Here is a 225,964-nt window from a genome sequence, read left to right as displayed (position 1 = left end):
CGATCACATCCGCCGCGCTGCGGATCAGCGTGGCACCGTCGCGGATCAGCATGTTGGTGCCCGATGCGCGGGCGTCGAACGGATGGCCCGGCACGGCCAGCACCTCGCGCCCCTGATCGAGCGCGTCGCGCGCCGTGATCAGGCTGCCCGACCGCGCGGCGGCCTCGACCACCACGGTAGCACGGCTGAGGCCCGAAATGATGCGGTTGCGTTTGGGAAAATGGCGCGCCATCGGTTGCAGACCCATGGCCTGCTCGCTCAGCCGCAGACCCTGATCCGCGATTCTGCCGGCCAGTTCGGTATTCTCGGCGGGGTACATGACATCCACGCCGCCGGCCTGCACGGCGATGGTGCCGTGGGGCAGGGCGGCCAGATGGGCCGCCGCATCGATCCCCCGCGCAAGGCCCGAGACCACGACAAATCCCGCCTCCCCCAGCTCATGCGCGAGGCTGCGCGCCATGCGGGTGCCCAGCGAGGAGGCATTGCGCGCCCCAACGAGCGAGATCATCGGTCGGGCGAGCAGACCCGGATCGCCGATCAGCCACAGAAAGGGCGGCGCATCGTCCAACTCGCGCAGCGCTGCGGGGTAGGTGGGGTGATTGATGTCCAGCAGCTGCGCGCCTGCGGCCTTGGCCGCGCGCAGTTCTGCGTGAATGACGCCTTCGGGGCAGGCCTGGTATGAATTCACGCCCGCGGCGCGCGCCACCTCAGGCAGCGCGGCCAGCGCGTTCTGCGCAGTGCCGTGTTCGGTCAGCAGTCGTTTATACGTGGATACGCCGACCCGGCGCGAGCGCAACAGACGGAGACGGGCAAACTGTTCGTCTTCCGGGGTGGGTGGGAGTGGGGGGTGAGTGGAAGAAGGATTGTGGTCCCTGTCAGTCATCCCGATCTCCGTCCGTTGCTGGAATCAGGTATAGGTTTTAGTGGTTAACAGGGTGTGAATGAATTGAGTTCAAAGATCCGCATAGGGGCGGGCGTACCGGATATGCGCACACCAGAAAGTTGAGTCCTGCGCAATTTCAGGCAGATGCGCGCCCCTTGTTTTCTCAAAAAAAACTATTCGTCGGAAGCACCGCCAACGGTCAATCCGCCGATCATCAGTGTCGGTTGCCCGACGCCGACGGGCACCCATTGTCCCTGTTTGCCGCAATTGCCCATGCCGGGATCGAGCGCCGGGTCGTTTCCGATGGCGCGGATCTGCTTGAGCGCGGTCGCCCCGTCGCCGATCAGCGTCGCCCCCTTGACCGGCGCGCCGACGACGCCGTCCTTGACCCGGTAGGCCTCGGTGCAGGAGAACACGAACTTGCCGTTGGTGATATCGACCTGCCCACCACCGAATCCCACGGCATAGATCCCGTCGCGCAGGTCGGCCACGATATCGCCCGGCGCGGTATCGCCGCCCAGCATGTAGGTGTTGGTCATGCGCGGCATGGGAATATGGGCAAAGCTTTGACGCCGTCCGTTGCCGGTGCTTTTCACGCCCATCAGGCGCGCGTTCTGGCGGTCCTGCATGTAGCCGACCAGCTTGCCGTCCTCGATCAGCACGTTCTTGGCGCTGGGCGTGCCTTCATCATCGACCGAGATGCTGCCGCGCCGGTCGGGGATCGTGCCGTCGTCGAGCACGGTCACACCGGGGGCCGCGATCTGCTGACCCATCAGCCCGGCAAAGGCCGAGGCGCCCTTGCGGTTGAAATCGCCCTCCAGCCCGTGGCCGATGGCCTCGTGCAGCAGGATGCCCGGCCAGCCGGGGCCAAGGACCACATCCATCACGCCCGCAGGGGCTGGCACGGCGTCGAGGTTCACGACCGCCACGCGAAGCGCCTCGCGCGCCTTGGCCTGCCAGTCGTCGCGCGCGAGCAGCCCATCGAGCCCCACACGCCCGCCGCCGCCCGCCGTGCCGCTTTCGCGCCGCCCGTCCTGTTCAACGATGACCGAGATATTCACACGGGTCATCGGGCGGATATCGCGCACCGACGTGCCCTCGGGGCGCAGAATCTCGATCTCCTGGATGGAGGCGGCGATGGAGGCGCTGACCTGCACCACACGTTTGTCCAGCGCGCGGCAGAAATCATCGATCTCGCGCAGCGTGTCGACCTTTACGGCAAAGGCCGCGCCCGCGATGGGATCGCTGTCGGTATAGAGCTTTTGGTTTGTCGCAACCGGTGCATCCGCCCAGGTGCCGCCGCCGTCGCCCACCGCCAGCCGCGCGGTCTGTGCCGCCCGGCGCAGCGCCGCCTCGCTCAGCTCGGTCGAATGAGCGTAGCCCGCGACCTCGCCGCGCACGGCGCGCAGCCCGAAGCCTTCGGCGGCGTCATAGCTGGCGGTCTTGAGCCGCCCGTCGTCAAACATCAGCCCTTCCGAGCGGCGTCGCTCGAAAAACAGCTCCCCGTCGTCGGCACCGGCCACGGCGTCGCGCAGGATTTTCAGCGCCGCGTCGCGGTCAAGGGTCGTGTCAAGGGGGGCAAAGGGGGTGTCGGTCATGGTGGCGCGGCTCCTGTGGGTCTGCGGCCTTTCGCGTCCATCTGACGCAAGCATTAGGCTTTCTTTCACGGGAAAGATATGATTGTAAGGCGCCAGAAAACAACGCCCGGTCGCCAGCCGGCGCGCTACAGCCACCTAGGGTCAAGATTATCAGGACGGAAATGATGAAAAAGCACCTCTCACTTGCGGGCCTTTTGGCGTGCATCAGCAGCCTGCCAGCAATGGCGCAAAGCGTGGATCCACAAGGGCTTGAGGTTATCGGCAAGCCCGAAGATCGCGGCGTGGGCTTCCAGCCCGCCGTGACCGAGCTTGCTCGCGACCTGCAATGGCTCGACGGGATGATTCTCGTGATCATCACGATCATCAGCCTGTTCGTGACCGGCCTGCTGGCGTGGGTCGTCATCCGCTACAACCGCAAGCGTAACCCCGAGCCTGCGACCTTTACCCACCACACGCCGGTGGAAATCGCGTGGACAATCGTCCCCATCCTGATCCTCGTGGGGATTGGTGCATGGTCGCTGCCGATCCTTTTCCGCCAGCAGGAAATTCCTGTCGCGGATGTTACCGTGAAGGCGATCGGCAACCAGTGGTACTGGTCGTATGAATACGTCGATGAGGATTTCGGATTTGACAGCTACATGATTGGCGCGCCGGCACTGGGCGGCGACAACATGAAGACGCCCGAAGTCATCGAACAGCTTGAGGCTGCCGGCTACTCCGAGGAAGATTTCCTGCTGGCGACCGATACGGCCGTCGTGGTGCCCGTCGACAAGACGATCGTCGTGCAGGTGACCGGCTCTGACGTGATCCACTCCTGGACGATCCCCGCATTCGGCGTGAAACAGGATGCCGTGCCGGGTCGCCTGGCCGAGCTGTGGTTCAAGGCGGAGCAGGAAGGCGTGTACTTTGGCCAGTGCTCCGAGCTGTGCGGTATCGCCCACGCCTACATGCCCATCACGGTCAAGGTCGTGAGCCAAGAGGAATACGACGCCTGGCTTGAGCGTGCAAAAGCGGAATACGCCGGGATCGCGGCGCCATCGGCGCCGGTGCAACTGGCCGCCGCTGACTGAGCTGACCGCGCGGGGCGCGATTGCGCCCTGCGTCCGCCGGTGGTCCGGCACCCCCTTGAGCCTTCGAGAGCGTTATGACTCATCTGACCGATACACAAAGCTATGAGGACGAGCCGCAGCTGGGCGATTACTACGCCTTGCTCAAGCCGCGTGTGATGCAGCTGGTGGTGTTCACGGCGCTGGTGGGGATGCTGGCCGCGCCCGTGGCGGTCAACCCGGTGATCGGCTTTGCCTCGATCCTGTTTCTGGCCATCGGGGCAGGGGCGTCGGGCGCGCTGAACATGTGGTGGGATGCCGACATCGATGCGGTGATGAAACGCACCCGCAACCGGCCAATCCCTGCCGGTAAGGTATCGCCGCAGACGGCGCTTTACTTCGGTGCGGCCCTATCCGGTCTGTCGGTGATGATGCTGTCGCTCAGCGCCAATCTGCTGGCGGGGGCGATGCTGGCCTTCACCATCTTCTTCTACGTCGTGCCCTATTCCATGTGGCTCAAACGCTCGACGCCGCAGAACATCGTGATCGGTGGTGCGGCGGGGGCCTTCCCGCCGGTGATCGGCTGGATCATTGCCACGGGCGATATCGTGGTGCTGGAGCCGTGGTTGATGTTTGCGCTGATTTTCATGTGGACGCCGCCGCATTTCTGGGCGCTGGCGCTGTTCATGCGCAACGACTACGACGATGCCGCCGTGCCCATGCTGACCGTGACCCACGGGCGCAAATCCACGCGCAACCACATCCTCGGCTATACAGTGCTGCTGGTCATCCTTGCGGTCGGCACGGCGTTTACGGCCATCGGTGGCTGGATCTATCTGGCCACGGCGCTGGTGTTGAACGCGCTTTTCCTGAAAGGCGCCTACGACATCCAGCAACGCAATGAGACGATGTCGGAAGCCGACAACTTCGCCGTGGAGCGCAAATTCTTCCGCCTCTCGCTGTGGTATCTGTTTGCCCACTTTGGCGCGATCCTGCTTGAGGCGACCCTGAAACCCATCGGATTGGGAGGCTGGTAAGCCATGGCGATCAAAGCTGAACACGAAATCCACACACGCCGCCGCGGGCTGAACCTTGGCGTCGGTCTGATGCTCGGCGGGTTCGTCGTGCTGATCATGGCCCTGACGTTTGTGAAAATCACCTCGCCCGAGTTCTCTGTCCCCGCAAGCCAGGCGCAAGGCTATGGCACGCAGGTGGAGGGCAACTGATGGCGCTCACCGGCCCGCAGAAAACCGTGGCCCAGACGACCGGTGTCGTCCTGCTGATGGGGGGCCTCGCCTGGGCGTCGGTCCCGTTCTACGACTGGTTCTGCCGCGTGACCGGCTTTGGCGGCGTCACCGGCGTGTCTGACGTCGCCCCCGACGAGGTGCTGGACCAGACGGTGACCGTGCGCTTTGACGGATCGCTCAACAACCAGATGCCGTGGGAATTCACGCCTGCGCAGCGCGAGATGGAAGTGCGCATCGGAGAGACCGGTCTGGCCTTTTACGAGGCGCATAACCCCACCGACCAACCCGTCGCGGGGCAGGCCAGCTATAACGTCACGCCCTATCAGGCCGGCGCGTTCTTTCAGAAGATCGAATGCTTCTGCTTTGAAGAGCAGGTGCTGATGCCCGGCGAGACGATCCAGATGCCCGTCAGCTTCTACGTCGATCCCGAAATGGTGGACGACCGCGACGGCAAGTATATACACACCATCACGCTATCCTATACATTCTACGAAATCGATCTGCCCGAGGGGTATGCCGCCCTCGAGACGGAACCCACAACAGACCTGAACTAAGAAAAGAGATAGGGACACCGCCATGGCCCATGCAAAGAACCACGACTATCACATCCTGCCCCCGTCGATCTGGCCGCTGCTGAGCGCGCTTTTCGCCTTTGTCATGCTGGTTGGCGGCGTGATGTGGATGCACGACATCACCCCCTTCGTCTTTCTGATCGGCCTTGTCGGCACGCTGTACGTGATGTTCGCGTGGTGGGCGGCGGTCGTCGAGGAAAGCAAGATCGGCGATCACACCCCGGTGGTGCGCATCGGCCTGCGCTATGGCTTTATCCTGTTCATCATGTCCGAAGTGATGTTCTTTGCCGCGTGGTTCTGGAGCTTTTTCAAGCACGCGATCTACCCGATGGAAAACTACGTCGGCACCACCTACGAGGCGCCCACGTTCTATGCCGTTGACGCCTTTCACCTGCCGCTGATCAACACGCTGATCCTGCTGCTGTCTGGCTGCGCCGTGACATGGGCGCACCACGCGCTGGTGCACGAGGAAAACCGCACCGACCTGAAAAACGGCCTGATCATCGCGGTCGTGCTGGGGGTGCTTTTCACCGCACTTCAGGCCTATGAATATAACTACCTGCTCTACAAAGGCTGGGAGTTTGGCGGCGACGAGTTCTTCTCCAACTTCTTTATGGCCACGGGTTTCCACGGCTTCCACGTCGTCATCGGGACGCTGTTCCTTCTGGTGTGCTGGTTCCGCGCGCGGGCGGGGCATTTCACCCGCGAACGCCACGTCGGGTTCGAGGCCGCGGCCTGGTATTGGCACTTTGTTGATGTGGTCTGGCTGTTCCTGTTCTTTGCCGTCTACATCTGGGGCGTGCCGGGCTAAATCACACCGGCTTGCACCCATCGGTGCAACGGGTACAAAACGCGCGGGCGGGGCAACCTTCCCGCGCGTTTTCATTTAAGGAGAGGGACGCATGCGGCGCAGTCTGTTTTTGATCGTGATCGGCTGCGGTGGGGCGGCGATCCTGATTGGTCTGGGAATCTGGCAGATCCAGCGCCTCGCGTGGAAAGAGGGCGTGATCGCCGATATCGACGCGCGCATTGCCGCCGCCCCCGTGGACCTGCCCGCGCAGCCTGACCCGGAGGCCGACAGCTATCTGCCGGTTGCGGTGACGGGCACGATGGGCGAGGCGTATCTGCGGGTGCTGGTGAGCCAGAAGGACATAGGTGCCGGCTACCGCATCATCTCGCCCCTGCAAACGGACACCGGCACGCTGATGGTGGACCGTGGGTTCGTCGTCACCAATGCCCCGGTGCCCCCGGCGCCCGAGGGCGCGGTGACCGTCACCGGCAATCTGCAATGGCCGCAGGAGGTCGACGGGTTTACGCCCGATCCCGACCGCGACGGCAACATCTGGTTTGCTCGCGAGGTGGGCGTCATGGCCGAGGCGCTGGGCACCGATCCGGTGCTTGTCGTTGCGCGCACAACTTCGTTTAACGACGCGCCGGTGTCGCCGCTGCCGGTTGACACCAGCGCCATTCCGAACGACCACCTGCAATACGCGATCACCTGGTTCTCGCTTGCTGCGATCTGGCTGGGGATGAGCGTTGCCTTTCTGTTGCGCGCCCGGCGCGCACGCCCCTAATAGACGCGCGCGAAACGCGCACGCCCGTAATGAACGCGCGCCCGGCGCGCACGCCACTGACAACTGCGCATGACGCGCCAAGACCCGAGACCCGATCCATGCGCTATATCTCCACCCGCGGCTCCGCCCCCGATCTGAGTTTCGAAGAGGCGATGCTGACCGGGCTTGCCCGTGACGGCGGCCTTTACGTGCCCGCGCAGATCCCGACCCTCGATGCCGATACGATCCGCGCCATGGGCGGGCAAAGCTACGAAGAGATCGCGTTCACCGTCATGCGCCCCTTTATCGGCGACACCTTCACCGACGCTGAATTCCGCGATCTGATCGCCAAGGCCTACGCCGGGTTCGGCCACCCGTCGCGCGCGCCGCTGGTGGAGCTTGCTCCCAACCACTTCCTGCTTGAGCTGTTTCACGGCCCCACGCTGGCGTTCAAGGATTTCGCCATGCAGCTGATCGGCCAGATGTTCCAGCTGGCGCTTGGTCGCAAGGGGGAGCGTGTGACGATTGTCGGTGCCACCTCGGGCGATACCGGATCGGCGGCGATCGAGGCGTTCAAGGGGCTTGAGAATGTCGACGTCGTGATCCTCTACCCGCACGGGCGGGTCAGCGATGTGCAGCGCCGTCAGATGACCACGCCAAGCGAGGCCAACGTGCACGCGCTCGCCCTCGACGGGGATTTTGACGACTGTCAGGCGCGGCTCAAGGACATGTTCAACGATTTTGAATTCCGTGACGGCGTGCGCCTTGCGGGCGTGAACTCGATCAACTGGGGCCGGGTGCTGGCGCAGGTGGTCTATTACTTCTCCTCCGCCGTGTCGCTTGGCGCGCCGGACCGTGCCGTCAGCTTTACCGTGCCAACGGGCAACTTTGGCGACATCTTTGCCGGCTACATCGCCAAACGCATGGGGCTGCCCATCGACCGGCTGGTGGTCGCGACCAACCAGAACGACATTCTGCACCGCTGCCTGTCGGGGCAGGGCTATCACAAATCCGGCGTGCATCCGTCGATCAGCCCGTCGATGGATATTCAGGTCAGCTCGAATTTCGAACGCGCGCTGTTTGACGCCTACGACCGCGACGGCGGCGCGGTGAAACAGCTGATGGACGAGCTGGCGCAGGGCGGCTTTGACGTGAGCCAGGGCGCCGCAGAAGTGCTGGCAGAGCATTATGGCTCCGGTCGTGCCTCCGAAGAGGAAACATCGCAGACGATCACCGACACGCTGGCGCAGACCGGCCATCTGGTTTGTCCGCACGCCGCCGTGGGCGTGAAAGTCGCAGGCGAGCAGCGTGATCCGGCCACGCCGATGATTACGCTCGCCACCGCGCACCCGGCGAAATTCCCCGACGCGGTCGAGGCTGCGACCGGCATCCGCCCCCCGCTGCCCGCCCGTATGGCGGATCTCTTTGAGCGGGACGAACGTTTGACCCGGGTGCCCAACGATCTTGAGGCCCTCAAGACCCATATCAAAGGACTGATCGCCCAGTGAGCCTGCAAACCCATCGCCTCTCCAACGGATTCCGCGTTGTGACCGAACACATGCCGGGGCTCGCCTCTGCCTCCATCGGGGTGTGGGTGGGCGCCGGTGGGCGCCATGAGACGGCTGCGCAGAACGGCATTGCGCATTTTCTGGAACATATGGCGTTCAAGGGCACCGCGACGCGATCGGCGCTGCAAATCGCCGAGGCGATCGAGGACGTGGGCGGCTATATCAACGCCTATACCTCGCGCGAAGTCACGGCGTATTACGTGCGCGTGCTGGAAAACGACGTGCCGCTGGGGTTGGAGGTGATCGCCGATATCCTGCGCAACCCGGTGATGGACAAGGCCGAGATCGAGGTGGAGCGCGGCGTGATCCTGCAAGAGATCGGTCAGGCGCTCGACACGCCCGACGACGTGATATTCGACTGGTTGCAGGAGCAGGCCTATCCCGATCAGCCCATGGGCCGCACGATCCTTGGCCGGCGGAGCGTGTATCGGCCTTTAGCCGCAAGGATCTGACGGGGTTCATCGATCAGCACTACGGACCCGATCAGATGATCCTTGCCGCCGCCGGTGCCGTCGATCACGACGCGCTGTGCGAGATGGCCGAACGGCTGTTCGGAGATATGACGCCGCACCAGCAGGCCGAGGCGTTGCCGGCCGTCTTTGCGGGCGGGGAGCACCGGGTCATCAAACCGCTGGAGCAGGCGCATTTTGCGCTGGGGTTCGAGAGCCCCGGCTACCGTGCCGACGACATCTATGTGGCGCAGATCTATGCCTCAGCACTTGGGGGCGGCATGTCGAGCCGCCTGTTCCAGGAAGTGCGTGAAAACCGCGGGCTGTGCTACACGATCTTTGCGCAGGCGGGGGCCTACGCCGATACCGGGATGATGACCGTCTACGCGGGCACCTCCGGCGATCAGTTGCCCGAACTCGCGGGCATCACCATCGATGAGATGAAGCGCGCCGCCACCGATATGTCTCCGGCGGAAGTCGCGCGGGCGCGGGCGCAGATGAAGGCCGGGCTGCTCATGGGGCTGGAAAGCCCCAGCAACCGCGCCGAACGGCTGGCGCGCCTCATTCAGATCTGGGACCGTATTCCGCCGCTGGAAGAAACCATCGCCCAGATCGACGCGGTCACCACCGGGGACGTGCGTGATTTTGCGGGCCGCATGGCGTCTGAGGCCCCGGCGGCGATGGCGCTCTATGGTCCGGTTGAGAGCGCGCCAAGCCTTGAGGATCTGCAAAAGCGGCGCGCTGCGTAATGTTGCTTGGCCTGCGTAAACTCAGGCTGGAAACCGAGCGCATGACCCTGCGCCCGCCGGTGCACAACGATCATCGCGCCTGGGTGGCCCTGCGCAGTGAAAGCCGCGAATTCCTCACCCCGTGGGAGCCGACATGGGCGCGCGATCACCTGTCGCGGAAGGCGTTCTCCAATCGCGTCTATTGGGCCAACCGCTCGGTCAACGCGGGCACGGCGCTGCCGCTGTTCATGATCCGGCGCACAGACCAGGTTCTGCTGGGGGCGATCACGCTCGACAATATCCGGCGGGGGCCTGCGCTGGCGGGAACTTTGGGGTATTGGACGGGGGCGGCATTCGCGCGGCAAGGCTACATGCGCGAGGCGATTGAGACGGTCGTGCATTACGCTTTCAATCATCTGGATCTCAGCCGGATCGAGGCGGCGTGTTTGCCCGAAAATACCCCCTCGCGGGGGCTGCTGGAGCGGACGGGCTTCAAATACGAAGGGGTCGCGCAAAGCTATCTTCAGATTGACGGGCGCTGGCGCACCCATGTTCTGTACGCGCATCTGCGTGGCGACCGCCGGGGGAAAACGGCCGCCACGTGACGGCGCGCATCAGTTGCGGTGCGCGCGCTTGGAGCCATGGTTGTTGGCGTTGATCTGGTCATAAAGCTCCTTGGTATAGGTGCCCTGTGCGCCGTAGTTGCCGTGGAAGGGGCTGCCAAAGTGGTTCTCGTACTGCGCGCCCCAGGCCCGGTCGCGTGTGTTGGAGCCAAAGAGCGGCACGGCGGCGTTATCGGTCCAGGTCACACCGTTCTGGGTGTAGGTGGTGGCGGTGGTGCCTGCCTGCGCGGCAGAGGCGGTCAGCGCCACGCCGGTTGCGAGAATAAGGCCGGTGAAAGTTGCGAGGATCGGTTTCATTTTATGTTCCTTTCGGGGGTTGCTGTCGTTGTGAAACCGAGTTGGGCAGCCCCCCGATCCGTTCAAATGAATTGCCTGTGACGGTCCGTGATCCGCCCGAACACACCCGCGTGAGGCCGTTCGCAAACTGCCGTAAATATGGGCGCGCGCCGTGTTACAGGGGATCACGCGGGGCGCGGATATTGGCTGCCAGAAACTTTGATGCCGATCTTGTTTGGTGAATTTTCTGGGCGGTGCTAGCCTGATTGCATGATCAGATCCGTGATTTTTGCCGCCGCCCTTGCGTGTCTGCCCGGCCTTGTCGCCGCCCAGCAGACCACGCGCACGCCCTCCCATTGCCACGCGCTCGCCGATGCGACGCCGGGAATGTCCTATGTGCATCGCGCCTCGCTCACCCCCGTGGCCGAGGAAGCGGTCGATCTGCACTACGTCGCGCACGCGAGTTTCCTGATCCGAAGCCACGGCGGGCTGAATATGGTCACCGATTTCACCGGCTTCATCGGATCGACGCGCATGATCCCGGACGTGGTCACCATGAATCACGCCCACGACACCCATTGGACCTCCAACCCTGATCCGGCGATCCCGCACGTACTGCCCGGCTGGGGGCCGTTCGGGGAAGGCATCACCCATCGCCTCGATCTGGGCGAGGTGCTGGTGCGCAACGTGTCCACCGACATCCGTTCGCAATGGTCGGGGGTGGAGGAGGACGGCAATTCGATCTTCATCTTCGAGATGGCGGGCCTGTGCATCGGCCACCTTGGCCACCTGCACCATGAGCCCAACGATGAGCAATACGCAGCCATTGGGCGGCTCGATGTGGTGATGGCGCCGGTGGATGGCGGGTTCACACTCGATCAGGCGACGATGATCCGCGTGCTCAAACGTCTGCGCGCGTCCATCGTGATCCCGATGCACTGGTTCTCGCTGTTCGCGTTGGAGGATTTTCTGGAGGGGATGGCGGATGATTTCACCGTGGTACGGCTGGAGGACAGCCGCCTGACCGTGCGCCGCGACACGCTTCCCTCGCAGCCGACGATCATGGTGCTGCGCGCGGGCTATATCCGCGACGATTGACCGCTTGCAACCCCGCGCGGGGCGGTGGATCAAGGGGGATGGACCTCAACCCCGCCACCCCCGCCTTTGCTCAGACCCTCGCCGCCGCGTTGCCGGAGGGCACGATTGACACCCCCGAGGCGCGATACCTCGAAGAGCCGCGCGGGCGCTACGCGGGGCAGGCGGGTGTGCTGGCACGCCCCCGCAGCGCGCAAGAGGTCGCGACCCTGATCCGCATGGCCGGTGAGGCGCGCGTCGGCGTTGTCCCCTACGGCGGCGGTACGGGGCTGGTGGGCGGGCAGGTGGCGCCCGAGGGTGCAGCACCCCTGATCCTGTCGCTGGAGCGGATGACCGCGATCCGCGACGTGCTGCCCGAGGAAAACGTGCTGGTCGCCGAGGCCGGCGTGATCCTCGCCGATATCCAGAAGGCCGCCGAGGACGCAGGCCGTCTGTTCCCGCTGAGCCTTGCCGCCGAAGGATCCGCCCGCATCGGCGGCAATCTGGCGACGAACGCGGGCGGCACGGGCGTGCTGCGCTACGGTAACGCGCGCGATCTGTGCCTGGGTCTTGAGGCCGTGCTGCCCGATGGGCAAATCTGGCACGGGCTGACGCGGCTGCGCAAGAACAACACCGGCTACGATCTGCGCCACCTGCTGATCGGCGCCGAGGGCACGCTGGGCGTGATCACCGCCGCCGCGCTGAAACTCTCCCCGCGGCCCGCGCGCACGGGCACGGCGCTTTTGGTGATCCGCGACGCCGCCGCAGCACTTAGCCTGCTGGCGCTGGCGCGTGACCAGATGGGAGAGACCGTCAGCGCGTTTGAGCTGATCCACCGACAAGGCTTTGATTTTCTGGCGGAAACCATGCCAGAGGTGCGTATCCCCTTTGACACGATCCCCGAATGGTCCGTCCTGATCGAGGTCGGGACCTCCGCCGCGCTCGACCCGGCGCAGGCGCTTGAGGCGCTGTTTGCCGCAGCCCTCGAGGACGGGCTGGTCAGCGATGGGCTGATCGCGCAGAGCGCCCAGCAGGGGCGGGATTTCTGGACCATCCGCGAAAGCATCCCGGAGGCGAACCGGCGCATCGGCTCGGTCTCGTCACACGACATTTCCGTGCCGCTGGGCGCGATACCGGGCTTCATCGGCGAAGCGGGGGAGCGATTGGCGAAACTGGGCGATTTCCGCATCAATTGTTTCGGCCATGTGGGCGACGGCAACCTGCACTACAACGTGTTTCCGCAGCCGGGACGCAGCCGCGCCGACCACAAAAACCAGCGCGACGCGATCAAGACCTGCGTGCATGATCTGGTGCACGAACTGGGCGGCAGCGTCTCTGCCGAGCATGGCGTAGGGCGGCTGAAGGTCGGGGATCTGGAACGCTATACCGATCCGGCAAAGCTATCGGCGATGCGCGCGATCAAGGCGGCGCTGGACCCGCGTGGCATCATGAACCCCGGCGCGGTGCTGCGCGCGGTCTAGAGCCCGTCAAAGGCGCAGAGCGCCTGCACGTCCATGCCCATGGCCTCCAGCCGCTTGCGCCCACCCAGTTCGGGCAGGTCAATGATGAAGGAGGTCGATACGATTTCGGCGCCGAGCTTCTCCAGCAGCTTGATCCCCGCCTCCGCCGTGCCGCCGGTGGCGAGCAGATCGTCGACGACCAACACCCGCTCGCCGGGTTTGATCGCGTCGTCGTGGATCTCCATCGTGGCCTCGCCGTATTCCAGTTTGTAGTCCTGGCTCAGGGTCTTGCCGGGCAACTTCCCCTTCTTGCGGATGGGGACGAAACCGATGGAGAGCTGATGCGCAATCGCCCCGCCCATGATGAAGCCGCGCGCCTCAAGGCCCACGACCTTGTCGATGGCGACGCCCGCGTAGGGGTGCAGCATCTGGTCGATCGCCATGCGGAACCCGCGCGGATCGGCAAAAAGCGTCGTGACATCGCGAAACATGATCCCCTCGTGCGGGAAGTCGGGGATGGTGCGAATGTAGTCTTGGACCGATTTCATGGTGTGCTCCGGCGCAGGGTGGCTGTCAACACGCCCATCGTGACAAGCGCGGCGCCGCCCGCGCGGGTGATCCAGGCCAGGATCGAGGGCCTTGCGATCACCGTCCGCAGACGGTCGGCAGCCAGCGCGTAGGCCAAAGCGTTCAGCGCCGCAAGCCCCACGAAGCTCGCGATCAGGATTGTGAACTGCGGGGCGAGGGCGGCGTCGGGGCGGATGAACTGCGGCACGAAGGCGATGAAGAACGCGATGGATTTGGGATTGAGCGCGGTGACGGCGGCGGTATGCGTGAACACGCGGCGCGCGGTGATCGTGTCGGTCTGTGGCACGCTCAGCCCGGTCGTGGGGGCGGAGCGGATGAGCTTGATCCCGAGCCAGATGAGATAGGCGGCACCGATCCATTTGAGAATCGTGAACGCCGTGGCGGAGGCCAGCACCAGCGCGCCCAGCCCCGCAAGCGAGGCGTTCATGGCGATCAGATCGCCCACCGCAACCCCCGCGGCAGAGGCGAGCGCGACCGAGCGCCCCTTGCTCAGCGCATAGCTCAGGACCAGCAGAACCGTCGGTCCGGGGATGAGCAGCAGCGCCGTGGAGGCGGCAAGAAACGTGAGCCAGAGGTCAAAGGGCATGGGCGGGATCCTTAAGCTGGGGGGTAGTGGCGCCGGAGCGCCATGATATCCTGTTCGCCCAGTCTTTTCAGTCTGTTATCGGCATTCTGCGACAGGATGGAACGGCTGCGGTAATAGGGGTTTTCGATGTCGGTGATGAGGCCGAGCGCCTGCATGATTTCTTCGAGCATGACGGATTCGTATTGGCGCCGGGTCATGGTGTTCGAGAACGCGATATGGGCGCGCTCGATGGTACCCGCGCGGACCGTGAGGCGGGTGAGCGCGTTGGCAAGCGTCAGCCCGTCGAGCGGGGTGCCGGTGCCCTGCATCTGCGCTCCGCGCGGGGTGTCGAGCAGGTGAATGGCGATGTCGGGGGTATCGTCGGAGGCGTTCAGCTGCACGGCCATGCCGGTGGCGTTGAGGCGCTGGATGGCGCGTTCGACCGAGGCTTCCGCGCGCTTGAGCTTGCCGCCCAGATAGGCGGGATCGCGGGTCACAAGCCCCACGGTGACGACGGATTTTCCCCATCTTATGAAAGGCTTGGCGCAGGGTTGATCCGGCGGAGCCGCACAGGCGACAAGCCGGTAGAACGCGGTATCGTCGAGGGGGCCCTCGCTGCGCACGGCGTCCTGCGCCTGCGCCGCCCCCGCCGCCAGAATGAGCGCCGCGCGGATCAGAGCATCCGGCCCGCGACGGCGTCAAGCTTGGCCATCAGCGCGGGGTCGCGCGCGCCTTCCTGGGTCAGGATCGCGTATTCCAGCGCGCGGTCGCATCCGTGCGGGCAGGGCGCGCGGTCGGCACCCAGAAGGGCGGGCAGGCGGCGCACCAGATCGCGGCCCTTCTCGGCGTTGCCCATCAAAGTTTTAATGATTTCAGTAACATCCACCTCGCCATGATCGGGGTGCCAGCTGTCGTAATCGGTGATCATCGCGACGGAGGCATAGCACAGCTCGGCCTCGCGGGCGAGTTTCGCCTCGGGCATGTTGGTCATGCCGATGACATCCGCGCCCCAGCTTTCGCGGTACATCCTGGATTCGGCGAGGGTGGAGAATTGCGGGCCTTCCATCGCCAGATAGGTGCCGCCGTCGTGCACGGTGATGCCCGCGTCGCGCGCGGCCTCAAGGCAAGCTGCGCCAAGGCGCGGGCAGGTGGGGTGGGCGACGCTGACATGGGCCACGCAGCCGGTGCCGAAAAACGATTTTTCGCGGGCAAAGGTGCGGTCAATGAATTGATCTACAATGACAAAATCGCCCGGCGCCATCTCATCACGGAAGCTGCCGCAGGCGGAGACAGAGATCACATCGGTGCAGCCGATCCGCTTGAGCGCGTCGATATTCGCGCGGTAGGGCACGGTACTGGGGGAGTGCACATGGCCGCGCCCGTGCCGCGGCAGGAACGCCATCTCGACCCCGTCGAGCGTGCCCGTGAGGATCGCGTCGGAGGGCGCGCCCCAAGGGGTTTTCACGGTGACCCATTCGGCCCCCTGCAACCCGTCGATGTCGTAAATGCCGGAGCCGCCGATCACGGCGATTTTTGTGGCGGTCATGGGAGCCCTCATCTGCAAATCAGCCGCGATGGTGGCCCCGGCGCGCGGCGATTGCAACCGGTCAGACGCTATACACGGGGCGTACACCACGCGTGCACAGCGCGTATGCGCCGCAGTGCGGCGTGGCGCGCGGGGTTTCCATTGCTGTGATGCCTTGATAGGGGAGCGCAAACTCCCCGCAGATCCCCGCAAGGAACCTCTTCCCATGGCGCGCAGTGTCTTTCGTTCGTTCACCGAAAATCTGACCCCCCGAAACCTCGATGTGACCGATCTGCGGTGGATGGGGGAGGATGGGTTTTCCGTCGGGCGGATGCGGATCGAGTTGCTGTCGGGTCTGACGGTGGCGCTGGCACTGGTGCCCGAGGCGGTGGCGTTCGCCTTTGTCGCGGGGGTGCACCCGCTGGTGGGGCTCTATGCGGCATTCATCGTGGGGCTGATCACGGCGCTGATCGGCGGCCGGCCCGGCATGATCTCGGGCGCGACGGGGGCGCTGGCGGTGGTCATGGTGGCGCTGGTGAGCCAGCACGGGGTGGAATACCTGTTTGCGACCGTGGTGCTGATGGGTCTGTTGCAGATCTTTGCCGGCGTGATGCAATGGGGAAAATTCATTCGGCTGGTGCCGCATCCGGTGATGCTGGGATTTGTGAACGGTCTGGCGATCGTGATTTTTCTGGCGCAGCTGGGGCAGTTCAAGGTGCCGGGCACCATGGTCGATACCGGGCACGGCATGGGCGGGGGCGAATGGCTGTCCGGTCTGCCGCTGGCGCTGATGCTGACGCTGGTTGCGGCAACCATGGCGATCATCTGGGTGATGCCGCGCATCACCAAGCTGGTGCCGGCACCGCTGGCAGGCATCGGGATTGTTGCGGCGGTCGTGATCTTTACCGGGATGGACGTGCCGCGCGTGGGCGATCTGGCCTCGATCCAGGGCGGGTTGCCGTCGTTCCACAATCCGTTCGGCACCGGCGTGGGGCTCTACGGGACGATGCTGGCGCCGCTGACCCTTGAGACCTTCTATATCATCCTGCCCTACGCTGTGATTTTGGCCGCGATTGGTCTGATCGAAAGCCTGCTGACGCTGAACCTCGTGGGCGACATGACCAACCAGCGCGGCGGTGCTAGTCAGGAATGCGTGGCGCAGGGTGTGGCCAATACCGTCACCGGTTTCTTTGGCGGCATGGGGGGCTGTGCGATGATCGGCCAGTCGATGATCAACGTGAAATCGGGCGGGCGCACCCGCGTGGCCGGGATCGCGGCGGCGGTGTTCCTGTTGCTGTTCATCGTGGTGGCCGCCCCGCTGATCGAGCTTATTCCGTTGGCGGCGCTTGTGGGCGTGATGTTCATGGTGGTGATCGGCACCTTTGCCTGGAACAGCCTGACCATCCTGCGCAAGGTGCCGCTGATGGATGCGTTCGTGATCCTGCTGGTGACGGTCGTGACCGTTTACAAGGATCTGGCGGTGGCGGTGGTCGTCGGCGTGATCGTCAGCGCGCTGGCCTATGCATGGAACAACGCGCGCCGGATCTACGCCAAGACCCATATCACCCCCGAGGGCGCCAAGATCTACGAGGTGCAGGGGCCGCTGTTCTTTGGCTCTGCCGACGGGTTTGCGGAGCTGTTCGACGTGCGGGGCGATCCGATGGAAGTAATCGTGGATTTCGAGGGCAGCCGGGTCGTGGATCAATCCGCGCTTCAGGCGATCGAGGCGATTGCGGGCAAATACGAGGACGCGGGCAAGCGGTTGCAGCTGCGCCATCTGAGCCGCGATTGCCATGCGTTGCTGACCAAGGCCGGGCACCTGATGGTCGACAGCGACGATGACCCCGAATACCAACTGGCGGTGAATTATCAGGTCCGCACCGGGGTTCTGGGCGGGCACTGACGCAAACGCGCCACGCTTTTCGCGGGCGCGCGGGGCCGTGCCCTTGCCACGACAGGGGCGTGCGCGCTACCCTCGTGCGGAGGTTGTAGCACGCGCAGACGTGTGACCGGCGGCAAGGGCAAGACATGCGAACACATCCCATCCCCTTTAACGAGGAATCCCGCGTGCGTGCCGTGCGCGAGGTGCCCGGGCTTACCCGTGAGAACCACGCGGTATTCGATGCCATCTGCGAGGCGGCGGCGGCGTTGCTGGAGTGCCCCATCGCGCATATCAGCGTCGTGGAGGAAGCGACGCAGTGGTATAAATCCGTCATCGGGATCGAACTGGGCGAGATGCCCAAGAACAATTCCTTCTGCACCCACACGATCATGTCGGACGCGCCCATGGTGGTGCCGGATCTGAGCGCCGAGGCGCGGTTTGCCGAGCATCCGATGGTCGCCGCTGGCGGGCCGCAGGCGCGGTTTTACGCGGGCGTGCCGCTGGTGCTGTCGTCGGGGTTCCGCTTTGGCAGCCTGTGCGCGCTGGATCTGGCGCCCCATGGCGCGCCGGACGACCGGCAGATGACGGTGCTGCGGCATCTGGGCGATGCGGTCGTTGCGGCGCTGGAGAAACCCGTGCCCGGCCCCGCCGCTCCGCCACCGTCTGAGGCGCACCGCAATTTCCTGACGCTGGTGGGCCACGAGCTGCGCACGCCGCTGACGGTGATGCGGGGCGCCTTGCAGCTGATCGAGGCGCGGCTGGACGATCCGATCAACACCACGCTCGCCAGCTCTGCGCGCAAATCCACCGAGCATCTGACCGATCTGGTTGAAACGATCCTGCGCTACAGCGATGTCAGCACGGGCGATCTGTCGCTGCACGAGGGACCGGTGGATATGAAGGCGCTTTTGGAGCGGTTGTATCTGGCCCATGTGACCAGCGTCGATGAGGTCAACAAGCTGCTCGACCGGCCCGAATGCCGGTTGCCGGAACCGCTTGTCGTGGACGAGGGGCATCTGCGCATCTCGATCACGTCGCTGTTGCTGAACGCGGTGCTGCACGGGGGCGATCACATCCGCATTGCCGCGGGCCTCAACACCGATGGCAACGTAGAGATCACCGTGCACGACAATGGCGCGATGGCCGAAGGTGTCGAGATCGACGCGCTCTATGCGCCGTTCTCTGTCGCGGGGGGGATGTCATACGGCGCGGCAGCCACGGCGGGCTGGGCCTTGGCCTGCCGCTGACGCGCAAGCTGGTAGAGCTGCACGGCGGCGAGCTGGAGATCGAAGCGGCGCCCACGGGCACCACCGCGCGCGTCCGCCTGCCCAAATGGCGCCGCCAGATGCCGCAGTAGTCAGTCGTCGGGACGGGCCATCGAAAACACCTCGCGCACGGCGGTGTAATCGCGATATCCCAGACGGCTGAGAGGTTCGTATTTGGTCACGTCGAACATCCCGTCCACAAGGCAGTCGTCGCGCAGATGCACGCCGATGACCTCGCCAAAGCAGACATAGTTCGTCTCGCCCTCGATCTTGACGATCTGCGTCATGCGGCATTCGAGGGCGGCGGGCGCGCCTTTGACCCGCGCGCAAGCGATCTCGCTGCACTCTTCGCGCTCAAGACCGGCGTGGGCGAATTCATCGGTGCCGTGCGGCAGCATCTTGGCCGAGGCATTCATCGCCTCGCGGGCCGCGTATTCGACGATATTCACGCAGAAAACCCCGGTGTTGCGGATGTTGAGCATGCTGTCCTTGGTGCCGTCGGCGTCGTCCTTCACGCCGGTTGAGGCGAACATGACCTGCGGCGGCGTATAGGCCACACCGTTGAAAAACGAATAGGGCGCAAGATTGTCGCGCCCCTGTGCGTCGCGGGTCGAGATCCAGCCGATGGGCCGGGGAGTCACGACGGCGTTGAACGGGTTATGCGGCAGGCCGTGGCCGTCGGCGGGGCGGTAGAACATGGGTCTCTCCTTGCAAGCGTTGAGCCTTAGCTAGCGCCATGCTACGCGGCTTTCCAGCAGTTAACCGCCCGTCAAAGGACCGCGCGCGCCCATGTATGAGCTTCGCCCCGAGGTGCCGGACGATCATTGGGAGGTCGAGGCGCTGTATGATACCTGCTTTGCGCCGGGCCGCACGGCGCTGTCGTCGTACCGTCTGCGCGAGGGGCGCGACCCTGTGACGGGGCTGTCGCTGGTGGCGCGCGATGAAAGCGGGATACTGGGCGGGGCGATCCGCTATTGGTCGGTCAGCGTGGGCGGGGCGGCGGCGCTGCTGCTGGGGCCGGTGGCCGTACACCCCACGCGGCAGGGCGAAGGACTGGGTGCGCTGCTCATTGCCAGCTCGCTGGAGCGCGCAGCACCCCTGGGATGGACCCGCGTGATGCTGGTAGGGGATGCGCCCTATTACGGGCGCTACGGGTTTACCCGGCTCGACGGGGTCGAGATGCCGCCGCCCACAAACCCCGACCGCGTTCTGGGCCGCGCGCTGCTGCCCGGTGCGTGGGACAGGGTACGCGGCGCGGTGCATCCGGGCTAGGGGCCGGTGCCGCCCTGTCACCGACACGCGTGCTGATCCATCTTCCGCGCGGGTGCCATGTGTCCCTTTGCCATGAACCAATGGACCACGGCGTTTGATCTGTGGGCCTCTGGCTGCGCCCCGTCGTTGCAGTGATCTACGGGAGGCCGAACCGCTCCTGTCCTGCGCCGGGACAACACATGACGCCCGAAGGCTGCCGGCGTGCTCAATCACAGGGATCCGGAGACTGGCAAGATGTCCATGGGCGCCCCCAACAAAAACCGTGCTTCGGAGTGTTAGGCCTACAGCCGCAAGGCTTTGGCGTGGCGGCTGTAGGCCTTCGAGACGGGTTCAGAAATGCGGGCTGGGATTAGTAAGTGGCTGACCCATTACAACGCAGAACGCCCCCACTCTACACACGGCATATTGGCCCCCGATGAAGCCTATGAGCGCAAAACACAACCGATGAGAATGGCAGCCTAAATCAAACCCTGATCCATCTTAACGAGGCTGCAAACTGGTATGAATTTTAGCACCACCTCTCTGCATGACGATCGCAAAAGGCTAAACCGTCAGGACAGAGACAATTTCGTCCCGGTCGAAGTTGGGGCCATCAGCCTCATACACGGTGCGTCCGGAGTCGAGACCGAGAAGGGCGTCGGATGCGGTCATCAACATGTTTACGTTCTGCTCCACAAGGATGAAGGAACAGCCGAGTTTCTGTTTTTCGAGCATGCACTGCTGCATGTTTTCGATGTTCTCGGGTTGTACGCCCTCGGATGGCTCGTCCAGAATTGCGACCACGCTTTCTTCGAGCATCACGCGAACAAAAGACAGGATTTTGCGTTCGCCTCCGGACATCGAACCCGCCAGCTGGTCCAACCGCTCCGCCAGGCGCGGGAACCTCTCGAAGTAGGGGGCGACCTGCAAGTCTGACCTTGCCAAGGACAGATTCTCTCGCACCGAAAGGTTGTCGAAAACCATTCCAGTCTGCGGCATGTAACTGATCCCTTTGCGACGCCGCGCAAATGCGGGTTGCCTATCGAGAGGCTGACCTCCCAGCTTGATCTCACCCGACAGTAACGGAAGTGCCCCTGTGAGAGCGCGACACAGCGTTGTTTTGCCGACACCATTTCTCCCAAACAAACCCAATGTCTGGCCTTGCTTCAGGCTGCCACTGACGCCATGCAGGATTTCAGTATCTGCATATCCGCAGCGCAGGCCTTCAAATTCCAGAACCAACTCAGTCATTTTGTGCCGCCCGCATAAACCGCTCGAACATCCTGGTTCGACTGGATTTCGTCGAAGGTGCCTTCGGCAAGGACTGCGCCCTGGTGCATCACGACGACATGGCTTGAGAGAGAGCGCACAATGCTCATGTCATGTTCGATCAACAGAACAAGCCCCTGACCGCTATCCTGGAATGCCCGAACAAGTTCCGTCATCAGCTTGGTCTCTGTTGGCGAAAGCCCGGCACAGGGTTCGTCTAACAAGAGCACGCTGGGCTCGGAAACAGCGGTCATGGTGAATTCAAGGAACTGCCGGTGCCCCTGTGGCAGGTCCGATGCAGGGCGCGCCATGCCCTCCAATAGCGGCAGGCCAGGTGTTGCGAGTATTCGGTCAAGTTGCGCGCTTCGCCAATCAAGTGCGCTGGGTCGAAAGAAGTCCACCAGCCCGGCACGACCCGCCAGCATCGCGATACATAGATTGTCCGCCACACTCAGCGACGGGAACACGGAAGGCACTTGAAGCTTGCGTGCGATCCCGCTTTTCAGTGCCTCATGAGGAGCGCGGTTGTGAATTTTTCGCCCGGCGTAGCGCAGCTCTCCGTTTTGGACAGGTAGATTTCCGGTTGTTACGTTCAGAAGGGAGGTCTTTCCGGCGCCATTTGGTCCGATGATGCAGACGATCCCCTTCTTGGGTGTGTGCAGATTGACGCCATTCAGGATGCGAACGGGACCGATCTGAACGTGCGTATCTGTGAACGAGAGAGGCTCGGAAGACTGCTCCACCCTGGGTGCCGGCACCGAATAGACAGGCGGTCGCGCTTTTGAACTTGGCGATATGAAACGTTGAATGGCGTTTTGCACCAAACCCGCAATCCCGGCAGGTGCCTTCAGGACAACGAGAATGAAGATCAGTGCGAGCAGGACTTCCCAATACGCAAAGCTGTCCCTCAATTCAGCTGATAGATACCCAATTCCCACGGCACCAAGAAGGGGACCCAATACGTGAAACCGACCTCCAACGGCGGCCCAAATTACGAAATTGGCAGAAAGGAGGAAGCCAGATGAAGTTGGCGTAACGATACCTTGGTGGTTCGCGAACAGGATGCCAGCCAGCGCTGCGAGTGCTGCCGAAAGCCCGAATACCGCGCCCTTAGCAAGATGTGTCGGAAAACCGAAGAGTTGCAGGCGTCTTTCGTTGTCCGCAATCGCGCGGGCAACCAAACCTGCGGGCAGCCTGTCCAAAGACAGCAGAAGCACTGTCGACACCAGAACGGCCGCGACAATGACGAAATAGAAACTTCCAAACTGATTGAGGTCAGCGATCGTCTGGAAACCGCTGAGACCGTTGAAGCCACCGGTTAAGCCTGTCGCGGTGCCCGCAACTTGTTCTGTGATCAGTGCGAGCGCAAGCGTGATCAGGGAGAAGTACGGTCCGCTGTCCGTCTTTCCTTTGAAGACGACACTGCCAAGCAGGAACGCGATTAGTCCAGCGGCGGCGATGACACCCAACAAGCAGATGATCGCGAGCGGCAAGCTCGGCACATGAAGCAGAACATGTGCACACGCGTAGGCTGCCACGCCGAAGAAAGCGGCTTGCCCGAAGGGCAATATGCCGGAACGGCCCCAAAGAAAACCGATACCCTGACCGGCTATACCGTAGATCAGGAATAATCCGATCTGATAGGCAACGAAGTCGCCAAACAGAAAGGGCACCGACAAAAGCGCGATCAGAAGAAGGGTACTAACGGTTACGATATAGGCCATTAGGCTTTAACCACAGGAAGAGGATCGAAAGGATCAGGATAAAGAGGTAGCCGTAGGTCTGATTGAAAACCGAACTCACGATGGATTGCGAACCCGCAATTACGCTCACACCGATGAACAGTCCCTCGATGCTGCCGAGACCGCCCACGACCAATGAAAAGAACGATCGGATCAGGTAATCGAGGCCGATCATTGGCTCGACACGGATGGTTGGCGCCAAAACCATTCCGGCAATACCAGCCGTAAGCGCCCCGAATACAAAACACCCACTTGATAGTCGTCCTGTATTGATGCCGCAGGCTTCTGCGAGCTGCGGATTCTCGACCATTGCCTTGATTTCGGTTCCGATACGGGACTTGCGGTACCAAAGGAACAGGACGGTAAAGAAGCAGCCAATACCGGCCATGACAATCAAGCGATAGACGGGATAATCCGCACCGATTACGGTGACTGTACCTTGAACTGGCAGAGACACTGACTGGTATCCCCGCCCAAACACCAGCTCAACAACCTCTCGCAACAGGATCGATAGTCCCCACGTCGCCAGCAGGCTGTCAAAGGGGCGTCCGTAAAAGTGCCGGATAACCAGGCGTTCCATCGCAAATGCTGTGATGCCAACGACCACCAGGCACACAAAAATCTGGAATGGTCCCGGTAGCCCCAAGCTTGATGTGATCACCGGGGCGTAGGCCCCGATCATCACGAGTTCACCATGCGCCATGTTCATGATTTTCAGTTGCCCAAAGACGATGGCGAGACCGATTGTTACCAGCGCAAGCACACTGATTTGCCAAAGAATATTGAGCAGCAAAACCGTCGACATGGCGCTTTACCTATTCGCAGTTTTCCGAAGACGGCACGTTCTCGAACGCGGCCTCGATTGCAAAGCTGCCGCCGGTGCCGTTTGCCACATAGATGGTCTGGGCAACGTGGCGGCCTGTCAAAGTGCCGGTGCCGCGCGGTGACGTGAAGGTTGTGCCTTCGGCTATTGCTTCGATTGCCGGCACTTCCAGGGATCCTGCCTTGTTGGCGAGTGTCGCAAGGAGTTGAAGGCCGTCATACGCAGACTGCCCCAGGGAATTGAGCGGTGCCGCATCTGCTCCGAACGTCTCGGTGTAGTTTGAAGCGAATTCTTGAGCTGCGTCCGACGCGATGCTCGCGAAATAGCCCGAGGAAGAGTAGAGGCGATTGGCGTTTTCGGCGCCGATCCCGGCCAGAGTGTTTTCTTCAATGAGCGTGCCCAAACGGATCGCTTGCGCATCAAGACCAAATCCGGCGAAGGCAATATTGAAGCCGACGGATGCACCGCCCACCAAGGTTACAAGAACACCGTCGGCACCGCTTTCCCTGATCTTTTGCAAGGAAGAGTCGAACTCAGCGACGGTGAAGGGCAGGTATTCTTCTCCAACGACCTCACCACCGGCTGCGGCGATGTAGTCCTTGGCCAATGCATTGGTATCGCGGGGCCAGTTGTAGTCGTTTCCGATGAGATACCATTTGCTGACGTTCTCCGCCTCCATCAGAAAAGGAATTACGGGCTCAAGCTGTTGGCTTGGAGTCTCGCCGGTCACGTAAAGTCCCGTCGAACAGGCCTTCCCCTCGTAGACAGGCGTGTAGACATAGGGCACTTCACCTTTGAACCGCCCCACGAGCGCTTCGCGCACTGCTGAGTCGTGCATGCCGACAAAGGCCTCGACACCTTCGCCTTTCCAGAGTCTCAGCGCAGATTGCGCGGCTTCTGCGGGCGGTACACCGACATCGGCAAAGACCAGTTCGATCGGTTCACCGTTGATGCCGCCAGCCGCATTGATTTCAGCGGCAGCCATTGTAGCCGCATTGCGTGTGCTCGGACCAAAGATCCCGGCCGGACCAGAGTCGGGTACAAGCACACCGATCTTGATGTCAGCCATTGCCCCACCCGTCATCGCGGTTGAGGCCAGTGCGGCCGAAAGGATTGTTTTCATCCATTCTTTAGTCATTGTTTTTCTCCTGTTGGTTGATTGCTTTGCTATCTCGTCAAAGCGTCTTCGACGGCGAGTGCCAGCGCGATGAGGTCCCGGTCAGCACCCGTGCGACCTTCGAATTCGATCCCAACAGGCAAGCCCGGAACGTCGGGGCAGGGGAGAGAAATTCCTGGAACAGCGAGGTTCGAGCCAAGATCCGTGTTGCGAATGAAACTGGGGAAAGTCGGAACCTGCTGCCCGTTCAACTCGACAGTCTCATCGTCCCCAATAGGACGTGCCCGCAGCGGTGAAGTCGGGAAAGCCAGAGCCGTTAGGCCATTGTCTTTAAAGCATGACTGGTAGATGGACTGCATGGCGGGCCGATGGGTATCCATCGCGGCACGATACGCTTCTTCGGGTATCGCATCGTCCCCAAGTTGGCTGGCAATCACACCGGCCACATCGGGTGAGCCGATCTTTGAAACCAGTTCGTCAAAGGAGATACCGGGCGCATGTTCAGCCAGGTACGCAGGCAGATCACGCATCACTTCGTAAAGCGCTACGGGGAAGCCGACCGCCTCGTTAAGAGGCCAGATTTCTGAAAGGCTGACCTCAATCAGTTTCGCGCCGGCTTTCTCAAGGGTTTTGAGCGTCGCCTGCACAGCCGTCTCGACCGCAGGTTCGAGGTTTTCGAAAAATACCTCACGTGGCAGGCCCAAAACCACCTCATCGAGAGTGATGCTTTGTGAAACCGGTTCTTGTCCGGCCAAAACACCGTCCATTAGGGCGATATCTTCAACGTACCTGGCGATGGGCCCGGCAGTGTCTCGTGTGTGGCTGATGGGAACGATCCCTGTGCCGGAATAGCGACCGACGGTTGGTCGAAAACCAACCACGCCGCACAATGCGGCGGGCAGGCGGACCGAGGCGCCGGTGTCAGTGCCAAGGCCGACCGGGAGGATGCCCGCCGCCACCGCTGCCGCGGTGCCCCCGGACGAGCCGCCCGGGATCATGTCTGGATCATGAGGATTTCGGATTTTGCCCGTGGTGCCGTTGTTGCTGGTGATGCCGAATGCGAGTTCATGCATTCCGGTCTTTGCGCCAATGAAGCCATCTGCCTGCTCGATGGCTGTCACAATTCCTGCGTTTGTTCGCGGCGTGTGATGAAGAAGGGCGCCCGTGCCGGCAGTTGTCGGAAAGGAGACCGTGTTGATGTTGTCTTTGGCAGCGACGGGTAAACCGCACAAAACGCCGTTTATTCCTGCAGCGCGCTTTTCGTCTGCGCGTTGCGCGTTTGCTACCAGAAAGTCGGGATCAAAATGCGAGATGGCGTTGAGAGAAGACCGTGCCTTTTCTCGTTGGACAGTGTCCTTCGCAAATTCTGTCGCCGAGATTTCCTGCGCGTCCATCTTGCGAAGCAACTCTGCCGCGCCAAACCGGTTTTCGATCGCCATTTGGCCCTCCTGAAGTTTTCAGAAGGCTACCAATCAGGCCAACGAGCGGGATATCGTCATAAATGACGATATTTCGGTTTCAGACTAAGATATTGAAATTTATAAAGTTTCATGCATTCATGGCCAGCGTCTTATGGTCATGAACGAGAATCTGCAGGCAAGGGGCAAGCCACTCAACCGCTGCTAAAGTTCGCAGTGTCCGCGAGAAACTGAGCCAATTGGGTACGGCGACTCAGCCCAGTCTTCTTGAAGATGGCGGTGATGTGCGAGCGCAATGTAGATTTCGAGATCAGAAGCTTGGCACAAATCTCGTCATCTGAGGCACCAACCACCAATAGATCCGCAATCTCACTTTCTCGCGCCGTCAGCGACGTCCTATCGCACAAGGATGCAAAGCGTAGCACCGGGAAATTGGACGCATGATTTTGCGCACGTATGAGCGCATTCACAAAACTCGGGCCAATCGCGTCCACGATCTCCGTGTCCCGGTCCGAAAAGTCATCTTTTCGGTCACCGCGCCAAACCCGAACATCCCCTATGTTGGAGCCACGATCATAAGCAAAGTAGTTGATGCCATAACAGAGGCCGTCTTGCTTTAGGAAATCGTTATAAAACTCTGTTTTTGTCAGGCGATCATGATTCATCACCTGACTGACCGGCGTCGCCTTTCGCCGCCGCTGAAGTGTTGGCGTTATCGGATCGCGAAACTGAAAATAGTCATCGTAGCGTGCGAGATTGTCGTCAGACATGTTGATCTGCACACCCGCGACAAAGCGATTGGCGTCGCTGTCCCAAACATATGAGGCGAAGTAGTCCGCGTTCAGTAACTCCAGCAGACTTTGCCCAACACGCTGGCGGACTTCAAAATGATCGAAGTCACCGCTGAGGTCTCGCATCATCGAAAAGATGAGACTCGATTCTCTGTCTGTAAGGTTCATTGACTTGCTCCGCTTTGGATGCGCTGGATTTACTTGGCTCGGTTCACATTTATCGCCCTTCTCGGACCGATTGCGCTTTTGATGGTTGGAACACTAACCAGGTAGGAGCAGGGCCAGCGGTGATTGTGGTCATTGTCTCATGCCGTAATGATGCGGCAAGTACTTCTTGGGAGATGCAATGGTGGCTGTCTAGTCCTCAGTGCCTGGGCTAGCGATCATCGGTTTCACTTAGGTGTTTGGGGCGTAGTCTTCGTGCTGCTTTCGGCTTTTCCAAGATCCCCGATACCCGCCAAATCATGCGCGCCGGTAGGGCAGCAAAGAAAAGAAAGCCGTGGGAGCAGCTTTTGATTGAAACGAGCACGAAACAAGAAAGTGATACCTTGGGGGTACCACGTAAAATGCAAAACCAGTAACTCATTGATTTTATTGGAGGCGAGTACCGGAATCGAACCGGTGTACACGGATTTGCAATCCGCTGCGTAACCACTCCGCCAACTCGCCGGACGTGTTTGCTATAGACGGGCTGTGCGGGGGCTGCAACCCCGTGATGGGGGCGAGCGACGCGTTTCGGTGGGGTTTCGCGGAGCCTGCAGTTTTTGGCGATGTTGCGTTGCCGCAGCCGGCGGGATGTGCGACTGTTTGCGCAGATTCCGAAACTTGCAGGCGCTCACTCCATGACCGACTTTTCCGCACGCCGTACCATGATGGTCGACACGCAGGTCCGCCCTTCCGATGTGACCAAATTTCCCATTATCGACGCGATGTTGAGCGTTGCGCGCGAGGATTTCGTGCCCGCCGCCCGGCGCGAGGCCGCCTATGTCGGCGAGAACCTCGATCTGGGGCAGGGGCGCGTTGTGCTTGAGCCGCGCACACTGGCCAAGATGCTGGACACATTGGCAATCGGGCCGGAGGAGCTCGTGCTCGATATCGGGTGCGGGCTGGGCTATTCGACGGCGGTGATTGCGCGGCTGGCGCAGGCCGTGGTCGCCGTTGAGGCGGACGAGGCCTATGTGCGCGAGGCACAGGATGCCCTGGCTGCCAGCGGCGTCGACAACGCGGTGGTGCAGGCGGGCGATATGGCCGCGGGCGCGGCGGAGCACGGGCCTTACGATGTGATCGTGCTGCAGGGGGGCGTGATGGAGCTGCCCGACGCGCTGCTAGACCAGCTCAAGGAAGGCGGGCGCATTGCGGCGCTGTTCATGCACGATGCGTTGGGCGAGGTCCGGGTGGGCCACAAACGCGCCGGGCAGATCAGCTGGCGGCTGGCCTTCAACGCAAGCGCGCCGGTGTTGCCGGGCTTTGCCCGTGCACGGGCGTTTTCGCTGTAGCCGGGGACACCGGCCGCACGCGCCGGGGGAGAAAAGGACGAGGGACGATGCAGACAGGGCAGATGGGAACGATCCGGCGGATGCGGCGCGGCCTGCGGGCGGCGACACTGGGCGCCGCGATGGCGGTGATCGCGCCGGTGGCGAGCGCCGAGACGCTCGCCGATGCGCTGGTCAACGCCTACAATCATTCGGGCCTGTTGCAGCAGAACCGCGCCCTGCTGCGCGCCGCGGATGAGGATGTGGCCGTGGCGGGCACCGCGCTGGAGCCGGTGTTGCGCTGGACCGCCTCTGCGCAGCAACAGTTTGGCCGGGCGCGGGGATCGACCCTTGCGGGGGTGCAGGATACCGACAGCCTGACCCTGAGTGGGTCGTTGATCGGGGAATTGTTGCTGTATGATTTTGGCGCCACCGCCCTGCGGGTCGAGGCCGCCAAGGAGACCGTGCTGGCGACGCGCGAAACCCTTCTGGGGATCGAGCAGCAGGTCCTGCTGCGCGCCGTGCAGGCCTATATGGGTGTGATCGAGGCCAATGAATTCGTGGCGCTGCGCCAGAACAACCTGCGGGTTCTGACACAGGAACTGCGCGCCGCGCGCAACCGTTTCGAGGTGGGTGAGGTGACGCGCACGGATGTGGCGCTCGCCGAGGCGCAGCTGGCGCAGGCCCGCAGCGGTTTGGCCACGGCAGAGGGCAATCGCCAGATCGCCATCGAGGAATATCGCAACATCGTCGGGCGTATGCCCGGTGCACTGCGCCCGCCGCCGCGTCTGCCGACGATCGCGTCGGATGTGGACGCGGCCAAGGGGCTTGCCGTGCGCCGCCATCCCGATCTACGCGCCGTGCAGCATCAGGTTTCCGCCGCCGAGCTGTTGATCCGGCAGGCCGAGGCGGCCAAGAAGCCGACGGTCTCGCTTCAGGGCACGCTGTCGCTGTCCGAAAACCTTGATTCGAGCAATTTCAGCAGCGGCGGCTCCATCGGGCTGAATGCGGGCGGGACGATTTATCAGGGCGGCGCGCGGTCGTCTGCGGTGCGCCGCGCGATTGCACAGCGCGACGCGCAGCGCGGCAATCTGCATGTGGTGCGCCACAATATTCAGCAGAACGTGGGCAATGCCTACGCCAGCCTGCGCTCGGCCCGTGCCTCGCTGGAGGCGTCGGATCGTCAGATCCGTGCGGCGCGTGTGGCCTTCCGCGGCGTGCGCGAGGAAGCGACGCTGGGCGCGCGCACGACGCTCGATGTGCTCGACGCCGAACAATCCTTGCTGGATGCGGAGGCGAGCCGGATTTCGGCGCAGGCGCAGTTGTATAATGCGGCCTATGCGGTTCTGGCCTCGACCGGGCAGCTGACGGCGCGCGATCTGCGGTTGCCGGTGCAGCTTTATGATCCGGCGGAGTACTACAATCTTGTCAAGGACAGCCCGACCAAGCAGTCCAAGCAAGGCGCGCAGCTGGACCGGGTGCTCAAGCGGTTGCAGCGCGACTGAGCGCGCGCCGCTAGCGCTATTGCGCAACAGGGCGGGGGTTTATCCTTTCGCAGGTTTTTCGCGCCATTGTGCGAAATGAGGGCCCGGTCTATCCTTCGGGCCGAGCAGAGAGTGGTGAGTTATGTCAAAGCCTGTCCCCCATGATGAGGTCGAGGATGTCCTGTCGTCGATCCGCCGACTGGTATCCGAGACCAAACGCCCCATGGCCGGTCTGCGCAATGACGCCCCCGCGCCGCAGACGCCGCAGCCTGAGGCCGCGGAAGAAGAGAGCCGGTTTGTGCTGACGCCCGCGCTGCGGGTGGCGGAAGATCCCGCGCCGATGGCGCCCACCGACGATGCGCCCGCCCCGCTGCGATTGGGGGATGTGGCGCTGCATACCGAATTGCCCGGTGAAAGCACGGAGCATGAGCCGCAGGCGCCGCTCGCGCAACCGGATGAGGATGTGGTTGAGGATGTTGTTGAGGATGACGCGGGGGCCGACCGAACGTCGGCACACACCGACGTCACCCACACTGACCCCGCCGATTTTGCCGCCGCGTTCTTTGACGAGGAGGGCGGTGCGCCCGCACGCGAAACGTCGGACACCGTGGCGTCCGACGAGGATGGCTTCACCGATGATGAAGCACAGGATGAGCCCGCCGAGGAGGCGTTTGAGGACGACACCTTTGACGATGAAACGCTGAGCGACGCGGCGTTTGACGATGGGCCGGTCGAAGAGGATGCGCCTTTTGCGGATGCATCGGCGGAGGCGGTTGCCGTGCAGATGCAACATGGCGACAGCGATGCCGCGCCGACATCCGAGCCAGCGGCGGCGGACGGGCCGCGCCTGACCTCGAAAATCGCCGCGCTGGGCACCGCGATCAAGGCGATCCAGCAGGATTTCGAACCCGACGGCAGCGATCAGGCCGCGGATCTGAGCCCCGTTGATGTGGCCGCCATGGCGTGGGAGGACGACGTCGAACTCGACGGGCGCGGCGCCCCGATCGAGGAGCCGCAGGCCGAGGCAACGCACGACCCCGATGCGGATGTGGACGCGGACGCAGGCGAGGATCAACTGCTCGACGAGGCGGCGCTGCGCGCGCTGGTCAGTGAGATTGTGCGCAGCGAATTGCAGGGTGTTCTGGGGGAGCGCATCACGCGCAACGTGCGCAAGCTCGTGCGCCGCGAGATCCACCGCGCGCTGACCGCGCAGGAAATGGAATAGCTTACCCGCCAACCTCACCGGCGGCGGCAATCAGCGCATCGAGGTCGAAATAGGCCTCGATATGCGCGCCGAGCGCGTCGAGCGTGGCATCGACCTGCGCCTCGAACGCCGCCTGCGCCGTACCCCCCAGCCCCGCGAGATAGGCCGCGCGAAAGCTGTCGGACGCGAACACCCCGTGCAGATAGCAGCCCAACACGCGCCCGTCCGCGCTGGCCGCGCCATCGGGCGTCCCGTCAAAGCGGAGCCAAGGGCGCGCACAATCGGGGCCGGTGGTGGCGCCGAGGTGAATCTCATACCCGGACACATCGGCGCCTGACGCGGGGTGCGTGCCGTGGCGCAGCGACAGGTTCTTTTTTGGCTCCAGCACCGTGTGCACGTCCAGGTGGCCCAGGCCGTCGACGGTGCCAGCAGGCCCCTCGATCCCGTCCGGGTCGGCGATGGTTTGGCCCAGCATCTGATAGCCCCCGCACAGGCCGACCACATGACCGCCGCGCCGGATGTGGGCGGCGATGTCGATATCCCACCCCTGCGCCCGTAGCGCCGCGAGATCGGAGATGGTGGATTTGCTGCCCGTCAGCAGCACCACATCCGCGTCGGCGGGCAGGGGGGTGCCGGGGGGCACGATGCGCAGATCCACGCCCGGCTCTGCCGCGAGCGGGTCGAGATCGTCGAAATTGGCGATACGCGGCAGTTGCGGCACGGCGATGACAACGCCCGCCCCGCCCGAGCGCGCCCGCGCGGGCAGGTCCATCACATCCTCTGCGGGCAGGCGCGCGGCGTCGGCAAACCACGGCAGCACCCCAAAGGAAGGCCAGCCGGTACGCGCCACGATATCGTCGCGACCTGCGTCAAACAGGCTGCGATCACCGCGGAATTTATTGACGGCAAAGCCGCGGATCAGCGCGTTGTCGGCCTCGGACAGCACGGCCTGCGTGCCCACGATCTGCGCGATGACGCCGCCCCGGTCGATGCAGCCCATCAGCACCACGGGCACGCCCGCCGCACGGGCAAAGCCCATGTTGGCGATGTCGCCCGCGCGCAGGTTCGTCTCTGCCGGGGAGCCGGCGCCTTCGACGACGATCATGTCGCAGTCCTGCGCCAGCCGGTGAAAGCTTTGCAGCACGGCGGGCATGAGCGCTTCTTTTGAGCGGCCAAAGGCGCGGGCTTCCTGGTGGCCCGCGATCTGGCCCTGCACGATGACCTGCGCGCCCGTATTGCTTTGCGGTTTCAAAAGGATGGGGTTCATATCGGTGTGCGGCGCCACCCCGCAGGCGCGGGCCTGAAGCGCTTGCGCACGTCCGATTTCGCCCCCGTCGGAGGTGACGGCGGCGTTGTTGGACATGTTCTGCGGCTTGAACGGGCGCACGCGCATCCCGCGCGCGCGCAGGGCCCGCAGGATGCCCGCCACGATCATGGATTTGCCGACATTGCTGCCGGTGCCTTGTATCATGATCGCTTTTGTCATCTGCTGTGCCTCCGGGACCGGGGGCGAATTTGACCCATCGTGGCCCAAAGGAAAAGAGGTGCGCGCATGAATACACCCGCTCATTTGCTGCTCGGGGCTGCGGCCTTCGGCAAGCGTGGACAGCGGCGGACGTTCTGGGCCGCGATGGCCGGGGGGCTGGCGCCGGATCTGTCGCTGTATCTGCTGGCGGGGGGCGCGTTATTCTTGTTCGGCATCCCGCCGCGCGTGGTGTTTGACGAGCTCTATTTCTCTGACACGTGGCAGGCGATTTTTGCCGTCGACAACTCGGTATTCGTCTGGGGCGCGCTGCTGGCGCTGGCGCTGTGGCGGCGCAGCGATTGGGGGCTGGCCTTTGCCGCCGCCGGGTTGCTGCATCTGGCACTGGATTTCCCGCTGCACCACGACGACGGGCGTCCGCATTTCTGGCCCGTCAGCGATTGGGTGTTTGAAAGCCCGCTAAGCTATTGGGATCGCGCCCACGGGGCCGGGTGGATCGCCCCCATCGAGGCGGCGCTTGCCGCGCTCGCGGCGGTGTGGATCTGGCTCACGCGACCCGGCTGGGCGATTGCGATTGCGGTCGGCGCATTGCTGGCCGCGCAGCTATACGTGGCGTGGGTCTGGCTGTTTGTCTTTGGGATGTAGGCATGAAAAAACGCCCCACGCACGGGGCGAGGGGCGTTTTTATCAAAGGCTGAGGCGCTGTTAGGCGGCTTCGGCCTGCTGTGCGGCATTGCGACGCTCGGATTCTTCGCGGCTGAGGGCGACGGACGTCCGCACCCCTTTGCCCACGAATTCCATCAGGCCACCCACAACACGCTCGTTGGGGTCGATGCCGGCGCAGGAAAGCACCTCGCGACCATCGCGGGAGCGTGCCCAGCGGGCGATCTGCTCCGGCCCGTTGCCGTATTTCTTGTCGTCTGCAATCGCGTCGTCGAGTGCGGCGAGCACGACGGCGGCAAAGAGTTTGCGCGCGCGGTTGCCTTGTTCATTGTTAAAGGCTGTGCCATCAACGAAATCAGTCACTTCGTCGTCCTTTCTTTATTCTTGCTCTTGTCATTTGGCGTCTGGGTCTTCTGACAGATAAAGAGCGATTCGGATACCCTGTTTTTGCATGGCCCCTATGCGTTTTATGCATGGCTTCGGGAGGATGGAGCACAAGACAGGCCGTCTTGTGTGCCTCCCGAACACCGGATATAGGCGTCATCAAAGTTTCATCAACCTTTTGTCAGAGTTTTGTCACATGCCAAAAATCAACGGAAACGAGATCCGTCCCGGAAACGTATTGGAACATAATGGCGGCCTTTGGGCAGCTGTGAAGGTGGATCACGTGAAACCGGGCAAAGGTGGGGCATTTGCGCAGGTTGAGATGAAAAATCTACGCAACGGCTCGAAGTTGAACGAACGCTTCCGCAGCGCCGACAAGGTCGAGCGGGTGCGTCTGGAGCAGAAGGACCAGCAATTCCTCTATGAGGACGACGGGATGCTGGTGGTGATGGATACCGAAACCTACGAGCAGGTGCAGGTCAGCGCCGATTTGCTGGGCGAGCGGCGTCCGTTTTTGCAGGACGGCATGATGATCGTGGTTGAATATCACGAAAGCGAGGCGCTGAATGCGGCGCTGCCGCAGAAGGTGACCTGTGTCGTGGCGGAGACGGAGCCGGTGGTGAAGGGCCAGACGGCGGCCAAAAGCTTCAAGCCCGCCGTGCTGGACAACGGGATCAAGATCACTGTACCGCCGTTCGTGGATCAGGATGAGGCGATCGTCGTCAACACCGAGACGATGGAATATGTAGAACGCGCCTGAGGCGCGACGGAATACGTAGAACGCGCCCGAGGGGCAGACGGATTGCACTGTAAGGGCGGGCCAAAAGGTCCGCCCTTTTGCGTCAGGCGGTGCGGGTGAGCGTCGCGTCGCCCGCGGTCATCTCAGCCGTGGCGCGATCAAAGCGCAGGTAGGCCAGCGCGCGGTCGCCCGCGACGGTGTGCAGGGTGCCTGCGGGTTTGCCCTCCGCCATGATCTCGCTGCCGGGCGCGGCGGTGCCCGTCAGCGCCACCTGGGCCAGACCCTTGCGCAGCTCTGTCTTGTGCTTCATGCGCGCGGTGACTTCCTGACCGACGTAGCAACCCTTGCGGAAATCCACACCCTTCAGCCGCTCGAACCCCATTTCGAGGATGTAGCTGTCGGGCGTCAGCTCAACCCCCGCTTGCGGAATCATGTGGTTGACGTAGAGCGCATCCCAATCGGTGTTGTCGTCCGTTTGCGCGCTGTCGCGCAGCGCGCGCCAGCCCAGATCGGGGTGGCGCGGGTCGCGATGGGCATTCTGGGGCGGGGTGTCGGTGCCGCGGTGCAGGTGCAGATCGGTCTGGGTGATGGCCACATCCGCGCGCAGTTTGTACATGTTCAACCGTTGCATCAGCCCCTGCGCGAGGGCGCTGTCGACATCCAGCAACACGTCCGCACCGTCCGCCTGCAAAAAGAAATCGGCGATATACTTGCCCTGCGGGGTCAGCATGGCGGCGTAGACGAGACCGTCCCCAAGCCGGGCAACATCATTGGTGACAAGCCCTTGCAGGAAATCCGTGGTATCGGTGCCCGAAAGGCGGAGGATCGTGCGAGGGCCATGGCTCTGTCCTTTTTGCTGTGTGATCTATATAGGTTAGGCACGGTGGCACAACAGGGGCAGGGGGTCTCGATGCGCGCAAAACTCTCGGTTGTAGTGCCGACACTGAATGCAGAACCCGCGTTGGCGGGGTGTTTTGCCGCGTTGATGGAGGGGCTTGATGCCGGCCTGATCCGCGAACTGATCGTGAGCGACGGTGGGTCGCATGATGCCACGGGCGCCGTGGCCCAGGCCTGGGGCGCTGACGTGATCCACGGACCGGCAGGGCGCGGCGGGCAGCTGCGGCGCGGCGTTGCCGAGGCGCGCGGCGACTGGATCCTGATCCTGCACGCCGATACGGTGCTGAGCGCCGGTTGGGCCGAAACCGTGCGCCACCACATCGAAAACGACACCCGTGCGGGCTGGTTCCGGCTCGCGTTTGACCAGCGCGGGATTGCGGCGGGGCTGGTGGCCGGCTGGGCCAACCTGCGCAGCGGGTTAGGTCTGCCCTACGGCGATCAGGGGCTGTTGATCAGCCGCGCGCTATACGACGAGATTGGCGGCTATCCCGATCAGCCGCTGATGGAGGACGTGGCGCTGGCCCGCAAGCTGGGCGCGCAAAAGGTGGGGCTGGACGCGGTCGCCGTCACCTCGGCGGCCAAATACCGCCGGCAGGGCTGGTTCCGGCGCGGCGGGCGCAACCTGTGGACGCTGGCGCGCTATTTTGCCGGCGCCTCGCCCGACTGGCTGGCCGATGCCTACCGCCGCTAGCGGGACCTGACGGCCGCGCCTTGCGGCGCGATTTTCCCTTTCGGCGCCCGTGGCGGGCGTGCTCGCAAAACTTTAGCCGAAGAAGCCGCGCGTGAGACGGTGCAGGAGGCCCGGCGTGTCGGGCAGGGCGGGATCGCGGCGGGCGGTGTCGGGCAGTTTCGGGTCCGACACGTTTTTGCCGTCACGGAATTGCAGCCGGTAGAGATCGGCGTAGATGCCGCCGCGTTCGAGCAGGTCGTCGTGGGTGCCTTCATCGACGACACGGCCACGGTCGAGGACCACGATCTTGTCCGCTCCGCGGATGGTCGAGAGGCGATGCGCGATGACCAGCGTGGTGCGCCCTTTGGACAGGCGGTCAAGCGCGGTTTGCACGGTCTTTTCGGATTGCGCGTCGAGGGCCGAGGTTGCCTCGTCCAGCAGCAGGATGGGCGTGTCGCGCAGAAGCGCGCGGGCGATGACGACGCGCTGGCGCTGACCGCCCGACAGGGCGGAGCCGCGCGGGCCCACGCGGGTTTCAAGCCCGTCGAACAGGTTTGGCAGGAAGTCGGAGACATGCGCCGCGTCGAGAACCGCCTGCAGCGCCGCATCGCTCACATCCGTGCGGCCCAGCACGATATTCTCGCGCAGGGTTTCGTCGAACAGCAGCGCTTCCTGGCTCACGACGGAAAACAGGCCGCGCAGATCGGGGATCGCCATGTCGGTGGTGGCCACGTCGCCGATGCGCACGCTGCCGGTATCGGGATCCAGGAGCCGTGTGAGCAGGTTGAAGAGCGTGGATTTGCCCGCCCCCGACGCGCCGACGAGCGCGGTGGTCTGCCCGGCGGCGGCGTGCAGCGACAGACCGTGCAGCACCTGCGTTTTGCCGAACGACAGGGTCACGTTGTCGAGGGTCACGTCGGGCACGCCCGCGGGCGGCGCCTTTGGCGCGTCGGGGGAGCGTAGGGTGATCGGCGCGTCGAGCAGCTCCTTGATCCGCTCAAGGGCGGCGGCGGCGGTCTGCCACTGGCCCGAAATCGCGCCCAGACGGCGCAGCGGATTGAAGGTGAACCCCATGGCCGTAAAGAACGTCATGAATTCGCCGATGGTCTTGTTGCCGCTGATGATTTCATTGCCGCCGTAGAGGATCACGGCCATGAAACCGATTCCGGAAATGATGTCGATCATCGCGGGGATGGCGGAGCTGCCGAAGGCGGTGCGGACCTCGGTACGCACGAACTGCGTGGTGATGTCGCGGTATTGGCGGGTCTGGTAGGCCTCCAGCGCGTTGAGCTTGATCTGCACGATGCCGTGGAACACCTCGTCGAGGCGGGTCGACAGGGTGGCACCCAGATCGCGCGCCTCGCGCGCGCGGCGGCGCACGAAACGTTGCGCAAAGGCGGCAGGCAGGACCATCACCGGGATGCCGACGCAGGCCAGCAGCGCCCAGATCGGATCAATGCTGATCGCCACGCCCAGCAGCACGATCAGCCCGATGAAATCGCGCCCTGCGCCGGTGATGATCGCGCGCCAGACGTCGTTGACCGCGTTCACATCGCCCTGTACGCGCTGCACCAGAAAGCCGGGCGGGTGATCCTGATGGAACGCGCCGTCCTGCAGCATCATGCGGTCGAGCATGTTGATCCGCATGGCCGCTGCGGTTTTCTGCGAGATCCGCGTCAGCAGCACCTTTTGCGCCACTGAAGAGATCGCACGCAGCACGAAGATGCCCAACAGCACAAAGCCCACGAAGAGCAGCCACGATTGCTCTCCGGCGACAAAGACGCGGTCGAACATCGGCTCCATCAGCTTGGCCATCGCGCCCAGCGAGGCGCCCTCGAGCACCATGAAAAACACGGCAATCGACAGCGTGCCCGAATGGCGGCGCAGGTAGTCGCGCCAGAGCCAGCGTCCGAGCTCGCCGGAGGTATAGGTTTGCGCGCTCATAAATCGGGCCTTTGCCGGGTGAGAATGCTCAGGCGCGCAGCTTATCCCGCGCCCCCTTCAGGGGCAAGCGAGCGGCGATTGACGCAGGCGGCGCGCAGGCTATGGTTGCACCAAACACACGCTTGCAAGCGATTGCGCACGAAAGGAAATCCCATGTCCGCCAATCTGTCGAACGGTCGCGGCTATCTCGCGATTCCCGGCCCGTCGGTGATGCCCGACGCCGTGTTGCAGGCGATGCACCGCCCCGCGCCCAACATCTATGAGGGGAGCTGGTGGATATGATGCCCGGGCTGATGGCGGATCTCAAACGCGTGGCGCGCACGCAGCACCATGCGGCGATCTACATCGGCAACGGCCACGCCGCGTGGGAGGCGGCGCTGGCCAATACCGTCGCCCCCGGTGAGCGCGTGCTGGTGCCCGCCACGGGGCGTTTCGGCCACGGCTGGGGCGAGATGGCCGATGGTATCGGGGCGGAGGTGGAGCTGATTGATTTCGGCAAATCCGACCCCTTCGATCTGGACCGGATCGCGGCCGCGCTGCGCGCCGATACCGAGCACCGGATCAAGGCGGTGCTGGCGGTGCATGTGGATACGTCCTCGTCGGTGCGCAACGACATTCCGGGGCTGCGCCGCGTGCTGGATGATCTGGGCCATCCGGCGCTGCTGATGGCCGATTGCATCGCCTCGCTCGCCTGTGACCGGTTCGAGATGGACGATTGGGGCGTCGATGTGATGGTGACGGGTTGCCAGAAGGGGCTGATGGTGCCGCCGGGCTGTGCGTTCGTCTTCTTCAATGACCGTGCGGCGCAGGTGCGCGCGGCGATGCCACGGGTCAGCCGCTATTGGGACTGGACCCCGCGCGCCGAAGGCGATGAGCTGTGGCAGTTTTTCAACGGAACGGCGCCGACGCATCACCTCTACGGGCTGCGCACGGCCCTTGGCATGATCCACGATGAGGGGATCGAGGCGGTCTGGGCGCGCCATGCCACGCTTGCCCGCGCGGTCTGGGCCGCCTGTGACGCCTGGGCGACGGGGGGCGATCTGGCGATGAATATCGCCGATCCTGTGCACCGCTCGACGGCGGTGACGTCGCTGCGGCTAAAGGGGTCTGACGGCACGCGCCTGCGCCAATGGGTCGAGCGTGAGGTCGGTCTGACGCTGGGCATCGGGCTGGGCATGGCGGAGCCGGGCGATCCGGCGCGCGATGCGTTCTTCCGTCTTGGGCACATGGGCCATGTGAACGGCCATATGGTGATGGGGATGCTGGGCGGGATGGATGCGGGCCTCAAGGCGCTGGGCATTGCCCATGGCCCCGGCGCGCTGGAGGCGGCGGCGGGCGTGATCGCCGGGCGCTAGTCTAGTCGCGCCGCGCCTCGATCCAGCCGATCGCGCGGTTGATGCACCAGCCGGTCGCGGCCACGGCAATCAGGCCCCAGATGGCCCAGATCGCCACGAATATCCACGCGATGTTGACGCCGAACATGACAATGCAGGCTTGGGTAAAGTCTGGGGCGGTGCCGCGGTCGTTCATCGCTTTTGTCTCATCGTTTTGTCTGTCGCGGGAGGCTATCCCGCGCCGGTTACGATCAGATTAGCGCAGAATTGCGCGCCGTCAGCCCCTTTTTGCCTCTGCCAAAGCTTGGGGCAGGGCCGTGGCCAGCGCGTCGAGATCCGCAGGCAGGCCGCATCCCACCCGGATGCAGCGATTTTGCGGGGCGACAAAGGGCATGCGCACAAAGATGCCGCGCGCAATCAGCGCGTCCAGCACGGCCTTGGCAAAGGTGCCATCGGCACCGCAATCGATGGTGACAAAATTGGTGGCCGAGGGCAGCGGCGTGAGCCCGTTGTCGCGCGCGATTTGCGCGATGCGGCTCCGGGCCTGCGCGATCTGGTCAAGCACATGGGCGAGGTGGTCGCGGTCGGCCAGGGCCGCCATCGCGCCGGCCTGTGCGGCGCGGTTCATGCCAAAGTGATTGCGGACCTTGTGAAACGCCGTGATCAGATCGGGATGCCCAAGGGCGTAGCCCACGCGCGCGCCCGCAAGCCCGTAAGCCTTTGAAAAGGTGCGCATCCGGATCACGCGGGGATCGTCTACGGGCAGGGGCAGGGCCGTGCCCTCGGGTGCACAATCGACATAAGCCTCATCGAGCACCAGCAGCGTGTCCTTGGGCAGCGCGTCCATCGCGCGGGCCAGATCGGCGCCGCTGTGGTGGCTGCCCATCGGATTGTCGGGATTGGCGAGATACACAAGCTTGGCGTCGACCTCTGCCGCCTTGGCGAATAGCGCTGCGGGATCTTCAAAATCGCCCGCATAGGGCACCGCGTGCAGATCACCGCCAAAGCCCGCCACATGGTAGTTAAACGTCGGATAGGCGCCCGCCGAAGTGACCACCGCATCGCCCGGCCCGACCGTGAGGCGCACCAGATAGCCCAAGAGCCCGTCGATGCCTTCACCGACCATGATATTCTCGGGCGCGCAGCCGTGATGGGCGGCGAGGGCTGCGCGCAGATCGTGGCTTTCTGGATCGCCGTACATCCAGTGATGGCTCGCTGCCATCGCCTTGAGCGCTTCGGGCGAGGGGCCAAAGACGCTCTCATTCGCGCCCAGACGCGCGGCAAAACCGGCGCCGCGCGCGCGTTCCTGCGTCTCGGGGCCGACGAATGGCACGGTGGCGGGCAGCGATTGGGCGAGCGGGGTCAGGCGGGCGTGTGTCATGGCCGCGATAAAGCGCGGCTGGCCCGCCCTTGTAAAGAGGGCGCAGGACCCCTATTTGAGAATGAGTTGCAAAGACAGGAGGACATGGGATGGCCAAGCTCACACGAAGGGGATTTATCGGTACGGCCGCCGCTGCGGGGGCGTTGCGCGGGGCGGGGTCAGCCTTGCCAAACCGCAGGTGCGGCGCATCCTCACGCTGGTGTATGACAAGAGCCTCGGCATGATGCGCGCGGTCGAGCGGGTCGTGCCCCGCTAACGCAGCGTTTCGGTGGATTTTGCCGCGATTTCGCGGGACGCTGCGTGCGAGCCAGTAACGGAGAACCCGCCCCATGTCCCGCGTCGAAGTCACCTATGACAATCACATTGCCCACGTCCGCCTGACCCGCGCGGATAAGATGAACGCCGTCGATCAGCAGATGATCGATGCGATCATCGCTGCCGGTCAGGAGGTCGCCGCGTCCGACGCCCGCGTGGCGGTGATTTCGGGCGAGGGGAAGGCGTTTTGCGCAGGCATCGACATCTCTGGCCTGCAGGGTATGATCGGCAAGGATCCCGCGGATCTGCTGATGCCGCGCAGCCACGGCGCGGGCACCACGAACCAATGGCAAGAGGTCGCGATGGTCTGGGACCGCATGGCGATCCCGGTGATTGCCGCCGTGCATGGCGTGTGCTTTGGCGCGGGCATCCAGCTGGCGCTGGGCGCGGATATGCGCATCGCCGCGCCGGACGCCAAATTCGCGGTGATGGAGATGAAATGGGGCATCGTACCCGATATGGGCGGGATGGTGCTGCTGCCGCGTCTGGTGCGCGGCGACGTGCTGCGCCGTCTGACCTACACGGCTGAGCCCGTGGGCGCCGATCAGGCGGAGCGTTGGGGGCTGGTGACGGAAATCGCCGACGATCCGCTGGCCGCCGCGATGGATTTGGCCGCCACGATCGCGGGCAAGAGCCCGTCGGCCATTCGTGCCGCCAAACGGTTGATCGCGCTGGCGGAGACGGGTGGGGCCGAAGAGGTGCTGCTGGCGGAGAGCCGCGAGCAGGCCGATCTGATGGGCAAACCCGATCAGATGGAGGTGGTCGCGGCCGCCTTTGGCAAACGCGCGCCGGTGTTCAAATAGGCTCACCGCCCGGCGTGGCACCGGGCGGGCCATTCACCCCAGTTCGGCCAGCCGGTCGAGCGCGGCTTGCAGTTGGTCGGCCTCTTCCTGACGCGCGGCGAGGTTGGCTTCGGCCTCGGCGACCACCTCTTCCGGCGCGGAGGCGCGGAACTTGGGGTTCTTGAGCCGCCCGTTCAGCCCGCCGATCTCCTTGCCCAGCTTGTCGAGCGATTTTTGCAGGCGGGCTTTTTCCTCACCGATGTCGATGATGCCCTCCAGCGGCAGGCCCAGCGTGGCGCCTTGCGCGGGGATCGACACCGTGCCCTTGGGAAAGCTGTCCGCACGGGTCAGGGTTTCGACCCGCGCGAGACGCTTGATCATCGCCTCGTTGTTGTCCCAGGCGATCTGCGCCTCGGCGCCCATGTCGGTGACGACCAGCGGCACGGTCAGCCCTGCGGGCACGTGCATCTGCGCGCGGGCAGAGCGGATGCCCTCGATCAGGCCGATAACCCAGTTCAGCTCGCGGTCGGCTTCGGCATCCAGCAGATCGGCGGTGGTGTAGGCGGGCCAATCGGCGTGCACGAGCATCTTGGCGCGGGTGGCGGTGGTGCCCCACAGCTCTTCGGTGATGAAGGGCATGATGGGATGCAGCAGGATCAGGCATTGATCCAGCACCCAGGCAAGGGTCTGGCGCGTCTCGTCCGCCTCGGGGGCGTCCTCCTGCAACAAGGGCTTGGACAGCTCCACATACCAATCGCAGACCTTCCCCCAGACAAAGGCATAGAGCCCGTTCGCCGCGTCGTTGAACCGGTAATTTTCCAACGCCGCGTCGGTCTGTTCGCGGATGCGCGCGGTCTCGCCCACGATCCATTTGTTGAGCGTGGCGGTGGGCGTCGGCATCTGCGCGGGAGTGTCGCCAAACACGCCGTTCATCTCGGCAAAGCGGTGGGCATTCCACAGCTTGGTGCCAAAGTTGCGGTAGCCCTGAATGCGCTGGGTGCTGAGTTTCAGATCGCGGCCCATCGCGGCCATGGAGGTGAGCGTAAAGCGAACGGCGTCCGCGCCGTATTCGTCAATCAGCTCCAGCGGGTCGAGCACATTGCCGAGCGATTTCGACATCTTCTTGCCCTTCTCGTCGCGCACCAGCGCGTGCACGTAGACGGTCGAGAACGGCTTTTGCCCGGTGATCGCGAATTGCATCATCATCATGCGCGCGACCCAGAAAAAGATGATGTCAAACCCGGTGATGAGCACGGAGGTGGGAAAGTATTTCTCCAGCGCCTCGGTGTTCTCGGGCCAGCCGAGGGTGCCGATAGGCCAGAGGCCGGAGGAGAACCAGGTGTCGAGCACGTCGGGGTCGCGGGTGAGGGTCTTGCCGGGTGCCATCGCCTGCGCTTCGGCTTCGGTTGCGGCGCAATACTCGCGGCCCTCATCGTCGAACCACACCGGGATCTGATGCCCCCACCACAGCTGGCGCGAGATGCACCAGGGCTCGATATTCTCAAGCCAGTGGAAATACACCTTCTTGTCCTGCTCCGGCAGGATTTCCGTCTCGCCCGAACGCACGGCGTCGATGGCGGGCTGCACGATCTGCGCGGTGTCGACGAACCACTGATCGGTGAGCATCGGCTCGATCACCACCTTGGAGCGGTCGCCGAAGGGCTGCATGATCTTCTTGGCCTCGACCAGCGGCACCAGCGTATCCTCGCGCGCCTCGCCGCCTTCTTCGGGGGCGAGCGGCTTTTGCGCCGCGCGGCCCAGACGCGGATCGTGAGCCTGCGTCATCACGGCGAGACCCTCGGCGGTGATGTCGGCGATCACGGCCTTGCGGGCCTCAAACCGGTCGAGGCCGCGGTAGGCGTCGGGGACAAGGTTCATCGCGGCGATCCTGGCCTCGTCAAAGCCTTCCTCGCCGTTGGCAATCGCCTGCGCGGCGGCGGCTTCTTCGGCGTAAGGGCGGCCATCGGCGCGCATCCGGCCTTGCGTATCCATGAGGCTGTACATCGGGATGTTGCCGCGCTTGGCGACCTCATAATCGTTGAAGTCATGCGCGCCGGTGATCTTCACCGCGCCGGAACCGAAATCCTTGTCCGGGTAGTCGTCGGTGATGATCGGGATCAGGCGGCGGCTTTCCTTTGGGCCGACGGGAATTTCGCAGAGTTTCCCGATGATTGGGGCATACCGTTCATCCGATGGATGAACTGCGACGGCGCCGTCGCCCAACATGGTTTCGGGGCGCGTGGTGGCGATGGAGATATAGTCGCGCTCTTCCTCGAAGAGCGTGTTCCCGTCCTCGTCGCGCTCGACATAGGTATATGTGGCACCGCCCGCGAGCGGGTATTTGAAGTGCCACATATGGCCGTCGACCTCGATGTTCTCGACTTCAAGATCGGAAATCGCGGTTTCGAAATGCGGATCCCAGTTCACCAGCCGCTTGCCACGGTAGATCTGGCTTTTGTTATACATCTCCACAAAGACGCGGATCACGGCATCGTGGAAATTGCCCTCCTCGCCTTCAGGCGCGCCGGGCGCGCCCGACATGGTGAAGGCGTTGCGCGACCAGTCGCAGGAGGCGCCGAGGCGCTTGAGCTGCTCGATGATCGTGCCGCCCGACTGGGCCTTCCACTTCCAGATCTCAGCGGTGAAAGCGTCACGCTCCCAGTCGCGGCGCGGCGGCTTGCCTTCGGCGGCGAGTTTTCGCTCGACCACCATCTGGGTGGCGATGCCTGCGTGATCCTGACCTGGCTGCCAGAGCGTGTCGAAACCGCGCATGCGGTGCCAGCGGGTGAGGATGTCCTGAAGCGTATTATTGAACGCGTGGCCCATGTGCAGCACACCCGTGACGTTCGGGGGCGGGATCATGATGCTGAACGTCTCGGGGCGCGAGGCGTTGGCACCTGCGGTGAAGCAACCGGCCTTTTCCCAGGCGTCGTAGAGGCGGCTTTCCGCTGCGCCTGCGTCGAATGTCTTTTCCAATGGCATGTCATCTATCCCGTCTGCGTTTGCAGGGGATGTAGCGGAGGAAGGGCGAGAGGGAAAGGCCCGGTAGGTGGCGCTGCTGCGGGCAGGCCCGCACCGGCGCCCCACCCACCGTCCCATGGGCGCGGGAACTTACAGGGCGGCGAGGGCGGAGAGGTTGGAATGCGTATTTGCGGCACAATGAAGCGATGAAGCACCCTTGCGCGGTCGGCCCGCACGTCGCGGGTGCTTTCACTGCGCAAGAGCGGCTTCATCGTGCGCGGTCATCGGCGCGCCCGCCTGTACCGCCCCTCAAGTTTGCGCATACGTCGTAAATTTTGGGTTAACGCCCGCTTTTTTGTGCCAAAAATACGCGGCGCGCCATCTCTGCCAGTGCAGCGCGCGCGTTCGATCGGTGGCGCTGGACACCGGCGGCGGCATCGCTAGTTTCTCCTGAAACATATGCTGGGAGCGGACGCATGGAAAAATTCGGAAAATCGCAGGCGACCTCGCGTGTGGAGGATGCACGGTTCTTGACCGGTGAGGGGCGGTACGTGGATGATATTGCGCCTGATGGCGCGCTTCATGCCTTTGTCTTTCGTTCGCCGATTGCGCATGGGGTGATCTCCGAGCTGGACGTGAGCGATGCGGTGGTGTCGCCGGGCGTGCATCTGGTGGTGACCTGCGCAGATCTTGAGGCAGCGGACGTCGACATTGCCATGGACGGGGCCACCCTGAAGAACCGCGATGGCAGCAAGGCGGCCGCCCCGATGCGACCCCTGCTGGCCAAGGGCAAGGTGCGTCATGTCGGCGAGCCTGTGGCCGTTGTCATCGCCGACACGCTGGAGCAGGCCAAGGACGCCGCCGAGTTGATAGTCTTCGATGCGGAGGAGTTGCCCGCGTGCATTGCGCTGGAGCCCGGCGGCGAAACGTTGCACACGGAGGCGCCGGACAACCGGGCGTTCGATTGGGGTCTGGGCGATGAGCTGGCGACAGAGCGGGCCTTTTCCGAGGCTGCGCGGACGGTATCGCTGGAGGTGGGTGACAACCGGATCATCGTCAACTCAATGGAGCCGCGCGGCTGTTTCGCCGAGTGGGACGGCACGCGGTTGCATCTGGCCAACAACGGGCAGGGGGTGTGGGTGCACAAGGATAATCTGGTGCGCGCCTTTGGTCTGGCGCCGGAGAACGTGCGGGTGAGCAATCCCGACACCGGCGGCGCGTTCGGGATGAAGGCGATGGCGTATCCGGAGTACTTCGTGGTGTGCCACGCCGCGCGCGTGCTGGGTCGTCCGGTGCGCTGGATGTCGGAGCGTACCGAAGCCATGCTGAGCGACAATGGCGGGCGCGATCTGACCTCGCTGGCGGAGCTGGCGTTTGACGCCAATAACCGCATCACCGCCTACCGGGTGCGCACCAAATGCAATCTGGGCGCCTACAACAGCCAATTCGGGCAACCCATTCAGACGACGCTGTTTTCGCGTGTGCTGATGGGGGTCTATGACGTGCAGACCACGTGGTTGCAGGTCGAGGGATACTACACCAACACCGTGCAGGTGGATGCGTACCGTGGCGCGGGACGGCCCGAGGCGATCTACGTGCTGGAGCGGGTGATGGACCGGGCCGCGCGGGAGCTGGATGTCGATCCCTGGGAGCTGCGCCGGATCAATTTCATCAAGCCCGAGCAGTTTCCCTACACCACCGCCACGGACGAGACCTATGACGTGGGCGACTTCGACAGGGTCCTGGCGCGGGCGGCGGTCGAGGCGGATGCGCAGGGCTTTGCCGCGCGCCGCGCTGCGGATGCGGCGCGTGGGCTGCTGCGCGGGCAGGGGATTTGTTATTACATCGAGAGTATCCTGGGCGATCCCAGCGAGGGTGCCACGGTCAATTTCCTCGAAGACGGGCGGGTCGAGATCCTTGTCGGCACGCAATCGGGCGGGCAGGGGCATGAGACGGTCTATGCCAAGTTTCTGAGCGATCAGACCGGTATCCCGTTGGAGGCGATCACCGTGGTGCAGGGGGACAGCGACCGGATTGCTACGGGCGGGGGACGGGTGGTTCGCGCTCGGTCACAGTGCAGAACAACGCCACGCTTGCCACCACGGCCAAGATCATCGAGGCGTTCAGCGCGTTCCTGTCGGACGAGATGGGCGTGCCCGCCGCCGAGATCACCTTTGACGACGAACGCTTCCGGGCGGAGGGGTCGAACCTCACGCCGACGATGCTCGAAGTTGCCGAAATGGCCCGTGCTCAGGGGCGCGATGACCTTTTGAGCCATCACGAACGCGCGACCCTGCCCGCGCGCAGTTTCCCCAATGGCTGCCACATCAGCGAGGTCGTCATCGATCCCGAGACCGGGATCGTCGAGGTGGACCGCTATACCGTTGTTGACGATTTTGGTAATCTTATTAATCCGATGCTGGCCGAAGGGCAGGTGCACGGCGGTGTCGTGCAGGGTATCGGGCAGGCTGTGCAGGAGCGGGTCGTCTACGACGAGGATGGTCAGCTGCTGACCGCGACCTTCATGGATTACGCCCTGCCGCGCGCAACGGATGTGCCCTATATCTCTTTCACCAGTGAGCCTGTGCCTTCAACCGCGAATGTCATGGGCATGAAGGGCTGTGGCGAGGCCGGGACTGTCGGCGCGCTGGCGGCGGTGTCCAATGCGGTGCAGGATGCGCTGTGGGACCATGGCGTGCGGCAGGCGGACATGCCGTTCACGCCGCACAAGGTGTGGGAGCTTTTGAACGGTGACAGGATCGCCGCGGAATGATCTGAACGACAGCCTGCTGGCGCGGCTCTTTGGCGGGCTGTGGCAGCGGCCTGCGTCGGATTTTGGGCCACGGCGCGGGGTGCAGACGCATTTGGTGATCCTTGACGGGACGATGTCGTCGCTGGCGCCGGGGGCGGAGACGAACGCGGGTCTCACTTACCGGCTGGCGCAGGAAATGGGGCCGCGCATCTCGATCTACTATGAGCCGGGGCTGCAGTGGCAGGACTGGACCGCGCTGGGCGGCGTGATTGCGGGCAAGGGGATCAACCGGCAGATCCGGCGGGCTTACGGCTATCTTGCCTCGCGTTTCCGCCCGGGAGATCGCATCTTTCTGATGGGGTTTTCGCGCGGGGCCTATGCGGTGCGCTCGCTGGCGGGGATCATCGACCGCGTGGGTCTCTTGCGGGCCGAACACGCCACCGAACGCAACGTGCGGCAGGCCTACCGGCACTACGAATGCGGGGGCACCGCGCGGGCGGCTTTCACGCGCGCCCATTGCGCGACGGACGTGCCGATCGAGATGATCGGGGTCTGGGATACGGTGAAATCGCTGGGGATCAACGCGCCGGTGCTGTGGCGGCTGAGCGTGGCACGGCACGCGTTTCACAACCATCATCTGGGCGGTTGCGTGAAACGGGGCTATCACGCGCTGGCGCTGGACGAGACGCGCGTGGTCTACCGCCCCGTTATGTGGGAAAGCGACCCGGCGCGGCCCGATCAGATCGAGCAGGTCTGGTTTCGGGGCAGTCACGGGGATGTGGGCGGACAGCTAGGCGGGCGTCACGCGGCGCGGCCCCTGTCGAATATCCCACTTGTGTGGATGCTAGCGCGGGCCGAGGCAAGCGGTCTGCCGTTGCCCGAAGGATGGGCCGCGCGGTTCGCGCAGGACATCACCGCGCCCTCCATCGGGACGTTCGCGGGCTGGGGGAAGGTTTTTGTCACCCGGCGCAAGCGGGTCGTCGGGGGTGATCCGTCGGAGCGCCTGCACGAGAGCGTCACCGGGCGTGGCGCAAAAACCCCTCCACAGGGATCGGAATTTTTGAAAAATTCCGGCCGGAAAATTTGAAATTTTCCGATGCCCGGTCGCTAACGCATCTTCATCACGATGCAAGTGGTGGAGCCTGTGGCGTAGAGCTTGTCGTCCTCGACGCCGCGAATCTCTCCGTGCGCGACGCCAGTGGAGCGGCCGACGTGGTCGATCTCTCCGATGCAGTCGATCTGGGTGCCCAGCGGGATGGGGCGCAGGATATTCACCTTGTATTCCAGTGTCGTATAGACCGACCCCTTGGGCACGCGGGTCATCACCGCGCAGGCCATCGCGGAATCCAGCAGCGTGCCGTACCAGCCGCCGTGCACCGTGCCCATGGGGTTGGTCACGTTGAATTCCGGCGCACCGCGAAACACGCATCGCCCCTCGGCCACGTCGTGCAGCGTGTAGCCCATCGTGGCGCCGATGGGGGGCCCGGGGTTCTTGCCGCTCAGGATCGCCTGCATGAACTCCAGCCCCGAGAGTGCAAGCGCCTCATCGGGGCTGAGCAGATCGTCGGGCGATGTGGCGATACGTGGCATGGGATCCTCCTGCGTGTGGTGCAGCAAGGATGCGGCGCGCGGCCCCTCGGGGCAAGCCGTTACGCCACGTTCGACAGCGCGCTCTGCGGCGTGATCCCCAGTGCGCGGCACACGTCGCGGGTCAGATCGGGACGGTTGAGCGTGTAGAAATGCAGCGAGTCCACGCCTTCGTCGACCAATGTGCTGCACAGTTCCGTGCACAGGGTCGTCGACAGCAGATCTTCGCGCCCGTCGCGGGCCGCCGCGCGGTAGGCTTCATCGAGCCATGCGGGTATCTTGGTGCCGCAGCGTTCGGCAAAACGGCGGGCGGAGGCCCAATTCGTGATCGGCAGGATGCCCGGCACGATGGGCGCGTCGATGCCCGCCGCCGCACAAAGATCGCGGAACCGCAGGAAGCTTTCGGGTTCGAAAAAGAACTGCGTGATCGCCTCGCAGGCGCCCGCGTCGAACTTGCGTTTGAGGTATTGCACGTTGGCGTGTTGGCTCGCCGCGTCGGGATGGCTGTCGGGGTAGGCGCCCACGCGGATGTTGAACCCGCCCGCAAGGCTCAGCGCCTCGATCAGCGCGACCGAGCTGTCAAATCCTTCGGGATGGGGGGTGAAGCGGGTGTCGCCCGCCGGTGGGTCGCCGCGCAGGGCCACGATGTCGCGCACGCCCGCCGCGCGGAAGGCTTCGGCCTGCGCCATGGTTTCGGCCACGGAGGCATCCACGCAAGTCAGATGCGCGGACACCGGCAGGCCGGAGGTGCGGTGCAGTACCGCCGCTGCGTCCTGGCTCAGATCGCGGGTCGTGCCGCCAGCGCCGTAGGTGACGGAGAAAAAGCGCGGTGCCAGCGGGGCCAGCGCCTGCGCCGTGTCCCACAGACGGAACGCGGCATCGACGGTCTTGGGCGGGAAGACTTCGAAGGAAACGGCGGGAGTGGGCATTTTGGAAACCTCTGGATTGATTTCCCCTCTTGTCTCACGTCGCGCGAGATGAGACAAATTCATAACTTTCATCTTTAACATGAGGCGCGCGCCATAATGCATATCGAGTTTCGCCATCTGCGCACCATTCAGGCCATTCATCAGGCGGGCGGGCTGGCGCGCGCGGCGGAGATGATGAACATCACCCAATCCGCGCTAAGCCATCAGGTGAAGGGTTTGGAGGATCAGGCGGGGGTCGAGCTGTTCGTGCGCCGCTCAAAGCCGTTGAAGCTGTCGCCCGCGGGCCAGCGCCTGCTGAAGCTTGCGCAGCAGGTGTTGCCGCAGGTCGCCGCCTTGCAGGATGAATTCGCGGGCCTGCGCGACGGCAGCACCGGGCGGATGCATATCGCCATCGAATGCCACGCCTGTTTTGAGTGGCTCTTTCCCGTGCTCGAACAATTCCGCCGCAGCTTTGGCGAGGTGGATGTGGACATCCGCCCCGGCCTTGCGTTCGACGCGCTCCCGGCGCTCCTGCGCGAGGAGGTGGATCTGGTGATCTCTTCGGATCCTGAGGAGATCGCGGGCGTCGAGTTTATCGAACTTTTTGACTACAAGGCCGTTTTTGTCGCGGCCAGCACGCATCCGCTGGCGGACAAGCCGCATGTCGAGGCGGAGGATTTTCGCGGCGAGACGTTGATCACCTACCCGGTGGAACGCGCGCGTCTGGACGTGTTCAGCCAGCTGCTGATCCCGGCCAAGGTAGAGCCTGCGGCGATCCGGCAGGTAGAGTTGACGGCGGTGATCCTGCTGTTGGTGGCGTCAAACAGGGGCGTGTCGGTGCTGCCCGATTGGGTGGTGCGGGAGGTGAAGTATTCCTCAGACTACGTCACGCGACCGCTGACGGCGCAGGGTATCACGCGCGGGCTGTACGCAGCGATCCGGGTGCAGGACCGTGAAAAACCCTTTATGCAAGAATTGCTTGCACTGGCCGGGCAGGAGGCGCGCAAACTGCAATCGGTGTGAGCGCGGCGCGCCCTGAAAGGAGCGCCGCGCGTGCGGTCAGATCAGTTTGACCATCGCCTTGCCGGTGTTGCCGCCGTTCAGCAGGTCGATAAAGGCCTGCGGCGCGTTTTCGAGGCCCTCGGTGATGTCTTCCTGCACCTTGATGTCGCCGCTTTGGATCATCGGGGCGACGGCCTTGTGGAAATCGGGCATCCGGTCCCAGTGGTTCGAGATGATAAAGCCGTTCACGCTGAGGAAGTTCACGAGGATCGTGCGCCACAGCTTTGGCCCGGTCAGCCCCCCTTCGGACGCGTCGGCGCCCAGGCCCCCGGCGTTGTACCACGCGATCATGCCGCACACGGGGATGCGGCCAAACTGGTTCATCATCGGGAGGACGGCCTCCAGCACCTTGCCGCCGACGTTCTCGAAATAGATGTCGATACCCTTGGGGCAGACTTCCTTGAGCGCGGCGCGCAGGGCCGAGGCATCGTCGTAGGCGCGGTGATCAAGGCAGGCGTCAAAGCCGAAGTGATCGGTCGCGAGCTTGCATTTCTCGGCGCCGCCCGCGATGCCCACGACGCGCAGGCCCATTGATTTGGCGACCTGTCCGACCATCGACCCCACCGGACCGGTGGCGGCGGCGACCACAAGCGTCTCGCCTTCCTTGGGGCGGCCGTATTCCGTGAGGCCGAACCAGCCGGTGAGGCCGGGCATGCCCAGCACACCCAGCGCATAGGTGATGGGCGCGGTCTTGGGATCAATCTTGGCCAGTCCCTTGGCGGGCACGACCGCGTGGGTGGCCCAGCCGAGCCCGCCCATGACGAATTCGCCCACGGCATAGCCGTCGGCGTTCGATGCGATGATCTCGCCCACGCCACCGCCTTCCATGGTGCCGCCCACGGGCACGGGGGCCGCGTAGGATTTGGCATCGTCCATGCGCCCGCGCATGTAGGGGTCGAGCGACATGTAGTGCACGCGCACCAGCACTTCGCCCGCGCCGGGGGTCGGCACGGCGGCTTCTTCAAGCCGGAAGTTATCGGGGGTCGGCGCGCCGTCGGGGCGGCTGGCAAGGACGATCTTTTGCATCTGGTCGGTCATGGGGATCTCCGTTGTTTAAGCTGCGGAACAGCGTACCGCAATGCGCGACCGTCGCAAGGCGCACGCTGCGTCACGGGTCCGCCCCTTGGCAATCGCGCGGGGCGGGCGTATGAGGGCAAAAGTCCCTAGCAGAAAGGCCACAGCGATGAACGGCAGTGCAAACCTCAACGTCATGCAGAAAGCCGCGCGCAAGGCCGGCCGGTCGTTGGTCAAGGATTTCCGCGAGGTTGAAAGCCTGCAGGCGTCGGTGCGCGGTGCCGAGGAATTTGTGCGCAAGGCCGATGCGGCGTCCGAGAAGATCCTGCGCGAAGAGCTGCGCGCCGCCCGCGGCACCTACGGCTGGCTGACCAAAGGGGCCACCACCGAAGAGGGCGAAGACCCCACGCGCCGCTGGATCGTCGATCCGCTGGATGGTTCGACCAATTTCCAGCACGGGCTGGCGCATTGGGGCATCTCCATCGCGCTGGAGCACAAGGGCCAGATCGTGGCCGGTGTCGTCTATGACGCCGCCAAGGACGAGATGTTCTTTGCCGAAAAAGGCGCGGGCGCGTGGATGAACGACACACGTTTGCGCGTCTCGGGCCGCGCGCGCATGATTGAGAGCATGTTTGCCACCGGCATCCCCTACGCGGGCCGCGCCGATCTGCCGATGGTGTTGCAGGATATCGCGCGACTGGCGCCGACCTGTGCGGGCATCCGGCGCTTTGGCTGCGCGGCGCTTGACCTCGCCTACGTGGCCGCCGGCCGCTACGAGGGGTTCTGGGAGCGGCGTCTGAACGCCTGGGACATGGCGGCAGGCATGATCCTCGTGCGCGAGGCGGGAGGGTTTGTCGAGCCGATCAAGACGGATGGTAACATCCTTGAGGACGGTGAGATATTGGCCTGCAACGAGGCGATCTCGCGCAGTTTTGCCAAGGCGGTGCGCGGGAAATCCGCCTGAGGGGCTGAGCGTCTAGTCGTCGGACGGGTGGTTGATGCCGTCCGTCCAGGGGAAGGGCTCGCGCGTCCAGGGGTCTGACCCTTCGATGCAGGCGAGGTTGACGCCACATTCTGCGGGGTCCGACCGGCGCTGGTGATAGAGGTAGATCCCGCAGATTTTGCAGAAATGATGTTTGGCCGTGTGGCTGCCCCAGCTGTAGCGCGTGAGCGTATCGGCGCCTTTGGTCACGCGCAGGCTGGCGGTGGAGGCGGTAACGGCCGCAGCCTGTCGGCGGCGGCAGAACGAACAGGTGCAGCGCGCGGCATCGGCAAACCCGTTTGGCAGCGTTGCCTCAATCGCGCAGGCGCCGCAGTGGCAGGTGGCGGTGATCTTCATTTGCGTTTGACCTTGGGCAGAGAGCTGGGCAGGGCATAGGTCGCCTCCGGGTGCGGGGGATGGCCGTCGTTGACGCGCCAAAAGCGTGGCCCCCCGCGCGCCAGCCAAAGCGGCACGCAGAGCATCAGCCCCGCGATGAAGCCGCCCGCATGCGCCCAATAGGCGACACCTCCCGTGCCCTGAACGGACGACAGACCGCCCACGAATTGCATCCCGAACCACAGCGCCAGCATGATCCACGCAGGGATCGGGAAGATGCGGAAAAACACGATGAAAATGATGAGGATATCGACCTTGGCCTTGGGAAAGAGCAGCAGATACGCCCCCATCACCCCCGCGATGGCACCTGAGGCCCCGACGGTCGGCACGTAAGAGGCCGGATCGGAGACCACATGCACCAGACCTGCGGCGATGCCTGCAACGGTGTAGAAGCCCGCAAAGCGCAGATGCCCCATCTCATCCTCGACATTGTCGCCAAAGATCCACAAAAACAGCATGTTGCCCGCCAGATGCAGCCAGCCCCCGTGCAGGAACATCGAGGTGAAGAGACCGCCAAGCCCGTCCCCCTCCATCACCCGGCGGGGCAGCAGTGCCCAGTCATAATAGAACTGCGCCAGCGCCCGCTCGTTGTCGGAAATCGGCAGTGAGATCAGGAAGATCCCGATATTGAGCGCCAGCAGCGCGTAGGTGACATAGGGCACCCGGCCCGAGGGGTTGTGATCGCGGATGGGAAACATCCGGTGAAGGTGTGGCAAGCCATGCACGCGGTCAAGGGCCGTGACCGCGCGGACACCCGCCCCAAGGGCGGGTGACATGATTTTTGGCGCCTGGGGCGGGCGTGCTCGCAGGGCTTTGGTGCCGGTTTTGGGGGAGAGGGGTGGGAAATTGCTGAGACGGTGTTCAGGGCGCGATGCGTCCTGAACGACCTTGTGCGAGGGTTGTGCCACCGGGGCACGTGTCAAGGACAGGCCGGGCGGGGCCCGGTCGGCTACGCCGATCCTTGACACGCGCCCCGGCGGCGGGGCGTACGCCTTTAGGCGTTGGCGCCCAGCAGGGCCGCGTTCCCGCCCGACGCGGTGGTATCGACGCAGACATGACGCTCTGCGCGCACGCGGGCGATGTCGGGCAGGCCCCGGATCAGCGGGAGGATCGGACCTTTGCGCGCGCTCAGCGCTGTGTCGATCTCGCGCGCGGTGTCCGCGTCGCCCCACCACAGCACGCCGCCGTAGTCCGGACCGTGGGTGAGCGCCGAAGGGTCGAACGCCGCCGTGAGACGGACCGCGACGCCGCCCAAGGCTTCGACCGCGCGCGCCTGCCGGTCGGCGGTGTCCTGACCCGGTCCTGCGCAGAGCAGGGCAGGCCGGGGCAGGGTTGACAGGCGGTTGCTCTCCCCCGTGGGGCCGGGCAGGGACAGGGTTTCCAGCGTGCTGTGGTCGGTTTTTGGCAGGGCAGGCAGCGGTTCCGGTGCGCCGGTCCAGCCTTCAGCGGCGTCCTGCATATCGGGGGCGGCAAAGCGGGTGAGGTAGTTTGGCCCGCCGGCCTTTGGCCCGGTGCCCGACAGCCCTTCGCCGCCGAAGGGCTGGCTGCCCACGATGGCGCCGATCTGGTTGCGGTTGATATAGACGTTGCCCGCCGCGATCCGTTCCGACACATGCTGCACCCGGTCGTCGATGCGGGTGTGCAGCCCGAATGTCAGCCCGTAGCCCGTCGCGTTGATGTCGTCGATCACCCGATCGAGCTGGTGCGATTTGAACGTGGCCATATGCAGGACGGGGCCAAAGACCTCCCGCTCCAGATCGCCGATGCCTTTGACCCGGATGATGGTGGGCGCGATGAAGGTGCCGGTGTCGGGCGTGGGCAGTTCGGCCACGAGGCGGCCCTCCTGCCGTGCGGCGTCGATATGCGCGGCGATGCCCCTGCGCGCGGTCTCGTCGATGACGGGGCCGATGTCGGTACTCAGATGCCACGGATCGCCGAGCGTGAGGCACTTCATGGCGCCGATCAGCATGCGTTCGAACGCAGGCGCGATGTCCTCCTGCACGTAGAGGCAGCGCAGGGCTGAGCACCGCTGGCCCGCCGATTGGAAGGCGGATTCGACGATGGCCTGCACCGCCTGTTCGGGCAGCGCGGTGCTGTCGACGATCATGGCGTTGAGGCCACCGGTTTCGGCAATCAGCGGCGTGCCGGGGGTGCAGTGTTCGGCCATGGTGGCGCGGATGCGCTGGGCCGTGGCGGTGGAGCCGGTGAAGGCCACGCCGCCGATGCGCGCGTCGGAGGTGAGTGCGGCACCGATGTCGCCGCCGCCGGGCAGCAGTTGCAGCGCGGTTGCGGGCACGCCGGCATCAAGCAGGATCTGGATCGCGAAATGCGCGATCAGCGGTGTCTGCTCTGCCGGTTTGGCAAGTACGGCGTTGCCGGTGGCCAGTGCGGCGCTGATCTGCCCGAGGAAGATCGCAAAGGGGAAGTTCCACGGCGAAATGCAGGTATAGATCCCCGCCGCCGGGGCGCCCGTTGCCTGATGGGCGTAGTAGCGCAGGAAATCCACGCCTTCGCGCAGCTCGGCCACGCAGTCGGGCAGGCCCTTGCCCGCCTCGCGGGTGAGCAGGGCAAAGATCTCGCCAAAGCGTTCTTCGTAGAGGTCAGCGGCGCGGTTGAGCACCTGCGCGCGGGTGGCAAGCGGCGCGTCCCACGGGGTGGCGGCGGCGAGCGCCGTGGCCGCATCGGCGGCGGTGGCGTTCTGCACCGTGCCGGGGGAGGTGAGGCCCGCGGGGGAGCCGACGGCCACGGCGTCGCTTTTGGCAACCTCACCTGCGATCAACGGCACCGCGTGCCATGTGGCATCGGCAAAGGGCGCGCGGGCGGCGTCGATCTGCGCAAGTGTGGGGGCGTGGTGCAGGTCGAAGCCGCGCGAATTGGGGCGCGCGGGGCGGAAGAGGTCGGGGCCGCGCGGGATCGTCGGCACGGCGTCTTCCAGCCGCGCGAAAGGATCGGCGGCGACTTCTTCGGGGGCCACGTCTTCATCCACGATCTGATTGACAAAGCTTGAGTTCGCGCCGTTCTCCAGCAGGCGCCGCACGAGGTAGGCGAGCAGATCCCGGTGCGCGCCCACGGGGGCGTAGATGCGGCAGCGGATGCCCGGCTGCTTCATCACGATGTTGTACAGCGTCTCGCCCATGCCGTGCAGGCGCTGGAATTCGAACGCCTCACGGTCCGCGCCCATGTGCAGCACCGCAGCGACGGTATGGGCGTTGTGGGTGGCGAACTGCGGATAGATCCGGTTGGTATAGCCCAGAAGCTTGCGCGCGCAGGCGATGTAGCTCACGTCAGTGGCGGATTTGCGGGTAAAGACCGGGAAGCCGTCGACGCCCTCGACCTGCGCGCGCTTGATCTCGGTGTCCCAATAGGCGCCTTTCACCAGCCGCACCATGATCCGGCGGTCGTGGCGTTCGGCCATGTCGTAAAGCGTGTCGATGGCGGCGGGCGCGCGGGGCCCGTAGGCCTGCACCACCACGCCAAAACCGTCCCAACCCGCCAGCGCGGGCTCGCCCATCACCGCGTCGATGACGTCGAGCGAGAGGCCAAGGCGGTCGGCTTCTTCGGCGTCGACGTTCAGGCCCATGCCGGCGGATTTGGCCAGCAGGCACAATGCGCGCAGGCGCGGTACCAGATCGCGCATCACGGCGGCCTCTTGGGCCACCTCATAGCGCGGGTGCAGCGCCGAGAGCTTGACCGAGATGCCGGGATTGCGGCGGATATCGTCGTGGGTGCAGCCCTTGGCGATGGAGCTGATCGCGTCGGAATAGCTGATGTGATAGCGCCGCGCGTCGGCTTCGGTGCGCGCGGCCTCGCCCAGCATGTCGTAGCTGTAGGTATAGCCCTTGGCCTCCATCCCCGCCGCGCGTTTCATCGCGGCGTCGATATCCTCGCCCAGGACAAACTGGCGGCCCATCTCGCGCATGGCGCGGCTGACGGCGGTCCGGATCACCGGCTCGCCCAGACGTTTGACGGCGGCGCGCAGGTGGCGCACCGGGCCGGGCTGGTCATCGTCCAACACGCGGCCCGTCAGCATCAACGCCCAAGTGGACGCGTTCACAAGGCTTGACGTCGAGTGTCCCAGATGGCGGCCCCAATCCGACGGCGCGATCTTGTCCTCGATCAGCGCGTCCATCGTGTCGGCATCGGGCACGCGCAGCAGCGCCTCGGCCAGACACATCAGGGCGACGCCCTCGTCGGTGGAGAGCCCGTATTCGGCCAGAAACACCTCCATCAGACCGGGAGCGGAAGCCCCGCGGATGTCGCGCACCAGACCGGCACCGGCCGCGGAAATGGCCGCGCGGTCCTGCGCGCTGAGGTCGGCCAAGTCGATCAACGCGGCGAGCGCCGTGTCGGGATCGGTGTAGGTGCCTGCATCAATGCGGGCACGCAGGGAAATCTGGGTGTCACGGGCCATGGGAACCTCCTGAGATCAATTTTTCCTATTCTACCGCGAAATCGTCGGGCATATTCACTTTACTTGGCCTCGATGGCAGCCAAGTTGATTTATTTTCAGGGGGTAGACCGATGCAAATGACTTCCGGGCTGGATCAGTTCGACCGGGCGATTCTGCAAAATCTGGCCGAGGATGGGCGCATCAGCATCACCGAACTGGCAAAGCGCATCGGCCTGTCGAAATCACCCACGCAGGCGCGGCTGCGCAAGCTTGAGGAGCAGGGGGTGATCCTGGGCTACCGCGCGATGCTCAATCCGATCCGGTTGGGTCTGGATCACGTCGCCTTTGTCGAGGTGCGGCTGACCGACACGCGCGAGGCGGCGCTGAGCGCGTTCAACGCCGCCGTGCTGCGCGTCCCGCAGATCGAGCAGGCGCATATGATCGCGGGCAACTTTGACTACCTGCTCAAGGTGCGCTGCCGCGACATGGCCGACTATCGCGGCTTTCTGGGGGATACGATCTCGAACCTGCCGCATGTGGCCTCCACCTCGACCTATGTGGCGATGGAAGCGGTCAAGGAGGCGATGCTGGCGGAGGGCGTCTGACTTGACGTAAGGCGCGGGCGTGCCATTTTTGTAAGCATGCGCCTGATCCTGACCCTTGCCCTGATAAGCGGCCCCGCCTTCGGCCAATGCCCCGCCAGCCCCGATATCGAGGCCGAGTTGGGCGCGCTGATCGACCAGGCCACCGCCGCCACCAACCAGACGCAGGGCCGCGAGGCGGGGGAGGCGATGTGGAAAGTCTGGCTGCGCGCCCCCGACGAGACCGCGCAGGAAGTGCTGGACCGCGGGATGCGCAAGCGCGACAGCTTCAATCTGGTAGGCGCCCGCGATGATTTCACGCGGCTGACCGAATACTGCCCCGACTACGCCGAGGGCTGGAACCAGCGCGCTTTTGCCAGCTATCTGATGCAGGACTACCCGGCGGCGCTGGTGGATCTGGACCGCGCGCTGGTGCTGCAACCGCGCCACGTGGCCGCGCAATCGGGCCGCGCGCTGACATTGATGCAGATGGGGCGGCTGGCCGAGGCCCGCGCGCAGATGCTCGAAGCGGTCGCCAACAACCCGTGGCTGAGCGAAGCGGCCCTGCTGGCGCCGGGCCAACCGCTGGGGCCCAAGGGCGAAGACATCTGATATTTACACCCGGCCCGCGCGGGGTATGGTGCGCCCATGCCTGCGTGGTGGAATGGTAGACACAGGAGACTTAAAATCTCTAGGCCGAACAGGCCGTGCCGGTTCGAGTCCGGCCGCAGGTACCATGGGGGTAAATGCCCGCCTTTGGGGCGACGCGTTCGTCGGTCTTAATCTTGCGAAAGGGCAGGCATCGAACCAACCCAGAGCTTATTCGAAACGTCAGACGGTGTTGTGCAGATGCTCTCGGTGGAACATCTCTGCGTGCAAGACACATGCGAACGCGTGATCTCATACCGACGAGAAGTGTCTCTGCCGCGATTCAGCAAGGGGCGCGTGTGCCTCTCACCCCATCAGGATCTCAACCTGTCGTAATTTCGTGAGAGTCCTTTCTGGCTGCGGTCGCTTGCGTGCCGAAAGCTTCCGCCTTTTCCTGCACGAAGCGGCGGATCACTGCACAGGGGCAGGATCAGGATATCCAGAGCGCCTTTGCGTCGAGAAATGATGCGCGGCCAAATCCAAACGACAGGAACATGCAAGAACACAGCCGTCCTGTTCTACGCACTCCCCGAAAGGGGTCATACCGTCTGGGAGCAGTTCGCCTTCCGAAGGAGCCCGATTGCGCGAGATCGCATTTTGCCCCGTCCGACCAAGCCTATCCAAATCTGCGACCGACGACGCCGACCCTTTGCATCGACGTCGGTGGTCTGCGGTTCGATCCCGGCGCAGGAAACAAGAGACACCGCAACCGGGACCGTAGGGCAGGAGAGGCGGGGAGGATGCAAGATGCGCTTGGACCCTTTTGAATATCGGTTTTTTTCTGCGGGCAGGGGCATCGGGACCTGCAACGTTCTGCGCAGCGGTGGCGCAACAGCTCCTTCATGGCCGCGATAGATCAAGTTTCCCCAGAAAGGGAAGAAGCCAGAATGCCAAGATCCCTCCGGCCCTCGTTGACTTGTGTTGCGCTTTCCGTCGGCCTTCTGGTTTCCGCACCTTGCGTGCACGCCCAGCAGCAGGCCGTGCCGGTTGAGGCAGCAAATCCGGTGCAACAGCGGATCACCGACTACGACATCTACACCGGCCGGGTCGAAGCCGCGCAGGAGGTTGACATCCGCGCACGGGTGTCGGGTTTTCTGCGTGAGATCCGGTTTGAGGACGGCGCATTGGTTACGGCGGGCGATATTCTGTTTGTGCTCGACAAGCGGCGCGCGCAGGCTTCGGTCGGGATTGCCACGGCGGCGCTGGCGCTGGCCGAGGCCAACCGTGATCTGGCCGCAGCGGAATTGGCCCGCGCCGAAGAACTGGCATCACGTCAGGCGATTTCCCGACAGGATCGCGACCAGCGCGCGGCGGATCTTGCGGCGGCTGAGGCCACCGTCGAGGGCGCGACAGCCGACCTTGAACTCGCCCGCATTGATCTGACCGATACGGAAGTGACGGCCCCTTTCGACGGGCGCGTCTCGTCCAGCCAGGTGGATATCGGTGCGCTGGTGGATGGGGGCAGCGGGCAGGGCACGTTGCTGACCGATCTCGTGTCCGTCGACCCGGTCGAGATCGTTTTTGACGCCGCCGAAAGCGATTACCTGTCCTACGTGCGGCTTGATCTGGCCGGGCGGGCCGGGTCGTCGCGCGCGGCCCCCGCCGTGGTGGACGTGATGCTCCCCGATGAAGACACCTGGCAGCACAAGGGTCAGATTGATTTTATCGATAACCGGATTGACGCGGCCTCCGGCACCATTCGTGTCAGGGCGAAGGTGCCCAACGCGAACGGACTTTTTGCGCCGGGGCTGTTTGCGCAAGCGCGCGTCCCCCGCTCTGAGCCCTATGCCGCGCTGCTGGTGCCCGATACCGCCGTCCTGACCGATCAGGCGGGCCGCATCGTCTACGTGGTCACGGATGACGGCACGGCGCAGGCGCGTGCGGTGACAACCGGCGTGCTGATCGATGGGCTCAGAGTGATCCGCAGCGGGCTGGACCCGGAGGACCGTGTCATTCAAAGCAACCTTGTCGCGATAAGAAGCGGCGTACCGGTCGAGGTAATGGCCCCGCCGAACGATGATGCGGAGCCCGCTGAATGAGCCCGTTCCGGATGTTCGTGGACCGGCCCATTCTGGCGACGGTCCTGTCATTCGTTGTGTTGATCGTCGGCACGGTCAGCTATTTTAGCCTGCCCGTGTCCGAGTATCCCGAGATCGCCCCCCCACCATCAGCGTCACGGCCAGCTATCCCGGTGCCTCTGCCGAGACAGTGGCGGAGACGGTCGCGGCCCCCATCGAGCAGGAGATCAACGGCGTCGAGGGCATGATCTATATGCTGTCGCAGTCCACGGGGGACGGCTCTGTCTCGATCACCGTGACGTTCGAGCCGGGCACCGATCTGGATGCCGCCAATGTGCTGGTGCAGAACCGCGTCGCCCGGGCCGAGCCGCGCCTGCCGGAGCCAGTGCGCAGGTTGGGGGTGTCGACGGCGAAATCCTCGCCCTCGATCCTGATGATCGTCAGTATTCTGTCCCAGGACGGCAGCCGTGATCAGTTGTATCTGTCCAACTACGCCCGCACGCAGATCGTCGACCGGATCGCGCGCATCGACGGCGTGGGCGAGGCGCGGCTGTTCGCGGAGCGCGCCTATTCCATGCGGGTCTGGTTCAACCCGGACCGGATGGCCGCGCGGGGTCTGACCCCCGACGATGTGATCGGGTCACTGTCCGTCAACAACACGCAGGTGGCCTCCGGTACGTTGAACGCCTTGCCCGCCACCGATCAGGAGGCCTATCAGTTCGGGGTCGAGACCACGGGCAGGCTGACCGCGCCCGAAAGCTTTGGCGACATCGTGATCAGCCGCACCGATGACGGCAGGCTCACGCGCGTGCGCGACGTCGCGCGGGTACAGCTGGGGGCGGAGAACTACGGCATCTTCGGCTATCAGGGGCTTGATACCTCGATCCCGCTGGCGGTGTTTCAACGCCCCGGCACCAACGCGCTGGAAATCTCCGACGCGATCAAGGCCGAGATGGCCACGCTGTCGCAGACGTTTCCCGAAGGCGTCGACTACAACATCGTCTACAACCCGACGGAGTTCATTTCGACCTCCATCGACAAGGTCTACACCACGCTGCTTGAGGCGGTCGGGCTGGTGATCCTGGTCGTCTTTGTCTTTCTGCACGCCCCGCGCATCGCGATCATCCCGGTGCTTGCAATCCCGGTCTCGCTGATCGGGACCTTTGCGGTGATGTCGGTCTTTGGCTTTTCGATCAACACGCTCACCCTGTTCAGCCTCGTGCTGGTCATCGGCATCGTGGTGGATGACGCGATTATTGTTGTCGAGAATGCGCAGCGTCTGGTGGACGAAGGCAACTCCCCCAAGGAAGCCGCACGTCTGACCATGGATGAGGTCGGGGGTGCTGTCATCGCGACCGGGCTGGTGCTGGCGGCGGTCTTCGTCCCCGCCGCCTTTGTCGAAGGGGTGACCGGCGCATTCTACCGGCAGTTCGCGATCACGATTGCCACCGCCACCATGATCTCGGTCTTTGTGTCGCTGACGCTGTCGCCCGCGCTGGTCGGCATTCTGATGAAGCCCAAGCAGGACAATGCGGAGAAAAAAGGTCTGCTGGCCCGCGCCAGCGCAGCGTTTGACCGGGGGTTTGACCGGCTGTCGCAGGGCTATGCGGCCTTCGTGCGTTTCACGATCCGGCTGACGCCGGTGGTCATGTTGATCTACGGCGGCATGATTGGACTGGCGGGATATACGCTGAGCACTATGCCCGCCGGGTTCATTCCCGATCAGGACAAGGGCTATTTCATCGCAGCACTGCAACTGCCGCCCGGGTCGTCGCTGACCCGCACGCGGGCCGCGATGGAGACGGTGACCGAACGTATTCTCGAACATCCCGCCGTGTTGAACACCAGCGGGTTTGCGGGGTTTGACGGGTCCACGTTCACCACGTCGTCCAACGGCGGCGCGATCTTTGCCACGCTCATACCCTTTGAAGAACGCCTGCCGGACGGCAACGACGTGGCCAGTGTGATCGGGGATCTGCAAGGGGCGCTGAACGGTATTTCCGAGGCGGGCGTGTTTGTCCTGCAACCGCCGCCCGTCGAGGGGTTGGGGAATTCGGGCGGCTGGAAGCTCTATGTGCAGGCGCGCGAGGGGCAATCGCTGAAAGACACCGAGGCGCAGACCCAAGCGCTGGCCGCCGCGCTCAATCAGGAGCCGGTCGTGCAGGGTGCATTTACGCTGTTCAACACCAGCACGCCCAAGATCTTTGGCGAGATCGACCGCGCCAAGGCAGAGATCCTGGGTCTGGACGCAACGGCGGTGAACCAGACGCTGGAGAGTTATCTCGGATCGGCCTACGTCAACGACTTCACCTTTCTGGGGCGGAGTTTTCGGGTCACGGCGCAGGCCGACGCGGAATTTCGCGACGAGATCGGCGATGTGCAAAGCTACCGCGCGCGGTCTTCCGCCGGGGCCATGGTGCCGCTGGGGACCATCGCGGACTTCAGCTTTACCACCGGGGCGGACCGCGCGCCGCGCTACAACCTTTACAACGCGGTCGAACTTCAGGGCGGTGCGGCCCCCGGCGTGTCGTCGGGCGATCTGCTGGCCACGATTGAGCGGGTCGCGGACGAGGTGCTGGCCGACGGCTACGCGATTGAATGGACGGACCTCAGCTTTCAGCAAAAGCAGGCGGGCAACACGGCGATCTATGTCTTTGGTCTGGGGGTGCTGTTTGTCTTCCTCGTTCTTGCCGCGCTTTACGAAAGCTGGCTTTTGCCGCTGGCGATCATCCTGATTGTGCCGATGTGCCTGCTGGCGGCCCTTGTCGGGATCAATTTGCGGGAGATGGACAACAACATCCTGACCCAGATCGGGCTGATCGTTCTGGTGGGGCTTGCGTGCAAGAACGCGATCCTGATCGTCGAGTTTGCCAAACAGGCGGAAGAGGACGGGCTGGACCGGATCGAGGCCGCCGTGACCGCCGCGCGGCTCAGATTGCGGCCCATTCTGATGACCTCGCTTGCCTTCATCTTCGGGGTGATCCCGCTGGTCATTGCCTCGGGCGCGGGGGCCGAACTGCGGCAGATCCTGGGGACCACGGTTTTTGCGGGCATGATCGGGGTCACGGTTTTTGGTCTGCTGTTCACGCCGGTCTTTTACGTCGTCTGCCGCGCCCTCGGGGGCTGGCTGTCCGGTGAACACAAGACAAGGGAGCGCGCGGCGTGAAGTGCATCAGACTAAACAGAACTCTGCCCATAGGCGCAATGCTCTCCCTGCTGGGGGCCTGTGCCGCGGTTGGCCCCGACTATCAGGCACCGACCGCCGATGTCGCGGCGACCGCGCTGCCGTCTGCCAGCGGCGTCGCCTTGCGCGCGGATGCAACGGCGCAATTCTGGTGGCGCGAGGTCAAGGATACCCGCCTCACCCAACTGGTCGAGAGCGCGCTGGCGGCCAACTACGATATCGCCATCGCCGCCGCCAATCTGGAAGCCGCGCGCGCGCAACTGCGCGAGACTTCGCTCAACAGATTGCCCGACATCACCGGCAGTGCCTCGACCGAGCGGTCGCGCGAGGCGCGGGTGCCCGGCGTGCCGCGCGAGACGCAATCGCCCAGCACGGTGTCCGCGAACCTGAGCTGGGAGCTGGACCTGTTTGGGCGTCTGCGTCGCCAGACCGAAGCGCGGCGCGCCAATGCCGACGCCGCCGCCGCCCTTCTGGCCGACGCGCAGCGTCTGATTGCGGCGGATGTGGCGTTGGCCTACGCGGACCTGCGCGAGGCACAGGTGCGGCGCGCCGTAGCGCAGCGCAACCGGCAAAACCAGCGGCGCACCGTCGAGATCACCCAGACGCAGTTTGATGCCGGATCGACCGACCGACTGAACCTGCTGCGCGCGCAAAGCCAGCTGCAGACCACCGAGGCCAGCCTGCCCACCTACGCGGCCTCGGAACGCGGCGCGCTGAACCGGCTGACCACATTGACCGCGCGCGCGCCCGGCGCGCTGGACGCGACGCTGAAATCGGGCACCGGCTTTCCCTCGTTGCCTGGTGTGATCACCGCCGGAAATGTCCCCGCGCTGCTGCGGGCGCGTCCCGATATTCGCGCCGCCGAACGCGATCTTGCCCGCGCCACGGCTGAGATCGGCGTGTCCACCGCCGATCTTTTCCCGACATTGTCCGTCACCGGGCGGCTTGGCAGGTCCGGCGCGGATCCGGCGGGTCTGGGCCGTTCGGGGTCGTCTTTCTTCGGGGTCGGCCCGTCGGTGACGGTGGCGCTGTTCGACCGCAACGAAATTCACGCACGCATCGCCCAATCCCGCGCGGCGGCCGATGGGGCGCTCGCCACCTACCAAAGCCGCGTGGTCGAAGCGCTGTCAGAGGCGGACACGGCCTTGTCCGACTACGCCCAGCAGGGACGGCGCACGGTTTTGCTGGGCCGGGCCGTCGCCTCCGCACGCGAGGCAAGCGCGCTGGCCCGTGTGCAGTTCGAGGTTGGCACAGAACCGCTCCAGACCCTGCTGGACACGGAGAATACGCAATTGGTGGCGGAGGACGCACAGGCCGCGGCACAGGCGGAAAGGCTGCGCGCCTTGATCCGCGTCTACCGCGCCTTTGCAATCGGACCGGTGGCGACGGCACCGGCGGGGTAGAGTTTCGGGTCGCATCGGTGCGGTCCGCACTCTTAGCCGGACAGAAAGTGGCCTGCCCCGCGCGCTCTGTGACGAAGTGGCCGGGGCGGCCTCAGGATCACTGATTGCCCATCAGCGCGTTCATCGCGCGTTCGGTCGCCGGGTCCAGCGTTGATTCGTGGCGCTGGATCTTCCAGCCCGCATCGGTTCGCACCAGCGTATCCACGTTCAAAGCCGAGCCTACATAGGTCAGATCCGTCTCGCGCTCAAAGACGATCAGGTAGGTGGAGACGACCGCCGTGTCGCCTTCGCCGTTCACCACGTAGTTGCCAGAGACGTGACGCTTGTTCGTGATGAACGGGCGCGATGCCTCCATCGCGGCGATGATGGCCTCGCGCCCTTCGGTACTGCCAAAGCCCGAGGTGAACACGGCGTCTTCGGTGTAGAAGGACGCGTAAAGCTCGTAGTCGCCGGTATCCAGCGCCTGATTGGCGCGGGCAATCACCTGCCGGACGGCCAGATCGTCCTCTGCGGGGAGGGCGTTTGTCGCGGTCAGCTGGCTTTTGTCCTGCGCGGCAACGGGTGCCGTCAGAAGGGCTGCGAGGGCGGAGACGAGAAGTAGTTTCATCGGATGTTCCTTTTGCGACGCGCGCTTTGCGAGAAGCGGCGCGGGATAACAGGGGCTTGGGCGCAATCGCCCGCGACACGAAAGCTAGCTGCGCCAAAGGCCTGTTCTTGAACAATCCGGTCGCGTATTTGGCGAATCCCGCCCGATTTGCGGACCAGGGTCAGCCGCGGGCGGGATTGCCAAATGAAGGGAATTATCTGCGCGTCAGAAGACGAAGTCTGACGCGTCCAACTCGACCGTCTGCAATACCTCGATTTCGGTGTCGCCGTAGGCCACCAGCACCGCATCCCCGCGCTGCGCAATCTGCAAATCGGCAAAGGTGGCGTCCGTAATCAGGATCACATCCGTGCCGGAGGCGAAATCACGGATCTCGGTCCTGCCGTCCTGCGCGGTGAAGGCAAAGGTATCGCTGCCCGCTTCGCCCCAGACCACATCCTGACCGGCCCCCGCCCAGATCACGTCGTCGCCGTCGCCGCCGCGGATCCAGTCGTCCCCCGCGCCGCCCATCAGGCTGTCGTTGCCCCACTGGCCCCAGAGGTTGTCGTCGCCGTTCTGCCCGTCCAGCCGGTCGTTCTGACCGCCGCCATACAGGAAATCTCCGTGGGCACCGCCCAGCAGCAGGTCCTCTCCGGCGCCGCCCTGCATCGTGTCGTTGCCGGTGCCGCCGAACATCGTGTCGGCCCCGCCGCCGCTGGCCATGTCATCATTGCCGGCCAGACCGGTGATCACGTCCGCCTCGTTACTGGCGGTCAGGGTGTCGGCCCCCTGCGTTCCGGTGACCTGCAGACCGTCGATGACGGGCGCATCGGGCGCTGGCGCGGGCGTGTCCTCGGGCACCGATGGTGCGGCGTCAGCGGCTGCGAGGGCGTTTTCAACGGCCTGCGTCCAGGCAGCGTCCAGCCCGCCGGGTGAAAACCAGTCCTCGTCCCCGGGGTTGGAAAAGATGAACACCGCCTCTTCGCTGTGGGCAAAGGCATTGATGAGCGTCTCTTCAAGGATCTCCGGCGACATGGTGAAGCCGACGGGAAACTCGTCGGTCAGCAGCATGTGGCTTTGCACCACCAGATCGTCCCAGTTCTCGCGCACCTGCGCATCGACCGACCAGTCGAACAGATCGGCAATGCCGCTGCTGCGGTAGGTCTGGGACAGGGCAAAGTCCGCGGCACTGCGCAGCGCGTACAATTCGCCCATGTCGATCAGCGTCTGGTCCGGTCCCAGCCCTTCGGCCATGCCGGTGAACAGCGCGCCGCGCAATTCGTGAAAACCGGGGCCGCCGCCCTGACCGATGATCGCGTCGGGCTGCCCTTCGTCGAAGACCGACATGTAAGGCCCGTGCATGACGCCGACCTCGGCCTCGGGGAAGACCTCGTTGATCGCCTCCATGATCTGCCGTCCGCGCAGGGCGGTCTGGTTCTGGTAGGCCAGTTGATTTGAGGGATCGGCGTTTTCATAGTGCTCGGGAAAGTTTTGCCACTGGCCGTTGTATTCTTCGTTGTCGAAGATCAGCCCCTTGTACCCGGCCTCGCGGGCGGCCAGTGCGACCGTGCGGAAGTTGTCGACGACCTGCCCCCAGGCGGCATCGTCAAAGACATCGCCCGGATCGTCGGTCTGGGTCAGGAAGTAGTTGTGATAGTCGGCATTGAATTCCTCAAAGCCGTCCATCTGATTGCGGGTGTCCTCAAGGCCGATAACCACACCCGGCTTCATCAGGTTCCAGCTTGAGGCGCCGTTCATCACCATGCCGTCCATCCCGACGGTGCGGGCGAAATCGAGGTTGTTTTTCAAGGTCCAGACGTTGGAGGATTCGCTGGCCGAGTGGATGATCAGATTGGGTCGTTGAGACATTTTCATTCCTGTCGCTTTGGTTTCGGGGTCGCACCACGGCGAGGACATCCATGGGTTGGAGGCCGTACGCGGTGCTGCCATACCGACCCTTGTCGTAGGGCGAACGACGCACAATCCGGGCGGTCAGGAGGGCCGGATTCCGGCAAAGAGACGCGGGAAAGGGCGCGTGTGGCACGCAGGAACCTGCCGCAGAAAAATAAGGCAGGGACGCAAGTTAACCGGCAATTTCCCGCCCCGCGTTGGGCGCAAAATCGCGCGCCGGTCCGATGCGGTGTCGGGGTTCTTGGTCTGACAGAAGGACGCGACCTGCTAGGTGCGTGTGTCCGCGCGTGTGGCGCGCAGTCCGCCCCAGGTAACGAGGGCGATGCCCGCGAAAATCAGCGGAACGGCATAGATCAGACCGGCCGGGGGCGCTTCGCCCAGTGCGAAGATGGCAACGGGGACCCCGGTGATCGCACCCACGGCTCCCAGCAGGCTCAGAAGGACAGGCCCGCCGACCTTTTGCAGCGCAAACAGCAGCAGGAATTGCCCCGCGAAGAGGCCAATCTGCACAATGATCAGAAGATAGGGCAAACCGCCCTGCGGCACGGACAGGGTAAAGCCGGGCAGAAAGCCAGCCAGCAGAAGCATCACGGCGGCTGCGGCAAGCATGCCGGGGGCCAGCGCATCGCCCGTTTCCCCCTCCGGCCAGCGCAGGGTGCGGTAGAGGTTGCCGATGGCCAGCAATACCGGACCGCACAGCGTCAGGATAATCCAGAACACTGACGCGTCCGGCACTGACAGCTGATAGGCGGCCAGCACGACCGCACCGGCCAGGGCCAGTGCAACGCCGCTGGCACGCAGGACGTCAAACCGCTCCATCCCGAGCGCAAGCGCACCCAGATACGTCAGCAGTGGTGGAAAGGAGATGGCGAGCGCCACGAAACTCGCACCGACGCGGGGCACGGCGGAAAAGAAGATCAGGTTGGTGGCCGCCGTCGTGACGAAAGCGGCGATGACAAAATACTCAAGCGTGCGTGCGTTGATCGCGGGCAGGTTGCCACGGGCGAAAGCCACAACGCCCAGCACGATCGCGGCACCGGTGATGGACCAGGCCACGAAAGCCAGCGGCGCGATACCCTGTTCGCCCGCGATCTTGGCCATGTTTGTGGTCGCGCCAAGCATGGCTCCGGTGACGAGAAGGAGAAAAAGAGGAAGAAGACGTTGCATGGGTCCTTGGTTCTTTCGTTTTGGCGCGGACCCGTGTTGCTCTTGGATCGGCGCATAGCGGCGGACCAAAGACGACATAGGTCAATTGTCACGCGGGACATGAGTTTCAATCACGTGCGGCCCGCGCACCAATGGATCAGCGATTTTCATCCAGGTGTTTGCGCATCTTGACCAGATCGGCGTGCGTGCGCCGCATGATTGCGATCTGCTCCGCGCCGATCACATCCCCGAACAATTCGCTCACCTTGCCAATGGCGCTGTCGCGAAACGCACGGCCCTCGGGCGTCAGAAAGACCCGCTTGCCGCGGCCGTCCTGCGGGTCGGGCCGCACCTCGATATAGCCTCGGCTTTGCAGAACCTTGAGGGAGTGGGTCATCGTGTTCTTGGTCACCTGCATGGCCGAGGCGATGCGCGCGGGCGGTTTGTCGTCGCCCAGACGCGCCAGATGATTGAGGATCGAGAAATGCGAGGGGTGGACACCGTCCGGCAGGCTTTTTGCAAACATGGCCGTCACCAGTTGGGTGATGATGCCAAGCTCGTTGAAGTAGCCAAAGACGTCGCCTGCACTGACGGTGTCCTGTTCGTCATTCACGTAGTTGCAACTTTCGCCTCCGCAGGCCAGCGCGGGCTGACCGGTACATCCGGGCCATACCCGATCCGGGCCAACATTTGAACCGTCCCGCCGTCCGGCGCAAGCCGCTGGTGCGTTTGTTGCAAAAGGGCTGCCATTTCGGGGTATTCCTGCAAGGGCTGGCTGAGCGGGTGAAAGGCGATGCCTTCGGCCGTGCAGGCCAGATTGACGCGCAGCCAATCGGCGCCTGCGGCGATCTGGTCGCGGCGGGTGTTGCCTTGCGTGACCATCCACAGGTGGCCCATCGCGGTCTGCGCGTTCTCCACCACGGCATCAACACCGCCGGAGTAGACGATTGTCGTCGGGTCCAGAATGGTCTTGCGCGTCATGATGCGCGCCTTGTTCAGACCGTCGAAGAAGGCGCCACCAAGGTCGATCCCGTCGGGGTTGGCGTTGATCTCGGCCTTACCGATGCGCATGAGGTCCACGCTTTCCTTGTAGGTGCGGGGGTCTCAATCTCGACCATCAGCGCTTTGGTTGTCTGCGCGCGCCAGTAGGCGATGTCATCCGGTGCGATACTGCCGCCCAGCGTTGTCTGGCGCGCGGCGCTCAGGATGCGGTCCAAGGCGTCGGCAGGCACGGGCGGGTGATGTCAAAGGGTTCCTTGTTGGAGCGGCGGGTAAGGATATGCGCCGCCAGAGGGTCGGCCACCGCATCGGCGCTGCGGAACGTCACATGAGCGACGGGGCGCTGGTCCAGCCCCTCCATTGCCTCGCCCTCGGGGAAGAGCGTGACGTCGGTGTCAAACCCGTCCGCCCTGGCGGCCATCCGCAGCAGTTCGAGAAAGCAGCCAAGCCCGATGGTCAGCTGCCGGTCGAAGGGATCGGTGTGGGGCAGTTGTTTGTCGGTATCAAAGAACAGGGTCAGACCGTCGTCGCCGTCCAGCCGCACGATCCACGGCTGCCGGTTGTGGGGGTTGGGGGCCAGAATGGCGTGCGACAGGGCGTTCATGCGCGCATCGGCGTAGCTGCCGGCCATGTCCCAGGGCGCCAGGGCCGCCTCGGGTGTGCGTGTGGCGGCGAAAAGGGCCGTGCTGCCCGCTGCCAGAACAATGCCACCCCCGGTAATTTTCAGAAAGTTTCTGCGGTTCATGTCGATTCTCCTTTTGTTCTATGTCGTACTATAAAGTACGATATCGAACTAATGGAAGGGCTCTTTTCCGGCTTGCTCCGGGTTTGGCAACTGCTGCGCACCAAAATTCGAAAGTTTATCCAGACAATACAGCTGTTTCCGTGGCGTGACGGGACGGCGAAAAATTCGCGGTGAACGGATTCTGCGGAGGCAGGCGCACGTGTCCTTCGTCTGTCCAACCGTCCTTACAAGCGCTCCGCGCGGTTTATCTGGATGCCCTGTGCTGGACAGGTTTTCCCACCGTGGTAGTCTTGCACCGCCCGGTATCGTCAATTAGCGGACCCAATGACCTCACAGTTTCTGCAAAGCCACGAACCTCTCCTCAGCCCTCCAAAGGCGATTGGATCGGCGCATGTCACCATGACGCGGCTGGCGCAGAATAGTCACCAGACCTCGCACAAGACCGGATCGGAATTTGTGATCTCCAACGGGATGAAGCTCGATATGAAGGCGGGCCTGATGGACGCGGGTTTTGGCAAGGTGAAGTTGACCAACACCATTGGCCCGACGCTTGTGCATCCCGCGCACACGGATGCGCAGTTCATGGTTGCGGGCGATCATATGGTTCAGGTGCTGATCATCGAACAGTGGCGGGTCAGCGAGATGTTCCATCTTGACCCTGCCGTCGTCAGCCGCGCGATCGAGACAGTGGGCTACCGCCAGATAGCCGACCCCGTGATCTTCCGCTCGGCCCGGGACATGTGGCACCACGCGGACCGGCAGGGCGCCGCCGCGCAGTTGATGATCGACGGGTTGCTGCATGTCGTCCTCGCGCGGCTGATGCAGCACGCGGATCTTGACCAGCCGACGCCAAAGGACACCGGGTTGACCCAGTTCCAGCTGGCGCGGGTTGTCGATATGATGGAAAGTCATTTGCACCTGACCGTCACGATGGAGATGCTGGCGGACGCCATCGGGATGAAAACAGCGCATTTTGCCCGGATGTTCCAGAACACGACCGGCGAGACGCCGTACCGATACCTGCAATCGTGGCGGCTTGTGAAAGCGCGCGGGATGCTCGAGGAAACGGATCAGGATGTGTGTCAGGTCGCGCGCGCCTGCGGGTTTGCCAGTGCTGCGCATCTGCTCACTGCCCTCAACAGTGATCTTGGATACAGTCCCGGCCTTCACCGGAGGGGACGCTGCACATGAGCGACACCTTCCAGCCATCGGTTCTGAACCCCGAGACAATCGGCGCATTCCTCACAGAGCACGGTGCCGAAGTGCGCAGTCTGGATTTCTCGGGCTGTGTCGGCCTGTCCGGGCAGATCGTGAAACAGGGAAACGTCAGGTTGAACGCGCCGCCGCTTGACCATCATTTCCTTGAGGTGACCCTGTCCGGCTTTCACCGCGGCACGGCGCATGCCGACGGTATGGTGGGCCCGACCACTGTCTCGGCCCGGCCGGGCATGGTGTCCTTCAGGCCGGCGGACAGGGCTATGGGGGTCGATGTTGTTGGTCAGGGTGAAAACCTGCAGCTTCTGATCTCCCGTGATGTGATGGACCAGGCCAAGGCGGAGCTCCTCAAGGGCGACCCGGACCGTGCCGATCTGTGGGGGTTCAACACGCTGGATTGCAAGGATATCCGGCACATGATGATGGGGCTGGCCAAGGGGCATCCCGCAACCCAATCAACGCAGTCCTGTGCCGAGGCCGCGCTGAACCTCGCGCGCGGCATCGTGCGCAATTTCTCTACCGGCCCTCTGATCGAGGATGCGGACACTCCGCGTCTGACTCGCGCCCAACTGATCCAGTCCATGGAACTGATCGAGACCTGCATCAGCCTGAATACCGGCATTGACCGGATTGCGGAGCGTCTGGGCCTGTCACTGAGCTATTTTGCCAAAGCCTTCACCGCGGCGACAGATCTGACGCCCGGCGCGTTCCTGCGCGAGCGGCAGGTGGAGCGGGCGATTGAGTGGATCGAGGTCGTCGATATCACCGATGAGGACGATCAGGGGTTTGTCGTGCACGCCTGCGGCTACAGGGATTTCGGCGCAATGAACGCGGCTTTCATACGGTTGCGCGGCGTCGACGTGATCACTTTCAGCAAACAGATTTCCTGAACCGGGCCACGCGCGGGCGCGTCATTTCAGATCCGGGTCTTCCAGATCGGTCTGCACCCAGCTGCGGCTGAGGTGGATGTCGATGCTCTCAAGCGGTCCGGGCCCGAGGTTTTCGTATTTGTGCGGCACGGCGGCGGGGCCCATGACGATGTCGCCTTCTTCGGCGTCGATAATCTCATCCCCGACCTTGAACCGCGCCCGGCCGCGCTTGATGATAAAGATCTCGTCGTAGGGATGCACGTGCCAGCTTGGCCCTTTGCCCACCGCGTCGGTCGAGAAAAACAGAATGGTCACGTCGCTGTTCAGCGTAGTGCCGTCCACGACGTCGTGCCAGTCAAACACTCCGCTGCGTTTGTCCGTGGCCGCGCATTTGACGGCGGCTTTTGCCGGATGTTTCGCCATGGTGAGTGCCTCCCCGAGTATGTGCGGGCAAAGCCGTCCGCCCAGCCCGCTTTTTCCTCAAAAATAAATCCGGCGCGGCGTATTTCAAATTTCGGGCGATCCAGTGGTGGCGCACATCGCGGCCATCGGCCAAAATTGGATCGAAACAACAAAATGAGACGCAACGCTTGGTCCGCTGTGCGAAGCCCGCTAGGGTTGCTGTATGGATAGTGACGACCCAGACGCGGAGATGCCTGAAAACAGGGTTTTCACGCAAAGGCACCTGGAAGGTACATGCGTTCCGTATCTTTCGCCTTCCGGCTATGCGGTTGAAACCGCGGCGGTGAGCATCATCGCCATGCCACCGGGGGACGTTGATGTGATGTTCCAGACCAGCAAACGCATGTTGAATGTCGGGCTGCGCGGGATGAGAGACGACTGCGCGTTTTCGCTGGACGGCGTGGCGAGAACACCATCGACATTGCACCCCAACGGCGTGGATCTTCTTGCTGCTGGTGTGGATTTCTCTTTTTTCGGTCACAGCCTTGACTGGGAATTGCTGATTGAATTCAACACCGATGACATCGAGCAGTTTGCCCGCGAACACCTTGACGGACTTGACCTTTCCGCGCGCGATCTTGTCTCGGGCACCGATCCGCAGGCGGCGACCCTGGCCAGACTTGCCATCGCGCACCTCAAGGAACCCGTCGTGGACCGTCTCTATCTCGAAGGGTTGACGACCGCCATCACCGCGCGCGCGCTGGCTTTTGCAGCGCGGGACAAACGGGCACCATCCACCGGCGGCACGGACGCACGGATCCAGCGGGCGATTGACTATATCCACGCGCATCTTGTCGACGGCATGTCGATCAGCGAGATCGCGGGCGTCGCCTGCATGAGCCCGAGCTGGTTCTCGCGGGCCTTCAAGGCGCAGACAGGGACATCGGTGCACAAATACGTGCTCGGGTGTCGGCTGGAGCGGGCGCAGATCGCGCTTCTCACCACAAACGAGCCCATCGGTGCCATTGCGCACGGATTCGGCTTTGCCGATCACGCGCATTTCTCCCGGCTGTTCAAACGTCGCTACGGGATCACGCCCAAGGAAATGCGGGGCTGAGGCCGACACCGACCGAGTGCCTTTCGCGCGCAGAATTGGCCACGGGTTGGCTTGCGTGGTGGAATGGCAGACACAGGAGATTAAAAATCTCTAGGCCGAACAGGCCGTGCTGGTTCGAGTCCGGCCGCAGGTACCATGGTTGCGAAGGAGCGGCTGCTTTGCGGACAAAGCAGACATTGGATCCTCAGAATTGAATGGCTGCTCTTCAAGTCGAGGGGCGCCCGGGTGCTTGGGTTTTGTTCTCCTGAGTATTTTTAAGTGATTTTCAACGGACAATATTTTTATACAATGAAAGGCATGAGGAGCAAAAGCTATCTTCCATGCACGTCGGCCATGGTTCGTAACCCTGACTGACCACCGCCCATTTGGTCATTACGTCGGACACCGACAGGCGATTAGGGTCATATTCACATCCTTGGTGCCCAAATCCTGTAAACATTCCGCAGTCGCGAGATACACTATACCATAGCGTCTCTGCTCGGACTGTCATGAAATCTACAGCAGCAGAGTGACCGCCAAGTGCCTCAAGCCAGTTTGCTCTTCCTTGAAAGTGTGCCGAACAAGATAGCGGATTGACGGTTTCGTGTGAGGACAATTGTGACCCCAGCAGTGTGGCTAGCGCCATCGTTGACCAAAACAAATTGCGGTTTAGCGGCATGCTAAATTGAGCCCTTCTGTCGCTTAGCCCGACTTTAGCGGACATTCGTGCCGTATGCAGCATTTGTCAAATAGGGCTCTAAGCTTCCGTTCGTTGCGCCAGCCCAAACCTATTCCCGCACGCCCGCGAACCGCTCAGCCCAATCCTCGCGCTGCTCGTCGGTGATCTTGGCGAACAGCACCTCGGGCACGTCGAAGGCGTGGCCCGGCGCGAGGCGGGTGAGGGCGGTGGGGATGTCGTCGGGCCAGCCGGTATCCTCGACGCGCATGGCCGCCAGCATCTTGGCGCTGGCGTCGGGGATGAACGGTGCGGCAAGCTGCGCGTAGAGCGGGATGAGATTGAGCGCGAGGCGCACCTGCGCCGCCGCCGCGTCCGGGTCGGTCTTGAAGGTGGTCCAGGGCGCCTGCGCTTGCAGGTATTCGTTGCCCGCCGCCCAGATCGCGCGCAACTCGGCGGCGGATTTGCGCACCTCCATCGCGTCCATTGCGGCGCCGTAGCGGGCGACACGTTCGCCCAGATCGGCGATCAGCGCCTCTTCGGCCTCACCAAACGCCCCGGCCTCCGGCACGGCCTCCCCGAATTTCGAGCGGCAGAATTTGGTGATCCGGCTGACGAAGTTACCCAGCACATCCGCCAGATCCTTGTTCACCGACGCCTGAAAATTCTCCCAGGTGAATTCGGCGTCCGATGTTTCGGGCGCGTGGGACAAAAGCCACCAGCGCCAGTAATCGGCGGGCAGGATTTCCAACGCCTGATCCATGAACACGCCGCGCCCGCGTGACGTGCTGAACTGGCCGCCGTCGTAATTGAGGTAGTTGAAGGATTTGATGTAATCGACCAGCTTCCAGGGCTCGCCCGAGCCGATGATCGTGGCCGGAAAGCTGAGCGTGTGGAAGGGCACGTTGTCCTTGCCCATGAACTGGGTGTAGCGCACGTCATCCGCGCCCTTGTCGGTGCGCCACCAGCGCGCCCAGTCGCCGCCGCCCGCGTCCTGCCATTCCTGCGCGCAGGCGATGTATTCGATGGGGGCGTCGAACCAGACGTAGAAGACCTTGCCCTCCATCCCCGGCCACTCAGCGTCACCGCGTTTCACCGGCACACCCCAGCTGAGATCGCGGGTAATGCCGCGGTCCTGCAAACCGTCCCCGTCGTTGAGCCATTTTTTCGCGATCGAGGTCGTCAGCAAGGGCCAGTCGGACTTGCTCTCGATCCAATCCGACAGCTGCCCGCGCATCTGGCTTTGCCGCAGCATCAAATGCTTGGTCGCGCGCATTTCCAGATCGGTCGCGCCCGAGATGGTGGAGCGCGGGTCGATCAGGTCCTCTGGATCCAGTTGTTTGGTGCAGTTGTCGCATTGATCGCCGCGCGCGTCCTCGAACCCGCAGTTGGGGCAGGTGCCCTCGACATAGCGGTCGGGCAGGAAACGCCCGTCGGTCTCGCTGTAGATCTGGCGCTGCTCGACTTCCTCGATGAGGCCATTGTCGGCCAGAACCCCCGCAAAATGCTGGGTCAGCCGCTTGTTCTGCTCGGACGAGGAGCGCCCGAAGTGGTCGAACGAGAGGCCAAAGCGCTGGGCGATGTCGGCCTGCACGGCGTACATTTCGGCGCAATAGTCGGCCACGGGTTTGCCCGCCTTGGCGGCGGCCAGCTCTGCCGGGGTGCCGTGTTCATCCGTGGCGCAAAGAAACAGCACCTCATGCCCGCGCGTGCGCAGGTAGCGGGCGTATAGATCGGCGGGCAGCTGGCTGCCCACGAGGTTGCCCAGATGTTTGATCCCGTTGATGTAGGGGATCGCCGAAGTGATAAGATGCCGTGCCATGGTATGCGCCCTTGCTGTCTGCCGCGCGGTGTAGCAGGGGGCATGGGCGAGGGCTAGTCCTTCGGGCCTTCGTCGCGCAACCGCCCCGTCAGGCGCCCGATGGTGAATGTGGTGCGCAGGCCCGGCACGTAGCGGGTGCGCGGGGCGCGGCCCTTGCGCGCACGCATCCGCCACAGGCCGAACACGATCAGCACCCCGTGCCCGGTGGCCAGCATCGCGAACAGGGCCGCGGGCCCGTAGTTTTCGATCAGGATCGATGCGCCGTAGGGGGCGGCGATGGCGCCCATGGCAAACCAGAACATCAGCGCCGCCGACAGCTCGACCCGCTCATCCGAGGACGCGTAGTCATGCGCGTGCGCGGCGGCGACCGAATAGATCGGGAAGGTCGTCAGCCCAAAGAGGCCCGAGGCCAGCATCACCCCCCAGACCCCGCTGCCGGACGCGCCCACGGTCACGGCACAGCCAAGCATCGCCGCCACCGACAGCCAGATCAGCACCCAGCGGCGGTCGTATTTATCCGCCAGCCAGCCGACGGGCAGCTGCGCCAGCGCGCCGCCGATGACGAAGGCACCCAGAAACCAGCCGATCTGCCCAGCGCTCAGCCCGACTTCCTGCCCGTAGATCGGGCCAACCATACGGAAGGACGCGCTCGACAGCGCCGCGACGATCACGCCGGCCACCGCGAGCGGGGAGCGGGTGTAGGCCAGCGCAGGCCGCAGGCGGGGGAGGCAGGGGTTTCGGGTTGCTGCACCTTGGTCATGGTGATCGGCAGCAGGGCGGCACAGCACAGGATCGCCAGCAGATTGTACGAGACATAGCTGGCAGGCGCCAGAAACCCGATCAGCAGCTGCGCGCCAAGCGATCCGGTCATGTCGACCATCCGGTAGGTGCCCATGGCGCGGCCGCGCGTCTCGTTGGTGACCTTGGCCTGCAACCACGCCTCGACCACCGTGTAGCACCCCGCCACGCACAGCCCCGAGCCCACGCGCATCAACGCCCAGGCGGTGGGGTCCACGATCATCATATGCCCGATCAGCCCGATACTGCCCGACGCGGTAAAGGCCGCGAATGCCCGGCTGTGGCCGACGCTGCCCAGCAGGCGTGGGGCGATCCAGCAGCCGATGAAGAAGCCCAGAAAATGCGCCGATCCCAAAAAGCCGATCTGCTGGCGTGAAAATCCCAGCTCGGTGCCCGACAGCACATCCAGCGGGCCAACCCCGCCCGAGCTGAGCTGCAACAGGGCCACCGACAGAAACAGCGCCGCGAAGGAGACGATCATACGCATCCGCGATCCTTGCGCCCAAGCCGCGCCAAAGGAAACCCCGTTTGCGACAGATGATGTCTCTTTGCGCTTGTGAGCATGCGCAGGCCGCGTAGTCTGGCAGGAATTTGGCACGACAGGGATGAGCGCAATGAAAATGAACCAACTGGGCCGCACCGGGATCGAGGTGTCGGCCTATTGCCTGGGCACGATGACCTTTGGCACGCAGACGGAACCGGCGGAAGCCCACGCGCAGATCGACCGCGCGCTGGCGGCGGGGATCAATTTTCTCGACACCGCCGAGATGTATCCGGTCAACCCCGTGGCCAAGGAAACCATCGGCCGCACCGAAGAGATCATCGGCGACTGGATCGCGCGGGTGGGGCGGCGCGATCACTTTGTGCTCGCGACCAAGCATTCGGGCGCGGGGCTGGCGCATGTGCGCGACGGGTCCGAGATCACCGCGCAAACGATCCCCGAGGCGATCGAAGGCTCGCTCAAGCGGCTCAAGACCGATTACATCGACCTCTACCAGTTCCACTGGCCCAATCGCGGCAGCTACATGTTTCGGCAGAACTGGACGTATGACCCTTCCGGGCAGGATCCTGCGGCAGTGAAGCAGAATATCGACGACTGCCTCGGCGCGCTGCAGCGCGAGGTGGACGCGGGCCGCATCCGCGCCTTTGGCATGAGCAACGAGAGCGCCTGGGGCCTGACGCAATGGGCCGAGGCCGCCGAGCGTGGCGCCGGGCCGCGCATCGCGAGCGTGCAGAATGAATACTCGCTGATGTGCCGTCTGGCCGATACGGACGTGGCCGAGGCGTGCTGCAACGAGGATATTGGAATGCTGAGCTTTTCCCCGCTGGCCGCAGGCTTTCTGACGGGCAAATACATCGGCGGCGATATCCCCGAAGGCTCACGCCGGTCGCTCAATCCCGAGATGGGCGGGCGCATGACCGACCGCGCCAACCCGGCGGCGGCGGCCTATATCGCGGTGGCCGAACGGCACGGGATCGATCCCATCCACATGGCGCTGGCGTTCGTGCGCGACCGGCCCTTCATGGCCTCCACGATCTTTGGCGCGACGACGTTACCGCAGCTCGATCACATCCTTGCAGGCATGGATCTGACGTTGGGTGAAGAGGTCATGGCGGATCTGGATGCCGCGCACCGCGCCCATCCGATGCCCTATTGAATTGGGGTTTGCATTGGCGCTGCGGCCCCTGCATCTTCGCGCCGAAACGAAAGAGAGATACCCATGCCATTGTCTATGAACCGAGAGGTGTTCATCACCTGCGCCGTGACCGGATCGGGCGCCACGCAGGACCGCAGCCACCACGTGCCCCGCTCGCCGCAGCAGATCGCCGACAGCGCCATCGCGGCGGCGCGGGCGGGGGCGGCGGTGGTGCATTGCCACGTGCGCGATCCCGAAACAGGCGCGCCCTCGCGCGATGTGGGGATGTTTCGCGAGGTCACCGAGCGGATCCGCGACAGCGACACCGATGTGGTGCTGAACCTGACCGCCGGGATGGGTGGTGATCTGGTCTTTGGGGACGTGGAAAACCCCATGGATCTCAATGAGATGGGCACGGATATGGCGGGTGCTACGGAGCGGCTGGCCCATATCGCGGAGTGCCTGCCGGAGATCTGCACACTCGATTGCGGGACGATGAATTTCGCCGAGGCCGACTATGTGATGACCAACACGCCGGGGATGCTGACGGCCATGGGTCAGATGATGACCGACATGGGCGTGAAGCCCGAGATCGAGGCGTTTGATACCGGCCATCTTTGGTACGCAAAGCAACTGGTCAAGGACGGTGTTCTGGACAGCCCCGCGCTGGTGCAGCTGTGCATGGGGGTGCCGTGGGGCGCGCCGGATGACCTCAATACCTTCATGGCGATGGTGAACAACGTGCCCGACGACTGGACGTTTTCGGCCTTTGGTCTGGGGCGCAACCAGATGGCCTATGTCGCCGCCTCAGTCTTGGCGGGCGGGCATGTGCGCGTCGGGCTGGAGGACAACCTGTGGCTCGAAAAGGGCGTGCTGGCGGAGAACCATCAGCTGGTCACGAAGGCACGCGGCATCATCGAGGGGATGGGTGCCACGCTGATCGGGCCGGATCAGGTACGCGAGCGTTTGGGCCTGCAAAAGCGGGCGCCGCGGTGAAAACCGGCGTGCACCGGGCGTACACCGTGCGTGCACCGCGTGTGCATACGATTGTCGCCTGTTTCGTGCTCGCGGCTTTGGCGGCCTGCAACGCGCCGGTGGGCAGTGGCGTCACCACCGCGCCCAGCTACCGCGACGCGAACGTGCCCATCGGCGTGACCTCGCGCTTTGACGCGGCGAAGTTCGCCGGGCTGTGGCGGGTGCGCGCGGTACTGCCCGAGGCCGACAAGTTCGAACAGCTTGCCTTTCGCGGTGGCACCTTCCGCATCGGTGCGGATGTCTGCGACCCGGCGGGCATCTGCTTCACCGCCGCCGAGGATCTGCCGACGCGCCGGACGGGGCCGGGCCGCTATGTGATCACCATGCCGGGCGGGGAGCAGCGCCGCCTGTGGGTTTTGTGGGTGGATGAGGGCTTTCGCACGGCCCTCGTTGGCTCCCCCGACGGGACATTTGCGTGGATCCTCGACCGTGCCGCAACCGGCGGCGCCGACAGGATCCGCGCGGCGCGCGAAATCCTCGATTTCAACGGATACGATACGACATTCCTCAAGGAGCTATGATGCAAAAGACGGCAGCAATCATCGGCGGTGGCGTCATTGGCGGCGGCTGGGCCGCGCGCTTTGTGCTCAACGGCTGGGCGGTGCGGGTGTTCGACCCCGACCCGGAGGCCAAGCGCAAGATCACGGAGGTGATGGCCAACGCCCGCCGCTCGCTGCCCGGTCTCACGGATGTGGCGCTGCCGCCAGAGGGCACGGTCAGCTTTCACGACACGATTGCCGAGGCCGTCGCGGGGCGGCGTGGATACAGGAAAGCGTGCCGGAGCGGTTGGAGATCAAGCACGCGACATTCTCGGAAATTCAGGCGACCTGCGCGGCGGAGGCGGTGATCGGCTCGTCCACCTCCGGCTTCAAGCCGTCGCAGCTGCGCGAGAAGGCGGCCCGGCCCGGCCAGATCATGGTCGCGCATCCATTCAACCCGGTCTACCTGCTGCCGCTGGTGGAGCTGGTGGCCCCCGACGCGGACCCGGCCACATTGGCGCGCGCGCAGGATATTCTGCGCGGCATCGGGATGCATCCGCTGCACCTGAAAAAGGAAATCGACGCCCATGTGGCCGACCGTTTCCTAGAGGCCGTCTGGCGCGAGGCGCTGTGGCTGGTCAAGGACGGTATCGCCACCACCGAAGAAATTGACGACGCGATCCGCTACGGCTTTGGCATCCGCTGGGCGCAGATGGGCCTGTTCGAGACTTACCGCGTGGCAGGCGGCGAGGCGGGCATGAAGCATTTCATGGCGCAGTTCGGCCCTGCGCTGAAATGGCCCTGGACCAAACTGATGGATGTGCCCGATTTCACACCTGAGCTGGTGGATCTGATCGCGGATCAATCCGACGCGCAATCGGGGGCGTTTTCGATCCGCCAGCTGGAGCGCATCCGCGACAACAACCTTGTGACCATGATGCGCGGGCTCAAGGCGCAGGATTGGGGGGCGGGCGCGCTCATTAACGCGCATGAGGCGCAGCTGCGCGCGGGCACGGTGCATGCCGCCGCCGCCGCCGATCTGCCCGCCGGTGAATTGGTCGAGACCGCGCAGCGCACCGTGCCGCTCGACTGGACGGATTACAACGGGCACATGACGGAATCGCGCTATCTGCACGCCTTTGCCGATGCGACCGACCGCTTCATGCAGATCATCGGTTGTGACGCGGAATACATCAAATCCGGCGGCAGCTATTTCACCGCCGAGACGCATATCCGCCATATCGACGAGGTGCACGCGGGCGCTGTGATCAGCATCCGCACGCGGGTCATTCTGGGGGAGGGCAAGAAGATGCATCTGTTCCACGAGATGCACGAGGGGGAGCGGCTGCTGGCGACCGGCGAGCATTTCCTGCTGCACGTGAGCCTTGAGACCCGCAAGCCGTGCCCGCCCGGCCCGGCGATCGAGGCGGCACTGGTGCGTTTCGCCGCAGGCCACGCCGGGCTGCCGATGCCCGAGGGCGTGGGCCGCGCGATTGGGGCGCCGCGGTGAGCCATGTGCTCATCACCGCCGGGGCCAGCGGCATCGGGCGCGCCATGGGGGCTGCGTTTGAGGCGGCGGGGCATACGGTCTGGGTGACGGACGTGGATGGTGCCGCGCTGGCGGAATTGCCGAGGACATGGCGCAGCCGGCAGGCGGATGCGGTGGATGAGGCCGCGATGGCGGCGGTCATCGCCGAGATCGGAACGCTCGATGTGCTCTGCGCCAATGCGGGCATCGCCGGGCCGACGGCGCTGGTCGAGGATATCGCCCTGGCCGACTGGCGCGCCTGCGTGTCGGTCAACCTTGAGGGCGCGTTTCTGGTGGCCAAACACGCGGCCCCGGCGATGAAGGCGGCGGGGCGGGGCGCGATTGTGCTGACCTCCTCGACCGCGGGCATCTACGGCTATCCCAACCGCGCGCCCTATGCGGCGGCGAAATGGGCGGTGATCGGCCTGATGAAAACCCTCGCGATGGAGCTGGGCCCCTTTGGCATCCGCGCCAACGCCATCTGCCCCGGCGCCGTTGAGGGCCCGCGCATGGAGGGTGTGCTGGCGCGCGAGGCGGCGATCAAGGGCATGACACGCGATGCGGTCTACGCGGGCTATGCGGCGGGCACGTCGATGCGCAGTTTCGTGACCGCGCAGGATGTGGCGGATATGGCGGTGTTTCTGGGCTCTGACGCGGCGCGGCTTGTGTCGGGGCAGGTGATCGCCGTGGACGGCCATACTGAAAACCCCGATCCCAAATTCTAGAGCGATCCCAGATGGCGGGCAAAACCGTGGGCGGGCACGCTTGCCTCGCGCACCAGGCGGTCGAAATCCTGGGTGAAGAGCGTGATCCGCTCGCGGTCGCGGAAGGCCATGTAGTGCCCGCCGGTATAGATCACCGCCAGCAGCGGGCCAAAGAGCGTGATCGGCGCGGAATAGAGCCTGCGTGCGTCGAAGAGTGACAGGCGCAGGCGCGGGTAGAGCGTCGTGGCAAGATCGGTCAGCCGCGCGATCTGGGCGTGGCGGGCGGCGTGGGGCAGGCTTTCGTAGTAGCCGGTGCCGCGCACGAAGCTGTGGATCTCGAAAAGCGGTATCGCGATTTCGTAGTCCGATTGCGCGCCCCGCATCCACGCCAGACGGTCTTCGGAGGCGTTGATGGCCTGTTCGGTCGTGCGGCCCAGATGCGGCCCGTATTCCCATTCCAGCATCGCGCGGGTTTTCAGCATGTCGGGCAGGCCAACGGGCACATGCCGGATCTTGTAGCCCGCCGCCTCGCGGTGCCAGTCAAAGATCTGTTCGTCCACCAGCGCGCGCGGCGCCTGACTGAGCGAGAGCGTGTTTTTCAGCACCGCCGCCGTGGTTTCGGGCCGGTCCGAGAGGCCGAGGAGCCAATCGCTCGAGACCCCGAGTGCGGCGGCGCAATCGGCCAGCAGGTGGCCACCGGGCATGCGCGCGCCCGTGTCCTTAAGCCATTGCGACAGGGTCGAGCGATCCACGCCGGCGGCACGGGCGAGCGCGCTTTGACTGAGCCCGGCGCGGCCCATCGCGTCGCGCAGACGGGCGCGGCATTGGGTGGCGCGGGTGTGTTTGGGTGTTGGGGGCGACATCTGGTGATAATAATCACCGATTTTGCCAATAGTGAACAATTTTCCGAATAGCTGGGCCGTTGGGATGCCCCCTAGGCTGAGCGCAGCCAAAGGGAGCCAGAGATGCACACACACAGTCCCGGCGCGCGCAGGAGTGCGCTGCGCGATCTGCCCACGCTAGCCTTGATCGTCGTCTTTGGCGGGGTCTGGGCAGCGGCGCTGGCGCTGCCGGGAGATCTGGGATGGCTGGCGGTGGTGTTGCTGATCCCGGCGCTGACGCTGCACAGCTCGCTGACCCACGAGATCCTGCATGGTCATCCGTTTGGCCACGCGGGCGCCGAGACGGTGCTGGGCCTGTGGCAGCCGGGGTTGGCGATCCCCTATCTGCGGTTCAAACGGTTGCATCTGGCGCACCACCGCGACGCGGCGCTGACCGATCCCTACGACGATCCGGAAAGCGCCTATCTGGATCCGGGTGTCTGGGCGCGCTTGCCCCGCGTGGTGCGAGGAATTTTGCGGATCAACAACACGCTGGCGGGGCGCATCCTGCTGGGGCCTGCGATTGGCACCTATCTTTTCTGGCGCGACGATCTGCGCGCGATCCGGGCGGGCGCGCCGCATGTGCTTCGTGACTGGCTGGCGCATCTGCCCGGCGTCGCCCTGACGCTGGTGCTGGTGGCGCTGTCAGCGCTGCCGCTGTGGGCCTACCTGCTCGCCTGTTACGGCGCGCTGTCGGTGCTCAAGATCCGCACATTCCTTGAGCATCAGGCCCATCTGCGCGTCTCGGGGCGCACGGTGATCATCGAGGATCGCGGGCCGCTGGCGTTCCTGTTTCTCAACAACAACCTGCATCTGGTGCATCACATGCATCCGGCCGTGCCGTGGTACCGGCTGCCCGCCCTCTACGCCGCACGGCGGGAGGCTTACGTGGCGCGCAACCACGGCTATGTCTACCGATCCTACGCGCAGGTGTTCGCGCGCTATCTGTGGCGCGCAAAGGAGCCGGTGGCCCATCCGCACTGGCGCGAAGCACCGATCTGCGCAATCAAGGGGCATGACACAGCTTCTTCCTGATCCGTGGATCATCGCCAGCGTTGCGGCGGCCCTGTTCCAGACCGTGCGCTTCATGCTGCAAAAGGTGCTGGCCACCGCCACGCTGACGGCGGCGGGGGCCACGTTTTCGCGGTTTGTCTATGCGCTGCCGGTCGTGGTGGTGCTGCTGGCGGTCTATCTGCGCGCGTCGGGCGCGGCCCTGCCGACGCTGAGCGGCGCCTTCTGGATCTACGGCAGCGTTGGCGCGGTGGCGCAGATCATCGCGACGATCTGCGTGGTGGCGCTGTTCAAGACGCGCAATTTCGCCGTGGGCATCACGTTCAAGAAGACCGAAGTCATCCTGACCGTGATCACGGGTGCGGTGGTGCTGGGCGATGCGGTGAGCCTTGGCGCGCTGGGGGCGATCCTGCTGGGGTGCTGGCGCTGCTGCTGCTGTCGGGCAAGGACGGCGCGCGGGGTCTGTCGCTGCGCGATCTGGGCAACCGCGCGGCGGGGCTGGGGATCGCGTCGGGCGCGTTTTTCGCCGTCTCGGCGGTGACGTACCGGGGGCATCGCTCCAGATCGCGGCGGAGGATCCGCTGCTGCGCGCGGGCGTGACGCTTTGCGCGGTGGTGGCGATCCAGACGGCGGTGATGCTGGTCTGGCTGCGCCTGCGCGAACCCGGAGAGATCGGCCGCGTCTGGGCCGCGCGGCGGGTGGCGGTGTGGATCGGGCTGACCTCGATGGCCGGATCGCTGTGCTGGTTCATTGCCTTCACGCTGCAAAACGCGGCCTACGTCAAGGCGCTTGGGCAGGTCGAGCTGATCTTTTCCGTGATGGCCTCGACCCTGTTCTTTCGCGAGCGGATCACCGGGCGCGAGGCGCTGGGCATGGCGGTGCTGGTGGCCTCGATCCTGCTGTTGGTGCTGTTCGTTTAGTTTATCTGAGGAAGCTGGTAGTGTCGGTCGTTAGCGATCCACCGTCGATCATCAAGACTACCCGGTCTGCCGCGTTGTCGACAATGATCCAAGGACCTGCGACAGATAGGCAGAACAGCAAGAGCCCGACAAAGGCCACGATGTTCCCGCGCGGATGGTCTGCGACCATGTCGGCGATGAGTCCGACGGCAAAAATTATCAGACCGATTGGGGCGATGGCCGCGCAAATAGCGATTACAATTATCAGTTCCATTCCAAACCTCACATTATTAATAAAGCTACTGACCAGGAAACGGCGGCAGCTTTATGGCAGAATGGAGGTGGGTTTCAGCTCTCGTAGGAGGCCTTGTGGCCGCGCAGGCGCAGGAACAGGCTTTCCTCGTCGTCGTTGCGGAAGAACGGGACCGAGGCGGGCGGGGCGGGGTCGGCGGCGCGGGCCTCGATCTCGGCCAGCACGACCTCGGTGATGAAGGGCATGTCAAAGCCGCGCGCGCGGCTCAGCGGCACCCATTGCAAGTGGCTCAGCTCATCGCAGGCGGCGGAGAAATCATCCGGGTCGGTCGCGATGTCGGCCACGTCCACCAGAAAGAACCGCGCGTCGAACCGGCGCGGGCGGCCCGGCGGGGTGATGGCGCGGAACACGAATTGCAGAGGCGCGGCGGTGGGCACGTGGCCCGTCGCGGCAAAGGTCTGCCAGTCAAGCGGCACGTCGCCCTCCCAGACGCCCGGCACGCCGAGGATCAGGCCGGTTTCCTCCCACAATTCGCGAATGGCGGCGACGGTGATGGCGTGGGTCAGCGTCGCATCCGCATCCTCGGCCAGCCGCGCGCCACAGGGATCGCCCAGCGGGGTGGCCAGCGGGATGTTGGCGTCGCCCGCATCCACGGCCCCGCCGGGAAAGACGAATTTATTGGGCATGAACACCGCCTTGGCGCCGCGCTGACCCATCAGGATCTCGGGCGCGCCGGTGCGGTTACGGATCACGATGACCGTGGCGGCGTTGCGGATCTGTGTCTTGTCGGTGCTCATCGCGCCCCCTATTCGGAGCGCGCAAAGCCCCCCATTTCCCTGGCCCACTGGAAGCCGATCATCGCCCCTTTGAACCTTGGCAGAAGGTAGAGGGACAGGCCCACCGTGCCAACCGCAAAGATCGTGAAGAGGGTGATGGGCTCGGGCCGGTAGTGCACGAACACCAGATGCAGCAGCGGTGCCATGAGGTGGCCGACCAGCAGGATCGTCAGATACGCCGGGCCGTCATCGGCGCGGTGGTGGTGGAACTCCTGCTCACACACGGTGCAGTGGTCCTGCACCTTGAGATAGCCGGTCAGCAGCGGGCCGGCACCGCAGTTCGGACACTGCCGCCGCCAGCCGCGCAGCATTGCGGGCAGGCGCGCGCGCTCACCTTCATCGGTTTGCTGCGTGTGGTGCTGGGCGGAGGGATGGGTCATGAACGGCGGTCCTGCGTTACGGTGGGTGCGGTGTAGCTTGGTGCAGGGGGCGAAGGGAAGGTGGCGATTTGTCTCGCCACGGGGCAGGCCGAAAAAAATTGGAAAAATCCGCGACGGAACCGGCGGGCTGCTCCGTTCAAGAAGGGTCATCGCGGCAAGAGGCTGCGGCGACGCCCATAAAAAACGGAGAGCACCATGTTCAAGGAAACCTTTACCGCGCTGGCCATCGCTGCCGGTCTGATCGCCACCGCTGCCTCGGCGGACGATCGCGGCGCCGCGCGGTTCGAGCGGATCGACGCGAATGGCGACGGTCAGATCACCGCCGCCGAGCTTGAGGCCCGCGCCGCCGCGCGCTTTGCGCAGGCCGATGCCGATGGCAACGGCGCCATCACCCCCGAAGAGATGGCCGCACAGGCGCAGGGCCGCCGCAAGGCGCGGCTGCTGGAGCGGTTCGACACCGACGGCGACGGCGCGCTGAGCGCGGCGGAGCTGGAGCAGGCGGCGGACAGCCGTGGCGGCAAGCGTGCTGCGCGCATGTTCGAGCGGCTGGATGCCGACAACAGCGGCGATCTGACCCTCGCCGAGATGACGGCCCGCCGCGATCCCGCCAAGATGATCGAACGGCTGGATGCGAATGACGACGGCGCGCTGAGCGCCGAGGAGTTCGCAAAGGCGCGCAAAGGTGGTAAGCGTCAGGGCGCGGGCGAGTAATCGCCCATTGGGGGCGGCAAGACGCGCCGCCCCCGCTGAACCGGAAAGAGCGCGTGAGTGATGAGCACCCCACCGACGATGCCCGCGCCGCCGACGGCGCCTTGCTGGCGCGTTTTGCCGCGGGCGATCAGGCGGCAGCAAGGCTGTTGTCGGCGCAGCTGCTGCCACGGGTCTACGCCCATGCGTTGCGCGTGATGGGCAATGCGGCGGAGGCCGAGGATATCGCGCAGGAGGCGATGCTGCGCCTGTGGCGGCAGGCGCCCGATTGGGATCCGGCGCGGGCCACGGCGGCGACATGGCTCTACCGGGTGACGGCAAACCTGTGCACCGACCGGTTGCGCCGCCGCCCGACCGTGGCGCTGGATGCCGTGGCGGAGCCGCCCGATCCACAGCCCTCCGCCGCGCAGCGGTTGCAGGACGCCGCGCGCCTCGATGCGCTGGACGCCGCGTTGCAAACACTGCCCGACCGGCAGCGGCAGGCGGTGGTGCTGCGCCACCTCGACGGGCTTGCCAATCCCGAGATCGCCGCCATTCTCGACATCGGCGTCGAGGCCGTCGAAAGCCTGACCGCGCGGGGCAAACGCGCGTTGGCGGCGGCGCTGGCGCGCGACCGCGAAGCATTGGGATACCAGGATGACTGACCGCAAGACTGACACGCTCGAAGATCTCTTTGCCGCCGCGCGGGCGGACCCGCCAGCCGTGCCCGATGCGCTGATTGCACGGGTGCTGGCGGATGCCGCGCGGGTCCAGCCGCGCGCGCCGCTCTGGCGCCGGATTGTCGACGGCATCGGTGGCCCCGTGGGCCTTGGCGGCGTGGTGACGGGCGCGCTGGCGGGGATGTGGATCGGCTTTGCCCCGCCCAGCGACACGCTTGATCCGCTGGCCGTGCTGGTGGACGGGGGGGCGTTGGCGACGGTGGAGCTGACCGAGACATTCTATGACTTTGGCTGGGAGGCGGAGGAGGGATGAGCATGGATGCAGGCAAACCCAAACGCGGCTGGCTGCCCTATGTGCTGGCCCTGTCGCTGGCGGTCAATCTGGTGATCGGCCTTGCGGTGGCGGGTGCGCTGTGGCGCGCAAGCGCCGGTGAGGGGCCGCGCGGGCGGGGGTTTGCGGGGCCTGCGCCGTATCTCAGGGCGCTTGAGCGCGACGACCGGGCAGAGGTGCGCGCGGCGCTGCGCGCGTTGCCGCGCAACCGCGGCGAAAGCCTGCGCGAGATGCTGACGCTGCTGCGCGCGGAACGCTTTGACCGCGCCGCCGCCGCCGTCGTGCTCGGCGCGCAGCGCGAGGCGAGCCTGCTGCGCCAGGACACGTTGAGTGCGGCCTGGCTCGACCGGGTGTCGGCGATGTCGGACACGCAGCGCGCGGCCTATGTGGCGCGGCTTGAAGAGATCCTGTCGCGCAGGTCTGGCCGGAAGGGGCGCGATTAGGCGCCGCATACCCAGCTTAGCGTTGTGTGTTTGCGCGATGGTTTTCCGGTCCGTCCCGCCTTAGGCGGCGGGGCGTTTTTGCGGGACGCTGCATTCGACCTGATTGCGCCCCCGCGTCTTGGCGGCATAAAGCGCCTTATCCGCGCGGGCGAGCAGATCCTCGGGCGCCTCGTCACGCCCGCCGCCGCTGAGCGCGAGGCCAAAGCTCATGGTGATGCGCACCGGGCGATGACCGCCGGGCAGGGAAAATGGGGTGGCGGCGATGGCGTCGCGCAGCCGTTCACCGATACGCCGCGCGCAGGCGGGCGAAGTTGTGGGCAGCAGGATCAGAAATTCCTCCCCCCCGATACGCGCGACGGTGTCGAAGCCGCGCATTTCGCGTTGCAGCCGCCGCGCCGCCTCTTGCAGGACGGCATCCCCGGCGGCGTGGCCGTAGCGGTCGTTGATCGTCTTGAAATGATCCATGTCGCCCACCAGCACGGCGGCCGTCTGGCCCATCCGCGCGGCACGGGCCAGCACGCGGGCCATATGCGGCATCGCGTAGCGGCGGTTGTAAAGGCCGGTCAGCGGATCGTGCACGACCTCGTGCAGGCCGGTGCGCACGGTCTGCTGCACCCGTTCGACCAGCCGCTTGCGGCGCAGCAGGGCCGAGAGGCGCAGCGCGATCTCTTCCGGCTCGAACCCGGCGCCCATCACGTCGTCGGCGCCCAGATCCAGGGCGGTGGTCATGCGCTGTTCATCGCCGCAAGCCGACACCACCAAAACGCCGCACTGCCGGGTGAGCGCGCTTGCCCGCAACTCGGAAATCAGGCGCAGGGCGACGGCGGCGGGCGCATCGGCCCGGGGCAGGCAGACCACGATCACATCCGCGGGCTTTCCGCTGTGCTGGCTGGCAAGCGCGTCGCGCAGGCAGGTGACGGACAGCGTGCAGGGCAGCGCCGCGCTGAGCCTGCGACCCCAGGTCTTGAGTGCTGCGAGATCGTCGCCGATCAGGGAGATCCGGCTGGCGTGCGCAAAATCGGGCGCCGGTTCGGCAAGGCCAAGCGCGCAGCTCGTCTCCTCGCGCATCTGCCATTCCGACAGCGCGTTCTGGATACGGATGCAGCTGCGCACACGGCCGAGCAGCAGCGTATCGGACAGCGGGTGCAGCATCACGTCGACCGCCCCGGCGGCAAGCGTCGCAAGGCGCTGACCCGCGTCGCGCTGCGTGCCGATGGCAAGCACCGGCACATTGGCCAGTGTGGGCAGGCTGCGCAGCCGCGTGCAAAGTGCTGCGGCATCGCCGTCGGGCAGGTCCATCGCGGTGATGATGAGGTCGGGCGGGGCGGCGCGCGCGGCCTGCACTGCCGCATCAAGTGTTGCGGCCTGGGCCACCTGATAGAATGCGCCCGTCAGCTTTACCTTCAGCACGATCCGTTTCGTGGATATGGCATCAATGACGAGGATTTTACCTTGCACTTGGCATCCTTTCGTGGCGCAGTCGGGATGCATGAGTTTTCTGACCAATTGGTTAACAAAGCGTTGATGTTTTGATCTACTTTAGGGGGAAGACAGTGACACTTTCTTCAGACACTGCCGAAGCCATCGCGTTGCAGACCCTTGGCTGGCTGGTCGGCAACGAGGATCTGCTGCCGGTCTTTCTGGGGGCCTCGGGGTGCAGCGAGGCCGAGCTGCGCGCGCGGCTGAATGATCCCTCTTTTCAAGGGGCTGTGCTGGATTTCCTGCTGATGGATGACGCCTGGGTGCTGGCCTGCGCGGAGGCCACGCAGACGCCGCCCGACCGCTTTGCCCAGGCGCGTCAGGTATTGCCGGGTGGACAGGATGTGAGCTGGACATGACGGGCACGATGGGCGGATCCCCGCCGGTTAACGCGATCTGCTTCGACAAGGACGGCACGCTGTTTGATTTCGCGACCACGTGGGAGGCCTGGGCGGCGGCGTTCCTGAGGCGGATGGCGGGGGCCGATGACGCGCGCGCGCGGGCGTTGGGGGCGCTGATCGGCTTTGACGTGGCGGCGCAGCGCTTTGCCCCCGACAGCATCGTGATCGCGGGTACCCCCGGCGAGGTGGCGCATGCGCTGGCGCCCGGTGTGCCGGAGTTGGGCGCGCAAGACATCCTCAAGATCCTTGACGAGGAGGCCGCGCGCGCACCGCAGCGCGAGGCGGTGCCGCTGGTGCCCTTGCTGCGCGGCCTGCGGGCGCGGGGGCTGGCGCTGGGGGTGGCGACCAACGACAGCGAGGCGCCCGCGCGGGCGCATCTGGACGCGGCCGGTATCACGGGGTTGTTTGATTTCATCGCCGGGTTCGACAGTGGCCATGGCGGCAAGCCTGCGCCGGGGCAGCTGTTGGCGTTTTGTGCCGCCGTTGGCGTGGTGCCCGAGCGCTGCGTGATGGTAGGCGACAGCCTGCACGATCTGCGTGCCGGACGCGCGGCGGGGATGCGTACCGTCGCGGTGCTGACGGGGGGGCGCAGGCCGCGACACTGGCGCCGATGGCGGATGTGGTGCTGGACGATATCGGGGGCCTGCCGGGCTGGCTCGATACGCTCTGACCGGGCGGGCCACCGAAAACGACACATTCCGTCGCAAACGGCGCGGATGCGCGTCCCGCCATGGGGCCTGCTGCTGGCAAGCAAGCCAAGGAGTACCGCCATGACCGAGACCCCGAAACGCCGATCCCGTGGTGGTGGACGGGCGGGCGCACGCGACAGGCGCGGCTCTGCCGTGATCGAGCAGATGCCGTGGAACCCGCCCGTCAACATCGACGCGCCCGTAGAGCCGTTGGGCCCCGAGGGCGTTGCCGCGATCCACGACGGCGCGATGCGCATCCTTGAGGAAATCGGGATCGAAATCCTGAACCACGAGGCGCTGGAGATCCTGCGCAAGGCAGGCTGCACGGTGAGCGGTGAAAACGTGCGCATGGGCCGCGAGATGGTGATGGAATACGTGGCCCTCGCGCCGTCGGAATTCACCATCACTCCGCGCAATCCCGATCGTGAGATCACCATCGGTGGGCGCAATCTGGTATTCGGGAATGTCAGCTCTCCGCCCAATTACTGGGATATGGCGCTGGGCCGCAAGGTGCCCGGGACGCGGACGATGTGTCAGGATCTGCTGAAGCTCACGCAGTATTTCAACTGCATCCACTTCGCCGGCGGCTACCCGGTGGAGCCGGTGGATATCCATGCCTCCGTGCGCCATCTCGACGTGCTGTATGACAAGCTGACGCTGACGGATAAAGCGATGCACGCCTATTCGCTTGGCCGCGAGCGGGTCGAGGATGTGATGGAGATGGTGCGCATCTCGGGCGGGTGGAGCGACGCGGAATTCGAAGCCAGCCCGAAGATGTACACCAACATCAATTCCACCTCGCCGCTGAAACACGACATTCCGATGCTGGACGGCTGGATGCGGATCGCGCGTCGCAATCAGGGTCTGGTGGTGACGCCCTTCACGCTGGCGGGTGCCATGGCGCCGGTGACCATGTCGGGCGCGGTTGCGCAATCGCTGGCCGAGGCGCTGATCGCGGTGGTGCTGGCGCAGATCATCCGCCCCGGTGCGAGCGTGGCCATCGGCACCTTCACCTCGAACGTGGATATGAAAACCGGCGCGCCGGCCTTTGGCACGCCCGAATACATGCGCGCGACGCAGATGACCGGGCAGCTGTGCCGCTATTACGGACTGCCGATGCGGTCGTCGGGGGTGTGTGCGGCGAATGTGCCCGACGGGCAGGCCATGTGGGAGACCTCCAACAGCCTGTGGGCGGCGGTGCAATCGGGGACCAACATGGTCTATCACGCGGCGGGTTGGCTGGAGGGCGGGCTGATTGCGTCGCCCGAAAAATTCATCATGGATTGCGAAATCTTGCAGCAAATTCAGCGCTATATGGACCCCGCGATCTGCGCCACGGGGCCGGATGAGATCGCGCTGGAGGCGATCAAATCGGTGGGCAATCAGGGGCATTTCTTCGGGATCGAGCACACGCAGGAACGCTATACCACCGCGTTCTACCAGCCCTTCCTGAGCGATTGGACCAACTACGAGGGCTGGGAGGTCGCAGGCGGCATCTGGACGCAGGAGCGCGCGCATCACATGTTCCGCGAGATTGTGGGCGCGTTTGAGGCGCCGCCGATGGATGCCGCGATCCGCGATGAGCTGGCCGATTTTGTCGCCCGCCGAAAGGCCGAAGGCGGCGCGCCCACCGACTTCTGAGGGATTAACCAAGACGGCGCTTTTGCCCGTGTCTTAGCCGGACGTTAACGCTTGCCCGCCACAACCGGGGGGGAACGCAAGCGACGCGAGGCACCCATGCACGGGCTGATCAACCGCAGTTTACAGAATTTCGTCTGGGACCGGTACGGCCGGGACGCCTGGATTGAAACGGCGGCGCGGGCGGGCATCGATCCGCCCAGCTTTGAGGCGATGCTGAGCTATGACGACGCGACCACGCCCGCCGTGCTGGACGCGATGAGCACGGTGCTGCGCCGTCCGCGCGCGGCGCTGCTGGAAGACGTGGGCATCTATCTGGTCACCCACACTGAGGCCGTGCGCCGTTTGCTGCGCTTTGGCGGGGTTGATTTTGACGATTTCCTGCAATCGCTCGACGATCTGCCCGACCGCGCGCGCATGGCCGTGGCCGAGCTGCGATTGCCCGCGATCGAGCTTCATACCCATGGCGAGGGGCGGTTCAGCCTGATCTGCGACAGCCCCGTTGCGGGGTTTGGCCATCTGATGATGGGGGTGTTGCAGGCCATGGCGGATGATTACGGCGCGCTGGCGCTGCTGGAGCATGAGGGCCATGCCGCGGGGCGCGAGACGCTGCGCATCCAACTGGTCGAGGCGGATTTTGCCGATGGCCGGGCGTTTGATCTGGGGCAACGGGCGTCATGAATCTTGCGCTGCCGACGTCGGATGTGCTGGATGTGCTGTGCCCGATGCACATGGTGCTGGATGCCAGCGGCACAATCCTGCACGCGGGCCCCACCATTCGCAAGCTGCGCCCTGACATGACATTCGAGGGGCAGGCGTTTGGGGATGTCTTTGAGGTGCTGCGCCCGCGTGGCACAGACGCGCTGACCGACATCACGGGGGCCGCGCGCCACAAGCTGCATCTGGCGCTGCGCGGCCAGCCGCCCGCGCATCTGAAGGGCGTGATGGTCTGGTCGGGGCGCGACCGGATCGTGCTGGATCTGTCGTTCGGCATCTCGATCCAGCAGGGCGTGCGCGACTACCGGCTGAGTGCGGGGGATTTTGCCGCGACCGATCTGGCCATCGAAATGCTCTATCTGATCGAGGCGCAGAGTGCTGCGATGGAGGCCTCGCGCAGTCTGAACCTGCGCCTGCAGGGCGCCAAGACCGCCGCGGAGGAACAGGCGTTCACCGACACGCTCACCGGGCTCAAGAACCGCCGCGCGCTGGATCAGGTGCTGGAGCGGTTGCTGGCGAGCGATGCGTCCTTTGCGGTGATGCACATCGATCTGGATTACTTCAAGGCGGTCAACGACACGCTGGGCCATGCGGCAGGCGATCACGTGTTGCGGCAGGTCGCGGCGGTGATGCTCGAAGAGACGCGCAAGACCGATCTGGTCGCGCGGGTGGGCGGCGATGAATTCACCGTGGTGCTGCCCGCGGTGCGCGACATCGCGGTGCTGGAACGGGTCGGCGCGCGCATCATCCAGCGCATCGAAGAGCCTGTCGTCTTTGGGGCGCACACCTGCGAAATCTCGGCCAGCATAGGCACCGCCTGGGTGCAGAACGGGGATGCGGTCAGCCGTGAGGACGTGTTGGAGGAAGCGGACATCGCGCTTTACGCCAGCAAGCACAAGGGGCGCGCCCAGCAAACGTTCTATTCGCCCGAGTTGCGGGAGACGGCGAATTTGCCCGATGCGCCCGAGGGGCAGGCGGCGCGCGGCGATAAATTGTAGACATATTGTATAATTTGTGGTTCAGCTGCCGGGACGTCCCCCGTTTCCGGAGCCCGCAGCCGTGCCAACCACGCCCCGCCACCGCAAAGCCGCCCTGATCGCGGCCCTCCGCGAGGCCATCCTGACGCAAGCCCTGCTGCCGGGGGCGGATCTGGATGAGGTGGCGTTGTCAGAGCGCTACGGGCTGTCGCGCACACCGTTGCGCGAGGCGCTGCGCGAGCTTGCGGGCGAGGGGTACGTGGATCTGCGCGAGAACCGCGGCGCGCGGGTGGCCGAGATGGGGCACACCACGCTGCGCGACTTTTTCCTCGCCGCCCCAATGATTTACGGCGCCGTGCTGCGCTTGGCGGCGGCGCATCGCACGGGCGATCAGCTTCAGGCGCTGCGTGCCGCGCAGGCGGATTTCAGGACCGCGCTGGGCGCCACTGACACCGCCGCGCGGGCGCTCGCGAATACCGCCTTTCACGACATCACCGGGCAGATGGCGGGCAATGTCTATCTGCTGCCGAGCTTTCGGCGCCTGCTGATCGACCACACCCGAATCTCGATGACCTTTTACGGCGCAGACCGCGTGGAGACGGCCACTGCCGCCGATCAGCACGACACCATTATCGACGCCATCCACGCCCGCGACGGTGAGGCTGCCGCCGCACTGGCGCAGGCGCATTGGCGGCTGTCGTCGGACCAAATCGCGCAATTCGTGATGCCCGCGCCGCTTACCGGCACGCTTGGCACTCCTGCCCCTGACCAGAGGACACCATGACCCCGATTTTCCAGTTCGAGGGGATCTATACCCCGCTTGTCACCCCGCTGCATCCCGACGGCAGTTTCAATCACGACGCGCTGGCCGATCAGATCGAGCATCTGGTGGCGGCGGGGGTGCATGGCCTGATCTCGGGCGGCTCGACCGGTGAGAACTACGCGCAGACCGTGGAGGAGCGCGTGGCGCTGGCGGAATTCACGCACGCGCGGCTCAAGGGGCGGTTGCCGCTGATCGTGGGCACCGGCACCATGCGCACGCCCGACAGCGTGGCAATGGCGCGCGGCGCGCGGGAAATGGGCGCGGATGCGATCCTGCTGGGCACGCCGCCCTATGCCGTCCCGACGGAGCGGGAGAACGCGCTGAATGCGCTGGCGATTGACCGGGCGGCGAACCTGCCGGTGATGCTGTATAACTATCCCGGACGCATGGGCGTGAACATGGGCGCGGAATTCCTCGACCGGGTGGGGCAGTCGCGCAATATCTGCGCGATCAAGGAATCTTCGGGCGATATCAACCGCGTGCACCTGCTGGCGCGGGATTATCCACATATCCAGATGTCGTGCGGGATGGACGATCAGGCGTTGGAGTTCTTTGCCTGGGGCGCGCGGTCGTGGGTCTGCGCGGGCAGCAATTTCCTGCCGCGCGAACATGTGGCGCTCTACGAGGCCTGCGCGGTGCAGGGCGATTTTGCAAAGGGCCGGCGGATCATGTCGGCGATGATGCCGCTGATGCGGGTGCTGGAGCAGGGCGGCAAATTCGTCGCCTGCGTCAAGCACGGGGTCACGATGGCGGGGATAGACACGGGCGGGATGATGCCGCCGCTCAAACCGCTGAATAAGGACGACAAACGCGAATTGGAACAGGTCGTGCGGGTGCTGAAAACCACCGTCGCGGCGATCACCGGGGAGGATGCATGATGGATTTGCTGACACGCGAGGAATACGGCGCGCTTGCCGCCGGGATGCGGTTTGCCACGCAGGCGTTTGTGGATGGCGGCTATCGCCCGGCGGCGTCGGGGGCGACCTTTGACACGGTGAACCCGGCCACGGGTGCGGTGCTGGCGCAGGTCGCGTCCTGCGGGGCGGCGGACGTGGATTTTGCCGTGGCCAAGGCGCGCGATGCGTTCGAGGCGGGCACGTGGTCGCGCGCGCATCCGAGCCACCGCAAGGACGTGCTGATCCGGCTGGCCAAGCTGATCACCCGCCACGCGCGTGAGCTTGCGGTGATGGAGAGCCTCGATGCGGGCAAGACTATCTATGACTGCGAAACGGTGGATATCCCCGAGTTCATCCATTGCCTGAAGTGGCACGCGGAAGCGATTGATAAAATGTACGATTCCGTCGCGCCGGCGTCGGACGATCACATCGCCATGGTCGTGCGGGAGCCGATTGGCGTGGTGGGGCTGGTGCTGCCCTGGAACTTCCCGCTGTTGATGCTGGGCTGGAAGATCGCGCCCGCACTGGCGGCGGGCTGTTCGGTGATCGTGAAGCCCGCCGAGGAGACATCGCTGACAGCACTGCGCGTGGCGGAACTCGCCCATGAGGCGGGCGTGCCGCGCGGTGTGCTGGCCGTGCTGCCCGGCACCGGGCCCGAGGTCGGCGAGCCGCTGGGCCGTCACATGGATGTCGACATGGTCAGCTTTACCGGCTCGACCGTCACCGGCAAACGGTTCCTGGGCTATGCGGCGGAAAGCAACGCCAAGGAGGTCGTGCTGGAGATGGGCGGCAAGAACGCCTGCGTGGTCCTGGAGGATGCGGAAAACCTCGACCGGGTGGCGGCGCATGTGGTCAACGGGGCGCTGTGGAACATGGGCGAGAATTGCTCGGCCATCTCGCGGCTGATCGTGCACCGGGACGTGGCGGACGCCCTGTTGGACAAGATCGAGGCGCATATGCGCGACTGGCCGCTGGGTGATCCATTGGACCCGCAAACGCGGCTGGGCGCGATGGTAAGCCGGGCGCATTTCGAGAAGGTTGCGGGCTATCTTGCCGATGCGCCGGCCGCACGGGTGGGCGGCGGTACCCACGGTGACATTTTTGTGGAGCCGACGGTGATCGAGCTGGCGGATACCGCGCACCGCCTGGCGCGCGACGAAGTGTTCGGCCCCGTGCTGAGCGTCATCCGCGTGGGATCGTTCGATGAGGCGATTACGGTCGCCAATGACAGCGACTATGGCCTGTGTGCGAGCCTGTTTACTGCCAACGCGAAACGGGCGATCCGCGGCGCGCGGGTGCTGCGCGCGGGCACGGTGACGGTCAACAGCTACGGCGAGGGCGATATCTCCACCCCCTTTGGCGGGGTCAAACAATCGGGCTTTGGCGGGCGCGACAACGGGGTGCAGGCGCATGACCAATACACCCAGCTGAAGACCATCTGGATCGATCTGGCCGATGATGCGGATGAGGCGGTGGGGTGACATTCACCGCGCGCCGCACGCCCGCGTTCAACAGCCCCGCCGCCTGGGCCGAGATTTTGGGGCCGGGCGCGCGCTACCCCGCGCTTGAGGGCGCTGGCACGGCGGATGTGGTGGTGATCGGCGCGGGCTTTGCCGGATTGTCGGCGGCGCGGCAGCTGCGGCTGATGGATCCGGGTCTGGATGTGGTGGTGCTGGACGCGCTCGACATTGCCGAAGGGACGGCGGGGCGCAATTCTGGCTTCATGATCGATCTGCCGCATGATCTGGCGTCCGAGAATTACGCGGGCGGGGCGGGGGACCGCGCGATGATCGCGCTCAATCGCCGGGCCATCGGATTTGCCCGCGCGGCGGTGGCTGACTACGGGATCGATCCGGCCTTTGCCGATCCGGCGGGCAAGGTGAACGGCGCGGTATCCGCGCGGGCGGTGGCGCATAACGTAAGCTACGCCGCGCATCTGGCCGCCCTGGGCGAGGCGTCGCAGACGCTGGATGCGGCGGATATGGCGGAACTGACGGGCAGCAGGCACTACCGCGCCGGGCTCTATACGCCCGGCACGCTGATGGTGCAGCCTGCGGGCTATATCCGGGGGCTGGCGGCGGGGCTGGCCCGCGGCGGGGTGCGGATTTTTGCGCGCAGCCCGGTGGCTGAGATCGCGCAGGCCGGGGGCGATTGGCGGGTTGCCACGGCGCAGGGCCACGTGACCGCGCCGCGCGTGATCCTTGCCACCAACGGGCATCTGGAGAGTTTCGGGATCGCACGGGGGCGGCTGATGCAGCTGTTTCTCTATGCCTCGATCACGCCGGTGCTGCCCATGGGTGCGCTGGCGGGGGCGGCGCGCTGGGGGATCACGCCGTCCGACCCAATGGGCACCACGGTACGGCGCATCGATGCACCGCAGGGCGGCGACCGGATCGTGACGCGCACCTGTGCCACGCTGCGCCCCGGCATGACCGTCAGCCGCCGCGATCTGCGCCGCGCCGCCGCCGTGCACCGCGCAAAATTCGATGCGCGCTTTCCGGCGCTTGCGGGCATGGCGATGGCGCAGACATGGGCCGGGCATCTGTGCCTGAGCCGAAACGGTGTGGCCATGACCGGCGAGGTGGCACCGGGGGTGTTTTCGGCCTGCGTGCAGAACGGGCTTGGCACCGCGCGGGGCACGCTCACGGGGATCGCGGCGGCGCAAAGCGCGCTGGGCGAGGCAAGCGAGATTACCGCGCATTTTGACGCCGAAGCCCCGCCCGCGCGCCTGCCACCGCAGCCGCTGGCGCAGTGGGGCGCAAATGCCTACCTGCGCGTCAAAGAGCACCGGGCGCGCGCCGAATAGTGGACCGGGCGCGCAGGACTGGCTAAAGCGGGCGGTATGAGCCGAACCTCCATTTTTTCCCGTCTGCGCCGCAAGGCCGCCGAAGCGCTGCGCGGCCGCCGTTTCCGCGCCGCTGTCGAGCCGCTGCACGGCGCGGGTTTCGACGTGCCCGAGGGGGCGGTGCTGGCCATCGTGCTGGTGCGCAACGGGGGCTATCACCTTGATGCGTTCTTTGACTATTACCGGCGCTTGGGGATCACGCATTTTGCCTTTCTCGACAATGGGTCGACCGATGACACGGTGGCGCGCATCGAGGCCCAACCCGGCACGGTGATCGACCGGGTGGCGCTGCCGCTGGCGCAGTACGAGGATCTGATGCGCGCCTATCCGGCCCAACGCTATGGCGCGGGGCGCTGGTGTCTTTACGTCGATATGGACGAGCAGTTTGATTTTGAGGGGCGGGCCGAGATCGGCCTGCCGGGGCTGATTGCCTATCTTGAGGGGCGCGGCGATACGGCGCTGATGGCCCAAATGCTCGAGATGTTTCCCGACGTGCCCTTGGCCGAGGTGGCGGATCTGTCGTTTGACGCGGCGTTGCGGGCGTTTCGATACTACGATGTGTCGACGGTGGACCGGTTTGCCTATCACAGCGCGCAGATCGAATTCTCCGCCCTCATGGCCGACAACACGGTGCCCACGGATGCCTTGCAGTTTTGCTTTGGCGGCGTGCGGGGCCGGGTGTTCGGCGAAGAGTGCTGTTTGACCAAACACCCGCTGGTATTCAACGGGCCGGACGTGCGCATCGCGCCGCATCCGCATGTCTCAAGCGGGGTGCGGGTGAGCGATTTCAGCGCGGTGATCCGACACTATAAATTCGCGGGCGACGCGGCGGCGCGGGACGCGGCACAGGCGGGCACCGGGGCGCTGGCGCATGGCGAGGATGCCGCGCGGCTGCGGGTGATGGGGCGCGATCCTCGCGTGACGCTGTATTCGGATGCGGCGCGGGAATGGGCGGGGATCGAACCGCTTTATGACGCGGGGTTCCTCGTGCGCTCGGACGCCTACAGCGCGTGGGTGCGGCGGTGAGCGTCGCGGCGATTGTCATCGGGCGCAACGAGGGCGCGCGGCTAATTGCCTGCCTCGACGCGCTGCGCGGGGTTGCGCCGGTGATCTACGTCGACAGCGGATCGACCGACGGATCGGTGGCGGCGGCGCAGGCACGCGGCGCGCGGGTGATCGCGCTGGACATGACGCAGCCCTTCACGGCGGCGCGGGCGCGCAATGCGGGGCTGGCGGCCCTGCCCGAAGGGGCGGAGTTGGTGCAATTTCTTGATGGCGATTGCGTGATGCAGCCGGGATGGCTGGCGGCGGCGCGGACCTTTCTGGACGCGCATCCGGATGTGGCCGTTGTCTGCGGGCGGCGGCGGGAAATGCAGCCGGAGGCCTCGCCGTATAATGCGCTGATCGACGCGGAGTGGGATACGCCCGTGGGCGAGGCGCGCGCCTGCGGGGGCGATGCGCTGATGCGGGTGGACGCGTTGCGCGCCGTGGGCGGCTACCGCGACGATCTGATCGCGGGGGAGGAGCCCGAGATGTGCGTGCGCCTGCGCGCGAAAGGCTGGCGGATCTGGCGGATTGACGCGGAGATGACGGCGCATGACGCGCAGATCACGCGCTTTGGCCAGTGGTGGCGCCGCAGCGTGCGGGCGGGCCATGCATTTGCGGAAGGGGCGGCGCTGCATGGCGCGGGGCCGGAGCGGCACTGGGTGGCCGAGACGCGGCGCGCGCTGATCTGGGGCGTGGGGGTGCCGGTGGCCATTTTACTGGCGGCGCTGATCTCGCCCTGGTCGCTGCTGGGGCTGGTGGTCTACCCGCTGCAAATCGCGCGGCTGGCGCGGCGGGGCGGGCTGCGCTGGGCGCTGTTTTCGGTCATCGGCAAATTTGCCGAGGCGCGCGGCGCGGTGGGGTATTACCTGAGCCGTCTGCGCGGCGGGCGGCGCAGGCTGATCGAATACAAGTAATCAGCGCTGGCGCCACGCCTGCACCGCAAGACCCGGCAGGATCGCAAAACACTTGGCATAGCGCGGCACCATGCGCCGCGGGCTTTGCCCCGCGCGCCACAGCCATTCGAGCGCCAGCGCGCGCATGATCCGCGGGGCGCGCACCTGATGGCCCGACAGGAAATCCAGACCCGCCCCGATGGAGGCAAAGCCCACGGCGGGGCAGCGGCCGCGCGCGAAGGCGGCAAAAATCTCTTGCTTGGGCGCGCCAAGGGCGATGAAGCACAGCCGCGCGCCGCTCTTGTTTAGCTCCTCGCAGATCTGCACCGCATCCGCGCCGGTGGGGTCGAACCCATAGGGCGGCGCGTGGGTATAGGCGACGTTCAGCCCCGGCACGTCGCGCTCAAGCGCGGCCTTTGCCCCGGCAAGCGCGCTGTCAGAGCTGCCCATCAGGGCGATGGGCACGCCCGCGCGCGCGGCCTCGGCGCTGAGCGGCAGCACCAGATCGGAGCCGGGCATGAGCGCGACCGGCTGGCGCGCGAGACGCGACAACCAGATGATCGGTCGCCCGTCCGCCACCACCAGATCCTGCGCGCGGTAGGCGCTGGCAAAGGCGTCATCGACCGGCAGCTTGGTGAGGTGATCGAGGTTCAGCGTCGCCAGCGCGAATCCGGTCCCATCGGCAAAACGCGCGCGGATCGTGCGAAACAATGCCTCGCGTGTGGGGACATTGACCGTAACGGCGGAACGACCTTTGCCAAATTTCATGGCCGGCCCGTGCAGCGCGGCCACAGCGCGCGGGCAGTTGCGCGCGGTGTCGGGGTATTTTCAGGTTTCATTTCAGATACATACCGTTGGGTGGCGGTGCTGGACCCCGCGCGTTGCGGCAAACTAGCGTGATGACTTGACCCGGCCAAGGGTGTATTTGTCGCGCTCATTCACCGGAGAGCCCCCCGACGATGCCCAATGCCGTCGCCTCATTGATGCTGCTGATCTGGCCGTTCGTGTGCCTTGTGCTATTTCGCACGCAACGGGTCGAGCGGGCGCTGATCTGGTCGATCCTGGGCGGTTATCTTTTGTTGCCGCCGCTGGCGGAGTTCAACCTGCCGCTGGTGCCCGCGATGGACAAGGTGTCGATCCCGAACCTCAGCGTGCTGGCCATTCTGGTCTTTGCCACCGCGCACAAGGTGCAGCTGTGGCCCGAAAGCCGGGTGGCGCGGGTGTTGGTGGTGATGCTGGTGCTGTGCGCGATACCCACGGTGCTGACCAACCGCGAGCCCATCCTGTTCGAAGTGCTGCGCAACGCCGATCCGATCCTGTTTCTGGTCGATGCGCTGCCCGGCCAATCGGTGCGCGACATCGGATCGGTGCTGATTGCGCAGGTGCTGACGATCGTGCCGTTCCTGCTGGCCCGGCAGTTCCTGCGTAGCGAAGAGGGGCTGCGCGAATTGCTGCTGGCCTTCATGGTGGGTGCGCTGGCCTATTCCATCCCCTCGCTGATCGAGATCCGGTTCAGCCCGCAGATGAACGTTTGGGTCTATGGATTTTTCCAGCACAGTTTCGAACAGACGATCCGCGCGGGCGGCTACCGGCCCATCGTGTTCCTGCCGCACGGGCTGTGGCTGGCGCTGTTCGTGTGCATCGGGCTGGTGGCGGCGGCGACGCTGACGCGGGTGACGCCGCGCATCGACCGGTGGAAAATGGTGCTGTGGACGCTGTATCTGCTGGTGTTCCTGATCCTGTGCAAAAGTGCCGCCTCCATCGCCTACGGGTTGTTGTTGTTGCCGATCGTGCTGTTTTTGCCGCGCCGCTGGATGGTGGGGATCGCGGCGGTGATGGCGGTGGTGGCGGTGACCTATCCGATGCTGCGCAATTTCAAGGTGATCCCGACGGATGCGATCGTGGCCGAGATTGCCGAAGTGAACCCGTACCGCGCGCAATCGCTCGAGTATCGCTTTAACAACGAAGAGCAACTGCTTGACCGGGCTGCGGAAAAACCCGCCTTTGGCTGGTCCGGTTGGGGCCGCAGTTTGGTGCGGGACCCCGAGACGGGAGAGATCCTGACCATCCCCGACGGGCGCTGGATCATCGTGTTCGGTACCTTTGGGTGGCTCGGCTACATCGCGGAGTTTGGCCTTCTTGCCCTGCCGCTGATGCTGATGGCGCGCCACGCGTGGCGCCAGCGCAGCGCCGATCTGTCGCCCTATATCGGTGGGGCGAGCCTGATCCTGGGAATCACGTTGATGGACATGCTGCTCAACGCCACGCTGACGCCGATCACCTGGCTGACGGCGGGCGCGATCCTGGGCTATGTCGAGCGGCGCGCGCCGCGACCCGTGCGCCCACCGCGCCACGCCCTGCGACAGGCGCCCGTGATGCAACAGGCCGCGCCGCGCACCGGGCGGCGCACAGTTCTGTAGCGGAAACCGGTGATTCCTGCCGATTATGGCGTCATTGTCGCGCAATTCCTTGCAATGGCCCTGAAGTCTGACGATTGTTGTGTTAATTTCCCTGCAAACGTCAGTTGAATTTGAGCCAAAGGCCCATGAAATAAAGGGCAAGCCGCGCTTCTCCGGATGGGTGAGATCTGCTTTACCCTAGGGTCGGCGCGGGAAGTTTGATAGAACAACCATGGGGGCTCCTGCCGATCGCACGCGCGATGGGCAAAGGGGTGAGACAGTATGACCAGCGAGCGCCGCGAGACCCGTCGCGACATCGAGGATATCGCCATCGTCGGAATGGCCGTCAACGTGCCCGGTGCGGGCACGGTGGAGGCGTTTTGGCAGAACCTGCGCGACGGTGTCTCTTCGATCCGCAAGCTGAGCGACGATGAGCTGCTTGCCGCGGGCGAGACGCCCGAGCGCATCGCGCGCAAGAACTACGTCCCCTTTGCCGCTGATCTGGAGGGGTTTGAGACATTCGACGCCGACTTCTTCGGGTTTTCGCCCAAGGATGCCGCGATCCTTGATCCACAGCATCGCAAGTTCCTCGAAGTTGCGTGGGAGGCGATGGAGCAGGCGGGCCATGTGCCGGAGAATGTGGCCGGACCCATCGGCGTTTATGCCGGCTGCGGCATGGGGAGTTATTTCTATTTCAACATCTGCTCGAATCCCGATTTGGTGGAGGAGACGGGCATGTTCCTGCTGCGCCACACCGGCAACGACAAGGATTTCCTGTCGACGCGGGTGAGCCATGTGTTCGACCTCAAAGGCCCGTCGGTGAACCTGCAAACCGCCTGTTCGACGTCGCTGGTGGCGATCCACTATGCGGCGCAGGCATTGCGCAGTGGCGAGGTCGAGATGGCGCTGGCGGGTGGCGTGACCATCGAGATGCCGCAGGGGCGCGGCTATGAATTCAAGGAAAACGAGATCCTGTCGCCGGACGGTGCCTGCCACGCGTTTGACCACCGTGCGCAGGGCACCGTGTTCGGCTCGGGCGCGGGGTGCGTGGCGCTCAAACGCCTTTCGGACGCGCAGCGCGACGGCGATCATATCTGGGCCGTCATCAAGGGCTCGGCGATCAACAACGATGGCGCGGCCAAGGCGGGATACCTCGCGCCGTCGGTCGACGGGCAGGCAGCGGCGATTGGGCAAGCGCTTAAGGCGGCGGATGTGCCCGCCGATCAGATCGGTCTGGTCGAATGTCACGGCACCGGCACCTATCTGGGCGACCCCATCGAGGTCGCGGCACTGACGGAGGCCTACCGCACCCAGACGCAGGCGGAGGATTTCTGCCGCATCGGATCGGTCAAGACCAACATCGGCCACCTCGACACGGCTGCCGGGGTGGCGGGGCTGGTCAAGGCGACGCTGGCGCTGCACCACGAGGCGATGCCGCCCTCGCTGGGATATGAGGCGCCCAATCCCGCCATCGGGTTCGAGGGCAGCCCGTTTTCGGTCAACGACCGTTTGACACCCTGGCCGCGCGGTGCGGCCCCGCGCCATGCCGCCGTAAACGCGCTGGGCGTGGGCGGCACCAACGCCCATACCATTCTGGCAGAGGCGCCCCTGCGCGCCGCGTCCGAGGAAAGCGATTTCCCGTTCCAGCCGCTGGTCATCTCGGGGCGCTCCAAGGCTGCGCTTGACGCCAATACGGCGGCGCTGGCCGCGCATCTGCGCGCGCATCCCGAACAGGATCTGGCCGATGTGGCGCATACGCTGAAAAACGGGCGGCGCGGGTTCGCGCGCCGGCGTGTGGTCGTGGCCGAAACCCACGCGGAGGCGGCAGACCTGCTGGAGGCGGGCGACCGTCACCGCGTGTTCACGCACGAGGTTCTGGGCGAGGCGCCCGAGGTGGTGTTCATGTTCCCCGGCGGCGGTGCGCAATACCCCGGCATGGCGCGCGATCTCTACGAGACCGAGCCGGTCTTTGCCGAGGCGATGGATCGCGGGCTCGATCACCTTGCGCCGCAGCTGGATTACGACATTCGTGCGCTGTGGCTGCCCGAGGATGGTGGCGCGGCGGCGGCGGAAACGCTCAAGAAACCGTCGGTGCAGCTGCCGCTGATTGCCATCACCGAATACGCGCTGGCGCAGCTGTGGATCAGCTGGGGCTTGCGCCCGGCGGCGATGGTCGGTCATTCGATGGGCGAGAACGTCGCCGCCTGCCTTGCGGGCGTGATGAGTTTTGAGAATCTGATTGATCTGGTGCTGCTGCGCGGCCGTCTGTTCGACAGCGTGCCCGCGGGCGGGATGCTGAGCGTGCCGCTGTCGCTGGAGGCGATCACGCCCTACGTGGGCGACGCGCTTGATATCGCCTCCGTGAACGGACCCGAGCTGACGGCAGTCTCTGGCCCCGATGCGGCGTTGCAGGATCTGGCGGCGCGATTGGCCGCCGATGACATCGACAGCCAGCGCATCGCCATCGACATCGCCGCACACAGCCGCATGTTGGAGCCGATCCTGGCCGAGTATCGCGCCTTCCTTGCCACGTTGAACCTGCAAGCGCCGCAGATGCCGTTCTGGTCGAACCGCACCGGCGTGCAGATCACCGCCCAGCAGGCGACCGATCCCGACTATTGGGTGGGTCAGCTGCGCGGCACGGTGCATTTTGCCGATTGCATCGACAGCCTCAGCGCGGGCGACAAGCGCGTGTTTCTTGAGGTCGGTCCGGGCAAGGCACTGTCGTCGCTAGCGCAGATGGCGCCCAATGTGGCGCCGGGCCAAGTGCTCAGCACGCTGCGCCATCCTGATCAGGACATGGCGGACGATATGTTTTTCATCGGCGTGCTTGCGCGGCTCTGGGCCTGCGGGGTCGAGGGCGATTGGGGCCAGCTGTGGGGCGAGGCGCGGCGCAACCGCGTGGTGCTGCCGACCTATCAGTTCCAGCGCTCCCCCTATTTCATTGCCCCCGGTGAGGCGGTGACGCAGGCGGCGGCACCGGCGCTCGCGCGCGTCGAGGATATCGCCGATTGGGGCAGCGTGCCCAGCTGGCGGCCCGCCTATGCCGACACGGATGCCGATCCGGGCGCGGCGCTGGATGCCGTGGCCGGGCAGAGCTGGCTCGTTTTTGCCGATACCTGTGGCGTGGCCGATCCGGTGATCGCGCGGCTGCGGGAGGGCGGGGCGCGGGTGGCGGTTGTGCGCGCGGGCGACAGCTTTGCCACGGTCGAGGATGGCTATACCCTCGCGCCCGAACAGGGGGCCGATGGCTATGCCGCGCTGATGGGCGCGCTGGCGGAGGCGGGCACGCTGCCCGAACGCATCGCGCATTTCTGGCTGGTGACCGAAGGGGAGGAGGATTTCCGCCCCGGCAGCAATTTCTTTGAGCGCAATGTCGAGCAGGGGTTTGCGAGCCTTCTGTGGTTGGGTCAGGCGCTGGGCGCTCTGGAAGACGCGCCCGCGATGCACATGACCGTGGTGACGAGCGGCGCGGCGCAGGTCAGCGATGAGGCGCTCGATCATCCCGAAAAGGCCATGATCAGCGGCCCGGCGGGTGTGATGCCGCGTGAGATCGCGGGGCTGACGGTCTCGACCCTCGATCTGCGGTTGCTGCAGCCGCGGGCGAAGGCGGGGTTCTTTGCCCGCGCGATGCCGGCGCCCGAGGAGACGCTGACGCAGCCGCTGCTCGAAGAGCTGTTGGCCACGCCCGCCAATGGTGTGGCCGCGCTGCGGGGCGGCAAACGCTTCGTGCAGGGCTTGCGCGCCGTGTCGTTGCCAGATGTCGAGACGCCAGCGTTCAAGCGCGGCGGCACCTACCTGATTACCGGCGGTTTTGGCGGTATCGGCCAGACCATTGCGGCCGATCTGATGCAGCGCTTTGACGCGCGTGTCGTGCTGCTGAGCCGCACCGCGCTGCCCGCGCGCGAGGCTTGGGCGCGGGTGCTGTCGACCCGTCCGGCCAGCGATCCCACCGCCCGCCGCATCCGCGCTGTGGAGCGGTTGGAGGCGCTGGACGCCGGCACGGTCGAGGTGCGGCGCGGCGATGTGGTGAACCTCGCGCAGATGCGCAAGGTCATCGACAGCCTGCAGGAAAGTGGTCTTGACGGGGTGATCCACGCGGCGGGCACGCTCGACGATGCGCCGATCCTTGGCAAAACCCAGGCGCAGGTGGATGCGGTGCTGGCGCCCAAGGTGCAGGGGCTGCGGGTGCTGGATCATCTGCTGCCCGATGGCAGTGTCGATCTGATGGTGCTGTTCGCCTCGACCTCGACCGCCGTGCGGGCGGCGGGGCAGGTGGATTACGTGGCCGCCAACGACTACCTCAACGCCTTTGCCAAGGCCCGGCGCGGGGGGCGACGCGGGTTGTGGCCGTCAACTGGGGCGTCTGGGCCGATGTGGGCATGGCCGCCGCCGCGACGGGCCGCGCCGAGGTGGAGGCGCTGCCGCCGCGCGCGCTGGATCTGCCGCTGCTGGACCATGTGCAGCCGCGCGAGGACGTGATCCGGCTCACCGCCACGCTGACCGATGCCGATCCGGTGCTGGACCAGCACCGCATGGCCGACGGGCGCGCCGTGATGCCGGGCACCGGCATGATCGAGGCGCTGGCCGAGGCCGCGCGCAGTGCTGGGGCCACGGGCGCCTTTGCGCTCGAAGATCTGTATTTTCTGCGCCCGCTGGAGGCGCCCGCGGGCACCCCGCGCGAGATGCGGGTTGATCTGACGCGCGAGGCCGGCGGGTTTGCCGCCGTGCTGCAATCGGATTGCACGCTGGCGGGCCGCGACGGCTGGCAGACCCACGCCGAGGCGCGCATCGCTTCCGTGGTGACCGACACGCCCGATCCGCTGGATCTGGCCGCGATCACCGCCCGCATGGGCGACGCGGAGCGGAGTGAGACCCACCTCAAGACCCCGCAGGAGGCGCATCTGCGCTTTGGCCCCGACTGGCAGGTGCTGCGCGCGCGGCGGTTTGGCGCGGGCGAGGGGCTGGCGCATCTGGTGTTGCAGGGCGGCACGGGCGATCACGTGCTGGCGCCCGGTCTGATGGATCTGGCGACCGGCTGGGCCGTGGCGCTGGCGCCGGGCTATGACGCCACCGATCTCTGGGTGCCGGTGTCCTACGGGCGGATCACGGTGCACGCGCCGCTGACGAATGAGATCTACAGCCACATGCGGCTGGCCGGGGGCGCGGCGGACGCGCGCTTTGACGTGACGATATGCGACACGCGGGGCCGCGTGCTGGTCGAGGTGCGCGATTTTGCGATGACACGCCTTGCCGGCGGATTTGCCGCACAGGTTGCCCCGCTGAGCGCGGCTGAGGTCACGTTCGACGACGCAGCGGAGGAGAGCCGCCCGCAGACCGAAGCCGAAGAGCGGCTGGCATTCACCGTTGCCAAGGGGATCACCGCTGCCGAGGGGCCGCGCGCGTTGGCCCGCGCGCTGGCGGTGGGCGCGCCGCAGATCTATGTCTCGTCGCTGCCGCTGGACGGGTTGATCGCGCAGGCCGATGTGCCGCCGAAAGCAGCGCCCACCGGCCAGAGTTTCGAGCGTACCGATCTTGAGGGATTCGTCGCTCCCGAGGGGCCGGTGCAGGAGGCGTTGGCGCAGATGTGGACGACGCTGCTGGGCGTCTCGCCCATCGGCGCGCAGGACAGTTTCTTTGACCTTGGGGGCATTCGCTGATCGCCGTGCGCCTCTTTGCCGCCGTGAAACGCGAATTCGGGGTGGAATTCCCGCTGTCGGTCCTGTTCGAGGCGCCGACGATTGCCGATATCGCCGCGCGCATCACCGCGCAGGTGGGTGAGGCTGCCGCGCCCGAGGGGGCCGCGCCGGACGCGCCGGGCTTCCAGCACCTTGTGCCGCTCAACGGGGTGAAAGCGGATCGCGCCACGCCGCTGTTCGTGGTGGCGGGGATGTTTGGCAACGTGCTGAACCTGCGCCATCTGGCCCAGCAATTCGCGCGCGAACGGGCGGTCTACGGCCTGCAGGCGCGCGGGCTGATCGGTGACAGTGCGCCGCATGAGACGATCGAGACCGCCGCCGCCGACTACATCGCCGAGCTGCGGCAGGTGCAGCCGCGCGGGCCTTACCTGCTGTCGGGCTTTTCGGGGGGCGGGATCACCGCCTACGAGATGGCGCAGCAATTGCGCGCGGCGGGTGAGGATGTGGCCACGCTGGCGCTTTTGGACACGCCGCTGCCGGTACGCCCGAGCCTGAGCCGCCGCGACAAGGCGCTGATCAAGCTGGCCGAGCTGCGCACGCAGGGGCCTGCCTACCTGCGCGACTGGGCGCGCAACCGCATCGCCTGGGAATTCGAGAAACGTCGGGGCAAGCAGACGGACACCGCCCCTGCGGGGTTCAACAACACCAAGATCGAAGCGGCCTTCCTGCGCGCCGTCGGTCAATACGATACGCCGCGCTGGGAGGGGCCGATGACGCTGTTCCGGCCGCCGCTGGACCGTCACTATGCGGTAAGCGGGGGCAACCATGTCTCGGCGGCGCGCGAATACGTGTTCCACGACAACGACTGGACGCAATACGCCCCCCATGTCGAGGTGATCGAGGTGCCGGGGGACCATGACAGCATGGTGCTGTCGCCCAATGTCGTCGTCCTGGCGTCCGAGCTGCGCGAGATCATCGCCGAGGCGCTGGATCTGCCCGACAACGACATCGCGACGGCGGCGGAGTAGCCATGGCATCCGCAAAAGTCCTGTGCGTGCTGTTGAACTACCGCACGCCCCACATGACGCTGCGCGCGGCGGAGGCAGCGTTGGCCGATCTTGCCTCCATCGGGGGGGAGCTGGTGATCGTCGACAATGCCTCGGGGGACGGCTCGCCCGAAATCTTCCGTGAGGCGGTGAGCGCGCGCGGCTGGGACGCGGGTGGCCGCGTGCGGGTGATCGCCTCGCCGGTGAACGGGGGCTTTGGCGCGGGCAACAACATCGGGATGCGGGCGGGGATGAGCGATGGCAGCGCGCCGGACTATCTCTATTTGCTCAATTCCGACGCGTTTCCCGATCCCGGCAGCATCGCGGCGCTGCGCGACCATCTTGAGGCGCACCCGGACGCCGGATTTGCCTGCTCGCACATCCGGGGGGAGGACGACGCCCCGCACACCACCGCGTTCCGTTTCCCCTCGATCGCCGGTGAATTCGAGGGCGCCGCGCGGCTTGGCGTGATCTCGCGCGCGCTGGCACACGCGCGGGTGCCGCTGCTGGATCTCGACACCACCCGTGCGGTCGATTGGAGTGCCGGCGCCAGCATGATGATCCGCCGCGCGATGATCGACGCCATCGGCGGGTTTGACGAGCGCTTTTTCCTCTATTTCGAGGAAACCGATCTGTGCCTGCGCGCGGCGCGCGCAGGGTGGAGCTGCTGGTACGTGGTGCAAAGCCGCGTGGTGCACATCGGATCCGGCTCGACCGGCATGAAAACCGCGGCCCGCATGCCGCGCTACTGGTACGATTCGCGCCGCCACTATTTCATCAAGAACCACGGGCGCGCCTATGCGGCCTGTGCCCTGTTGGCCCATCTGGCGGGCGGGGTGATCCACCGCGCGCGCTGTGCGCTGCCCGGCGCGCGCCCGCAGGATCCCGCGCATTTCCTGCGCGATCTGATTGCCCACGCCGCGACCGCCTACCGCCCCAAGTCGGAGACCCGCCCATGACCGCCACTTTCAATCCCAACGCCTTTTCCTGCATCATCGCGGGCGACGAAAGCCTGACCATCGCCTGTGGCGACCGTGTCCTGTCGGGGGGCCACCGGGTCGCTGCCGTGGTCACGCGCGACGCGGATGTGCGGGCCTGGGCGCAGGCGCAGGATCTGGCCGTGCACGGGGATTTTGCCGCTCTGGTCGCGGCCGCCCCCGCCTGCGACTGGCTGCTGAGCATCGCCAATCTGCGCATCATTCCCGACGCCGCTTTGGCGTTGCCCGGCAAGGGTGCGATCAATTTCCACGATGGCCCGCTGCCGCGCTACGCGGGGCTGAACACGCCTGCCTGGGCGATCATCAACGGCGAGGCGGAGCACGGCGTCAGCTGGCACATGATCGAGGGCGGCGTGGACGAGGGCGATCTGCTGGCGCAGGAAGGCGTCGAGATAGCCGAGGGGGAGACGGCGTTCACGCTGAATTCCAAATGCTATGCGGCAGGCATGGAGAGCTTTGGCCGGGTGCTGACGCAGCTGGAAAGCGGCGCGCCGGAGCGCACAGCGCAGGATCTGAGCCAGCGCAGCTATTTCGCGCGCGATGATCGCCCCGTGGCGCTGGGGCTGATCGATTTCACCCGGACGGCGGCGCAGATCGACGCGCTGCTGCGGGGGCTGGATTTTGGCGACTACTGGAACCCGCTGGGGCTGGCCAAGATTGCCGCGGGCGATGCGGTGTTTGCCGTGGGCGCCGCCGAAGTGGCCGAGGGGCAGGGCGCTCCCGGCACGGTTCTGGCGGTCGGAGATGACACGCTGACCGTGGCCTGCGCGGGCGGCGCGGTGCGGCTGACGGGCCTGCGGGCGCTGGCCGTGGGGCCGCTGCCCGGCGCGGGGAGCGTTCTGGATACGGCGGCGGGGCTGGACGATGCGGCAACCGCGCTGCTGCGCGATGAGGCCTATTGGCGCGCGCGGCTCACGCGCATGGCGCCGCTGGCGCTGCCGCTGGTGCAGGGCGCGCCGGTGGGACGCTATGAGAAACGCCGCGTGCCGCTGGCGGGTGGTGACGCCACGGTCGCGCTGTGCGCGCTGGCGCAGCTGAGCGCGGGGGACAGGTCGGTGGATATCGCGCAGGCGATTGCGCCGGCTGAGCCGCGCTTTGCCGCCGCTTGGGTGCCGCTGCGCTGTGACGGCGATCTGGCGGCGCAGGCCGCGCGGATTGCGGCGACGGGGGGCTTTGCCCGCGACCTGCCGCTGCGCGATCCGGCGATTACACAGGCGCGTCCCGATCTGATTTTGGCCGACGGTCCGGTGGAGGGCTTTGCCCTGACCGCAAGTTTTGGGGCGGAGTCGATCACCCTGCACGGCGACACCGGCGCGCTGTCGGCGCAGGCGATGGACCTCCTCGCCGCGCGTCTGGCGCATCTGCTGGGGGCGGTGCTGGCCTGCCAGCGGCAGAGACCGCGCGCGTGGCCGAGTGGAACGCGACCGAGACCGCCTATGACCCCACGCCGATCCATATTGCCTTTGAAGCGCAGGTGGCGCGCACGCCCGACGCGACGGCGTTGGTGTTCGAGGATCAGACCCTGACCTACGCCGCGCTGAACGCCGCCGCGAACCGGGTGGCGCATAGGCTGATTGCGCAGGGTGTCGAGGTGGGCGCGCCGGTGGGGCTGGCCGTGGCGCGGGGGCCGGATCTGCTGATCGGCGCGCTGGGCATCCTCAAGGCGGGTGGCGCGTATGTGCCGCTTGATCCCGCATACCCGGCGGAGCGCATTGCGCATTACATCGCCGACAGCGGCGCGCGTCTGATCGTGACGCAAAGCGCGCTGGCGCAAGCGCTGCCCAAGGGCGAGGCGGCGATGCTGCGCCTCGACAGCGATGCGCTGAGCGACGATGACACGAACCCGCAGGCGGGGGCCACGGGCGACACGCTGGCCTATCTGATTTATACCTCCGGCTCTACCGGCACGCCCAAAGGGGTGATGGTGGGCCACGGGAATGTGGCGAATTTCTTTGCCGGGATGGACCAGCGGATTGAATATGCCGAGGGCGATGCCTGGCTGGCCGTGACCTCGCTCAGCTTTGACATCTCGGTGTTGGAGCTGTTCTGGACACTGGCGCGCGGGTTCAAACTGGTGCTGGCGGGCGACGACAGCCGCACGGAGCTGAGCCGCGGCCCCATCGCCGTCAGCGACCGGAAAATCGATTTCAACCTGTTCTACTGGGGCAATGACGACGGCGTCGGCCCCGCGAAATACGAGCTGCTGCTGGAAGGCGCGAAATTCGCCGATGCCCACGGGTTCAACGCCGTGTGGACGCCGGAGCGTCATTTTCATGCCTTTGGCGGTCCTTATCCCAACCCGTCCGTCACGGGCGCTGCCGTGGCGGCGGTGACGAAAAACCTTAGCGTGCGGGCAGGCAGTTGCGTCGCACCGCTTCACCACCCTGCGCGCATCGCCGAGGAATGGGCGGTGATCGACAATCTCACGAACGGGCGCGCGGGGCTTGCCATCGCCTCTGGCTGGCAGCCGGATGACTTTGTGCTGCGCCCCGAAAACACGCCCCCCGACAACAAGCCCGCGATGTTCGCCGCCATCGAGCAGCTGCGCAAGCTCTGGCGCGGCGAGGCGGTGGAATTCCCCACCAAGGACGGCACCCCCTTTGCCGTGGTCACGCAGCCGCGCCCGGTGTCGAAAGAACTGCCCGTCTGGGTGACGACGGCGGGCAACCCGGCCACGTGGAAAGAGGCGGGCAGCATCGGCGCCAATGTGCTGACCCACCTGCTGGGCCAATCGATTGACGAGGTGGGCGAGAAGATCAAACTCTATCACGCGGCGCTGCGCGAGGCGGGGCATGACCCGGCAGATTTCACCGTCACGGTCATGCTGCACACCTATCTGGATGAGAGCCGCGCGCGCGCCGAAGAGATCGCGCGCGAACCGATGAAGGACTATCTGCGCTCCGCCGCCGGGCTGATCAAGCAATACGCCTGGGCGTTTCCTGCGTTCAAGAAACCCGAAGGGGCGACCAACCCGTTCGACGTCGATCTGGGTGGTCTGGGCGAGGAGGAGATGGAAGCGATCCTGGAGTTTGCCTTCCAGCGCTATTTCAACGACAGCGGCATGTTCGGCACGGTCGAGGATGGGCTGGCGCGCGCCGAGGATCTCAAGCGCATCGGCGTGGATGAAATCGCCTGCCTCATCGACTACGGTATCGCGGTGCCTCAGGTGCTGGCGGGGCTGAAGCCGCTGGCCGAGGTGCTGGAGCGCTCGAACGCGGGCAGCACGCTGGAGGCAGATGATTATTCGCTGGCGGCACAGCTGATGCGCCACCGGGTGAGCCACCTGCAATGCACGCCCTCGATGGCGCAGATGCTGGTGACCAACGACGAGACGCGCGCGGCGCTGGGCGGCCTGCGCGCGCTGATGGTGGGCGGCGAGGCGCTGCCCGGTGCGCTGGCCGATCAGCTGATGCGCGCCTGTGGCGGCACGGTGCAAAACATGTACGGGCCGACCGAGACGACGATCTGGTCGAGCACGCAGATGGTCACGCAGGCGGAGCCGGTGGCCGCCGTGGGCACCCCCATCGCCAACACGCAGCTGCACGTGCTGGATGAGGCGGGCCGGCCCCAGCCCATCGGCGTCGCCGGTGAGCTGTTCATCGCGGGCGATGGCGTCACCCATGGCTATTGGAACCGCGAGGCGTTGACGGCGGAGCGGTTTGTCGCCAATCCGTTCGGGGCGGGGAAGATGTACCGCACCGGCGATCTGGCGGCGTGGCGCGCCGATGGCACGCTCAGTTTCATGGGGCGTGCCGACGATCAGGTAAAGATCCGCGGTCACCGGATCGAACTGGGCGAGATCGAGGCGGCGCTGAGCGCGCAGCCCGGTGTCAGTGCCAGCGTCGTGGTCGCCCGCGAAGGCGCCGGGGGCGCGCAGCTGGTAGGCTATGTCACCGGAACGCCCGGCGATGAGGCAAGCCTGCGCGCGGCGCTTTCCGCGCGGCTGCCCGATATCATGGTGCCCACGCGCATCGTGGCGATTGAGCGTATGCCACTGACGCCGAACAAGAAAATCGACCGCAAGGCCTTGCCCGCGCCCGCGGCTCCCACGGTCGAGGCGGTGACCGCTGCCGCCCCCGTCAGCGATACGCAGGCGGCGATTGCGGCGGTCTGGCAGGGGCTTTTGGGCGTGGCGCAGGTGCGCCCGTCGGACAACTTCTTTGCGCTGGGCGGCCATTCATTGCTGGCGGTGCAGGCGCATCGCGACATCAAGGCGGCGCTGGGCGCGGCCCGGCTGTCGATCACGGACATCTTCCGCTTTCCCACGCTCGAAGGTCTTGCCGCGCATCTGGACGGCGGGCAGCAGACGGCGGCGGTCGAGGCACCTGCAGCGGCTGAAAACGCTCCCGCGCGGGCGGAAACCATGTCAAAGCGGCGCGCGATGCGGGCCGGGCGTACCAAGGCGTAACCGTGATCACGGACAGCGATCTGGTGGCAGCCCTCACAGCGTCGCTTTTGCCGCAGGGGGTTGCGGTGGCCGCACAGATCGTTGCGCCCCCCAAGGGGGATCCGCCCGAAGTGGAGGCGTCGGCGGTGCAACGCGCAATCCCGCAGCGGCGCGCGGAGTTTCACAGTGGTCGCGACGCCGCGCGCCGGGCGATGGTGCATCTGGGGGTGACACCGCAGCCTGTGCCGATGGCGAACGATCGGGCGCCGGTCTGGCCGGAGGGCCTTGTCGGCTCGATCACCCATGCGGACGGCATGTGCATTGCCGCTGTGGCGCTGTCGACAACGCTTGCGGGGATCGGCATCGATCTTGAACCCGCCGCGCCCTTGCCGCGCGAACTTATTGCCGAGGTCACGACGCCGCCGGAACGCACGTGGCTGCAAGACCAGCCCGAAGCCGAGCGGGGCCTGATGGCGCGGCTGATCTTTTCCGCCAAGGAAGCGGCCTATAAGGCGCAATACCCCCTCAGCCAATCGCTGTTCGGGTTCGACGGGATGACGCTGCACATCGACCGTGACACCGCGCGTTTCACGGCGCGATTTACCGCGCCGCAGGGGCCGTTCGCGCGCGGTCAGACCCTTGCCGGCCGCTACGTCCACGCCGCCGGTGTGCTTGTGACTGCGGTGACGATCGGGCACGATGCGGCCCGTGGCAATCGGGAGTGACGCGCGTGGCACAGCGGACAATCGGCAGACGGCAGCTTTTGCGGATTGGCGCGGGGGCGGCGGTGGCCCTTGGCGCGGCGCTGGCCGCTGGGGGTGGCTGGCGCGCGTGGCAGCTGCGCCGCGCGGCGGATCTGGTGGCGGCACCCGTACGCCCACCGACGGGCGCGCTGTCGGTCTACCATCTGGGGCATTCGCTGGTCGGGCGCGACATGCCCGCGATGCTGGCGCAGCTGGCCCCGGCGGGCCACAGCTATGCCAGTCAGCTGGGCTGGGGGGCGAGCCTGCGCGACCATTACGACCCCGATATCCCCGTCAACGGCTTTGCCGAGGAAAACGATCACGACCGATTTGCCCCCGCGCGGGAGACGCTTGCGGACGGCGCGTTCGAGGCGGTCGTGTTTACCGAGATGGTCGAGCTGCGCGATGCCATCCGCTATCACGACAGCGCCGCGACGCTCGCGCGCTGGGCGCAGCTGGCGCGCGCGGCGCGCGGCGATGTGCGGCTGTACCTTTACGAGACGTGGCACCATACGGACGACCCCCAGGGGTGGGCGGCGCGGATCGCGGCGGATTATCAGACACTTTGGCTGGACCGCGTGCTGTTGCCCGCCGTGGCGCGCAGCGGGGAGGCGATGCACGTGATCCCCGGTGGCCAATGCCTGGCCAGCGTGGCCGCGCGCATGGAGGATCCCGCGCCCCTGTTTGCGCGCACGCCCGAAGGGACGGTGGATACGATCCACCTCGGCGATCTGGGAAACTATCTGATCGCGCTGGTGCATTTTGCGGTGCTTTATCAGCGCAGCCCGGTGGGTCTGCCCCCCGCGCTCAATCGCGCTGACGGCACGGCGGCGGACCCGCCCGACGCGGAACTGGCGCTGATGATGCAGCAAACCGTTTGGGACACCGTACGTGCCCTGCCACAGACCGGGATTGCAGCATGAGCGATCTGGCCTCGACCGTCTTTTCCGTGATCATGGTGGGCCACAGCCTGTTCGGCACCACGGGGCCGGATATGCTGGACGCGGCGCTGTCAGCGCGCGCGGGTGAGGCGCGCGTACAGGCGCAGATCATCAATGGCGCGCCGCTCAAGTACAATTGGGACCAGTCGCAGACCGCGCAGGGCATCGACGCGCGGCGGGTGTTGCCGCAGGCGGGTGCGACCGATCTGATCCTGACCGAGGCCATTCCGCTCGCCAATCACCTGCGCTGGAGCGAGACGGGCGTTTACGCGCAGGCCTTTGCGGGGCTGGCGTGGGGGAGCAACCCTGACGCGTGGGTCTGGGTGCAGGAGGGCTGGCACAGCCTCAACAGCGGCACGGGCGTCGAGGTGCCCTACGACGAGGGCGCCGCAACCCCGTGGCGCGTGCGGTTGCAGGAGGATCTGGCCGATTGGGAGGGCATCGTTGACGCCCTGCGGGCCGGGCGCGATGCCACGCAGGTGCAGCTGATCCCAGCGGGGCAGGCGCTGGGCGCTTTGAGTGATGCGATCGCGGCGGGCGACGTGCCGGGGCTGGACGATATATCGCAGGTGTTCGACGACGACATCCACCTTGCGACGGTCGGGCATTACTTTGTCTCGATGGTGCAATTCGCAGCGCTGACGGGCAGCGACCCGCAGGGGTTGCCGCATGTGGTCAAGGACCGCTTTGGCAGCACGGTCGAGGCCGCCGATGCGGCGCAGGCGGCAGCGTTGCAGCGCATCGCGGCCCGTGCTGTAGCGGACTATCGGGGGCAGGCGGTCTCCCCCGCGCCCGCGCCTGCGGCGGCGGAGGCCGCGCCACGCGCGCCGCCCGTTGCGCAAAGCACGCTGGCGCCGCCGGAGCCTGCCGCGCTCGACACGCCCGCGCCCGCGCCGGGGCGCATGGGGCTGGGCCTCGCCCCGGTCACGGATTGGAGCACGCAGCAGCCGTTCCTCGACGTCATGAAAACCGCGCGCCCCTGGATCGGGCATCTCGCGGGGCAGTTCGGCGGGATCGAATACGACGAACTGGTGGCGCAGGGCCATATCGATGCCGAGGGCTGGGTCACGTCGCTGCCGCGCAACGCGGGCTCTGTCGGGACGCTGATCCTCACCGATCTGCCGGAGGCCGCGCAATCGCTCGCCGGGCGCTACGTGCTGCGCTACAAGGGGCGCGGCGTGGTGGAGCCGAAGGGCCGCGTGGCCAACGTGCGCTACGCCCCCGGCGAGGTCCGGTTTGACTTCACACCCGGTCCCGGCACGGTGGAGATCCGCATTCAGCGCACGTCGGCCAGCGATCCGGTGCGGCGCATCACTGTCGTGCGCGAGGAACATCTGGACCTCTGGGCGCGCGGCGCCGTGTTCAACCCGGCTTTCCTGCGCAGGCTGGAAGGATTTGACAACCTGCGGTTCATGGATTGGATGGAGACGAACAACTCCCAACAGTCGGCCTGGGCGGATCGGCCCAAGCTGAGTGACGCCAGCTGGGCGCATCACGGCGTGCCGCTGGAGGTGATGCTGGCGCTGGCGGGCACGGTGGGGGCGGACGCGTGGTTCAACATGCCGCATCTTGCCGATGACGGCTACGTGCGTGCCTTTGCGCAGGCCGTGCGCGATACGCTGCCCGAGGGGCGGCGCGCCTATGTGGAGTATTCCAACGAGGTGTGGAATTTCCAGTTCGAGCAGACCAAATGGGCCGACGCGCAGGCGCGCGCGCTGTGGGGGCAGAACGACGTCGGCACGCAGTTCTACGCCCGCCGCGCGGCCGAAGTGGCGCGCATCTGGACGCAGGTCTTCGCGGATGCGCCGCAGCGCTTGGTCAATGTGATCTCGACCCAGACGGGCTGGCTGGGTCTGGAGGAGAACATCCTGAACGCGCCCCTGGTCGTGGCCGACGGCACGCCCGCGCCGAAAGAGGCGTTCGATGCCTACGCCATCACCGGCTATTTCGGCGGCGTGCTGGGCTTGCAGGAGCGCCGCGATGAGGTGCACGGCTGGCTTGGCGAAAGCCTTGCCCAAGCGGCGGAAGTGGCGGCGGCGCAGGGGCTGACCGGGCAGGCGCGGCAGGAGGCGATGGACGCCGCGCGGCACGTCTATGCCAACGCCGTCGCGGGGCAGGAGCTGGCCGATGGGTCGGTCAGCGGCAACGCGCAGGACACCGTGGCCGATCTGGCGCAGCGGGTGTTCCCCTACCACGCCCGCGTGGCGCGGGACGCAGGCCTTGATCTGATCATGTACGAGGGCGGCAGCCATGTGGTCGGCATCGGGCCGCAAGTGAATGACGAGCGGCTGACGGCGTTTTTCCAAGATTTCAACTATAGCGCCGAGATGGGCGCGCTTTATGCGCAGCTGATCGCGGGCTGGCGCGCGGCGGGGGGCGGGTTGTTCACCGCCTATGCCGACATCTACGCGCCGACAAAATGGGGCAGCTGGGGCGCGCTGCGCCACCTTGACGATGCAAACCCCCGCTGGAACGCGCTGGTGGCCGCACGGTGAGCGTCGATCTGAGCATCCTGATCCCGGCCCATAACGAGGTCGGCTATATCGAGCCGTGCCTTGAGGCGCTGCTGGGCAGCGATGCCACGGGCGGCGCGGTCGAGGTGATCGTGATGGCCAACGGCTGCACCGACGCGACGGTGGCGGTGGCGGAAGGGTTTGCCGCGCGCTTTGACGCGAAGGGCTGGCCGCTGAGGGTGCTGGATCTGGCGGAGGGTAGCAAGCTGGGCGCGCTCAACGCGGGCGACGCGGCGGCGACGCACGGCGCGCGCGCCTATGTGGACGCGGATGTGGTCGTCTCGCCCCCATTGATGGCGCAGATCGCAGGGGCGCTTGATGGGGCAGAGCCGCGCTACGCCAGCGGCGCGCCGCGCGTGACCGCGCAGACCAGCGCGTTCAGCCGCGCCTACGCGCGGTTCTGGTCGACACTACCGTTTTGCACCCATGGCGTGCCGGGGTTCGGCGTCTTTGCGGTGAATACGGCGGGACGGGCGCGGTGGGGAGACTTCCCCGACATCATCTCTGACGATACCTTTGTCCGGCTGAGTTTCGCGCCTGAGGAGCGCGTGCGCGTGCCTGCCACCTACGATTGGCCGATGATCGAAGGGTTTGGCCCGTTGATCCGGGTGCGCAGGCGGCAGAACATCGGGGTGGATGAGGTCCGCGCGCTTTATCCGCAGCTGTGGGACAATCACGACCCCGCGCCCGAGGGCGCGCCGCCGATGTGGCGCCGGGCGCTGCGGGATCCTTTGGGTTTTGCCGCCGTGGCGGCTGTGGTGGTTGGTACGAAACTCCCCCGCCGGGGCGAGGAACGCTGGGCCCGGGGCCGCTAGCGCGCGATGAGATCGGCCAATTTCGCCGCCTCTGTCGCGGCGTCGTGACGGGCGAGCACGCGGGTGCGGGCCTTGGCCGCCATCCGCGCGCTTGTGTCTGCGGGAAGATCGGCGAGCCGCTGCATCGCGTGTGTGAGCGCGGCGGCGTCGCCTGCGGGCACCAGCAGGCCGGTCTCGCCCTCCTGCACCAGTTCGGGGATGCCCGCGATATAGGTCGCGATGACAAGGCGGCCGGCGGCCATCGCCTCCATGATCACCATGGGCAGCCCTTCGGCAAAGCTGGGCATCAGCAGGGCGTGGGCGGATTGCAATTCTTGCAGGATGCGCGCCTCGTCGACCCAGCCGGTGAGGGTGACGTTTGTGTGCAGTTCAAGATCGGCGATGCGCGCCTCGATCTCGCCGCGCATCTCGCCGTCCCCGATCAGCGTCAGATGCGCCTGCGGATGGGTTTTGACCAGACCCGCCAGCGCGTCGAGCGCCATGAGCTGGCCCTTCTGCTCCACAAACCGTCCGATGGCGACAAAGCGCGGCGGGCCGTCCGGCAGCGGCAGCGGGTCGGGAAAACGGGCGCGGTCGACGCCGCAATGCACGACCTTGATCCGGTGCCAATGATCGGGGCCGGCCCAGCGGGCCAGCTGGCTGCGCCCGTAGCTGGTGATCGCCACGGTGAATTTCGACCGCGCGACCTTGGTGCCCAGCGACAGGGCGCGCGGGGCGTCGTATTCCTCTGGCCCGTGCACGGTAAAGCTATAGGCCGGACCGCTGAGTGCCTCGCAGAGCATCGCGACGGCAGCGGCGTTGGTGCCGAAATGCGCGTGGGCATGGGTGGCGCCCGCTGCCCGGCAAAGCTTGGCCACATGGACCGCCTCGACCAGATAGATCAGGTGTTTGAGCGTGCCCACCTCTGAGCGCCGCCCGCAGGTGATCGCGAGCCTGAGCGCCGCGAGAAAGCGCCCCGGCCCGGCGGCCACGACCTGCACCAGGGAGATCAGCAAAGCCCACGCCCCCGCGCGCAGTACGTAGGATGTGGCGGCGGCTTCCTCGACATCCTGCGTGTCGACCAGCGGGGTATCGCCGGGGCGCATGGCGATGCGGGTGACACCGTGGCCTGCGGCCTCTAGCGCGCGGATTTCACGGCGGATGAAACTATGCGAGGGCTGGGGATAGCTGTTGAGGATATAGGCGATCTGCATGGGCCGTGTCCTTGTTGTCACGCGGACGCTACGCCGCCGCTGCGCACTGGCGCAAGGGCACGCGGCCCGCTACCAATGCGCTAGCGCCGAAACCGGAGGATATTGCGGCAAATGGGTGGTCTTTTGCAGCAGTTGCGCGGTGGGCGTCTGATGGCGCGGGTGATGCGGTCGGGCGCGTGGATCGTGCTGGGCTATGGCGGCAGCCAGGGCTTGCGACTGGCGAGCAACCTGATCCTGACGCGGCTGTTGTTCCCCGAAGCGTTCGGCCTGATGGCGCTGATCAGCCTTGTGACGGTGGGGTTGATGCTGTTCTCGGACGTGGGCATCGCGCCCTCCATCGCGCAAAGCAAGCGCGGCGATGACCCGGATTTTCTGAACACCGCGTGGAGCATTCAGGTGATCCGGGGGTGATCCTGTTTGGCATTGCGGCGGCGCTGGCGGGGCCTGCGGCGTGGTTCTACGACGCGCCGGATCTGGCGCTCTATCTGCCCATCGCGGCGCTGAGCCTGTTGGTCGCGGGGTTCAACCCCACGCGGATCGAGACGGCGCACCGGCATCTGCTGGTGGGGCGGCTGACGGTGCTGGATCTGACCTCGCAGGCGATCGGGATCGTGGTGATGATCGTGCTGGCGTGGATCTGGCAATCGGTGGCGGCCCTGGTCGTGGGCGGGGTGATCGGCGCGCTGGCAAAGCTGGCGCTGACGTGGATCTACCTGCCCGGTGCGGGCAACCGGTTCCGCTGGGAAGGGGCGGCGGCGCGCGAATTGATTGGCTTTGGCAAGTGGATTTTCCTCAGCACGGTGTTCTGGTTTTTCGCAAGCCAGGGCGACAAGGCGGTATTGGGCAAATTCCTGAGCCTTGAGACCCTGGGCATCTACAACATCGGCTATTTTCTGGCGAGCTTTCCGATGCTGCTGGGCACGGCGGTGACGGGCAAGCTGATGATCCCGGTCTACCGCGACGCAAAACACAGAACGGCCAAGATCGCGCGCCTGCGCTACGCGCTCAGCGCGGGGATATTGGGGCTGTTGCTGGTGATGGCGGCGGTGGGGCCGTGGCTGGTGGGTGTGCTCTATGATCCGCGCTATGCGCTGGCGGGGGGATCGTGACGCTGCTGGCGGTGGCGCTGGTGCCGCAGGTGATCGGGCTGACCTACGATCAGGCGGCGCTGGCGGCGGGGGATTCGCGGCGGTTCTTTGTGCTGACGGCGGTGCGCGCGGTGTTGCAGGTGGGCCTTCTTATCGCGGGGGTGAGCCTGTTTGGTCTGGCGGGGGCGATCATCGGCATGGGGCTGGCGCAGTTGCTGACCCATGGCGCGGTGATCTGGCTCGCGCGGCACCACGATGTGTGGGACGCGCGGCACGATCTGGCGGTCGCTGTCGTAAGCGGTGCGCTCGCCGCCGCTGCTGTTTGGATCAACCTCGACGCGGTGCGCGCGCTGGCGGGCTAGCTTTGCCGGGCGAGCCGTGCGGCGCGGCCCGCCTTGCCGGCCAGACGCCGCTTTTCGCGCTGCATCCGCCATTTCGAGCTTTGGAATTTCGGCTCAAGCGTCGGGACAGAGACGACGGGCATGATGCCGACCTCGCGCTGCATCTGCCGGGCAGAGCGGATGACGGGGCGGCGCAATTCCAGCAGGAACGCCACGACAAAGGCGAATATCGTAGCGGCCACGCCGCCCATGATCGCACGGCGCTTCTTGCTCATGGTGATGGGATAGTCGGGAACCTGCGCCTCTTCGATGGTGGTCAGACGCTCGCCCTGATCGCCGGTCTCGAGGTTGAAGCCGACCTGCGCCTCGTTGCGGCGCGTGGCGACGACCTCCAGCTGGGCCTGCAACTGCTCGCGCCGCCGCTCGAACGCGGCCAGCGCGCGCTGCGTCTCGGGGGAGCTTTGCACGCTGTCGCGCAGCTCGTCCCGGCGGGCGACAAGCAGGCTGCGCTGCTGGGTGAGGGAATTGAGCTGGGCGTCGATCTCCTGCTCGGCGCGCTCGACTGTGGAGGCGCGCCCGCCGCGGTCGATCTGGGTGCGCGCCAGCTGCGCGGTGATGATGCCGCGATCCAGCTCAAGAATGCTCTCGTTGATCTGGGCCATCTCGGCGAGGCGGAATTCGACGCCCCCTTCGAGCAGCAGGTCGTTTTCGCTGCGGAAGGTTTCGATCTCGCGGTCGAGGGCGGCGAGGGCGTCGATGACCTGCTGTTCCTGCTGGCTGAAGAAGGCGAGCGTCGCCTCGGTCTGCTCGCGCCGCTGGTCGGCCATGAGGGCGCGGGTGCGGTCGGCGAATTCATGCGCGACATCGCGGGCGAGCTGGGCCTCTTCCATGTCGGCGGTGATGGTCAGCACCGAAATCGTGCCGTCATCGGTGAACCCTTCGCGTGCGGCGGCCACCCCGGTGATCGACACCGACCGGCGCAGCAGATCGACCCGTTCGCTGGGTTTGAGCGCGTCGAGATTGGCAAAGAGGTCGTATTTGGCGATCACGTCCTCAAGGCTGGCGCGGGCCATCAGCTTTTGCTCGATCAGCTGCAGGCGGCGGGCGGAGGAGCCATCGACGGTGGAGCGGGCCAGCTCATCCGCGATCTTGGGCTGCTCGATCTGGATGACCTCGGACGAGCGGTAGACGTGCACATGGCTTTGCGCCCAGTAAAGCGCCGCAATGCAGCCGCCGAGGATCACAAACAGGATCACGCCCAGCCGGCGCCGGGTCATGTCGAGAAAATCTTGCACTGTATAGATCGGGCCCATGCCGGGTTCCCTCTGCTGCCTGTCTGATGTCCGTTTGCCGGATCACAAGGCGGATGGGTACATCAATACTTAGGCAATAGTATGACGTCCGGCCCGCCGCGCCAAGGCGCCGGGCTGTCGCAGATCAGTAGCTTTCGATGCTGGACGCGCGGGCGCGGTTCAGGATCACGCCCAGCAGCGGCACCTGCCCGTCAAGCACGCGTTCACATTCCTTGATATGGCGCGCCATGGTCTGCGTGCCGTCGGATACCAGCAGCACACCGTCAAGCTGTGGCAGAAACGCCGCCGCATCATCGTAGCTGAGCAGGGGAGGCAGATCGTAAATCACCGCATCGGGGCGCAGGGCCGCGCGCATCTCCGCGAGGCTTTCGAGGGTGGCGGGATCCTGAAGGATCTCTGCCGCATCGTACTGCGGCGCCTGTCCGAGGCCCACGGCAAGCGTGTCGGAGGCGCGCAGGATATAATCGCTGATCGCGACATCGCCCGCGAGAAAGTCGCGCAGCTCCCCGGTGGCGGACGCATCCATGTCGAGCGTGTGCGCCAGCCCGGGATTGCGCATGTTGAGATCCATCAGCACCGTGCGCGAGGAGGGGACCCGCGCAAGGCTCGCCGCGAGATTGGCGGCGGTGAAGGTGTTGCCGCAGCCGCCCGTGGGCGAGGCCACGCCGATATTGCGCCACCCGTTCTGTCGCATCGTCTGGCGCAGGCGCGTGCGCAACGTGTCAAAGGCGCGCGAGACGTCTGTTGCACGAAACTCCGCCTCGGCCTGGCTGCCGGGCAGGATGTGCTGATCCTTGCCCGGCTCCTGTGCGTGCAGCAGCTGCCAAAGATCGCGCGGTGCCGCGTCCAGCGGCGCATCGACCGTCGCGGGCACCTGCACGGCGTCCAGATCCAGCACGACCTCATCCGGCAGCGGCTCCGCCACGGCAAACCGTCGCGGGCGCGTGAAGCTGCCGCCAGAGGGCACCATGCGATCGGTCGCGTCTGTCAGATATGTATCCTTCATCGGATCGGGCTTTCGGGGTCTGTGCATGGCATCAAGATAGGCCGTGCGGGGTGGTTTTTCCAGCGCGGGCCTAGCAGCCCGTGCGGCGCAGCATAACGTGCACGGTTCGGAAGATCAGAGCGATATCGCCCCAGAACGACAGCGTCGTGTTGTAGGTGCGGTCAACCTCGTTACGGAAGGCAAAGCCGTTTTCGTTGCGCGCCGACACTTGCCACAGGCCCGTGATACCCGGACGCAGGGCAAAATAATGGCTCGGGTTGCCGTACATCGGCAGTTGCTCGGGCATCATGGGGCGGGGGCCAATCAGGCTCATATCGCCTGTCAGCACGTTCCACAGTTGCGGCAGCTCATCAAGGGATGTGGCCCGCAACAGCGCGCCGATCCGGGTGACCCGCGGATCATGACGCAGCTTTTGCTTGTCATCCCACTCCGCGCGCATTTCCGGGTTGGCCGCCAGGTAGCTTTCGAGCACCTGATCGGCGTCCCGCGTCATCGTGCGCAGTTTCAGGATCGAAAACCGGCGCCCGTTCTCCCCCAGACGGGTCTGACGGTAGAAGGGGTTGCCGCCCTCGATCCAGAGCGCGAGGGCGCAGACCGCAACGACGGGCAGGAAGAACGGCAGGCTCAGGATCACGAGCAGAGTTTCAAGCAGACGCTTGCCAACGCTCCGGTACAGGCCTTCGCGTGTCTCCGCGCAGGCGGCGGGGTGCAGTTGAACGGCGCGGGCGAGCGTCAGATGCGCGTTCAGATCCCCGCTCGCCGCGGCGAGCCGTGCGAGGCCGTACCCTGGCTGTTCCGTGTCAAATTTCTTCATCGTCGCAACCCCCCAGGGTCATGTCGGCGCCGCGTCGGTGCCGGGCCATCCCGGAACGCTTTGCCTTGGTATGTCGCGGCTGTGGCAGCAGCCCCGACGGATCGTCTTGTCGTTCGCAACTTTGCCGCGCGGGCAGCGTTGCTGTTTGTGCTCTTCGGATCCGCACAGGGCAAACGCGTGTCCTGGACGGGTCGCTTCCGTGCCCTCTAGATAACAGGTTTTTGCCATATTTGAGGGGGAATTTTCGAAACACACTGTTTCGTGTGTCCCTCACCATAGCGTGTATTTTGCGACTTTTTCTTTATAAAACAAATGCTTGAAAATTTAGCGTTTCTTACGGTCAGGGCGACGATTTCCCCGTAGCGCCCGCAGAAGGCGCCCCATCTGTGCCACATTTGCCTGACGCCGTCAAAAGAAACGCTGCGCTGCGGCAAAAAAGCCGAACGAATAGCCTGGAATCCGCCGGATTGTCCCCGGGGCTCACCACTCGACCGAGTAGTCATGGCGCGATCACATCTTTTTCAAAGGAAAGTGGCAGCCCGTAGGGGAATCGAACCCCTCTTTTCAGGTTGAAAACCTGACGTCCTAACCGATAGACGAACGGGCCACTCTGTCGTGAGCGCTTCTCTAAATAATCCCGCCTGAGGGTGCAAGACGATTTTTTGTCCCGATGGGGATTTTTCACGGGCCTACGCGGGGGCTGCGTCCTCCAGCCGCAGCTGCACGCTGCGCCGACCCTGCCAGCTGTTGATATCGAGCCGCCCGGCAAGGTGAAAATGCGCCCCGCCGTGGTTTTCCAGCGCGGCGCCCAGCGGCCCGTCGTAGGCGTCAAAACAGATCGCGTCGGTACGCCCGCCCGCCCCATCGCCAAAGCTGATCTTGAGATGCGATTCGCCGACGCGGCGCGCGGAAAAGATGCGCATGTCAGCGAACACGTAGCGCGGGCCGGGGGCACCCGCTCCGAAGGGGCCCGCGGCCTCGATCTGTTCGACCAGTTCGACCTGCGCCGCAGCGGGCATCAGCAACCCGTCGAGCCGCAGATCGGCAGGCCCCAGAAGATGGGCGCCCTGTTTTTCCAGCAGCTCCCCCAGCCGCGCCATGGCGGCCTCCAGCTTGTCCTCGGCCACGGTCAGCCCGGCGGCCATCTTGTGCCCGCCGCCCTTCATCAACAGCCCCTGCTGGGCAAGCCGCTGGATCGGCGCGCCCAGATCAATGCCCGAGACCGAGCGGCCCGATCCCTTGCCGATCCCGTCCTCCAGACCGATCACAATCGCGGGGCGCCCGGTCGCCTCCTTCAGACGTGCGGCTACGATGCCCACCACACCGGGATGCCAGCCCGCACCCGCTGCCCAGACGAGCGGCCCTTCCGTGCCCCGCGCCTCGGCCTGCGCAAGTGCTGCGGCGCGCACCGACGCCTCGACCTCGCGCCGCTCGGAGTTGAGCGCGTCCAGCCGTTCGGCCAATGCGGCGGCCTCGTGCGGATCATCGGTGGCGAGCAGTCGCGCACCCAGATCCGCCTTGCCGACGCGCCCGCCCGCGTTGATGCGCGGTCCCAGCAAAAAGCCAAGGTGATACGCGGCCGGGGCCGTATCCATGCGCGCCACATCCGCAAGCGCCGCCAGTCCCACCCGCGCGCGCCGGGCCATCACCCGCAGGCCCTGACGCACAAACGCCCGGTTCACCCCGATCAAGGGCGCCACATCCGCCACGGTGGCAAGCCCCACCAGATCCAGCATCGCCATCAGATCGGGGCCGCGCGTTCCCGCTTCGCGCAGCTGCCGCCCGGCCTCCACCAGCATCAGGAACACCACCGCGGCCGCACATAGATGCGCCAGCGCGCCATCCTCGTCCTGGCGGTTGGGGTTCACGACCGCATGACAGTCGGGCAAAGTCTCCGCACCCAGGTGGTGATCCAGCACGATCACATCCGCGCCCTTCGCCGCCGCAATCGGCCCGTGCGAAAGTGTGCCGCAATCGACGCAGACAATCAGATCATGATCCCGCGCCAACGCCGCCATCGCCTCATCGTTTGGGCCATAGCCTTCGTCGATCCGGTCCGGCACATAAAGCGTGGCGCGATGCCCCATATCCCGTAACCACACCAGAAGCAGCGCGGCAGAGCTGCCGCCATCCACGTCGTAATCCGCAAAAATCGCGATCCGCTCGCGCGCCCGCACAGCGCCGACAAAGCGCGCCGCCGCCCGCTCCATATCGCGCAGGCTGCGCGGGTCGGGCAGCAAATCCCGCAAGGCAGGCGCCAGAAACGCCTCCGCCGCCTCCGCCGCTACCCCCCGCCGCGCGAGGATCTGACAAACCGCCAGCGGCAGCTGCGCGCGCTGGTGCATCGCTTCAGCGGCGCGCGACACCTCTGCCGTGGGGCCGATCCAACGCCGCCCGGTCAGCGAAGCTTCAACGCCGAGGAAACTCACCACAACACTCCCTGCACCCTTTCAAAAATACCTATATCCGGCGGTGCCGCGCGTGCCGCCGCCCGCGTCAGACCTCTTCGATCCGCAACGCGACCGGCGCACCCGAGACGACGCCAGTGGCCGACATCGCCGATAGCGCGTGATCCAGATCGGCGCGGGTTGTCTTGTGGGTCACGATCAATACAGGGGCGCTGTCGCCCGCATGATCGTACTGTCGCATCCGGTCGATCGACACGCCCGCCTCGCCCAGGACCGCCGCCACTTTGGCGAGCGCGCCGGGCTTGTCCTTGAGCGCCATGCGCAGGTAATAGGGCGCCGCGCGCTGGCTCAGCGCGGGCTTCGCCGCCCGCAGTCCGCTGGCGGCCTGGCCAAAGACCGGGCCGCGCACGCCGCGTGCGATGTCGCAGATGTCGCTCAGCACGGCACTCGCCGTGGGGCCCGCGCCGGCACCGGGGCCGCGCAGCACGATCTGGCCCACGGCATCGCCTTCGAGCACGATCATGTTGGTGCCGCCCTCCAGCTGACCCAGCGGAGAGGTCTGCGGCACGAGGCAGGGCTGCATGCGTTGCTCCAGCCCACGGCCGGTCATCTGCGCCACGCCCAGCAGCTTGATCTTGTAGCCCATGTCGGCCGCCGCGTGAATGTCCTCGATCGAGACGCGTTCAATCCCTTCCAGCTCGATCCCGCCAAAATCCACCTGCGTGCCAAAGGCCAGCGACGACAGGATCGCCAGCTTGTGCGCCGCGTCGATCCCGCCCACGTCAAGCTGCGGATCGGCCTCGAGATAGCCCAGCCCATCGGCTTCGGCAAAGACGTCCGCGTAGGGCAGGCCCGCGTCCTCCATCCGCGTCAGGATATAGTTGCACGAGCCGTTCATCACGCCCATCACGCGGGTGATCTCATTGCCTGCCAGGCCTTCGCCAAGCGCCTTGATCACGGGGATGCCCCCGGCCACGGCGGCCTCGTATTTCAGCGCGACGCCCGCGGCCTCGGCGGCCTCGGCGAGCGCCTGGCCGTGCATCGCCAGCATCGCCTTGTTGGCGGTGATGACGTGTTTGCCCAGGCCAATCGCCGCTTCGGTCGCGGCCTTGGCCGGGCCGTCTTCGCCGCCCATCAGCTCGACGAACACATCGACGTCATCGCGTTTGGCGAGCGCCACGGGATCGTCCTCCCACGCGTAGCTATCAAGCGCTACGCCCCGGTCCTTGCTGCGGGAGCGCGCGGAGACGGCGGTGATCTCGAGCGAGCGCCCGGTGCGGGCCTGCAACAGGGCGCCCTGGCGGCGCAGGATCTGCACCACGCCCGCACCGACCGTGCCCAATCCGGCAATTCCAAGACGAAGGGGATCTGACATGGGGCTTGCTCCTTTAGGGCGGTGAAATCTCAGACCCAGCGTCTAGCCGGCCCCGCGGCCCCGCGCAACGCATGGCGCGCGCTTATTGCAGGCCCTGCGCCAGCCGTTGCCGTTCGCGCCCGGTCAGCACTGATCCGCGCAGCCGTGCTGCGCGCGCGCGCAGCCGCGAGATGCGCGCATCCAGCGCAGCATTTGCCTGTGCGGGCACGACGCCGGGGGTCGTCGCCTGTGCCACGATCGGCGCCAGCGGCACCAGCGCGGGATAGGCCGCCTCCTCAAGCGCGGGCGTGACCGTGTGATCCAGCTGCGGAAAGGTCGTGCAGGCGCCAAGACCCAGCGCAAAAATGAGGCAGTGCGGTTTCATGGCCCCGTTGTGCACCACCTGCGCGATCCTGCGCAAGCGTGCCCTTTACATCTGAACAAGCGTTCAGATACTGGAGCCCATGGCCAGAACAGCGGGTTCGCATTCAGATATCACCGGTCCGCGCGTGCGCGACGCGGCGCTACGGCTGTTTGCCGAGCGCGGCTATGCCGCCGTGTCGATGCGCGCCATCGCGGGCGAGGTCGGCGTGCAGGCCGGTGCGCTCTACAACTATACGCCGGACAAGCAATCGCTGCTTTTCGATTTGATGGAAGGGCACATGACCGAGCTGCTCGGCGCCTCGGCCGACGATCCCGGGCAATCGCCACACGACCGGCTTCAAGATTTCGTTTCGTTCCACATCGCTTTTCACCACGCGCGCCCCGACGCGGTATTCATCGCCTATATGGAATTGCGCAACCTCACGCCCGAAAACTTTGCCCGGATCGAGGCGCTGCGCCGCCGCTACGAGGACGGGCTGGAGGCGATCCTGCGCGCGGGTGTTGCGCAGGGGGATTTCGACGTGGCCGATACCAAGATCGCGACGCTTGCGATCATCGCCATGCTGACGGGGGTGAACACGTGGTTCCGCGACGGCGGGCGGCTGTCGCTTGACGAGGTCATCGCGCAGTATTGGGGCATGGTGCGCCGGGCGGTCGGGGCCGCCTGACGCAAACGCGCTCAATGCGCGGGTTTGATGAAGGTCCCGTTGTTGAGATCCTGCATCGCCTGCATGATCTCGGCGCGGGTGTTCATCACGATGGGGCCGTGCCAGGCTACCGGCTCTTCAATGGGTGCGCCGGAGATCAGCAGGAATCGCATCCCCTCGGGCCCCGCCTGCACGGTGATCTCGTCGCCCGAGCCAAAGCGGACCAGCGTGCGATCGCCCGACATGTCGCGGATGTTGAGCTCTTCGCCCGCGACTTCCTTTTCCAGAAGGACGCCCGACGGGCGCGATGCATCCACGAACGCCCCCGCACCACCGAAGATATAGGCGAACGCCCGGCGGTAGGTGTCGATGCGGAATGTCTTGCGCACGCCTGCGGGTACGGTGACGTCAAGGTATTGTGGATCGGCGGCGATGCCGTCGACGGGGCCACGCTTGCCCCAGAACTCGCCGGTGATGATGCGTACCTTGACGCCGTCGTCGTCGATGACTTCCGGGATCGCATCTGCGGTCACGTCCTGATAGCGCGGCGCGGTCATCTTCTGCGCGGCGGGCAGGTTGCCCCAGAGTTGGAAGCCGTGCATCGCGCCAGCGGCGTTTCCGTGCGGCATCTCCTGGTGCAGGATGCCCGATCCGGCGGTCATCCATTGCACGTCGCCCGCGCCAAGCGACCCGGTATTGCCGAGGCTGTCGGCGTGATCGACGGTGCCGTCGAGCACGTAGGTGATCGTCTCGATCCCCCGGTGGGGATGCCAGGGAAAGCCCTTTTCAAAGTCCTGCGGGCGATCGTTGCGGAAATCATCGAACAGCAGGAAGGGGTCAAGCTCGCTTGGATCCTGAAAGCCGAAGGCGCGGTGCAGTTTGACGCCTGCGCCCTCCATCGTCTGCTGGGCCGCGCGTGTCTCGAGGGTGGGTCTGAGGGACATGGGATGGTCTCCTTTCACTGTTGCGCTCCAGATAGGGTGCGGCGGGACGGCGCTCAAGCGGGCGGGACCGCAGGGGGGCTGTGCGGGGATGCGCAATCACTGGCGGTTCCCGGAATTTTCGAAAATTCCGGCCCGATTTTTTCGAAAAAATCGGTCAGTCGCCGCGCGCGTCGCGCCACCAATCGCCGGGTTTGCGCCGCGCCCCGCGGCGGCGGTCGAGCCAGAGGGCCACGCGGCGAAGCGGCGAGAGCGCAAGCCGCAACCACAGCCGGTCGCGGCGTCGGGAAAAGTCACGGTTGAACGGGCAGACCCGCAGGCAGATCGCGCAATCGGATGCCAGCTTGGCCCAGAAGCCAAAGCATTTCTCGGCGTCCGAGGTCCATTTGCGTGCGCCTTTCAGCGCCGAGATATTCGGCCCGCCCACCTGCGGCGGCCCGTAAGGCAGCGCCTTGACCGGGCAGGCGTCGGCGCATTTGGTGCAGATATCGCAGAACGCGGCGACACCCATCGGGCGCGGGCTATCATGGGCGAGCGGCAAGGTGGTAAAGATCTTTGAAAACCGCAAGCGCGGTCCGAATTCAGGCGTAATCACCATCTGGTTGCGGGCGTATTCGCCCAGCCCCGCCTTGAGCGCAAAGGGGATCACCAGCCCGGTGTCGTTCATGCTTGCGGTCGCTTCATATCCCAGATTGCGGATATAGGCGGCCAGCTGCATCACGATCGCGGCCTCGTGGCTGTAGGCCATGCCTGTCGCGGCCCCGGCGAGCGCCGAGGGGTAGGTATCGACCAGATCAGCGTCCATCGCGTGGCCCAAGACGATGACCGACGTGATCCCCTCGGGCAGATCGACGGGCCGCGCGCTCATATCGCGGGTATCGACGGCGCTGGCATAGATGAACCGCGTGTCCATCTCTGAAATGCCACACAGATCGGCGCCGAAGAGTTTGGCGATGCGCTTTACTTCCGCGCTCATGGCGGCGGGATCATCGACCGGCACGGCGGTGTCGGCCACGGGGGTGTCGTTGTCGATGGCGGCCTGAAAGCCTTCGCGCCGCCCGCTGTCGCCGCCCCGGTTCGAGACCAGATCGCTGATCAGCCAGCTGGCGTTGCGCAGGGCAAAATCGCGTTGGGTGAACCCATCGCCCCGGCGCGGTGCCGCCTCCATCCGGTAGGAGGCAAAGAACGCATCCGTACGCGCGCTACGCACCGCCGGATCCCAGAACGCGCGGGTGAAGATGTCGTTGCGCTGGGAAAAGCGTTCGAATTCCGGCCCAAGGTCGATGCCGGCCGCTGTATCGGTGGGGCGTTTCATGGGGTGAGCCTGCGGTGGAGGCGGTCGTTTGTCAAAGGTCGCTTTCGGGCGCGACGTGTCGGTGCCGCCCGGTCAGCCTTGGCCCAACCAACGGGAGAAATCATCGCATGAACATCGGATTTATCGGCCTCGGCAATGTCGGCGGCAAATTGGCGGGCAGCCTTGTGCGCAACGGGTTGGCGCCCGTGGTCTTTGATCTGGACGCGGGCCTGATCGCGCGTCAGGTGGCGAAGGGCGCACGTGCGGGCGAGGGCCCCGCGCAAATGATGCGCGACTGCGATACGGTCATCTCCTGCCTGCCAAGCCCTGAAGCCTGTGCCGCTGTGGTTACGCAGATGCTGCCGGAGGTCGGGCCGGGCAAGATCTGGATCGAGATGTCGACCACCGACGCCGCCGAGATCAAGCGCCTTGGCGCGCAGGTCATCGCGGCGGGCGGGCAGGCGGTGGATTGCCCGGTCTCGGGCGGGTGCCACCGTGCGGATACCGGCAACATCAGCATCTACGCGGGCTGCACGCGCGAGACATTCGAGACGGTGCTGCCCGTGCTCACCCACATGGGACGGCGGATTTTGCACGTGGGCGATCTGGGCGTGGCAAGCACGCTGAAGGTGATGACAAATTATCTGGCGACCGCCAATCTGCTGACGCTGTGTGAGGCGCTGACGGTGATGAAAGCGCAGGGCATGGACATGGGCGTGACCTATGACGCGATTGCGATGTCGTCGGGCACCAGTTTTGTGCATGAAACCGAAAGCCAGCTGATCCTGTCGGGATCGCGGGACGTGAATTTCACCATGGATTTGATCCAGAAGGATATCGGCCTGTTTCAGAAGCTGGCCGATGATGCGGGCGTGCCGCTGGAAATCTCTCCGCTGATGATCGAGATGATGACCGACGGGCAGCGCCGCTATGGCACCCGCGCGCAATCGGACCGCATGATCGAACGGCTCGAAGAGGCGACAGGGCTGAGTGTTCTGGCCGATGGCTTCCCGCAGGAGCTGGTCGATGATGAACCCGAAGAGCGCGGATACGAGGTGGTTGCGCGCCGGGGCTGAGGGGCGGTGACGCTGGACGGCGCGCGGTGCAGAGGGTAGGGGCAGACGCAAAAGGAGCGCCGCCCATGTCCGATACCGCACAAGAGATCCTTGCCACCGTTGCTGCCTCTCCCGGACGCCGGGTGCTGGGGATGGTCTCCCTCGCCGGGCTGGGCCTGCTGGTGATCTGGCTCGCGCTCAGCGAACAGCCCGCGTTCCTGTGGCGCCTGTTCCTGCTGGGGCTGGGCGCGGGAGCGATCTGGATCGCGGACCTGATGCGCCGCGCCACCGCCAGTCGGATCGAGCTGACCGAGACCGAATTGCGCGACGCCGATGGCACCGTGATCGCACGGATCGAGGATATCGAGGCGATGGATCGCGGGTTTTTCGCGTTCAAACCTTCCAACGGGTTCCTCATCCGCACCCGTGTCGGCGCGCCGCGCGCCTGGCGGCCGGGGCTGTGGTGGCGTCTCGGCCGCCGCATCGGGGTGGGCGGCATGACGCCTGCCAGCCAATCCAAGGTGATGTCGGAAATCATCGCGGTGATGCTGGCCAAACGCGAAATGAACCCCGACTGAAACGAAAAAAGCCCCGGCGTCCATCGGGCGCCGGGGCTGTGTTTGGGTTTCGGGCGCGTTCAGACCGCGTTGTCGAAGACGATCTGCGGCGCGTAGCGGGGGCGGGTGAAGACAAAATTGTCGATCACGCGCCGCTCCAGACCGGTCTTGAACGGCGGCTCGTAATTCGCCCATGTCTCGACCAGCAGCACACGCTCGGCGTCGACCATGTTGGGCAGCTGCCCCTTGATGTTGGTCACATCGTCCTCGCTGAGCTGGGGCATCAGGGTGCCGCGGGTCTGCGACCAGTCCAGCTTGATCGTGTTGCTGCCGGCATCGTAATATACCAGCGATACGCGCAGGGTGCTGTCCTGAGGATCACGCGTCATCGTGTCGAACAGGGCGTGCATACCGTCAAGGTAGTCGTTGTCGATCGCCGCCGTCTCGCGGGAGACCATGTCACCGATGGTATAGGCCGCCTTTTGGTGCAGCGCATACTGGCGGTAGGCATCGAAGATCGAGAACATCGCCATATAGACCCAGAACAGGACCGGGATGATGATCATCGTCTCCAGCGCGATGGAGCCTTCTTCGTCCCGCGCGAAATCCAGGTTCAGGAAGGATTTGAGGTTAATCATGAACATTAGCTTGGCTCCTGTACAAAGGCGGTGATCGAGACCATGCGCGCTTCGCCGTTGCTGTTTTTCTCAAGGTAGTAGCCGAGGCCGGTTGTCGGAAAGACGGGCTTGAAACGGTAGCAGGCGCGCAGGATCATCAGTTCGTGCTGTTGACCAAGGCTCCAGCCGCGCACCGGCGTTGCGTTGGAATAGATATTCTCGCAATCCGGGTTGGCCGGCAGGCCGGTAAAGTCGCGTGGATCCATCGGCAGCATTTCAAGCTTGAGATTCTCGTCGCACTTGTCCAGGCCGCCGCTGTTGGCGCAGATCGCGGTCCTCAGGTCATCGTGGCTGAACGTCGCTTGTGTATTCAGGCGGACGTCACGGGTGGTGACCTCGAGGGCGCGGTCCAGCATCAACTGGCGGATGCTGTAGATCCCCATTTCGAACCCCATGAAGAACGTGCCAAAGATAAGCGGCAGCATGATCATGAATTCCAGGGCAACGACCGCGCCGTTTTCGGCTTTGCGGAAGATGCGGAAGCGGTTTTTGAGACGAGTAATCATTGTGTGAGCCTCAGCTGGTTGATTTGGCGCGCAATGGCTTTGAACGCGCTGGTGATTTCGACACCTTCGACCCGGAAGAAGTGGGAGGGCGAAGAGGCACATCTTTTCATGACATCGGCGCCGTTGTCGGTGACTTCAAAACCGATGGACCAGATCACGATGTTCTTTTCCTTGGCGGCATCGCAGATGTTGTAGAGAAGCGAGTTGCCGAGGCTGGGGGAGTATTTCGCGTAGCGGAACGAGCTGCGGTAGTAGCTGTGCACGTAGTTCGCGAGATACCAGTTCAGGTTGTAACGGTTCCAGTGCGACGCGTGGCTTGCGTTGGCATAGTAGCGGCTTGCAATACGGTAGGAATAGTCGTGCTCACCGTCGGTCATCAGAACCACCGTCTTGAGCGTTTCCTCGTCCTCGTAAGCTGCAGGACGCGCGGCAAAGATCGGATCGACCTCATTGTCCTGTACCAGCGATGTGGTGATGTTCTGGAAATCGGGATCGAGCAGGCCGGCGGCCCATTTCATCCCGGCAAAGATCGATGTCGATCCCGTTGGAACAAGCGCGTCGATCTGGTTGTGCAGCGACGTGATGTCCTGGCTCAACACTTGAATATCTTCGTTGGCGCCATCCGGGCAAGACGGATCAGTCGTGTCGTTGGAGTAGCCGTCGAAGTTCCAGTAGAAGTGCTGGACCTGATCGTAGGTCTTGCCGCGATCAAGCGTGGCGCTGCTGAAATCCTCGTCGTCGAATTCAAGGCAGTGGCTGTAGGGATGGCTGTAGTCCACGTTGAACTTGCTCATCAGGTTGGGGCCTGCGCTGACGTGGCCCGAGTAGGGCACCAGCGAGATCGACACCAGATCCTGTGTCTCGGGCCGCAGCACGGTCGAGACGAACTCCTTGGCCGCGTCCTGCATGTTGGCAATGCGGTTGTCCCAGGCCATGGAGCCGGAGATGTCCAGCACCAGCGAAATCTCGACGTTGTTCACGCGCTCTTCGGCCTCGGCAAAGCTGCGCAGCGGCAGGCTGTCGATGCCCAGAAGGTTCATGAAGTTGGTTGGCGTCTCCGCATCCGCATTCACCGAGACGGTGCGGAAGTTCAGACCTTCGGAGACATTGACCGAATTGGCACGATCCCCCAGACCGGACTTCTCGAAATAGTCCTGCACGACCTCCGACGGAATGCCGGGTTGATTGAGATCGGCAGCGGCGAGCACCGCGCGGTCGGACACGTTCTGGATCTTGACGCGCTCCATCTCGTTGCGCATCAGGTCAACCCCGATGCCCCCACCAACAGCAACAGCAAAAGCGTGACAACCGCGAATACCGTCGCGGAGCCGTCCTCCTGCCGTGTGAACCGACGCCGGGCACCGGTGAGGATGTATTCCGCGGACTGCGGAATGCAGGTCGTCGAAAAAAGTTTAGACATATACGTCACCTCTCTGGCCAAAGACGTGGTATCTGCACGCGGATTGGCGGTTATCTGCCGAGGTGTATGGCTGAAAATTGGGGCCAAAGTTGGGCGGGTAATTGCCTAAATATCTAATTTTATTCGATATTTTTTCATCAATGAGGGGTTGCGACCCCTACTGTTGCGGGGCTGCGAACAGTGGAACACAATTCGACGTAAAACTGCGGCAAAAGCGCGAAGGTTGAGTCGTCACCCACCGCCCTGGCTGAAGATCACCGCCCCGCAAGCCGCGCGCAGCGTGTCAGGCGCGATTTCGAAAACGGTTTCCGGCGCGCCGCCGGCCGCCCAGACGCGGTCGTGGGTCATCAGGGCCGCGTCGATCCATGTGGGCATCTCGCACAGGTGCCCGATCGGGCTGACCCCGCCGATGGCAAACCCGCTCTCGCGGCGCACCCGTGCGGGATCGGCGCGCACAAGCGGCTCACCAAAGATTTCGGTGGCGCGGCTGAGGTCCAGATCATGCGCCCCGCTGACCAGCACCAGCTTGAGCGCGCCGCTCTCGGCGCCCTCGAAAATCATGGATTTGGCGATCTGCCCGACGGCGCAACCCACGGCATCGGCGGCCTGCTGCGCGGTGCGTGTGCTTTCGGGCAGGGTGATGACCTCGATCTGCAACCCGAGGTCTGCGGCGGCGCGTTTGACGCGGTTTACACTCTTTCCCATGCGGTCCTCCCTGCGGCGTTCCCAGATTGAACGCCGCGCCACAGGATGCAAGGGCAGATACACGTTCGCAAACCGATTAAAAAACTGGCAACTCCGGCGCTGTAGGCTAGGGTGCACTCAACCGGTTCGGGATACGCCCGTTCGGGTATTCTGCTAGAAAAAAGGCCAGTCCCATGTCCCAATCCACCCACGAGCCCAGCTTTCGCGAAAGCGTCGACATGATGTTCAATCGCGCGGTCGGCTTGATGGACCTCAAGCCCGGTCTTGAGGAAAAGATCCGCGTTTGCAACGCCACCTACACGGTGCGCTTTGGCGTGCGCCTGCGCGGCGAGATCAAGACATTCACCGGCTACCGATCGGTGCACTCCGAACATATGGAGCCGGTCAAGGGCGGCATCCGCTATTCCATGGGTGTGAGCCAGGATGAGGTCGAGGCGCTGGCGGCGCTGATGACGTTCAAATGCGCGCTGGTCGAGGCGCCGTTCGGCGGCTCCAAGGGCGGGCTTTGCGTCGATCCGCGCGAATACGAAGAACACGAGTTGGAGCTGATCACCCGCCGCTTTGCCTATGAGCTGATCAAGCGTGACATGATCAACCCCGCGCAGAACGTGCCCGCCCCCGACATGGGCACCGGCGAGCGCGAGATGGCGTGGATCGCGGATCAGTACAAGCGCATGCACACCACCGACATCAACGGCGCGGCCTGTGTCACCGGCAAGCCGATCAACGCAGGCGGTATCCACGGCCGGACCGAAGCCACTGGCCGCGGCGTGCAATACGCCCTGCGCGCGTTCTTCCGCGACGACGAGGGCGTGAAAAAGGCCAATATGAAGGGCGATCTGGACGGCAAGCGCGTGATCGTGCAGGGCCTTGGCAACGTGGGCTATCACGCGGCCAAGTTCCTGAGCGAGGAGGACGGCGCGCCCGTCGTCGGCGTGATCGAATACAACGGGGCCATCTGGAACGACGACGGCATCGACATCGAGGCGCTCAAACAACACATCACCGAGACCGGATCCCCCGAAGGGTTCGACGGCGGCAAGTTCATCGAGGACGGGACCAGCCTGCTGGAGGCCGAGTGCGACATTCTGATCCCGGCGGCGCTGGAGGGGGTGATCAACCTCAAGAACGCCAAGAAGATTCAGGCCAAGCTGATCATCGAGGCGGCCAATGGTCCCGTCACCGCGGGGGCCGACGAGATCCTGCGCGACAAGCAGACCGTCATCATCCCCGATATGTACGCCAACGCGGGCGGGGTGACGGTGTCGTATTTCGAGTGGGTCAAGAACCTCAGCCACATCCGCTTTGGCCGGATGCAGCGGCGGCAGGAGGAATCGCGCCATCAGCTGATCGTCGACGAGCTGGAGCGGATCAGCCGCGACACCTCGATCAACTGGACGCTCAGCCCCGACTTCAAGGACAAGTACCTGCGCGGCGCGGGCGAGCTGGAGCTGGTGCGCTCGGGCCTCGATGACACGATGCGCATCGCCTACGAATCCATGGCCGATGTCTGGCACGGGCGCGATGATGTGACCGATCTGCGCACCGCCGCCTATCTGGTGGCGATCGGCAAGGTCGCGGCGAGCTATCACGCCAAGGGGCTGTAGACATGCGGGCGCTTTTTCTGGCGGGCGCGCTTGCGCTCGCCACGCCCGCGACGGCCGAGGTCGCCGTCTACGGGGAGGTCGATCTGACCGGGCTTGCGCGCGACAGCTGGGCCCTCAACCCCGGGTTCGACAGCCACAACACGATGGTATGCAACGTCAACGGCCCTGACGGATACCTCAGTATCCGCAGCGGGCCGGGGTCAGATTTCGAGGCGGTGCGCAGGCTCAACCGCCTCGCCATCGTGGTTGTCGATGCCGACGAGCGGCGCGGGCGCTGGGTGCGCGTGCTGCGCGCCTACCGCGAGGTCACCAAGGACGGCACCGGCCAGCCGTTCCGGGATCTGCCGGTGCAGGGCTGGGCGCACGACGGCTATCTGTGCGACTTCATCCATTGATCCGGGCCTAGCGGTCGTTCGAGGCGAGCACGACCGGCGAAAGCTGCGTGAGCACGGCGGCGCAGATATTGTCCATCTCGGCCGAAAAGAACTTGCGCGCGGCACGCTCGTTGGGGTGGTAGATGTCCTTGACCTTGCCCGACTTGGCACGCCGGAAATGGCTGCGGTTGCCTTGATTGGCGGCAATGGTGCGCGCGGTCGCCCCTTCGACAAAGCTGCACGAGGCGCCCGAGATCTCGAACGCCCATTTGATGTTTTCTTGGGCCTTCAGCCGCCTGTCGGTCACCTTTTTCGAAAAGGAGGGCGAGGTGGTCATGAAGATGCAGGGCGTGCCGGGGGGCACCTGCTCCATCATGTCCTGCACGTCGGCGAGCGCCCGTTCGCGGCTGTCGGCCCAGCGGCCACTGGAATTGCCCAGAAACGACATCAGCAGCAGTTTGGGCGCGTAGTAGTCGGGCGCAAACATCGCCTCGAAAGGCGACTGACCGCGTTGGCAGAATTGATAGGGCCGACCGCGCCCAATCTGCGCGTATTTGTTGCCGGTGCGGTTGATGATCCCGTAGGTGCCTGCGTTGACCTTCCATTTGGGATCGACGTCACAGACGGCGCCCTTTGCCCTGCCGGCGCGGGCGGTCCACGAATGCAGAGAGGTGGAGCGCACGCCGATCACCGCCACCTTCATCGCGTCGATATGGGCCAGCGCGTTTTGCTGCGCGCGCGTGGGCGCGCAGTTAGTTTTGATGTTCTTGAAGAAATCCAGAAACACCGGGCCCGAGCCGAAGGGGATCTGGCTGTCGCCCAGAATGAGAATGTCGGGCGAGACAAAATCCTCCTGCGCGGCCAGTGGGGTGACAAAGAGGGACAGGGCGAGGGTGAGGGCGGCGGGCAGGCGCATGGGCACTCCTTTCGGTGACATCAATTTGGCAGCGCGCGCGCGAGCGCAGCGCACAGGGCGGGGGTTTGCAGCTCGAAAAAGCGCGCGGCGGAGCGGGCGGTGGGGTGGCGCGGATCGGTGACGGTGCCAGCGGCATCGGTGCGGAAATGCGCGGGGTTGTTTTCAAACGCACCAAGGGTCGTGTCGGTGAGGCCGGGCACAAACGCACAGCGACCCGAGGCGCGCACGGCGTCGCCAAGGTGCCCCTGCGCCACGGCACGGCGCCGGTTGTCGGCGGGCACGTAGGCGGGGATCGTTGTCATCACGAGACAGGCTACATCGGCGGGCAATTGCGCGCGGGCCGCCGCCCAATCGGCGCGTGCGGTTGCTGGCGATTGCCAACGCGCGGCACCATTGCCCAGAAAGGCCAGCACGACAAGGTCGGGGTCATGGGCGGGGGCGTCAAAGACGGCCTGCAACGGGCTGCGCCCGGTCGGGCAGAACGGATAGGCGGGATCGGTGCCGATCTGCACATAGCTGCGGCCGGGCGATGTCACGCCGTAGGCGCCCGCGTTCACGCCGAACGTGGGATCAACGTCACAGACGGTGCCCCGCGCGGGGCCGTCGGCGGCGGTCCAGTGGTGCAGCGCGCTCGAGCGCACGCCGATCGCCGCCGCCTTTGCCCGCGCATAGCGGGGCGGCAGGCCCGCGCAATTTGCGCCGAGCGCGCCGAAAAAGCGGGTATAGGCGCCGCCTGCACCGAAAGAGATCTGGCTGTCTCCCAGCACGAGGATCTCGGTGGGACCTTGGGCGGCGGCAATGGGGACAGGCGCTGGCGGGGCCGTCAGGTCCACCGGCGCCACGGGGGCCTCCACGCGTGTCGCCGTGCAGGCCGCGAGGGCCAGCGTCAAGGCAAGAATGGGGGTACGGCGCACAGGCATGGCGCCATTGGCAGGGCGCGCGCGCCGCATTGAAAGCAAAATCAGCGTGAGTAAACCGCTTGTGATGCGCGGATAGGCCCGCAGAGGTCGCAAATGGGCGTTGAATTGCGGCGCGTTGACGGTCAGATTGCCGGAGTAACAGCACGAGGTTTGGGATGCGATTTTCGGGATGGCGGGTTCTGCGTGAAGGGCTCACCGGGAACAAGGGCTGGGGCCCGCACTGGCGCGATGCCACGCCCAAGCCCGAGTACGATGCCATCATCATCGGCGGCGGCGGGCACGGGCTTTCGACGGCCTACTACCTCGCCAAGGAGCACGGGATGCGCAACATCGCCGTGTTGGAAAAAGGCTATCTTGGCGGTGGCAACGTCGGGCGCAACACGACGATTGTGCGGGCGAATTATTTCCTCGACGGCAACTCGCAGTTCTATTCCCATTCGCTGAAGCTGTGGGAAGGGCTGGAGCAGGATCTGAACTATAACGCGATGCTGTCGCAGCGCGGGGTGATCATGCTGGGCCATTCGGACGGGCAGATGGACAATCTGGCGCGCCGGGGCAACTCGATCCGGGGGCAGGGCGACGATGCCGAGCTGCTGGGCAAGGCCGAGATCCGCGCGCTGCTGCCCTATCTGAATGCCGACAACACGCGCTTTCCGGTCTACGGCGGTCTGCTGCACCGGCGCGGCGGCACCGCGCGCCACGATGCGGTCGCCTGGGGCTACGCGCGCGGGGCGTCGGATCGCGGCGTGGACCTGATCCAGCAATGCGAAGTCACCGGGATCGACATCGAGAACGGGCGTGTCACCGGCGTGCAGACCACGCGCGGTGCTATCAAGGCAAAAAAGGTTGGTATTGTGACCGCGGGGCGCTCGGGCCAGGTGGCGGCGATGGCGGGGATGCGCCTGCCGATTGAAAGCCACGTGTTGCAGGCGTTCGTGAGCGAAGGGCTCAAGCCCTGCATCGATCACGTCATCAGCTTTGGCATGGGGCATTTCTATATCAGCCAGTCCGACAAGGGCGGGCTGGTGTTCGGCGGCGATCTGGATTTCTACGCCTCCTACGCGGCGCGGGGCAACCTGCCCATGGCCGAGCATGTGATGGAGGCGGGCATGACCCTGATCCCGATGATCGGCAAGGCGCGGGTGCTGCGCAGCTGGGGTGGGATCATGGATATGACGCCCGACGGCTCTCCGATCATCGACAAGACCGGGACCGAGGGTTTGTTCATAAATTGCGGCTGGTGCTACGGCGGGTTCAAGGCGGTGCCGGGCTCGGGCTATTCCTTCGCGCATCTGATGGCGACGGGGCAGCACCACGCGCCGGCGGCGAACTACCGGCTGGACCGGTTCCGCACGGGTGTGAACCTGATGGATGAGGAGGGGACCGGTGCGCAGCACAACCTTCACTGACGCGCGCGATCATCGGGCGGTGCGCCCGCGGCGCCGGTGCGCAGGCGTATTTTTGGCACAAAAAAGCAAGCGGGCGCGGATGGGCGTCGGAGGTTTTGATGCGGATTGATTGTCCATTGTGCGGTGCGCGGGATCGGCGTGAGTTTTACTACAAGGGGGCTGCGGTCTCGCTTGACCGGCCCGCACCCGATGCGGGGGAGGCGGCGTGGGACGCCTATGTGCATCTGCGTGACAATCCCGCCGGGCGCACGCGCGATCTGTGGCAGCATGAGGCGGGGTGTGGGGCGTGGATCGTGGTGGAGCGCGATACCGCGACGCACGAGATTTTTGGCACGTCGCTGGCGTCGGAGGCCAAGGCATGAGGTTGCGGGAAGATCATCTGGGCGCGCCGGTGCGGTTTCGGTTCGACGGTGTGGGCTATACCGGGCGGGTGGGCGATACGGTCGCCTCGGCGCTGTTGGCGAATGGCGTGCGGCTGATGGCGCGCTCGTTCAAGTACCACCGTCCGCGCGGGGTGTTGACGGCAGGCTCCGAAGAGCCCAACGCGCTGATCACCGTGGGGCGCGGCGCGGCGGCGGAGCCGAATGTGCGCGCGACGGTGCAGGAGATCTACGAGGGGCTCGATGTGCGCTCGCAGTCGGCCTGGCCTTCGTTGCGGTTCGATGCGATGGCGGTCAACGATCTGGGGTCGCGGTTTCTGGGGGCTGGGTTTTACTACAAGACCTTCATGTGGCCCGCGGCTTTCTGGGAGAAGATTTATGAGCCGGTGATCCGCCGGGCGGCGGGGCTTGGCGGGCTGTCGGGTAAGGCGGATGGTGACGTCTATGACAAGGCGTTTGCCTTTTGCGATGTGTTGGTGATCGGCGCGGGGCCTGCCGGGTTGATGGCGGCGGCGACGGCGGCGGACGCGGGGCTTGACGTGATCCTGTGCGATGAGGACAGCGCGGCCGGCGGGCGGTTGCTGGCGGAGCGCGAGCAGATCGGTGGGTCTGATGCGGCGGACTGGGCGCGCGCGCAGGCAGAGGCGCTTGCGACGCGGCCCAACGTGCGCGTCATGACGCGCACCACGGTGACGGGCGCCTACGACGGGGGCGTTTTTGGCGCGCTGGAGCGGGTGGGCCACCACCGCCCGCGCGATGGCGCGCCGCTGGAGTGTTTCTGGCGCATCACCGCACGTGCCTCGATCCTGTGTGCGGGCGCGATCGAGCGGCCCATCGCCTTTCCCGACAATGACCGGCCGGGGATCATGACGGCTGGGGCGGTGCGGGCCTATCTCAACCGTTGGGGCGTGGCGCCGGGCAAGCGGGTTGCGGTCTTTGGCAACAATGATGACGCCCACCGCACGGCGCGCGATCTGCATGCAGCGGGGGTGAGCGTCGCGGCGCTGATCGACAGCCGGGCGGATGTTGAGGTGGGGGACCTGCCCTATCCGGTGCTGGCCGGCGCATTGGTGACAGGTACGCGGGGGCGCACCGGACTGCGCGGCATCACCGTCGAGGGACCGGGGGGCAAGCAGGAAGTCGACGTCGATTGTCTGGCGTTGTCGGGGGGGTGGAACCCCTCGGTGCATCTGACGTGCCACATGAACGGGCGGCCCACGTGGCAGCGCGACATCGCGGCCTTCGTGCCGACACCGGGCAGCATTCCCGGCATGGAAGTGGCGGGGGCCTGCAACGGAGCGTTCTCGACCGTGGCCTGTCTGCGAGAGGGGGCCGAGGCCGCCGCACGGGTGGCGGAGCGTCTTGGGGTGGATACCGTCGAGCCCAGGCTACCGTCCGCTGACGACACGCCGACGCGCATCAGCCCGCTTTGGGCGGTGACCGGCAAGGGGCGGGCGTGGCTTGATTTCCAGAACGACGTGACCGTCAAGGACGTGAAACAGGCCGCCACGGAGAACTTCCGCTCGGTCGAGCATATGAAGCGCTATACCACACAAGGGATGGCGACGGATCAGGGGAAGAATTCGAACGTGGCGGCATTGGCGGTGCTTGCCGATGCCACCGGGCGCGGGATTGTCGAGACCGGCACGACCACCTTCCGTCCGCCCTATACGCCCGTGGCGATTGCCGCGATGGGGGCGGGGGCCGAGGATAAGGGATTTGCCCCGCAGCGGCTGACGACCTCGCACGCCGCCAGCGTGGCGCGCGGCGCGCCGATGATCGAGGCCGGGCTTTGGTATCGCCCCAGCTATTTCCCGCAGGCGGGAGAGACGACCTGGCGCGAGAGTTGCGACCGCGAGGTCGGCTATGTGCGCCGGTCGGTCGGGGTTTGCGACGTCAGCACGCTGGGCAAGATCGACATACAGGGGCCGGACGCGGGCAAGCTGCTGAATTTTGTCTATACCAACGTGTTTTCGACGCTGAAGGAGGGCCGCGTGCGCTATGGCCTGATGCTGCGTGAGGACGGCACGGTGATGGACGACGGCACCTGCGCGCGGCTGGGGCCGGCGCATTTCGTGATGACCACCACCACGGCGGCGGCGGGCGACGTGATGCGGCATCTCAATTGGGTGACTCAAGGGCTGCATCCTGAGTGGGACGTTCGGTTCACTTCGGTGACCGAGCAATGGGCGCAGTTCGCCGTGGCCGGGCCGCAGTCGCGCGATCTGCTCAACGATCTGCTGGAGGTGCCGATTGACGCGGAGAGTTTCCCCTTCATGGCCTGCGGTAGGGTGCGGCTGGGCGGCGTCGACGGGCGGCTCTTCCGGATTTCGTTCTCGGGCGAGCATGCCTATGAGATCGCGGTGCCCGCGCGCTATGGCGCGTCCCTGTTCGAGGCGTTGGTGGCGGCGGCTGAGGCGCGCGGAGGCGGGGCCTACGGGATGGAGGCGCTCAATGTTCTGCGCATCGAAAAGGGGTTCATCACCCACGCGGAGATTCACGGGCGGGTGACCGCGTTCGACATTGGCGCGGCGCGCATGATCTCGGCCAAGAAGGACTGCGTGGGCAAGACGCTTGCCGCCCGGCCCGGTCTGGTCGATCCGGCGCGCGCGCGGCTGGTGGGGCTGCGCCCGGTGGATAAGGGCGCGCGGCTGACGGGGGGCGCGCATATCTTTGCCGCCGGAGCGGAGGCGGTGCACGCCAACGATCAGGGCTATGTCACCTCGGTCGGCTATTCGCCGGATCTGGGGCAGATGATCGGGTTGGGGTTTGTGAAACGGGGCCCTGAGCGGATGGGCGAGCGGATGCAGGTGGTCGATCACGTGCGCGGTGTGCGCTGCGAGGTCGAAATCGTGGAGACGGTGTTTGTGGACCCCGAGGGAGGGCGCGTGCGTGGTTGAGTTGAAAGCACAAAGCCCGGCGGCGGATCTGCTGCCGCTTGAGATCGGCGGAATCGTTGCGCGGGAGGTTGATCCGGGAGAGGTGTGCTCTTCGCTGCCCTTCAGGCGCTCATCGCAAGCGCAGCTGGACGCGGCGCTGGGGGCGACGTTTCCGGGGCCGGGGCAGTGGGTGCAGTCGGGTGCGGCGCGCGCTGTCTGGGCCGGGCAGGGCGAGGTTTTGCTGATGGGGGCTGCGGCCCCTGCGGCGCTGGGCGATCACGCGGCGCTGGTGGATCAGTCGGACATGTGGTGCGTGGTCGAGCTTGCGGGTGCGGGCGTTGAGGACGTGCTGGCGCGTCTGGTCCCGCTTGATCTGCGCGCGGGCGCCTTCCCGGTGGGCAGCGCCACGCGGTCGCTCTTGGGGCACATGCACGCGCTGATCATCCGCACGGGCGACGAGACGTTCGAGGTCGCGGTGTTCCGCTCATTGGCGGGCACGCTTGTTCACGATCTGCGGCGGGCACTGGAAGCCGTGGCCGCGCGCGGATAGGATGCGCGCAACTGACCCGTTTTTGTGGAGTACGCCCATGTTTCGTTTTGCCCCCATCCTTGTCGCCCTGACCCTTGCCGTGCCGGCCACGGCGCAGACCGCCAAACAGACCGATTGCGGCTATCAGGCCGATGTCGTCGCCGCCGTGCAGGCCGCGCGTATCGACCGCGTGGGCGAGCGTAAGGTCGCTGCGCATATCGGCGGCACCGACACCGCATGGCCCGATAAATACGACGCGGTGATCCCGCTGGTCACGCCATGGGTCTACCAGATGAAGATGAGCGAAGTCCGCTCCTCCGATCTGGGTGCGGCGTGGAAAGAAGTCTGCCTGAGCCAATAAGTACGGCAGCATCTGGACTCCGGGCCGGCGCACGCCAATATAGAGCTTATGAGCCTGCCCCCCGGATTTCTTGATGAGCTGCGCACGCGGTCGAGCCTTTCGCAGGTGGTCGGTCGCAAGGTCATGTGGGATCAGCGCAAGTCCAATCAGGGCAAGGGCGACATGTGGGCGCCGTGCCCGTTCCACCAGGAAAAATCCGCCAGTTTCCACGTCGATGACCGCAAGGGGTTCTACTATTGCTTTGGGTGTCACGCCAAGGGTGACGCGATCTCCTTCGTGCGCGAGACCGAGAATGTGGGCTTTATGGAGGCGGTCGAGATCCTCGCGCGGGAGGCCGGGATGCCGATGCCCGAACGCGACCCGCAGGCCCAGCAAAAGGCCGACAAGCGCAGCGAGTTGGCGGATGTCATGGAGTTGGCGGTCAAATGGTTTCGCCTGCAACTGCGCACCGGCGCGGGTGCTGCGTCGCGTGACTATCTGACGGGGCGCGGGCTGGATCAGGACGCGGTGGATCGCTGGGAAATCGGATTTGCGCCCGATGCCTGGCAGGGACTGTGGGATGCGCTCAAGGGCAAGGATATTCCCGATCAGATGATCCTTGATGCGGGGTTGGCCAAGCCCTCGCAGAAGGGGGGCAAGCCCTACGACACCTTCCGCAACCGCATCATGTTCCCGATCCGCGACGCGCAGGGCCGCGCGATCGCCTTCGGGGCCGCGCGATGGACCCCGACGACAAGGCGAAATACCTCAACTCCCCCGAGACGGCGCTGTTCGACAAGGGCCGCAGCCTCTACAACATCAAGCCCGCGCGCGTGGCGGCGGGCAAGGATCAGCCGCTGCTGGTGGCCGAAGGGTACATGGACGTGATCGCGCTGAGCGAGGCGGGATTCGAGGCGTCGGTCGCCCCGCTGGGCACGGCGATCACGGAAAACCAGCTGGCGATGCTGTGGCGGATCTCACCCGAGCCGGTGATTACGCTCGACGGTGACGCGGCGGGCCAGCGCGCGGCGCTGCGGCTCATCGATCTGGCGCTGCCGCTGCTGGAGGCCGGGCGCTCCTTACGCTTTGCCATGATGCCCGAGGGGCAGGACCCGGATGATCTGCTCAAGGCGAAAGGCGCGGGCGCCGTGCAGGCGCTGATCGACGCGGCACAACCCATGGTGCAGCTGCTCTGGCAGCGCGAGATCGAGGGCAAGGTGTTCGACAGCCCCGAACGCAAGGCGGCGCTGGATAAATCCCTGCGCGACAAGATCGCGCTGATCAAGGATCCCTCGATCCGCAGCCACTACGGGCAGGAGATCAAGGATCTGCGCTGGCAGCTGTTCCGCGCCAAACCGGGCGGGGCGCCCAAACGTACGGGTAGTGCGCGCGGCGGTTGGGGGCGGCGCCGCAGGGGCCGTCGGTGGGGGCGAAATCCTCGGTGCTGGCGGGGGTGGATGCGGACCGCGCGACGGACCATCTGCGCGAGGCGGTGATCCTGGCGGCCTGCCTGTCCTGCCCTGAGGTGGTCGAGCAATTCGAGACCGGACTGGAGAGCATGGCCTGCGTCGATGACGAGCACGCGCATCTGCGCGATTTGCTGCTGCGCCACGCGCCCGACGGCGCCGACGCCCTGCGCGACCGCATCGCGCAGGCGATGGGGCCGGACGCTCTTGAAAACCTGTTGGCCCGTCGCCATGTCGCCATCACGCCTTGTGTCCGGCGCCCCGGCCAGCCTGAATTGGCCGCCATGACCATCGCGGAAGAATTGGCAAAGATGAAGGCGCAGCAGGGCCTCGAAGAGGAGCTATCGGACGCGTTGGATGATCTGAGCGGCGAGGCCGACGAGGGGCTGACCTGGCGGCTGGCAGAGGCCGCGAAGGCCCGCGACCGCGCCCAACGTTCTGGTCAGGAGGACCGTGCGGAATACGTTATCGCCGACAACGGCGCGCGGCTCGACCGGGAGGAAGTCGAGAAAAGCCGCAGCTTTTTCGATCAGATCGACTTTTCAAAAGGCGGCCGCAAAGGGCGGTAAGCCATTAGGAAACCGGATGAAACTGCCGTAACGGCAGGCAGGAATTGAAACGAGTGCGTGACCAATCGTCCGCATTGACCACAAAATAAGTCATGCGGGTTTAAGAATCACCTCAAACCCCGCATGATTCGTAAAAGCCGAATCACTGCCACTGATTCGCTAGGGACGCTTGAGAGGAGCATTCATGGCCGCCAAGGATACCAACGAAGACGCCAAGCGCGATGACGCCGACAATGGTCATTCGCTCGACATGAGCCAGGCCGCCGTGAAGAAGATGATCGGGGAGGCCCGCGAAAAGGGCTATATCACCTACGATCAGCTCAACACGGTACTGCCGCCGGATCAGGTATCGTCCGAGCAGATCGAAGACGTGATGAGCATGCTCTCCGAGATGGGGATCAACATCATCGAGGACGAGGAAGCCGAGGACGACGGCGACAAGGGCTCGACCGAGGTGACCACGACCGAGAGCAACCGCGAGGTCGCTTTGGGCTCCGGCACTTCCGAAAAGCTCGACCGCACCGATGATCCGGTGCGCATGTACCTGCGCGAGATGGGCAGTGTCGAACTGCTGAGCCGCGAGGGCGAGATCGCAATCGCCAAGCGGATCGAGGCCGGCCGCAACACGATGATCGCGGGCCTGTGCGAAAGCCCGCTGACCTTTCAGGCGATCACGATCTGGCGCGACGAGCTTTTGTCCGAGGATATTCTGCTGCGCGACGTGATCGACCTTGAGGCGACATTCGGCAATCAGATGGGCGAGGAAGAGACAACGACCCCCGTCGTGCCCGCCGGTGCCGCTGCCCCCGGCAAGGAAGAGGCGAAACCCGAACTTGACGCCGACGGGAACCCGATCACCGCCGAGGATGACGACGACGACGAGGACGAGCAGGCCAACATGTCGCTTGCCGCCATGGAAGCGGCGCTGAAACCGCAGGTGCTCGAAGCCCTCGACCGTATCGCCGACGACTACGTGCAGTTGAGCGAGATGCAGGACAGCCGGATCTCGGCCACGCTGAACGAGGACGACACGTTCTCGACCGGGGATGAAGATAAGTACCAGACGCTGCGCAGCGAGATTGTCGCGCTGGTCAACGACCTGCACCTGCACAACAACCGTATCGAAGCGCTGATCGATCAGCTCTATGGCATCAACCGCCGGATCATGCAGATCGACAGCTCGATGGTGAAGCTGGCCGACCAAGCGCGCATCAACCGCAAGGAATTCATCGACGCCTACCGCAATCACGAGCTTGACCCCACGTGGATGGAGCGGATGGCCGAGAAGCCCGGGCGCGGCTGGCAGATGTTCATCGAACGCTCCGCCGACAAGGTCGAACAGCTGCGCGCCGACATGGCGCAGGTGGGCCAGTACGTGGGCCTCGACATCTCCGAATTCCGCCGCATCGTGCAGCAGGTTCAGAAGGGCGAGAAAGAAGCCCGTCAGGCCAAGAAGGAAATGGTCGAGGCGAACCTGCGTCTCGTGATCTCGATTGCCAAGAAATACACCAACCGCGGTCTGCAGTTCCTCGACCTCATTCAGGAAGGCAACATCGGCCTGATGAAGGCCGTGGACAAATTCGAATACCGCCGTGGCTACAAATTCTCGACCTACGCAACATGGTGGATCCGTCAGGCGATCACCCGGTCCATCGCGGATCAGGCGCGCACGATCCGCATCCCCGTCCACATGATCGAGACGATCAACAAGCTGGTGCGCACCGGCCGGCAGATGTTGCACGAAATCGGTCGCGAGCCGACACCGGAAGAGCTGGCCGAAAAGCTGCAGATGCCGCTGGAGAAGGTCCGCAAGGTGATGAAGATCGCCAAGGAGCCGATCTCCCTCGAGACGCCCATCGGCGACGAGGAAGACAGCCAGCTGGGCGATTTCATCGAGGACAAGAATGCCGTGCTGCCGCTCGACAGCGCAATTCAGGAAAACCTCAAGGAGACGACGACGCGGGTCCTGGCCAGCCTGACACCACGCGAGGAGCGTGTTCTGCGCATGCGGTTCGGTATCGGCATGAACACCGATCACACCCTCGAAGAAGTCGGCCAGCAGTTCTCGGTCACCCGCGAACGTATCCGCCAGATCGAGGCGAAGGCGCTGCGCAAGCTCAAGCATCCGTCCCGCTCGCGCAAGCTGCGCAGCTTCCTCGATCAGTAAATCTGCGGGCGCCGGGGCAGACCCTCCGGCGCCGCGCGATCCGATTTTTTGAAAAAATCGGCCCGGAATTTTCGAAAAATTCCGATACCCGTGGCGGGCCTATACGCCAAAGCTTGCCCGTCGCGCCGCTGTGATTTGGTGTGAAGCGCCCGGCGCCCTATCTTGAGATGCAATTGATATGTGTTTCAGGAGAACCGTGATGAAAAAGTATATTTCCCTTGCCGCTCTTGCCGTCTTTCTGCCCGCCGCCGCATCGGCGCAGGCGTATCGTGCGGTTAATGATCTGACGGTTGTGCCGCTTCAGGGGGGCAGTTTCGAAGTGATCGAAGGCCGCGGCGAGGGGCCGCGTGGGATCTGGTGTGCCGCCGCAGAATACGCGGAGCGTCGGTTGGGCGCAGATGGGCGCGTCTATATTCAGGACGGGCGCGGGCCCGCGCGCAGTGTTGCCGGGCGTAAATCCGTGGTCTTTACCACCGACGCCCGTGCGCTCAGCCAACCCCCAAGCCAGAGCATCGCGCTGAGCACGTCGCAGATCGGCATCGGCTTGCCCGTCGATCACGCGATCCAGTTCTGTCGCGACATCTTTGACCGTGACGACCGCATTATCCGGCAGCGGTTCTGACCGTGCGCCGGATTGCAGCAACAGCCGCCCTCGCCACCGCACTGGCGAGCGGTGCGGCGGCGCAGGATTTTCGCGCGGCCAATGATGTCATCGTGACGCCAGTGGCGGGCGGCTTCGCGGCAACCTCCGATGCGGGACTGGGCGCGCGCGGCTATTGGTGCGCGGCCGCCGATTATGCCAAATCCGTCCGTGGCGCGGCAAACGGCGCTCGCCTCTATATCAAGGGCACCCGTGCGCGCGGTCTGGGCCAGCGTGCACCGGTGGTCTTTACCCTCGATCCAGCGGGTCTTGAGCCGCAACCCGCCACCATCCTCGGGGCCTCCTTGTCCCGTCCCGGCAGCACTCTAGCTGTTGGGCACGCCATCGGGTTTTGCGTCGATGGCAAACTGATCACGGATGGAGACAGATGATGAGACCTTTGACCCTTTTGCTTGGACTGATACTCGCCGCCCCGCTTGGCGCCGCGACACTGGGCGAGGAAAGCGGGTTTGAAGTCAACGCGCTCGGCGGGAGCGATTTTGAAGTGCTGCGTCAGCAACAAATGGGCGCGACCGAGATGTGGTGCGCCGCGGCGAGCTACGTGGAGGTCCGCCAGGGCTTGTCAGAAACGACGCCGATTTACCTGCGGCGCCCACTAGGCCCCGCGCAATCGGCGCAGGGGCGGCGCAGTGTCGTTTTCAGCTTGTCCAACAGCGGTCTACCCGCAGATGATCTTGGCCGCGTTTCGATCAACGCGGATACGCCCGGTATGATGATGAAATCCGCTGCCGCCCGCCGTTTTTGCCGCGACGCTTTCACCCGCTCGACCAAATAGGGATGCACGGCCAGATCAGCACGCAGACACGGGGTCCGGGACTTTATGAGATTACGGATGAAGTTGGGGAATGGCTGACAGCACAGGGAGCGGACAGCGGTTTGCTGACACTGTTGGTGCAGCATACCTCTGCCTCTCTTCTTATTCAGGAAAACGCCGACCCGGACGTACAGCATGATATGCAGGCGTTTTTCACGCGGCTGGTCCCGCCGAGCGACCGGCCAGAGATGTCCTATCTGGTCCACACCCTCGAAGGCCCCGACGATATGCCCGCGCACCTCAAGGCCGCGATGCTGCCCGTGAGCCTGTCCATCCCGGTGAACGGTGGGCGCATGGTGCTGGGCACGTGGCAGGGGATCTACCTGTTCGAGCACCGCGATGCGCCGCATGTCCGGCGCACCGCGCTGCATTTTCGCCCCGACTGATCAGCCGGTCGGCATCAGGCACAGCTCGCGCACATCCGCCCGCTCCGGCGCGTTGAGCGCGTAGACCACCGCGTCTGCCACGTCTTGCGGCTGCAGCTTGTCGGGTTTGGGGCTGTCGAAGAAGGCGGTATCGACCATGCCCGGCGCGATCACGGTGCAACGCCCACCCCATTCGCCCATCTCTTCGGCGAGGTTGCCGGCAAACCCGTGGATAAACCATTTGGTCGCGCCATAGATCGATCCCTTGAGGTGGCGCCGTCCGGCCACGGATCCCGTCACCACGAAATGCCCCCGCGATTTCTTGAGCGCTTCCATCGACGCATGCGCAGTGTAAAGCGCGCCCTTGATGTTGAGGTCGATCATCCCGTCCCAATCCTCCGGGTCGCCCTCCGCGACGCCCGGCGCGCTGGATCCGCGCCCGGCGTTGGCGAATACGGCATCGAGCTGCCCGGTGTGGGCCTGAAGCTGGGCCAGCGCGTCGCGCTGCGCGTCAAGGTCGGTCGCATCCCCGACGAGCACCAGCGCCTGCGATCCGATTTCCTTGGCCAATTCCGTCAGCTTGTCCTCGCTGCGCGCGAACAGGCCGACGTTCCAGCCGCTGGCGGCGGCGGTCTTTGCGGTGGCGGCGCCGATCCCGCTGGAAGCGCCGGTAATGAATAGTGTTTTTGTCATGGGGGGAGGCTCCGATCATGTGATGTTACCGGAGCCAACGCCCGCGCGCTGTGATTGGTTCGCGACAATCGCGCCCCCTGTATGTTGGGGCCGATTTCTACCCTACACAAAGCCTTGGGGCGGGCGTATACCTGTGGATAAGTGGGGCGCGGATCCCACAACATCAGGCGGAAATGATACGGGGGGACCAGCCCATGCGCTGCCCATTTTGCGGAAACATCGACACGCAGGTCAAGGATAGCAGACCGGCCGAGGATCACGTCTCGATCCGGCGGCGGCGCTTTTGCCCGGCCTGCGGCGGGCGGTTCACCACCTATGAGCGGGTGCAGCTGCGTGATCTGGTGGTCATCAAATCCTCCGGCAAACGTGAGGATTTCGATCGCGACAAGCTGGAGCGTTCAATCCGCATCTCGATGCAGAAACGCCCCATCGATCCAGAGCGGATCGACCAGATGATCAGCGGCATCGTACGCAGATTGGAAAGCATGGGCGAGACGGACATCGGCTCCAAACAGATCGGCGAGATCGTGATGGAGGCCTTGGCCCGCATCGATACGGTCGCCTACGTGCGGTTCGCCAGTGTGTACAAGAACTTTCAGGCGGCGGATGATTTCGACAAATTCGTCGCGGAATTGCGCCCCGACACCCCGCCGGAGAGTTGAGCGACACCCGTTTCATGGCGCTGGCCCTGTCCTTGGGCCGGCGCGGGCAGGGGATCACCTGGCCCAACCCGGCGGTGGGCTGCGTTGTCGTGCAGGGTGGGTGCATCGTGGGGCGCGGGTGGACCGCACCCGGCGGGCGCCCGCACGCCGAGACACAGGCGCTGGCGCAGGCGGGCGAGGCCGCGCGCGGCGCGGATGTCTACGTCACGCTTGAACCCTGCGCGCACCACGGCCAGACCCCGCCCTGCGCGCAGGCGCTGATTGACGCGGGCGTGGGCCGCGTCGTGGTGGCCGTCGTTGACAGCGATGCCCGTGTGGCCGGGCGGGGCATCGAGATGCTGCGCGCGGCGGGGATTGCCGTGCACGTCGGGGTTTGCGAGGCCGAGGCACGCCGCGATCACGCCGGTTTTTTCACCCGCGTGGGGCAAGGGCGCCCGGCGCTGACGCTCAAACTGGCGCAATCTTTCGACGGGCGCATCGCCACGGCGAGTGGGGAGAGCCAGTGGATCACCGGACCCGGTGCGCGCCGCATGGTGCACGCCATGCGCGCCCGCCACGATGCGGTGATGGTCGGCGCGGGCACCGCGCGCGTCGATAATCCGTCGCTGACCGTGCGCGACCTTGGCATCGCGCGGCAGCCCGCGCGGGTGGTCGTCAGCCGACGGCTAGATATCCCGCTGACCTGCCAATTGGCGCAGACCGCCGGGGAGGTACCGGTGATCCTATGTCACGGCGCCGATGCGCCCCCGGCGCTGGTCGAGGCTTGGGGCGGCATGGGGGCCACGACGCTCACCTGCCGCAGCGAGGGGCGACATCTGGATCTGTCGGACGTGATGGCGCAGCTGGGGCAGCACGGGCTCACGCGGGTGTTCTCCGAAGGCGGCTCCGCCATGGCGGCGTCGCTGTTGCAGGCGGATCTGGTGGATGATCTGGTGGGCTTTACCGCCGGGCTGACCATCGGTGCCGAAGGGCTGCCCGGATTGGGCGCGCTGGGGCTCGGGCGTCTGGCGCAGGCGCCGCGTTTTGATCTGGCGCAGGTGCGGGCCGTGGGCCCGGACGTGATGCACCACTGGAGACGCGCGCGTTAGCGCCGCCACAGATGGGCGTAGCCCGCGAACATCCCTTGCAGCCTTGACAGCCAGCGATTGCGGCGCCCCGGCGTGGGCACAGCATCTTGCGCCAGACGGTCCACGATCACCTCGACCGGGCAGGGCAGCCCGGTGACCGGGTCGCGGTAGCGCGGATAGTCGATCAGTGTCGCGTGCACCAACCCCTCAAGCGTTGGACGCGCGCGGCGGCGGGGGGGCACGTCGCCGCGATCTTCGGTCAGCCCCCAACCGGCGTAGAACGGCACGCCCCAAGTGGTGACGGGCACGCCGCGCAGCAGCGCCTCGAACCCCATGAGCGAGGTCATCGTGTGCACCGCATCCACCGCGCCCAGCAGCGTTGCGGGATCCACATCGCCCAAGATCACATCGGCCACGGACGGATCGCTCAGCGCGCCCTCGCGCAGACCGGCGGTCACGTCCGGGTGCGGCTTGTAGAGGATCGTCGCATCGGGATGCGCCGCGCGCACGGCCTTCAGCAGCGCCTGATTGTCGCCAATCGCCTCTGTGCCGAGCCGGATCGAGGCATCATCGCCCACCTGTCCCGGCACGAGGATCAGCGATCCCTCGGGCAGCGGGGGCAGGGGGGCGGCGCCGGTGTTGTACTTGCTCAGCCCCGCGCGGGTCAGTGACGTGATCAGCCGCGCGGCGCGACGCTCCTGATCGGGGCGCAGGGTGGCGCGGGCAGCAATCCAGTGCTCCAGCCGCGAGGGGCGCGAGGGGTCATAGTAGATCCCCAGATCATCGAGTGCGAGCGACAGCGGCGGCACCAGCGCAGCACCGAGGCCACGCGAGCGCAGAAAGCCGTCTTCGAGCCGGTGCGCATCGCCGTGCCCCACCGTCGCGCGCCCCGCCCAAACCATCCACGGGCGCTCCTGTGCGCGGGCGCGTGCCGGATCATCCTCGAACACCACGGGCACATGGGTGCCGAAAAACTCCTGTAATGGCGCGCGTTTCCATCGCGACATGGCCGAGGCGGTCCAGCCCGCGCGGTCCTGTCGCCAGGCGGTTGCCTGCGCCTCCAGTGTGTCGATCACACGCTCCAGCGGGCACAGCGCATCTGTGAACGGATCGTACCAGCGCGGGTAGAGGATCATCGCGCCCGCGAACAGCTGCGCGCGGGTCAGGCGGCGCTGGCGGCGCTGCACTTCAAACGCGTCCTCGGTCAGCCCCCAGCCTGCGTAGAACGGTTGGCCAAAGACGCGGGGGCGATGGCCCGCAAAAATTGCCTCGAACCCCAGCCCGGACGAGACGGTGTAGACCCCGATGGCGCCTTCGAACAGGATCCACGGGCTGATCGGGTCGGTCAGAAATTCAATGCGGTCGTTGAGATCGCTGTCGCGGAAATAGCCCTTGCGGTGGCCTGCGGCGGTCTCCGGGTGTGTCTTGATGAGTATGCGCGCGCCGGGATGTTCCTCCTGCGCGTAGTAGAGCATCTCAAGAAACCGCGCCCGATCCGCCCCCGAGGCGGTGACCGACGCATCGCCTTCGGTCTGGTCGATCACCAGCACGTAGCCGGGGGCGGGGGGGGCATGTCGGTGCGGACGGCGGCGTATTTGGTCAGATGCGCCTCTTGCAGGCGTGCGATGCAGTCGCGTGCGCGGTTCAGCAGGGCGGTATCGTCCAGCGGCTCCTCCGTGAGCAGTTTTTCAAGGTCAGAGGGTTTTGAGGGGTCGAAATGCGCCGCCCGGTGGTCGATGAGCAGGCCCAATGGCGGCTCCCCGTCGCGCCCCGGAAAGAGCGAGCGCAGGGCCGCGTCCTCGATGCGCACGATCGGTGCGTCGCGCGCCTGCGCCACGCCCTCGCCACGGTGGGCGGTGGGCGAATTGCCCCAGACTGCCACGCTGTCGCCGGGGTGGGAGGGCAGGCCCACGTGGATCGAATATCCCGAAAGTTGCAGGATGCGGCGGATGCGCCCCTGCGTCAGAAACCCGCCGTTATAGACAAAAAGCCGCCGGTCCGTTGCGGGACCAGCGGCGTTCACGTGGCTGTCGGACGGCATCAGCCGCCGGAGAGGGCGCTGGCCGTGGAGCTGAGCCCGCCGACGGAACTGGCCGTGCCGGTGATGGCGGAGATGACCTTGTTCCACTGGGTGAAGGGCGCTTCGGTCACGTAGAGCGTATCGCCGTCGCGGATCACAAAATCACGGGCCATGAACATGCCGTTTGGCTCTGTGAGGTTGAGCACATAGACCATGCGCTGCGTGCCTTGCAGATCGTTGCGGCCCAGCACCTGCTCGGCCACTTCCTCGGGCTCGTTGCGCAGCACGAAGACGCCGGTGGGATCGGCGGCAGAGGCCAGCAGGCCGCCCACCTGCGCGATGGCTTCGATGGCTGAGAGATTTTGCGATTCAAAGGCCACGCGCGCCTGGCTGCCGGTGGCGCCAAGGGCGGTGTAGGAGCGGGTGTCCTGCTCGACGAGGATCTTGTCACCGCCGCGCAGTGCGATATCGAGTTCCGGGTGGTCGTAGAGATCCTCGAACCAGATCGTATCGCTTTTCTTGCCACGGATGACCGTCACGCGGGCGATTTCGGGCTGGATCGTGATGCCGCCCGATTGTGCGAGCATCGTGGCCAGCGTCCGGGTCGGACGCTCAATCGGATAGACGCCCTGGCCGCCGACGGCCCCCACAAGGCTGACGGTCGCGCCGTCACCTGCGGCGCGGCGAACCTCCACCTGCGGATCGGGGGTCTGATCGGCCAGTTTGTTGGTGATGATGCGGCGGATCGCTTCGGGCGAATTGCCCGCCGCCTTGATCCGGCCTGCGTAGGGGATAAAGATGAAGCCCGCGCCGTCCACCTGCACCTCGGCCAGCGTGGCGGGGGCGCCCTCGACGCCCAGCAGGCTGTCGTCGACGTTTTCATAGACGGTGATGCCCAGCACGTCGCCCGGACGGATCGTGTCGGAGCCAAGCTGACCCGCGTTCAGAAACGACTCCGAAAAGCCGAGGGCGGGGACCACAGCCGTGGCGCGCGTTACACGGTCATTGACCGACACGATAAAGGCGTCGCCCTCGCGCTGCACGGAACCGGCAAAGATCTGACGTTTGTTTGGGCCAACCTGCGGCAATCCACAGGATGCCAGCACGGCGCAGGCCGCGACGACTGCGATGGGGCGCGCCCACCGGAACTTTTGGGTTTTCACTGCCCGGTCTCCTCGACCTATTTACTGCCTCAATGCCGGTATTTTCCGGCTCATTGCCGATGAGGCTAGCGCAAGGCGGGGCGAAAATCCACTGTCTTGAAAGGGATATGTCAGGTGACAAGCCGCAACTGTTGCCGTGGTGCCGCGGTCCCGTGGTCGAGCGCATCGTAGGGATCATCGGAGCTGAGCATCATATCGACGACCTGCCGCATCAGTTGGCGGCGCCCGCGCGCGGCGTAGAACCCGCCGGGAAGTTGTGATGTTTCAAGCAGATAGCGGCGGAAATCTTTGTAGGCGCGGTTGTCGGGGCGGGCGGCGGCGGAAAAGAACTCGGCCAAGGGCTGATCCGACACGAATTCGGGTTTGGCGTAGACCGCGCGGCCAAACACCTTGAGCGGGATCCCGCGCCACAGCACCTGCTGGCCTGCGGTCGAATTGACGGTCACCGCCGTGCGCGCATCGTTGAGCAGTTGCGCCAGCTTGCCGCCGCGCACGAAATGCACGCGGTCGGCGATGCCGCGCGCGCGGGCAAGGCGCTTTATCTCGCGGCGCACGGGCACGCGGCCATCCTCCAGCGGGTGCGCCTTGACCACCAGATGATGGTGCTGCGGCGCGCCTGCGGCAAAACCGTCGATCACCAGCTCCAGAAAATCGGTCATCGTCTCGAAGGGGGAGTGCTGCTGGAACGAGCTGTCATGCTCCAGCTGCAATAGCGCCAGATGATAGGGAAAGCCCCCCAGCCGGATGCGCAGCGTGGCCAGACGCCGCTCGACCGCCTGAAACGGCATCAGCAGCAGCCGCTTGAGGTACAGCTGGAATTCCTTGGCCACGGGCAGATCGCGGTGCGGGCGGAAATTGCGGTAGTCGCCGTTCCGGAACATCACGAACCAGTGATAAAGCGCGCCGTAGAACACGTGCTGGCGCATGTCGCCCCAGTGACCGGGGGGCAGGGGCGCTTCCATATCGGATTTCTCAAGCGCCGCCTGCATCTGGGCGATGCTCATATCCATCAGGCGCGAATTGCCGTTGGTGCCGCCGCGCTCGTAGGTGACCCAATAGGGCCGCATGTACCCTTCCTCGAACACATGCACGCCCAGCCCGCGGCGTTTCGCCTCGGCCACCGCCTGCGCGTGGATGGGCCGCGTATCGCCGTAAAGCACGATATCGGTGACACCCTTGGACTCCAGAAGATCGGCAAAATGCGCAGGCCAGCCGTCAGCATCGCCCCGGTAGGGGATATAGGTGGATGGATGGAACCAGAACGCCCGGTCGCCCGCGTTGAACCCCACGCGCCAGACCTGCGCACCGGCGGCGCGCAACATCTTTCCCAGCCGGTTGAAGAACGGCCCGTGCGGCCCTTGCAGGAAGAGAAACACGCGTTTGTCTGGATCCACCTGCGCCATGGGGGGCTTTCTTTGGTTGCGGTTGGGCTTATTTAGTCTCAAAACTCTGACGAAATTATGACTATGCCTCTGGGGCAGCTTATCCGAGAAGGAATGCGATGTTTACGGGGATTATCACCGACATCGGCACCGTCGCCGAATTGACGCAAGAGGGCGACCTGCGCGCCCGCATCACCACCGGCTATGACACGGCCCGCATCGATATGGGCGCCAGCATCGCCAGCGACGGGGTGTGCCTGACGGTGGTGGACCTTGGCCCCGATTGGTACGAGGTGCAGGTCAGCGCCGAGACGGTCGAGATGACCAACCTTGGCGATTGGGTCGTGGGGCGGCGGGTGAACCTTGAACGCGCGCTGAAAGTCGGGGACGAGCTGGGCGGCCATATCGTGTCAGGCCACGTCGATGGCGTGGCCGAGGTCGTGGCCATGCGCGACGAGGGCGACAGCACCCGCGTGACCCTGAGGGCACCGCGCGCGCTTGCCAAATTCATTGCCCCCAAGGGATCGGTCGCGTTGAACGGCACGTCGCTGACCGTCAACGAGGTGGACGCGTGCGATTTCGGCATCAACTTCATCCCTCATACCAAGGATGTCACGACCTGGGGCGATGTGGCCGTCGGTGACCGCATCAACCTCGAGATCGACACGCTGGCGCGCTATGTGGCGCGGCTGGCAGAGATGAAATAAACCCTGTCAGGAGACAGCATGAGCTTTGAAACACCCGGACCGGTCGAGACGGAACTCTCCGCCGCGATCTCGCCCATCGAAGAGATCATCGCGGCCGCGCGCGCGGGGGAGATGTATATTCTCGTCGATCACGAGGACCGCGAGAACGAGGGTGATTTTGTCATCGCAGCCGAGTTTGCGGATGCGGCGGCCATCAACTTCATGGCGACCCACGGGCGCGGGCTGATCTGTTTGCCGATGACGCAGGCGCGGGTGGACGCGCTGGAACTGCCGATGATGGCGACCAACAACTCCTCGCGGCATGAGACCGCGTTCACCGTCAGCATCGAGGCGCGCGAGGGGGTCAGCACGGGAATCTCCGCCGCTGACCGCGCGCTGACCGTTGCCGTTGCCATCAACGAACAGAACACAGCCGCCGAAATAGCCACCCCCGGCCACGTCTTTCCGCTGCGCGCGCGCGACGGCGGCGTGCTGGTGCGGGCGGGGCATACCGAGGCGGCGGTCGATATTGCGCGCCTTGCGGGTCTGAAGCCCGCGGGCGTCATCTGCGAGATCATGAACGCCGACGGCACCATGGCGCGGCTGCCCGAACTGATCGAGATCGCGCGCACCCACGGGATGAAGATCGGCACGATCAGCGATCTGATCGCCTACCGCAACAAACACGACAACATGCTGGTCGAGCGCGATCACCGCCCCGTCACCTCCGCCCACGGCGGCGCATGGGAGATGCGGGTGTTCGAGGATCAGATCAGCGGCACCGATCATGTCGTCCTGTCGATGGGTGATATCGGCGACGGCCAGCCTGTGCTGACGCGGACCCACGCGCTCAACGCGTTGGAGGATGTGCTGGGCCTTGGCCCCAGCGCCCCCGACGAGCTGCCCCGCGCGATGCGCCTCATCGCCGAGGAAGGGCGCGGTGCCGTGTTGCTGTTCCGTGAGCCGAACCCCCGGCTGCGGCTCGACGCGGAGGATGACGCGCCGCGCACGATCAAACGCACCGGGCTGGGCGCGCAGATCCTCAACACGCTTGGCGTGCACGAGCTGATCCTGCTCACCGACAATCCGCAGACGAAATACACCGGGCTCGACGCCTATGAGCTGAGCATCGTGGGCACCCGCCCGATTACAAAGGACTGACCCATGGCCGCCACCGAAGAACACACCGTCCTGCCCGCGCCGACATTCGACAAGCCCGTCAAGGTGCTGATCGTCGTCTCGCCCTACTACAGCGACATCGCAAACGGTCTGTTGACCGGTGCGCGTGGGGCGCTGGAGGCCGCAGGCGTCGCCCATGAGAGCGTCGAGATGCCTGGCGCGCTGGAAATCCCAACCGCCATCGGCATCGCCGACCGGGCGAGCAATTTTGACGGCTACGTGGCCCTTGGCTGCGTCATCCGGGGCGAGACCACACATTACGAGACCGTGTGCAACGACAGCTCCCGCGCACTGCAACTCCTGGGGCTGCAAGGCCTGTGCATCGGCAACGGCATCCTGACGGTCGAGAACAAGGCGCAGGCCGACGTGCGCGCGGACCCGGACGGGCAGAACAAGGGCGGCGGAGCGGCGCTCGCGGCCTTGCATCTTATCGCGCTCGCCCGTAAGTGGACGGACACACGCAAGGGCATCGGGTTTCTTCCCGCAGGCGACGACACGCTTCTGGCCTGAGCCCCTCCTGAGACGGACAGCCCGATGACCACGCCCGCGCGCAGCGACAACATGACCGGCAACATGAAACGCAAGATGCGCCACGCGGCGCGTTTCTACGCGGTGCAGGCATTGTTCCAGATGGAGCATTCGTCGCTGACGATTGACCGGGTGCGCATCGAATTCCTCGACCATCGTTTTGGTGAATTCATCGACGGCGACGAGATGCTGGAAGGCGACCCCGATCACTTTACCCGCGTGCTGGAGGATGCGGTGGCCCATCAGGCGGCCATCGACCAGATGACAGACCGCGCGCTGGTGGCCAAATGGCCCATCGCGCGCATCGACCCGACGCTGCGCGCGCTGTTTCGCGCGGCGGGCGCTGAGTTTCGCAACGAGGCGACGCCGCCAAAGGTCGTCATCGCCGAATATCTCGACATTGCGGCGGCCTTCTTTCCCGACGGGAAAGAGGCGCGATTCGTGAATGCGGTGCTGGATCACATGGCGCGCGAGGCCCGTCCCGACGCGTTTTGATCCGCTTGCCGCCCGATCGACCGGGACCTGTCTGCTCCGTAGAACAGCCTAGCGTCGCCGGACAACCTTTTAACATTATTGAGTCTTTTGCTCAGCGCCGCTGACTGTGTCCGTGCGGGCACACTGCAAGACGCGCGATCTATCGGGACAGGTGGTCTCATTTCGACGTCTCGGGTGTTAACCATCTGTTAACGAAATAGATTTCCCGGCATGCGGGAAGATGTCGATAAAGTTGCGGTCGCGGTCCTTCATCGTCGGTCGCGATAAATTCCCGCGTGAAGGGAATTTACGTTGCGCGCGTCAAATTTTGCGGTGATCTTGGCGTCGGCCCGATGGGCTGCACCTTTTGGGAAAGGGGATCCGGTGACGCGGTACTTGGTATATTTGGTAATGATGATGTTGACGCGTAACGCCGACAGGGCGACGTCGGGCACGACGTGCCTGCCGGAACCCGATATGAAAGCGATGCACAATTCCCGCCCAAAAGGGGCGCCCATCGGTACCTCCGCAACCGCAGATCGGCCGGAGGCGCCGGTTACCCGCGACGAAATGCAACGTTTGTTCGCGCAGGCGCTGCGTTCTACCCAATAGCGAAGGTGTGGCGGGACCGCCGTTGCCGGGTCGGTTTTATTCCCGAGGACCTGTATATACAGGTGGGCGCCAGATAAATGAACCAGGGCTCAGACAGAGCCAGCTCCCTCGGATTTGCTTAAGGCCACTGGAATGTAAACGTCAGTCGCGCAGGGCAGAACCCGCCACACCCCTTAGGTAGGCCCGCGGGGGCTGCGGGGCAAGGGGTCAGCCGTCCTCTGCCTCGATAAATCCGTAGCGTTCAAGCTCTTCGCGCAGCAGCACATAGATCTGATCGGGGGGCGTCACCAGCGCGTGCTGCATCACCAGCGGGTCAATCCCCATCTGATCGAGATAGCGCATGACCTCGCCCTGACCGCGCTGGATATCCTCGACCGCCACAAAGGCCGGCAAAAAGCTGTTTTCGCCAAAATAATGCTGGTGCACCCCGACGGAGGCATCCTCGGGCAGGGTGCGGCTGACGCCTGCGGCCAGCAGGTAGGGGCAGGCGGAATAGCATATGTCGCCCGATCGCATTTCGGTGTCCATCCCCGCCTGCCGCAGCGCCCGGCCCAGTTGCAGCGCGTCCTGCACCGATCCGCCGGGGGAGTTCAGGATCGCGCGGGTGGGCGCGGGCGTGAGCCCCTCGATCTGTTTGAGGATACGCACGGCGTCGCCCCCGGCAATTGCTCCCTCCAGCAGCACCGCATCCCCCGCCGAGACGGGCGTGAGCGTCAGCCGCTCGGGCAGCGGATCGGTGCGCAGGGGCTGGCCGCCCGGCGGGGCGCGGTCGGGAGCAAAGCGGCGGGTCTGGTCGCCCGGACGCACGGGTTCGGTCAGCTGCGGGGCCGAGGGGCCAAAGCTGGGCAGGCGAAAGCCGTTTTGCAGATCCCCCAGAAACAAGAGCCCCGCAAGGCCCAGCTGAAAGATCAGCACGCCCATCAGGACGCGCCCGATGGCGTTGCGTTTGGGGGCGGCGGTGCTCATTCGGCGGCGGGCCGTTGGGGCAAGGCCGGGGGCGCGTCACTGTTGGGGGCGCGGGGGGCTTCGCGGGGTCGCGACCGGGATCCATCTCGCGCATGACGGCCATGGCCGCGCGCAGTTCGGCCAGCGTCAGGCTATCCTCGACCGATGTGCCCTCGCGCCCCATGCGGATGGCACTTTGCGTGATGGCAAGGATCAGCACCAGCACGGCAGGCAGCAGATCGATGGCGATGGCCCCGGCCCAGGAGGGTACGAAATTGCGCGCATAGAGGATCACCGCATCGGCGGCGGAGATCGGGGTATAGATCACCTCTGCCGGTTGCGGCAGCGCGCCCACATCTGCCGCCGCGCGCTCCAGCGTGGTGGCGCGCTGGGCGAGCACTTCGAGCACGGAGGTGATGGTGGCCGCCTGATCGGTGCGCGTGGCCTCGGTCGAGCCGTCAAGTTCGGGCAGCACAACGGAGGCCGCAAGATCCTGCGCCGCCCGTTCCACCAATGATGCGACCGACAGCTGGCGCAGCTGCGTGATCAGCCCGGCAAGGCGCACGGCCTGTTCGGAAAACTCGACCGAGCGTGCCTCGACCGGCCCCGGCTCTACCGTGAGGGCGCGCATCCGGCTGAGGATCGCGTTGCCTTCGGTAAAGGCCGATTGCACCAGCGGCGTCTGGCTCGCGATTTGCGCCTCCAGCGCGGACAGTTCGGCGGATTTCTGGCGCAGCACGCGGAACACCGCGCCGCGCCCGGCAAGGCCTGAGAGGTTTCCTGTGGCCTCAAGCTCGCTCAGATCCTCGAACGATTGGCGCACGCGGGCGACATCCCGTTCAAGCCCCTGACCGGTAAGGGCCTGTTCATGCGCGCCCTCAAGTGCTGCCTGATAGTCCTGCACGGTGACGGCGAGGTGCTGTTCAACCGCCGCTGATCCGGCAAGGGCGGCGGCATTGAGCCAGCTCGACATCGCGACAATCGCCAGCGATCCCAGCCCCATTGCCCCCATCAGCGCCGTGCGCGCCCGCGTGCCGCGCACCGCCGGGTAGAGCCGCAGCATGTAGGACCAGAACACGAAGATCCCGACAGACACGGCCACCGAATAGGCAATCGCCGCAAAGGCGGACATCGCGCCGTTATCATCCAGCAGCGACGACACGCCGAGGTAGGTGTAAATCCCCGAGGCCGTCGACAACACGCCGAGCGCCGTTCCCGAAAAGGTATCGAGCCAGCTGACATGCCCCTCAAGCTCGCGCGCGTAGCGCACGCCGCGCGCCTTGGCGGATTGGTCTTCGATATCGGACATGGCCGCGTCTCCCTCAGGGCTTGGGCAAAGATAGGCGCGGGACGCGGAAAACCCAAGGCCGCGCGAGAAGGCTTGCAAATGTTCACGAATTGTTCATATTTTTGGGGATGGATGATTTTCGCCCCCTTCAACCCGGACAATTGTTGCAACGCGGCGTGTCGCGCCACCTTGCCGATCTGGGCTTTGCCTGTGTCGAGGAGGTTGTGCCTGCACGCGGCCTGCGCGTGGACGTGATGGCGCTGGGCCCCAAGGGCGAGATCTGGGTGGTGGAGTGTAAATCGAGCCGGGTGGATTTCACCTCCGACAGCAAATGGCAGGGCTATCTGGAATGGGCGGATCGATTCTTTTTCGCGGTGGATGAGCATTTCCCGACAGAGCTGTTGCCCGACGATCAGGGGCTTATCATCGGTGACGCCTACACGGCAGAAATCCTGCGCATGGCGCCGGAGATCAAGCTGGCGCCGGCGCGGCGCAAGGTGATGGTGCAGAAATTCGCGACGACCGCCGCGCGCAGGCTACAGCTGCTGCGCGATCCCGACATGCATCCGGCGTGGGATTAACGCTCTGCCCGGGCGGCGGCGGCGATGATTTCCTCGGCGATCTCGCGCGCCTCGTCCGGCGTGAAATCCATCGGCAACTCAACACCGCCGCCTTCGACGAACAATCGCACCATGCCCTGATCGGTCGGGCCGATTTGCAGATTTGCCTCGATGTCGCGTTCGTCGTTGATGCCCATGGGATACGTCCTTTGCTGTGGCCTTGGGGTCTACAAACGTCGGGGTTGAATGGCAAGCGGGCAGGGAATTAGCGTCGCGCCATGACCAAGACAGACCTGCGCCCCTTCACCGGGCAGGACCTCGACTGGCTGGTGGCCCCGCATGTCGAACACTACGCCGCGGAGGAGGGATTTGACGCCAGTTTCGGCGACCTCGTGGCCGAAATCCTCGATGCGTTCATCGCGGATCATGACCCGCAGGATGAGGCGGGCTGGATCGCGTGGCAGGACGGGCAGCGGCTCGGCTCGATCTTTTGCGTGCGGCTGGACGAACGGCGCGCCAAGCTGCGGCTGTTTTTGCTGATGCCGAAGGCGCGCGGGCAGGGGTTGGGGCGGCGTCTGCTGGAGGTGTGTACCGATTTTGCCCGCGCCAAAGGCTATACCGGCATGCAGCTTTGGACCCACGAAAGCCACGCCGCCGCCTGCGCGCTGTACCGGCGCAACGGGTGGCGGATGACCGAGGAACGCGCGGTCACCTCCTTCGGGCGAGCACTGATCGAGCAGACCTACAGGATCGACTTTTAGCCCTGAATTGAACGCCAAGCCCTCTTGCAATCCAAAACCGACAAAGTTAAACGAGCGCTGCGTGCCGCCTTAGCTCAGTTGGTTAGAGCACTGGTTTGTGGAACCAGGGGTCCCCCGTTCGAGCCGGGGAGGCGGTACCATTCCCCAAAAACCCGTTCGGATCTGCGGTTGAAGTCATTCGACCGTCACCGTCTGACGCAATGCCCCGGTCAGCCGATCAAAGATCAGGATTTCGTCGGCGTCCGTCACGACCGCATACCAATCGGCCCCTTGGGTGAACGCCACCGCCCGTGCGCCGCCGGGCAGCGCGATCTCGTCGGGCAGGGGGGGCGTGTCGTTGCTCAGCCGGGTGACAAGCAGTCCGATAACGACTACGACACCCGCAATCATGACCCCGGTCAGCACCGTCACCATCCGGCGCAGAAACCGCAGGTTGCCCGGTTCAGGAAGATCGTCCATGTCGCACCGCCTTGTCACCTTCACGCTGGGAGAAGCCCCCGCCGCCCGTCTTGATAAGGCGCTGGCGCGCGATGTGCCAGAGGGCGCTGCGCTGTCGCGCACGCGGCTGGCGCGGCTGATCGCAGACGGGGCGGTAACGCTCGACGGCGCGGTCGTGACCGATCCACGCGCCGCCGTGGCCGAGGGTGCCGAGGTCGCGATCACCGTGGAGGAGGCGGAGGAAAGCCACATCCTGCCCGAGGATATCCCGCTGGAGATCCTGTTCGAGGACGCCGACCTGATCGTGCTGAACAAACCCGCGGGCATGGTGGTGCACCCGGCACCCGGCTCGCCCTCGGGCACGTTGGTCAACGCGCTGCTCGCCCATTGCGGTGACGATCTGTCGGGGGTGGGCGGGATGAAGCGCCCCGGCATCGTGCACCGCATCGACAAGGATACCTCGGGCCTGCTGGTCGTCGCCAAATCCGACGCGGCCCACCACGGGCTTGCCAAGCAGTTCGAGCTGCACACGGTCGAACGCGCCTACCGTGCGCTTGTCTACGGCGTGCCCGATGCAAACGATCCGCGCCTGCGCGGCGTGAAGGGGGCAAGCTTTGAGCCCGGCAATATCCTCAAGCTCACCACCCAGCTGGCCCGCCACCGCACCGACCGGCAGCGTCAGGCGGTGCTGTTTCAGGGGGGCAAGCATGCCGTGACCCGCGCCCGCACGATCGAGGCATTCGGCACCCCGCCCACGCTCGCGCTGATGGAATGCTGGCTGGAGACCGGCCGCACTCACCAGATCCGCGTGCATATGACCCACGCGGGCCACAGCCTTGTGGGTGATCCGACCTACGGCGGCACGCGCAAGCTGCCCAAAGCGGCGATTTCGCCGGAGGCGGCGGAGGCCGTGCGCGCCTTTCCGCGTCAGGCGCTGCACGCGGCGATCCTGGGCTTTGTGCATCCCGTCAGCGGTGAAAACCTGCGGTTTGAGGCGCCTTTGCCGGCGGATATGGCAGACCTGCTGGCGCAATTGCGTTGACACCTGCGACAAAGCAGAGCGGGCCGGGATCATTATTTGGTAACGTTTGTTATATATTCGTGAACGAAAGCGAGCGCCCGGAACTTGTATGTTGCCCGCTAACGGCACATATGGATGTTAAGCGCTGTAACATGCCGCGCACCGACGGAGGGAAAGACCATGGCCAATTACGCAAATCTGCCCGCACCGACGCCCGAAGGGGGTCTGAACCGCTATATGCAGGAGATCCGCAAGTTTCCCCTGCTGGAGCCGGAAGAGGAGTACATGCTGGCCAAACGCTGGGTCGAGGAGCAGGACACGGAGGCCGCACACCAGATGGTGACGTCCCACCTGCGTCTCGCGGCCAAGATTGCGATGGGCTACCGGGGCTACGGTCTGCCGCAGGCCGAAGTAATCTCCGAGGCGAATGTCGGTCTGATGCAGGCGGTCAAACGCTTCGATCCCGAGAAAGGGTTCCGTCTGGCGACCTACGCAATGTGGTGGATCCGCGCCTCCATTCAGGAATACATCCTGCGCTCGTGGTCGCTGGTGAAACTGGGCACGACGTCGGGCCAGAAAAAGCTGTTTTTCAACCTGCGCAAGGCCAAGAACAAGATCGGCGCGCTGGAAGAGGGCGATCTGCGCCCCGAAAACGTGACCGAAATCGCGACCCAGCTGGGCGTGACCGAGGCCGAGGTCGTCTCGATGAACCGGCGGATGTCGGGCGGGGATGCGTCGCTGAATGCCACCGTCGGCTCCGAAGGCGAGGGCACGATGCAATGGCAGGACTGGCTCGAGGATGAGGACGCGGATCAGGCGGGCGATTACGAGGCCCGCGATGAGCTCGAAACCCGCCGGGAAATGCTGGCCGAGGCGCTTGAGGTGCTCAACGACCGCGAAAAGGATATCCTGACCCAGCGCCGCCTGTCGGACGAGACGGTGACGCTGGAAGACCTGTCTGGTCAATATGACGTGAGCCGAGAGCGGATCCGCCAGATCGAAGTCCGCGCGTTCGAAAAGCTGCAAAAGCGGATGCGCGAGCTTGCCCGCGAAAAGGGGATGCTTGCCACCGCCTGAGCCTTTGACGCCAAACACGCGCCGCGATCCGCTTCGGGTCGCGGCGTTTTTGCGCGTACGGCCGTGCGGTGGCGTTGTCGCAGCGCCGCCCACGGGGTAACCTTGATGCAGGAGGGCCCGACCATGGCCGGAGGATGGACGCGCGACGGCGCGGTATCGGAACAGATTGAAGCATCGATCAACGATGAATTGGCGCGGCTCAAGGCCCGCCGCACCCCCGTGGGGGAGAGCCTGACCCATTGCGCCGATTGCGAAGAGCCGATCCCGCATGCGCGCCGCGCCGCACTGCCGGGGGTCAAGTTGTGCCTTGAGTGTGTGCAGGAGCGCGATGGCGCCCAAAAATTCCGGGGCGGCATCAACCGGCGCGGCAGTAAAGACAGTCAGCTCAAATAAATGCGCTTTGTTTTCCATCTTCCCGGATCGTGGCTGGGGCCGGGGGGATCGGGGCTGATGCCGTTCTACCGCAAGCTGGTCGAGGGGCTGAGCGAACGGGGCATACCGTTCGAATTGCGCAAGCTGGATCGGGATACGGTGCTGGATCAGGTCGCAGCGGACGACGCCTTTCACGTGGTCAATCACGGGGCATTTGCGCACCCGCGTCTGCGCAACGTGGGGCTCGCCTATATCTACCCGTTCTGGCACGTCGATCCGCAGGGCATCCGAGCGGCGTCCTCCATTGCGGCGCGCGAATTCGATCCGCGCGACACGGACGCCGACGCGGCACAGGTATTTTTCAAACGTCTGCGCGGCAGGCTCGTAATCGCGCGGCAATCGCGCTATCCGCAGCCGCAGGAGGCGGTCGATCTGCCACGCGGCGTTGCCGTGTTCCTGCAATCCGAAGCGCATCGCGGTGTCGAAGAGACAGCCTACATTCCCCCGTTCGAGATGGTCGAAGCGGTGTGCCGCGCCACCGATGCGCCGGTCATGGTCAAGCTGCATCCGCTCGATAAGGATCGCAAGGCGGCGGATCGGCTGGATGCGCTGGCGACGGCGCATCCGCATTTGCACATCGTTTCCGCCAATATCCACGACATGATCGCGGCGGCGCGCCATGTGGTCACCATCAACTCTGCCGTCGGGATCGAGGCCTATCTGCACCGCAAGCCCGTGATCCTCTGCGGTCAGTCGGATTTCCATCACATCGCAACCGTCGCCCATACCGCCGACGACATGGCCGAGGCGCTCAACGCTCCGGTCAAATTGCGCCCCTACGACAAATACATCCACTGGTATTTTGCGCAAAACTGCCTGTCGACGACCGAGCCCGCGCTGATCGACCGCTTTATCGCGCGGTTCGAAGATCCATCCGCATGATGTGCTGCGGCCCGGCGTCGCCGTGGGGCCAGATGTCACCGGTGTCGGTGAACCCACCGGCCAGATAGCAGCGGATCGCGGGGGCGTTCACCAGGTTGACGGTGAGATAGAGCGTGCTGGCAATGTAGTGCCGCGCCAGATACGCGGGCAGGGCACGTACGGCGCGCGTGGCAAGCCCGCGCCCCTGCTGTGCGTGGTCGATCAGAAAGGCGCGCAGGCCCAGCCCATCTGGCGCGGCAAACGGGTATCGCTGCGCATAGTCGCGGTCGATCTTGAAAAACCCGACGGGCGTGTCGCCCTCCACAATCGCGTGGAAATCAACGCCCGGTTCTGCGGTCTCGAACGCCTCTGCCACGGTGCCGGAGAATTTGATTTGCGCGGGGGCCACGGTGATATGGGCCACCCGCGCAAAATCATCGGTGGAAAGCGGATCAAGCCAGAGGCTCAATCCTCCATCGCCTCCAATTCGTCGATCATGCCCGAGATCATCGACAGCCCCTTGTCCCAGAACGCCGGATCCGACGCATCGAGGCCGAAGGGCGCGAGAAGTTCCTTGTGATGTTTGGATCCACCGGCCTTGAGCATGTCGAAATACTTTTCCTCAAACCCTTCGGCGCCCTCTGCGTAGACGGCGTAAAGCGCGTTCACCAGACCGTCACCAAAGGCGTAGGCATAGACGTAGAAGGGCGAGTGTACGAAATGCGGGATATAGGCCCAAAAGGTCTCATACCCCTCCATATACTCGAATTCTGGCCCGAGGCTTTCGGCCTGCACGGACATCCACAGCGCGTTGATGTCTTCGGGCGTGAGCTCCCCGCCGCGCCGCGCCGCGTGCAGTTTGCATTCAAAGTCGTAAAAGGCGATCTGGCGCACGACCGTGTTGATCATATCCTCGACCTTGCCCGCCAGCAGCACCTTGCGCTCTGCCTGGGTCTGCGCGCCGTCGAGCATTTTGCGGAAGGTCAGCATCTCGCCAAACACGCTCGCCGTCTCCGCCAGCGTCAGCGGGGTGGAGGACAGCATCTCGCCTTGGCCCGCGGCCAGCACCTGATGCACCCCGTGGCCCAGCTCATGCGCGAGGGTCATCACGTCGCGCGGTTTGCCCAGATAGTTGAGCATCACGTAAGGGTGCACATCCGTCACGGTGGGGTGGGCAAAGGCGCCGGGCGCCTTGCCGGGCTTTACGCCCGCGTCGATCCAGCCATCGGTAAAGAACGGCTTTGCCAGCTCGCCCATGCGCGGATCAAAGGCCGAATAGGCCTCCATCACGGTTTTCTGGGCGGTATCCCAATCGACGGTCTTGGGGTCTTCCATGGGCAGGGGCGCGTTGCGGTCCCAGACCTGCATCCTGTCCAGCCCCAGCCATTTGCGTTTCAGCGCGTAGTAGCGGTGGCTCAGATCCGGGTATGCCTTGACCACGGCGTTGCGCAGCGCCTCGACCACCTCCGGCTCCACGTGATTGGACAGGTGCCGCCCGGTCTGCGCCGTTTCCATCCCGCGCCAGCGGTCGAGGATTTCCTTTTCCTTGGCCTGCGTGTTGTGCACACGGGCGAAGGTTTTGATATTATTGGTGAACACCGACGCCAGTGCGCGCGCCCCCGCTTCGCGCCGGTCGCGGTCGGGATCGGTCAGCAGGTTCAGCGTACCCTCGATGCCAAGGATCTCGCCCTCGACGTCGAATTCCAGCCCGGCGATGGTTTCGTCAAACAGCCGCTCCCACGCATCGCCAACAACGCCCAGATCGTGCAGGAATTTCTCCATCTCATCGCTCAGCTGATAAGGCTTCATCGCGCGGATGCGGTCGAACACGGGCTTGTAGCGCGCCAGATCCTCGTTCTGCGCCAGCAACCCGTCGAGATGCGCGTCGTCCAGCCGGTTCAGCTCAAGCGTGAAGAACACCAGCGGTGTCGTGAAATTGGTGATCTTTTCCTGGCAATCGGACATGAATTTTGCCCGGCCGCCGTCGGTTGTCTGCTGGTAATAGCGCAGCCCCGCGTAGGACATGATGCGTCCGGCGATCATGTTGATGCGCTCGTTGCGCAGCACGCACTCCAGCAGTCCCGCCGCGTCCAGATCGCCCAGCTTGCCCTCGTAATCGGTGGCAAAGCTGCGGCAGGCCTCCTCGAGCCAATCGAGATCACGCTTCAGCTCCGGCGCATCCTCACCGGCGTATAGATCATCGAGGTTCCATTCGGGCAGATCGCCGAACTCACCGCCACCACTGGCATTTGCATCGCGCACCGGAAAGGGCAGTTGGAACATCGTATCACCTCGTCGTTGATTTTCAGAGTGCACAGGTAAGCGCGGCAGGCGCGCAGGGCAAGCGGATCAGGCGAAGTGGTAAATCTTTACGGGATTTTCGCACAGGATCTGGCGGCGGGTCGCATCGTCGGGGACCACACGGTCAAACGCATCCAGGAGATCCGCGCCGCGCGGCATCTGCGCACCGTTCAGCATGATGTGCGGCCAGTCGCTGCCCCAAAGGCAGCGCGCGGGATTGGCCGCGATCAGCTTGGCCACCAGCGCGTCGGTATCGGTGTAGGGCGCGTTTGTGAGCCGGTAGAGGCCGGAGAGTTTGACCCACGCATGACCCTCCGCCATCAGCTCACACAGCGTGTCGATCCCGTGGCCTGCCGGGTTCAGCCCCGCCGACGGCCAGGCGAGGTGGTCGAATACAATCGGGCAGGGCAGCGCGCGTACTTCGTCCGCGATACCGTCCATATGCTGATCCGCGTGACACAGCATCTGGATGTGCATCCCCCGATCCGCGAGCAGAGGCGCCATGGCCTGCGCGCCCTCCCACGTCAGCACGCCGCCGTGCACGTAGTTGAGGCGGACCGCGTCCATGCCCCAGCCTTGGAAACGGTCGATCACCGGGCCGTCAACGCCGGTGGGCAACAGCCCGACACCGCGCGCGCGGGTGCCCAGACGGGCCAGCGCCTCTTTGGTGACGGCGTTATCGGTGCCGTAGAAGATCGAATGCACCAGCACGACGCGCGAGACCCCGAGTGCCTCCATCTGCTCTTCGAGCAGTGCAATCCAGCCGTCGAGTGTGGGGCCGGGGGCGGGGTTTTCGACGCGGCCGTCCCAAAGGGGAAATTCATCGCGCCCGGCGAGCATGTGCACATGGGTGTCGATGGCGCCCTCCGGCGCGCGGCGACGCGGTGCCTGCGGCTCGGGGGCATGTCGGCGTTGGGTTTATCCATAGGTGGCAAGCATGTCCTTGAGATCGTCGAGCGTATTGGCCTCGGCCATCGGTTTATCCGTCCGCCAGCGTAGCATGCGCGGAAAGCGCAGCGCCACGCCGGATTTGTGGCGCGGGGAGGCCTGGATCCCCTCGAACGCGATCTCGAACACATGGTGCGGCGTGACCTGCCGCACGGGGCCAAAGCGGGCTTGCGTGTTCTTGCGCACCCAGGCGGTGATCTTGCGGAATTCCGCATCCGTCAGGCCGCTGTAGGCCTTGGTAAAGGGCACCAGCGCGTCGCCGTCCCAAACGGCAAAGGTGAAATCGGTAAACAGGTTCGCGCGGCGGCCAGAGCCCGATTGCGCATAGATCATCACCGCGTCGATGGTCAGCGGGGCCAGTTTCCATTTCCACCAATCGCCCTTCTTGCGACCGCTCAGATAAGGGCTGTCGGCGCGTTTGAGCATCAACCCTTCGGCCTGCGCCTCCCGCGCGCCGTCGCGGAAGGCGTGCAGCGCCTGCCACTCCTCGAACGGCAGTTGCGGGGAGAGCCGCACAGGCGCGTCCGATGGCAGGCCATTACAGAGCGTTTCCAGCAGCTTGCGGCGCTCTTTGAACGCGGTTTGGCGGATGTCCGCGCCCTGATGCTCCAGCAGATCATAGGCGTGCAGCACCACCGGCGCGTCGCGGAGCAGCTTTTTCGGCACCGTCTTGCGACCGATGCGGGGTTGCAGCGTGTTGAAGCTTTCGGGCTGCGGGCGATCCGGGTGCCAGACCAGCAGTTCGCCGTCCAGCACGGTGCCGTCGGGCAGGTAGTCAACCGCACGGGCCAGTTCGGGGAAGCGGTCGGTCATCAGTTCTTCGCCGCGCGACCAGACAAAATATTCGCCGCCGCGCAGGATCAGCTGGCCACGGATGCCGTCCCACTTCCACTCCGCGCGCCAGTTTTCTGGCGCGTCCAGCGCCTCCGGCCCGTCCTCAAGCGCGTAGGCGAGATAGAAGGGATAGGGGCGCGAGGCATCGGCGGAGGCATCTTCGGCCTCAATCAGCGCGTGCCACGTCGTGTCGTCAGGGTGCCAGTTGCCCATCAAGCGGTGGGCCAGTTCCGCCCCATCGCGGTCGGTGGCGCGGGCCAGCGCGCGGGTCATCAGCTTTTGGCTGACGCCCACGCGCATCCCGCCGGTAATGAGCTTGTTGAAGATAAACCGCTCGGTCCCGCCCAGCCGCGCCCATGCGTCGAGCACAAAGCGTTTCTTGGCCGCCTCATCCTCTTGGTAAACCGCGCGCAGATCGGTGATCCACTGGCTGAGCGGGCGGTTATCGGTCGTCTCGTTCGGGGGCAGGACAAGGGCGATCGTTTCGGCCAGATCGCCGACGATGGGATAGCATTCCTCAAACAGCCACAGCGGGATTCCCGCTACCTCGGCGCCCCATTCGCGCAGGCGGGTCGTGGTGACCGCGCGTTTGGGTCGGCGGCCCGAGAACAGTGCGATTGTCCATATCTTATCCACATCATCTGCCGCGTTAAAATACGCAGCTAGCGCGTTGACCTTGATGGTGGTTTTGGTGCTTTGATCGATGGCTGTAAAGAGTTCGGCAAAGGCCCTCACGCGGCGTCCTCCTCCGCCTCGGCGCGGTCGAGGCTTTCGCCCTCGAACTGCGTCGGCACGACTTGCGCGTTCCAACCTTGCTCATTCAGGTACCGCGCGAAGATATCCGTGTAACCATGTGTAACATATATATTTTCGGCACCTGTTTCACGAATTGCCCAAAGCAATCCGTTCCAGTCCGCGTGATCCGATATGATGAACCCACGGTCCCCCGCGCGCCTGCGCCGTACCCCCCTCATCGCCATCCAGCCGGAGGCAAATCCGGTCTCCTGCGGGCCGAACTTCTTGGACCATGCAGAGCCCATTGCCGAGGGCGGCGTGATGACCATCGCGCCGGGATGTGTCTTGGCCGTGACCTCGGCATTGGCCAGCACCGTGTCGGGCAGGGCGATACCCTGATCGCGCAGCACGGCATTCGTGTTCTCAACCGCCGCATGGCACAGGATCGGGCCGATCGCTGGGTCCAGCATCGACATCAGTCGCTGCGCCTTGCCCAGTGAATAGGCGCCCAGCAGCGCGGTCTTGCCTGCGTCAGCACAGCCGCGCCACCAGTCGTTGATCTGGGCCGCCACATCCGCCTGCGGCGCCCAGTTGAACACCGGCAGGCCAAAGGTGCTTTCGGTAATGAAATGATGGCATTTCACCGGCTCAAACGGGGGCGTGAGCCCGTCGTCGATGACCTTGTAGTCGCCCGAGGCGACCCAGACCTCGCCACCGACCTCAACGCGGATCTGCGCCGCCCCAGGCACATGGCCCGCCGGATGAAACGACACGCGCGCGCCGCCAATCTGGCGCACTTCGCCATAGGCGATTCCTTCGGCGTCGATTTCGCCCAACCGGTGGCGCATCACCGGCAGCGCGTCGTGGGTCGCCAGATAGCGGCCCATACCCCAGCGCGCGTGATCTGCGTGCCCGTGGGTGATCAGCGCGCGGGGCACGCGGCGCCACGGATCGATGTGAAAATCGCCCGCCGCGCAGTAAAAGCCTTCCGGCGTGAATGTCAGGACAGGTTCGCTCATGCGCCACAGATAGCGGGCGCGCGGAGAAAGGCTAGCCGGTGGCGGTGTTGAGGAAGAGCGCCGCGATCTCGTCGTAAAGGGGGCCGCGTATTTCCGGCAGCTCCATCAGCACCTCGTGTTCGGCGCCGTCGATGACGCGCAGTTGCCCGCCTTTCCAGTTTTCCATGCGGGCGTGGATGCGCGGGACGTCGACGATCCGCTCGTTGGTGCCCACAAACGTCAGGCAGGGCAGGCTGGGCGCCGCGCGCTCGGCCAGATGCGCGGTCTCTTCCAGCGCCTCGCCCAGCCAGACAAAGCTGGGACCGCCCAGTTGCAGCTCCGGGTGGGCCTGCGATTGCAGGCGCATCATATCGTAAAGCTCGGGATCGGTGGTCAGCTGGTTGTCTTCGAACGGCTCGCTGAGCACGTAAGGTGTCAGTTTGGTGCCCGGAGGCAGGCTGTGGCCGCGCCCGAGCCTGGGCATCAGTTTGGTGAGGATGCGCGCGGGCAGGCGCATGTGCGGCGCGATATGGATCCCCCACATCGGGCCGGTGAACGCGGCGGCCTGAACGCCCAGGCCTTCCATCACCGCGCGCAGGCCGATGCAGCCGCCCATGGAGTGGGCGACCAGAAAATAGGGCCGTGGCAGGTTCAGCGTGCGCGCGGCGCGCATCACCGTGGCCACATCCTTTTGGTAGTCGGGAAAGCTGTCGACATGGCCGATGAGCGGGTCGTCGAGCAGCCGGTCGGCCAGCCCCTGACCGCGCCAGTCCACCGCGAGGGTCGCGAGACCGCGCGCGGCAAATTCCGCCGCCGTGCGCCCGTATTTCTCGATGTATTCGGTGCGGCCCGGAAACATCAGAACCGTGCCGCGCGCGCCCTCTTTTGGCCAGACGCCGAGGCGGATGCGCTTGTCATCCGATGTCTTGGCCCACAGCGCATGTCCCCCGGCCGGGCCGGGGTCCACATCTGTAAAGAAAGGCGCGGGCGTCAGGGGCATCGCGGATCAGGCAAGGACCGACGCAAGCTTCATCGCCATGCCCATGTCGCCGTCGACGGTCAACTGGCCCGACATGAAGGCGGATGTCGGGTTTGTCTCGCCGTCGAGGATGCCACGGAACGTCTCGGCGTCCGCCGACAGGGTCACATCGGCCTCTTCATCGCCCGCACGCGCGCCCGCGTCGTCGATCATGATCGCACCTTCGCCCTGAATGTCGAATTTCGCGGTGCCGCCCAGATCGCCGCCCGACATCTTTTCGTTCAGAACTTTGACCGCTTCGTTGATGATATCACTCATGTGTGAGCCCTTTTTGGCAAATGGGGGCATGTCGCTCTGGAAATTGCGGTGCCACCTGTTACGTTCACTCTTGTTATGCGTATTTGCCCCGTCAACCTCAAACATACCGTTGCGGCACTTGGTGCCGTGCTGTTGCTGTCCGGACCGTCCGGCGCGCAGGAAATAGGGGAATTGCTGGAACGCTTGCGCACCGCCCCCCCGAGGAGGCGCCGCGCGCCGAGCGGGATGTCGAGCGGGCGTGGTCCCGCTCCGGCTCCGCCACGATGGATCTGCTGCTCAAACGCGGGCGGGACGCGATGGCGGCGGGCGAATTCGACGTGGCGATCGATCACCTCACAGCGCTGACCGACCACGCGCCGCAGTTTGCCGAAGGGTATCACCTGCGCGCCACCGCCTATTTCCGGTCAGAGCTTTTTGGCCCGGCGATTGACGATCTGGAAATGACGCTGGCGCTGAACCCCGATCATTTCAACGCGATCTTCGGCCTGGCGGTCGTGTTTGATGAGCTGGGGCGCCAGCGGCAGGCCGCCACGCTCTTCCGCCGGGTTCTGGCGTTGAACCCGCATCACGAAAATGCGACCAAGGCGCTTGAGGCGCTCAAGCGGGACGGCATCGGCCGCACCCTGTAATCCCCGCTCGGGTCGAGGAGAGACTGTGGACACGCACGCACGGGTGACGGCCGTTCTGGGCCCGACCAACACCGGCAAGACCACCTATGCCATCGAGCGTATGCTGGGCCACCGCACGGGCATCATCGGCCTGCCGCTGCGCCTGCTGGCGCGCGAGGTTTACGACCGCATCGTGGCGGTGCGAGGGCCCTCGGTGGTGGCACTGGTCACGGGCGAGGAGCGTATCGTGCCGCCGCGCACGCAATACTGGGTCTGCACGGTCGAGGCGATGCCGGAAGGCATGGGCGCTGATTTCGTCGGTGTGGACGAGATCCAGCTCTGCGCCGATCCCGAGCGCGGCCATGTCTTCACCGACCGTCTGCTGCGGATGCGCGGCCTGCACGAGACGCTCTTCATGGGATCCGATACCATGCGCGGCACCATCGCGGCACTGGTCCCGCAGGCGCAGTTCCTCAAACGCGAGCGGATGTCGGAACTGACCTATTCCGGTGCCAAGAAGATTTCCCGCATGCGCCCGCGCAGCGCCATCGTCGGTTTCTCGGTCGAAAACGTCTATGCGATTGCCGAGTTGATCCGCCGTCAGAAGGGCGGGGCAGCCGTGGTGATGGGCGCACTGTCCCCGCGCACGCGCAATGCGCAGGTCGATATGTACCAGAACGGCGAGGTCGATTTTCTGGTGGCCACGGATGCCATCGGCATGGGTCTGAACCTTGACGTCGATCACGTGGCGTTCTCCAGCCTTTCGAAATTCGACGGGCGGCGCATGCGGCCCCTGGCGCCCAATGAGCTGGCGCAGATCGCGGGGCGCGCGGGTCGGGGGATGAAGAACGGCACATTCGGCGTGACCGGCGACGCACGCCCGCTCGACGACGGGGTGGCACGCGCCATCATGGACCACCAGTTCACCCCGCAAAACAAGGTGCAGTGGCGCAATCATGCGCTGCAATTCGGCTCCATCGACCGGCTGATCATGTCGCTTGAGGCGCCCTCGACCGACGAGCGCCTTGTGCGCGCGCGCGAAGCCGACGATCTGCGTGCTCTCAAGGCACTGGGAGACGATGCCGAAATCACGGCGCGCTGCACCGATGGCCCGTCGGTGCGCCTGCTCTGGGATGTCTGCCGCATCCCCGATTTCCGCGGTATCTCGCACGCCGAACACGCAAGCCTGCTTGAGATGATTTTCAACTACCTGCACCAGCGCGGATCCATCCCCGACGACTGGCTCGCGCGACAAATAAAACGGATCGACCGAACCGATGGCGACATTGACGCGTTGTCCAAGAGGTTGGCGTTTGTTCGCACATGGACCTACGTCACCCAGCGCAAAGGTTGGACCAATGACGAAACCCATTGGCGCGGCGAAGCGCGTATCGTAGAAGACAGACTGTCGGACGCCCTGCACGAACGTCTGACCCAAAGATTTGTAGACCGGCGCACATCCGTGCTTTTGCGCCGGCTAGGACAGAAGGAAGCCATGGTGGCCGATGTAAACGAGACCGGTGAAGTGACCGTTGAGGGCGAATTTGTAGGCAAGCTTGAGGGCTTCCGTTTTCGCGCCGACAAGGGGGCCGGATCGGCCGAAACCAAGACGATCAAGAGTGCCGCACTGCAAGCGCTCGCGCCGCAGTTCCATCTGCGCGCCGATCGCTTCTACAACGCGCCCGATACGGAGATTGATTTCACCGAGCAGGGCGGCCTGATGTGGGGTGAGGCTGCCGTGGGCAAGCTGGTGGCGACGCAGGACGCGCTGAAACCCGGCATCGAGGTCTTTGTCGATGATATCGCGGGGCCGGAGGTGATCCAGAAGGTGCAGCGCCGTCTGCAACACTTTATCGAGCGCAAGGTCGCCGCCCTGTTCGAGCCGCTGATCGTGATGCAAAAGGACGAAACGCTGACCGGGCTTGCCCGTGGGTTTGCCTTTCAGATGGTCGAGAATTTTGGCGTGATCCCCCGCGCGCAGGTGGCCGACGAGGTCAAGGCGCTGGATCAGGACGCGCGCGGCGCTCTGCGCAAGCACGGCATCCGCTTTGGCCAGTTCACGATCTTCATGCCGCTGCTGCTGAAGCCCGCGCCAACGCGCCTGCGTCTGGTGCTGTGGTCACTGCAAAAAGGGCTGTCCGAATTCCCTGAATCGCCCCCGCCCGGTCTGGTGACAATCCCCGTCGAGGCAGGGGCACCTGCGGGCGCCGACACGATGTCGGGCTACCGTAACGCAGGCACCCGCGCGATCCGCATCGACATGCTCGAACGCCTCGCCGACATGCTGCGCGCCGAGGATTCGCGCGGCGGGTTCGAGGCCAAGGCAGACATGCTTTCGATCTCGGGCACCACGCTTGAGCAGTTCGCCGATTTGATGGAAGGGCTTGGCTACCGCGCCGAAAAGGGTGAGCGGGTCAAGGTCAAGGCAGCCGATACCGTGATGCCCCACGACGGGACCGAGCAGGCGATGGATGCCGCCGCCGATACAGACGTGCCGGAAAAATCCGAGGCCGTCACCGCACCCGACGACGCGCCCGACAAACCCGTGATGGACGTGGCCGCCGAACAGCCCGCCGGTGGCGTGACAGAAGCCGCTGATCCGACCCCTCCCGCCGATGTGCCAGAAGATGTCGCGGCGATACCGGATGACGGTGCCGCCCCGATCATCGAAGAGCCCGCCGAAACCCCCGAAGTCGAAGCCGCGATTTCCGATACTCCCGCCGAAGAGCTTACCCCCGGGACCGAGCCCTACGCCGAGGTCGCCGATCAGGAGATGGAGGTGTTCTATACCTTCACCTGGGCGCGCGCGCCACGCCGCCAGAACGCCGATCGCGGCGCCCCGCGCGGCAAGGGCAAGCCACCGCGTGGCAAGAAGGGCGGCAAGCCCGGCGGCGGGGACAAAGGGGGCAAGGCGCAGAACTTCTCGTCCAAGCCACCGCGCAAGGAAAAGGCGATCGACCCCGACAATCCCTTTGCCGCCGCTCTTATGGGCCTCAAGTCCGACAAGTGAGCGAGACGCCGGAAAAACTGCGCCTCGACAAATGGTTGTGGTACGCCCGGTTCTTCAAGACACGCTCGCTGGCCGCGACCATCGTCGGCAGCGGTAGGGTGCGGGTGAATGGCACGGTGGTGGCCAAGCGATCGGTCACCATCAGCGCAGGCGACGTGCTGACCTTTTCCAAAGATGATCACATCCGCGTGATCCAGATCGACGCCTGCGGCACGCGGCGGGGACCGGCACCCGAGGCGCAGGCGCTTTACACCGATCTGTCCCCGCCTGAGCCGCGCGCGCGGGACGCGCGTTCTGACAATCCCGGTTTTGACGGGAAGGGACGCCCTTCAAAGCGCGACCGGCGCATGCTTGATCTTTCTCGTGCGCGCCACCTTGATTGATCCGCCCCGCTGATTTAGCAAAGCGTCAAGCTAACCTGACAGAGATCTCCCCATGACATATATCGTCAACGACGCCTGCATCGCCTGCAAATATACCGACTGCGTCGAGGTTTGCCCGGTGGATTGCTTTTACGAAGGCGAGAATATGCTCGTGATCCACCCCGATGAATGCATCGATTGCGGCGTGTGCGAACCCGAATGCCCCGCCGATGCCATCCGCCCCGACACCGAGCCTGACATGGAAAAATGGGTCGAGTTCAATCGCAAATACTCTGAATTGTGGCCTGTCATCATCACCAAGAAAGACCCGCTGCCGACCGCCGAAGAGATGGACGGCAAGGACGGCAAGATGGAGCTGTTCTCGGAAAACGCGGGCGAGGGCGGCTGATCGTCCGAATCAGGGCGGTTTTCGAAATACCATTGTATACCAGTGCTTTGAGGTGCCTTCCGTGAGGGGGAATTTTGTGGTATGATAGACCCAATGTTGAACACGTCCCCAAACCAAGACGCCGGTCTGCCCCGGCGCATCTGATTCACCCTTATCGTGCTGACTGCACGGGCCGCTGCGCCCGCGCGTCGGCAATTTGTGCGTGGCCCATCGTGGCACGCCGACCCAGGAGCCTATGACCATGACCAAGAAGAAACTTGATTTCCGCCCCAATGAATTTGTCGTCTACCCCGCGCATGGCGTGGGTCAGATCGTCTCTGTCGAGGAGCAGGAAGTCGCGGGCATCACGCTTGAGCTTTTTGTGATCTCGTTCGAGAAAGACAAGATGACGTTGCGCGTGCCGACGCACAAAGCGACCGAAATCGGCATGCGTGCGCTCAGCTCACCCGACGTTATCACGCACGCGATGAAAACGCTCAAAGGGAAGGCGAAGGTCAAACGCGCCATGTGGTCGCGCCGCGCGCAGGAATACGAGCAAAAGATCAACTCCGGCGATCTGATTGCCATCGCCGAAGTCGTGCGCGACCTGCACCGCACGGATGACCAGCGCGAGCAAAGCTATTCCGAGCGCCAGCTTTACGAGGCCGCGTTGGAGCGGCTGACCCGCGAAGTCGCGGCCGTCTCAGGCGGGGACGAGCTGGCAGCGGCAAAGCAGGTGGGCGACGTGCTCGACAGCCGCGTCGCGGCGTAAGCGACTGCCGTGAGAGTCTGGGGCCGCGCCGGGGGACCGGGGCGGCCTTTTTCTATGCGGCGAGGGCCAGGAGGCTCAGCAGCGCCGCCGCCTCGCCAAGTTGCTGGGCAGCGCCCAACACATCGCCGGTCTGGCCCCCGATCTTGTGACGCGCCAACGCGCCAAGGCCGAGGGTAACGCCCGCCACCACGACCAGCGCCACCATCCCCGTCCAGCCCGCACAGGGGATGGCAACCGCCCCGCCAATCGCGAAGGCCACTGTCGCCGTGCGTCTGCTGGGGCGCCCGACGGAATGGGCCAGCCCGTCGGCGCGCGCGTGGGGCAGGGTGGCCATCAGCGCGGGCATCGCGCCGCGCGACAGGGCCGCGGCGGCCACGACCGCCAGCCCCCCGCCCAATGCCGCAATCGCAAGCCCGCGCAGCGCCGTGACAAGGCCGAGACCCAGCACGCCGTAGGTGCCGATCTGGCTGTCGCGCATGATCTCAAGACGGCGGGCGGGCGCGGTCGCTCCCCAGAACCCGTCGCAAAGATCGGCCAGACCGTCCTCGTGCATCGCCCCCGTCAGCACGATCATTGCGGCCAGCGTCGCCACTGCCGAGATCCCTGCGCCCAAGGACAACGTCAGTTCACCGACCCCGGCCCCGACGCCGCCCACCAACACACCCACCAGCGGATAGGCCCAAACGGCGCGCGCCCCGTCGGCGAACGCCTCCGCCGGCAATCGCGGCAGCGGCAGGCGTGTCAGCAGCACGGCGGCAAGCAAGACGTGCCGCAGCGGGTCGCTTTTTGACATGTCGGTGCCCCTTTCAACGCTTGTGGCCCAAGGCTCATTGGGTAAACAGGCACGAGCGATCTGGCAATGAGAGGGTGCAGCGATGGCAGATTTTTCGGATCTTGACGCGTTCCGGGCGGTATTGGCGGCGCAGCCGGGCGAAGACATGGCCGCACGCGCGGGTGCCGCCGAACGGAACAGCCAGCTGACCAAACCCCCGGCGCGCTGGGCCGGCTCGAAGAGTTGGCGGGCTGGTACGCCGCCTGGCGCGGTGACGCACGTCCGCGCATTTCCGCGCCGCAGATCATCGTCTTTGCGGGCAATCACGGCGTGGCCGCACAGGGTGTGTCGGCCTTCCCGCCCGAGGTAACCGCGCAGATGGTCGCGAATTTTGAACATGGCGGGGCCGCGATCAATCAGTTGGCCCGCGCGGCGGGTGCCCGGCTGGATGTGCACGCGCTGGATCTTGAGACACCAACGGCTGATTTCACCCAAGGCCCGGCGATGACGGAGGCTGAATTGACACATGCCCTCGCGACCGGCTGGGACGCGGTGGATCCGGGCGCCGACCTGCTTGTCGTGGGCGAGATGGGGATCGGTAACACGACCCCCGCCGCCGCGCTCGCAACCGCGCTTTTTGGTGGTGAGGCCGGGGAATGGACCGGGCGCGGCACCGGCGTGGATGACGCAGGGCTTGATCTCAAAACGCGGGTGGTGGCGCAGGGCGTGGCCCAGCACGCAGGCAAGGGCGACGGGATTGAGACGCTGCGCCGCCTTGGCGGGCGCGAACTGGCGGCGATGGCGGGGGCGATTGCGCGCGCGCGCAGCCTGCGCATCCCGGTGATCCTCGACGGGTTCATCTGCACCGCGGCCGCGGCCTGTCTGGCGCAGACACAGGAGGGCGCGCTGGATCACTGTGTGGCAGGGCATCAAAGCGCCGAAGGCGCGCACGCGCGGCTGCTGGAGCGGTTGGACAAGACGCCGATCCTCACGCTGGGTCTGCGGTTGGGCGAGGCGTCGGGCGGCGCGCTTGCGATCCCGATCCTGAGCGCGGCGCTGGAGTGTCACAGCGGCATGGCGACCTTTGCCGAGGCGGGCGTCAGCGGCGCCTGAAGCGATTTCATCCTAGGCGCTGCGCTTGTCCTTCTCGTCCTCGTCGCCGCGGTTTAGGAACGCGGTTTCAAGATCCTTTTGCAGCTCCTTGGCGCGGGCCACATAGGCCTTGTTGTCGGCGGGATCCACGTCAGGGCGCCACAATTCGGCCAGCTCGCGCACCGATTTGCGGTCGTGACTGTAGAACATGCGCTGCGCCTCTGCGGCCTCGAAATCCGATAGGCCAAGGTTTTCCAGAACGTAGCGGCCCGCACGCAGCGAGCTGTCGAACATCTCGCGCACGATGTCGTCGGCGCCCGCGCGGTACATGTGATAGACGTCCGTGCGGTCGTGGGCACGCGCCACGATATGCAGATCCGGGCGCTCCTTGCGGGCGTAGGCCACCAGCGCGCGCGCGGCCTTGGGATCGTCGAGGGCGACCACCAGCACCTGCGCCTCGGCCAACCCGGCCTTGCGCAGGATGTCGGGGCGGTTGGGATCGCCCAGAAAGCCCTTGAAGCCAAAGCGACGCATCACGGCAATCGTCTTGGGATCATTGTCGAGCACGACGGTCTCGAAGCCCGACGCCTGCACCAGCCGGTTGACGATCTGCCCAAAGCGCCCAACGCCCGCGATGATGACGGTGCCGACCTCGTCGATCTCGTCGGCCTCGGCGTGCAGGGGCGCGTCGCTGTGGCGTTTCGAGATGACCTCGTAGAGGATGAACAACAGCGGCGTGATCAGCATCGACAAGGCAATCACCAGCAGCAGCGTCTCCGCCACGGGGTTGGGCATGACGCCGGTGGTGACCGAAAAACTGACCAGCACAAAGCCAAATTCACCCGCCTGCGCCAGCCCCAGCGCAAACAGCCAGCGGTCTCGGCCGTGCAGTTTGAACATCCACGCCAGCACAAAGAGGATGATCCCTTTGACAAGGATCACCAGCAACGCCATGCCCATGATGACGACAGTATTCGACGCCAGCAGGGTGAAATTGATGCCCGCGCCCACGGTGATGAAGAAGAGGCCCAGCAGCAGCCCCTTGAACGGCTCAAGGTCGGTCTCAAGCTCGTGCCGGAATTCGGAACTGGCCAGCACGACGCCCGCCAGGAATGCGCCCAGGGCGGGCGACAGCCCCACAAGCATCATCAGCGCCGAGATGCCCACGACGATCAGCAGCGCCAGCGCGGTATACATCTCGCGCAGTTTGGCCGCGTGGATAAAGCGGAACACCGGTCGGGTGAAGAACACGCCGACGACGACGATGCCCACCACCGCGCCGATGGTCACCAGCGTGACCCCCAGGCGGGCAGGGAGTTTATCAGATCAAAGGCGGCATTGGCCGCGTCCGAGCCATGCCCGCCCCGTGCCCGCCGCCGTGCGCCTCCACCGTGATGGAGCCATCGGGCAGCACCTGCGCGGGGATCGTCACCGCCAGCAGCGGCAGGAACGCAAGGATCGGGATCACCGCAATGTCCTGCGTCAGCAGTACCGAAAAGACCGACCGCCCCCGGCGGTCTGCATCAGCCCCTTTTCCGACAGGGTTTGCAGCACGATCGCTGTCGAACTCAGCGAGAGTGACAGTCCAATCGCAAGCGCCACGCCCCAGGGCTGATCGTAAGCCATCGCGATGCCCATCAGCGCCAGCGCGCTGACCACCACCTGCAATCCGCCTAGCCCCAGCAGCCGGTGGCGCATATCCCAGAGTGCGCGCGGCTCAAGCTCCAGCCCGATGAGGAACAGCATCATCACCACGCCGAATTCGGCAAAATGCTGCAGATCCTTCGTTTCCGACCCCACCAGCCCCAGCACCGGGCCGATCAGGATCCCAGCCGCCAGATAGCCCAGCACCGATCCCAGCCCCAGCCGCGCGGCAATGGGCACCGCAATCACGGCGGCGGCAAGGTAGATCGAGGCCTGGAACAGGAAGCCTTCCATCGGCGTCTCCTTCGGGTGTCAGACGGGCAGGGGCGCGTCGCGTTTCAGTTGGTCCATAACGATCTGGCTGTGCACGCGGGCGACTGCGGAATGCGGCAGAAGCACCTCGTGAATCAACCGGTTCAGGGCGGGCAGATCTTCACAATAGACCCTCAGCAGATAATCCGCATCCCCGGTCATGGTCCAGGCACTGACAATTTCCGCCCGGTGCGCGACAAGCCGGGCAAAGCTTTGGGCGTGCTCGGGGCCGTGGGTGCCCAGATGCACCTGGACAAAGCCCTGAACGGCCAGCCCCAGCTTACGCGCATCGACCCGCGCGGCGTAGCTTTGGATGACGCCTTCGGCCTCAAGCCGCTGACGTCGTCGCCCGGCCTGGGACGCCGAAAGATTAAGCGTCGCCCCCAGATCCTGCGCGGTCAGATGGGCATTGCCCTGAAGGGCAGCAATCAGCCGTTTGTCGATTTCATCCAGTGTCATGCGATTCCCCCGCGCTCAAGGTCTGTTTCATGCGCAAATCCTGCATAAATTATCCCGAATATGCCGCATAATGCGCAATCACCGCAACCCGTCGGGGGTAAATTCGATGCAACATGAAACAAAGGAGACTGTCATGGGCCCGTTCCCCCACGATGCACCAAAATCGACGATCACCTCCGAGAACCCAGCCGGTACGGACGGCTTCGAATTTGTGGAATTCGCCTCGCCCGACCCCGAAGAGCTGCGCGTGGTGTTTCGCAAGATGGGCTATACCCATGTGGCCAATCACAAGACCAAGGGCATCGAGCTGTGGCAGCAGGGCGATATCACATACGCGCTGACCCACGATCCCGACAGCTTTGCCGCGCGGTTCGTTGAGGACCACGGACCCTGCGCGCCCTCGATGGGGTGGCGGGTGGTCGACGCGCAAAAGGCGCTGGCGCATGCTGTGGCCAACGGGGCCGAAGAATATACCGGCGACGGCAAGGTGCTGGATGTGCCTGCGATCAAGGGGATCGGCGGGTCGCTGTTGTATTTTGTCGATCAATACTATGACACTTCGCCGTACAACTGGGAATACGACTGGATCGCGACCTCCAAACCCGAGGGCGTCGGCTTTTATTATCTCGACCACCTGACTCACAATGTCTTCAAAGGTAACATGGACAAATGGTTCCGCTTTTACGGGGACCTGTTCAATTTCCGCGAGATCCGCTTTTTTGATATCGAAGGGAAGTTCACGGGGCTTTTGAGCCGTGCGCTGACATCACCCTGCGGGCGCATCCGCATCCCGATCAACGAGGATCGTGGCGAGACCGGGCAGATCGTCAGCTACCTCAAGAAATACAACGGAGAGGGGATTCAGCACATCGCCGTGGGCGCGCGCGACATCTATGACGCGACAGATGCCATTGCCGACAATGGGCTGAAATTCATGCCCGCACCGCCGCCGACCTACTACACGCTCAGCAAGGATCGCGTTGTTGGGCATGATGAACCGCTGGACCGGATGCAAAAACACGGCATCCTGATCGACGGCGAGGGTGTCGTGGACGGGGGCGAGACGCGTATCCTGCTGCAGATCTTTTCAAAAACGGTGATCGGGCCGATCTTTTTCGAGTTCATCGAGCGCAAGGGCGACGATGGGTTTGGGGAAGGGAATTTCAAAGCGCTGTTCGAGAGTATCGAGCAGGAGCAGATCGACAGTGGCGAGCTGTCCACCGGTTAACCGGCAGTTTTCAAGAAAGGAAAACGGCGCTGCGGCGCCGTTCAAGATATTCTGGCGCGCGTGGCTGGCCGAGGGATGGATCAGCTGCGCGGCATCTTGAGGACGACGTCGCGGCTGCCCTTGCGGTAGCGCAGCTCACTGTTGCCGATGGCAGACACGCGGCCCCCGTCGATACGGTCCCCGACCTTCACCTTTTGGTACCGCCCGTTTGACAGGCGCACCAGCGCGCGGCGGCTGGCGGGTTTGCCGTAGACACCGATGAGGTTCACCCGGCGCAGGTTGATGGCGTTCTTGACCGTGGCCGAGCGCGCGACGGAGGCTTTTGACGGGATGTTGGGCGCGACCGTACGCGGGGCCACGCTCGCGGCGGCGGCAACGCGGGTTTCGCGCTGGGGCGCCGCGCGCTGCGCCCGTTCGACGATACGCGCAAAATTGCGTGGCCGTGTATCGGGGCGCACCGATTGGGCCACGGCAAAGCGGGTGGCATTGTCGAGTGCGGGGGCCGTCGCTGCCGCGTCTCCTGCGTCAGGCAGGGCAAGCGCCGCAGCGGCGGCGGCGGTCGCGGCGGCAGCTGCTGCGGCGGCGCGCGCCTCCTGTTCGGCCTCACGCTCCCGCTCTGCCTCAAGCGCGCGTTCCTGCAAAGATCGCGGGCGCAGGCTGGGGCGGAAGGCGGCAAGCTCTGACCGGGTGACGCCGCCAAGCTGGGCGCGCTCGGTATTCTCGACCAACCCGCCGGGACGGTTGCGCGGGCGGAAGGCGATCAGTTCAGCCCGCGGATCGGCTTGCGCTGCGGGTGCGTCGGGCGTTGTGGCAAAGCGGGTGGGCGACAGCGGCGGCTTGAGCGGCGGGCTTGCCGCGATCAGGGTGTAGCCTTGGGGTGTGACCACCCCGTCCTCGGTCGGGACAAGCAGACCGTCGGGGCGCAGGGCGGCAACCTGGCCGAAGGGTGGCGGCGACGGCACGGCTGCCAGAACCACATCGGTATTGAAACCCTCGACAGGCGGCAGGGCGATGGCGTCCGCCGCCGTGCTCAGCGCATCGACGCTGTTGCGGTAGACGGGGGCGTCATCGACGCGGGGCGGTGTCGGCACGGTATCGGGCGCCAGGGGCCAGATCCCGCTGACGGCGTAGCGCGCGGCGGCTTCCTGCGGGGTGAAAACCGGGCGCTCGGGTGCGACCCGGGCGGCGGGCGCGTCTGTCTGCGGTGCGTCAAGCACGGGATCAAGGGCCGCAACCTGGGTATCCTGCACCGGGGTCGCGGGTGCGTTCTGCAGCGTCTCTTCTTCGGACTGGCGGATGACCTCGGGATCGAGCTGATTCTCGGGTGCGGAGGCGGTCGTGCGCGTGCTGTCCTCGTCACGCAAAAGACCCGCGATCCCGTCATCGAGAAAGACCGCCGCCCAAGCTGCCACACCGGCAAGAAACACCAAAAGCACGACCGTCATGATCAGACCGAGAAAGCGCGGCTTGCCCCCGACGGGCGCCGTGCGCGCACCGAACACGGTCATCCTTTCGGCCTCGCTGTTGGCGGGGGCGACGGTTGTAGCCGGGGCCGGTACGGGGGCTGCGGCACCGGTGCGCGGCCGTCTGCGGCTCAGAAAACCGCCAACGCCGGACGTGGCGGCCGCAACCGCTGCGGGCTGATCGAGCGAGCTGCTGTCTGGGGCGGGTGCCTTGGGGGCCTGCGTGCGCGTGGCCCCCTGCAAGGTGGGTTTGCCTGCGCGGCGGCTGGCAAAATTCGCCGAAGGCACCTCCGCCGTTGGGGCCGTAATGCGACGGGCCGACGACACTGTGGGTTTGCGCGGCCCATCCCCGGCGCGTTGTGCGGTCCCGAGGGACGGCATGGCGGGGATGGGCGCGGGTGTCGCCGTTGGTTGTGTCGGTTGACCCGCCCCGGGGGCAGGGGAAGGCGTCTCTGCCCTGGCTGCGACGGGCGCTGGATCTGGCGCAGACGGCACATCGGGCAAAGGCTCGGGGCTGCCTTGTGACGCGGGCGCGGGTTCGGGCGTCTGCGGAGGGGGGGGAACGGCGCGCTGCGCATCGGGCGCCGCATCCGCCACTGATGCCGACACGGGTTCAGGCTCCGGCTGCGGGGGCGGTGCAGGATCGGGGTCAACGGCGGCCTTTGGCGCCGGCGCGGTCTCACGCGACTCAGGCGCCGGTGCCTTGGCCTTTTGGGGAGACGGCTCCGACGCGGCGGGGTCCGCTCGCGTTTCTGGCTCCGGTTCGGTGGGGACAGGCTCCGCCACCGTCTGGATCTGTGGTTCCGGCTCAGCGGGTTCCGGTGCGGGCGCGGCTTGTGTTTTTTGGTCTGGCTCGGCAGGCGCAGGCTCAGACACGTCGACCGGTTCGGAGGCCGCGTCCGGTACGGGGGCGGCGTCGGGGGCGCTGTCGGGTGCGCGCTCGGATGATGCGGCACCGATAACGACGACGGCGATGCCGTCCGGCTCCACACTCTCACCTTCCTCAAGCAGCTCTGACGCTGCCAGCGTCTGGCCAAAGAACGGCTCGCCCAGATACCCTTCCCCCTCGGGGGCCGCGACAAAGCTCACGGGATGGAACCGGTGTTCCTGGGCAAACGCTTCGGCCTCCGCGAGGGTCTCGCGGGCGACGGCGGCGACATGGGTGCGGGGGCCGTCCTGACTGATGTCAAACGCCAGCTCATCCACTGCGTAGGGGGTCGCGTTTTCCAGCGCGGCTGCGGCTTCCTTCAGACGGGCGGGTTTGGACAGGCCCGGCGTTTCGAGCGTGAGGTATTTGATCTGGCTGTCGGGGATCAACAGCTTGCTGCGCACGCCGCCCGGCTCCAGCCCGCTGGCGGTCTTCCGCAGGACGGCCAATTCGCCCGCCATATCCTCGCTGGCAAGGCTGACCTCACCGACCTCGCGCCATCCACCGGCGGCCCGGTGCAGCAGCTTGATGCCATCAAAGGACAGTGAAAGAGCAAAATTAGGCTTCATGCCACGCCTTTACCACGGAGGATCTTAACCAACAACTTCCGCCGCAAAGCGTAAATCATGCGGGCGTCGGTGAAAAGCCACTCTGTGCGCTTTCGGCGATCCGCCGCAGGGCGGCACCGCGCGCGGCCATGGCCCGCGCGATGCCGGGGCCCCCATCAGGCGGTGGCTTTGGCAAGTGCCTGATCAAGGTCGGCGATCAGATCATCGGCGTCCTCGGTCCCGATCGAGACGCGCACAACCGACGGGCCCGCGCCCGCCGCCTCCTGCTGCTCGACCGTCAGCTGGCGGTGCGTGGTCGAGGCGGAGTGGATGATGAGCGAGCGCGTATCGCCAAGGTTGGCCACATGGGAGAACACCTCCAACGCGTTCACCAGCTTGACGCAGGCGTCGTAGCCGCCCTTGACCGCAAAGGTGAACAGACCGCCGGCGCCCTTCGGGCAGACCTTTTTGGACCGCTCATAGTAGGGCGAGGATTCCAGACCGGCGTAGGTGACATAGTCGATGCGGTCGTCCGCCTCGAGCCATTTGGCGATCTTCACGGCGTTCTCGACGTGACGCTCCATGCGCAGGCTCAGGGTTTCGGTGCCCATCAGCGTGTAGTGCGCGGCCTGCGGGTTCAGCGTCATGCCCAGATCGCGCAGACCGATGGCGATACCGTGGAAGGTGAAGGCCAGCGGGCCAAAGGTCTCGTGGAATTTGAGACCGTGATAGGCAGGCTCCGGCGCGCTGAGCGAGGGGAACTTGTCATTCGCGGACCAGTCGAATTTGCCCGAATCCACCACGCAACCGCCGGTGACGGTGCCGTTGCCGGTGAGGTATTTGGTGGTCGAATGCACGACCAGCGTGGCGCCGTGTTCGATCGGGCGCACGAGGTAGGGCGTGGCGGTCGTGTTGTCGATGATCAGCGGCACCTCGGCGGCGTCCGCGATGTCGGCAATGGCACGCACGTCCATGATATAGCCGCCGGGGTTGGCGATAGCCTCACCAAAGACGGCGCGGGTGTTTTCGTCAATCGCGGCCTTCACCGCATCGAGATCGTCGAAATCGACGAATTTACACTCCCAGCCGAAGCGTTTGATCGTGTGGCTGAACTGCGTGACTGTGCCGCCGTAAAGGCGCGTGGAGGCGACGATGTTCTTGCCCGGTGTCATCAGCGGAAACAGCGCCATGATCTGCGCCGCGTGCCCCGACGAGCAGCACACAGCCCCCACGCCGCCCTCAAGCGTCGCGATGCGTTCCTGCAGCACGGCGACGGTGGGGTTGGTCAGGCGCGAATAGATGAACCCGACCTCTTGCAGGTTGAACAGCGCCGCCGCGTGATCGGCGTCGCGGAACACATAGGCGGTGGTCTGGTGGATCGGCGTCTGGCGCGCGCCGGTGGCCGGATCGGGGCGGGCGCCCGCGTGGATTTGCAGTGTATCAAAGCCGTAGGTAGGGCCGTCGGTCATGGTGTTTCTCCCTCAAGATGCGTTGGCATCGGTCTAAGCCATCGCGCGCGCGCTCACAACGGGGCTGTTGGGGTGGGTATGACGGATGGGTGGATACGAACGGGCTGACGGAGAAGGGGCCGGGGGCCAGTTCACTCTCTTCGGTTATGCGGCGACTAGCAGCTTTGAGCCCAATCTGACCGATGCTGCAACTTGCGCGAATGACTACTGTGACGATAGGCCGATGTGCGGTGACTACCCGTTAGCAAGGTGTTCCTTGATGAAGCCGAAGTTGCCAGCGATCGCCCACTCTGACCCATAGCGACGAACGGCGACCGCCTTCGACTTCATCGCCGTATCTTACCTCGCTCGTGTAAGTCGCAAGGGCTACATCCGCAGCGACCATAGCTATCGAATAGTCCGGCAGAGGTAAAACTGCTCTGATCTCAGCCTTTTGATCGGGATCAAATAGCATTTCCGCACGCTCATATCTGCGCCCCGACCTGCCGAACTCCAAAAAGTCTGAAGAAAAGGTTTGATCCATGAGGACCGGATCAAAGCGTGTTTCGGATCGCCAAAGCGTTTCTTCCAGCGCCAACAGAGCGGCCCTGTCTTCTGAAGTTAAAGTCACCGGACCGCATCCTCTCGAAAATTGACAATGCGAGGGTTCCAGATGAATGCAGACATATCAAGGCGAAGGTCAAACGGCAGCTTCGTCCCGCCAACCGGCCCTTCACCGCATCCAGTAGCCGTTCTTCTTCAACTGGTTGCGGATCGCCTGCTCCTTGCGCGGCAGGTTTTCGCGGTCGAACAGCGCGCGCGCCTTCGCTCCGCGCCCCTGGTAGATCATGCGTTTGATCGGGTCGTAATTTTTTAGGACCTTCTTGATGCGGTTGGGTGCGGTCACGGCCTCCAGCACCTCGACCGCGCGATCGCTTTCGCGCGCGTAGAGCAGGGGCAGCAGGCGGTAGTGACAGCTCACCTCTCCGTCGATCAGCCCCTCGGGCAGCGTGTCGCGCCCGCCGCCAAGGCTATGGATCACCAGCGGCAGCGCGATCTGGTCGAGCCAGGGATCAAAGCTTTGCGCGCACAGCTCGACGGGCGGCGTGTCGCGGATCGCGCGGGCGTAGTCGAGGAAACGCGCGCCGAATTCATGCGGGCAGCGGTAGAAAAAGAACCCGGCGTTGAAATAGAGATAGCGCCGCCAGTAGTCGTCGGGCTGCGTCAGATCGAGCGAGCTGTCGAAATCCAGCCCGAATTTATCGTAGAGCGATTTCCAAAGACCGGAATAATCCGGCCCGTACAGCTGCGGCTGCGGCCACGTCCCCTCGCGGCGCAGCGAGGCGGTGGGGCGGTCGAAATCGAACGGCACCGACATCAGATCGCCGGTGATGAGCGTATCGGTGTCGAAAAAGACAAACGCCTCCCCCTTGGGCAGGGCGCCCAGCATCTCGATCTTGTTGCCAAAAGGATAGCTCTCGCCGAAATGACGGTTCTCGAAGGGGACGATCTCGGCGCCCAGATCGGCGAGCAATCCGCGCAGATCGTCATTGCGGATGCTGGGATCCTTGGACCAGCGCGGGCCGGGCTGCGGCTCTGCCACGATCAGGCGGCCGGTGAAATCGGGGCTCATGGCGCGCAGGCTGGCGGCAAAAATTACCGCCTCATGGGCAAGCCGCCCCTGCTGGCCCACGACGACGACGTTGAAAGGCTGTATCGGGGCGGATTTGCGTGGCATACTCTTCCTCAAGGCGCTGTGCCCTCGACCGGGGCGTTATTTTGCGGCGCTTTTGGCGGGCAGTATAGTTGGCGCCGCCTGATTTGAAAGAAGCCATTTTCCGGCCACAGACCCTGAAGGGGGATTTCATGTTGGATATTATTCTGGCGGTTTTCGCCATTGCCGCGGCGCAGGACGACGCAGGGGCGGCGGCCTCCGTAGCCACTACGCCGGCGTTGGTGGCAGAGCCGCAAACGCCCACCGGCAAATTCACCACCGCGACCGAGGTAAAGCCGATCCTGAGCGCCACCAAGGCCAACTGGATCGCGGTACGAGACTACGGCGGGCAGGATCTGATCTATGTCACCCATTTGTGGGCCTGGCGTTGTGGGCTGGTCGGGATGGCCGTGGCGGTCAATGACGGCGCGCCCCAGGATTGGCCGCTGCCGGACTGCCACACCGATACCGCAACGCCAAACGCCATCCTTCAAAGCGACGGCGTGCCCTACCGTGCCCATCCGCGGGGCAGTGTGCAAAGCGTCACCGTCACACTGACGTACGACGATCTGAGCGTCGCCTCCGCCCGCTTCACGCGGGCCGAGGTGCTGATCCCGTGATTCGTTAAAAATGTGCTAACCAAAAACGGCCCCTGAAACAGTGTTCTCCGTTTGAAGGCATTGTTTCTTGTTTGTTTTCAATGTCGGCGCCAGACCCGCGCCAATCCCTGCCGGGGCCGGTAGATTGTGTCCAATGAGAGGCATAGACGTGTTTTCCCCTCGGCGAAAATTGGCCGCTGTGATTAGTGAGGGCAGTAATTCAACTGCCATTGAAGGGACATCGTATGTCTGGACAAAATTCTATCGAGGTACTGCTGGGCTGCGATCCGCAGGCGCGCGTTACCATCACCGAAACCGACACCGGGACCCTGTTCATCGTCGTCGCCAATGCCGATCCTGCCGGCAAGCCGCTTGATTTTGACGGTGTCTTCTTCAACCTTGCCGACGGCAGCAGCCTCGACGCGCTGAACTTCTTTCCCAGCGCCAACGAAGGGTCGATCTTTTCGCCCGTCACCGGCATTCAGGCCGCGATCAACGGCGTCGACACGCTCGCCAACGGTGCGCAAGTCGCCGATCAATTCGACATCGGCATCCAGTTCGGCACCTCCGACGACACGACAAGCGGTGAAGTCGCGCAGGCGAACTTTACCCTGTTCGGCGACAACGGCCCGCTGAGCATCGATGATCTGGACATCTCCAGCTTTACCGCCGTGATCGACAGCGACGGCGGCAACGGTCAGGTGCTGACCACGGGTGACACCCCCGACGCCGATCCGATCCAGATCAGCAAGGAAGCGCTGTTCGACAATTTCAACGACATCCACACCCCCACTGACAGCGACATCGTGGACAGCAACGATGGCTGGGTCGCGGCCTACGACAAGCTGGTCACGAACGCCTCCAACGAGGGCACGTTGACCTTCAGCGAAGTGGCCACCGATGGCCCCGTCACCCTGACCATGGATCTGACGACCCATAACACCCACGTGTTCGAGAACTCCGGCCACTACGCCGATACCCTGCGCGTCGAGGTCAGCCTTGACGGTGGCGATTGGGTTCTGCTGGACGAATACCGCGTGAACGATCACGGCACGGCGCTTGTCGGGTCCGAGACGGGCCAAAGCTTTACCGCGTCGGGCGCGACCGTCAGCTACAGCGGCGGCATCCTCGATACCGCCAGCGAGACCGCGCAGTTCCGCGTGATCTCGGACGTGACAGCCAACGACGAAGTGCTCAAGATCGACAACGTCTCCGTCACCGTGTCCGAAGAGGTGCCCGGCGAGGCGACACAGACCAAGGTGCTCGCTGCCGAGGATTTCAACGCCATCCACGATCCTTCGCAATCCGACATCATCGGGCGCGACGACGGTTGGGATGTGGTGAATGGCGAGCTGCGCACGGACGGCCACAACGATGGCATCCTGAAATTTCAGCCCGTCGAGGCCAACGGCGACATCTCGTTCAGCTTTGACGCGACCGTGGCTGACGCCAGCAAATTCGAGGCGACCGGCGACTACCGCGACAGCCTGACGCTGCAATTCCGCACCGAGGACGGATCGTGGCAAACCCTCGACCGCTTTGTGGTCAACGACGAAGGCACAGCACTCGTCGGCAACAACACCGGTAACGAGATCACCGAGGACGGCGCATCGCTGACCTATTCCGGTGGCGCGCTCGACGATCTGTCCGGCGACGTGCACTTCCGCGTTATCTCCAAGATCACGGCGGGCGACGAGATCGTGACGTTCGACAACGTCGAGATTACCGAAACCTCCGCAGGTGCCGGCACGGGCGGCGACGCCGTTACGATCGACTTCGAAGGGCTGAACTCCGGCGATGTGGTCTCTGACCAGTTTGACGGCGTCACCATCTCGGGTCAGCGTGAGCACGATACCGACAACGTCAACGACGCGATGATCTTTGACACCGACAACCCGACAGGCGGCGATCACGACCTCGCGTTCAACGGGGTGGGCAACGCGCTCATCATCTCGGAGGACAACGACGGCTCCGACGCCGACGACAACGCGGGCGGCGGCACGCTGACCTTCAACTTCGAGGCGCCCTCCGAAGTGCTGAGCATCAACATCCTCGACGTGGAAGAGCAGGGCGGCACCATTGATCTGTTCGACGTGGACGGCAACCTGATCGACACGCTCGGTATTCCCGCATCGGGCGACAACAGCCAGCAGGAGTTGATCATCAACGCGCAGAACGTCTCGATCATGGATGTGAACCTCGTAGGGTCGGGCGCTGTGGACGATCTGACGTTCATCCCGCCGGCCGATGACGATGCCAAGGGCGGCCAGTACGATGTTGAATACGTCGCCGGGCTGCCGATCCTGGCACCTGTCGAGGATGACCAGACCAAGGATGAAGACCCCGACGATCAGGATGTCTTCAACTTCGTCACGGCCTGATCCGAGCCTTCGCAACACGCTCAAGCCCTCCGACCTCACCGGTCGGGGGGCTTTTTTCTACGCCGATGATACTTCACAAACCGCACTGCCACACAGAGCCGGGGCGCCTCACGCGCATGTGAGGGCGGGCCCCTTGCCGGTGTCAGAATTCAGGCCACTTCACCAGAGTAGGCATCAATGGGGATCTGATACGATGAAACATTTTCTTTTTGCGGCGACTGCCGCGCTTGCGATGGGCGGCACCGCAGTTTCTGCGCAATCCGCATCAAATGGGAGTGTGCGCGTGCAGCCGGGCTTCTTTTGTGCGCAAAACAAATGCGTCAGGTTCAGCGACGATCTGTCGGCAGTCTCCATTCAGGCGCGCCGCGCCGTCTCCGTGGCGTCCTACGATCTCGCGAGCGATCCCGTGATCTCCATCGACACCTACCGCGAGATCTATCGGCTTGCCCTGCGCCAGCGCGGTGTGAACGGGACCAGGAACTGACTTGGTCGTGCGCCCGGCGGTGGCCGGGCGCGCGACAAATTGCAATGAGGAGCGCCAAAGACGGTCTCGCCGTGAAGTGCCGCGTTCTCGACTTCGTTTTCTGGGGGACCGGTTTGTTGGCGCTATAGCTGCTTGAGGGAGATGCGCTGCGCCACTGAGGTGTCAGCGCGCATATCGCTGAAAAATCTTCGTTCGAAGGGAAGTGAATGGTGGGCGACCCTGGAATCGAACCAGGCGTGCGTCTCCGCGAGGGAACGAAGTGGGCGCTGCCTTCCGTGACGCACGCAAAATCGATCCGGGGGATCGATTGGTTTGGCAGAAGTGATTGTTCAACGAGTTGCATTGGCCCTTTGCTTTGTGAAAAGGCCGTAAGTCTTCAATAATTGTATCGGAAGAAAGCGTTCGGTGGTGGGCGACCCTGGAATCGAACCAGGCGTGCGTCTCCGCGAGGGAGTTACAGTCCCCTGCCACACCTTGCGGCCTGTCGCCCACTGGCGGCGTGAATACGCGGCAGGTCTGGGGGCGTCAATACCAAAATCCGCCGTTTTGCGGGGCAGATCGGATGGGGTGCGCGGGGGGCTTTGCTTGGCATCGGGGGCGCTGCGGGCTAGAGGTGGCAGCAGGCGCATGTGCCCGGAGATACGGCTATGAAAAAACCCAAGTGGGTCGTTGCAAAAGAGCAGGGCAAAAAGGCCGAGGCGCGGGAGACGCTGTGGCTTTTCGGGCTGCACGCGGTGCGCGATGCGCTGATGAACCCCGCGCGCGAAAAGATCACGCTGATGGTCACCCCCAACGCCGAGGCCAAGCTGACGGAGGCGATCGCGGCCTCAGGGATCACGCCCGAAGTGGTTGATCCGCGCAAGTTCCGCCCGCCGCTCGATCCCGGATCGGTGCACCAGGGGGCCGTGCTGGAGGTCAAACCGCTTGATTGGGGTCGGATGGAGGATGTGTGCATCGGGGATGCCGCGCCGCGTGTGATGATGCTCGACCGGGTGACGGATCCACATAACGTGGGCGCGATCCTGCGCTCGGCCGAGGTGATGGGCGCAAGTGCGGTGATCGGCACGCGCCACCATTCCGCGCCCGAGACCGGCGCGCTGGCCAAGACGGCATCGGGCGCGCTGGAGCGGCAACCCTACCTGCGCATCCGCAATCTGGCCGACGGGATCCGCACGTTACAGAACATGGGCTATCTGGTGCTGGGCCTCGACGGAGAGGCCGAGCAGACCATCGAGGCCGCGCTGGACGGCAAGCGCGACCGCCCCGTGGCGCTGGTGCTGGGGGCCGAGGGGCCGGGGCTGCGCGAGAAAACACGCGAGACGGTGGATGCGCTGGTACGGATCGACGCGGGCGGCGCATTTGGCTCGCTCAACGTCTCAAATGCCGCCGCCATCGCCCTATATGCGTCCAGAGAGCACAGCTAGAGAGAGCCCATGGCGCACCCGTCCAAGATTGCCACCTGTTGCCACTGCGGCACCCGCGCAATGCTGCGGCTGGACGCGGGCCACCACACGCTGACCTGTGGCACCTGCGGCGCGCCGCTGCGCGATCTCAAGGCGATGCCGCTGGCAAAACCCGCGACCGCCGCCGTCAGCCATCAGCCCGCGCCCAAACTGCGCAGCCTGCCCAAGGCGGCGGCGGTGAAGAAATCCAAACCCCGCAAGGTCAAGAAACGCAAAAGCCTTTGGCGCAAAGTCGCCTCGGAAGCGTTCGATTTTGTTGAAGATATCTTTGACTGAGGAACCATGGACTACGCGGACGCATATCTGAAAGAGATCCTTGGGCGCACCAAGCGGATCGCGGTTGTCGGCGTGTCGGGCAATCCGGTGCGGCCCAGTTACTTTGTCGCGCGCTATCTGAGCCTCAAGGGGTTCGAGGTGGTGCCGGTGAACCCAAAGCTGGCCGGGGAGCGCCTGTTCGGTGGCACGGTCGTAGGCGCGTTGTCGCAGATCGAGGGGCCGGTAGATATGGTCGACATCTTTCGGCGGTCCGAGGCGGTGCCGGAGATCGTGGAGGAGGCGCTGGCGGCATTGCCGGGATTGCGCACGATCTGGATGCAGATCGGGGTGATGCACGCGCAGGCGACGGAGCGGGCCGAGGCGGCAGGCGTCGATGTAATCCAGGATCGCTGCCCCAAGATCGAATACCAGCGTCTTTTCGGGGAACTGCGCATGGGCGGTTTCGCGACGGGCGTAATTTCGAGCAAGCTGTGACCGCGCGGACGCGGGCGCGGCCCGCGAAGTTATTTTTTTGGGGGGCACCCGCCGCACCGGCACCCGCCGGACGGGGCACGGTCGCTCGGACGCAACGGGGCTAGCGGCTGGCCTTTTCCGCCACGCCGGATTGGGACTGTCGGCGGGTAAGCTCATCCAGCACATCGGTCAGCGTCACGTCGCGCGCGGCGAGCATCACCAGCAGGTGATAGAGCACATCGGCGGCTTCTGAAGTGAGCGCAGCCTTGTCGTCTTTGATCGCTTCGATAATCGCCTCGATGGCTTCCTCGCCGAACTTCTCGGCGCATTTCTCGGGTCCTTTGGCGAGCAGCTGCGCGGTCCAGCTGCTGGCGGGATCGGCGTCCTTGCGGGCGAGGATGGTGGCGTAGAGATCGTCGAGCGGTCCGCGCGCGGAAGTCGGATGGGTCATGCGAGCCTCATGGGGATCCCGGCGGCGGCCATGTGCTGTTTGGCCTCTGCGATGGTGAAGGTGCCGAAGTGAAAGATCGAGGCGGCAAGAACGGCGCTGGCGCCCCCTTCGGTGACGCCTTCGACGAGGTGATCGAGCGTGCCGACGCCACCCGAGGCGATCACCGGCACGCCGACCGCGTCCGAAATTGCGCGGGTAAGCGGCAGGTTGAAGCCCGATTTCGTGCCGTCACGGTCCATGGAGGTCAGCAGGATCTCTCCGGCGCCCTTGGCGACCATGGTGTGGGCGAACGCCACCGCATCGATACCGGTGGGTTTGCGCCCCCCGTGGGTGAAAATCTCCCATTGGCCGGGGCTGACCGTCTTGGCGTCGATGGCGGCGACGATACACTGGCTGCCGAATTGATCCGCGGCCTCAGCCACCACATCGGGGTTGGCCACGGCGGCGGAGTTGAAGCTGACCTTATCCGCGCCCGCAAGCAGCAGCGCGCGGACGTCCTGCGCGGACCGCACGCCCCCGCCCACGGTCAACGGGATATAGCAATGCTCCGCCGTGCGGCGCACCAGATCGAACATGGTCCCGCGATTTTCATGGGTGGCGTGGATGTCGAGAAAGCACAGCTCGTCCGCGCCGGCGGCATCGTAGGCGATGGCGGCATCCACCGGATCGCCCGCATCGCGCAGGCCGACAAAATTCACGCCTTTGACCACACGGCCATCGGCCACGTCGAGACAGGGGATGATGCGGGTTTTCAACATGGGGCGGGTTTAGCCGTTTCGCGGGCAGGGGGCCAGAGGCGATCAGGCCAGCGCGGTGAGCGCGGACCCCAGATCAATCGCCCCGTCATAGAGCGCCCGACCCGAAATCGCGCCCTCGATCACGCCGGTGGCCTTGAGCGCTTGCAGATCGGCCAGCGAGGAGACGCCGCCGCTCGCGATCACGGGGATCGAGACGGCGCGTGCCAGATCGGCGGTGGCGTCCACGTTCGGGCCGCCCATGGCGCCGTCGCGCAGGATGTCGGTGTAGATGATGGCGGCCACGCCCGCGTCCTCGAAGGATTTGGCAAGGTCGGTGACCATCACGTCCGTCTCCTCAGCCCAGCCTTTGGTCGCGACACGGCCGTTGCGCGCGTCGATGCCCACGGCGACCTTGCCGGGAAAGGCGCGGGCCGCTTCGCGCACCAGATCGGGGTTTTCGACCGCTACGGTGCCGAGGATAACGCGGGCCAGACCGCGCTCCAACCAACGCTCGATGGTGGCCATGTCGCGGATACCACCGCCCAGCTGCGCGGGCACCGGGCAGGCCTTGAGGATCGCCTCGACCGGGGCGGCGTTGACCGGCGCGCCCGCAAAAGCGCCGTTGAGATCCACGAGATGCAGCCACTGGCAACCGGCGTCGACAAACGCGCGCGCCTGGGCGGCAGGATCATCGTTGAACACAGTCGAGCGCGCCATGTCGCCGTGTACCAGACGCACGGCCTGCCCATCCTTGAGGTCGATAGCGGGGTAGAGGATCATCGCGGCGGCCCTTCGTGTGGTGCGTTTGCCGCGTTGTGCACCGATTGGCGCGGATGTGCAACGCGACCCGACGTCAGCCTTGCCTGAACGCCCGAGTGTCGGGAATGGTTGGCTGGCAATTTGGGAGGATTGACCATGAAAACGATCATTGCAGCGGCCATTGTGGCGCTGGGCACCGCCGGGGCGGGTTTTGCCGATCCGGCACTGGGCACCTGGAAGACCGAGGTGGACGATGGCGCCTACGCGCACGTCAAGATGAGCAAATGCGGCGCGGCCCTGTGCGGGACGATCTCGCGCACGTTCAACAGCGGCGGCGAGTACAACTCGGCCAACAAGGGCAAGCAGCTGGTGTGGGACATGCAGCCGGCGGGCGGCGGTTCCTACAAAAGCGGCAAGATCTGGCAGCCTTCAACCGGCAAGACCTTCAAATCAAAGATGGCGCTGTCGGGCAACACGCTCAAAGTGTCCGGCTGCGTCGGCCCGATCTGCAAAAAGCAGACGTGGAGCCGCGTGAACTGAGCCAACCGGGGCAGGGGGCGCGCGCCCTCTGCCTCAGGGTCGCCAGGCGAGGAAGTTCGAGATCAGGCGCAGGCCGGTGGTCTGGCTTTTCTCGGGGTGGAACTGCATCCCCAGCATATTGTCGCGCCCGATCACGGCGGTGACGTCGCTTGCGTAATCCACATGGGCCAGCCGCTGCGCGGGGTCGGTCACTGCCATGTGGTAGCTGTGCACAAAATAGGTGTGATCGCCGGTGCTGATCCCGTCGAATACCGGGTGCGGCGCGTCGAGGATCAGATCGTTCCAGCCCATATGCGGCACCTTGAGCGTGGGGTCTGACGGCACGATGCGCGTCACCTCACCGCCGATCCAATCCAGACCGCGCGTATCCTCATACTCGCGCCCCCAGCTTGCCATCAGCTGCATACCGACGCAGATGCCAAGGAAGGGACGCCCGCGCGCCTCCACCGCCTCGATCATCGCGTCGTAGAGCCCGCCGGTGCCCTTGAGTGCCGCCATGCAGGCCGGAAAGGCGCCATCGCCCGGCAGGACCACACGGTCGGCGCGGGCGACGGTATCGGCGTCGGAGGTCACGACCACCTCGCCCGCGTCCCCCTCTCGGGCCATCCGCTCGAACGCCTTGTGGGCGCTGTGCAGATTGCCGCTTTCGTAGTCAATGAGCGCGGTCAGCATCAAAGGCTGCCCTTGGTCGAGGGGATCGCATCGCCCTTGCGCGGATCCGCCTCAAGCGCGTCGCGAAGGGCACGGGCCACCGCCTTGAACGCGGCCTCGGCGATGTGGTGGCTGTTGAGCCCGTGCAGCTGGTCGACGTGCAGCGTGATGCCGCCGTGGGTGCTGAGCGCCTGAAAGAATTCGCGCACCAGTTCGGTATCGAATGTGCCGATCTTGGCCGTGGGCAAATCGACGTTCCACACCAGAAAGGGCCGCCCCGACAGATCAAGGGCGGCGCGCACCAGCGCGTCGTCCATCGGCAAAAGGCAACTGCCGTAACGATTTATGCCGCGTTTTTCACCCATTGCCTGCGTCAGGGCCTGACCCAGTGCGATCCCCACATCCTCGACCGTGTGGTGATCGTCAATGTGCAGATCGCCCTCGCAGCGGACGGTCATGTCGATCAGCGCGTGGCGCGACAGCTGATCGAGCATGTGATCGAAAAATCCCACGCCGGTCTGGTTGTCGTAGCGGCCCGTGCCATCCAGATCGAGGGTGACCTCGATATCGGTCTCGGCGGTTTTGCGGGTGATCGTGGCGCGGCGCATGGGGCAGGCTCCTGACTGGTTTCGGCGCTCTTATACCAGCCCGCCCCAGCGCGCCAAGGGGCGGTTTGGGATTGCGCCGCTGCGGGGGACGTGCCAGCCTGACCGCATCCTCTGATCGGAGCCAGCCGCCCCATGTCCACCTGTGTCTTTATCCAGATCCGTTGTCGCCCCGGCACAACCTACCGCGTGGCCGAGGCGATTGCCCTGCGCGAATTTCATTCAGAGCTGTATTCGACCTCCGGCGATTTCGATCTGCTGATGAAGGTCTACATCCCCGCGGATCAGGACGTGGGCGTCTATATCAACGACAATCTGCTCGACATCGAGGGGATCGAGCGATCCCTGACCACCATGACGTTCAAGGTGTTCTGATGCGCCGTGCGGCGCTGGGCGCTGTTGTGCTCCTTCTCTCTGGCCCCGCAATCGCGCAGGCGGAGGTCGCCACGCGCACCTACGAGGGGCGCGAGGCATCGGCCCTGCGCTGCGCCAATATGATGGCCTTCACCGGCATAACCCTCAACCGCGCCGGGCTGATGGCGGATGCGGAAAAAGACGTGCTGTTGGGGATCAGCGTGCTCATCCTCGAACGCCATGTCTCTGGCCCCTGGGTCAGCAAGAAACGCGCGATGGAAGTGATGCGCGACCGGCGCAGCGTGGATGACACGCTCAGCGATTACCAGCGCAACGCGCCGGGCTGCCTGAAGCGCTTTCCGATCAACTGAGCGGCCCGTCGGGCCAGACCCGCGCGCGCGCCTGCGGTGTCATTGGGGTGTGCGCGATGAATTCGCTGCCGGTGCACGGCGCAAGCCCCAGCGCCGAGATCAGCGGCGCGTCGTATTGGCCCGACAGCAACGCGATGCCTTCGCGCGCCAGAATATCGCGGGTGCCGCGCCCCTTGTCAGAGCGGATGCGGCGCATGAAATCATGCTGTTGCGCCACCGCCTGCACGACGTCGCGCCCGATGGGACGCCCCTGAACCTCGCGAAAAAGCGCGGCCATGCGGGCATTGCCGGATCGACCCTCGAAGATGCGCAGCACCGCCGCCGGATCGACAGTGCGCCAGAAATTCGGCGGATAGGGATGCGCGCAGAGCAGCCAGAGGATGTGGGCAAACCCTTCGGCGGAAACGGATTTCTTGGCGTCCTTGTTTTGCCCGGCGGTCAGGTATTCGGGCCGCGCCACGATTAGCCCCAGATAGCACAGGGCGCGCGCTTCATCCGCCGCCACGAGGATACAGGGGTGATCCACGGCCTCCGTCGGGATCATCCAATTGCTGCCCATCGTGTTCTTGATGTCGACGTCCTGACCCAGGATCGCCGTATCAAGCGTGGAGCGGGGCAGGTTCAGCAGCGCGCGCAGCTCGATCTCGACCCGCGTCCCGATATAGGTTTTCTCCGTCTTCTCAAGCTCTTCGTAGGCGCGGCGCCCGGTCTTGGCCGTCATGATCACATCGTCGATGCAGCCGCGCAGCATCGCGGGAAAGTCGGCGGCGAGCCTGTCGGGGCCGCCCGCGCGGGCGGTGATCTCGGCGGCGATCGCGCTCAGACGGTCGTGGTCGGGATGGCCGGGGGTGATGCGGCTGTCGGGCAGGGTGCGCTTCATCGGCGCGGCCCGCGTCAGGCGCGAACGGGATGCAGCACGCGCTTGCGCAGGGTGCGGGCGATCTGGGTGCCCACGGCGCAGGCGACGGGGGGTGGGAAGGCATTGCCGACCTGACGGTAAGCATTTGTTTTGGCACCGGTAAAATGCCAATCGTCCGGAAAGCCCTGGATCCGGGCGACCATGGGCACGGTCAGGCGCGGCATGCCGTTGTGGCCCGGATCGGGTGCTTCGGGCGCGATGGTGCGCCCCTCGACACCCAGCGTGGCCCAGGCCTTGCGTGCGCGGGTGGGGCCCAGATCGGGGCCGCCGTGTTTCTTGGATCCGCCGACGATGGTGGGCGCGATCTCATCCGCCTTGTCGGCCCAGTCATCGGCCCCGCGCCAGCCGCGCGCGGCCATCAGATCGCGCAGGGTGTCGCCCACCGTTGGCGGGTTGTGGGGGTTGGGTTCGGGCCAGTCGAAATGCGCGGCACGGGCGTTTTCCACGGCCACGATCACCACGCGCGGGCGCAGTTGCGGCACGCCGTAGTCCGAGGCGTTCAGCAGGCGCCAGTCGGTCGTATACCCCAGTTTGCCCAGCTGGGTCTTCAACCGCTCGCGGTAATCGTGGAAGACCGCGTCGAGAAAGCCGCGCACGTTCTCGATCATCACCGCGCGGGGGCGGGCGGCGTCGATGATGTCGATTGCATCGTTGAAAAGGTTGCGCTCATCCTGCTCGCCAAGTTGTTTGCCCGCAACGGAAAAAGGCGGGCAGGGCAGACCACCGGCCAGCAGATCCATGCCGGTATAATCGCCTGCGGTTTCCTTGAAATCGCGCACGTCCTGTTCCAGCACATGCCACGCGGGGCGGTTGTGACGCAGGGTGGCGCAGCAATGTTTGTCGATCTCGACCAGGGCGCGGTGATGAAATCCGGCGGCCTCAAGCCCCAGCGCCTGACCGCCCGCACCCGCGCAAAGCTCTACCGATGTCAGCATGTCGTGTGCCCCCGTTTTCCCCATACAACCCCTTGTGGCGACCAAGCGCAATGGCGTCTGTGCTGCAGGGGGTGCGTTCGTCGTTCGTTCTAGGCGGCGGCGGCGCGTCGGGCAAGGCCCCAAAACGCGAAAAGGCCGCCCGAAGGCGACCTTGTCAGCAAAACCGTGGGGTTCGGTTTATTTGGAGCGGGCGAGGCGATTCGAACGCCCGACCCTAACCTTGGCAAGGTTATGCTCTACCCCTGAGCTACGCCCGCATCCGTTAGTGGGGGTGATTTAGCCGCCCCGTCCGGGCGCCGCAAGAGGAAATTCCGCGCCATGCGCGATTTTTTCCGGGGCAGGGGATCGAGAGGCAAAATGGGCGAGTCACACAGTGTGCACAGAGCGTGCACCGCGCGTGCACCGCCGGTCAGATGAGCGCGTGACCCAGCAGACCCAGCGCCGAGAGACCCAGCATCAGCAGCGTCAGCGCCATGCCGCCCACCCGCCACTTCATCACCTGCGGGGTTTGCGACATGCCAAAGGCGTGCATCGCGCGCCCGGCGAGCAGCGAGACACCCATCGCGTGCACCACAAAACCCGGCGCGCCCTGTGCTTCGGCCAGCGCAATCAGCACGATGCCGAGGGGGATGTATTCGGCGGCATTCGCCTGCACGCGGATGCGTTTCAACAGCGCCTTGTCGCCGGTATCGCCGAGCGAGATCAGATGCGCCCGCCGGTAGCGGATCACCCGCACCACGAGCGACAGATACAGCAGCGTCAGCAGCGCGGCGTAGAGGGCGGTGAGGGTGAGGGACATGGCGGCTCCGATCCGGGGGGTGAGGGTACGCGCAGCCTAGCAGGTGGCGGGCGCACCGGTAGCCCCAATCGCGCGCGTTAGAGCCCGGCGATGCGCGGGGCCGCCGCCGGGCGCCGCGCCGTGGTTTGTGGTTTTGGAGGGGCCGGGGGCCGGAGGGCTATCCCCCGGCCCGTCGGTTTATTCCAGTTCGACCAGCAGATCCTTGGCGTCGATCTGGCCGCCGGTGGTGACGTGCACGGCTTTGACGGTGGCGTCGCGTTCGGCGTGCAGGCCGGTTTCCATCTTCATCGCCTCGATGGTGAGCAGCAGATCGCCCTGTTTGACCTGCTGGCCCGCCGCCACGGCGATGGTGGCAACGACGCCGGGCATCGGGGCGCCGATGTGGGCATCGTTGCCCAGCTCGGCCTTGGGGCGCTGCGCGGTGGTGGCTTTGACCAGACGGTTGGGTACGCGGATCACGCGGGGCTGACCGTTGAGTTCAAAGAACACCTTGACCTCGCCGTCCTCATTGGTGTCGCCGATGGCTTGCAGGCGGATTTCCAGCGTCTTGCCGGGGTCGATTTCGGCGGTGATCTCGTCGCCCGGCTCCATCCCGTAAAAGAACGTGGGCGTGGGCAGGGTACGCACGGGACCGTAGAGCGCGTGGCGGTCGGTGTAATCCAGATAGACCTTGGGGTACATCAGGTAGCCTGCCAGATCCTCGTCGTCGATCTCGGCCTGTCCGGTCTTGTCGCGCAGCTCCGCGCGCAGGGCGTCGAAATCGACGGGCGGCAAATGGGCGCCGGGGCGGTCGGTGTTGGGCGCCTCGCCCTTGAGGATCTTTTTCACGATGGCGTCTGGGAAGCCGCCGGGCGGCTGGCCGAGATTGCCGCGCATCATGTCGATCACCGACTCCGGGAAGCTGACATCGGTCTTGGGGTCTTCGACCTGCGCGCGGGTGAGACCCTGCGACACCATCATCAGGGCCATGTCGCCCACGACCTTGGAGCTTGGCGTGACTTTGACGATGTCGCCGAACATCAGGTTCACGTCGTGGTAGGTGCGCGCGACCTCGGGCCAGCGTTCATCGAGGCCGAGAGAGGAGGCTTGTGCCTTGAGGTTGGTGAATTGCCCACCGGGCATCTCGTGCAGATAGACTTCGGACGAGGGCGCCTGCATCCCGGTCTCGAACGCCGCGTATTGGTGGCGGACCTCTTCCCAGTAGTCCGAGATTTCGCGCACGGCGGTCATGTCGAGCCCGGTGTCGCGGTCGGTGTGGCGCAAGGCCTCGACCACCGAGCCGAGTGTGGCCTGTGAGGTGTTGCCCGAAAACGCGTCCATCGCGCAATCGACGGCGTCGACGCCGGCCTCACTGGCCGCGAGGATCGTGGCGCAGGCGATGCCGGCGGTATCGTGGGTGTGGAAGTGGATGGGCAGGCCGACCTCGGATTTGAGCGCGGTGACCAGCTTGCGCGCCTGTGCCGGTTTCAAAAGGCCCGCCATATCCTTGAGGCCCAGCACGTGCGCGCCTGCGGCCTTCAGATCCTTGCCCATCTGGACGTAGTATTTGAGATCATATTTCGCGCGGTCGGGATCAAAGATGTCGCCGGTATAGCAGATCGTGCCTTCGCAGACCTTGCCCGCCTCTTGCACGGCGTCCATGGCGACGCGCATGTTTTCCACCCAGTTGAGGCTGTCGAAGACGCGGAACACGTCCACGCCGGTGTCGGCGGCGGTGGCGACGAAATGCTGCACGACGTTGTCGGGGTAGTTGGTATAGCCCACGCCGTTGGAGGCCCGCAGCAGCATTTGCGTCATAATGTTCGGCATCGCCTCGCGCAGATCGCGCAGGCGCTGCCACGGGCATTCCTGCAGGAACCGGTAAGCCACGTCGAAGGTCGCCCCGCCCCAGCACTCCATCGAAAAGAGCGTGGGCAGGTTGGCGGCGTAGGCCGGTGCGACCTTGATCATGTCGTGGCTGCGCATCCGAGTCGCCAGAAGCGATTGATGGCCGTCGCGCATGGTGGTGTCGGTGATGAGCAGTTGGCGCTGCTGGCCCATCCAGTCGGCCACGGCCTGCGGGCCCTTCTGCTCCAGAAGGTTGCGCGTGCCCATCTGCGGCTCCGCGCGCAGCTCGGGCGGTTGGGGCAGGCGGGCGGCGCGGGCGGGGATCGGTTTGTCCTTGGTCTCCGGGTGGCCGTTGACGGAGATGTCCGCGATGTAGGTCAGCACCTTGGTGCCCCGGTCGCGCCGCGCCTCGAAGGTGAAAAGCTCGGGCGTCTGGTCGATGAATTTGGTGTGGTAGGTGTTGTCGAGGAACGTGGGATGCTTGAGCAGGTTCTCGACAAAGGCGATGTTGGTCGAAACGCCCCGGATGCGGAATTCGCGTAAGGCTCTATCCATGCGGGCGATGGCCTGTTCGGGGGTTTGCGCCTTGGCGGTGACCTTGACCAGCAGGCTGTCGTAGTAGCGCGTGATGACCCCGCCCGAATACGCCGTGCCGCCGTCAAGGCGGATGCCCATGCCGGTTGCTTCGCGGAAGGCGGTGATGCGGCCGTAGTCGGGGATGAAGTTGTTGAGCGGATCCTCGGTGGTGATGCGCGTTTGCAGAGCGTGGCCCGACAGCTGCACGTCGTCCTGGGAGGCCTTGCCGGTCGCGTCGGCGATGCTCTTGCCTTCGGCAATCAGGATCTGGGCGCGCACGATGTCGATGCCGGTGACCTCTTCGGTGACGGTGTGTTCGACCTGCACGCGGGGGTTCACCTCGATGAAGTAGAACTCCTCCGTCTCCATATCCATGAGGAATTCGACGGTGCCCGCGCATTCATAGTTCACGTGGGCGCAGATCTTGCGGCCCAGCTCGCAGACGTGGGCGCGCTGCGCCTCGGTCAGGTAGGGGGCGGGGGCGCGCTCAACCACCTTTTGGTTGCGGCGCTGCACGGAGCAGTCCCGCTCGTAAAGATGGTAGATTTCGCCGTGGGTGTCGCCAAGGATCTGCACCTCGACGTGGCGGGCGCGCAGGATCATCTTTTCCAGATAGCCCTCGCCGTTGCCAAAGGCGGCCTCGGCCTCGCGGCGCCCTTCGAGCACTTTCTCTTCGAGCTCGTCCTCGGAATTGATCGGGCGCATACCGCGCCCGCCGCCGCCCCAGCTGGCCTTGAGCATCAGGGGGTAGCCGACCTCGGTCGCCTCTTTGCGGATGGCTTTCATGTCGTCGCCCAGCACCTCGGTCGCCGGGATCACCGGCACACCGGCCTCGATCGCGACGCGCCGCGCCGATGCCTTGTCGCCAAGCGCGCGCATGGTTTCGGCCTTGGGGCCGATGAAGGTGATGCCGTTTTGCGCACAGGCGTCCACGAAATCGGGGTTTTCGGACAGCAGGCCGTAGCCGGGGTGGATCGCGTCGGCGCCCGACGCCTTGGCCACGCGGATCATCTCGTCAATGCTCAGGTAGGCGGCGACGGGCCCCAGACCCTTGCCGATGCGGTAGGCTTCATCGGCTTTGAAACGGTGCAGGCCCAGCTTGTCCTCTTCGGCAAAGACGGCGACCGTTTTCTTTCCCATCTCGTTGGCGGCGCGCATGATACGGATTGCGATCTCGCCGCGGTTGGCGATGAGGATCTTGCGAAATTCGGGCATGTCGGGGCCTATCTGCTGTGAGTTCTGCGGCATCTTTACGCGCAAAGGCGCGGGCGCCGCAATCCGGGGGACTGGGTAGAAGCGTAGTGGCCCGCGCGGTGGTGTCCATCCCCCAACGCCTGCGTGCTTGATTGTCGGGGGGCGCCAGGGCTACGCTGCGGCAGGATTTTCCAAGGAGTGCCCAATGTTTCACCGCCCCCTGACGATTGCCGCAAGTCTGGGCGCCGCGCTGCTGATCGCCGCCTGTGCCCCCACCGATCCCTTTGCGATCAAGGAACTGGAGAAGGGCGCGCAGGTGGACGTGCGCAGCCTGCTGGCGGTGCACGGGGGCAAGACGGGCTGCGTGGACTACCGTGCCTCCGACAACAGCTGCGCCTCGCTGATCAAGGCGCGGGTGTCGGGCAACCGCGTGGTCGCGGTCGAGACCGGCGCCGTGCGGGGCCTTTCGGGCGAGATCGAACGGGTGACCCTGACGAGCCGGGGCCGGATCGAGAACGGCGGCACCTGCATCACCCCCGGCGATCTGACGGCGTCGGACAGCGATGGCATGGGGGACTTCCTGCGCGAGGCGACGAACCTGTTGATCGAGCAATTCGGCGGCAAGGTCTGTGCGTTCTATTTCGAGGATGGCGAGGATTACGTCATCAGCTCTCTGGGCGCCGATGGCCGTCCGTTCCCGCCCGGCGACAGCAGTCTGCGTTTTGTCGACGGGGAGGTGAGCGTGCGTGCTCAGTAAGCGCTGAGCGGGAGCGTCGGCGGCAGATCCGAGAGGGTGCGCGCGCCGAGCTGGCCCATGTTGGCCACCAGATCCTTGCGCAGAATGTCGATCAGATGCGCGGGGCCGCCGGCGCCCAAGGCGCCGAGCGCGTAATGGAACGCGCGCCCCAGCATGACAAAATCCGCTCCCAGCGCCAGCGCGCGCAGGATGTCGAGCCCGCCTTCGATCCCGCTGTCGAAGATCAGCGGCAGATCGGTAGCGGCGCGCACCTCCGGCAGCGCCTCGATACTGGCGGGGGCGCCGTCGAACTGGCGGCCTGCGTGGTTCGACACCCAGATCGCATCGACGCCCTGATCGGTCAACCGGCTCGCGTCCTCGCCGCGCAGCACGCCCTTGACGATGAAATCGCCCTCCCATTCGGCGCGCAGCGCATCGACATAGGACCAATCGGGCGCGGTGCGCAAAAGATACCCCACATGCGCCGTGGGCGAGAGCCCCTGCGTCGCCGCATTGGCGTATTTATCGAGGCCACGCATATGCGGCATCCCGCGTTTCGCCATGCCCGCGGCCCAGGCGGGCCGGGTGGCGACCTGCGCCAGCAGCCGCGGGGTGAGGCGCGGGGGATTGGTCAGCCCCGAGCGGACCTGCCGTTCACGGCGGCTCGCGACGGGCACATCGACGGTGAGGATGAGCGCGCTGAACCCTGCGGCGCGCGCGCGGTCCAGCATGTCGCGGCGGATCGCCTCGTCGCGCGGCGGATACATCTGGAACCACGCGGTGTCGGGCAGATGCGGGGCGATGTCCTCGGGGCTTTGCGTGGCGACGGTGGAGATGGCGTAAGGGAGTGCTGCGGCGCGGGCGGCGCGGGACAGATGCCCTTCGGCATCGGGCCACATCAGACCCGACATGCCGATGGGCGCGATGCCGAAGGGGAGGGGATAGTCGCGGCCCATCAGGGTGGTCGAGAGATCGGGGGTGAATTCGCCGTGCAGCACCGAGGGCATCATGCCGATACGGTCAAGGGCCGAGCGGTTGCGCGCCTTGGTGGCTTCGGCCCCCGTGCCGCTGTCGAGGTATTCCCACACGAACGGCGGGATCCGGCGGCGCGCGCGGGCGCGCAGATCGGCGATGGCGGGGTATTTTGCGTGCAGGTCCATAGGCGCATTTGGGGGCAGGCGTGCGGCGCTGTCTAGGGTTGCTCTGTGTGGCGGGGGCGGGATGTGCGTATTTTTGGCACAATGAGGCGGGGGCACGGCCCATTTGCGGGCGGCGGTGCAGGTGGAGAACAATTGGCGAACGCGCTTTTCTTTTGCTGCCGGGGGCGCTAGCTTTTGCGCCATGAGCAGTTTCGACGAATCCGACGCTTTTGAAAGCGCATCGCTGAGCGCGCGGGCCATGGCTGCGCGGCCGCAGCCCTACCTTGACGGGCTTAACCCCGCGCAGCGCGCGGCGGTGGAGCAGTTGGAGGGCCCTGTGTTGATGCTTGCGGGGGCGGGCACGGGCAAGACCCGCGCGCTGACCGCGCGGATCGTGCATCTGATGCAGCAGGGGCGCGCGCGGCCCAATGAGATATTGGCGGTGACGTTCACCAACAAAGCCGCGCGGGAGATGAAGAACCGTGTGGGCAGCATGTTGGGCCAGCAGATCGAGGGGATGCCCTGGCTGGGTACGTTCCACGCGATCTGTGTGAAGCTTTTGAGGCGGCACGCGGAGCTGGTGGGGTTGAAGTCGAACTTCACCATACTGGATACCGACGATCAGCTGCGGCTCTTGAAACAGCTGGTGGCCGCCGAGGGCATTGACGACAAACGTTGGCCCGCGCGGATGCTGTCGGGGATCATCGATGATTGGAAGAACCGCGCTTTGTTGCCCGACAAGGTGCCTGCCGCCGATGCAGGGGCGTATAACCACAAGGGCGTGGAGATCTACGCGCAGTATCAGCAGCGGCTGAAGGATCTGAACGCCTGCGATTTTGGCGATCTGCTGTTGCATATGGTCACGATATTCCAGACCCACGAGGACGTGCTGGCGCAGTACCAGCGCTGGTTCCGCTATATTCTGGTGGACGAGTATCAGGATACCAACGTCGCGCAGTACCTGTGGCTGCGGCTGTTGGCGGGCGGGCACAAGAATATCTGTTGCGTGGGCGACGACGATCAGTCGATCTATGGCTGGCGCGGGGCCGAGGTGGGCAATATCCTGCGGTTTGAAAAGGATTTTCCCGGCGCGCATGTGGTGCGGTTGGAGCAGAACTACCGCTCGACCCCGCATATCCTGGCCGCCGCCTCTGGCGTGATCGCGGGCAACAAGGGGCGTCTGGGCAAGACGCTTTGGACCGAGGCCGAGCAGGGGGAAAAGGTCCGCCTGATCGGGCATTGGGACGGGGATGAGGAGGCGCGCTGGGTCGGCGAGGAGATCGAGGCGATGCAGCGTGGCACCCGCGGGCTGCGGGCCTTCGGGCTCGACAGCATGGCCATATTGGTGCGCGCGAGCCACCAGATGCGTAGCTTTGAGGATCGGTTTTTGACGATCGGTCTGCCCTACCGGGTAATCGGCGGGCCGCGATTCTACGAGCGGTTGGAGATCCGCGATGCGATGGCGTATTTCCGCGTCGTCACCAGCCCCGACGACGATCTGGCGTTCGAGCGGATCGTGAACACGCCCAAGCGGGGTTTGGGCGATGTGGCGCAGCAAAAGATCCAGCGCACGGCGCGCGAACATGGCACCAACCTGGTGGAAGGCGCGCGGATTTTGCTGGCGCATCAGGGGATTGGCGGCAAGGGCGGCGCGCAGCTGCGGCTGCTCATTGACGGGATCGACCGCTGGTCGCGCATGGTGGGCGACGCGGACGTGAGCCACGTGGAGCTGGCGGAGATCATCCTCGACGAGAGCGGCTATACCGGGCATTGGCAGAACGACAAGACGCCCGAGGCGCCCGGCCGGTTGGAAAACCTCAAGGAACTGGTCAAGGCGCTGGAGCAATTCGAGAACCTGCAAGGCTTCCTCGAACACGTGAGCCTGATCATGGACAACGAGACCGAAGAGGGCGGCGAGAAGGTCAGCATCATGACGCTGCACGCCGCCAAGGGGCTGGAGTTTCCGGCCGTGTTCCTGCCGGGCTGGGAGGATGGGCTGTTTCCCTCGCAACGCTCGATGGATGAAAGCGGGCAGGCGGGGCTGGAGGAAGAGCGGCGGCTGGCCTACGTGGGGATCACGCGCGCGGAAGAGATTTGTACCATCAGTTTTGTCGCCAATCGGCGGATATTCGGGCAGTGGCAATCGGCGATGCCGTCGCGGTTCATCGACGAGCTGCCCGAGGATCACGTGGACGTACTGACGCCGCCGGGGCTCTATGGTGGCGGATTTGGGGCGGCGATGCCCACCAGCACGCTGCACGAGGAGGCGGCGAACGCCAATGTCTACAACTCGCCCGGCTGGCGGCGCCTGCAGGCGCGCAGCGGGCAGCGCGGGATGAGCCAGCCCGCCGAGGCCAAGAACATGACCATCGACATGACGGCCAGCAGCAGCTTCACCATGGGGGAGCGGGTGTTTCACCAGAAATTTGGCTATGGCACGATCCAGGGGATCGAGGGCGACAAGCTGGAGGTCGCGTTCGAAAAGGCCGGTGACAAGAAGGTCGTGGCGAAATTCCTGTCGGCGGCGGATGACGTGCCGTTCTAGGACGGATCGAGGGCGGCTGGCGGATCCAGATCCGCGATGCGGCAATCGTAGTGACCTGACAGGCGCGCCTCCTCGCGCACCCGTTGCGGCAGGTCGAGCAGGGATTTCAGACTGCTTTGGTGGCAATAGGTCAGGGCGGATTCGACGGCCTGCGCGGCCGTTTCCTTGCGTGTGGCCCAGCCAAACGCGTGATTGCCCGATACGGCAAACGCGCGCCAGCCGTCGTTGCGCCCCTGATATGTGCGGTATTTCTGTGCCGCGCCGTGCCCCAGGCTGTCGCGGGGCGGGGAGCCTGTGCCCAATTCGGGGGGCGCGACGAAGAGGGCGGGCACGCAGGTATCGCTTTGCGCGTGGCTGAGGCAGATCATCCGCGCGAGGGCGGCGGCATCGTACAGGGTGTTGGCGCCGGTGTAGGACCCCCAGGCGGTGCCGCCCGGTTCGATGTAGACCGCGCCAAAGTATTTCTGCGTGCTGTTGCGTTCGATCGCGTCGCGCTGGTCGGGCGTGGCGCCGGAGGTGTCGAAATAAAACGGCTCGGACCCGGTGCCGTAAACCGTGGGATCGGCAAGGGCGGTGCTGGCAAGGCCAAGCAGGGCGAGTGTCGCAAGGGCGGGAAAGCGCATGGTCGGGCTCCTGTTTCCCCACAGGTAGCCCGACGCCGGTGGCAATTTTGCGCCGCCCGCGTGTCAGTTCGCGGGCGGGGTGAATTGCACGTCGATGACGCGGCATTTATCCCAGCCGCGCGCGCGGGCAAACCGCCGCCCGTCGGGGCCAAGTTCGGCCATGTCGGCGGCGAGGCCACGGTTGCAATAGGCGATGGCGGTGTCGCGGGCGTCGGCCTCCGTCAGCTCGGCGTCGGCGTAGCCGAAGTGGCTGATGCCTGAGATCGCGAAGGCGGCATAGGTGCCGGGGATGCGGCGTTCGGTGTAGACGGTTGCCAGCGCGTCGGCGGCCTCTTCGCTGAGGCCCGTGGCACGTGATTGGGCGATGGGCAGGCTTTCGGGCATGGCGACGGCGTAGATCGCGCAGCCCGGTTTGCGCAGGGAGATAACATCACATCCCTCAAGCGCCCCCGCGCGGGCGCGCCCTGCATCGTGGAAGTTCTGAATCCAAAACGCGACGCCGGAATCCATGTTGACGGCCATGGCCGCAAAATACCGAGCCTCGCGGCGAAAGCTGCGGTAGACGCGGGCCATTTCCGGGGTAAGCGGGCCGATACCCTCAACGCGCCCGACCTGCGTGCCCTGACCAAAATCGGTGGGTTGGGCCAGTACGGGAAGCGGCGCGATCAAACAGGCAAGAAGCGAGGAGAGGAGCAGGGAACGCATGGTGATATCCTTTCGAGGGTGTCTTTAGTTAGCCACCGAGATTGACTTGGCGCAAGAAAAATTTATCGTAGAACAGTAAATTTGTATTCCGAAGGGATGAATCACATGGGCGCGATCAAACGCATGTCGCTGGTTGGTATGGTGGTTTTGGTGCCGATGCTGATCTACTACCCGATCCGGGAGTTCGGGTGGCTACTGGAGCTCTCGTTCCTCGATCCCTTTGCATGGACACGCGACGATGCTTGGGTGGATCCGACCGCGCAGATCGCCATGGGCACCCGGATCGCCTTTTTTGTCGTCTGGATGCTGCCGATCCTGATCGGATGGCTGGCCTATCTGGCCGCGTTTTCGGTGCTGACGCTGTTGTGGCGGGGCATCGTCTTTGACGAACGCATCGCGCGGCGGCTGCAATGGATGGGGTGGGGGACGATCGCGTCGGCGGTGCTGATGCTGGTCGCCGGGTCGCTGAGCCCGATGATCCGGTCGTGGCACAACGCCGACGGCCCCTTGCCCCTGCGCCTTTGGATGGATGTGGACAAGCTTGCGCTGGGGTTCAGCGGGTTGGCGTTCCTCTTTTTCGGGCTGGTGATGCAGCACGCGATCCGCATCGCCCGCGAGAACGAGGAATTCGTCTGATGCAGATCGTGGTCAGGCTCGACGTGATGCTGGCGCAGCGCAAGATGAAATCAAGGGATCTGGCGGAGGCCGTGGGCATCACCGAACAGAACATCAGCCTGTTGAAATCCGGCAAGGTCAAGGGCGTGCGGTTCGAGACGCTTGCGCGGATCTGCGAGGTGCTGGAATGCCAACCCGGCGATCTGCTGGAGGCGGAATAACGAAACGGCGGCCCCTTGGGAGGAAGGGACCGCCGTTCTATCTGGCTGCGCCATCCCCCACATCGGGAGGAAGAGGGGGATGGGCATCCATGCGGCGCAGGGGTCTCCGGGGAGGCGGGACGCGGCCTGCACCGTGACTGACGGACCCATCGGGAGGGAAAGGCCCGTCAGTATCTCGAATTAGGTTGTCATTTCTGCCGCTTCGCGGGCGATGCGGCGGAAGTCCGCGCGGCTCATGCCCAGATCGGCCAGATCGCGGGCTGTCATCATCGACAGCTCGTTAAAGGTGCGGCGGTAGGCGCGGCGCTGGCGCAGTTTCAGTGTGATGGCGTCCCAGAATGCTGCGATGCGGCTAGGGGCGGCGGTGCGAACGGCGGTGTCAGTGTAGTAGGTCATTTGCTCTCTCTTTCGATCGGTGTGTCTGTCTCTTGGGACTAGAAATAGGGGTTCGGGGGGCGCCCACAACCTGCGAATGCACAACCCCGGTATGCGCCGATTGCATAGGGGAGGATGGCATAACTACATGACTTTACGTCACTTATTTTTCGGTGCGTGCCGGGGTGAAAGGGGGTGGAGTAAAAAAATGGGCGACAACATCAGGGAGGAGGAAGATGTTGTCGCCCTAGCGTTCAGTCGCCCTCGGGAGGAGGTGAGGGGTTCTGACTATTTTAAGAAAACTCTCGGGAGGATCGTTTCCATACACAGACTATAGCCAATGTTTCTGCGGGCGCACAATCAATTTGTCTGCAATGCTGCCATGCAGCAAACGCATGGGTTGTATTGTTGACCTGTCGTCGCGGAGACCTATTTCCGACCGGGCATTTTGGCGCACGGGCTTGCGCATCGCGGTTAATCTGCGATGTGAAGGCATAACAGACAGGAGACTTCTATGCCGCCGAGCAAATCCGATATCACAGACGCCTTGTCACGCATTGCGCTGCCAGACGGGCGCAGCCTGATCGATCATGACATGGTCAGCGCGATCACCGTCGAGGGCGATGTGGTGCGGTTCGTGATCGAGGCGCCGTCGGCGGAGGTCGCCGCGCAAATGGGCGCGATCCGCGATGCCGCCGAGCGTATCGTCACCGAGCTGCCCGGCGTGGCAAAGGCGCATGTGGCGCTGACGGCGCACGGCCCTGCGGCCAAACCCGCCGCCCCGCCGTCGCTGAAGATTGGCGGGCACCCCAAGCCGCAGGCGGGCCCGACCAAACCCAGCGGGGTGCAGCGCATCATCGCCATCGGGTCGGGCAAGGGCGGCGTGGGCAAATCCACCGTGTCGTCAAACCTTGCCGTCGCCTTGGCCAAGCAGGGGCGCAAGGTCGGTCTGCTGGATGCCGACATCTACGGGCCGAGCCAGCCGCGCATGATGGGGATCAACAAGCGCCCCGGCTCCCCGGACGGGAAGACGATCATTCCGCTCAAGGCGCATGGCGTCACGCTGATGTCGATCGGTTTCATGATGGAAGAGGGCAAGGCCGTTGTCTGGCGTGGGCCGATGCTGATGGGCGCGCTGCAACAGATGCTGGGGCAGGTGGAATGGGGCGAGCTGGACGTGCTGCTTGTTGATCTGCCCCCCGGCACCGGCGACGTGCAGCTGACGCTGTGCACCAAATCGGAGCTGACCGGCGCCATCGTCGTCTCGACCCCGCAGGACGTGGCGCTGATCGATGCGCGCAAGGCGCTCGATATGTTCGCCACGCTCAAGACACCCGTGCTGGGGCTGATCGAGAATATGTCGATGTTTGTCTGCCCCGATTGCGGGGCCCAGCACGAGATCTTTGGCCAGGGCGGCGTCGCGGCGGAGGCGGAGCGCATGGGCGTGCCGCTGCTGGGGCATCTGCCGATCGATCTGGAAACGCGGCTGGCGGGCGATGGCGGCACACCCGTGGCCGCCGGGGACGGGCCGATGGCGCAGGCCTATGCGCGCATGGCCGAAGGGTTGATCAAGGGCGGGATGGCCTAAAGCCCGGCGAGCCGCTTTTTCTGGATCAGCTGTGCATAGAGGGTGGTGAGGATCGAGAAGATCAGCAGCCCTTCGAGGATGTAGATCGGCAGCCCGACAACCAGCGTGCGCCCGGCCGTGGGCGCCCAAAAGCTGTTGAGGCTTGCCGTGGCCAGCGTATTTATCAGCGCCAGCACCGCCGAAACGCCCCAGAGCGTGCGGGTCAGCCGCGCTGTCAGATACCAGCTTTGCACCATGCGGATCGGGTAGCCGAGCGCTGCGGCCGGCAGGATCAGGCTGAGCCGCAGCGAGACCCAGAGCACCACGAGTTGCAGCACGAAGGTCGTGATCAGGATCGAGGGGAGCGTCGGCGGTGCGGCCCCGCCCGCATTGCTCGCCGCCGCGACCGAGAGCGGCAGCACCAGCGCGAGACTGGTGAGCAGTTGTACCACCGCCAGCAGGCTGACGCGCCACAGATACCCCGCGATCAGCATCGTGCTCATCGGTTTGGGGGCGCGGTTGGCGCGGAGGGTATGGCGGTGCCAAAGCACGGCCATCAGCGCATAGCTCAGCACAAAAGCCGCGATCAGCACCAGCGCGCCGCCGGGCAGGGCGCTGACGTCGGGATTGTCGGCGTCCAGTGTCAGCAGCCCCGGCGCGAAGACAAGCGCGAGGATCGCGACGCCCACCATCAGCAAGAGGCCGGGCGCCACGACCCGCACCGTCTGCAACGGATGCTGCGTGAGCAATCCGAGGGCATGTCTGATCAGTTTGAGTGCGCTGGACAATATCTCGACCTTTCAGCCAGTGCGCCAGTTTTGTCGAGAAACCCAGTGACGTTCAAGGAGATTGCGCCGGGAGCGCGCAGGACTGTGGCTGTTCTGCCCCGGCGCAGGCGGGGTGGGAATTCGTGGGACAAGCGTGGGAAAGGGGGCGGTGGGAGGAATCATGCAGAGCGCGCGCGCTGTTTCCGGAGGTGTGCGGGCGGGATTCGGGGGTCTTTCTGCCGTGGCGGTGAGAACAAAGTAGGAATATCGTGTGTGATGATTTTATCAGCGTAGATTTTCTGGGAAATCGTGGGAAATATCGTGGCGCGCGGTTTAGGCACAAGATGTCGTTTTCAATTCCTTTTAAGCCACTATTTGCTGATTCTTGATTGTTGCTGATTTGTCGATAAAGGGTCTTTGGGCTGCGCTTTGGCCCATGTTCTCCCAAGAGAATTGAAAAAAATTGTAGACGCCCACAAATTCCCATGGCATCCCTAGTGCATCGGATGAGAACGGGACAACGGGGCACCAAACGACCCCACGCAACAATAAACTCTAGCAGGTTTCATACAGGCACCTCGATTTCATCAGACAACGAGATCCGGCGCGCGGGCGAGCAGACATCCCCCAGGTGGCGCGCGCAGTCGGACTTCCCGCTCAAGCGGGCTAAGCGGCGGGTTGATCAGTGGCAGCAGATCAACCCGCCGTTTTCACATCCAACGCCCGGCACAGGGCGGGTGAGAAAAGGGACAGATACGTGAGCCGCAGGTTCAGAGGCGAAAGCCAGCACAAGGTCGATACGAAGGGGCGGGTGTCTATCCCGGCCTCTTTTCGGCGTGTGCTGGAAGCCAATGACCCGAACTATCAAAACGGCGGCACGCCCGAGTTGGTGATTGTCTACGGCGATCACCGCCGCAACTACCTTGAATGCTATACCATGGCCGCGATCGACGAGGTCGATGACAAGATCGACGCGCTGCCGCGCGGCTCGATGGAGCGCAAGATGCTGCAACGCCTGTTTCATGGCCAGTCGTTTCCCACGACTGTCGATGAAACCGGCCGGCTGGTGCTGCCCGCCAAGCTGCGCCAGAAGATCGACCTGTCGGGCGAGGCGTTTTTCATAGCTGCCGGTGACACGTTCCAGATCTGGAAGCCCGAGACCTACGAGACCGAGGAGAAGGCGCGCGAGGAGGAGTGGCTCGACGAGTTGCCCGACGATTTTGACCCGCTCGCCTTCCTCGACAGTCAGCCGGGGCGGTAAACGGATATGGCTGCCACCGGATCCGACCCCCACATTCCCGTTCTTCTACGCCCCTTGCTGGAGGCCGTCGCCCCCGTGCGCGGGCACTGGCTGGATGGCACATTCGGCGCGGGGGGCTATACCCGTGGGCTGATCGAGGCGGGTGCGGAACGGGTGACCGCCGTTGACCGCGATCCGCTAGCGTTCGAGATGGCGCAGGCGTGGCTGGACGACTACGCAGGCCGCATCATTCCGCAGCGCGGGGTATTTTCGCGCATGGATGACTACGCGCAGGATCTCGACGGGGTGGTGTTGGACCTTGGCGTGTCGTCGATGCAGCTGGATCTGGCGGAGCGCGGGTTTTCCTTCATGCGCGACGGGCCGCTCGACATGCGGATGAGCCAGGAGGGGCCGTCGGCGGCCGATCTGGTCAACGATCTCGACGAGGCGGCGCTGGCCGACATCATTTATCTTTACGGGGAGGAACGCGCGAGCCGCCGTATCGCCAAGGCCATCGTGCGCGCGCGCGCCGAGGCGCCGATCACCCGCACGCTGGAGCTGGCCAAGCTGGTCGAGGGCTGTTTGCCGCGCGCCAAACCGGGGCAGAGCCATCCGGCCACACGTACCTTTCAGGCGCTGCGCATCGCCGTGAACGACGAATACGGCGAGCTTTTTGCGGGCCTCATGGCGGCAGAGCGGGCGCTGGCGCCCGGCGGGCAGCTGGCGGTGGTGACGTTTCATTCGGTCGAGGACCGGATGGTCAAACGGTTCCTGACTGCGCGGGCGGGGGCGGGGGGCAATGCCAACCGATTTGCCCCGCAACCCGACGTCGCGCCGCCGCAATTCACCCTCGACAAACGCAAGGCCATCGGGCCGGACACGGACGAGCTGGCGGTCAATCCACGGTCCCGCTCGGCCAAGCTGCGGGTGGCCACGCGCACGGATGCGCCCGCGGGCGAGATCGACGCAAAATCCATCGGCATGCCGGTTCTCAAGGGAGATCGCACATGAAATCATTCCTCTACGTGCTCACGGCGCTGGGTGTCATCGGGCTGGCCTTCTGGGCCTACCGCGAGAATTACGCGACCCAGGCGGCGCTGTCGGAGACGGACGATCTGCACCGCGAAATCCGCGCGGCGCACGCGCGGCTGGCGGTGTTGCGCGCCGAATGGGCGTTCCAGAACCGCCCCGAGCGGCTGCGCGATCTGGCGCAGATCAATTTCGAGCGGCTCCAGCTGTTGCCGCTGCATCCCGATCAATTCGGCTATGTCGATGAGGTCGAATTCCCCGCGCCGCCCCCACTGACATTCGAGAACGGCGTCGATGTTTCCACCATGAACGCGGAGGATCCGCTATGATCCGCACGCCGCTGCGCCCGCTGGCGCGCATCCTTCAGGCCCGCGCAAAGGGCGAGAACCCCGACGCCATCGAGATGGAAAACCGCCGCATCCGCCACGAGCACATGCGCGACGCCGACCGGATGCGCGCCGAGGGGCGTTTGCTGATCCTCGGGGTGTTTTTCTTTTGCGCCTTTGCCGTGGTGGGCGCGCGCATGGGGCTTTTGGCGGTGTCCGAGCCCGCAGAGCCGCGCGCGCAGGCGCCGGGCTCCATCATCTCGAACACCCGCGCGGACATCGTGGACCGCAACGGCGCGATCCTGGCAACCAACCTCGACACGCACGCGCTGTATGCGCAACCGCCCTCGTTGATCGATCCGATGGGATCGGCGCAAAAGCTGGTGCAGATCTTTCCCGATCTCAAGATCGAGCGGCTGGTCAAGGATTTCACCGGCAAGCGCAAGTTCCTGTGGGTAAAAAAGAAAATCAGCCCCGAGCAGATGCAGGCCGTGCACGATATCGGTGATCCCGGGCTCTTGTTTGCGCCGCGCGACATGCGGCTTTATCCCAACGGGCGGCTGGCCGCGCATGTGATGGGGGGGCGAGTTTTGGCCGCGAGGGGGTGCGCGCGGCGGAGGTGATCGGCGTGGCGGGCGTCGAGAAATACTTTGACGAGGCGTTGCGCGATCCGGCCAATGCGGGCAAGCCCTTGCAGCTGAGCCTTGATCTGAGCGTTCAGGCGGCCTCTGAGCGGGTGCTTGAGGGCGGCATGAAGCTGATGAACGCCAAGGGGGCGACCTCGATCCTGATGGACGTCAAGACGGGCGAGATCATCAGCGTGGCCTCGCTGCCCAGTTTCGATCCCAACGACCGGCCCCGCCCGGCGGTGGAGGGGGATGCGTCCGACAGCCCGCTGTTCAACCGCTCGGTGCAGGGGGTGTATGAGCTGGGCTCGACCTTCAAGATCTTTGCCGCGGCACAGGCGATGGAGCTGGGGCTGGTCAATGCCAACACCATGATCGACACAA

Annotated in this window: 202 protein-coding genes, 7 tRNA genes and 17 pseudogenes (2 of these 226 running past the window's edge); 127 read left to right on the top strand and 99 right to left on the bottom strand. The window is 65.1% G+C overall.

The genetic code is table 11. The features are described from left to right. Both dprA and tldD read right to left on the bottom strand, forming a co-directional pair. On the bottom strand, positions 1–883 hold the 5' portion of the coding sequence (gene dprA / locus KDD17_RS09855; RefSeq protein WP_212703508.1) for a DNA-processing protein DprA. Its footprint begins 269 nt before the window's first position; 883 of the gene's 1,152 nt are visible here — the first part of the coding sequence; it begins with the start codon at positions 881–883; its stop codon lies beyond the left edge, outside the window. Between the two features lie 173 nt (positions 884–1,056). Then, complete coding sequence (gene tldD, locus KDD17_RS09850) at positions 1,057–2,481, bottom strand: metalloprotease TldD (RefSeq protein ID WP_212703507.1); 1,425 nt, start codon at positions 2,479–2,481, stop codon at positions 1,057–1,059. A 164-nt stretch (positions 2,482–2,645) separates the two neighbouring features. On the opposite strand from tldD, the gene coxB reads away from it, so the two are divergent. From coxB to KDD17_RS09805, 9 genes and pseudogenes are all read left to right on the top strand, one after another. Further along, on the top strand, positions 2,646–3,551 hold the full coding sequence (coxB, locus tag KDD17_RS09845; RefSeq protein ID WP_212703506.1) for a cytochrome c oxidase subunit II: 906 nt from the start codon (positions 2,646–2,648) through the stop codon (positions 3,549–3,551). Positions 3,552–3,625: 74 nt separating this feature from the next. Beyond that, positions 3,626–4,564 carry a heme o synthase gene (locus KDD17_RS09840; RefSeq protein ID WP_212703505.1) on the top strand — a complete coding sequence of 313 codons (939 nt, stop codon included), beginning with the start codon at positions 3,626–3,628 and terminating at the stop codon, positions 4,562–4,564. Positions 4,565–4,567: 3 nt separating this feature from the next. Further along, positions 4,568–4,753: a cytochrome C oxidase assembly protein gene (locus tag KDD17_RS09835; protein ID WP_212703504.1), complete on the top strand. Its 186-nt coding sequence runs from the start codon at positions 4,568–4,570 to the stop codon at positions 4,751–4,753. Further along, the gene (locus tag KDD17_RS09830) at positions 4,753–5,328 is read left to right on the top strand and encodes a cytochrome c oxidase assembly protein (protein WP_212703503.1); all 576 of its coding nucleotides are present in this window, start codon (positions 4,753–4,755) and stop codon (positions 5,326–5,328) included. Before KDD17_RS09835 ends, KDD17_RS09830 begins: the two co-directional genes overlap by 1 nt. A gap of 22 nt (positions 5,329–5,350) precedes the next feature. After that, on the top strand, positions 5,351–6,157 hold the full coding sequence (locus tag KDD17_RS09825; RefSeq protein WP_212703502.1) for a cytochrome c oxidase subunit 3: 807 nt from the start codon (positions 5,351–5,353) through the stop codon (positions 6,155–6,157). A gap of 91 nt (positions 6,158–6,248) precedes the next feature. Then, positions 6,249–6,920, top strand: a complete 672-nt coding sequence (locus KDD17_RS09820) for an SURF1 family protein (RefSeq protein WP_212703501.1) — start codon at positions 6,249–6,251, stop codon at positions 6,918–6,920. 98 nt (positions 6,921–7,018) lie between these two features. After that, positions 7,019–8,407 (top strand): threonine synthase, encoded by a 1,389-nt coding sequence (gene thrC, locus KDD17_RS09815; protein ID WP_212706201.1) that lies wholly within the window; start codon positions 7,019–7,021, stop codon positions 8,405–8,407. Continuing rightward, positions 8,404–9,665: pseudogene (locus tag KDD17_RS09810) on the top strand (M16 family metallopeptidase). The gene thrC and the pseudogene KDD17_RS09810 overlap by 4 nt, the downstream one beginning before the upstream one ends. Further along, on the top strand, positions 9,665–10,249 hold the full coding sequence (locus tag KDD17_RS09805) for a GNAT family N-acetyltransferase (protein WP_212703500.1): 585 nt from the start codon (positions 9,665–9,667) through the stop codon (positions 10,247–10,249). The pseudogene KDD17_RS09810 and the gene KDD17_RS09805 overlap by 1 nt, the downstream one beginning before the upstream one ends. 9 nt (positions 10,250–10,258) lie before the next feature. On the opposite strand, the gene KDD17_RS09800 is transcribed toward KDD17_RS09805, so the two are convergent. Continuing rightward, positions 10,259–10,564, bottom strand: a complete 306-nt coding sequence (locus KDD17_RS09800) for a hypothetical protein (RefSeq protein WP_212703499.1) — start codon at positions 10,562–10,564, stop codon at positions 10,259–10,261. Between the two features lie 249 nt (positions 10,565–10,813). Between KDD17_RS09800 and KDD17_RS09795 the strand changes: the two genes are divergently transcribed. Then, a complete protein-coding gene (locus tag KDD17_RS09795) occupies positions 10,814–11,641 on the top strand; it encodes an MBL fold metallo-hydrolase (protein WP_212703498.1) in 828 nt (275 codons plus the stop codon). A gap of 38 nt (positions 11,642–11,679) precedes the next feature. Further along, on the top strand, positions 11,680–13,098 hold the full coding sequence (locus KDD17_RS09790) for an FAD-binding oxidoreductase (RefSeq protein ID WP_212703497.1): 1,419 nt from the start codon (positions 11,680–11,682) through the stop codon (positions 13,096–13,098). Here the strand turns inward: KDD17_RS09790 and KDD17_RS09785 are convergent. Genes KDD17_RS09785 through KDD17_RS09770 form a run of 4 tightly spaced genes read right to left on the bottom strand, consistent with a single transcriptional unit; the run spans position 13,095 to position 15,776 of the window. Next, a complete protein-coding gene (locus KDD17_RS09785) occupies positions 13,095–13,625 on the bottom strand; it encodes an adenine phosphoribosyltransferase (protein WP_212703496.1) in 531 nt (176 codons plus the stop codon). The two genes, KDD17_RS09790 and KDD17_RS09785, sit on opposite strands and share 4 nt — an antisense overlap. Next, on the bottom strand, positions 13,622–14,251 hold the full coding sequence (locus KDD17_RS09780) for a LysE family translocator (protein WP_212703495.1): 630 nt from the start codon (positions 14,249–14,251) through the stop codon (positions 13,622–13,624). Before KDD17_RS09780 ends, KDD17_RS09785 begins: the two co-directional genes overlap by 4 nt. 11 nt (positions 14,252–14,262) lie before the next feature. Further along, complete coding sequence (locus KDD17_RS09775; RefSeq protein ID WP_212703494.1) at positions 14,263–14,853, bottom strand: DUF2927 domain-containing protein; 591 nt, start codon at positions 14,851–14,853, stop codon at positions 14,263–14,265. A gap of 50 nt (positions 14,854–14,903) precedes the next feature. Then, positions 14,904–15,776 (bottom strand): S-methyl-5'-thioadenosine phosphorylase, encoded by an 873-nt coding sequence (locus KDD17_RS09770; RefSeq protein ID WP_212703493.1) that lies wholly within the window; start codon positions 15,774–15,776, stop codon positions 14,904–14,906. Positions 15,777–15,981: 205 nt separating this feature from the next. Here KDD17_RS09770 and KDD17_RS09765 point away from each other — a divergent pair, with 205 nt between their 5' ends. The 3 genes from KDD17_RS09765 to KDD17_RS18845 all read left to right on the top strand — a co-directional run bounded on the left by KDD17_RS09765 (position 15,982) and on the right by KDD17_RS18845 (position 18,994). Then, on the top strand, positions 15,982–17,658 hold the full coding sequence (locus tag KDD17_RS09765; protein WP_212703492.1) for a SulP family inorganic anion transporter: 1,677 nt from the start codon (positions 15,982–15,984) through the stop codon (positions 17,656–17,658). A gap of 125 nt (positions 17,659–17,783) precedes the next feature. Then, positions 17,784–18,884 (top strand): GAF domain-containing sensor histidine kinase, encoded by a 1,101-nt coding sequence (locus KDD17_RS09760; RefSeq protein WP_254796765.1) that lies wholly within the window; start codon positions 17,784–17,786, stop codon positions 18,882–18,884. Further along, positions 18,839–18,994 carry an ATP-binding protein gene (locus KDD17_RS18845; protein WP_254796954.1) on the top strand — a complete coding sequence of 52 codons (156 nt, stop codon included), beginning with the start codon at positions 18,839–18,841 and terminating at the stop codon, positions 18,992–18,994. Before KDD17_RS09760 ends, KDD17_RS18845 begins: the two co-directional genes overlap by 46 nt. Here the strand turns inward: KDD17_RS18845 and KDD17_RS09755 are convergent, their stop codons facing one another. Then, a complete protein-coding gene (locus KDD17_RS09755; protein ID WP_212703491.1) occupies positions 18,995–19,600 on the bottom strand; it encodes a flavin reductase family protein in 606 nt (201 codons plus the stop codon). A 91-nt stretch (positions 19,601–19,691) separates the two neighbouring features. Between KDD17_RS09755 and KDD17_RS09750 the strand changes: the two genes are divergently transcribed. After that, on the top strand, positions 19,692–20,174 hold the full coding sequence (locus KDD17_RS09750) for a GNAT family N-acetyltransferase (protein WP_212703490.1): 483 nt from the start codon (positions 19,692–19,694) through the stop codon (positions 20,172–20,174). A gap of 315 nt (positions 20,175–20,489) precedes the next feature. Further along, positions 20,490–20,636 (top strand): annotated as a pseudogene (locus KDD17_RS18840) (integrase core domain-containing protein); the annotation flags it as partial. A gap of 81 nt (positions 20,637–20,717) precedes the next feature. On the opposite strand, the gene KDD17_RS09740 reads toward KDD17_RS18840, so the two are convergent. The 7 genes from KDD17_RS09740 to KDD17_RS09710 form a co-directional block, all read right to left on the bottom strand. Continuing rightward, on the bottom strand, positions 20,718–21,404 hold the full coding sequence (locus KDD17_RS09740; RefSeq protein ID WP_212703489.1) for an ATP-binding cassette domain-containing protein: 687 nt from the start codon (positions 21,402–21,404) through the stop codon (positions 20,718–20,720). After that, a complete protein-coding gene (locus tag KDD17_RS09735) occupies positions 21,401–23,146 on the bottom strand; it encodes a branched-chain amino acid ABC transporter ATP-binding protein/permease (protein WP_212703488.1) in 1,746 nt (581 codons plus the stop codon). Before KDD17_RS09735 ends, KDD17_RS09740 begins: the two co-directional genes overlap by 4 nt. Beyond that, the gene (locus KDD17_RS09730; RefSeq protein WP_212703487.1) at positions 23,124–23,969 is read right to left on the bottom strand and encodes a branched-chain amino acid ABC transporter permease; all 846 of its coding nucleotides are present in this window, start codon (positions 23,967–23,969) and stop codon (positions 23,124–23,126) included. Before KDD17_RS09730 ends, KDD17_RS09735 begins: the two co-directional genes overlap by 23 nt. A gap of 10 nt (positions 23,970–23,979) precedes the next feature. Continuing rightward, a complete protein-coding gene (locus tag KDD17_RS09725; RefSeq protein WP_212703486.1) occupies positions 23,980–25,125 on the bottom strand; it encodes a substrate-binding domain-containing protein in 1,146 nt (381 codons plus the stop codon). Positions 25,126–25,154: 29 nt separating this feature from the next. Further along, positions 25,155–26,543: an indoleacetamide hydrolase gene (iaaH, locus tag KDD17_RS09720; protein WP_212703485.1), complete on the bottom strand. Its 1,389-nt coding sequence runs from the start codon at positions 26,541–26,543 to the stop codon at positions 25,155–25,157. Positions 26,544–26,716: 173 nt separating this feature from the next. Then, a complete protein-coding gene (locus tag KDD17_RS09715; protein WP_212703484.1) occupies positions 26,717–27,481 on the bottom strand; it encodes a helix-turn-helix domain-containing protein in 765 nt (254 codons plus the stop codon). 427 nt (positions 27,482–27,908) lie between these two features. Next, a tRNA-Cys gene (locus KDD17_RS09710) sits at positions 27,909–27,982 on the bottom strand. Between the two features lie 173 nt (positions 27,983–28,155). On the opposite strand from KDD17_RS09710, the gene KDD17_RS09705 reads away from it, so the two are divergent. From KDD17_RS09705 to KDD17_RS09695, 3 genes are all read left to right on the top strand, one after another. After that, positions 28,156–28,809 carry a protein-L-isoaspartate O-methyltransferase family protein gene (locus tag KDD17_RS09705; RefSeq protein ID WP_212703483.1) on the top strand — a complete coding sequence of 218 codons (654 nt, stop codon included), beginning with the start codon at positions 28,156–28,158 and terminating at the stop codon, positions 28,807–28,809. 47 nt (positions 28,810–28,856) lie between these two features. Beyond that, positions 28,857–30,290 carry a TolC family outer membrane protein gene (locus KDD17_RS09700; protein ID WP_431358118.1) on the top strand — a complete coding sequence of 478 codons (1,434 nt, stop codon included), beginning with the start codon at positions 28,857–28,859 and terminating at the stop codon, positions 30,288–30,290. Positions 30,291–30,411: 121 nt separating this feature from the next. Then, the gene (locus KDD17_RS09695; protein ID WP_212706286.1) at positions 30,412–31,494 is read left to right on the top strand and encodes a hypothetical protein; all 1,083 of its coding nucleotides are present in this window, start codon (positions 30,412–30,414) and stop codon (positions 31,492–31,494) included. Position 31,495: 1 nt separating this feature from the next. On the opposite strand, the gene KDD17_RS09690 is transcribed toward KDD17_RS09695, so the two are convergent. Beyond that, positions 31,496–32,959: a cobyric acid synthase gene (locus tag KDD17_RS09690; RefSeq protein WP_212703482.1), complete on the bottom strand. Its 1,464-nt coding sequence runs from the start codon at positions 32,957–32,959 to the stop codon at positions 31,496–31,498. A gap of 66 nt (positions 32,960–33,025) precedes the next feature. On the opposite strand from KDD17_RS09690, the gene KDD17_RS09685 reads away from it, so the two are divergent. Further along, a complete protein-coding gene (locus KDD17_RS09685; RefSeq protein ID WP_212703481.1) occupies positions 33,026–33,601 on the top strand; it encodes a cobalamin biosynthesis protein CobQ in 576 nt (191 codons plus the stop codon). A gap of 60 nt (positions 33,602–33,661) precedes the next feature. On the opposite strand, the gene KDD17_RS09680 is transcribed toward KDD17_RS09685, so the two are convergent. Beyond that, positions 33,662–33,982 (bottom strand): DUF6280 family protein, encoded by a 321-nt coding sequence (locus KDD17_RS09680; RefSeq protein ID WP_212703480.1) that lies wholly within the window; start codon positions 33,980–33,982, stop codon positions 33,662–33,664. A gap of 217 nt (positions 33,983–34,199) precedes the next feature. Here KDD17_RS09680 and efp point away from each other — a divergent pair, with 217 nt between their 5' ends. Then, on the top strand, positions 34,200–34,763 hold the full coding sequence (efp, locus tag KDD17_RS09675) for an elongation factor P (RefSeq protein ID WP_212703479.1): 564 nt from the start codon (positions 34,200–34,202) through the stop codon (positions 34,761–34,763). Positions 34,764–34,845: 82 nt separating this feature from the next. On the opposite strand, the gene ygfZ is transcribed toward efp, so the two are convergent. Then, complete coding sequence (gene ygfZ / locus KDD17_RS09670) at positions 34,846–35,472, bottom strand: CAF17-like 4Fe-4S cluster assembly/insertion protein YgfZ (RefSeq protein WP_489146335.1); 627 nt, start codon at positions 35,470–35,472, stop codon at positions 34,846–34,848. A gap of 180 nt (positions 35,473–35,652) precedes the next feature. Here ygfZ and KDD17_RS09665 point away from each other — a divergent pair, with 180 nt between their 5' ends. Continuing rightward, a complete protein-coding gene (locus tag KDD17_RS09665; protein WP_212703478.1) occupies positions 35,653–36,330 on the top strand; it encodes a TIGR04283 family arsenosugar biosynthesis glycosyltransferase in 678 nt (225 codons plus the stop codon). Between the two features lie 72 nt (positions 36,331–36,402). On the opposite strand, the gene KDD17_RS09660 is transcribed toward KDD17_RS09665, so the two are convergent. Next, a complete protein-coding gene (locus tag KDD17_RS09660; RefSeq protein ID WP_212703477.1) occupies positions 36,403–38,253 on the bottom strand; it encodes an ABC transporter ATP-binding protein in 1,851 nt (616 codons plus the stop codon). A 153-nt stretch (positions 38,254–38,406) separates the two neighbouring features. On the opposite strand from KDD17_RS09660, the pseudogene KDD17_RS09655 reads away from it, so the two are divergent. Continuing rightward, positions 38,407–39,608: pseudogene (locus KDD17_RS09655) on the top strand (pyridoxal-phosphate-dependent aminotransferase family protein). Position 39,609: 1 nt separating this feature from the next. Here the strand turns inward: KDD17_RS09655 and KDD17_RS09650 are convergent. Both KDD17_RS09650 and KDD17_RS09645 read right to left on the bottom strand, forming a co-directional pair. Beyond that, entirely contained in the window at positions 39,610–39,783 is a 174-nt protein-coding gene (locus tag KDD17_RS09650; protein ID WP_212703476.1) for a hypothetical protein, read from the bottom strand. An 81-nt stretch (positions 39,784–39,864) separates the two neighbouring features. Further along, positions 39,865–40,968: a pyridoxal phosphate-dependent aminotransferase gene (locus KDD17_RS09645; protein WP_212703475.1), complete on the bottom strand. Its 1,104-nt coding sequence runs from the start codon at positions 40,966–40,968 to the stop codon at positions 39,865–39,867. Positions 40,969–41,057: 89 nt separating this feature from the next. Here KDD17_RS09645 and KDD17_RS19140 point away from each other — a divergent pair, with 89 nt between their 5' ends. Beyond that, complete coding sequence (locus tag KDD17_RS19140; RefSeq protein ID WP_348541447.1) at positions 41,058–41,192, top strand: twin-arginine translocation signal domain-containing protein; 135 nt, start codon at positions 41,058–41,060, stop codon at positions 41,190–41,192. 105 nt (positions 41,193–41,297) lie between these two features. Beyond that, complete coding sequence (locus tag KDD17_RS09635; protein ID WP_212703474.1) at positions 41,298–42,086, top strand: crotonase/enoyl-CoA hydratase family protein; 789 nt, start codon at positions 41,298–41,300, stop codon at positions 42,084–42,086. A 33-nt stretch (positions 42,087–42,119) separates the two neighbouring features. Here KDD17_RS09635 and KDD17_RS09630 read toward each other — a convergent pair whose 3' ends face one another. Beyond that, positions 42,120–45,047 (bottom strand): valine--tRNA ligase, encoded by a 2,928-nt coding sequence (locus KDD17_RS09630; protein WP_212703473.1) that lies wholly within the window; start codon positions 45,045–45,047, stop codon positions 42,120–42,122. 455 nt (positions 45,048–45,502) lie between these two features. Between KDD17_RS09630 and KDD17_RS09625 the strand changes: the two are divergent. Together KDD17_RS09625 and KDD17_RS09620 are read left to right on the top strand one after the other, a co-directional pair. Further along, positions 45,503–47,799: pseudogene (locus tag KDD17_RS09625) on the top strand (xanthine dehydrogenase family protein molybdopterin-binding subunit). A 13-nt stretch (positions 47,800–47,812) separates the two neighbouring features. Next, positions 47,813–48,865 carry a T6SS phospholipase effector Tle1-like catalytic domain-containing protein gene (locus KDD17_RS09620; RefSeq protein ID WP_254796953.1) on the top strand — a complete coding sequence of 351 codons (1,053 nt, stop codon included), beginning with the start codon at positions 47,813–47,815 and terminating at the stop codon, positions 48,863–48,865. A gap of 20 nt (positions 48,866–48,885) precedes the next feature. Here the strand turns inward: KDD17_RS09620 and KDD17_RS09615 are convergent, their stop codons facing one another. Further along, positions 48,886–49,368 (bottom strand): PaaI family thioesterase, encoded by a 483-nt coding sequence (locus KDD17_RS09615; RefSeq protein ID WP_212703472.1) that lies wholly within the window; start codon positions 49,366–49,368, stop codon positions 48,886–48,888. A 59-nt stretch (positions 49,369–49,427) separates the two neighbouring features. Continuing rightward, positions 49,428–50,294: a methylenetetrahydrofolate reductase gene (locus KDD17_RS09610; protein ID WP_212703471.1), complete on the bottom strand. Its 867-nt coding sequence runs from the start codon at positions 50,292–50,294 to the stop codon at positions 49,428–49,430. A gap of 96 nt (positions 50,295–50,390) precedes the next feature. Between KDD17_RS09610 and KDD17_RS09605 the strand changes: the two genes are divergently transcribed. Then, a complete protein-coding gene (locus KDD17_RS09605; protein WP_212703470.1) occupies positions 50,391–51,296 on the top strand; it encodes a LysR family transcriptional regulator in 906 nt (301 codons plus the stop codon). 36 nt (positions 51,297–51,332) lie between these two features. Here the strand turns inward: KDD17_RS09605 and KDD17_RS09600 are convergent, their stop codons facing one another. Beyond that, complete coding sequence (locus KDD17_RS09600) at positions 51,333–52,373, bottom strand: NADP-dependent oxidoreductase (RefSeq protein ID WP_212703469.1); 1,041 nt, start codon at positions 52,371–52,373, stop codon at positions 51,333–51,335. A 145-nt stretch (positions 52,374–52,518) separates the two neighbouring features. Between KDD17_RS09600 and KDD17_RS09595 the strand changes: the two genes are divergently transcribed. Further along, positions 52,519–53,313 carry an inositol monophosphatase family protein gene (locus tag KDD17_RS09595; RefSeq protein WP_212703468.1) on the top strand — a complete coding sequence of 265 codons (795 nt, stop codon included), beginning with the start codon at positions 52,519–52,521 and terminating at the stop codon, positions 53,311–53,313. 12 nt (positions 53,314–53,325) lie between these two features. On the opposite strand, the gene KDD17_RS09590 is transcribed toward KDD17_RS09595, so the two are convergent. The 3 genes from KDD17_RS09590 to putA all read right to left on the bottom strand — a co-directional run bounded on the left by KDD17_RS09590 (position 53,326) and on the right by putA (position 58,138). Further along, on the bottom strand, positions 53,326–53,688 hold the full coding sequence (locus KDD17_RS09590) for a GFA family protein (protein ID WP_212703467.1): 363 nt from the start codon (positions 53,686–53,688) through the stop codon (positions 53,326–53,328). Beyond that, positions 53,685–54,425, bottom strand: coding sequence for a rhomboid family intramembrane serine protease (locus tag KDD17_RS09585; RefSeq protein WP_212706197.1), 741 nt, complete (start codon positions 54,423–54,425; stop codon positions 53,685–53,687). Before KDD17_RS09585 ends, KDD17_RS09590 begins: the two co-directional genes overlap by 4 nt. A 296-nt stretch (positions 54,426–54,721) precedes the next feature. Next, the gene (gene putA, locus KDD17_RS09580; protein WP_212703466.1) at positions 54,722–58,138 is read right to left on the bottom strand and encodes a bifunctional proline dehydrogenase/L-glutamate gamma-semialdehyde dehydrogenase PutA; all 3,417 of its coding nucleotides are present in this window, start codon (positions 58,136–58,138) and stop codon (positions 54,722–54,724) included. Between the two features lie 110 nt (positions 58,139–58,248). On the opposite strand from putA, the gene KDD17_RS09575 reads away from it, so the two are divergent. The 6 genes and pseudogenes from KDD17_RS09575 to KDD17_RS09550 all read left to right on the top strand — a co-directional run bounded on the left by KDD17_RS09575 (position 58,249) and on the right by KDD17_RS09550 (position 65,951). After that, positions 58,249–58,722, top strand: coding sequence for an Lrp/AsnC family transcriptional regulator (locus KDD17_RS09575; RefSeq protein WP_212703465.1), 474 nt, complete (start codon positions 58,249–58,251; stop codon positions 58,720–58,722). A gap of 36 nt (positions 58,723–58,758) precedes the next feature. Further along, a complete protein-coding gene (locus tag KDD17_RS09570) occupies positions 58,759–59,310 on the top strand; it encodes a tetratricopeptide repeat protein (protein ID WP_212703464.1) in 552 nt (183 codons plus the stop codon). Between the two features lie 38 nt (positions 59,311–59,348). After that, positions 59,349–59,435, top strand: a tRNA-Leu gene (locus tag KDD17_RS09565). Between the two features lie 870 nt (positions 59,436–60,305). Next, the gene (locus tag KDD17_RS09560) at positions 60,306–61,385 is read left to right on the top strand and encodes an efflux RND transporter periplasmic adaptor subunit (RefSeq protein WP_212703463.1); all 1,080 of its coding nucleotides are present in this window, start codon (positions 60,306–60,308) and stop codon (positions 61,383–61,385) included. Further along, positions 61,382–64,530 (top strand): annotated as a pseudogene (locus KDD17_RS09555) (efflux RND transporter permease subunit). Before KDD17_RS09560 ends, KDD17_RS09555 begins: the two are co-directional and overlap by 4 nt. A gap of 38 nt (positions 64,531–64,568) precedes the next feature. Further along, positions 64,569–65,951, top strand: a complete 1,383-nt coding sequence (locus KDD17_RS09550) for an efflux transporter outer membrane subunit (protein WP_212703462.1) — start codon at positions 64,569–64,571, stop codon at positions 65,949–65,951. 97 nt (positions 65,952–66,048) lie between these two features. Here KDD17_RS09550 and KDD17_RS09545 read toward each other — a convergent pair whose 3' ends face one another. The 6 genes from KDD17_RS09545 to KDD17_RS18825 all read right to left on the bottom strand — a co-directional run bounded on the left by KDD17_RS09545 (position 66,049) and on the right by KDD17_RS18825 (position 71,335). Then, entirely contained in the window at positions 66,049–66,558 is a 510-nt protein-coding gene (locus tag KDD17_RS09545; protein ID WP_212703461.1) for a nuclear transport factor 2 family protein, read from the bottom strand. Positions 66,559–66,762: 204 nt separating this feature from the next. Then, positions 66,763–68,403, bottom strand: a complete 1,641-nt coding sequence (locus KDD17_RS09540; protein ID WP_212703460.1) for a calcium-binding protein — start codon at positions 68,401–68,403, stop codon at positions 66,763–66,765. 309 nt (positions 68,404–68,712) lie between these two features. After that, a complete protein-coding gene (locus tag KDD17_RS09535; protein ID WP_212703459.1) occupies positions 68,713–69,612 on the bottom strand; it encodes a DMT family transporter in 900 nt (299 codons plus the stop codon). Positions 69,613–69,748: 136 nt separating this feature from the next. Next, the gene (locus KDD17_RS09530) at positions 69,749–70,204 is read right to left on the bottom strand and encodes a MarR family winged helix-turn-helix transcriptional regulator (RefSeq protein WP_254796763.1); all 456 of its coding nucleotides are present in this window, start codon (positions 70,202–70,204) and stop codon (positions 69,749–69,751) included. Next, positions 70,201–70,671: a hypothetical protein gene (locus tag KDD17_RS18830; protein ID WP_254796762.1), complete on the bottom strand. Its 471-nt coding sequence runs from the start codon at positions 70,669–70,671 to the stop codon at positions 70,201–70,203. The genes KDD17_RS09530 and KDD17_RS18830 overlap by 4 nt, the downstream gene beginning before the upstream one ends. Positions 70,672–70,792: 121 nt before the next feature. Continuing rightward, complete coding sequence (locus KDD17_RS18825) at positions 70,793–71,335, bottom strand: hypothetical protein (RefSeq protein WP_254796761.1); 543 nt, start codon at positions 71,333–71,335, stop codon at positions 70,793–70,795. 324 nt (positions 71,336–71,659) lie between these two features. On the opposite strand from KDD17_RS18825, the gene KDD17_RS09520 reads away from it, so the two are divergent. After that, positions 71,660–72,526 carry a helix-turn-helix domain-containing protein gene (locus tag KDD17_RS09520; RefSeq protein ID WP_212703458.1) on the top strand — a complete coding sequence of 289 codons (867 nt, stop codon included), beginning with the start codon at positions 71,660–71,662 and terminating at the stop codon, positions 72,524–72,526. Continuing rightward, on the top strand, positions 72,523–73,440 hold the full coding sequence (locus tag KDD17_RS09515; protein ID WP_212703457.1) for a helix-turn-helix domain-containing protein: 918 nt from the start codon (positions 72,523–72,525) through the stop codon (positions 73,438–73,440). The genes KDD17_RS09520 and KDD17_RS09515 overlap by 4 nt, the downstream gene beginning before the upstream one ends. A 21-nt stretch (positions 73,441–73,461) precedes the next feature. Here the strand turns inward: KDD17_RS09515 and KDD17_RS09510 are convergent, their stop codons facing one another. Then, the gene (locus KDD17_RS09510; protein WP_212703456.1) at positions 73,462–73,842 is read right to left on the bottom strand and encodes a cupin domain-containing protein; all 381 of its coding nucleotides are present in this window, start codon (positions 73,840–73,842) and stop codon (positions 73,462–73,464) included. Positions 73,843–74,164: 322 nt separating this feature from the next. Here KDD17_RS09510 and KDD17_RS09505 point away from each other — a divergent pair, with 322 nt between their 5' ends. Next, the gene (locus KDD17_RS09505) at positions 74,165–74,938 is read left to right on the top strand and encodes a helix-turn-helix domain-containing protein (RefSeq protein ID WP_212703455.1); all 774 of its coding nucleotides are present in this window, start codon (positions 74,165–74,167) and stop codon (positions 74,936–74,938) included. Positions 74,939–74,987: 49 nt separating this feature from the next. Then, positions 74,988–75,074, top strand: a tRNA-Phe gene (locus KDD17_RS09500). A 631-nt stretch (positions 75,075–75,705) separates the two neighbouring features. Here KDD17_RS09500 and metG read toward each other — a convergent pair. Both metG and KDD17_RS09490 read right to left on the bottom strand, forming a co-directional pair. Further along, positions 75,706–77,415, bottom strand: a complete 1,710-nt coding sequence (metG, locus tag KDD17_RS09495; RefSeq protein ID WP_212703454.1) for a methionine--tRNA ligase — start codon at positions 77,413–77,415, stop codon at positions 75,706–75,708. A gap of 53 nt (positions 77,416–77,468) precedes the next feature. Then, a pseudogene (locus tag KDD17_RS09490) lies at positions 77,469–78,700 on the bottom strand (MFS transporter). 127 nt (positions 78,701–78,827) lie between these two features. Here KDD17_RS09490 and KDD17_RS09485 point away from each other — a divergent pair. From KDD17_RS09485 to KDD17_RS09465, 5 genes and pseudogenes are all read left to right on the top strand, one after another. Further along, entirely contained in the window at positions 78,828–79,871 is a 1,044-nt protein-coding gene (locus tag KDD17_RS09485; protein WP_212703453.1) for an aldo/keto reductase, read from the top strand. Positions 79,872–79,934: 63 nt separating this feature from the next. Further along, positions 79,935–80,846 (top strand): 3-dehydrocarnitine:acetyl-CoA trimethylamine transferase BcoG, encoded by a 912-nt coding sequence (bcoG, locus tag KDD17_RS09480; RefSeq protein WP_212703452.1) that lies wholly within the window; start codon positions 79,935–79,937, stop codon positions 80,844–80,846. 26 nt (positions 80,847–80,872) lie between these two features. Continuing rightward, on the top strand, positions 80,873–81,406 hold the full coding sequence (locus tag KDD17_RS09475) for a lipocalin family protein (protein ID WP_212703451.1): 534 nt from the start codon (positions 80,873–80,875) through the stop codon (positions 81,404–81,406). After that, positions 81,406–82,874, top strand: a pseudogene (locus KDD17_RS09470) (carnitine 3-dehydrogenase). Before KDD17_RS09475 ends, KDD17_RS09470 begins: the two are co-directional and overlap by 1 nt. Before the next feature lie 44 nt (positions 82,875–82,918). Beyond that, positions 82,919–83,617, top strand: a complete 699-nt coding sequence (locus KDD17_RS09465) for an SDR family oxidoreductase (protein ID WP_254796951.1) — start codon at positions 82,919–82,921, stop codon at positions 83,615–83,617. On the opposite strand, the gene KDD17_RS09460 is transcribed toward KDD17_RS09465, so the two are convergent. Further along, positions 83,614–84,459, bottom strand: coding sequence for a helix-turn-helix domain-containing protein (locus tag KDD17_RS09460; protein WP_212703449.1), 846 nt, complete (start codon positions 84,457–84,459; stop codon positions 83,614–83,616). The genes KDD17_RS09465 and KDD17_RS09460 overlap by 4 nt on opposite strands. 102 nt (positions 84,460–84,561) lie before the next feature. Between KDD17_RS09460 and KDD17_RS09455 the strand changes: the two genes are divergently transcribed. Then, on the top strand, positions 84,562–85,512 hold the full coding sequence (locus KDD17_RS09455; protein WP_212703448.1) for a fatty acid desaturase: 951 nt from the start codon (positions 84,562–84,564) through the stop codon (positions 85,510–85,512). Next, positions 85,493–86,408: pseudogene (locus tag KDD17_RS18820) on the top strand (EamA family transporter). Before KDD17_RS09455 ends, KDD17_RS18820 begins: the two are co-directional and overlap by 20 nt. A 1-nt stretch (position 86,409) precedes the next feature. Here KDD17_RS18820 and KDD17_RS09440 read toward each other — a convergent pair. From KDD17_RS09440 to KDD17_RS09430, 3 genes are all read right to left on the bottom strand, one after another. After that, a complete protein-coding gene (locus tag KDD17_RS09440; RefSeq protein ID WP_212703446.1) occupies positions 86,410–86,661 on the bottom strand; it encodes a hypothetical protein in 252 nt (83 codons plus the stop codon). 74 nt (positions 86,662–86,735) lie between these two features. Continuing rightward, positions 86,736–87,437 (bottom strand): NUDIX hydrolase, encoded by a 702-nt coding sequence (locus KDD17_RS09435; protein WP_212703445.1) that lies wholly within the window; start codon positions 87,435–87,437, stop codon positions 86,736–86,738. An 8-nt stretch (positions 87,438–87,445) separates the two neighbouring features. Then, positions 87,446–87,856: a DUF983 domain-containing protein gene (locus tag KDD17_RS09430; RefSeq protein WP_212703444.1), complete on the bottom strand. Its 411-nt coding sequence runs from the start codon at positions 87,854–87,856 to the stop codon at positions 87,446–87,448. Positions 87,857–88,051: 195 nt separating this feature from the next. Between KDD17_RS09430 and KDD17_RS09425 the strand changes: the two genes are divergently transcribed. The 4 genes from KDD17_RS09425 to KDD17_RS09410 are packed head-to-tail and all read left to right on the top strand — an operon-like array spanning position 88,052 to position 89,997. After that, a complete protein-coding gene (locus KDD17_RS09425) occupies positions 88,052–88,567 on the top strand; it encodes an EF-hand domain-containing protein (RefSeq protein ID WP_212703443.1) in 516 nt (171 codons plus the stop codon). A gap of 53 nt (positions 88,568–88,620) precedes the next feature. Then, complete coding sequence (locus KDD17_RS09420; RefSeq protein ID WP_212703442.1) at positions 88,621–89,208, top strand: RNA polymerase sigma factor; 588 nt, start codon at positions 88,621–88,623, stop codon at positions 89,206–89,208. Beyond that, complete coding sequence (locus KDD17_RS09415) at positions 89,201–89,536, top strand: hypothetical protein (RefSeq protein ID WP_212703441.1); 336 nt, start codon at positions 89,201–89,203, stop codon at positions 89,534–89,536. The genes KDD17_RS09420 and KDD17_RS09415 overlap by 8 nt, the downstream gene beginning before the upstream one ends. Then, on the top strand, positions 89,533–89,997 hold the full coding sequence (locus KDD17_RS09410; protein WP_212703440.1) for a periplasmic heavy metal sensor: 465 nt from the start codon (positions 89,533–89,535) through the stop codon (positions 89,995–89,997). Before KDD17_RS09415 ends, KDD17_RS09410 begins: the two co-directional genes overlap by 4 nt. Positions 89,998–90,057: 60 nt before the next feature. On the opposite strand, the gene KDD17_RS09405 is transcribed toward KDD17_RS09410, so the two are convergent. Further along, a complete protein-coding gene (locus KDD17_RS09405; RefSeq protein WP_212703439.1) occupies positions 90,058–91,455 on the bottom strand; it encodes a diguanylate cyclase in 1,398 nt (465 codons plus the stop codon). A 95-nt stretch (positions 91,456–91,550) separates the two neighbouring features. On the opposite strand from KDD17_RS09405, the gene KDD17_RS09400 reads away from it, so the two are divergent. The 11 genes and pseudogenes from KDD17_RS09400 (at position 91,551) to KDD17_RS09350 (ending at position 102,423) form a co-directional block, all read left to right on the top strand. Then, a complete protein-coding gene (locus KDD17_RS09400) occupies positions 91,551–91,835 on the top strand; it encodes a DUF3572 domain-containing protein (RefSeq protein ID WP_212703438.1) in 285 nt (94 codons plus the stop codon). Beyond that, positions 91,832–92,419: pseudogene (locus tag KDD17_RS09395) on the top strand (HAD family hydrolase); the annotation flags it as partial. The gene KDD17_RS09400 and the pseudogene KDD17_RS09395, both read left to right, overlap by 4 nt. Positions 92,420–92,647: 228 nt before the next feature. Next, complete coding sequence (locus KDD17_RS09390; protein WP_212703437.1) at positions 92,648–94,207, top strand: trimethylamine methyltransferase family protein; 1,560 nt, start codon at positions 92,648–92,650, stop codon at positions 94,205–94,207. A gap of 96 nt (positions 94,208–94,303) precedes the next feature. Continuing rightward, positions 94,304–94,885 (top strand): heme NO-binding domain-containing protein, encoded by a 582-nt coding sequence (locus KDD17_RS09385; RefSeq protein WP_212703436.1) that lies wholly within the window; start codon positions 94,304–94,306, stop codon positions 94,883–94,885. Beyond that, positions 94,882–95,919 carry a GGDEF domain-containing protein gene (locus KDD17_RS09380; protein ID WP_212703435.1) on the top strand — a complete coding sequence of 346 codons (1,038 nt, stop codon included), beginning with the start codon at positions 94,882–94,884 and terminating at the stop codon, positions 95,917–95,919. The genes KDD17_RS09385 and KDD17_RS09380 overlap by 4 nt, the downstream gene beginning before the upstream one ends. 61 nt (positions 95,920–95,980) lie before the next feature. After that, positions 95,981–96,682 (top strand): GntR family transcriptional regulator, encoded by a 702-nt coding sequence (locus tag KDD17_RS09375; RefSeq protein ID WP_212703434.1) that lies wholly within the window; start codon positions 95,981–95,983, stop codon positions 96,680–96,682. Then, complete coding sequence (locus KDD17_RS09370) at positions 96,679–97,599, top strand: dihydrodipicolinate synthase family protein (RefSeq protein WP_212703433.1); 921 nt, start codon at positions 96,679–96,681, stop codon at positions 97,597–97,599. Before KDD17_RS09375 ends, KDD17_RS09370 begins: the two co-directional genes overlap by 4 nt. After that, positions 97,599–99,098 carry an aldehyde dehydrogenase gene (locus tag KDD17_RS09365; RefSeq protein ID WP_212703432.1) on the top strand — a complete coding sequence of 500 codons (1,500 nt, stop codon included), beginning with the start codon at positions 97,599–97,601 and terminating at the stop codon, positions 99,096–99,098. The genes KDD17_RS09370 and KDD17_RS09365 overlap by 1 nt, the downstream gene beginning before the upstream one ends. Next, complete coding sequence (locus KDD17_RS09360; RefSeq protein ID WP_212703431.1) at positions 99,095–100,423, top strand: NAD(P)/FAD-dependent oxidoreductase; 1,329 nt, start codon at positions 99,095–99,097, stop codon at positions 100,421–100,423. The genes KDD17_RS09365 and KDD17_RS09360 overlap by 4 nt, the downstream gene beginning before the upstream one ends. Before the next feature lie 36 nt (positions 100,424–100,459). Next, complete coding sequence (locus tag KDD17_RS09355) at positions 100,460–101,488, top strand: glycosyltransferase family 2 protein (protein ID WP_212703430.1); 1,029 nt, start codon at positions 100,460–100,462, stop codon at positions 101,486–101,488. Then, a complete protein-coding gene (locus KDD17_RS09350) occupies positions 101,485–102,423 on the top strand; it encodes a glycosyltransferase family 2 protein (protein WP_212703429.1) in 939 nt (312 codons plus the stop codon). Before KDD17_RS09355 ends, KDD17_RS09350 begins: the two co-directional genes overlap by 4 nt. Here KDD17_RS09350 and KDD17_RS09345 read toward each other — a convergent pair whose 3' ends face one another. Continuing rightward, positions 102,424–103,170 carry a WecB/TagA/CpsF family glycosyltransferase gene (locus KDD17_RS09345; RefSeq protein ID WP_212703428.1) on the bottom strand — a complete coding sequence of 249 codons (747 nt, stop codon included), beginning with the start codon at positions 103,168–103,170 and terminating at the stop codon, positions 102,424–102,426. 191 nt (positions 103,171–103,361) lie between these two features. Here KDD17_RS09345 and KDD17_RS09340 point away from each other — a divergent pair, with 191 nt between their 5' ends. The 9 genes and pseudogenes from KDD17_RS09340 (at position 103,362) to KDD17_RS09305 (ending at position 121,883) form a co-directional block, all read left to right on the top strand. Next, a complete protein-coding gene (locus KDD17_RS09340) occupies positions 103,362–104,822 on the top strand; it encodes a hypothetical protein (RefSeq protein WP_212703427.1) in 1,461 nt (486 codons plus the stop codon). A gap of 261 nt (positions 104,823–105,083) precedes the next feature. Continuing rightward, positions 105,084–111,468, top strand: a pseudogene (locus KDD17_RS09335) (type I polyketide synthase). Positions 111,469–111,470: 2 nt separating this feature from the next. Continuing rightward, on the top strand, positions 111,471–112,445 hold the full coding sequence (locus KDD17_RS09330; RefSeq protein WP_212703426.1) for a glycosyltransferase family 2 protein: 975 nt from the start codon (positions 111,471–111,473) through the stop codon (positions 112,443–112,445). Then, entirely contained in the window at positions 112,442–114,010 is a 1,569-nt protein-coding gene (locus KDD17_RS19250) for a formyltransferase family protein (RefSeq protein ID WP_431358117.1), read from the top strand. The genes KDD17_RS09330 and KDD17_RS19250 overlap by 4 nt, the downstream gene beginning before the upstream one ends. Next, positions 113,959–116,892: a MupA/Atu3671 family FMN-dependent luciferase-like monooxygenase gene (locus KDD17_RS09325; protein ID WP_431358152.1), complete on the top strand. Its 2,934-nt coding sequence runs from the start codon at positions 113,959–113,961 to the stop codon at positions 116,890–116,892. Before KDD17_RS19250 ends, KDD17_RS09325 begins: the two co-directional genes overlap by 52 nt. A 2-nt stretch (positions 116,893–116,894) precedes the next feature. After that, the gene (locus KDD17_RS09320; protein ID WP_212703425.1) at positions 116,895–117,596 is read left to right on the top strand and encodes a 4'-phosphopantetheinyl transferase family protein; all 702 of its coding nucleotides are present in this window, start codon (positions 116,895–116,897) and stop codon (positions 117,594–117,596) included. A gap of 5 nt (positions 117,597–117,601) precedes the next feature. Further along, a complete protein-coding gene (locus KDD17_RS09315) occupies positions 117,602–118,537 on the top strand; it encodes a hypothetical protein (protein ID WP_254796760.1) in 936 nt (311 codons plus the stop codon). Further along, positions 118,534–121,050, top strand: a complete 2,517-nt coding sequence (locus KDD17_RS09310; RefSeq protein ID WP_212703424.1) for a hypothetical protein — start codon at positions 118,534–118,536, stop codon at positions 121,048–121,050. The genes KDD17_RS09315 and KDD17_RS09310 overlap by 4 nt, the downstream gene beginning before the upstream one ends. Beyond that, on the top strand, positions 121,047–121,883 hold the full coding sequence (locus KDD17_RS09305; RefSeq protein WP_212703423.1) for a glycosyltransferase family 2 protein: 837 nt from the start codon (positions 121,047–121,049) through the stop codon (positions 121,881–121,883). Before KDD17_RS09310 ends, KDD17_RS09305 begins: the two co-directional genes overlap by 4 nt. On the opposite strand, the gene KDD17_RS09300 is transcribed toward KDD17_RS09305, so the two are convergent. Beyond that, positions 121,880–123,076, bottom strand: coding sequence for a glycosyltransferase family 4 protein (locus KDD17_RS09300; RefSeq protein ID WP_212703422.1), 1,197 nt, complete (start codon positions 123,074–123,076; stop codon positions 121,880–121,882). The two genes, KDD17_RS09305 and KDD17_RS09300, sit on opposite strands and share 4 nt — an antisense overlap. Before the next feature lie 111 nt (positions 123,077–123,187). Here KDD17_RS09300 and KDD17_RS09295 point away from each other — a divergent pair. Beyond that, positions 123,188–124,526 (top strand): annotated as a pseudogene (locus KDD17_RS09295) (oligosaccharide flippase family protein). Here KDD17_RS09295 and KDD17_RS09290 read toward each other — a convergent pair. The 7 genes from KDD17_RS09290 to KDD17_RS09260 all read right to left on the bottom strand — a co-directional run bounded on the left by KDD17_RS09290 (position 124,523) and on the right by KDD17_RS09260 (position 131,785). Next, positions 124,523–125,818: a GumC domain-containing protein gene (locus KDD17_RS09290; RefSeq protein WP_212703421.1), complete on the bottom strand. Its 1,296-nt coding sequence runs from the start codon at positions 125,816–125,818 to the stop codon at positions 124,523–124,525. The pseudogene KDD17_RS09295 and the gene KDD17_RS09290 sit on opposite strands and share 4 nt — an antisense overlap. A gap of 124 nt (positions 125,819–125,942) precedes the next feature. Continuing rightward, positions 125,943–126,824: a CpsD/CapB family tyrosine-protein kinase gene (locus KDD17_RS09285; RefSeq protein WP_212703420.1), complete on the bottom strand. Its 882-nt coding sequence runs from the start codon at positions 126,822–126,824 to the stop codon at positions 125,943–125,945. Between the two features lie 70 nt (positions 126,825–126,894). Then, a complete protein-coding gene (locus KDD17_RS09280; protein WP_212703419.1) occupies positions 126,895–127,638 on the bottom strand; it encodes a sugar transferase in 744 nt (247 codons plus the stop codon). A gap of 532 nt (positions 127,639–128,170) precedes the next feature. Continuing rightward, positions 128,171–128,245 (bottom strand) — tRNA-Glu (locus KDD17_RS09275). Positions 128,246–128,327: 82 nt separating this feature from the next. Beyond that, a complete protein-coding gene (gene recJ / locus KDD17_RS09270; RefSeq protein WP_212703418.1) occupies positions 128,328–130,067 on the bottom strand; it encodes a single-stranded-DNA-specific exonuclease RecJ in 1,740 nt (579 codons plus the stop codon). Positions 130,068–130,134: 67 nt separating this feature from the next. After that, a complete protein-coding gene (locus KDD17_RS09265; RefSeq protein ID WP_212703417.1) occupies positions 130,135–131,421 on the bottom strand; it encodes a homoserine dehydrogenase in 1,287 nt (428 codons plus the stop codon). 82 nt (positions 131,422–131,503) lie between these two features. After that, positions 131,504–131,785 (bottom strand): hypothetical protein, encoded by a 282-nt coding sequence (locus KDD17_RS09260; protein ID WP_212703416.1) that lies wholly within the window; start codon positions 131,783–131,785, stop codon positions 131,504–131,506. 79 nt (positions 131,786–131,864) lie between these two features. Here KDD17_RS09260 and KDD17_RS09255 point away from each other — a divergent pair, with 79 nt between their 5' ends. Then, on the top strand, positions 131,865–132,452 hold the full coding sequence (locus KDD17_RS09255) for a TetR/AcrR family transcriptional regulator (RefSeq protein ID WP_212703415.1): 588 nt from the start codon (positions 131,865–131,867) through the stop codon (positions 132,450–132,452). 11 nt (positions 132,453–132,463) lie between these two features. Here KDD17_RS09255 and KDD17_RS09250 read toward each other — a convergent pair whose 3' ends face one another. Both KDD17_RS09250 and KDD17_RS09245 read right to left on the bottom strand, forming a co-directional pair. Next, on the bottom strand, positions 132,464–133,375 hold the full coding sequence (locus KDD17_RS09250) for a pirin family protein (protein WP_212703414.1): 912 nt from the start codon (positions 133,373–133,375) through the stop codon (positions 132,464–132,466). 154 nt (positions 133,376–133,529) lie between these two features. Beyond that, complete coding sequence (locus KDD17_RS09245; RefSeq protein ID WP_212703413.1) at positions 133,530–134,687, bottom strand: 4Fe-4S double cluster binding domain-containing protein; 1,158 nt, start codon at positions 134,685–134,687, stop codon at positions 133,530–133,532. A 107-nt stretch (positions 134,688–134,794) separates the two neighbouring features. Between KDD17_RS09245 and KDD17_RS09240 the strand changes: the two genes are divergently transcribed. Together KDD17_RS09240 and KDD17_RS09235 are read left to right on the top strand one after the other, a co-directional pair. Beyond that, the gene (locus KDD17_RS09240; protein WP_212703412.1) at positions 134,795–135,742 is read left to right on the top strand and encodes an NAD(P)-dependent oxidoreductase; all 948 of its coding nucleotides are present in this window, start codon (positions 134,795–134,797) and stop codon (positions 135,740–135,742) included. A 65-nt stretch (positions 135,743–135,807) separates the two neighbouring features. Further along, positions 135,808–136,299 carry a hypothetical protein gene (locus KDD17_RS09235; RefSeq protein WP_212703411.1) on the top strand — a complete coding sequence of 164 codons (492 nt, stop codon included), beginning with the start codon at positions 135,808–135,810 and terminating at the stop codon, positions 136,297–136,299. A gap of 59 nt (positions 136,300–136,358) precedes the next feature. Here the strand turns inward: KDD17_RS09235 and KDD17_RS09230 are convergent, their stop codons facing one another. The 5 genes from KDD17_RS09230 to KDD17_RS09215 form a co-directional block, all read right to left on the bottom strand. Then, on the bottom strand, positions 136,359–136,922 hold the full coding sequence (locus KDD17_RS09230; protein ID WP_254796759.1) for a TadE/TadG family type IV pilus assembly protein: 564 nt from the start codon (positions 136,920–136,922) through the stop codon (positions 136,359–136,361). Continuing rightward, on the bottom strand, positions 136,922–137,461 hold the full coding sequence (locus KDD17_RS09225; RefSeq protein WP_212703410.1) for a TadE/TadG family type IV pilus assembly protein: 540 nt from the start codon (positions 137,459–137,461) through the stop codon (positions 136,922–136,924). The genes KDD17_RS09230 and KDD17_RS09225 overlap by 1 nt, the downstream gene beginning before the upstream one ends. Further along, complete coding sequence (locus tag KDD17_RS09220) at positions 137,458–138,720, bottom strand: vWA domain-containing protein (RefSeq protein WP_254796758.1); 1,263 nt, start codon at positions 138,718–138,720, stop codon at positions 137,458–137,460. Before KDD17_RS09220 ends, KDD17_RS09225 begins: the two co-directional genes overlap by 4 nt. Beyond that, entirely contained in the window at positions 138,720–138,881 is a 162-nt protein-coding gene (locus KDD17_RS18815) for a hypothetical protein (RefSeq protein ID WP_254796757.1), read from the bottom strand. The genes KDD17_RS09220 and KDD17_RS18815 overlap by 1 nt, the downstream gene beginning before the upstream one ends. A gap of 231 nt (positions 138,882–139,112) precedes the next feature. After that, a complete protein-coding gene (locus KDD17_RS09215; RefSeq protein WP_212703409.1) occupies positions 139,113–139,586 on the bottom strand; it encodes a YbaK/EbsC family protein in 474 nt (157 codons plus the stop codon). Positions 139,587–139,759: 173 nt separating this feature from the next. On the opposite strand from KDD17_RS09215, the gene KDD17_RS09210 reads away from it, so the two are divergent. Both KDD17_RS09210 and KDD17_RS09205 read left to right on the top strand, forming a co-directional pair. Then, positions 139,760–141,193, top strand: coding sequence for a Glu/Leu/Phe/Val family dehydrogenase (locus KDD17_RS09210; RefSeq protein ID WP_212703408.1), 1,434 nt, complete (start codon positions 139,760–139,762; stop codon positions 141,191–141,193). A 2-nt stretch (positions 141,194–141,195) separates the two neighbouring features. Then, entirely contained in the window at positions 141,196–141,588 is a 393-nt protein-coding gene (locus KDD17_RS09205) for an SH3 domain-containing protein (RefSeq protein WP_212703407.1), read from the top strand. Between the two features lie 7 nt (positions 141,589–141,595). Here the strand turns inward: KDD17_RS09205 and KDD17_RS09200 are convergent, their stop codons facing one another. Both KDD17_RS09200 and KDD17_RS09195 read right to left on the bottom strand, forming a co-directional pair. Further along, a complete protein-coding gene (locus tag KDD17_RS09200; protein ID WP_212703406.1) occupies positions 141,596–142,483 on the bottom strand; it encodes an SGNH/GDSL hydrolase family protein in 888 nt (295 codons plus the stop codon). A 20-nt stretch (positions 142,484–142,503) separates the two neighbouring features. Next, a complete protein-coding gene (locus KDD17_RS09195; RefSeq protein WP_212703405.1) occupies positions 142,504–143,397 on the bottom strand; it encodes an SGNH/GDSL hydrolase family protein in 894 nt (297 codons plus the stop codon). Between the two features lie 161 nt (positions 143,398–143,558). Between KDD17_RS09195 and KDD17_RS09190 the strand changes: the two genes are divergently transcribed. The 13 genes and pseudogenes from KDD17_RS09190 (at position 143,559) to KDD17_RS09140 (ending at position 155,003) form a co-directional block, all read left to right on the top strand. Then, the gene (locus KDD17_RS09190; RefSeq protein ID WP_212703404.1) at positions 143,559–144,812 is read left to right on the top strand and encodes a sarcosine oxidase subunit beta family protein; all 1,254 of its coding nucleotides are present in this window, start codon (positions 143,559–143,561) and stop codon (positions 144,810–144,812) included. Between the two features lie 98 nt (positions 144,813–144,910). Beyond that, on the top strand, positions 144,911–145,174 hold the full coding sequence (locus KDD17_RS09185; protein WP_212703403.1) for a sarcosine oxidase subunit delta: 264 nt from the start codon (positions 144,911–144,913) through the stop codon (positions 145,172–145,174). Then, positions 145,171–148,092: a sarcosine oxidase subunit alpha family protein gene (locus KDD17_RS09180; protein WP_212703402.1), complete on the top strand. Its 2,922-nt coding sequence runs from the start codon at positions 145,171–145,173 to the stop codon at positions 148,090–148,092. The genes KDD17_RS09185 and KDD17_RS09180 overlap by 4 nt, the downstream gene beginning before the upstream one ends. After that, positions 148,085–148,621 (top strand): sarcosine oxidase subunit gamma, encoded by a 537-nt coding sequence (locus KDD17_RS09175; protein WP_212703401.1) that lies wholly within the window; start codon positions 148,085–148,087, stop codon positions 148,619–148,621. The genes KDD17_RS09180 and KDD17_RS09175 overlap by 8 nt, the downstream gene beginning before the upstream one ends. A 37-nt stretch (positions 148,622–148,658) precedes the next feature. Then, on the top strand, positions 148,659–148,961 hold the full coding sequence (locus KDD17_RS09170; protein WP_212703400.1) for a hypothetical protein: 303 nt from the start codon (positions 148,659–148,661) through the stop codon (positions 148,959–148,961). Between the two features lie 48 nt (positions 148,962–149,009). After that, positions 149,010–150,032, top strand: a pseudogene (locus KDD17_RS19245) (toprim domain-containing protein); the annotation flags it as partial. A gap of 86 nt (positions 150,033–150,118) precedes the next feature. Then, on the top strand, positions 150,119–150,436 hold the full coding sequence (locus KDD17_RS19240; RefSeq protein ID WP_431358151.1) for a hypothetical protein: 318 nt from the start codon (positions 150,119–150,121) through the stop codon (positions 150,434–150,436). Further along, positions 150,364–150,975 (top strand): hypothetical protein, encoded by a 612-nt coding sequence (locus KDD17_RS19235; RefSeq protein ID WP_431358116.1) that lies wholly within the window; start codon positions 150,364–150,366, stop codon positions 150,973–150,975. The genes KDD17_RS19240 and KDD17_RS19235 overlap by 73 nt, the downstream gene beginning before the upstream one ends. A gap of 184 nt (positions 150,976–151,159) precedes the next feature. Next, a complete protein-coding gene (gene rpoD / locus KDD17_RS09160) occupies positions 151,160–153,142 on the top strand; it encodes an RNA polymerase sigma factor RpoD (RefSeq protein WP_212703399.1) in 1,983 nt (660 codons plus the stop codon). 199 nt (positions 153,143–153,341) lie between these two features. Beyond that, on the top strand, positions 153,342–153,764 hold the full coding sequence (locus KDD17_RS09155) for a hypothetical protein (protein WP_212703398.1): 423 nt from the start codon (positions 153,342–153,344) through the stop codon (positions 153,762–153,764). Between the two features lie 2 nt (positions 153,765–153,766). Then, a complete protein-coding gene (locus KDD17_RS09150; RefSeq protein WP_212703397.1) occupies positions 153,767–154,174 on the top strand; it encodes a hypothetical protein in 408 nt (135 codons plus the stop codon). After that, a complete protein-coding gene (locus KDD17_RS09145) occupies positions 154,174–154,578 on the top strand; it encodes a hypothetical protein (protein ID WP_212703396.1) in 405 nt (134 codons plus the stop codon). Before KDD17_RS09150 ends, KDD17_RS09145 begins: the two co-directional genes overlap by 1 nt. 2 nt (positions 154,579–154,580) lie before the next feature. Then, positions 154,581–155,003: a secondary thiamine-phosphate synthase enzyme YjbQ gene (locus KDD17_RS09140; RefSeq protein ID WP_212703395.1), complete on the top strand. Its 423-nt coding sequence runs from the start codon at positions 154,581–154,583 to the stop codon at positions 155,001–155,003. Here KDD17_RS09140 and KDD17_RS09135 read toward each other — a convergent pair whose 3' ends face one another. Further along, positions 155,004–155,675: an SDR family oxidoreductase gene (locus KDD17_RS09135; RefSeq protein ID WP_212703394.1), complete on the bottom strand. Its 672-nt coding sequence runs from the start codon at positions 155,673–155,675 to the stop codon at positions 155,004–155,006. It abuts the gene before it with no gap. A gap of 194 nt (positions 155,676–155,869) precedes the next feature. Between KDD17_RS09135 and nrdR the strand changes: the two genes are divergently transcribed. Together nrdR and ribD are read left to right on the top strand one after the other, a co-directional pair. Next, entirely contained in the window at positions 155,870–156,337 is a 468-nt protein-coding gene (nrdR, locus tag KDD17_RS09130; RefSeq protein WP_212703393.1) for a transcriptional regulator NrdR, read from the top strand. A gap of 14 nt (positions 156,338–156,351) precedes the next feature. Further along, positions 156,352–157,425, top strand: a complete 1,074-nt coding sequence (gene ribD / locus KDD17_RS09125) for a bifunctional diaminohydroxyphosphoribosylaminopyrimidine deaminase/5-amino-6-(5-phosphoribosylamino)uracil reductase RibD (protein WP_212703392.1) — start codon at positions 156,352–156,354, stop codon at positions 157,423–157,425. Here the strand turns inward: ribD and KDD17_RS09120 are convergent. The 3 genes and pseudogenes from KDD17_RS09120 to KDD17_RS09110 form a co-directional block, all read right to left on the bottom strand. Then, positions 157,422–159,445 (bottom strand): annotated as a pseudogene (locus KDD17_RS09120) (capsule polysaccharide biogenesis protein). The gene ribD and the pseudogene KDD17_RS09120 overlap by 4 nt on opposite strands. Next, positions 159,445–160,587 (bottom strand): polysaccharide biosynthesis/export family protein, encoded by a 1,143-nt coding sequence (locus KDD17_RS09115; protein ID WP_212703391.1) that lies wholly within the window; start codon positions 160,585–160,587, stop codon positions 159,445–159,447. Before KDD17_RS09115 ends, KDD17_RS09120 begins: the two are co-directional and overlap by 1 nt. Positions 160,588–160,697: 110 nt before the next feature. Continuing rightward, complete coding sequence (locus KDD17_RS09110) at positions 160,698–161,990, bottom strand: capsule polysaccharide biogenesis protein (RefSeq protein ID WP_212703390.1); 1,293 nt, start codon at positions 161,988–161,990, stop codon at positions 160,698–160,700. A gap of 98 nt (positions 161,991–162,088) precedes the next feature. Between KDD17_RS09110 and KDD17_RS09105 the strand changes: the two genes are divergently transcribed. Genes KDD17_RS09105 through nusB form a run of 4 tightly spaced genes read left to right on the top strand, consistent with a single transcriptional unit; the run spans position 162,089 to position 164,857 of the window. Further along, positions 162,089–162,676 carry a riboflavin synthase gene (locus KDD17_RS09105; protein WP_212703389.1) on the top strand — a complete coding sequence of 196 codons (588 nt, stop codon included), beginning with the start codon at positions 162,089–162,091 and terminating at the stop codon, positions 162,674–162,676. Between the two features lie 18 nt (positions 162,677–162,694). Next, positions 162,695–163,816 (top strand): 3,4-dihydroxy-2-butanone-4-phosphate synthase, encoded by a 1,122-nt coding sequence (gene ribB, locus KDD17_RS09100; protein ID WP_212703388.1) that lies wholly within the window; start codon positions 162,695–162,697, stop codon positions 163,814–163,816. 3 nt (positions 163,817–163,819) lie between these two features. Then, the gene (locus tag KDD17_RS09095; protein WP_212703387.1) at positions 163,820–164,344 is read left to right on the top strand and encodes a 6,7-dimethyl-8-ribityllumazine synthase; all 525 of its coding nucleotides are present in this window, start codon (positions 163,820–163,822) and stop codon (positions 164,342–164,344) included. Between the two features lie 24 nt (positions 164,345–164,368). Then, positions 164,369–164,857 carry a transcription antitermination factor NusB gene (gene nusB, locus KDD17_RS09090; protein WP_212703386.1) on the top strand — a complete coding sequence of 163 codons (489 nt, stop codon included), beginning with the start codon at positions 164,369–164,371 and terminating at the stop codon, positions 164,855–164,857. 248 nt (positions 164,858–165,105) lie between these two features. Here nusB and KDD17_RS09085 read toward each other — a convergent pair whose 3' ends face one another. The 3 genes and pseudogenes from KDD17_RS09085 to KDD17_RS18810 form a co-directional block, all read right to left on the bottom strand. After that, the gene (locus KDD17_RS09085) at positions 165,106–165,354 is read right to left on the bottom strand and encodes a hypothetical protein (RefSeq protein WP_212703385.1); all 249 of its coding nucleotides are present in this window, start codon (positions 165,352–165,354) and stop codon (positions 165,106–165,108) included. Positions 165,355–165,655: 301 nt separating this feature from the next. After that, complete coding sequence (locus KDD17_RS09080) at positions 165,656–166,414, bottom strand: COG3904 family protein (protein ID WP_212703384.1); 759 nt, start codon at positions 166,412–166,414, stop codon at positions 165,656–165,658. 79 nt (positions 166,415–166,493) lie between these two features. Next, a pseudogene (locus KDD17_RS18810) lies at positions 166,494–167,702 on the bottom strand (hypothetical protein); the annotation flags it as partial. Positions 167,703–167,809: 107 nt separating this feature from the next. Between KDD17_RS18810 and KDD17_RS09070 the strand changes: the two are divergent. Further along, on the top strand, positions 167,810–168,262 hold the full coding sequence (locus KDD17_RS09070; RefSeq protein ID WP_212703382.1) for an MmcB family DNA repair protein: 453 nt from the start codon (positions 167,810–167,812) through the stop codon (positions 168,260–168,262). Here the strand turns inward: KDD17_RS09070 and KDD17_RS09065 are convergent. Then, the gene (locus KDD17_RS09065) at positions 168,259–168,438 is read right to left on the bottom strand and encodes a DUF6324 family protein (protein WP_212703381.1); all 180 of its coding nucleotides are present in this window, start codon (positions 168,436–168,438) and stop codon (positions 168,259–168,261) included. The two genes, KDD17_RS09070 and KDD17_RS09065, sit on opposite strands and share 4 nt — an antisense overlap. A gap of 81 nt (positions 168,439–168,519) precedes the next feature. Here KDD17_RS09065 and KDD17_RS09060 point away from each other — a divergent pair, with 81 nt between their 5' ends. Together KDD17_RS09060 and KDD17_RS09055 are read left to right on the top strand one after the other, a co-directional pair. After that, positions 168,520–169,002 (top strand): GNAT family N-acetyltransferase, encoded by a 483-nt coding sequence (locus KDD17_RS09060; protein ID WP_212703380.1) that lies wholly within the window; start codon positions 168,520–168,522, stop codon positions 169,000–169,002. A gap of 63 nt (positions 169,003–169,065) precedes the next feature. Then, a tRNA-His gene (locus KDD17_RS09055) sits at positions 169,066–169,142 on the top strand. 34 nt (positions 169,143–169,176) lie between these two features. Here the strand turns inward: KDD17_RS09055 and KDD17_RS09050 are convergent. Further along, on the bottom strand, positions 169,177–169,461 hold the full coding sequence (locus KDD17_RS09050) for a DUF6476 family protein (RefSeq protein ID WP_212703379.1): 285 nt from the start codon (positions 169,459–169,461) through the stop codon (positions 169,177–169,179). On the opposite strand from KDD17_RS09050, the gene KDD17_RS09045 reads away from it, so the two are divergent. From KDD17_RS09045 to KDD17_RS09030, 4 genes are all read left to right on the top strand, one after another. Beyond that, positions 169,460–170,482: an RluA family pseudouridine synthase gene (locus KDD17_RS09045; RefSeq protein ID WP_212703378.1), complete on the top strand. Its 1,023-nt coding sequence runs from the start codon at positions 169,460–169,462 to the stop codon at positions 170,480–170,482. The genes KDD17_RS09050 and KDD17_RS09045 overlap by 2 nt on opposite strands. 159 nt (positions 170,483–170,641) lie before the next feature. Next, the gene (rpoH, locus tag KDD17_RS09040; protein WP_212703377.1) at positions 170,642–171,538 is read left to right on the top strand and encodes an RNA polymerase sigma factor RpoH; all 897 of its coding nucleotides are present in this window, start codon (positions 170,642–170,644) and stop codon (positions 171,536–171,538) included. A gap of 123 nt (positions 171,539–171,661) precedes the next feature. After that, the gene (locus KDD17_RS09035) at positions 171,662–171,931 is read left to right on the top strand and encodes a DksA/TraR family C4-type zinc finger protein (protein WP_212703376.1); all 270 of its coding nucleotides are present in this window, start codon (positions 171,662–171,664) and stop codon (positions 171,929–171,931) included. Then, complete coding sequence (locus KDD17_RS09030; RefSeq protein WP_212703375.1) at positions 171,932–172,852, top strand: capsular polysaccharide export protein, LipB/KpsS family; 921 nt, start codon at positions 171,932–171,934, stop codon at positions 172,850–172,852. Here the strand turns inward: KDD17_RS09030 and KDD17_RS09025 are convergent. The 7 genes from KDD17_RS09025 to KDD17_RS08995 form a co-directional block, all read right to left on the bottom strand. Continuing rightward, complete coding sequence (locus KDD17_RS09025; RefSeq protein WP_212703374.1) at positions 172,821–173,300, bottom strand: GNAT family N-acetyltransferase; 480 nt, start codon at positions 173,298–173,300, stop codon at positions 172,821–172,823. The genes KDD17_RS09030 and KDD17_RS09025 overlap by 32 nt on opposite strands. Then, a complete protein-coding gene (locus KDD17_RS09020; protein WP_212703373.1) occupies positions 173,297–175,114 on the bottom strand; it encodes a M3 family oligoendopeptidase in 1,818 nt (605 codons plus the stop codon). Before KDD17_RS09020 ends, KDD17_RS09025 begins: the two co-directional genes overlap by 4 nt. Positions 175,115–175,180: 66 nt before the next feature. After that, entirely contained in the window at positions 175,181–175,972 is a 792-nt protein-coding gene (locus KDD17_RS09015; RefSeq protein WP_254796950.1) for an amidohydrolase family protein, read from the bottom strand. A 78-nt stretch (positions 175,973–176,050) separates the two neighbouring features. After that, entirely contained in the window at positions 176,051–177,649 is a 1,599-nt protein-coding gene (locus tag KDD17_RS09010; RefSeq protein WP_212703371.1) for an ATP-dependent DNA ligase, read from the bottom strand. After that, positions 177,646–178,668 carry a ligase-associated DNA damage response exonuclease gene (locus KDD17_RS09005; RefSeq protein WP_212703370.1) on the bottom strand — a complete coding sequence of 341 codons (1,023 nt, stop codon included), beginning with the start codon at positions 178,666–178,668 and terminating at the stop codon, positions 177,646–177,648. The genes KDD17_RS09010 and KDD17_RS09005 overlap by 4 nt, the downstream gene beginning before the upstream one ends. A gap of 31 nt (positions 178,669–178,699) precedes the next feature. Then, positions 178,700–179,647 (bottom strand): alpha/beta fold hydrolase, encoded by a 948-nt coding sequence (locus KDD17_RS09000; RefSeq protein ID WP_212703369.1) that lies wholly within the window; start codon positions 179,645–179,647, stop codon positions 178,700–178,702. 6 nt (positions 179,648–179,653) lie between these two features. Beyond that, positions 179,654–179,944, bottom strand: coding sequence for an SCP2 sterol-binding domain-containing protein (locus KDD17_RS08995; RefSeq protein WP_212703368.1), 291 nt, complete (start codon positions 179,942–179,944; stop codon positions 179,654–179,656). A gap of 263 nt (positions 179,945–180,207) precedes the next feature. On the opposite strand from KDD17_RS08995, the gene KDD17_RS08990 reads away from it, so the two are divergent. The 5 genes from KDD17_RS08990 to KDD17_RS08970 all read left to right on the top strand — a co-directional run bounded on the left by KDD17_RS08990 (position 180,208) and on the right by KDD17_RS08970 (position 185,084). Beyond that, positions 180,208–180,573, top strand: coding sequence for a tetratricopeptide repeat protein (locus KDD17_RS08990; RefSeq protein ID WP_254796756.1), 366 nt, complete (start codon positions 180,208–180,210; stop codon positions 180,571–180,573). A gap of 25 nt (positions 180,574–180,598) precedes the next feature. Further along, a complete protein-coding gene (locus tag KDD17_RS08985) occupies positions 180,599–183,562 on the top strand; it encodes a helicase-related protein (protein WP_254796755.1) in 2,964 nt (987 codons plus the stop codon). Then, the gene (locus KDD17_RS08980; protein WP_212703366.1) at positions 183,559–183,945 is read left to right on the top strand and encodes an RNA-binding S4 domain-containing protein; all 387 of its coding nucleotides are present in this window, start codon (positions 183,559–183,561) and stop codon (positions 183,943–183,945) included. The genes KDD17_RS08985 and KDD17_RS08980 overlap by 4 nt, the downstream gene beginning before the upstream one ends. A 52-nt stretch (positions 183,946–183,997) precedes the next feature. Further along, positions 183,998–184,333 (top strand): ferredoxin FdxA, encoded by a 336-nt coding sequence (fdxA, locus tag KDD17_RS08975; RefSeq protein WP_212703365.1) that lies wholly within the window; start codon positions 183,998–184,000, stop codon positions 184,331–184,333. Between the two features lie 241 nt (positions 184,334–184,574). Continuing rightward, positions 184,575–185,084: a CarD family transcriptional regulator gene (locus KDD17_RS08970; protein ID WP_212703364.1), complete on the top strand. Its 510-nt coding sequence runs from the start codon at positions 184,575–184,577 to the stop codon at positions 185,082–185,084. Between the two features lie 52 nt (positions 185,085–185,136). On the opposite strand, the gene cobS is transcribed toward KDD17_RS08970, so the two are convergent. Continuing rightward, positions 185,137–185,877, bottom strand: a complete 741-nt coding sequence (gene cobS, locus KDD17_RS08965) for an adenosylcobinamide-GDP ribazoletransferase (protein WP_212703363.1) — start codon at positions 185,875–185,877, stop codon at positions 185,137–185,139. Positions 185,878–185,959: 82 nt separating this feature from the next. Here cobS and cobT point away from each other — a divergent pair. Further along, positions 185,960–186,969, top strand: a pseudogene (gene cobT, locus KDD17_RS08960) (nicotinate-nucleotide--dimethylbenzimidazole phosphoribosyltransferase). Positions 186,970–186,981: 12 nt separating this feature from the next. Here the strand turns inward: cobT and KDD17_RS08955 are convergent. Together KDD17_RS08955 and KDD17_RS08950 are read right to left on the bottom strand one after the other, a co-directional pair. After that, positions 186,982–188,886, bottom strand: a pseudogene (locus KDD17_RS08955) (monovalent cation:proton antiporter-2 (CPA2) family protein). A gap of 18 nt (positions 188,887–188,904) precedes the next feature. Further along, positions 188,905–189,363 (bottom strand): Lrp/AsnC family transcriptional regulator, encoded by a 459-nt coding sequence (locus KDD17_RS08950; protein WP_212703362.1) that lies wholly within the window; start codon positions 189,361–189,363, stop codon positions 188,905–188,907. A gap of 133 nt (positions 189,364–189,496) precedes the next feature. Between KDD17_RS08950 and hppD the strand changes: the two genes are divergently transcribed. Next, on the top strand, positions 189,497–190,591 hold the full coding sequence (gene hppD / locus KDD17_RS08945; protein WP_212703361.1) for a 4-hydroxyphenylpyruvate dioxygenase: 1,095 nt from the start codon (positions 189,497–189,499) through the stop codon (positions 190,589–190,591). A gap of 80 nt (positions 190,592–190,671) precedes the next feature. On the opposite strand, the gene KDD17_RS08940 is transcribed toward hppD, so the two are convergent. The 4 genes from KDD17_RS08940 to KDD17_RS08925 all read right to left on the bottom strand — a co-directional run bounded on the left by KDD17_RS08940 (position 190,672) and on the right by KDD17_RS08925 (position 196,716). Then, the gene (locus KDD17_RS08940) at positions 190,672–193,551 is read right to left on the bottom strand and encodes a hypothetical protein (protein WP_212703360.1); all 2,880 of its coding nucleotides are present in this window, start codon (positions 193,549–193,551) and stop codon (positions 190,672–190,674) included. Between the two features lie 155 nt (positions 193,552–193,706). Next, positions 193,707–194,999 carry an O-acetylhomoserine aminocarboxypropyltransferase/cysteine synthase family protein gene (locus KDD17_RS08935; protein WP_212703359.1) on the bottom strand — a complete coding sequence of 431 codons (1,293 nt, stop codon included), beginning with the start codon at positions 194,997–194,999 and terminating at the stop codon, positions 193,707–193,709. Between the two features lie 241 nt (positions 195,000–195,240). Continuing rightward, positions 195,241–195,576, bottom strand: a complete 336-nt coding sequence (locus KDD17_RS08930; protein WP_212703358.1) for a nuclear transport factor 2 family protein — start codon at positions 195,574–195,576, stop codon at positions 195,241–195,243. A gap of 135 nt (positions 195,577–195,711) precedes the next feature. Beyond that, positions 195,712–196,716 carry a hypothetical protein gene (locus KDD17_RS08925; RefSeq protein WP_212703357.1) on the bottom strand — a complete coding sequence of 335 codons (1,005 nt, stop codon included), beginning with the start codon at positions 196,714–196,716 and terminating at the stop codon, positions 195,712–195,714. Between the two features lie 128 nt (positions 196,717–196,844). On the opposite strand from KDD17_RS08925, the gene KDD17_RS08920 reads away from it, so the two are divergent. The 3 genes from KDD17_RS08920 (at position 196,845) to KDD17_RS08910 (ending at position 200,156) form a co-directional block, all read left to right on the top strand. Next, the gene (locus KDD17_RS08920) at positions 196,845–197,312 is read left to right on the top strand and encodes a hypothetical protein (protein WP_212703356.1); all 468 of its coding nucleotides are present in this window, start codon (positions 196,845–196,847) and stop codon (positions 197,310–197,312) included. Between the two features lie 224 nt (positions 197,313–197,536). Further along, positions 197,537–199,672, top strand: a complete 2,136-nt coding sequence (locus KDD17_RS08915) for a hypothetical protein (RefSeq protein WP_212703355.1) — start codon at positions 197,537–197,539, stop codon at positions 199,670–199,672. A 193-nt stretch (positions 199,673–199,865) separates the two neighbouring features. Continuing rightward, a complete protein-coding gene (locus tag KDD17_RS08910; RefSeq protein ID WP_212703354.1) occupies positions 199,866–200,156 on the top strand; it encodes a hypothetical protein in 291 nt (96 codons plus the stop codon). 406 nt (positions 200,157–200,562) lie between these two features. On the opposite strand, the gene KDD17_RS08905 is transcribed toward KDD17_RS08910, so the two are convergent. After that, positions 200,563–200,646: transfer RNA gene (locus tag KDD17_RS08905), tRNA-Tyr, on the bottom strand. Between the two features lie 157 nt (positions 200,647–200,803). On the opposite strand from KDD17_RS08905, the gene rlmB reads away from it, so the two are divergent. Genes rlmB through KDD17_RS08890 form a run of 3 tightly spaced genes read left to right on the top strand, consistent with a single transcriptional unit; the run spans position 200,804 to position 202,369 of the window. After that, positions 200,804–201,580 carry a 23S rRNA (guanosine(2251)-2'-O)-methyltransferase RlmB gene (rlmB, locus tag KDD17_RS08900; protein WP_212703353.1) on the top strand — a complete coding sequence of 259 codons (777 nt, stop codon included), beginning with the start codon at positions 200,804–200,806 and terminating at the stop codon, positions 201,578–201,580. Between the two features lie 9 nt (positions 201,581–201,589). After that, on the top strand, positions 201,590–201,895 hold the full coding sequence (locus tag KDD17_RS08895; protein ID WP_212703352.1) for a hypothetical protein: 306 nt from the start codon (positions 201,590–201,592) through the stop codon (positions 201,893–201,895). A gap of 6 nt (positions 201,896–201,901) precedes the next feature. Continuing rightward, positions 201,902–202,369 (top strand): CoA-binding protein, encoded by a 468-nt coding sequence (locus KDD17_RS08890; RefSeq protein ID WP_212703351.1) that lies wholly within the window; start codon positions 201,902–201,904, stop codon positions 202,367–202,369. 100 nt (positions 202,370–202,469) lie between these two features. Here the strand turns inward: KDD17_RS08890 and KDD17_RS08885 are convergent, their stop codons facing one another. The 3 genes from KDD17_RS08885 to hisA are packed head-to-tail and all read right to left on the bottom strand — an operon-like array spanning position 202,470 to position 204,316. After that, positions 202,470–202,799: a phosphoribosyl-ATP diphosphatase gene (locus KDD17_RS08885; protein WP_212703350.1), complete on the bottom strand. Its 330-nt coding sequence runs from the start codon at positions 202,797–202,799 to the stop codon at positions 202,470–202,472. Continuing rightward, complete coding sequence (hisF, locus tag KDD17_RS08880; protein WP_212703349.1) at positions 202,796–203,557, bottom strand: imidazole glycerol phosphate synthase subunit HisF; 762 nt, start codon at positions 203,555–203,557, stop codon at positions 202,796–202,798. Before hisF ends, KDD17_RS08885 begins: the two co-directional genes overlap by 4 nt. Positions 203,558–203,599: 42 nt before the next feature. Further along, positions 203,600–204,316 carry a 1-(5-phosphoribosyl)-5-[(5-phosphoribosylamino)methylideneamino]imidazole-4-carboxamide isomerase gene (hisA, locus tag KDD17_RS08875; protein ID WP_212703348.1) on the bottom strand — a complete coding sequence of 239 codons (717 nt, stop codon included), beginning with the start codon at positions 204,314–204,316 and terminating at the stop codon, positions 203,600–203,602. Between the two features lie 135 nt (positions 204,317–204,451). Here hisA and KDD17_RS08870 point away from each other — a divergent pair, with 135 nt between their 5' ends. Then, on the top strand, positions 204,452–204,835 hold the full coding sequence (locus KDD17_RS08870) for a DUF2147 domain-containing protein (RefSeq protein ID WP_212703347.1): 384 nt from the start codon (positions 204,452–204,454) through the stop codon (positions 204,833–204,835). A 33-nt stretch (positions 204,836–204,868) separates the two neighbouring features. Here KDD17_RS08870 and hisH read toward each other — a convergent pair whose 3' ends face one another. Continuing rightward, complete coding sequence (hisH, locus tag KDD17_RS08865) at positions 204,869–205,507, bottom strand: imidazole glycerol phosphate synthase subunit HisH (protein WP_212703346.1); 639 nt, start codon at positions 205,505–205,507, stop codon at positions 204,869–204,871. Next, positions 205,507–206,094 (bottom strand): imidazoleglycerol-phosphate dehydratase HisB, encoded by a 588-nt coding sequence (gene hisB / locus KDD17_RS08860; protein ID WP_212703345.1) that lies wholly within the window; start codon positions 206,092–206,094, stop codon positions 205,507–205,509. The genes hisH and hisB overlap by 1 nt, the downstream gene beginning before the upstream one ends. Before the next feature lie 132 nt (positions 206,095–206,226). Between hisB and KDD17_RS08855 the strand changes: the two genes are divergently transcribed. Together KDD17_RS08855 and KDD17_RS08850 are read left to right on the top strand one after the other, a co-directional pair. Next, on the top strand, positions 206,227–206,466 hold the full coding sequence (locus KDD17_RS08855; RefSeq protein ID WP_212703344.1) for an Lrp/AsnC ligand binding domain-containing protein: 240 nt from the start codon (positions 206,227–206,229) through the stop codon (positions 206,464–206,466). Next, the gene (locus KDD17_RS08850; protein WP_212703343.1) at positions 206,466–206,816 is read left to right on the top strand and encodes a hypothetical protein; all 351 of its coding nucleotides are present in this window, start codon (positions 206,466–206,468) and stop codon (positions 206,814–206,816) included. The genes KDD17_RS08855 and KDD17_RS08850 overlap by 1 nt, the downstream gene beginning before the upstream one ends. On the opposite strand, the gene KDD17_RS08845 is transcribed toward KDD17_RS08850, so the two are convergent. The 5 genes from KDD17_RS08845 to KDD17_RS08825 all read right to left on the bottom strand — a co-directional run bounded on the left by KDD17_RS08845 (position 206,809) and on the right by KDD17_RS08825 (position 213,087). After that, a complete protein-coding gene (locus tag KDD17_RS08845; protein WP_212703342.1) occupies positions 206,809–207,696 on the bottom strand; it encodes a NaeI family type II restriction endonuclease in 888 nt (295 codons plus the stop codon). The two genes, KDD17_RS08850 and KDD17_RS08845, sit on opposite strands and share 8 nt — an antisense overlap. A gap of 14 nt (positions 207,697–207,710) precedes the next feature. Next, positions 207,711–208,670 carry a DNA cytosine methyltransferase gene (locus KDD17_RS08840; protein ID WP_212703341.1) on the bottom strand — a complete coding sequence of 320 codons (960 nt, stop codon included), beginning with the start codon at positions 208,668–208,670 and terminating at the stop codon, positions 207,711–207,713. A gap of 182 nt (positions 208,671–208,852) precedes the next feature. After that, positions 208,853–208,927 (bottom strand) — tRNA-Gly (locus KDD17_RS08835). A 152-nt stretch (positions 208,928–209,079) separates the two neighbouring features. After that, positions 209,080–209,469, bottom strand: coding sequence for an MAPEG family protein (locus KDD17_RS08830; RefSeq protein WP_212703340.1), 390 nt, complete (start codon positions 209,467–209,469; stop codon positions 209,080–209,082). A 177-nt stretch (positions 209,470–209,646) separates the two neighbouring features. Next, a complete protein-coding gene (locus KDD17_RS08825) occupies positions 209,647–213,087 on the bottom strand; it encodes a pyruvate carboxylase (protein WP_212703339.1) in 3,441 nt (1,146 codons plus the stop codon). Between the two features lie 184 nt (positions 213,088–213,271). Between KDD17_RS08825 and KDD17_RS08820 the strand changes: the two genes are divergently transcribed. Continuing rightward, positions 213,272–213,823, top strand: coding sequence for a hypothetical protein (locus KDD17_RS08820; protein ID WP_212703338.1), 552 nt, complete (start codon positions 213,272–213,274; stop codon positions 213,821–213,823). On the opposite strand, the gene KDD17_RS08815 is transcribed toward KDD17_RS08820, so the two are convergent. Then, positions 213,817–214,962, bottom strand: coding sequence for an alpha-hydroxy acid oxidase (locus tag KDD17_RS08815; RefSeq protein ID WP_212703337.1), 1,146 nt, complete (start codon positions 214,960–214,962; stop codon positions 213,817–213,819). The two genes, KDD17_RS08820 and KDD17_RS08815, sit on opposite strands and share 7 nt — an antisense overlap. A gap of 181 nt (positions 214,963–215,143) precedes the next feature. Here KDD17_RS08815 and KDD17_RS08810 point away from each other — a divergent pair, with 181 nt between their 5' ends. Next, on the top strand, positions 215,144–217,486 hold the full coding sequence (locus tag KDD17_RS08810; RefSeq protein WP_212703336.1) for an ATP-dependent helicase: 2,343 nt from the start codon (positions 215,144–215,146) through the stop codon (positions 217,484–217,486). Here the strand turns inward: KDD17_RS08810 and KDD17_RS08805 are convergent. Together KDD17_RS08805 and KDD17_RS08800 are read right to left on the bottom strand one after the other, a co-directional pair. Further along, complete coding sequence (locus KDD17_RS08805; RefSeq protein ID WP_212703335.1) at positions 217,483–218,109, bottom strand: hypothetical protein; 627 nt, start codon at positions 218,107–218,109, stop codon at positions 217,483–217,485. The two genes, KDD17_RS08810 and KDD17_RS08805, sit on opposite strands and share 4 nt — an antisense overlap. Before the next feature lie 63 nt (positions 218,110–218,172). Next, positions 218,173–218,814, bottom strand: a complete 642-nt coding sequence (locus KDD17_RS08800; RefSeq protein ID WP_212703334.1) for a hypothetical protein — start codon at positions 218,812–218,814, stop codon at positions 218,173–218,175. 105 nt (positions 218,815–218,919) lie between these two features. Here KDD17_RS08800 and KDD17_RS08795 point away from each other — a divergent pair, with 105 nt between their 5' ends. Both KDD17_RS08795 and KDD17_RS08790 read left to right on the top strand, forming a co-directional pair. After that, the gene (locus KDD17_RS08795) at positions 218,920–219,450 is read left to right on the top strand and encodes a DUF2975 domain-containing protein (protein ID WP_212703333.1); all 531 of its coding nucleotides are present in this window, start codon (positions 218,920–218,922) and stop codon (positions 219,448–219,450) included. Further along, the gene (locus tag KDD17_RS08790) at positions 219,450–219,650 is read left to right on the top strand and encodes a helix-turn-helix domain-containing protein (RefSeq protein ID WP_212703332.1); all 201 of its coding nucleotides are present in this window, start codon (positions 219,450–219,452) and stop codon (positions 219,648–219,650) included. Before KDD17_RS08795 ends, KDD17_RS08790 begins: the two co-directional genes overlap by 1 nt. A gap of 180 nt (positions 219,651–219,830) precedes the next feature. Here the strand turns inward: KDD17_RS08790 and KDD17_RS08785 are convergent, their stop codons facing one another. After that, positions 219,831–220,046, bottom strand: a complete 216-nt coding sequence (locus tag KDD17_RS08785) for a DUF1127 domain-containing protein (RefSeq protein WP_212703331.1) — start codon at positions 220,044–220,046, stop codon at positions 219,831–219,833. Between the two features lie 493 nt (positions 220,047–220,539). On the opposite strand from KDD17_RS08785, the gene KDD17_RS08780 reads away from it, so the two are divergent. After that, positions 220,540–221,613 carry an Mrp/NBP35 family ATP-binding protein gene (locus KDD17_RS08780; protein ID WP_212703330.1) on the top strand — a complete coding sequence of 358 codons (1,074 nt, stop codon included), beginning with the start codon at positions 220,540–220,542 and terminating at the stop codon, positions 221,611–221,613. Here the strand turns inward: KDD17_RS08780 and KDD17_RS08775 are convergent. Continuing rightward, on the bottom strand, positions 221,610–222,380 hold the full coding sequence (locus tag KDD17_RS08775; protein WP_212703329.1) for a hypothetical protein: 771 nt from the start codon (positions 222,378–222,380) through the stop codon (positions 221,610–221,612). The two genes, KDD17_RS08780 and KDD17_RS08775, sit on opposite strands and share 4 nt — an antisense overlap. A gap of 736 nt (positions 222,381–223,116) precedes the next feature. Here KDD17_RS08775 and mraZ point away from each other — a divergent pair. The 4 genes and pseudogenes from mraZ to KDD17_RS08755 form a co-directional block, all read left to right on the top strand. Continuing rightward, positions 223,117–223,620, top strand: a complete 504-nt coding sequence (gene mraZ / locus KDD17_RS08770) for a division/cell wall cluster transcriptional repressor MraZ (protein WP_212703328.1) — start codon at positions 223,117–223,119, stop codon at positions 223,618–223,620. Between the two features lie 6 nt (positions 223,621–223,626). Further along, on the top strand, positions 223,627–224,610 hold the full coding sequence (gene rsmH / locus KDD17_RS08765) for a 16S rRNA (cytosine(1402)-N(4))-methyltransferase RsmH (protein ID WP_212703327.1): 984 nt from the start codon (positions 223,627–223,629) through the stop codon (positions 224,608–224,610). After that, positions 224,607–224,957 carry a cell division protein FtsL gene (gene ftsL / locus KDD17_RS08760; protein ID WP_212703326.1) on the top strand — a complete coding sequence of 117 codons (351 nt, stop codon included), beginning with the start codon at positions 224,607–224,609 and terminating at the stop codon, positions 224,955–224,957. The genes rsmH and ftsL overlap by 4 nt, the downstream gene beginning before the upstream one ends. Continuing rightward, a pseudogene (locus tag KDD17_RS08755) lies at positions 224,954–225,964 on the top strand (peptidoglycan D,D-transpeptidase FtsI family protein) (it continues 782 nt past the right edge of the window). Before ftsL ends, KDD17_RS08755 begins: the two are co-directional and overlap by 4 nt.

This window comes from Sulfitobacter albidus, from assembly GCF_018200035.1.
Lineage (GTDB): Bacteria > Pseudomonadota > Alphaproteobacteria > Rhodobacterales > Rhodobacteraceae > Sulfitobacter > Sulfitobacter albidus.
This window is presented reverse-complemented; position numbering and strand designations above follow the sequence as displayed.

What these genes read in the sequence shown, in the direction of transcription:
- tldD (WP_212703507.1), bottom strand. Translation starts at nt 2,481, where the DNA reads ATGACCGACACCCCCTTTGCCCCCCTTGACACGACCCTTGACCGCGAC.
- coxB (WP_212703506.1), top strand. Translation starts at nt 2,646, where the DNA reads ATGAAAAAGCACCTCTCACTTGCGGGCCTTTTGGCGTGCATCAGCAGC.
- KDD17_RS09840 (WP_212703505.1), top strand. Translation starts at nt 3,626, where the DNA reads ATGACTCATCTGACCGATACACAAAGCTATGAGGACGAGCCGCAGCTG.
- KDD17_RS09835 (WP_212703504.1), top strand. Translation starts at nt 4,568, where the DNA reads ATGGCGATCAAAGCTGAACACGAAATCCACACACGCCGCCGCGGGCTG.
- KDD17_RS09830 (WP_212703503.1), top strand. Translation starts at nt 4,753, where the DNA reads ATGGCGCTCACCGGCCCGCAGAAAACCGTGGCCCAGACGACCGGTGTC.
- KDD17_RS09825 (WP_212703502.1), top strand. Translation starts at nt 5,351, where the DNA reads ATGGCCCATGCAAAGAACCACGACTATCACATCCTGCCCCCGTCGATC.
- KDD17_RS09820 (WP_212703501.1), top strand. Translation starts at nt 6,249, where the DNA reads ATGCGGCGCAGTCTGTTTTTGATCGTGATCGGCTGCGGTGGGGCGGCG.
- thrC (WP_212706201.1), top strand. Translation starts at nt 7,019, where the DNA reads ATGCGCTATATCTCCACCCGCGGCTCCGCCCCCGATCTGAGTTTCGAA.
- KDD17_RS09805 (WP_212703500.1), top strand. Translation starts at nt 9,665, where the DNA reads ATGTTGCTTGGCCTGCGTAAACTCAGGCTGGAAACCGAGCGCATGACC.
- KDD17_RS09800 (WP_212703499.1), bottom strand. Translation starts at nt 10,564, where the DNA reads ATGAAACCGATCCTCGCAACTTTCACCGGCCTTATTCTCGCAACCGGC.
- KDD17_RS09795 (WP_212703498.1), top strand. Translation starts at nt 10,814, where the DNA reads ATGATCAGATCCGTGATTTTTGCCGCCGCCCTTGCGTGTCTGCCCGGC.
- KDD17_RS09790 (WP_212703497.1), top strand. Translation starts at nt 11,680, where the DNA reads ATGGACCTCAACCCCGCCACCCCCGCCTTTGCTCAGACCCTCGCCGCC.
- KDD17_RS09785 (WP_212703496.1), bottom strand. Translation starts at nt 13,625, where the DNA reads ATGAAATCGGTCCAAGACTACATTCGCACCATCCCCGACTTCCCGCAC.
- KDD17_RS09780 (WP_212703495.1), bottom strand. Translation starts at nt 14,251, where the DNA reads ATGCCCTTTGACCTCTGGCTCACGTTTCTTGCCGCCTCCACGGCGCTG.
- KDD17_RS09770 (WP_212703493.1), bottom strand. Translation starts at nt 15,776, where the DNA reads ATGACCGCCACAAAAATCGCCGTGATCGGCGGCTCCGGCATTTACGAC.
- KDD17_RS09765 (WP_212703492.1), top strand. Translation starts at nt 15,982, where the DNA reads ATGGCGCGCAGTGTCTTTCGTTCGTTCACCGAAAATCTGACCCCCCGA.
- KDD17_RS09760 (WP_254796765.1), top strand. Translation starts at nt 17,784, where the DNA reads ATGCGAACACATCCCATCCCCTTTAACGAGGAATCCCGCGTGCGTGCC.
- KDD17_RS09755 (WP_212703491.1), bottom strand. Translation starts at nt 19,600, where the DNA reads ATGTTCTACCGCCCCGCCGACGGCCACGGCCTGCCGCATAACCCGTTC.
- KDD17_RS09750 (WP_212703490.1), top strand. Translation starts at nt 19,692, where the DNA reads ATGTATGAGCTTCGCCCCGAGGTGCCGGACGATCATTGGGAGGTCGAG.
- KDD17_RS09740 (WP_212703489.1), bottom strand. Translation starts at nt 21,404, where the DNA reads ATGACTGAGTTGGTTCTGGAATTTGAAGGCCTGCGCTGCGGATATGCA.
- KDD17_RS09735 (WP_212703488.1), bottom strand. Translation starts at nt 23,146, where the DNA reads ATGGCCTATATCGTAACCGTTAGTACCCTTCTTCTGATCGCGCTTTTG.
- KDD17_RS09730 (WP_212703487.1), bottom strand. Translation starts at nt 23,969, where the DNA reads ATGTCGACGGTTTTGCTGCTCAATATTCTTTGGCAAATCAGTGTGCTT.
- KDD17_RS09725 (WP_212703486.1), bottom strand. Translation starts at nt 25,125, where the DNA reads ATGACTAAAGAATGGATGAAAACAATCCTTTCGGCCGCACTGGCCTCA.
- iaaH (WP_212703485.1), bottom strand. Translation starts at nt 26,543, where the DNA reads ATGGCGATCGAAAACCGGTTTGGCGCGGCAGAGTTGCTTCGCAAGATG.
- KDD17_RS09715 (WP_212703484.1), bottom strand. Translation starts at nt 27,481, where the DNA reads ATGAACCTTACAGACAGAGAATCGAGTCTCATCTTTTCGATGATGCGA.
- KDD17_RS09705 (WP_212703483.1), top strand. Translation starts at nt 28,156, where the DNA reads ATGACCGACTTTTCCGCACGCCGTACCATGATGGTCGACACGCAGGTC.
- KDD17_RS09700 (WP_431358118.1), top strand. Translation starts at nt 28,857, where the DNA reads ATGCAGACAGGGCAGATGGGAACGATCCGGCGGATGCGGCGCGGCCTG.
- KDD17_RS09695 (WP_212706286.1), top strand. Translation starts at nt 30,412, where the DNA reads ATGTCAAAGCCTGTCCCCCATGATGAGGTCGAGGATGTCCTGTCGTCG.
- KDD17_RS09690 (WP_212703482.1), bottom strand. Translation starts at nt 32,959, where the DNA reads ATGACAAAAGCGATCATGATACAAGGCACCGGCAGCAATGTCGGCAAA.
- KDD17_RS09685 (WP_212703481.1), top strand. Translation starts at nt 33,026, where the DNA reads ATGAATACACCCGCTCATTTGCTGCTCGGGGCTGCGGCCTTCGGCAAG.
- efp (WP_212703479.1), top strand. Translation starts at nt 34,200, where the DNA reads ATGCCAAAAATCAACGGAAACGAGATCCGTCCCGGAAACGTATTGGAA.
- ygfZ (WP_489146335.1), bottom strand. Translation starts at nt 35,472, where the DNA reads ATGCTGACCCCGCAGGGCAAGTATATCGCCGATTTCTTTTTGCAGGCG.
- KDD17_RS09665 (WP_212703478.1), top strand. Translation starts at nt 35,653, where the DNA reads ATGCGCGCAAAACTCTCGGTTGTAGTGCCGACACTGAATGCAGAACCC.
- KDD17_RS09660 (WP_212703477.1), bottom strand. Translation starts at nt 38,253, where the DNA reads ATGAGCGCGCAAACCTATACCTCCGGCGAGCTCGGACGCTGGCTCTGG.
- KDD17_RS09650 (WP_212703476.1), bottom strand. Translation starts at nt 39,783, where the DNA reads ATGAACGACCGCGGCACCGCCCCAGACTTTACCCAAGCCTGCATTGTC.
- KDD17_RS09645 (WP_212703475.1), bottom strand. Translation starts at nt 40,968, where the DNA reads ATGACACACGCCCGCCTGACCCCGCTCGCCCAATCGCTGCCCGCCACC.
- KDD17_RS19140 (WP_348541447.1), top strand. Translation starts at nt 41,058, where the DNA reads ATGGCCAAGCTCACACGAAGGGGATTTATCGGTACGGCCGCCGCTGCG.
- KDD17_RS09635 (WP_212703474.1), top strand. Translation starts at nt 41,298, where the DNA reads ATGTCCCGCGTCGAAGTCACCTATGACAATCACATTGCCCACGTCCGC.
- KDD17_RS09630 (WP_212703473.1), bottom strand. Translation starts at nt 45,047, where the DNA reads ATGCCATTGGAAAAGACATTCGACGCAGGCGCAGCGGAAAGCCGCCTC.
- KDD17_RS09615 (WP_212703472.1), bottom strand. Translation starts at nt 49,368, where the DNA reads ATGCCACGTATCGCCACATCGCCCGACGATCTGCTCAGCCCCGATGAG.
- KDD17_RS09610 (WP_212703471.1), bottom strand. Translation starts at nt 50,294, where the DNA reads ATGCCCACTCCCGCCGTTTCCTTCGAAGTCTTCCCGCCCAAGACCGTC.
- KDD17_RS09605 (WP_212703470.1), top strand. Translation starts at nt 50,391, where the DNA reads ATGCATATCGAGTTTCGCCATCTGCGCACCATTCAGGCCATTCATCAG.
- KDD17_RS09600 (WP_212703469.1), bottom strand. Translation starts at nt 52,373, where the DNA reads ATGACCGACCAGATGCAAAAGATCGTCCTTGCCAGCCGCCCCGACGGC.
- KDD17_RS09595 (WP_212703468.1), top strand. Translation starts at nt 52,519, where the DNA reads ATGAACGGCAGTGCAAACCTCAACGTCATGCAGAAAGCCGCGCGCAAG.
- KDD17_RS09590 (WP_212703467.1), bottom strand. Translation starts at nt 53,688, where the DNA reads ATGAAGATCACCGCCACCTGCCACTGCGGCGCCTGCGCGATTGAGGCA.
- KDD17_RS09585 (WP_212706197.1), bottom strand. Translation starts at nt 54,425, where the DNA reads ATGTTTCCCATCCGCGATCACAACCCCTCGGGCCGGGTGCCCTATGTC.
- putA (WP_212703466.1), bottom strand. Translation starts at nt 58,138, where the DNA reads ATGGCCCGTGACACCCAGATTTCCCTGCGTGCCCGCATTGATGCAGGC.
- KDD17_RS09575 (WP_212703465.1), top strand. Translation starts at nt 58,249, where the DNA reads ATGCAAATGACTTCCGGGCTGGATCAGTTCGACCGGGCGATTCTGCAA.
- KDD17_RS09570 (WP_212703464.1), top strand. Translation starts at nt 58,759, where the DNA reads ATGCGCCTGATCCTGACCCTTGCCCTGATAAGCGGCCCCGCCTTCGGC.
- KDD17_RS09550 (WP_212703462.1), top strand. Translation starts at nt 64,569, where the DNA reads ATGCTCTCCCTGCTGGGGGCCTGTGCCGCGGTTGGCCCCGACTATCAG.
- KDD17_RS09545 (WP_212703461.1), bottom strand. Translation starts at nt 66,558, where the DNA reads ATGAAACTACTTCTCGTCTCCGCCCTCGCAGCCCTTCTGACGGCACCC.
- KDD17_RS09540 (WP_212703460.1), bottom strand. Translation starts at nt 68,403, where the DNA reads ATGTCTCAACGACCCAATCTGATCATCCACTCGGCCAGCGAATCCTCC.
- KDD17_RS09535 (WP_212703459.1), bottom strand. Translation starts at nt 69,612, where the DNA reads ATGCAACGTCTTCTTCCTCTTTTTCTCCTTCTCGTCACCGGAGCCATG.
- KDD17_RS18825 (WP_254796761.1), bottom strand. Translation starts at nt 71,335, where the DNA reads ATGAACCGCAGAAACTTTCTGAAAATTACCGGGGGTGGCATTGTTCTG.
- KDD17_RS09520 (WP_212703458.1), top strand. Translation starts at nt 71,660, where the DNA reads ATGACCTCACAGTTTCTGCAAAGCCACGAACCTCTCCTCAGCCCTCCA.
- KDD17_RS09515 (WP_212703457.1), top strand. Translation starts at nt 72,523, where the DNA reads ATGAGCGACACCTTCCAGCCATCGGTTCTGAACCCCGAGACAATCGGC.
- KDD17_RS09510 (WP_212703456.1), bottom strand. Translation starts at nt 73,842, where the DNA reads ATGGCGAAACATCCGGCAAAAGCCGCCGTCAAATGCGCGGCCACGGAC.
- metG (WP_212703454.1), bottom strand. Translation starts at nt 77,415, where the DNA reads ATGGCACGGCATCTTATCACTTCGGCGATCCCCTACATCAACGGGATC.
- KDD17_RS09485 (WP_212703453.1), top strand. Translation starts at nt 78,828, where the DNA reads ATGAAAATGAACCAACTGGGCCGCACCGGGATCGAGGTGTCGGCCTAT.
- bcoG (WP_212703452.1), top strand. Translation starts at nt 79,935, where the DNA reads ATGCCATTGTCTATGAACCGAGAGGTGTTCATCACCTGCGCCGTGACC.
- KDD17_RS09465 (WP_254796951.1), top strand. Translation starts at nt 82,919, where the DNA reads ATGGGGGCTGCGTTTGAGGCGGCGGGGCATACGGTCTGGGTGACGGAC.
- KDD17_RS09460 (WP_212703449.1), bottom strand. Translation starts at nt 84,459, where the DNA reads ATGTCGCCCCCAACACCCAAACACACCCGCGCCACCCAATGCCGCGCC.
- KDD17_RS09455 (WP_212703448.1), top strand. Translation starts at nt 84,562, where the DNA reads ATGCACACACACAGTCCCGGCGCGCGCAGGAGTGCGCTGCGCGATCTG.
- KDD17_RS09440 (WP_212703446.1), bottom strand. Translation starts at nt 86,661, where the DNA reads ATGGAACTGATAATTGTAATCGCTATTTGCGCGGCCATCGCCCCAATC.
- KDD17_RS09435 (WP_212703445.1), bottom strand. Translation starts at nt 87,437, where the DNA reads ATGAGCACCGACAAGACACAGATCCGCAACGCCGCCACGGTCATCGTG.
- KDD17_RS09430 (WP_212703444.1), bottom strand. Translation starts at nt 87,856, where the DNA reads ATGACCCATCCCTCCGCCCAGCACCACACGCAGCAAACCGATGAAGGT.
- KDD17_RS09425 (WP_212703443.1), top strand. Translation starts at nt 88,052, where the DNA reads ATGTTCAAGGAAACCTTTACCGCGCTGGCCATCGCTGCCGGTCTGATC.
- KDD17_RS09415 (WP_212703441.1), top strand. Translation starts at nt 89,201, where the DNA reads ATGACTGACCGCAAGACTGACACGCTCGAAGATCTCTTTGCCGCCGCG.
- KDD17_RS09410 (WP_212703440.1), top strand. Translation starts at nt 89,533, where the DNA reads ATGAGCATGGATGCAGGCAAACCCAAACGCGGCTGGCTGCCCTATGTG.
- KDD17_RS09390 (WP_212703437.1), top strand. Translation starts at nt 92,648, where the DNA reads ATGACCGAGACCCCGAAACGCCGATCCCGTGGTGGTGGACGGGCGGGC.
- KDD17_RS09385 (WP_212703436.1), top strand. Translation starts at nt 94,304, where the DNA reads ATGCACGGGCTGATCAACCGCAGTTTACAGAATTTCGTCTGGGACCGG.
- KDD17_RS09380 (WP_212703435.1), top strand. Translation starts at nt 94,882, where the DNA reads ATGAATCTTGCGCTGCCGACGTCGGATGTGCTGGATGTGCTGTGCCCG.
- KDD17_RS09370 (WP_212703433.1), top strand. Translation starts at nt 96,679, where the DNA reads ATGACCCCGATTTTCCAGTTCGAGGGGATCTATACCCCGCTTGTCACC.
- KDD17_RS09365 (WP_212703432.1), top strand. Translation starts at nt 97,599, where the DNA reads ATGGATTTGCTGACACGCGAGGAATACGGCGCGCTTGCCGCCGGGATG.
- KDD17_RS09355 (WP_212703430.1), top strand. Translation starts at nt 100,460, where the DNA reads ATGAGCCGAACCTCCATTTTTTCCCGTCTGCGCCGCAAGGCCGCCGAA.
- KDD17_RS09345 (WP_212703428.1), bottom strand. Translation starts at nt 103,170, where the DNA reads ATGAAATTTGGCAAAGGTCGTTCCGCCGTTACGGTCAATGTCCCCACA.
- KDD17_RS09340 (WP_212703427.1), top strand. Translation starts at nt 103,362, where the DNA reads ATGCCCAATGCCGTCGCCTCATTGATGCTGCTGATCTGGCCGTTCGTG.
- KDD17_RS09330 (WP_212703426.1), top strand. Translation starts at nt 111,471, where the DNA reads ATGGCATCCGCAAAAGTCCTGTGCGTGCTGTTGAACTACCGCACGCCC.
- KDD17_RS19250 (WP_431358117.1), top strand. Translation starts at nt 112,442, where the DNA reads ATGACCGCCACTTTCAATCCCAACGCCTTTTCCTGCATCATCGCGGGC.
- KDD17_RS09310 (WP_212703424.1), top strand. Translation starts at nt 118,534, where the DNA reads ATGAGCGATCTGGCCTCGACCGTCTTTTCCGTGATCATGGTGGGCCAC.
- KDD17_RS09300 (WP_212703422.1), bottom strand. Translation starts at nt 123,076, where the DNA reads ATGCAGATCGCCTATATCCTCAACAGCTATCCCCAGCCCTCGCATAGT.
- KDD17_RS09290 (WP_212703421.1), bottom strand. Translation starts at nt 125,818, where the DNA reads ATGGGCCCGATCTATACAGTGCAAGATTTTCTCGACATGACCCGGCGC.
- KDD17_RS09285 (WP_212703420.1), bottom strand. Translation starts at nt 126,824, where the DNA reads ATGAAGGATACATATCTGACAGACGCGACCGATCGCATGGTGCCCTCT.
- KDD17_RS09280 (WP_212703419.1), bottom strand. Translation starts at nt 127,638, where the DNA reads ATGAAGAAATTTGACACGGAACAGCCAGGGTACGGCCTCGCACGGCTC.
- KDD17_RS09265 (WP_212703417.1), bottom strand. Translation starts at nt 131,421, where the DNA reads ATGTCAGATCCCCTTCGTCTTGGAATTGCCGGATTGGGCACGGTCGGT.
- KDD17_RS09260 (WP_212703416.1), bottom strand. Translation starts at nt 131,785, where the DNA reads ATGAAACCGCACTGCCTCATTTTTGCGCTGGGTCTTGGCGCCTGCACG.
- KDD17_RS09255 (WP_212703415.1), top strand. Translation starts at nt 131,865, where the DNA reads ATGGCCAGAACAGCGGGTTCGCATTCAGATATCACCGGTCCGCGCGTG.
- KDD17_RS09250 (WP_212703414.1), bottom strand. Translation starts at nt 133,375, where the DNA reads ATGTCCCTCAGACCCACCCTCGAGACACGCGCGGCCCAGCAGACGATG.
- KDD17_RS09245 (WP_212703413.1), bottom strand. Translation starts at nt 134,687, where the DNA reads ATGAAACGCCCCACCGATACAGCGGCCGGCATCGACCTTGGGCCGGAA.
- KDD17_RS09240 (WP_212703412.1), top strand. Translation starts at nt 134,795, where the DNA reads ATGAACATCGGATTTATCGGCCTCGGCAATGTCGGCGGCAAATTGGCG.
- KDD17_RS09235 (WP_212703411.1), top strand. Translation starts at nt 135,808, where the DNA reads ATGTCCGATACCGCACAAGAGATCCTTGCCACCGTTGCTGCCTCTCCC.
- KDD17_RS09230 (WP_254796759.1), bottom strand. Translation starts at nt 136,922, where the DNA reads ATGTTCATGATTAACCTCAAATCCTTCCTGAACCTGGATTTCGCGCGG.
- KDD17_RS09225 (WP_212703410.1), bottom strand. Translation starts at nt 137,461, where the DNA reads ATGATTACTCGTCTCAAAAACCGCTTCCGCATCTTCCGCAAAGCCGAA.
- KDD17_RS09220 (WP_254796758.1), bottom strand. Translation starts at nt 138,720, where the DNA reads ATGCGCAACGAGATGGAGCGCGTCAAGATCCAGAACGTGTCCGACCGC.
- KDD17_RS18815 (WP_254796757.1), bottom strand. Translation starts at nt 138,881, where the DNA reads ATGTCTAAACTTTTTTCGACGACCTGCATTCCGCAGTCCGCGGAATAC.
- KDD17_RS09215 (WP_212703409.1), bottom strand. Translation starts at nt 139,586, where the DNA reads ATGGGAAAGAGTGTAAACCGCGTCAAACGCGCCGCCGCAGACCTCGGG.
- KDD17_RS09210 (WP_212703408.1), top strand. Translation starts at nt 139,760, where the DNA reads ATGTCCCAATCCACCCACGAGCCCAGCTTTCGCGAAAGCGTCGACATG.
- KDD17_RS09205 (WP_212703407.1), top strand. Translation starts at nt 141,196, where the DNA reads ATGCGGGCGCTTTTTCTGGCGGGCGCGCTTGCGCTCGCCACGCCCGCG.
- KDD17_RS09200 (WP_212703406.1), bottom strand. Translation starts at nt 142,483, where the DNA reads ATGCGCCTGCCCGCCGCCCTCACCCTCGCCCTGTCCCTCTTTGTCACC.
- KDD17_RS09190 (WP_212703404.1), top strand. Translation starts at nt 143,559, where the DNA reads ATGCGATTTTCGGGATGGCGGGTTCTGCGTGAAGGGCTCACCGGGAAC.
- KDD17_RS09185 (WP_212703403.1), top strand. Translation starts at nt 144,911, where the DNA reads ATGCGGATTGATTGTCCATTGTGCGGTGCGCGGGATCGGCGTGAGTTT.
- KDD17_RS09180 (WP_212703402.1), top strand. Translation starts at nt 145,171, where the DNA reads ATGAGGTTGCGGGAAGATCATCTGGGCGCGCCGGTGCGGTTTCGGTTC.
- KDD17_RS09170 (WP_212703400.1), top strand. Translation starts at nt 148,659, where the DNA reads ATGTTTCGTTTTGCCCCCATCCTTGTCGCCCTGACCCTTGCCGTGCCG.
- KDD17_RS19240 (WP_431358151.1), top strand. Translation starts at nt 150,119, where the DNA reads ATGGTGCAGCTGCTCTGGCAGCGCGAGATCGAGGGCAAGGTGTTCGAC.
- rpoD (WP_212703399.1), top strand. Translation starts at nt 151,160, where the DNA reads ATGGCCGCCAAGGATACCAACGAAGACGCCAAGCGCGATGACGCCGAC.
- KDD17_RS09155 (WP_212703398.1), top strand. Translation starts at nt 153,342, where the DNA reads ATGAAAAAGTATATTTCCCTTGCCGCTCTTGCCGTCTTTCTGCCCGCC.
- KDD17_RS09145 (WP_212703396.1), top strand. Translation starts at nt 154,174, where the DNA reads ATGAGACCTTTGACCCTTTTGCTTGGACTGATACTCGCCGCCCCGCTT.
- KDD17_RS09140 (WP_212703395.1), top strand. Translation starts at nt 154,581, where the DNA reads ATGCACGGCCAGATCAGCACGCAGACACGGGGTCCGGGACTTTATGAG.
- KDD17_RS09135 (WP_212703394.1), bottom strand. Translation starts at nt 155,675, where the DNA reads ATGACAAAAACACTATTCATTACCGGCGCTTCCAGCGGGATCGGCGCC.
- nrdR (WP_212703393.1), top strand. Translation starts at nt 155,870, where the DNA reads ATGCGCTGCCCATTTTGCGGAAACATCGACACGCAGGTCAAGGATAGC.
- ribD (WP_212703392.1), top strand. Translation starts at nt 156,352, where the DNA reads ATGGCGCTGGCCCTGTCCTTGGGCCGGCGCGGGCAGGGGATCACCTGG.
- KDD17_RS09110 (WP_212703390.1), bottom strand. Translation starts at nt 161,990, where the DNA reads ATGGCGCAGGTGGATCCAGACAAACGCGTGTTTCTCTTCCTGCAAGGG.
- KDD17_RS09105 (WP_212703389.1), top strand. Translation starts at nt 162,089, where the DNA reads ATGTTTACGGGGATTATCACCGACATCGGCACCGTCGCCGAATTGACG.
- ribB (WP_212703388.1), top strand. Translation starts at nt 162,695, where the DNA reads ATGAGCTTTGAAACACCCGGACCGGTCGAGACGGAACTCTCCGCCGCG.
- KDD17_RS09095 (WP_212703387.1), top strand. Translation starts at nt 163,820, where the DNA reads ATGGCCGCCACCGAAGAACACACCGTCCTGCCCGCGCCGACATTCGAC.
- nusB (WP_212703386.1), top strand. Translation starts at nt 164,369, where the DNA reads ATGACCACGCCCGCGCGCAGCGACAACATGACCGGCAACATGAAACGC.
- KDD17_RS09085 (WP_212703385.1), bottom strand. Translation starts at nt 165,354, where the DNA reads ATGGGCGCCCCTTTTGGGCGGGAATTGTGCATCGCTTTCATATCGGGT.
- KDD17_RS09080 (WP_212703384.1), bottom strand. Translation starts at nt 166,414, where the DNA reads ATGAGCACCGCCGCCCCCAAACGCAACGCCATCGGGCGCGTCCTGATG.
- KDD17_RS09070 (WP_212703382.1), top strand. Translation starts at nt 167,810, where the DNA reads ATGGATGATTTTCGCCCCCTTCAACCCGGACAATTGTTGCAACGCGGC.
- KDD17_RS09065 (WP_212703381.1), bottom strand. Translation starts at nt 168,438, where the DNA reads ATGGGCATCAACGACGAACGCGACATCGAGGCAAATCTGCAAATCGGC.
- KDD17_RS09060 (WP_212703380.1), top strand. Translation starts at nt 168,520, where the DNA reads ATGACCAAGACAGACCTGCGCCCCTTCACCGGGCAGGACCTCGACTGG.
- KDD17_RS09045 (WP_212703378.1), top strand. Translation starts at nt 169,460, where the DNA reads ATGTCGCACCGCCTTGTCACCTTCACGCTGGGAGAAGCCCCCGCCGCC.
- KDD17_RS09050 (WP_212703379.1), bottom strand. Translation starts at nt 169,461, where the DNA reads ATGGACGATCTTCCTGAACCGGGCAACCTGCGGTTTCTGCGCCGGATG.
- rpoH (WP_212703377.1), top strand. Translation starts at nt 170,642, where the DNA reads ATGGCCAATTACGCAAATCTGCCCGCACCGACGCCCGAAGGGGGTCTG.
- KDD17_RS09035 (WP_212703376.1), top strand. Translation starts at nt 171,662, where the DNA reads ATGGCCGGAGGATGGACGCGCGACGGCGCGGTATCGGAACAGATTGAA.
- KDD17_RS09030 (WP_212703375.1), top strand. Translation starts at nt 171,932, where the DNA reads ATGCGCTTTGTTTTCCATCTTCCCGGATCGTGGCTGGGGCCGGGGGGA.
- KDD17_RS09020 (WP_212703373.1), bottom strand. Translation starts at nt 175,114, where the DNA reads ATGTTCCAACTGCCCTTTCCGGTGCGCGATGCAAATGCCAGTGGTGGC.
- KDD17_RS09015 (WP_254796950.1), bottom strand. Translation starts at nt 175,972, where the DNA reads ATGCTCGCCGGGCGCGATGAATTTCCCCTTTGGGACGGCCGCGTCGAA.
- KDD17_RS09005 (WP_212703370.1), bottom strand. Translation starts at nt 178,668, where the DNA reads ATGAGCGAACCTGTCCTGACATTCACGCCGGAAGGCTTTTACTGCGCG.
- KDD17_RS09000 (WP_212703369.1), bottom strand. Translation starts at nt 179,647, where the DNA reads ATGCCCCTGACGCCCGCGCCTTTCTTTACAGATGTGGACCCCGGCCCG.
- KDD17_RS08995 (WP_212703368.1), bottom strand. Translation starts at nt 179,944, where the DNA reads ATGAGTGATATCATCAACGAAGCGGTCAAAGTTCTGAACGAAAAGATG.
- KDD17_RS08990 (WP_254796756.1), top strand. Translation starts at nt 180,208, where the DNA reads ATGGATCTGCTGCTCAAACGCGGGCGGGACGCGATGGCGGCGGGCGAA.
- fdxA (WP_212703365.1), top strand. Translation starts at nt 183,998, where the DNA reads ATGACATATATCGTCAACGACGCCTGCATCGCCTGCAAATATACCGAC.
- KDD17_RS08970 (WP_212703364.1), top strand. Translation starts at nt 184,575, where the DNA reads ATGACCAAGAAGAAACTTGATTTCCGCCCCAATGAATTTGTCGTCTAC.
- cobS (WP_212703363.1), bottom strand. Translation starts at nt 185,877, where the DNA reads ATGTCAAAAAGCGACCCGCTGCGGCACGTCTTGCTTGCCGCCGTGCTG.
- KDD17_RS08950 (WP_212703362.1), bottom strand. Translation starts at nt 189,363, where the DNA reads ATGACACTGGATGAAATCGACAAACGGCTGATTGCTGCCCTTCAGGGC.
- hppD (WP_212703361.1), top strand. Translation starts at nt 189,497, where the DNA reads ATGGGCCCGTTCCCCCACGATGCACCAAAATCGACGATCACCTCCGAG.
- KDD17_RS08940 (WP_212703360.1), bottom strand. Translation starts at nt 193,551, where the DNA reads ATGAAGCCTAATTTTGCTCTTTCACTGTCCTTTGATGGCATCAAGCTG.
- KDD17_RS08935 (WP_212703359.1), bottom strand. Translation starts at nt 194,999, where the DNA reads ATGACCGACGGCCCTACCTACGGCTTTGATACACTGCAAATCCACGCG.
- KDD17_RS08925 (WP_212703357.1), bottom strand. Translation starts at nt 196,716, where the DNA reads ATGCCACGCAAATCCGCCCCGATACAGCCTTTCAACGTCGTCGTCGTG.
- KDD17_RS08920 (WP_212703356.1), top strand. Translation starts at nt 196,845, where the DNA reads ATGTTGGATATTATTCTGGCGGTTTTCGCCATTGCCGCGGCGCAGGAC.
- KDD17_RS08915 (WP_212703355.1), top strand. Translation starts at nt 197,537, where the DNA reads ATGTCTGGACAAAATTCTATCGAGGTACTGCTGGGCTGCGATCCGCAG.
- KDD17_RS08910 (WP_212703354.1), top strand. Translation starts at nt 199,866, where the DNA reads ATGAAACATTTTCTTTTTGCGGCGACTGCCGCGCTTGCGATGGGCGGC.
- rlmB (WP_212703353.1), top strand. Translation starts at nt 200,804, where the DNA reads ATGAAAAAACCCAAGTGGGTCGTTGCAAAAGAGCAGGGCAAAAAGGCC.
- KDD17_RS08895 (WP_212703352.1), top strand. Translation starts at nt 201,590, where the DNA reads ATGGCGCACCCGTCCAAGATTGCCACCTGTTGCCACTGCGGCACCCGC.
- KDD17_RS08890 (WP_212703351.1), top strand. Translation starts at nt 201,902, where the DNA reads ATGGACTACGCGGACGCATATCTGAAAGAGATCCTTGGGCGCACCAAG.
- KDD17_RS08885 (WP_212703350.1), bottom strand. Translation starts at nt 202,799, where the DNA reads ATGACCCATCCGACTTCCGCGCGCGGACCGCTCGACGATCTCTACGCC.
- hisF (WP_212703349.1), bottom strand. Translation starts at nt 203,557, where the DNA reads ATGTTGAAAACCCGCATCATCCCCTGTCTCGACGTGGCCGATGGCCGT.
- hisA (WP_212703348.1), bottom strand. Translation starts at nt 204,316, where the DNA reads ATGATCCTCTACCCCGCTATCGACCTCAAGGATGGGCAGGCCGTGCGT.
- KDD17_RS08870 (WP_212703347.1), top strand. Translation starts at nt 204,452, where the DNA reads ATGAAAACGATCATTGCAGCGGCCATTGTGGCGCTGGGCACCGCCGGG.
- hisH (WP_212703346.1), bottom strand. Translation starts at nt 205,507, where the DNA reads ATGCTGACCGCGCTCATTGACTACGAAAGCGGCAATCTGCACAGCGCC.
- hisB (WP_212703345.1), bottom strand. Translation starts at nt 206,094, where the DNA reads ATGCGCCGCGCCACGATCACCCGCAAAACCGCCGAGACCGATATCGAG.
- KDD17_RS08855 (WP_212703344.1), top strand. Translation starts at nt 206,227, where the DNA reads ATGTCCACCTGTGTCTTTATCCAGATCCGTTGTCGCCCCGGCACAACC.
- KDD17_RS08850 (WP_212703343.1), top strand. Translation starts at nt 206,466, where the DNA reads ATGCGCCGTGCGGCGCTGGGCGCTGTTGTGCTCCTTCTCTCTGGCCCC.
- KDD17_RS08845 (WP_212703342.1), bottom strand. Translation starts at nt 207,696, where the DNA reads ATGAAGCGCACCCTGCCCGACAGCCGCATCACCCCCGGCCATCCCGAC.
- KDD17_RS08840 (WP_212703341.1), bottom strand. Translation starts at nt 208,670, where the DNA reads ATGCTGACATCGGTAGAGCTTTGCGCGGGTGCGGGCGGTCAGGCGCTG.
- KDD17_RS08830 (WP_212703340.1), bottom strand. Translation starts at nt 209,469, where the DNA reads ATGTCCCTCACCCTCACCGCCCTCTACGCCGCGCTGCTGACGCTGCTG.
- KDD17_RS08825 (WP_212703339.1), bottom strand. Translation starts at nt 213,087, where the DNA reads ATGCCCGAATTTCGCAAGATCCTCATCGCCAACCGCGGCGAGATCGCA.
- KDD17_RS08820 (WP_212703338.1), top strand. Translation starts at nt 213,272, where the DNA reads ATGTTTCACCGCCCCCTGACGATTGCCGCAAGTCTGGGCGCCGCGCTG.
- KDD17_RS08815 (WP_212703337.1), bottom strand. Translation starts at nt 214,962, where the DNA reads ATGGACCTGCACGCAAAATACCCCGCCATCGCCGATCTGCGCGCCCGC.
- KDD17_RS08810 (WP_212703336.1), top strand. Translation starts at nt 215,144, where the DNA reads ATGAGCAGTTTCGACGAATCCGACGCTTTTGAAAGCGCATCGCTGAGC.
- KDD17_RS08805 (WP_212703335.1), bottom strand. Translation starts at nt 218,109, where the DNA reads ATGCGCTTTCCCGCCCTTGCGACACTCGCCCTGCTTGGCCTTGCCAGC.
- KDD17_RS08800 (WP_212703334.1), bottom strand. Translation starts at nt 218,814, where the DNA reads ATGCGTTCCCTGCTCCTCTCCTCGCTTCTTGCCTGTTTGATCGCGCCG.
- KDD17_RS08795 (WP_212703333.1), top strand. Translation starts at nt 218,920, where the DNA reads ATGGGCGCGATCAAACGCATGTCGCTGGTTGGTATGGTGGTTTTGGTG.
- KDD17_RS08790 (WP_212703332.1), top strand. Translation starts at nt 219,450, where the DNA reads ATGCAGATCGTGGTCAGGCTCGACGTGATGCTGGCGCAGCGCAAGATG.
- KDD17_RS08785 (WP_212703331.1), bottom strand. Translation starts at nt 220,046, where the DNA reads ATGACCTACTACACTGACACCGCCGTTCGCACCGCCGCCCCTAGCCGC.
- KDD17_RS08780 (WP_212703330.1), top strand. Translation starts at nt 220,540, where the DNA reads ATGCCGCCGAGCAAATCCGATATCACAGACGCCTTGTCACGCATTGCG.
- rsmH (WP_212703327.1), top strand. Translation starts at nt 223,627, where the DNA reads ATGGCTGCCACCGGATCCGACCCCCACATTCCCGTTCTTCTACGCCCC.
- ftsL (WP_212703326.1), top strand. Translation starts at nt 224,607, where the DNA reads ATGAAATCATTCCTCTACGTGCTCACGGCGCTGGGTGTCATCGGGCTG.